General features: G+C 57.6%; 187 protein-coding genes and 1 tRNA gene (1 of these 188 cut by a window edge). 107 read left to right on the top strand and 81 right to left on the bottom strand.

The window, feature by feature from the left end; all coding sequences use genetic code 11:
- Nucleotides 1-439, bottom strand: the start of a protein-coding gene (locus tag VGM18_03745) for a hypothetical protein (protein HEY3972090.1). Its footprint begins 467 nt before the window's first position; only the first 439 of its 906 coding nucleotides appear in the window; it begins with the start codon at nucleotides 437-439; its stop codon lies beyond the left edge, outside the window.
- 287 nt (nucleotides 440-726) lie between these two features.
- On the opposite strand from VGM18_03745, the gene VGM18_03740 reads away from it, so the two are divergent.
- Nucleotides 727-1,599 carry a hypothetical protein gene (locus VGM18_03740; protein ID HEY3972089.1) on the top strand — a complete coding sequence of 291 codons (873 nt, stop codon included), beginning with the start codon at nucleotides 727-729 and terminating at the stop codon, nucleotides 1,597-1,599.
- A 528-nt stretch (nucleotides 1,600-2,127) separates the two neighbouring features.
- On the opposite strand, the gene VGM18_03735 is transcribed toward VGM18_03740, so the two are convergent.
- Nucleotides 2,128-3,417: a hypothetical protein gene (locus VGM18_03735; GenBank protein ID HEY3972088.1), complete on the bottom strand. Its 1,290-nt coding sequence runs from the start codon at nucleotides 3,415-3,417 to the stop codon at nucleotides 2,128-2,130.
- 414 nt (nucleotides 3,418-3,831) lie between these two features.
- On the opposite strand from VGM18_03735, the gene VGM18_03730 reads away from it, so the two are divergent.
- The 3 genes from VGM18_03730 (at nucleotide 3,832) to VGM18_03720 (ending at nucleotide 5,728) form a co-directional block, all read left to right on the top strand.
- Nucleotides 3,832-4,410, top strand: a complete 579-nt coding sequence (locus VGM18_03730) for a TetR family transcriptional regulator C-terminal domain-containing protein (GenBank protein HEY3972087.1) — start codon at nucleotides 3,832-3,834, stop codon at nucleotides 4,408-4,410.
- 108 nt (nucleotides 4,411-4,518) lie between these two features.
- Nucleotides 4,519-4,998: a nuclear transport factor 2 family protein gene (locus VGM18_03725; protein HEY3972086.1), complete on the top strand. Its 480-nt coding sequence runs from the start codon at nucleotides 4,519-4,521 to the stop codon at nucleotides 4,996-4,998.
- A gap of 106 nt (nucleotides 4,999-5,104) precedes the next feature.
- A complete protein-coding gene (locus tag VGM18_03720; GenBank protein ID HEY3972085.1) occupies nucleotides 5,105-5,728 on the top strand; it encodes a LytTR family DNA-binding domain-containing protein in 624 nt (207 codons plus the stop codon).
- Between the two features lie 129 nt (nucleotides 5,729-5,857).
- On the opposite strand, the gene VGM18_03715 is transcribed toward VGM18_03720, so the two are convergent.
- The 4 genes from VGM18_03715 to VGM18_03700 all read right to left on the bottom strand — a co-directional run bounded on the left by VGM18_03715 (nucleotide 5,858) and on the right by VGM18_03700 (nucleotide 10,448).
- Nucleotides 5,858-6,601 carry a 2OG-Fe dioxygenase family protein gene (locus tag VGM18_03715; protein ID HEY3972084.1) on the bottom strand — a complete coding sequence of 248 codons (744 nt, stop codon included), beginning with the start codon at nucleotides 6,599-6,601 and terminating at the stop codon, nucleotides 5,858-5,860.
- A 75-nt stretch (nucleotides 6,602-6,676) separates the two neighbouring features.
- The gene (locus VGM18_03710) at nucleotides 6,677-7,663 is read right to left on the bottom strand and encodes a DUF72 domain-containing protein (GenBank protein ID HEY3972083.1); all 987 of its coding nucleotides are present in this window, start codon (nucleotides 7,661-7,663) and stop codon (nucleotides 6,677-6,679) included.
- A gap of 163 nt (nucleotides 7,664-7,826) precedes the next feature.
- Nucleotides 7,827-9,233 (bottom strand): hypothetical protein, encoded by a 1,407-nt coding sequence (locus tag VGM18_03705; GenBank protein HEY3972082.1) that lies wholly within the window; start codon nucleotides 9,231-9,233, stop codon nucleotides 7,827-7,829.
- A gap of 291 nt (nucleotides 9,234-9,524) precedes the next feature.
- Nucleotides 9,525-10,448, bottom strand: a complete 924-nt coding sequence (locus VGM18_03700) for a CAP domain-containing protein (protein HEY3972081.1) — start codon at nucleotides 10,446-10,448, stop codon at nucleotides 9,525-9,527.
- Between the two features lie 151 nt (nucleotides 10,449-10,599).
- Here VGM18_03700 and VGM18_03695 point away from each other — a divergent pair, with 151 nt between their 5' ends.
- From VGM18_03695 to VGM18_03675, 5 genes are all read left to right on the top strand, one after another.
- Nucleotides 10,600-11,994, top strand: a complete 1,395-nt coding sequence (locus VGM18_03695) for a DNA recombination protein RmuC (protein ID HEY3972080.1) — start codon at nucleotides 10,600-10,602, stop codon at nucleotides 11,992-11,994.
- Between the two features lie 334 nt (nucleotides 11,995-12,328).
- On the top strand, nucleotides 12,329-15,241 hold the full coding sequence (locus VGM18_03690) for an ATP-binding protein (GenBank protein HEY3972079.1): 2,913 nt from the start codon (nucleotides 12,329-12,331) through the stop codon (nucleotides 15,239-15,241).
- On the top strand, nucleotides 15,234-16,676 hold the full coding sequence (locus tag VGM18_03685; GenBank protein HEY3972078.1) for a sigma-54 dependent transcriptional regulator: 1,443 nt from the start codon (nucleotides 15,234-15,236) through the stop codon (nucleotides 16,674-16,676). Before VGM18_03690 ends, VGM18_03685 begins: the two co-directional genes overlap by 8 nt.
- Nucleotides 16,677-16,862: 186 nt before the next feature.
- Complete coding sequence (locus tag VGM18_03680; protein ID HEY3972077.1) at nucleotides 16,863-17,645, top strand: ABC transporter permease; 783 nt, start codon at nucleotides 16,863-16,865, stop codon at nucleotides 17,643-17,645.
- 27 nt (nucleotides 17,646-17,672) lie between these two features.
- Nucleotides 17,673-18,521 carry an ATP-binding cassette domain-containing protein gene (locus VGM18_03675; GenBank protein ID HEY3972076.1) on the top strand — a complete coding sequence of 283 codons (849 nt, stop codon included), beginning with the start codon at nucleotides 17,673-17,675 and terminating at the stop codon, nucleotides 18,519-18,521.
- A gap of 110 nt (nucleotides 18,522-18,631) precedes the next feature.
- On the opposite strand, the gene VGM18_03670 is transcribed toward VGM18_03675, so the two are convergent.
- The 3 genes from VGM18_03670 to VGM18_03660 form a co-directional block, all read right to left on the bottom strand.
- The gene (locus VGM18_03670; protein ID HEY3972075.1) at nucleotides 18,632-19,630 is read right to left on the bottom strand and encodes a substrate-binding domain-containing protein; all 999 of its coding nucleotides are present in this window, start codon (nucleotides 19,628-19,630) and stop codon (nucleotides 18,632-18,634) included.
- Nucleotides 19,631-19,921: 291 nt separating this feature from the next.
- Nucleotides 19,922-20,368, bottom strand: a complete 447-nt coding sequence (locus VGM18_03665; GenBank protein ID HEY3972074.1) for a hypothetical protein — start codon at nucleotides 20,366-20,368, stop codon at nucleotides 19,922-19,924.
- Nucleotides 20,369-20,453: 85 nt separating this feature from the next.
- Nucleotides 20,454-22,043, bottom strand: coding sequence for a cellulose synthase family protein (locus VGM18_03660; protein ID HEY3972073.1), 1,590 nt, complete (start codon nucleotides 22,041-22,043; stop codon nucleotides 20,454-20,456).
- 328 nt (nucleotides 22,044-22,371) lie between these two features.
- On the opposite strand from VGM18_03660, the gene VGM18_03655 reads away from it, so the two are divergent.
- Together VGM18_03655 and VGM18_03650 are read left to right on the top strand one after the other, a co-directional pair.
- Entirely contained in the window at nucleotides 22,372-23,697 is a 1,326-nt protein-coding gene (locus VGM18_03655) for a glycosyltransferase family 39 protein (GenBank protein HEY3972072.1), read from the top strand.
- Between the two features lie 69 nt (nucleotides 23,698-23,766).
- The gene (locus VGM18_03650; GenBank protein ID HEY3972071.1) at nucleotides 23,767-24,636 is read left to right on the top strand and encodes a DUF4097 family beta strand repeat-containing protein; all 870 of its coding nucleotides are present in this window, start codon (nucleotides 23,767-23,769) and stop codon (nucleotides 24,634-24,636) included.
- Nucleotides 24,637-24,791: 155 nt separating this feature from the next.
- On the opposite strand, the gene VGM18_03645 is transcribed toward VGM18_03650, so the two are convergent.
- The gene (locus tag VGM18_03645; protein HEY3972070.1) at nucleotides 24,792-25,541 is read right to left on the bottom strand and encodes a methyltransferase domain-containing protein; all 750 of its coding nucleotides are present in this window, start codon (nucleotides 25,539-25,541) and stop codon (nucleotides 24,792-24,794) included.
- 95 nt (nucleotides 25,542-25,636) lie between these two features.
- On the opposite strand from VGM18_03645, the gene VGM18_03640 reads away from it, so the two are divergent.
- From VGM18_03640 to VGM18_03625, 4 genes are all read left to right on the top strand, one after another.
- Entirely contained in the window at nucleotides 25,637-25,873 is a 237-nt protein-coding gene (locus tag VGM18_03640; protein HEY3972069.1) for a hypothetical protein, read from the top strand.
- Nucleotides 25,873-27,318, top strand: a complete 1,446-nt coding sequence (locus VGM18_03635; GenBank protein ID HEY3972068.1) for an amino acid permease — start codon at nucleotides 25,873-25,875, stop codon at nucleotides 27,316-27,318. Before VGM18_03640 ends, VGM18_03635 begins: the two co-directional genes overlap by 1 nt.
- Nucleotides 27,319-27,426: 108 nt before the next feature.
- On the top strand, nucleotides 27,427-28,905 hold the full coding sequence (locus VGM18_03630; GenBank protein ID HEY3972067.1) for an APC family permease: 1,479 nt from the start codon (nucleotides 27,427-27,429) through the stop codon (nucleotides 28,903-28,905).
- A 105-nt stretch (nucleotides 28,906-29,010) separates the two neighbouring features.
- Nucleotides 29,011-30,150 carry a hypothetical protein gene (locus VGM18_03625; GenBank protein ID HEY3972066.1) on the top strand — a complete coding sequence of 380 codons (1,140 nt, stop codon included), beginning with the start codon at nucleotides 29,011-29,013 and terminating at the stop codon, nucleotides 30,148-30,150.
- A gap of 39 nt (nucleotides 30,151-30,189) precedes the next feature.
- Here VGM18_03625 and VGM18_03620 read toward each other — a convergent pair whose 3' ends face one another.
- Together VGM18_03620 and VGM18_03615 are read right to left on the bottom strand one after the other, a co-directional pair.
- Nucleotides 30,190-31,401, bottom strand: a complete 1,212-nt coding sequence (locus VGM18_03620; GenBank protein HEY3972065.1) for an aminomethyltransferase family protein — start codon at nucleotides 31,399-31,401, stop codon at nucleotides 30,190-30,192.
- A 141-nt stretch (nucleotides 31,402-31,542) separates the two neighbouring features.
- Nucleotides 31,543-31,869 (bottom strand): GIY-YIG nuclease family protein, encoded by a 327-nt coding sequence (locus VGM18_03615; protein ID HEY3972064.1) that lies wholly within the window; start codon nucleotides 31,867-31,869, stop codon nucleotides 31,543-31,545.
- Between the two features lie 327 nt (nucleotides 31,870-32,196).
- Here VGM18_03615 and VGM18_03610 point away from each other — a divergent pair, with 327 nt between their 5' ends.
- Both VGM18_03610 and VGM18_03605 read left to right on the top strand, forming a co-directional pair.
- Nucleotides 32,197-33,792, top strand: a complete 1,596-nt coding sequence (locus VGM18_03610; GenBank protein HEY3972063.1) for an NAD(P)/FAD-dependent oxidoreductase — start codon at nucleotides 32,197-32,199, stop codon at nucleotides 33,790-33,792.
- Complete coding sequence (locus tag VGM18_03605) at nucleotides 33,792-35,396, top strand: NAD(P)/FAD-dependent oxidoreductase (protein HEY3972062.1); 1,605 nt, start codon at nucleotides 33,792-33,794, stop codon at nucleotides 35,394-35,396. Before VGM18_03610 ends, VGM18_03605 begins: the two co-directional genes overlap by 1 nt.
- A 4-nt stretch (nucleotides 35,397-35,400) precedes the next feature.
- Here VGM18_03605 and VGM18_03600 read toward each other — a convergent pair whose 3' ends face one another.
- Nucleotides 35,401-36,540: a hypothetical protein gene (locus VGM18_03600; GenBank protein ID HEY3972061.1), complete on the bottom strand. Its 1,140-nt coding sequence runs from the start codon at nucleotides 36,538-36,540 to the stop codon at nucleotides 35,401-35,403.
- Between the two features lie 147 nt (nucleotides 36,541-36,687).
- On the opposite strand from VGM18_03600, the gene purU reads away from it, so the two are divergent.
- Together purU and VGM18_03590 are read left to right on the top strand one after the other, a co-directional pair.
- Nucleotides 36,688-37,554 (top strand): formyltetrahydrofolate deformylase, encoded by an 867-nt coding sequence (gene purU / locus VGM18_03595; protein HEY3972060.1) that lies wholly within the window; start codon nucleotides 36,688-36,690, stop codon nucleotides 37,552-37,554.
- 159 nt (nucleotides 37,555-37,713) lie between these two features.
- Nucleotides 37,714-39,219: a hypothetical protein gene (locus VGM18_03590; protein ID HEY3972059.1), complete on the top strand. Its 1,506-nt coding sequence runs from the start codon at nucleotides 37,714-37,716 to the stop codon at nucleotides 39,217-39,219.
- Nucleotides 39,220-39,256: 37 nt separating this feature from the next.
- On the opposite strand, the gene VGM18_03585 is transcribed toward VGM18_03590, so the two are convergent.
- From VGM18_03585 to VGM18_03540, 10 genes are all read right to left on the bottom strand, one after another.
- A complete protein-coding gene (locus VGM18_03585; GenBank protein ID HEY3972058.1) occupies nucleotides 39,257-39,538 on the bottom strand; it encodes a hypothetical protein in 282 nt (93 codons plus the stop codon).
- Nucleotides 39,535-39,864: a DUF86 domain-containing protein gene (locus tag VGM18_03580; GenBank protein ID HEY3972057.1), complete on the bottom strand. Its 330-nt coding sequence runs from the start codon at nucleotides 39,862-39,864 to the stop codon at nucleotides 39,535-39,537. Before VGM18_03580 ends, VGM18_03585 begins: the two co-directional genes overlap by 4 nt.
- Before the next feature lie 22 nt (nucleotides 39,865-39,886).
- The gene (locus VGM18_03575; protein HEY3972056.1) at nucleotides 39,887-40,195 is read right to left on the bottom strand and encodes a nucleotidyltransferase domain-containing protein; all 309 of its coding nucleotides are present in this window, start codon (nucleotides 40,193-40,195) and stop codon (nucleotides 39,887-39,889) included.
- A gap of 550 nt (nucleotides 40,196-40,745) precedes the next feature.
- Entirely contained in the window at nucleotides 40,746-43,739 is a 2,994-nt protein-coding gene (locus VGM18_03570) for an Rne/Rng family ribonuclease (GenBank protein HEY3972055.1), read from the bottom strand.
- Between the two features lie 449 nt (nucleotides 43,740-44,188).
- Nucleotides 44,189-45,286, bottom strand: a complete 1,098-nt coding sequence (rodA, locus tag VGM18_03565; GenBank protein HEY3972054.1) for a rod shape-determining protein RodA — start codon at nucleotides 45,284-45,286, stop codon at nucleotides 44,189-44,191.
- 292 nt (nucleotides 45,287-45,578) lie between these two features.
- Entirely contained in the window at nucleotides 45,579-47,549 is a 1,971-nt protein-coding gene (gene mrdA, locus VGM18_03560) for a penicillin-binding protein 2 (protein ID HEY3972053.1), read from the bottom strand.
- Nucleotides 47,550-47,778: 229 nt separating this feature from the next.
- A complete protein-coding gene (gene mreD, locus VGM18_03555) occupies nucleotides 47,779-48,300 on the bottom strand; it encodes a rod shape-determining protein MreD (GenBank protein HEY3972052.1) in 522 nt (173 codons plus the stop codon).
- Nucleotide 48,301: 1 nt separating this feature from the next.
- On the bottom strand, nucleotides 48,302-49,615 hold the full coding sequence (gene mreC / locus VGM18_03550) for a rod shape-determining protein MreC (GenBank protein HEY3972051.1): 1,314 nt from the start codon (nucleotides 49,613-49,615) through the stop codon (nucleotides 48,302-48,304).
- Between the two features lie 118 nt (nucleotides 49,616-49,733).
- On the bottom strand, nucleotides 49,734-50,798 hold the full coding sequence (locus tag VGM18_03545; protein ID HEY3972050.1) for a rod shape-determining protein: 1,065 nt from the start codon (nucleotides 50,796-50,798) through the stop codon (nucleotides 49,734-49,736).
- Nucleotides 50,799-51,049: 251 nt separating this feature from the next.
- Nucleotides 51,050-52,336, bottom strand: coding sequence for a hypothetical protein (locus VGM18_03540; GenBank protein HEY3972049.1), 1,287 nt, complete (start codon nucleotides 52,334-52,336; stop codon nucleotides 51,050-51,052).
- 255 nt (nucleotides 52,337-52,591) lie between these two features.
- On the opposite strand from VGM18_03540, the gene VGM18_03535 reads away from it, so the two are divergent.
- The 3 genes from VGM18_03535 to VGM18_03525 all read left to right on the top strand — a co-directional run bounded on the left by VGM18_03535 (nucleotide 52,592) and on the right by VGM18_03525 (nucleotide 57,168).
- The gene (locus VGM18_03535; GenBank protein HEY3972048.1) at nucleotides 52,592-54,634 is read left to right on the top strand and encodes a M3 family metallopeptidase; all 2,043 of its coding nucleotides are present in this window, start codon (nucleotides 52,592-52,594) and stop codon (nucleotides 54,632-54,634) included.
- A 428-nt stretch (nucleotides 54,635-55,062) separates the two neighbouring features.
- Nucleotides 55,063-56,205: a pentapeptide repeat-containing protein gene (locus VGM18_03530; GenBank protein ID HEY3972047.1), complete on the top strand. Its 1,143-nt coding sequence runs from the start codon at nucleotides 55,063-55,065 to the stop codon at nucleotides 56,203-56,205.
- Nucleotides 56,206-56,307: 102 nt separating this feature from the next.
- A complete protein-coding gene (locus VGM18_03525) occupies nucleotides 56,308-57,168 on the top strand; it encodes a hypothetical protein (protein ID HEY3972046.1) in 861 nt (286 codons plus the stop codon).
- Nucleotides 57,169-57,310: 142 nt separating this feature from the next.
- On the opposite strand, the gene VGM18_03520 is transcribed toward VGM18_03525, so the two are convergent.
- Nucleotides 57,311-57,958 (bottom strand): cysteine hydrolase, encoded by a 648-nt coding sequence (locus tag VGM18_03520; GenBank protein ID HEY3972045.1) that lies wholly within the window; start codon nucleotides 57,956-57,958, stop codon nucleotides 57,311-57,313.
- 167 nt (nucleotides 57,959-58,125) lie between these two features.
- Here VGM18_03520 and VGM18_03515 point away from each other — a divergent pair, with 167 nt between their 5' ends.
- The 8 genes from VGM18_03515 (at nucleotide 58,126) to VGM18_03480 (ending at nucleotide 63,966) form a co-directional block, all read left to right on the top strand.
- Nucleotides 58,126-59,661: an aldehyde dehydrogenase family protein gene (locus tag VGM18_03515; GenBank protein ID HEY3972044.1), complete on the top strand. Its 1,536-nt coding sequence runs from the start codon at nucleotides 58,126-58,128 to the stop codon at nucleotides 59,659-59,661.
- A gap of 191 nt (nucleotides 59,662-59,852) precedes the next feature.
- Nucleotides 59,853-60,239 carry an energy transducer TonB gene (locus VGM18_03510; GenBank protein ID HEY3972043.1) on the top strand — a complete coding sequence of 129 codons (387 nt, stop codon included), beginning with the start codon at nucleotides 59,853-59,855 and terminating at the stop codon, nucleotides 60,237-60,239.
- A 54-nt stretch (nucleotides 60,240-60,293) separates the two neighbouring features.
- Nucleotides 60,294-61,568: an aminotransferase class I/II-fold pyridoxal phosphate-dependent enzyme gene (locus VGM18_03505; protein HEY3972042.1), complete on the top strand. Its 1,275-nt coding sequence runs from the start codon at nucleotides 60,294-60,296 to the stop codon at nucleotides 61,566-61,568.
- A 67-nt stretch (nucleotides 61,569-61,635) separates the two neighbouring features.
- On the top strand, nucleotides 61,636-61,866 hold the full coding sequence (locus tag VGM18_03500) for a DUF433 domain-containing protein (GenBank protein HEY3972041.1): 231 nt from the start codon (nucleotides 61,636-61,638) through the stop codon (nucleotides 61,864-61,866).
- Nucleotides 61,863-62,237, top strand: a complete 375-nt coding sequence (locus tag VGM18_03495; GenBank protein ID HEY3972040.1) for a DUF5615 family PIN-like protein — start codon at nucleotides 61,863-61,865, stop codon at nucleotides 62,235-62,237. The genes VGM18_03500 and VGM18_03495 overlap by 4 nt, the downstream gene beginning before the upstream one ends.
- Nucleotides 62,238-62,397: 160 nt before the next feature.
- A complete protein-coding gene (locus VGM18_03490) occupies nucleotides 62,398-62,637 on the top strand; it encodes a type II toxin-antitoxin system Phd/YefM family antitoxin (protein HEY3972039.1) in 240 nt (79 codons plus the stop codon).
- A gap of 24 nt (nucleotides 62,638-62,661) precedes the next feature.
- On the top strand, nucleotides 62,662-63,054 hold the full coding sequence (locus tag VGM18_03485) for a type II toxin-antitoxin system VapC family toxin (GenBank protein HEY3972038.1): 393 nt from the start codon (nucleotides 62,662-62,664) through the stop codon (nucleotides 63,052-63,054).
- A 126-nt stretch (nucleotides 63,055-63,180) separates the two neighbouring features.
- Nucleotides 63,181-63,966 (top strand): CpsB/CapC family capsule biosynthesis tyrosine phosphatase, encoded by a 786-nt coding sequence (locus VGM18_03480; GenBank protein ID HEY3972037.1) that lies wholly within the window; start codon nucleotides 63,181-63,183, stop codon nucleotides 63,964-63,966.
- Between the two features lie 134 nt (nucleotides 63,967-64,100).
- Here the strand turns inward: VGM18_03480 and VGM18_03475 are convergent, their stop codons facing one another.
- The 8 genes from VGM18_03475 to VGM18_03440 all read right to left on the bottom strand — a co-directional run bounded on the left by VGM18_03475 (nucleotide 64,101) and on the right by VGM18_03440 (nucleotide 73,379).
- Nucleotides 64,101-64,787, bottom strand: a complete 687-nt coding sequence (locus VGM18_03475; GenBank protein ID HEY3972036.1) for a peptidoglycan-binding domain-containing protein — start codon at nucleotides 64,785-64,787, stop codon at nucleotides 64,101-64,103.
- A 126-nt stretch (nucleotides 64,788-64,913) separates the two neighbouring features.
- Complete coding sequence (locus VGM18_03470; GenBank protein ID HEY3972035.1) at nucleotides 64,914-66,515, bottom strand: Do family serine endopeptidase; 1,602 nt, start codon at nucleotides 66,513-66,515, stop codon at nucleotides 64,914-64,916.
- Between the two features lie 315 nt (nucleotides 66,516-66,830).
- Nucleotides 66,831-68,549 (bottom strand): amidohydrolase, encoded by a 1,719-nt coding sequence (locus VGM18_03465; protein HEY3972034.1) that lies wholly within the window; start codon nucleotides 68,547-68,549, stop codon nucleotides 66,831-66,833.
- Nucleotides 68,550-68,659: 110 nt separating this feature from the next.
- On the bottom strand, nucleotides 68,660-69,937 hold the full coding sequence (locus VGM18_03460; GenBank protein ID HEY3972033.1) for a M20/M25/M40 family metallo-hydrolase: 1,278 nt from the start codon (nucleotides 69,935-69,937) through the stop codon (nucleotides 68,660-68,662).
- A gap of 128 nt (nucleotides 69,938-70,065) precedes the next feature.
- Nucleotides 70,066-70,962, bottom strand: coding sequence for a 2-dehydropantoate 2-reductase (locus VGM18_03455; protein ID HEY3972032.1), 897 nt, complete (start codon nucleotides 70,960-70,962; stop codon nucleotides 70,066-70,068).
- A gap of 2 nt (nucleotides 70,963-70,964) precedes the next feature.
- Nucleotides 70,965-72,212, bottom strand: a complete 1,248-nt coding sequence (locus tag VGM18_03450) for a LeuA family protein (protein HEY3972031.1) — start codon at nucleotides 72,210-72,212, stop codon at nucleotides 70,965-70,967.
- A 172-nt stretch (nucleotides 72,213-72,384) separates the two neighbouring features.
- On the bottom strand, nucleotides 72,385-72,735 hold the full coding sequence (locus VGM18_03445) for a hypothetical protein (protein ID HEY3972030.1): 351 nt from the start codon (nucleotides 72,733-72,735) through the stop codon (nucleotides 72,385-72,387).
- A 146-nt stretch (nucleotides 72,736-72,881) separates the two neighbouring features.
- Nucleotides 72,882-73,379 carry a hypothetical protein gene (locus tag VGM18_03440; protein HEY3972029.1) on the bottom strand — a complete coding sequence of 166 codons (498 nt, stop codon included), beginning with the start codon at nucleotides 73,377-73,379 and terminating at the stop codon, nucleotides 72,882-72,884.
- A gap of 64 nt (nucleotides 73,380-73,443) precedes the next feature.
- On the opposite strand from VGM18_03440, the gene VGM18_03435 reads away from it, so the two are divergent.
- Nucleotides 73,444-73,833 carry a cupin domain-containing protein gene (locus tag VGM18_03435; GenBank protein HEY3972028.1) on the top strand — a complete coding sequence of 130 codons (390 nt, stop codon included), beginning with the start codon at nucleotides 73,444-73,446 and terminating at the stop codon, nucleotides 73,831-73,833.
- A gap of 47 nt (nucleotides 73,834-73,880) precedes the next feature.
- On the opposite strand, the gene VGM18_03430 is transcribed toward VGM18_03435, so the two are convergent.
- Genes VGM18_03430 through truA form a run of 3 tightly spaced genes read right to left on the bottom strand, consistent with a single transcriptional unit; the run spans nucleotide 73,881 to nucleotide 77,141 of the window.
- Nucleotides 73,881-75,452 carry an aldehyde dehydrogenase family protein gene (locus VGM18_03430; GenBank protein HEY3972027.1) on the bottom strand — a complete coding sequence of 524 codons (1,572 nt, stop codon included), beginning with the start codon at nucleotides 75,450-75,452 and terminating at the stop codon, nucleotides 73,881-73,883.
- A 57-nt stretch (nucleotides 75,453-75,509) separates the two neighbouring features.
- Nucleotides 75,510-76,190: a CPBP family intramembrane glutamic endopeptidase gene (locus VGM18_03425; GenBank protein HEY3972026.1), complete on the bottom strand. Its 681-nt coding sequence runs from the start codon at nucleotides 76,188-76,190 to the stop codon at nucleotides 75,510-75,512.
- A gap of 21 nt (nucleotides 76,191-76,211) precedes the next feature.
- Nucleotides 76,212-77,141, bottom strand: a complete 930-nt coding sequence (gene truA / locus VGM18_03420; GenBank protein ID HEY3972025.1) for a tRNA pseudouridine(38-40) synthase TruA — start codon at nucleotides 77,139-77,141, stop codon at nucleotides 76,212-76,214.
- Between the two features lie 378 nt (nucleotides 77,142-77,519).
- On the opposite strand from truA, the gene VGM18_03415 reads away from it, so the two are divergent.
- From VGM18_03415 to VGM18_03400, 4 genes are all read left to right on the top strand, one after another.
- Nucleotides 77,520-79,595: a TolC family protein gene (locus VGM18_03415; protein HEY3972024.1), complete on the top strand. Its 2,076-nt coding sequence runs from the start codon at nucleotides 77,520-77,522 to the stop codon at nucleotides 79,593-79,595.
- 248 nt (nucleotides 79,596-79,843) lie between these two features.
- Nucleotides 79,844-81,982, top strand: a complete 2,139-nt coding sequence (locus VGM18_03410; GenBank protein ID HEY3972023.1) for a TolC family protein — start codon at nucleotides 79,844-79,846, stop codon at nucleotides 81,980-81,982.
- A gap of 272 nt (nucleotides 81,983-82,254) precedes the next feature.
- Complete coding sequence (locus VGM18_03405) at nucleotides 82,255-83,082, top strand: glycosyltransferase family 2 protein (protein ID HEY3972022.1); 828 nt, start codon at nucleotides 82,255-82,257, stop codon at nucleotides 83,080-83,082.
- A gap of 307 nt (nucleotides 83,083-83,389) precedes the next feature.
- Nucleotides 83,390-85,186 carry a methylmalonyl-CoA mutase family protein gene (locus VGM18_03400; protein HEY3972021.1) on the top strand — a complete coding sequence of 599 codons (1,797 nt, stop codon included), beginning with the start codon at nucleotides 83,390-83,392 and terminating at the stop codon, nucleotides 85,184-85,186.
- Here VGM18_03400 and VGM18_03395 read toward each other — a convergent pair whose 3' ends face one another.
- Nucleotides 85,187-86,830, bottom strand: coding sequence for a DUF5666 domain-containing protein (locus tag VGM18_03395; GenBank protein ID HEY3972020.1), 1,644 nt, complete (start codon nucleotides 86,828-86,830; stop codon nucleotides 85,187-85,189). It abuts the gene before it with no gap.
- Between the two features lie 465 nt (nucleotides 86,831-87,295).
- Here VGM18_03395 and VGM18_03390 point away from each other — a divergent pair, with 465 nt between their 5' ends.
- The gene (locus VGM18_03390) at nucleotides 87,296-88,456 is read left to right on the top strand and encodes a PilT/PilU family type 4a pilus ATPase (GenBank protein ID HEY3972019.1); all 1,161 of its coding nucleotides are present in this window, start codon (nucleotides 87,296-87,298) and stop codon (nucleotides 88,454-88,456) included.
- Nucleotides 88,457-88,547: 91 nt separating this feature from the next.
- Here VGM18_03390 and VGM18_03385 read toward each other — a convergent pair whose 3' ends face one another.
- Nucleotides 88,548-89,771 carry an SIS domain-containing protein gene (locus VGM18_03385; protein HEY3972018.1) on the bottom strand — a complete coding sequence of 408 codons (1,224 nt, stop codon included), beginning with the start codon at nucleotides 89,769-89,771 and terminating at the stop codon, nucleotides 88,548-88,550.
- 227 nt (nucleotides 89,772-89,998) lie between these two features.
- Between VGM18_03385 and VGM18_03380 the strand changes: the two genes are divergently transcribed.
- Nucleotides 89,999-90,277 carry a hypothetical protein gene (locus VGM18_03380; GenBank protein ID HEY3972017.1) on the top strand — a complete coding sequence of 93 codons (279 nt, stop codon included), beginning with the start codon at nucleotides 89,999-90,001 and terminating at the stop codon, nucleotides 90,275-90,277.
- 83 nt (nucleotides 90,278-90,360) lie between these two features.
- Here the strand turns inward: VGM18_03380 and VGM18_03375 are convergent, their stop codons facing one another.
- Both VGM18_03375 and VGM18_03370 read right to left on the bottom strand, forming a co-directional pair.
- A complete protein-coding gene (locus tag VGM18_03375) occupies nucleotides 90,361-90,975 on the bottom strand; it encodes an isochorismatase family cysteine hydrolase (GenBank protein ID HEY3972016.1) in 615 nt (204 codons plus the stop codon).
- 103 nt (nucleotides 90,976-91,078) lie between these two features.
- Nucleotides 91,079-92,353: a hypothetical protein gene (locus VGM18_03370; protein HEY3972015.1), complete on the bottom strand. Its 1,275-nt coding sequence runs from the start codon at nucleotides 92,351-92,353 to the stop codon at nucleotides 91,079-91,081.
- 253 nt (nucleotides 92,354-92,606) lie between these two features.
- On the opposite strand from VGM18_03370, the gene VGM18_03365 reads away from it, so the two are divergent.
- The 8 genes from VGM18_03365 (at nucleotide 92,607) to VGM18_03330 (ending at nucleotide 100,469) form a co-directional block, all read left to right on the top strand.
- Nucleotides 92,607-93,383, top strand: coding sequence for a PP2C family serine/threonine-protein phosphatase (locus VGM18_03365; protein ID HEY3972014.1), 777 nt, complete (start codon nucleotides 92,607-92,609; stop codon nucleotides 93,381-93,383).
- A 269-nt stretch (nucleotides 93,384-93,652) separates the two neighbouring features.
- A complete protein-coding gene (locus VGM18_03360) occupies nucleotides 93,653-94,156 on the top strand; it encodes an Rrf2 family transcriptional regulator (protein ID HEY3972013.1) in 504 nt (167 codons plus the stop codon).
- Complete coding sequence (locus VGM18_03355; protein HEY3972012.1) at nucleotides 94,149-95,171, top strand: ABC transporter substrate-binding protein; 1,023 nt, start codon at nucleotides 94,149-94,151, stop codon at nucleotides 95,169-95,171. Before VGM18_03360 ends, VGM18_03355 begins: the two co-directional genes overlap by 8 nt.
- The gene (locus VGM18_03350) at nucleotides 95,168-96,157 is read left to right on the top strand and encodes an ABC transporter ATP-binding protein (protein ID HEY3972011.1); all 990 of its coding nucleotides are present in this window, start codon (nucleotides 95,168-95,170) and stop codon (nucleotides 96,155-96,157) included. The genes VGM18_03355 and VGM18_03350 overlap by 4 nt, the downstream gene beginning before the upstream one ends.
- Nucleotides 96,158-96,159: 2 nt before the next feature.
- Nucleotides 96,160-96,921, top strand: a complete 762-nt coding sequence (locus VGM18_03345; GenBank protein ID HEY3972010.1) for an ABC transporter permease — start codon at nucleotides 96,160-96,162, stop codon at nucleotides 96,919-96,921.
- A gap of 258 nt (nucleotides 96,922-97,179) precedes the next feature.
- On the top strand, nucleotides 97,180-99,015 hold the full coding sequence (locus VGM18_03340) for a hypothetical protein (GenBank protein HEY3972009.1): 1,836 nt from the start codon (nucleotides 97,180-97,182) through the stop codon (nucleotides 99,013-99,015).
- Nucleotides 99,016-99,187: 172 nt separating this feature from the next.
- Nucleotides 99,188-99,316: a hypothetical protein gene (locus VGM18_03335; GenBank protein HEY3972008.1), complete on the top strand. Its 129-nt coding sequence runs from the start codon at nucleotides 99,188-99,190 to the stop codon at nucleotides 99,314-99,316.
- 67 nt (nucleotides 99,317-99,383) lie between these two features.
- A complete protein-coding gene (locus tag VGM18_03330) occupies nucleotides 99,384-100,469 on the top strand; it encodes a putative sulfate exporter family transporter (GenBank protein ID HEY3972007.1) in 1,086 nt (361 codons plus the stop codon).
- 233 nt (nucleotides 100,470-100,702) lie between these two features.
- Here the strand turns inward: VGM18_03330 and lysS are convergent, their stop codons facing one another.
- Complete coding sequence (gene lysS / locus VGM18_03325) at nucleotides 100,703-102,256, bottom strand: lysine--tRNA ligase (protein HEY3972006.1); 1,554 nt, start codon at nucleotides 102,254-102,256, stop codon at nucleotides 100,703-100,705.
- A gap of 156 nt (nucleotides 102,257-102,412) precedes the next feature.
- Between lysS and VGM18_03320 the strand changes: the two genes are divergently transcribed.
- The 22 genes from VGM18_03320 to VGM18_03215 all read left to right on the top strand — a co-directional run bounded on the left by VGM18_03320 (nucleotide 102,413) and on the right by VGM18_03215 (nucleotide 121,809).
- The gene (locus VGM18_03320) at nucleotides 102,413-102,850 is read left to right on the top strand and encodes an NIPSNAP family protein (GenBank protein ID HEY3972005.1); all 438 of its coding nucleotides are present in this window, start codon (nucleotides 102,413-102,415) and stop codon (nucleotides 102,848-102,850) included.
- Between the two features lie 63 nt (nucleotides 102,851-102,913).
- Nucleotides 102,914-103,162 (top strand): hypothetical protein, encoded by a 249-nt coding sequence (locus VGM18_03315; GenBank protein ID HEY3972004.1) that lies wholly within the window; start codon nucleotides 102,914-102,916, stop codon nucleotides 103,160-103,162.
- Nucleotides 103,163-103,272: 110 nt separating this feature from the next.
- Entirely contained in the window at nucleotides 103,273-104,445 is a 1,173-nt protein-coding gene (locus VGM18_03310; GenBank protein ID HEY3972003.1) for a Gfo/Idh/MocA family oxidoreductase, read from the top strand.
- A 75-nt stretch (nucleotides 104,446-104,520) separates the two neighbouring features.
- Nucleotides 104,521-104,808 carry a hypothetical protein gene (locus VGM18_03305; GenBank protein ID HEY3972002.1) on the top strand — a complete coding sequence of 96 codons (288 nt, stop codon included), beginning with the start codon at nucleotides 104,521-104,523 and terminating at the stop codon, nucleotides 104,806-104,808.
- Between the two features lie 30 nt (nucleotides 104,809-104,838).
- Complete coding sequence (locus VGM18_03300) at nucleotides 104,839-105,159, top strand: hypothetical protein (protein ID HEY3972001.1); 321 nt, start codon at nucleotides 104,839-104,841, stop codon at nucleotides 105,157-105,159.
- A gap of 10 nt (nucleotides 105,160-105,169) precedes the next feature.
- Nucleotides 105,170-105,565: a hypothetical protein gene (locus VGM18_03295; protein HEY3972000.1), complete on the top strand. Its 396-nt coding sequence runs from the start codon at nucleotides 105,170-105,172 to the stop codon at nucleotides 105,563-105,565.
- A 61-nt stretch (nucleotides 105,566-105,626) separates the two neighbouring features.
- The gene (locus VGM18_03290; GenBank protein ID HEY3971999.1) at nucleotides 105,627-106,082 is read left to right on the top strand and encodes a (2Fe-2S)-binding protein; all 456 of its coding nucleotides are present in this window, start codon (nucleotides 105,627-105,629) and stop codon (nucleotides 106,080-106,082) included.
- Nucleotides 106,079-108,391 carry a molybdopterin cofactor-binding domain-containing protein gene (locus VGM18_03285; GenBank protein ID HEY3971998.1) on the top strand — a complete coding sequence of 771 codons (2,313 nt, stop codon included), beginning with the start codon at nucleotides 106,079-106,081 and terminating at the stop codon, nucleotides 108,389-108,391. The genes VGM18_03290 and VGM18_03285 overlap by 4 nt, the downstream gene beginning before the upstream one ends.
- A 170-nt stretch (nucleotides 108,392-108,561) precedes the next feature.
- On the top strand, nucleotides 108,562-108,918 hold the full coding sequence (locus VGM18_03280; protein HEY3971997.1) for an NADH-quinone oxidoreductase subunit A: 357 nt from the start codon (nucleotides 108,562-108,564) through the stop codon (nucleotides 108,916-108,918).
- 78 nt (nucleotides 108,919-108,996) lie between these two features.
- Entirely contained in the window at nucleotides 108,997-109,332 is a 336-nt protein-coding gene (locus VGM18_03275; GenBank protein ID HEY3971996.1) for a PH domain-containing protein, read from the top strand.
- A 221-nt stretch (nucleotides 109,333-109,553) separates the two neighbouring features.
- Nucleotides 109,554-110,363 carry an NADH-quinone oxidoreductase subunit C gene (locus tag VGM18_03270; GenBank protein ID HEY3971995.1) on the top strand — a complete coding sequence of 270 codons (810 nt, stop codon included), beginning with the start codon at nucleotides 109,554-109,556 and terminating at the stop codon, nucleotides 110,361-110,363.
- A gap of 183 nt (nucleotides 110,364-110,546) precedes the next feature.
- Nucleotides 110,547-111,698 carry an NADH-quinone oxidoreductase subunit D gene (locus tag VGM18_03265; GenBank protein HEY3971994.1) on the top strand — a complete coding sequence of 384 codons (1,152 nt, stop codon included), beginning with the start codon at nucleotides 110,547-110,549 and terminating at the stop codon, nucleotides 111,696-111,698.
- Nucleotides 111,698-113,038: an NADH-quinone oxidoreductase subunit NuoH gene (gene nuoH, locus VGM18_03260; GenBank protein ID HEY3971993.1), complete on the top strand. Its 1,341-nt coding sequence runs from the start codon at nucleotides 111,698-111,700 to the stop codon at nucleotides 113,036-113,038. Before VGM18_03265 ends, nuoH begins: the two co-directional genes overlap by 1 nt.
- Nucleotides 113,035-113,583 carry an NADH-quinone oxidoreductase subunit J gene (locus tag VGM18_03255; protein ID HEY3971992.1) on the top strand — a complete coding sequence of 183 codons (549 nt, stop codon included), beginning with the start codon at nucleotides 113,035-113,037 and terminating at the stop codon, nucleotides 113,581-113,583. Before nuoH ends, VGM18_03255 begins: the two co-directional genes overlap by 4 nt.
- A 105-nt stretch (nucleotides 113,584-113,688) precedes the next feature.
- The gene (nuoK, locus tag VGM18_03250) at nucleotides 113,689-114,015 is read left to right on the top strand and encodes an NADH-quinone oxidoreductase subunit NuoK (protein HEY3971991.1); all 327 of its coding nucleotides are present in this window, start codon (nucleotides 113,689-113,691) and stop codon (nucleotides 114,013-114,015) included.
- An 84-nt stretch (nucleotides 114,016-114,099) separates the two neighbouring features.
- Entirely contained in the window at nucleotides 114,100-116,232 is a 2,133-nt protein-coding gene (nuoL, locus tag VGM18_03245) for an NADH-quinone oxidoreductase subunit L (protein ID HEY3971990.1), read from the top strand.
- Nucleotides 116,233-116,326: 94 nt separating this feature from the next.
- A complete protein-coding gene (locus VGM18_03240; protein ID HEY3971989.1) occupies nucleotides 116,327-118,006 on the top strand; it encodes an NADH-quinone oxidoreductase subunit M in 1,680 nt (559 codons plus the stop codon).
- The gene (locus tag VGM18_03235) at nucleotides 118,007-119,512 is read left to right on the top strand and encodes an NADH-quinone oxidoreductase subunit N (GenBank protein ID HEY3971988.1); all 1,506 of its coding nucleotides are present in this window, start codon (nucleotides 118,007-118,009) and stop codon (nucleotides 119,510-119,512) included. It begins immediately after the preceding gene.
- A gap of 156 nt (nucleotides 119,513-119,668) precedes the next feature.
- Entirely contained in the window at nucleotides 119,669-119,905 is a 237-nt protein-coding gene (locus tag VGM18_03230; protein ID HEY3971987.1) for an AtpZ/AtpI family protein, read from the top strand.
- A gap of 127 nt (nucleotides 119,906-120,032) precedes the next feature.
- Nucleotides 120,033-120,488 (top strand): ATP synthase subunit I, encoded by a 456-nt coding sequence (locus VGM18_03225; protein ID HEY3971986.1) that lies wholly within the window; start codon nucleotides 120,033-120,035, stop codon nucleotides 120,486-120,488.
- A 62-nt stretch (nucleotides 120,489-120,550) separates the two neighbouring features.
- On the top strand, nucleotides 120,551-121,309 hold the full coding sequence (gene atpB, locus VGM18_03220; protein HEY3971985.1) for a F0F1 ATP synthase subunit A: 759 nt from the start codon (nucleotides 120,551-120,553) through the stop codon (nucleotides 121,307-121,309).
- 197 nt (nucleotides 121,310-121,506) lie between these two features.
- The gene (locus VGM18_03215; GenBank protein ID HEY3971984.1) at nucleotides 121,507-121,809 is read left to right on the top strand and encodes an ATP synthase F0 subunit C; all 303 of its coding nucleotides are present in this window, start codon (nucleotides 121,507-121,509) and stop codon (nucleotides 121,807-121,809) included.
- Between the two features lie 153 nt (nucleotides 121,810-121,962).
- Here the strand turns inward: VGM18_03215 and VGM18_03210 are convergent, their stop codons facing one another.
- Nucleotides 121,963-124,647, bottom strand: coding sequence for a hypothetical protein (locus tag VGM18_03210; protein HEY3971983.1), 2,685 nt, complete (start codon nucleotides 124,645-124,647; stop codon nucleotides 121,963-121,965).
- A 319-nt stretch (nucleotides 124,648-124,966) separates the two neighbouring features.
- On the opposite strand from VGM18_03210, the gene VGM18_03205 reads away from it, so the two are divergent.
- Nucleotides 124,967-126,634: a CHAD domain-containing protein gene (locus VGM18_03205; protein ID HEY3971982.1), complete on the top strand. Its 1,668-nt coding sequence runs from the start codon at nucleotides 124,967-124,969 to the stop codon at nucleotides 126,632-126,634.
- A gap of 174 nt (nucleotides 126,635-126,808) precedes the next feature.
- A complete protein-coding gene (locus VGM18_03200) occupies nucleotides 126,809-127,363 on the top strand; it encodes a hypothetical protein (protein HEY3971981.1) in 555 nt (184 codons plus the stop codon).
- Between the two features lie 30 nt (nucleotides 127,364-127,393).
- Here the strand turns inward: VGM18_03200 and recR are convergent, their stop codons facing one another.
- From recR to dnaX, 4 genes are all read right to left on the bottom strand, one after another.
- Nucleotides 127,394-127,993 carry a recombination mediator RecR gene (gene recR / locus VGM18_03195; GenBank protein HEY3971980.1) on the bottom strand — a complete coding sequence of 200 codons (600 nt, stop codon included), beginning with the start codon at nucleotides 127,991-127,993 and terminating at the stop codon, nucleotides 127,394-127,396.
- A 106-nt stretch (nucleotides 127,994-128,099) separates the two neighbouring features.
- Entirely contained in the window at nucleotides 128,100-128,594 is a 495-nt protein-coding gene (locus VGM18_03190; protein HEY3971979.1) for a DUF3224 domain-containing protein, read from the bottom strand.
- Between the two features lie 189 nt (nucleotides 128,595-128,783).
- Nucleotides 128,784-129,089: a YbaB/EbfC family nucleoid-associated protein gene (locus tag VGM18_03185; GenBank protein HEY3971978.1), complete on the bottom strand. Its 306-nt coding sequence runs from the start codon at nucleotides 129,087-129,089 to the stop codon at nucleotides 128,784-128,786.
- A 93-nt stretch (nucleotides 129,090-129,182) separates the two neighbouring features.
- Nucleotides 129,183-131,132 carry a DNA polymerase III subunit gamma/tau gene (dnaX, locus tag VGM18_03180; GenBank protein HEY3971977.1) on the bottom strand — a complete coding sequence of 650 codons (1,950 nt, stop codon included), beginning with the start codon at nucleotides 131,130-131,132 and terminating at the stop codon, nucleotides 129,183-129,185.
- A gap of 181 nt (nucleotides 131,133-131,313) precedes the next feature.
- Here dnaX and VGM18_03175 point away from each other — a divergent pair, with 181 nt between their 5' ends.
- Nucleotides 131,314-131,667, top strand: coding sequence for an STAS domain-containing protein (locus VGM18_03175; GenBank protein HEY3971976.1), 354 nt, complete (start codon nucleotides 131,314-131,316; stop codon nucleotides 131,665-131,667).
- A gap of 141 nt (nucleotides 131,668-131,808) precedes the next feature.
- Nucleotides 131,809-132,192 (top strand): MGMT family protein, encoded by a 384-nt coding sequence (locus VGM18_03170; GenBank protein HEY3971975.1) that lies wholly within the window; start codon nucleotides 131,809-131,811, stop codon nucleotides 132,190-132,192.
- Between the two features lie 20 nt (nucleotides 132,193-132,212).
- On the opposite strand, the gene VGM18_03165 is transcribed toward VGM18_03170, so the two are convergent.
- The 3 genes from VGM18_03165 to VGM18_03155 all read right to left on the bottom strand — a co-directional run bounded on the left by VGM18_03165 (nucleotide 132,213) and on the right by VGM18_03155 (nucleotide 135,309).
- Nucleotides 132,213-132,623, bottom strand: coding sequence for a carboxymuconolactone decarboxylase family protein (locus VGM18_03165; protein HEY3971974.1), 411 nt, complete (start codon nucleotides 132,621-132,623; stop codon nucleotides 132,213-132,215).
- A 145-nt stretch (nucleotides 132,624-132,768) separates the two neighbouring features.
- A complete protein-coding gene (gene hemQ / locus VGM18_03160; protein HEY3971973.1) occupies nucleotides 132,769-133,638 on the bottom strand; it encodes a hydrogen peroxide-dependent heme synthase in 870 nt (289 codons plus the stop codon).
- Nucleotides 133,639-133,722: 84 nt separating this feature from the next.
- Nucleotides 133,723-135,309 (bottom strand): SpoIIE family protein phosphatase, encoded by a 1,587-nt coding sequence (locus VGM18_03155; protein HEY3971972.1) that lies wholly within the window; start codon nucleotides 135,307-135,309, stop codon nucleotides 133,723-133,725.
- 213 nt (nucleotides 135,310-135,522) lie between these two features.
- Between VGM18_03155 and VGM18_03150 the strand changes: the two genes are divergently transcribed.
- The 6 genes from VGM18_03150 (at nucleotide 135,523) to VGM18_03125 (ending at nucleotide 140,606) form a co-directional block, all read left to right on the top strand.
- Nucleotides 135,523-136,875 carry an ATP-binding protein gene (locus VGM18_03150; protein ID HEY3971971.1) on the top strand — a complete coding sequence of 451 codons (1,353 nt, stop codon included), beginning with the start codon at nucleotides 135,523-135,525 and terminating at the stop codon, nucleotides 136,873-136,875.
- Nucleotides 136,862-137,299, top strand: coding sequence for a response regulator (locus VGM18_03145; GenBank protein ID HEY3971970.1), 438 nt, complete (start codon nucleotides 136,862-136,864; stop codon nucleotides 137,297-137,299). The genes VGM18_03150 and VGM18_03145 overlap by 14 nt, the downstream gene beginning before the upstream one ends.
- The gene (locus VGM18_03140; GenBank protein HEY3971969.1) at nucleotides 137,296-138,843 is read left to right on the top strand and encodes a hybrid sensor histidine kinase/response regulator; all 1,548 of its coding nucleotides are present in this window, start codon (nucleotides 137,296-137,298) and stop codon (nucleotides 138,841-138,843) included. The genes VGM18_03145 and VGM18_03140 overlap by 4 nt, the downstream gene beginning before the upstream one ends.
- A gap of 38 nt (nucleotides 138,844-138,881) precedes the next feature.
- Nucleotides 138,882-139,337 (top strand): response regulator, encoded by a 456-nt coding sequence (locus tag VGM18_03135; protein HEY3971968.1) that lies wholly within the window; start codon nucleotides 138,882-138,884, stop codon nucleotides 139,335-139,337.
- 191 nt (nucleotides 139,338-139,528) lie between these two features.
- Nucleotides 139,529-139,900: a PilZ domain-containing protein gene (locus VGM18_03130; protein HEY3971967.1), complete on the top strand. Its 372-nt coding sequence runs from the start codon at nucleotides 139,529-139,531 to the stop codon at nucleotides 139,898-139,900.
- 199 nt (nucleotides 139,901-140,099) lie between these two features.
- Nucleotides 140,100-140,606 carry a carboxymuconolactone decarboxylase family protein gene (locus VGM18_03125; GenBank protein HEY3971966.1) on the top strand — a complete coding sequence of 169 codons (507 nt, stop codon included), beginning with the start codon at nucleotides 140,100-140,102 and terminating at the stop codon, nucleotides 140,604-140,606.
- Nucleotides 140,607-140,795: 189 nt separating this feature from the next.
- Here the strand turns inward: VGM18_03125 and VGM18_03120 are convergent, their stop codons facing one another.
- Nucleotides 140,796-142,643 carry an FAD-binding protein gene (locus tag VGM18_03120; protein HEY3971965.1) on the bottom strand — a complete coding sequence of 616 codons (1,848 nt, stop codon included), beginning with the start codon at nucleotides 142,641-142,643 and terminating at the stop codon, nucleotides 140,796-140,798.
- A 296-nt stretch (nucleotides 142,644-142,939) separates the two neighbouring features.
- On the opposite strand from VGM18_03120, the gene VGM18_03115 reads away from it, so the two are divergent.
- The gene (locus VGM18_03115; GenBank protein HEY3971964.1) at nucleotides 142,940-144,061 is read left to right on the top strand and encodes a sensor histidine kinase; all 1,122 of its coding nucleotides are present in this window, start codon (nucleotides 142,940-142,942) and stop codon (nucleotides 144,059-144,061) included.
- Nucleotides 144,062-144,235: 174 nt separating this feature from the next.
- On the top strand, nucleotides 144,236-146,476 hold the full coding sequence (locus tag VGM18_03110) for a bifunctional alpha,alpha-trehalose-phosphate synthase (UDP-forming)/trehalose-phosphatase (GenBank protein ID HEY3971963.1): 2,241 nt from the start codon (nucleotides 144,236-144,238) through the stop codon (nucleotides 146,474-146,476).
- A gap of 102 nt (nucleotides 146,477-146,578) precedes the next feature.
- Here VGM18_03110 and VGM18_03105 read toward each other — a convergent pair whose 3' ends face one another.
- Entirely contained in the window at nucleotides 146,579-146,743 is a 165-nt protein-coding gene (locus VGM18_03105) for a hypothetical protein (protein ID HEY3971962.1), read from the bottom strand.
- A 244-nt stretch (nucleotides 146,744-146,987) separates the two neighbouring features.
- Here VGM18_03105 and VGM18_03100 point away from each other — a divergent pair, with 244 nt between their 5' ends.
- The 6 genes from VGM18_03100 (at nucleotide 146,988) to VGM18_03075 (ending at nucleotide 156,215) form a co-directional block, all read left to right on the top strand.
- The gene (locus VGM18_03100; GenBank protein HEY3971961.1) at nucleotides 146,988-148,196 is read left to right on the top strand and encodes a glutathione-independent formaldehyde dehydrogenase; all 1,209 of its coding nucleotides are present in this window, start codon (nucleotides 146,988-146,990) and stop codon (nucleotides 148,194-148,196) included.
- 73 nt (nucleotides 148,197-148,269) lie between these two features.
- On the top strand, nucleotides 148,270-151,452 hold the full coding sequence (fdh, locus tag VGM18_03095; GenBank protein ID HEY3971960.1) for a formate dehydrogenase: 3,183 nt from the start codon (nucleotides 148,270-148,272) through the stop codon (nucleotides 151,450-151,452).
- Nucleotides 151,449-152,234 carry a 4Fe-4S dicluster domain-containing protein gene (locus VGM18_03090; GenBank protein ID HEY3971959.1) on the top strand — a complete coding sequence of 262 codons (786 nt, stop codon included), beginning with the start codon at nucleotides 151,449-151,451 and terminating at the stop codon, nucleotides 152,232-152,234. Before fdh ends, VGM18_03090 begins: the two co-directional genes overlap by 4 nt.
- A gap of 34 nt (nucleotides 152,235-152,268) precedes the next feature.
- On the top strand, nucleotides 152,269-153,312 hold the full coding sequence (gene nrfD, locus VGM18_03085) for an NrfD/PsrC family molybdoenzyme membrane anchor subunit (protein ID HEY3971958.1): 1,044 nt from the start codon (nucleotides 152,269-152,271) through the stop codon (nucleotides 153,310-153,312).
- Between the two features lie 292 nt (nucleotides 153,313-153,604).
- Nucleotides 153,605-154,744 (top strand): AI-2E family transporter, encoded by a 1,140-nt coding sequence (locus tag VGM18_03080; GenBank protein ID HEY3971957.1) that lies wholly within the window; start codon nucleotides 153,605-153,607, stop codon nucleotides 154,742-154,744.
- Between the two features lie 115 nt (nucleotides 154,745-154,859).
- Nucleotides 154,860-156,215 carry an NAD(P)/FAD-dependent oxidoreductase gene (locus tag VGM18_03075; GenBank protein ID HEY3971956.1) on the top strand — a complete coding sequence of 452 codons (1,356 nt, stop codon included), beginning with the start codon at nucleotides 154,860-154,862 and terminating at the stop codon, nucleotides 156,213-156,215.
- A gap of 69 nt (nucleotides 156,216-156,284) precedes the next feature.
- On the opposite strand, the gene VGM18_03070 is transcribed toward VGM18_03075, so the two are convergent.
- The gene (locus VGM18_03070) at nucleotides 156,285-156,746 is read right to left on the bottom strand and encodes a c-type cytochrome (protein ID HEY3971955.1); all 462 of its coding nucleotides are present in this window, start codon (nucleotides 156,744-156,746) and stop codon (nucleotides 156,285-156,287) included.
- Nucleotides 156,746-157,453 (bottom strand): lipid-binding SYLF domain-containing protein, encoded by a 708-nt coding sequence (locus VGM18_03065; protein ID HEY3971954.1) that lies wholly within the window; start codon nucleotides 157,451-157,453, stop codon nucleotides 156,746-156,748. Before VGM18_03065 ends, VGM18_03070 begins: the two co-directional genes overlap by 1 nt.
- A 339-nt stretch (nucleotides 157,454-157,792) precedes the next feature.
- Between VGM18_03065 and VGM18_03060 the strand changes: the two genes are divergently transcribed.
- Entirely contained in the window at nucleotides 157,793-158,005 is a 213-nt protein-coding gene (locus tag VGM18_03060; protein HEY3971953.1) for a DUF6496 domain-containing protein, read from the top strand.
- Nucleotides 158,006-158,184: 179 nt separating this feature from the next.
- Here the strand turns inward: VGM18_03060 and VGM18_03055 are convergent, their stop codons facing one another.
- Nucleotides 158,185-158,865, bottom strand: a complete 681-nt coding sequence (locus VGM18_03055) for a TetR/AcrR family transcriptional regulator (GenBank protein HEY3971952.1) — start codon at nucleotides 158,863-158,865, stop codon at nucleotides 158,185-158,187.
- Between the two features lie 81 nt (nucleotides 158,866-158,946).
- Here VGM18_03055 and VGM18_03050 point away from each other — a divergent pair, with 81 nt between their 5' ends.
- Entirely contained in the window at nucleotides 158,947-159,456 is a 510-nt protein-coding gene (locus VGM18_03050; GenBank protein ID HEY3971951.1) for a DoxX family protein, read from the top strand.
- Between the two features lie 98 nt (nucleotides 159,457-159,554).
- On the opposite strand, the gene VGM18_03045 is transcribed toward VGM18_03050, so the two are convergent.
- The 7 genes from VGM18_03045 to VGM18_03015 all read right to left on the bottom strand — a co-directional run bounded on the left by VGM18_03045 (nucleotide 159,555) and on the right by VGM18_03015 (nucleotide 167,200).
- Nucleotides 159,555-159,977, bottom strand: a complete 423-nt coding sequence (locus VGM18_03045) for an ester cyclase (GenBank protein ID HEY3971950.1) — start codon at nucleotides 159,975-159,977, stop codon at nucleotides 159,555-159,557.
- Between the two features lie 82 nt (nucleotides 159,978-160,059).
- Nucleotides 160,060-161,073, bottom strand: a complete 1,014-nt coding sequence (locus VGM18_03040; GenBank protein HEY3971949.1) for an alcohol dehydrogenase catalytic domain-containing protein — start codon at nucleotides 161,071-161,073, stop codon at nucleotides 160,060-160,062.
- Nucleotides 161,074-161,131: 58 nt separating this feature from the next.
- Nucleotides 161,132-161,902: an SDR family oxidoreductase gene (locus VGM18_03035; protein ID HEY3971948.1), complete on the bottom strand. Its 771-nt coding sequence runs from the start codon at nucleotides 161,900-161,902 to the stop codon at nucleotides 161,132-161,134.
- Nucleotides 161,903-161,974: 72 nt separating this feature from the next.
- Nucleotides 161,975-162,889, bottom strand: a complete 915-nt coding sequence (locus VGM18_03030; protein ID HEY3971947.1) for an alpha/beta hydrolase — start codon at nucleotides 162,887-162,889, stop codon at nucleotides 161,975-161,977.
- 65 nt (nucleotides 162,890-162,954) lie between these two features.
- Nucleotides 162,955-163,740, bottom strand: coding sequence for a 3-oxoacyl-ACP reductase family protein (locus VGM18_03025; protein ID HEY3971946.1), 786 nt, complete (start codon nucleotides 163,738-163,740; stop codon nucleotides 162,955-162,957).
- Complete coding sequence (locus VGM18_03020; GenBank protein ID HEY3971945.1) at nucleotides 163,716-163,973, bottom strand: hypothetical protein; 258 nt, start codon at nucleotides 163,971-163,973, stop codon at nucleotides 163,716-163,718. The genes VGM18_03025 and VGM18_03020 overlap by 25 nt, the downstream gene beginning before the upstream one ends.
- Nucleotides 163,974-164,212: 239 nt before the next feature.
- Entirely contained in the window at nucleotides 164,213-167,200 is a 2,988-nt protein-coding gene (locus tag VGM18_03015) for a sigma 54-interacting transcriptional regulator (protein ID HEY3971944.1), read from the bottom strand.
- 343 nt (nucleotides 167,201-167,543) lie between these two features.
- Between VGM18_03015 and VGM18_03010 the strand changes: the two genes are divergently transcribed.
- A complete protein-coding gene (locus tag VGM18_03010; protein HEY3971943.1) occupies nucleotides 167,544-168,470 on the top strand; it encodes an NAD(P)-dependent oxidoreductase in 927 nt (308 codons plus the stop codon).
- A 236-nt stretch (nucleotides 168,471-168,706) separates the two neighbouring features.
- On the opposite strand, the gene VGM18_03005 is transcribed toward VGM18_03010, so the two are convergent.
- Both VGM18_03005 and VGM18_03000 read right to left on the bottom strand, forming a co-directional pair.
- Nucleotides 168,707-168,782, bottom strand: a tRNA-Phe gene (locus tag VGM18_03005).
- Nucleotides 168,783-169,041: 259 nt separating this feature from the next.
- Nucleotides 169,042-170,553, bottom strand: coding sequence for a leucyl aminopeptidase (locus VGM18_03000; GenBank protein ID HEY3971942.1), 1,512 nt, complete (start codon nucleotides 170,551-170,553; stop codon nucleotides 169,042-169,044).
- A 157-nt stretch (nucleotides 170,554-170,710) separates the two neighbouring features.
- Here VGM18_03000 and VGM18_02995 point away from each other — a divergent pair, with 157 nt between their 5' ends.
- Nucleotides 170,711-172,801, top strand: a complete 2,091-nt coding sequence (locus tag VGM18_02995) for a M1 family metallopeptidase (GenBank protein ID HEY3971941.1) — start codon at nucleotides 170,711-170,713, stop codon at nucleotides 172,799-172,801.
- Nucleotides 172,802-172,858: 57 nt separating this feature from the next.
- On the top strand, nucleotides 172,859-173,896 hold the full coding sequence (locus VGM18_02990) for a hypothetical protein (protein HEY3971940.1): 1,038 nt from the start codon (nucleotides 172,859-172,861) through the stop codon (nucleotides 173,894-173,896).
- Nucleotides 173,897-173,946: 50 nt separating this feature from the next.
- On the opposite strand, the gene VGM18_02985 is transcribed toward VGM18_02990, so the two are convergent.
- The 4 genes from VGM18_02985 to smpB all read right to left on the bottom strand — a co-directional run bounded on the left by VGM18_02985 (nucleotide 173,947) and on the right by smpB (nucleotide 175,611).
- Nucleotides 173,947-174,255 (bottom strand): Smr/MutS family protein, encoded by a 309-nt coding sequence (locus tag VGM18_02985; GenBank protein HEY3971939.1) that lies wholly within the window; start codon nucleotides 174,253-174,255, stop codon nucleotides 173,947-173,949.
- A gap of 51 nt (nucleotides 174,256-174,306) precedes the next feature.
- Entirely contained in the window at nucleotides 174,307-174,726 is a 420-nt protein-coding gene (locus tag VGM18_02980) for a PIN domain-containing protein (GenBank protein ID HEY3971938.1), read from the bottom strand.
- Entirely contained in the window at nucleotides 174,704-175,015 is a 312-nt protein-coding gene (locus VGM18_02975; GenBank protein ID HEY3971937.1) for a hypothetical protein, read from the bottom strand. Before VGM18_02975 ends, VGM18_02980 begins: the two co-directional genes overlap by 23 nt.
- Before the next feature lie 68 nt (nucleotides 175,016-175,083).
- Complete coding sequence (gene smpB, locus VGM18_02970; protein HEY3971936.1) at nucleotides 175,084-175,611, bottom strand: SsrA-binding protein SmpB; 528 nt, start codon at nucleotides 175,609-175,611, stop codon at nucleotides 175,084-175,086.
- 371 nt (nucleotides 175,612-175,982) lie between these two features.
- Here smpB and VGM18_02965 point away from each other — a divergent pair, with 371 nt between their 5' ends.
- From VGM18_02965 to hutU, 4 genes are all read left to right on the top strand, one after another.
- Nucleotides 175,983-178,280, top strand: coding sequence for a cohesin domain-containing protein (locus VGM18_02965; protein ID HEY3971935.1), 2,298 nt, complete (start codon nucleotides 175,983-175,985; stop codon nucleotides 178,278-178,280).
- Between the two features lie 190 nt (nucleotides 178,281-178,470).
- Entirely contained in the window at nucleotides 178,471-178,950 is a 480-nt protein-coding gene (locus VGM18_02960) for a type II secretion system protein (GenBank protein HEY3971934.1), read from the top strand.
- Complete coding sequence (locus VGM18_02955; GenBank protein ID HEY3971933.1) at nucleotides 178,951-179,427, top strand: prepilin-type N-terminal cleavage/methylation domain-containing protein; 477 nt, start codon at nucleotides 178,951-178,953, stop codon at nucleotides 179,425-179,427.
- Between the two features lie 539 nt (nucleotides 179,428-179,966).
- A complete protein-coding gene (hutU, locus tag VGM18_02950; GenBank protein HEY3971932.1) occupies nucleotides 179,967-181,640 on the top strand; it encodes a urocanate hydratase in 1,674 nt (557 codons plus the stop codon).
- Nucleotides 181,641-181,651: 11 nt separating this feature from the next.
- Here hutU and VGM18_02945 read toward each other — a convergent pair whose 3' ends face one another.
- The 3 genes from VGM18_02945 to VGM18_02935 form a co-directional block, all read right to left on the bottom strand.
- On the bottom strand, nucleotides 181,652-182,053 hold the full coding sequence (locus VGM18_02945) for a hypothetical protein (GenBank protein HEY3971931.1): 402 nt from the start codon (nucleotides 182,051-182,053) through the stop codon (nucleotides 181,652-181,654).
- Nucleotides 182,054-182,338 carry an AbrB/MazE/SpoVT family DNA-binding domain-containing protein gene (locus tag VGM18_02940; protein HEY3971930.1) on the bottom strand — a complete coding sequence of 95 codons (285 nt, stop codon included), beginning with the start codon at nucleotides 182,336-182,338 and terminating at the stop codon, nucleotides 182,054-182,056.
- Nucleotides 182,339-182,447: 109 nt separating this feature from the next.
- Nucleotides 182,448-183,509, bottom strand: coding sequence for an endo-1,4-beta-xylanase (locus tag VGM18_02935; GenBank protein HEY3971929.1), 1,062 nt, complete (start codon nucleotides 183,507-183,509; stop codon nucleotides 182,448-182,450).
- Nucleotides 183,510-183,641: 132 nt separating this feature from the next.
- Here VGM18_02935 and hutI point away from each other — a divergent pair, with 132 nt between their 5' ends.
- Nucleotides 183,642-184,940: an imidazolonepropionase gene (hutI, locus tag VGM18_02930; GenBank protein HEY3971928.1), complete on the top strand. Its 1,299-nt coding sequence runs from the start codon at nucleotides 183,642-183,644 to the stop codon at nucleotides 184,938-184,940.
- 115 nt (nucleotides 184,941-185,055) lie between these two features.
- On the top strand, nucleotides 185,056-187,674 hold the full coding sequence (locus tag VGM18_02925; GenBank protein HEY3971927.1) for a M1 family metallopeptidase: 2,619 nt from the start codon (nucleotides 185,056-185,058) through the stop codon (nucleotides 187,672-187,674).
- 71 nt (nucleotides 187,675-187,745) lie between these two features.
- Here the strand turns inward: VGM18_02925 and VGM18_02920 are convergent, their stop codons facing one another.
- The 5 genes from VGM18_02920 to VGM18_02900 all read right to left on the bottom strand — a co-directional run bounded on the left by VGM18_02920 (nucleotide 187,746) and on the right by VGM18_02900 (nucleotide 196,315).
- Nucleotides 187,746-189,620 carry a CocE/NonD family hydrolase gene (locus tag VGM18_02920; GenBank protein HEY3971926.1) on the bottom strand — a complete coding sequence of 625 codons (1,875 nt, stop codon included), beginning with the start codon at nucleotides 189,618-189,620 and terminating at the stop codon, nucleotides 187,746-187,748.
- Nucleotides 189,621-189,871: 251 nt separating this feature from the next.
- Complete coding sequence (locus VGM18_02915) at nucleotides 189,872-191,794, bottom strand: choice-of-anchor D domain-containing protein (protein HEY3971925.1); 1,923 nt, start codon at nucleotides 191,792-191,794, stop codon at nucleotides 189,872-189,874.
- Between the two features lie 259 nt (nucleotides 191,795-192,053).
- Entirely contained in the window at nucleotides 192,054-193,529 is a 1,476-nt protein-coding gene (locus VGM18_02910) for a cation:proton antiporter (protein HEY3971924.1), read from the bottom strand.
- Between the two features lie 16 nt (nucleotides 193,530-193,545).
- The gene (locus VGM18_02905) at nucleotides 193,546-194,898 is read right to left on the bottom strand and encodes an NAD(P)/FAD-dependent oxidoreductase (protein ID HEY3971923.1); all 1,353 of its coding nucleotides are present in this window, start codon (nucleotides 194,896-194,898) and stop codon (nucleotides 193,546-193,548) included.
- Between the two features lie 52 nt (nucleotides 194,899-194,950).
- On the bottom strand, nucleotides 194,951-196,315 hold the full coding sequence (locus VGM18_02900; GenBank protein ID HEY3971922.1) for an NAD(P)/FAD-dependent oxidoreductase: 1,365 nt from the start codon (nucleotides 196,313-196,315) through the stop codon (nucleotides 194,951-194,953).
- Nucleotides 196,316-196,751: 436 nt separating this feature from the next.
- On the opposite strand from VGM18_02900, the gene VGM18_02895 reads away from it, so the two are divergent.
- Both VGM18_02895 and VGM18_02890 read left to right on the top strand, forming a co-directional pair.
- A complete protein-coding gene (locus VGM18_02895; GenBank protein HEY3971921.1) occupies nucleotides 196,752-198,566 on the top strand; it encodes a hypothetical protein in 1,815 nt (604 codons plus the stop codon).
- Nucleotides 198,567-198,750: 184 nt separating this feature from the next.
- On the top strand, nucleotides 198,751-200,127 hold the full coding sequence (locus tag VGM18_02890; GenBank protein ID HEY3971920.1) for a hypothetical protein: 1,377 nt from the start codon (nucleotides 198,751-198,753) through the stop codon (nucleotides 200,125-200,127).
- Nucleotides 200,128-200,262: 135 nt separating this feature from the next.
- On the opposite strand, the gene VGM18_02885 is transcribed toward VGM18_02890, so the two are convergent.
- Nucleotides 200,263-201,762 (bottom strand): hypothetical protein, encoded by a 1,500-nt coding sequence (locus tag VGM18_02885; protein HEY3971919.1) that lies wholly within the window; start codon nucleotides 201,760-201,762, stop codon nucleotides 200,263-200,265.
- A gap of 404 nt (nucleotides 201,763-202,166) precedes the next feature.
- Here VGM18_02885 and VGM18_02880 point away from each other — a divergent pair, with 404 nt between their 5' ends.
- The 4 genes from VGM18_02880 to VGM18_02865 all read left to right on the top strand — a co-directional run bounded on the left by VGM18_02880 (nucleotide 202,167) and on the right by VGM18_02865 (nucleotide 209,770).
- Nucleotides 202,167-204,635, top strand: coding sequence for a hypothetical protein (locus VGM18_02880; GenBank protein ID HEY3971918.1), 2,469 nt, complete (start codon nucleotides 202,167-202,169; stop codon nucleotides 204,633-204,635).
- A gap of 507 nt (nucleotides 204,636-205,142) precedes the next feature.
- The gene (locus VGM18_02875; GenBank protein ID HEY3971917.1) at nucleotides 205,143-207,086 is read left to right on the top strand and encodes a hypothetical protein; all 1,944 of its coding nucleotides are present in this window, start codon (nucleotides 205,143-205,145) and stop codon (nucleotides 207,084-207,086) included.
- 143 nt (nucleotides 207,087-207,229) lie between these two features.
- A complete protein-coding gene (locus VGM18_02870) occupies nucleotides 207,230-208,360 on the top strand; it encodes a kelch repeat-containing protein (GenBank protein HEY3971916.1) in 1,131 nt (376 codons plus the stop codon).
- A gap of 165 nt (nucleotides 208,361-208,525) precedes the next feature.
- A complete protein-coding gene (locus VGM18_02865) occupies nucleotides 208,526-209,770 on the top strand; it encodes a hypothetical protein (protein HEY3971915.1) in 1,245 nt (414 codons plus the stop codon).
- A 113-nt stretch (nucleotides 209,771-209,883) separates the two neighbouring features.
- On the opposite strand, the gene VGM18_02860 is transcribed toward VGM18_02865, so the two are convergent.
- Nucleotides 209,884-212,280, bottom strand: coding sequence for an FG-GAP-like repeat-containing protein (locus tag VGM18_02860; GenBank protein HEY3971914.1), 2,397 nt, complete (start codon nucleotides 212,278-212,280; stop codon nucleotides 209,884-209,886).
- A 477-nt stretch (nucleotides 212,281-212,757) separates the two neighbouring features.
- Between VGM18_02860 and VGM18_02855 the strand changes: the two genes are divergently transcribed.
- A complete protein-coding gene (locus VGM18_02855; protein ID HEY3971913.1) occupies nucleotides 212,758-214,305 on the top strand; it encodes a hypothetical protein in 1,548 nt (515 codons plus the stop codon).
- A gap of 295 nt (nucleotides 214,306-214,600) precedes the next feature.
- Here VGM18_02855 and VGM18_02850 read toward each other — a convergent pair whose 3' ends face one another.
- The gene (locus VGM18_02850; protein HEY3971912.1) at nucleotides 214,601-216,706 is read right to left on the bottom strand and encodes a kelch repeat-containing protein; all 2,106 of its coding nucleotides are present in this window, start codon (nucleotides 216,704-216,706) and stop codon (nucleotides 214,601-214,603) included.
- Entirely contained in the window at nucleotides 216,703-218,835 is a 2,133-nt protein-coding gene (locus VGM18_02845; GenBank protein HEY3971911.1) for a kelch repeat-containing protein, read from the bottom strand. The genes VGM18_02850 and VGM18_02845 overlap by 4 nt, the downstream gene beginning before the upstream one ends.
- Nucleotides 218,836-219,154: 319 nt before the next feature.
- On the opposite strand from VGM18_02845, the gene VGM18_02840 reads away from it, so the two are divergent.
- Together VGM18_02840 and VGM18_02835 are read left to right on the top strand one after the other, a co-directional pair.
- Nucleotides 219,155-221,287: a kelch repeat-containing protein gene (locus VGM18_02840; GenBank protein HEY3971910.1), complete on the top strand. Its 2,133-nt coding sequence runs from the start codon at nucleotides 219,155-219,157 to the stop codon at nucleotides 221,285-221,287.
- Nucleotides 221,288-221,447: 160 nt separating this feature from the next.
- Nucleotides 221,448-223,850 carry a tetratricopeptide repeat protein gene (locus tag VGM18_02835; protein HEY3971909.1) on the top strand — a complete coding sequence of 801 codons (2,403 nt, stop codon included), beginning with the start codon at nucleotides 221,448-221,450 and terminating at the stop codon, nucleotides 223,848-223,850.
- 19 nt (nucleotides 223,851-223,869) lie between these two features.
- Here VGM18_02835 and VGM18_02830 read toward each other — a convergent pair whose 3' ends face one another.
- From VGM18_02830 to VGM18_02820, 3 genes are all read right to left on the bottom strand, one after another.
- Nucleotides 223,870-225,294 (bottom strand): choice-of-anchor tandem repeat GloVer-containing protein, encoded by a 1,425-nt coding sequence (locus VGM18_02830; protein HEY3971908.1) that lies wholly within the window; start codon nucleotides 225,292-225,294, stop codon nucleotides 223,870-223,872.
- 184 nt (nucleotides 225,295-225,478) lie between these two features.
- On the bottom strand, nucleotides 225,479-226,939 hold the full coding sequence (locus tag VGM18_02825) for a di-heme oxidoredictase family protein (protein HEY3971907.1): 1,461 nt from the start codon (nucleotides 226,937-226,939) through the stop codon (nucleotides 225,479-225,481).
- 62 nt (nucleotides 226,940-227,001) lie between these two features.
- Complete coding sequence (locus VGM18_02820) at nucleotides 227,002-228,423, bottom strand: di-heme oxidoredictase family protein (GenBank protein HEY3971906.1); 1,422 nt, start codon at nucleotides 228,421-228,423, stop codon at nucleotides 227,002-227,004.
- Between the two features lie 521 nt (nucleotides 228,424-228,944).
- On the opposite strand from VGM18_02820, the gene VGM18_02815 reads away from it, so the two are divergent.
- Nucleotides 228,945-229,832, top strand: coding sequence for a LuxR C-terminal-related transcriptional regulator (locus tag VGM18_02815; protein HEY3971905.1), 888 nt, complete (start codon nucleotides 228,945-228,947; stop codon nucleotides 229,830-229,832).
- 284 nt (nucleotides 229,833-230,116) lie between these two features.
- Nucleotides 230,117-230,686, top strand: a 570-nt coding sequence (locus VGM18_02810; protein HEY3971904.1) for an Ig domain-containing protein, incomplete at its 3' end; no start/stop codon positions are given.

The following is a 230,686-nucleotide window of genomic DNA, read 5'->3' as shown; positions in this document are numbered from 1 at the left end:
TGCCCACAATCGTGCCTTGATCGTTGATGCCAGAAGCTGAGGTGGATGGATTCTGCGTCTGCCCTGGATAATCGATGGTATGAAAACCTGTGGCATCATGCAGGAAACCGTGATTTACGCTTTCCGCATCGGTATAAGAGCCAACGATTTCTCCCACATTGTTGATGTCGGCGGGAATGGTTTGGGTCGCACCGCTGATGCTGAAGAAATTCGCCCCGGTGGCTGACAACAGAAATCCCTGGGCAGGACTGTTACCGATAAGAATGTCGCCCACAATGAAGCCGGCATCGTTGACCCCAGAGGCGGTGTTGAAATTTCCGGGCAGTGGAAGTGGACTGAACTTGCAGGTTAGGGCGGTCTTGGCAAACGCATTAGGGCACAAATTGACGAACAAACTTGCGCACATCAGCAGGAAAAGTGGCACATATCGGGAACGCACAGAGTTATCTCCTGATTCAAATACCCTGATTCAAACATCCTGATTTCAAACGCCCGAATTCAAATATCTGAAGCCGTGCGCATGGTAGATGTTTTCGGGTTCGAGAGAGTTGCCCTCGTTGAGGGGACCGCTCCGATGGTGGGTGTTCTATCAGGTTTCAGTGGAGCTACAGCCGACAGCGCTCGCAGCATCGCTTTTCTCTTTTTCCGACGACCATCCGGCACCGAAGTAATCCTCTACTCGCGAATTCGCTAGGTACGCGCACTGACTCAGCCAATACTTCTAGTATGAGAAAGCTTTTAATTCTAGGCGCGCTGCTCGTCTACGCGTTCGGTGCGAACGCGTATGCACAAAATCCGACTGTCTGGATTGCCACCACCAGCGAGACGATTCCTTTGGAGCCCGCCAGCATCCACGCCAGTCACATCTACTATCCCGGTGTCGGAGGTGGCGACATGCATGTGCAAATCGACTCCAGATACCCGGTCACGGTGGCGATGGCTCCGGCCGACGAATGGAACGCCGCCATGCAGCACCCGGCAGCGCCTGCGCATTTCAGCTTCCTTTGCGTGAAGCAGCATGTCACCAGCGCGATTTATGAGTGCCATCTTCCCTCCGAACGCCCGATGATTATCACCTTCGGCGATGAGCGCAGGCCCGAGAAGCCCGTCGTCTCCACCATCGGCGCCATCCTCGGACCTGGAGTGCGGCAATTCATTTCTCCCAACAATCTCCACATCCAGTACTTCAATTGCCTTCAGCCTGAGTTCTGCTGGCGGCGGATCCTCAACGAAAAATACCAGATCACCTCCGTACCCAAGGTCTACAGTCTGATGACTCCCGACCACGACGGCCAGGAACTCAGCCTCAAGATTAAGTCGCCGATCCCGCTGACCGTCGCTATGCTGCCATCGCATCTAGCCGATCAGGTCTACGACAAGACCATATCCCTCGCCGACGCCCTCGACCAAACCGGTTGCAAGGAACGTGGCGTCCAATCGATGAACTTCAACTGCACTTTCAACGTCGCCAACGGCACGCAAACCCTGCTGATTCTTCCCGACATCGATTTTTCCGGCCACAAGAAAGCCACTGTCGAAGCCAACACGGTAAAGTGCGTCGAGCATTGTGAGTTGTTGAGCCCGCCCGCAAATCCGTAGATTCATTGGCTATTTGCAGAGGAAGCGCAACAACGCGAGGATTCGGGACCCACCTCTGTTGCTGCGGCGGGTGCCCACCCTTTCGCAGCGAACCCGAAAGAGTGGGGCAGCCATTGTCGGGATGAAATATCCTCGTTCTCAAAGGCTGGGCCAGTTGCCCCACACATTCCGAGGCCGAGCATTGATCGAGAAAACTTCGTCGCTTGTGCCGTAGCCACGATCATAAGCTGCTTTCGATATCTCGCAGGCCTTCACCTCGCTCCATCTCCACACCCTGGCCGCGCTTCCTCTTCTGCAAGAGCAATACAACGCATACTCGCGCGAACAACCACGCATGGTTGGTATGAGGTAAGACCCGTTGCGATACGGGCTAAGCGACACGACATACAGAACGTGGCAATTCGGGCATTCCACGCAATGGCGAATACGCGGCACAAGAGATTCCTCAATGGCAATCGTCGGCGTGACGTTGTACCCCACATTCCGGCCTTGCGCTTCGCGCATGGCCGGAATGCAAGGTGCGAAAGCTCAGAAAGCGCCGTTATCGTGGATTGAGCAGTGTGCGGACCTCGGCGAAAGCAGCTTGCCAACATTCGCCGCGGGCAAGGTGATTTTCGGATGCGTAGGTACGACCTCTGCCATCGACCTGCCCAGGTCCTCGTCTACCGGGGTTGCCAGAAAGGCGTGGACGATAGGTCTCCCCTGCCGGTCGGCCATATCCACCGCCATACCCGCGATTTGTCCGCTCTCATTGATGTTGCTAGCCGAGATTACGAAGAGGTTGGAACTTGCGGGAAATAGTTTGTTAAGGTCGGTCATCACGCCGTTCTGCCAGATGAAGCCGTGGGACCAGTTGGCACTGGAGTCAAAGGTGCTTCCCACCACCTGGCCCCGGCTGTTGATGCTGGTGGCAAAGGAGCTAGCATCCCCCGGCAGAACGCCGAGACCTGTGACTGTATTGTTCTGCCAAAGAGCGGCCATAGCGGTGCCGTCAGAGTTAATGGCTTGCCCAACAATTTGGCTGTGGCCGTTAATGGCGAACGCTATGGCGCCCGGAGTTCCGAGGTCCTGAAGCGCGGTGGCAGTGCCGTTTTCCCACACTACGGCGTAATTCGCTGCGGTGCAGGTTCCTGAGTAGCCTACGGCCTGGCCTTTATTGCTGATGCCGTATGCGACCCCGTCTGGTTCGCCATCGATCGTAGGCAGAGCCATGGCTATGCCTTTGTCCCACATCACCGGCAGGTCAACCATAAAATTCACCGTGCCCTGCGGGCAGGTGGAGTCCGCGATACCATTTTCCGCATATCCTGCGACTTGTCCGCTGTTATTGATGGCGCTGGCCTGCCCGTTATTCCCGCCCACCGTTGGGAGAGCGCTCATGGTGCCGTTTTGCCAAAGAAACGGAAGACAGGTAAGGTGCGTGCCCATACCGCAAAGATCTTCGCCATTCGGATCCGGAACAGATGTTTCGGACATACCGACGGCTTGCCCGGGGTCGTTGATTCCGTTCCAATTGATCGAACTGTTCTTTCCTCCAAGCGTGCCGAGTTCAGTATTGACGCCGTCTTTGTTGATCCGATCGGTGCCTGACACGGGCGGGTAGAGGGTGGAAAGGGTGAAATGATCCAGAAGTTGATCCATGTTCAACGTCGCGCCGGAATTATTGAGGCCCATGGCCATGCCCAGGTTGTCAGGGTGTTGAGCGCCCAAATCCTGAACTTTGTAGCGCGCTTGCGCGGACGCATTGCTCAAGCAAGCCAGAACTATCATCGTGACCCACGGTATCGAGAAATTCTGCAAACGTCTTAACGTGTTCATGTCCCCTCTTTTCCTTTGGTGAAAGTTGCCATGCCGAGATGGCCTGCTGACTAGCAACTGAGGGAGCATGTGGTGGTCCATGTTTGCAACGATTACGTGATCCAACGGGCCAGACATGTCGACCGGCGCAGCAGAGTGGCGGCCTAACAATCTCTGGGGACGACCTCGAAATGACTGAGCGGGCTTGTTCTCCACTTTTCCATAAAAACAGGGATGATGTTACGAAATTCGAGAACGGGAGCGGCAGCTGGGACAATTCGATTGACTCGCGGTTCGTTAGCATCCATACTGGTTGGTATGTTAGCGCCACGCAAGAAGTCGAAACCTAGAGCTATGAAACACAGAGCGACGAAACATAGATTGACGAAACATAGACCGACCAGGTTGCGCGATCCTGAGCGCACGCGGGAGCGCTTGCTGCAAGCGGCATCCCGCGAAATCTACATATCCGGTTTCCAAAGCGCCAGCCTGGACACAATTCTGGCCTCAACCGGCGTCACTAAAGGAGCGCTGTACTACCACTTCAAAAGCAAGGAAGCCTTAGGCTACGCCATCGTCGAAGAATTCGTCGCCACCCTCACCCGCGACAAGTGGTTAGGTCCTCTGAAGCACTGTAAGGATCCCGTCGATACGTTGATCGACATTGTTCAAGCTACCTCAGTTCGGCCCAATGACGTACGGGGCGGTTGTCCCCTGGTCAATTTGGCGCAGGAGATGTCTCCCCTGGATGAACGATTCCGCAAGCGATTGGAGAGGATCTTCAACGGCTGGCAAGAAGGCATTGCCACCGCTTTGCGCAGGGGACAGTCGGAAAGGACGGTCCGCCGCGACTTGGTCCCAGAGGAAACTGCCGGCTTTCTGATCGCAACCTACGAGGGCTACACCTTATTAGCCAAGAACGCCCAGAATGCGAAGGTGTGGGAAGTGGGAATCAGAAACATCGTGGGCTGGCTGAATTCTCTTCGCGTTCCGGGCAACCGCAGGAAAGGCTGATCGCATCTGCTGCGGTAGGCGAGGTTTACATACCAACCGGTTTGTATGCTAGGAATGTCGATATCGGCAGGAGCGCTTCACACTACCTCACCAAAAGGAGAATGAACAATGACAACAGCCGCAGTGTCGCGCAGGAATCTGCTCGCGACCGGAGCCTGCGCTCTCGCTGGCGCCGTAAGCCTGCCGCGCCCGGCAAGTGCCAGCGCGGGAGCGCAGAACTCAACGAATGAGGAAATCGTCCGGAGGTGGTACAAAGCCTGGGAGAAGAAAGACTGGAGTCCCGTGGATAGCCTGCTCGCCGATGATTTCACCTTTTCGAGCGCGGCCGGCGACGACCACATCAGTAAGAGCACTTTCAAAACACGATGCTGGGAAACACAGATCGATTTCATTGGACACTTTGACCTGGAGCGAATCACCACTGGCGCGGACGATGCTTTTGTGAAGTATCTTTGCCACACCAAAGACGGTAAATCGTTCCGGAACGTGGAGTATCTCCGAATCAAGAATGGAAAGTTGCAATCCATTGAGTGTTATTTCGGCGAGCAATCCAGTTTTCCGTCAGCAGTGAGCACTGGGCAGAAGTAACTTTCATCTGGAAGGTAAGGCCTGGGGCCATTCCATCGAGACGCCGCCCACTCGTCAATCTCACTTCGCGTACCAGGAAGTCCAAACGAGAGAGCAACGGTTCTATATGAGCGCAAGCGAAATTCGGGATCAGACGGCTATTGCACGTGAGATGTTTCTTCAACAAGCCGCTAGCGCCAATGCGGAACTCTCGGCTGGCCCACTGCGGCGAGATACGATTCGCTCCACTAAGAGTAGACGGGATTACACTCTTGAATCGACAGCGGACGACAAGCTCTGCGAACTCGCAGATCCATCGTTGCTTCCACTAACCCGACTTGATGCCGCAAACCTCCTCCGAGTCTTGCGGCAGTTGGAGGTGATCGCAAAACGACACGCGCCACGAATCGCGTTCAAGGCCAAGGGCAGGATCATATTCTTGAATTTAGCCGAGATTGTGGCAGTGCAAGCCGAAGGTAATTACATTTCATTACGACACCGACCCAATCCCTATTTGCTGCACGAGTCCCTCTCGTCCATGGCGGAGAAGCTCAAGCCCTACGGTTTTATTCGCATCCACCGCTCCGTCGTCGTGAATATTTCGGCCGTCGAGGAGATCCAACCTTTATCGACGGGAGAGTACAGGCTGCGGGTAAAAGGTGGGAAAGAATACCTGGTAACGCGAACATACAAACACAATCTCAAAGACCTGGCTCAACTGTGGGTAGGCTCAGAGCGCTTTTGCGGCTAACGGGCAAGCTGGTGGCACACCGATCCATTTCGGTCCTGCCTTCCCGTTCCGAAACGTTGGGGGCGCATCCTTGCGCTTTTTCCACGGCGCTCATCACCTGCACTTTTTCGCCTCTCGTGCTATCACCGATCAGTTGGTGGCCTCCCAGCCTTCGGGCAGCATGTCGAAGGCCAGCGTGTCACGGTAGGCGTATTGATTGCCCTCCCGCGCTACAACTGGCGTCAACATATGCCAAATGCGTTCGTCGTCGAAGATGTAACACTCCCCGTGTTCGCGCAGCGTGAAGCGATCTGTTTCGCGTTTGTCATTGTCGGTAATGACGACTTCTCCGCCTTGAACGCCGCAGCAAGCCAGCAGGTGCGTGGCAATATATTTTTCTCCGTCTTTATGTAATCCCGGCGGACTGGTATCACACGGGCGTCCCGGCGTAGCCGTGAATCGGATGACATGCAGGTTGACGAGATATCGCGTACCGACCGCGGAGAGCGGCAGGTAACGAAGGTGATAAGCGATCAGCTTGCAAACTCCCAGGGTGCCGGCGATCTCCTGGGACAGGGCGGCGTACTCACGCGGCTGACCACCTAGGGTCGTGTTGTATTTTTCCAGTTGTACGTAGGGCGTGCTCTCCTCAGTCGGCCACACGTTTACTCCGCCCTCGACAATCTCCGCTCGCAGGCGATTCAAGGAACGGTACCGGTCGCCGCCTTCGTAATACTTGTCTCTCGGAACGGACCACGCAGCATGGGCTAAGGCTTCCAGGGTGCGAGCGACGTCCAAATCAATTCTGAGCGGCCGACGACTGAACCCGCGCTCGGCGAGGTCGCGTCGAGAGCTGGCATTAATTTCAACTGGAATAAAGTTGCCTTGACTCATGATTCTCCTGACGAACTTTAAAAAGACTGTAGGACGACGGCGGCACTATGATGGCATGACCAAATGCCCGTGGAACTACGCCTGGAGTGGCAGCCGCGCATCTCCATCTTGATCTTCCTCCTCATCCTGCTTCGCATCGGCGAATCTTCGCAGCTCAGGATATTTCTGGAGCAGCGTCGGCGGGGCTGCGACGCGTTTGCCCGTCACCATCGCTTTCAACTCGAGGGCGTTCACGCCGGCTTTGCTTTCAAAATGATTATTGGTGATGACGTAGGTTGCCTGGGCTTTTTCGGCGACATTTTCAATGCGTTCCTTCCAACCTGCCAATTCCCTCTCGCTGTACAGATAGTTGTAGCGATCGTTGCGGTTGTCGGAATCAAACCACTGGTCATAATTGCGGCCATGCAACCGCACATACGCGATCGGCGCAGTGACATGATCGGTGGGCGCGAGCGAGCGGCCGAGAACGGGTTGATCGATATTGCAAAAGGCGACGTTTTTCTGGGCGAAGGCCGCCAAGGTTTCGGGGCTGTTCCAACTGGAATCGCGCACCTCGACAACGCGTGGATATTCAATAAACTGCCGCAGGAGCCGGTCGAGGTACTCGCGGTTCAGCGAAGTGTTTTTGAACGAGACGGGAAACTGGATGAGCAGCGCGCCGAGGCGGCCCTCGTTGGCGAGGGCGTCGAGGCCCTCGCGAGTGCGGGCTTCGTCATCGTCGGTAGGGCGAATCGTGGCTGCGGAAGTTGGCTCCATGACTGCGATCGGCGAGTGGGTGAAGGCGCGATATAGCTTGGCGGTAAACAGAAAGCGTGGACTGACCTCCGCGACCCTCCGGCACCACAATTTCGCCAGTTGCGCTTTGATGGGGCCGTAGAACGAAGTATTGATCTCGGTGGTATCGAAGAAACGCGCCAGGTAATCCAGCGGATGCGTCTTGCGGTGCCGCATTCCCGGCGGATAGAAGATTCCATCCCAGTCCTTGTAGGACCAGCCAGCCGTACCGAAGCGGATGTCGTACGGACGAGTCCGGGGCGAACGAACTTGTGCGGAGGATCCCATGGACGGAATCACAGACGGAGGGCTGGGCCAAGAGTAGCACATGAATCGCTTGCGCAGACGGAGATCAAGAGGGTTAAGCGGGAGATCCCTTCTACTCCGCTCGGGCCGGGTTCTCGCTGCTCCTGAAGCACACTACGTCAGGGATGGCACCGCAGCCCGAGGGCTATTGTGAAGGAGTAGTTTTCAGTGTGGTTTCTTTCGCGGGCATGGCTTGCGCTGGCGTTCCTTGCGCCGATAAGGTTTGATTCAGCCGATTGGCCAGCTGGTCGGCTTGCTCGTTGGAGATTTCAATCTGTCCTTCAAGCACGACGCTCAAGCCTCCGACGCCAGTGTTCTCGAATTTCGCCTTCTGAATGGCGGCCGAGTTCTGGAGCGCAGGCGGAAGCGCGGTTTGGGAATCGACTCCCGCCAAGATTGCGGATCGAACCGACTGAACTACTGCATCGCGTAAATCCTCGCCGAGCGAGCCGGAGCGCAATGAGTCATCGAGCATGCCGGTGGCATCGATGCGGCCGAAAGTGGCGACCAGCTTCAACGCGTCGGGCTTGAGCGTGTCCGGCTTCGATGCGTCTGGCGAGTGATTTTCTATGACCGCGGCGAGTTTGATCTCAACCGTTCCGTCGGATTCTGCCAATTCGTTCGCGCTTACCTGGCCCAGGTAGCGAGTGCACATCCATCGCTCAAAATGCAAACGGACGACAATCAGACTCGCCGGAGCCGCGGGCATGAGCGACGCCTGGCGGATGGCGATCCGTTGGCCGCAGGTTTCGTTGGTTTCGAGTTGGGCGCGCAAGAGGTCGAGAAACTTTTCTTGCAGATCGGACAACTCGACCGTCATCCCGAGGTTGAAGGTGCGCCTGCCGTTGAGCGCCGCAGTCTGCATGAGCGCTCCCGCAACCGGAACAGCAATCGTGCGGCCTTGAATCGTCACGTGATTTGTTAGCTGTGGAAGAGTGAAGGCGACGTCCTGGCCGCTAGCCAGCACGATACTCATGGCTCTTCCCAGGGCAAGTTGTTCGTCGTGGTAATCGGCGAGTGCTTTGTCGAAAGTCTCCACCCGCGTTGCAAGCTCGGTGCCGGTGAGTTTGAGAGTTAGACTCTGACCGAATACCTTCTGTTCCTGTTCCAGATTGGCGTCCGCTTTATTCAATCGCTTGACGATTTCTTTCAGGCCGCTTTTTTGGGCGGGAGAAAACCCCTCCTGGAACTTTCCGTTCTCATTCCTGGCCTTGTCGATCGCCGGATTCAGGGCTGCGGGCTCGGCTGCGGCGTTTTGATTGCGCAAAGTTTCCTGGAACACTTCCAGTGTGGTTCGCGCGGCCTCTGTGCTCTTGATCCAAGACTGGAATTCGGTGATCTGTTCGGCGGTCGCCTGTAACGCTAAGATTTGGTGGAAGTCCTTCAGGCTGTCCTTCACTTCGACGCCGTCCGGACGGCTGCCAGCCAGTCCACTTCCGGGCATGCCATTTCCGCCGTGACGCTGCGCAGTCGCCGTCGGCGGAAACGCGAGACCGGAGGCCGCCAGAAGCAGAGCGTTGATCGCAAGGAAGGAAATCCCTCGTCGAAACATGACCCAATCTCCAAAGCAAACTAATGCGGGAAGAGCAGCGACATCCCAGTATGGAGGAGCAACAGGATAGGCGCGTCAATCGGGCCGAACCAGCGTCCTGACCAAACCGGCGTCGCGCCTTTAGCTTGGCTGATGCCGCGAAAAAAATCCAGAGGCTTTACAGTTCTTTGCAAAGGGGCGCATCGCGTTACTGGCGGAAGATGATTGGGAAATCGCTCAATTCCCGTTCTGGTGGACGGAGACTTTGAAGACTCTGCCTTTGGATCGGCAGGCCAATAAACAAGGCACAGGTCACTCCAGCGACAGCACCACCCAATACGCTCCCGTAGGATAGGTATCGGTGCGACCGTAGCAGGCGCCGGTGGTGACGCTGTGCAAGTTGCGGCTCGCGATGGCGCGTTCGGTTTCGGCGGGCAGCTGTTCCGGATGCAAGGTGGTGAAAGTAAAGACGGTCGAGTTTGGCGCAAAATTCTGCGCCGCGGGAGTCGCCAGCGTGTCGGCTTGTGCCATGGAGCAAGCCACATCGTCCGCTGCAGGCAGTTCGCGCCTCTGAAGGCCCGGCTGGCGAGCCTGACGGCGCATCTGATTCACTGCTTTCACGATGCGGTCCTTCAATTCATCCGGGGAATAGTTGGGGAGGGCATGGCCGAAGTCTTGCACAATGTACAGGCGATCTCCGCTGCGCACCACGCCCAATCCGACCACGTTGTAGACCGGGTTGAGCAGGTTGGCGCGATGCGGGGCGGAGAGCATGAGATGCTCGTGGCCTTGCCGGGCGTCATAATCGAGCGCAACATTCTCCGCTTCGCGATCCAGTTGCAGGATAGTTCGATCTGCCAAGCGTTGGGGTAGGGAGGGCTCGCCGTCAAATTGATGGGAAAGCTGCTGCGCTGTCAGCATAGCCTGGGCGTGAGTCCGGGCCGCACTTGTGAGTCCGGGATCCAACGTAAGGGAGGGCTCGCCCGCTTGCCGGCGTGCCTGGTTCGCCAGAACCAGCAATTGCTGCTCGCTTTGAATTTCGAAGTCATTCGAGGGACTGTCGGAGGGAATGTCCGGCGCCTTTGCGGCGACGGGCTTCAGAGCGGCTCTCGGATCCACCTGGCCTTTGGCTGTCGGCTGTTCCGCCGGGATAGCCATCAAACGCGCCCCGGACGGCAAGGTCGCCGGGCCGGTTGCCAGCAGGAACGCGAATAATAGTCTGGGGGCTCTATTCATTCAATTCTTGCCCATCCAAAAGGACCCTGGGAGCGATCGTCCCCCAGCAGCCAATTCCAAGCCAGTTCCAAGCTGACCGAGTTCCGGCGCAAACTTTGTTGCTGGTGCTACGCTAGGGGTTGGAGTTGCGGTCTGGAAGTTACCTCCGTCTATGGAACTAGGGATCAGTGGGGTCATTGGCCTGTTGTTTGGCAGCCTGCTTGCTTGGCTCGTGCTGCGTTCGCGTACGGCCTCTCTGCAAACTCGCTTGTCATTGATCGAAAAGGAATTAACGGCTGAAAAGGCCGATCTGGCGCGGCTTTTAGTGGATCAGCGGGCGCTGATTGAGGGCCGGGCGCGGCTCGAATCCGCTCTGGAATCCGAACGAAAGACCAGCAACGAAAAGATCGAATTATTAACGAAAGCGGGGGAGCGCGCTGCTGCGGACCTGCAAAATGCCTTCAAGGCGCTCGCGGCCGACGCGCTGCGCAGCAACAGTTCTTCTTTCCTGCAAATCGCCCAGGAAACCTTGAAGCGGTTTCAGAGCGAGGCCAAGGGCGATCTCGATGCCCGACAGAAAGCCGTCGCCGACCTGGTGATGCCCGTGCGCGAGTCTCTCAGCAAAGTCGACGCGCAGATTCAGCAGATGGAAATCGCGCGCGGCGAGGCATACGGCGATCTCAAGGCTCAGGTGCAATCCTTGATCGTGACGCAAAAAGAATTGCAATCGGAGACGGGAAACCTGGTGCGCGCTTTGCGCACGCCGAACGTTCGCGGACGGTGGGGAGAAATTCAGCTTCGTCGCGTCGTCGAGATGGCCGGCATGCTTTCGTACTGCGATTTCGCCGAGCAGGAAACTATTTCGAGCGATGCCGGACGGTTTCGCCCCGATCTCGTCGTGAAATTGCCCGGCGGGAAAAATGTTGTCGTCGACGCGAAAACTCCGCTACAAGCCTTTCTGGAGGCCTTCGAAACCAGCGATGAGGAGGCGCGTAAAAAGTGCCTGCTCAATCACGCCCGGCAAGTGCGCGATCATATGGAGACTTTGAGCAGCAAGAAATATTGGGAGCAATTCGAGGCTACCCCCGAGTTCGTCGTGATGTTCCTACCTGGCGAGACTTTTTTCAGCGCCGCTCTCGAACAGGATCCTACGCTGATCGAACAAGGCGTGATGCAGCGTGTAATTCCGGCGTCGCCGACCACGCTGATCGCGTTGCTCAAAGCCGTGGCCTACGGATGGAACCAGGAAAAGCTGGCGCGCAACGCGCAACAGATCAGCGCGCTGGGGAAAGAATTACATGACCGACTGCGCAAACTCGCGAGCCACATCACGGGCGTCGGCACCAATCTCGATCGGGCCGTGGAAGCCTATAACCAGGCAGTGGGGTCGCTGGAGAATCGCGTGCTCGTTTCGGCCCGCAAGTTCTCGGAGCTCGGCGCTGCTGTTGCTGAGGATATTCCGCAACTGGAACCGATTGAGACTACGGCACGGGCGTTGTCGTTCGAATGGGACGACGAGGATCTCATGGCTGAGCCTGCGGAAAAAAGTGACCGTAAGGCCGGGTAGCTTTAAGCTTGCCAAGCCGCGACGACTCGCCCGCTCCAGGGTGCGCGGTCCAGACTATACGTTCCCAGGAGGGCTTCCCCTTCCCACGGCGCTTCGACCGGTGCGGAAGAGGGCATCCGCCCCTCCATTCGATCACATATACGTCGAAATCCGAATCCATCAAACTAATCCATCAAACTAAGAACTTGCTCCTAAACTAAAGAAACTCAAGGAAAAGCGGATACTGAATTTCACATAAAGATCCAGAAAGACATACTTCGCGTTCGAAAATGCATCTATAATTTCGGAAGTGGCTTGATTGACGGGACTTAGTCGTCCGGAAATAGGAATTGGCGTGGCAGCGAAGTTGCTCATCCAAGACGAGTGGGATGTCTCTTCCACGCCTCCGCACCCGCCTAGAGGTTCGGGGCCAGCACCGCAGCCCATGAATCGGGAAAGCCAAGCTCGCTTTGTCGCTGTCCTGCTGTTTCTGCTGACGGTGGCTGCCGTAGTCTTTGCCGGCTTCAATTTCCAGAAGGAACGTGACTCGGCTGTTCCCGACGACGGCGTCTGGTGGGTGGAGCATAACGGCCGCCTGCTGGCCGACCGGGTCGATCCCAGTGGGCCGGGTGCGAAAGCTGGAATCAAGGCTGGCGACCAGTTACTCTCCATCAACGGTCAGGAGATCAAGCGCACTCCGGACCTGGTTCGCCAGTTGTACCGCACCGGAGTTTGGGCCAAGGCGACGTACTCTCTAATGCGCCAATCGGTCACCCTCGATTCCAACGTGATCCTGGTTCCGGCGGACCGGTCCCTGAACAATTGGCTGCGGCTGATCGCCATGATTTATCTGGGGATCGGCATCTACGTTCTCTTGCGGCGCTGGACGGCGCCGGGCTCCACTCACTTTTATATTTTTTGCCTGGTCTCGTTCATCGCGTATTCCTTCAAGTACACCGGAAAGCTCAACGAGTTTGACTGGACGATTTACTGGAGCAACATCGTTGCCTGGGTCTTGCAGCCTGCGCTGTTCCTGCACTTTGTTTTGACGTTTCCCGAGAAGCGGCAGTTCGTTCGCCAGCGTCCGTGGCTGCTGACCCTGGCATATCTCCCCGGCGCCGTGCTGCTGGGCCGACACATCGTTGCGCTGCGGCTGGCGCAGGCCACCGGACACCTGCGCTGGGATATGGATCGCCAGGAAATGGCTTATGGCGCGCTGCTGTTCGTCGTCGCAGCGGCGGTGCTATGGCAGAGCTACCGCCTGGCGAGCACGACGATCCTGCGGCAGCAACTGAAGTGGGTGACCCGTGGAACCATTCTCGCCATCGTTCCGTACACGGTGTTCTACGTCGTTCCGTATTTGATGGGATCGTTGCCGGACGCGTGGATGAAGCTGTCAGTCTTGTTCCTGGGGCTGTTGCCGCTGACCTTCGGCTTCGTCATCTTCCGCTATCGGCTGATGGACGTAGATTTAATTTCCAAGCGCGTCGTGGTATACACGCTGGCCGCAGCGGCAGTCGTCGGATTGTACTTCGCCATGGTGGCGGGAGTTGCGACTTTTGTCCACATGCGGCAGCCGGGGAGCGGCCCGGTTGGGCTTGTCATCGCGATGGTGGTTACAGCCCTGCTGTTTGATCCGGTACGCAAGTGGATTCAGGAGCGCGTCGACCATCTGTTTTACCGTACGGTCTATGACTATCGCCGCACCCTGATCGAATTTGGTCGCGAACTGGGTTCTGAAACCGATCTGAATGCTCTGCTCGCTTCCGTCCTGGACCGCCTGTCGCGGACTCTCGCCGTCGACCGCATCGCGATCTTCTTGCGCGCCGGTGACGAAGCCGAACCATTCGTCATTTCGAAATCGATTGGCATGAGCCCTTTAGGTGCGCTTGATCTCACATTCCTGGGGACCTCCCGGCCGGAACCCGCCGGGCATATGTTCTTCGAGAATACGCACCAGGTGCCGCGCGAGACCACGGGATCGCAGGCGGCGATCGCTCGTCTCGATCTGAATTATTACATTCCCTGCCGCGCTCAGCAGAAAACCGTGGCGGTGCTCGGCCTGGGCAAAACTGCCAAGGGAGACTATCTTTCCAGCGAAGACATTGAACTGCTTGAGACTCTCGGAGGCTATCTCGGCATCGCTATACAGAACGGCCGGCTCTACGCGTCGTTGCAGCAGAAGGTCGCAGAGTACGAGCGCTTGAAAGACTTCAACGAGAATATTGTAGAGTCCATCAACGTAGGCATCATGGCGCTCGACATGGAAGACCGCATCGAGAGCTGGAATGCGCAGATGGAAGTGATGTACGCCCTGCCGCGCTGGCAGACGCTGACCCAGCCTGTGCGCAGAATTTTCCCCGAGGAATTCGTCGAAGAGTTTTATCGGGTGCGGCAAAACGCCGGCATCAACAATCTGTATAAGTTCCGTCTGCAAACCCCTGCCGGTGAAACTCGCACGGTGAACGTCGCGATCGCGCCTCTAGTGACGCGAAAGTTCCAGGTCATCGGGCGCCTCGTCATCATGGACGACATTACGGAACGGATCGAACTCGAGAGCCAGCTCTCTCAAGCCGACAAGCTCTCGTCGATCGGGCTGCTGGCAGCCGGCGTGGCCCATGAAGTGAATACTCCGCTCGCCGTGATTTCTTCCTACACGCAGATGCTGGCCAAACAATTACAGGGCGATGCGCAGAAGTCCGGCCTGCTGGAAAAGATCACGCGCCAAACCTTCCGTGCTTCGGAGATCGTCAACAACCTGCTGAACTTTTCGCGGACGAGCGGCACCGAGTTCGCCGACGTTGACGTCAACAAAGTCATTACCGACACGCTGGCGCTGCTGGAGCATCAGTTCAAAATCGCCAAGATTCAAGTGCGCTCCGATCTGACCTCTGGAATTTCGGCGATTCAAGGAAACCCGGGAAGATTGCAGCAGGTTTTCCTGAACCTGTTTCTCAACGCCAAGGACGCGATGCCGGGCGGGGGCACGCTGAACGTCGCAACCAGCAACGGCGAAATGGTAAGCGTGCGCGTTTCCGACACCGGATCGGGCATTGCGCCGGAACATATCCAGCGCATTTACGATCCGTTCTTTACCACGAAGACAACGCCCAAAGAGGGGCAGAACCGCGGAACTGGCCTGGGACTCGCCGTGACCTACGGGATTATTCAAGAGCATGCCGGCAAGATCCGTGTGGAAAGCGATCCGGGGGCGGGCACAACGTTCGCGCTGGATTTCCCTCTGAGCAGGAAGGCAATGCATGTCTGAAGCAGCCGTCATCGCGCGCGGAATCATCAACGGAAGCAGCGGCGGTCCGTCGCTGGCCGGCTCAGTCTTGATCATTGACGATGAGGCGGAGATTCGCGAATCTCTCCAGACGCTGCTCGAAATGGAAGGCTTCGAGGTCGAGACTGCGGTCAGCGGCGAAGACGGCCTTGCGCAAATGGCCGATCGCCCCTTCGATCTCATCCTGCTAGATCTGACTTTGCCCGGCCGTAACGGCATGGAGATTCTCTCCGAGATTCACTCCCATGACTCACGCCTGCCCGTCATCATGATCACCGCCTACGGGACGGTGGAGAATGCCGTGCGCGCCATGCAATCGGGCGCGGCGAATTTTGTGCAGAAGCCCTGGGATAACGAAAAACTTCTAGCCGATGTCCGCGCCGCCGTGGGCTGGCGTCGCGCCGAAGAAGAAAATGTTCAACTGAAGCGCGCGCTCAAGCAGCGCTACAACTTCGAAAACATCGTGGGCAAGAGCGAGCCCATGCTGAAGATTTTTGACCTGGTGGCGCAAGTCGCCAACAGCCGCTCGACCGTGCTACTGCAAGGCGAGAGCGGGACTGGCAAGGAAGTTATCGCCAAGGCGATTCATCTCAACTCTCCGCGCCGCGACAAACCTTTTGTCCCCGTGAACACCGGGTCGATGCCTACCGACCTGCTCGAGTCCACGCTCTTCGGGCATGTCAAGGGAGCGTTCACCAGCGCGATCGCCTCGAAAAAGGGTCTGTTCGAAGTCGCGGACAAAGGCACCCTCTTCCTTGACGAAATCGCGACGATGGGGCTGGAGACGCAGGCCAAAATTCTACGCGTGCTGCAAGATCGGCGCTTCATGCACCTGGGTGGCATTCAGGAACTCCAGGTGGATGTGCGCATCATCGCCGCCACCAACATCGATTTACGCCAGATGGTGCGCGAGGGCCGGTTCCGCGAGGATTTGTTCTATCGCCTCAACGTGATCACGGTCGAACTTCCGCCGCTGCGCCAGCGCAAGGAAGATATTCCGCTGCTGGTGGAATATTTTCTGAAGAAATATGCCGAAGAAAATGGCAGGCCCGCGCCGCGCATAACTCCCGAAGCGCTGCGACCGCTGATGGCTTACTCATGGCCGGGCAATGTGCGCGAGCTGGAAAACGTGATCGAGCGCGCCGTTGTACTCTCGTCCGGACCCGAAATCAGCATGGACCTGCTGCCCGACTCTATGATGGGCCGCGGCTCCTCGCTCACGCTGCACGATGCCCCCACCGACGCTTCTTTGTTCGAGATTATCGGAGACGTCGAGCGCCGCATTATCACCGATATGCTGGAACGCTGCAACTGGAATCAAACCGAAGCCGCCGAACGCTTTCACGTTCCGCTCTCCACGCTCAATCAGAAAATCCGTCGGCTGAATATCGAGATCAAGAAGAAGGGGCGCGGGTAGCTGGCCGCTCTCAGCGTTAATTCTTAGCAGTCGACCTGCCGTTATTGCCCAAGCACCCCGTCTATTATCCCGAGTAACGCGAGGAATCTTGGTTTTGACTGACAGCTGAATGCTGATAGCTGACAGCTTTCTCTGTTATAGTTCGATCAAGCTGGCAGTCGCTCAACGACGCGCCTTCAGAACCGCATGGCCTTTAGCTCACCCACAGAATTCGCCAAGCAGAAAGTCCTGGCGGTTCAGGAATACACCGTGCTTGCCGCGCAATCGATCGGCAACCTGTTTCGCAAGCCTCTGTATTTGGCCGACATGGTGCAGCAGGCCGATCTGATCGGCGTGGGTTCGCTGCCCATCGTCGTGCTGACCGGCTTCTTTACGGGCGGGGTGCTGGCTCTGCAAACCGCCAACACGCTGCAACGATTCGGTTCCATCACCTTGATCGGCCAATTGGTTTCCACTTCCATGGTGCGCGAATTGGGCCCGGTGCTCACTGGCCTGATGGTCGCCGGACGCAACTCCTCCGGCATGGCCAGCGAACTGGGATCGATGGTGGTCACCGAGCAAATCGACGCCATGCGCGCGCTCGGCACCGACCCCATGAAGAAACTGGTGACCCCGCGTGTGACGGCCACTGTCTTCATGCTTTTCTTCCTCAGCATCATTTCCGACTTGGTCGGACTCGCCGGCGGGCTCATGGTCGCGAAGTTGTTTCTCAGTCTCGATGCCCGACAATATTGGGCCAACGCCTGGCAAACGCTCGTATTCCAGGATGTTTTCATGGGATTGCTGAAGCCGGTGATGTTCGGCTTCATCATCTCCACGATCGGCTGTTATTACGGAATGACGGCGCGAGGCGGGACGCAGGGTGTTGGCCGCGCCACGACCCAGGCGGTGGTCGCTGCGTCGGTGGTTATTCTCGTTACGGACTTCTTTGTCACCAAGCTGCTGATCTCGATTCTGTCTTACAAGTAGCTTGTAAGTAGCAGCGTATTTGATCTTATGTCGACGCCGACTTTGCCCATCGACTGCACCCCCACTGTCACCGGGCGACCGGCCGGCTTTGCCATTGTCTTTGAAGATGTACATCTGTCGTTCGAAGACAAGCACGTTCTGCGCGGAGTTTCATTCCAACTACCCTTCGGAGAAACCAAAGCGTTGTTTGGAGTGGCGGGATCGGGCAAGAGTACGATTTTGAAACTCGCGCTGGGCCTGCTGCAACCCGATTCGGGACGCATCACGGTTCTGGGCAATGAAGTCACGCAGATGCGCGAGCAAAGTCTTTTCCCCATGCGCGGCAAACTCGGCATGGTCTTTCAGGAAAGCGCACTCTTCGATTCGCTCACAGTCGCCGAGAATGTGGCATATCGGCTCATGGAAGAGCATGGAGTGTACGACGACGCCATCGACGCGCGCGTGCGTGAATCCCTGCGCTTTGTGGAGTTGGAACACACGCTCAACCTGTTCCCTTCGGAGCTATCGGGCGGCATGCGCAGGCGGGTCGCTATCGCGAGAGCCATCATTACTCAACCGGAACTGCTTCTCTACGATTCGCCGACCGGCGGCTTGGATCCGGTCACTTCGAACACAATTGTGGAGCTGATCATGAAGCAGCGCGACGTGTCGCGCACCAGCTCCCTGCTGGTGACGCATCGTCTGCAAGACGCCTTTACTATGGCCACGCATGAGTTCGATCCGAAAACCAGTCAAATGCGGCTCTTGCCGCGGGGTCAATATTGCGAGGTGCCTATGAGCTTTCTGCTGCTGCGCGATGGCAAAGTAATTTTCGACGGCGACATCCGCCAACTGACTCACAGCAAGGACGAATACATTCGGGAATACATTTCGTAGGAATCGAGTAAAGACAATTGAGTAATTGTGCAATTGGGTAATTGAGAAATTTAAGCAACGCCGGTTTTCAATTACCCGATTTCTCAATTCCACAATTACTCAATTCTTCTTCACTTCGCCGACCCCAGATTTTTCCCCGCCTGAACGAACGACTCCACGTTAGCCTTGTCGATAAGGCCCGAGCCCGTGTCCACAAAGCTGGGGATTGGCGCATAAGCATCCTTGGACCAGTCCGTGTCTAAGGCCGGGGGCTTATGGTGGTAAAGGTTGTCGAGCATCTGTATGCCCACGAACGCCATAGTATACGGCTTCTGGGCGATGGTTGCCGCGATCACGCCCTTCTGGATCCAGTCCAGCGTCTCCTGGTCAGTGTCCATCGCAATCACGACTTTGCCGGTAACGTGGTAGCTGTTGAGCACGCTCCCGACTTCTTTGCCCGATTGCGCCTCCAGGCAAACAAAGGCGTCGACCTTATCGCGCTCCTTGCCGACAATCTGCGTCGTGGTATCGAATGCGATGCGGGGATCGCCTTGGATATCCACCACGCGTGTGATCTTCACGTCGGGCGTCCGAGCCAGCGCGTCCTTGTAGCCGCGTAATCGATCCTGAAGATTCGACTGGTCCGGCATGGTAAAGACGACTACGCTGCCTTTGCCCCTCAATTCCTGTGCCAGTCGCAGGCCGCCAGTGAAGCCCGCCTGATAATTATTAGTACCAATGAAAAAAAGGCGCTTGCTGGAGGGCGCGTCGGAATCGATGGTGATGACCGGAACGCCTGCGGCTACCGCTTTATCGATACTGTCGTTGAGCAGCGTGGGGTCGGTCACCGCCAGTAAAATGCCGGTGGCCTTTTTTTGCACCGCTTGATCCAGAGCGTCGCGCTCGGCCTTGGGATCGTAGGTTTGCGGTCCCACGAAATCGGAGCGGACTTTCATCTGTCCGGCGGCGTTAGAGAATCCCGCCCCCGCCATTTTCCAATACGACACCTGAAGGTTTGCGGAGACCAACACATAGAATTCGTCGGACTCGTGGGCGCCAACACAACTGAGGGCAGATACCAATAAGATTGCGACGGGAACGGAGTGGAGAACCCTGCGTGAGAGGAGCATTGCATCCTCCTTTCGAAAGTTTTGACCCAAGTGTCGAGGCCAGCGGGAGCAGAACCTTCGGCGACAGGATTGTAACTGAGCGGTCAACCCAAGGCCAGAATAGGACCAGAATTAGGATCGGAAGGTAGTGGTGCAGTTTGGCTTATGCACCGAGTCGGTTAAGCGTGAGATCCCTCCGACTCCGCTCCGGGCAAGCTCTTCGCTCCGCCTGAAAAACGGCGGCGCTCGCGATGACAACGGCGGTCTAGAAAGCTAAACTGCACCACTCGCGAACCGGAAAACTCCGAGCGGTCAGCGCACCGCTTTGTCCAACAAGTCTGAGATTACGCGGTCATCGACCTCGCCGGAATTGTCGTACAAGGCATTGCCCGCAGCGTCGAGGACTACAACGTGAGGAATATAACCGCGAAAATACTTCTTTTTCAATTCCTCCTGCAGGGGGGATAGCCGGTGGTCGATGTCGACGATTATGAATTGCACTCGCTCCTTGTATTTTTCGTACAACCCGACCGTGCGCCGCGCCTGGCGCTTCGAGTTATAGCAACCTTCGCCGTACATAATTACGTAGGCCGGTCTGCCCGCCACGAATCCCGCGTCCATGTGCTCGCCGCTGATGAGCGGCCCATCCTGGCTGTCGCTGGTGTAGTCCAGCTTCGGATTCAGTTTCAAATTCTCGCCCGCGAACGCGGTCGCCGCCAAAAGGAACATCGCCATCGCCGAAATGACAAACTGATTCATAGGACTCTCCGTCTGGAAATCCGATCCTCTGCATCGGAGCTTTGAGGTCGCAATAAGTTACAAGCGATGAAGGCGGAGAAGAATTCTACACCCCAACCGGAAAGGGCTTGGTGTGCGTCGTCGCCTTGCGCGACCCGCGCCCGAAGCGTCCTTGCAGCAGAGACATCAAACCGGTGTACCAGTACCCCACGACGAAAAGCATCAGAAACGGAACCGTAATATAGTTCTCGTTGTCGATGGCGTAGTAAACCGTCGCGGCGAAATAACTCCCGATCAGCAATTCCAGCCAGGGCACCCATCCCAGGCGCTTGCGGTATTTGGTAGCGCCGATCCTGTCGCCTTTCGCGACCACGCTGTATTTCGGCGTACGCGCGAACGCACTCTCTTTTCCCACCAGCGCCTCAAGCACCGCTTTGGTATTGGTAATGGTCAGCCCGATGCCCAGCGCCATCAGAAATGGGAGATACAACAAGGCCCGAGGCCAGGTTCGCGGAAACAGTTCGCGTTGCGAGACCAGGTAGAAACTCGAAATCGAAAAAGTGGACGCCATAAATAGCGGCAGGTCGATATATAGCATCTGAAACCAGCCCTGATAAAACCGGATAATCATCGCCGGCAGCAGCAGGACCGAAAGCATAATCATGAGCGGATAGCTGAGATTCGCCGTCAGGTGATACCAGGCTTCGATTTTCGTGTGCCGCGGCGCGTTGCTGCGCAGCACTCGCGGCAGGATTTTTTTTCCGGTCTGAATCAATCCCTTGGCCCAGCGGGCTTGTTGCGTCTTGAACGCCGTCATCTCCACTGGTAACTCCGCAAGGCATTCCACGTCCTGCAAGTAAATGAATTTCCAACCCTTAAGCTGCGCGCGATACGAGAGATCCGTGTCCTCTGTCAACGTGTCATGTTGCCAGCCACCGGCTTCATCGATTGCGGCTCGCCGCCACATGCCCGCGGTCCCGTTGAAGTTGAAAAATAATCCCGTGCGCGCCCGCCCCGAGTGTTCAAGCACGAAGTGCCCATCCAGCAGAATCGCCTCCACCTCAGTCAGAAAAGAATAATGCCGATTGAGGTGGGTCCAGCGCGTTTGCACCATGCCGATCTTTGGATCGGTGAAGTGATGGATGACGCGCAGCAGAAAATCTTCCGGGGGCGTAAAGTCGGCGTCAAAAATCGCCACAAACTCGCCCTTCGCCGTCCTAAGGCCTTCGGCGAGCGCTCCCGCCTTGTAGCCCTGGCGATTCGTGCGGTGATGGTAGCTGACTGGATGGCCCAGCGCCGCGTAACGTTCCACCAGTCCGCGTGCTACGTCGACGGTTTCGTCGGTCGAGTCGTCGAGCACTTGGATGTCCAGTTTCTGCACTGGATACTTCAGCTTGCAGATCGACTCCAGCAATCGCTCCACCACATACTGTTCATTAAAAATTGGCAGTTGCACGGTCACGCGCGGCAAGTCGTCGAAATAAGCGGCAGGCTCGGTTGTGCGTTTTTCCTTGTGCTTGTAATACAGATACACCAGCACGTAGCGATGCGCTCCGTAACCGGCGAGCAAAATGAGCACAATGAAATACGGAATGAGCAATGCTACATCGAAGGCATTAGCGTGGTATAGCCCGCGGAATGTGGTATCGAGAAAGTGCTGGCGGATGTAAGGCCCAAGACCTTTGGGGGCCGACAATACCGCCAGCTTCGCAGTGAATTCTGGCAGTGAGATGAGATCAGAATTGAACAAGGCGTCCCGGTCAAAGTTTTTATTTTACCGGAATGGCGGCGCCTCAGGTCGTCCGGGGGTTCAGAACCGTCTTCAGCAGTCGGAAGTGACTCGCGTTGCGGGTGAGCCCTGTCAATAATTTCACTGAACTTGGCTTTCGCTTCGGCGACGGTCCAATTCGGCGCACCCATAGCGATCTCTCCCTTAAGAGGTCATGATGGTCATTGTAGTCATCGGCGTTTGCGATTCGGGCGAAAGAAACGATCTCTCCCCGCTCGATATACTGTGGTCACTCATGAAATCCACATCCGCGTCTGCGGAGATTCCGGCGTCCAAGTCCGGTCCGTTCCGCGACCGCTGGGCGCACATCCGAAATTCGCCGCTCTGGATCGTCGCTATAGCCCTGCTCATCCGCATCGCCTGGATTGTGATCGGCCACACCTACAAGTTCAAAAGCACCGACGACAATTTCAGCTTCGGCTGGGAAATGGGACGCATCGGGGCGTCGCTGGCTTCCGGACATGGCTTCAGCAGCCCTTTTGGGCCTCCGACCGGACCGACCGCCTGGGAGCCTCCGCTGTACCCCTATCTGATCGCGGGCGTGTTTCGGGTTTTCGGAATCTATTCCAGATCGTCCGCTTTCGTGCTGCTGGCGCTGAATAGCGCTTTCTCGGTACTGACCTGCCTCCCGATTTTTCTGATCGCGCGGCGGATGTTTTGGGAGAAGGTTGCCGTCGGCTCCGCATGGGCCTGGGCTCTGCTTCCCAACATCATTTTCTGGTGCACGCGGGCGGTGTGGGAAACCAGTCTGGCGGCGCTGCTGCTGAGTGCAATCATCTGGCTGTCCCTGACCTTGGAAGACCGCGATGGCTGGGCACCCTGGCTTCAATTTGGATTGCTTTGGGGCATCACCGCCCTGAGCAGCACTTCCCTGCTGTCCTTTTTGCCAGCGGCGGGATTGTGGGCCTGGTATCGGCGCGCTCGGCGCGGCAAGCGATCCTTGGCGGGCGTGCTGCTGGCATCCGCCGTTTTTTTTGCCTGCATCACGCCCTGGTTGGTCCGGAACTATCAGACGTTCGGCAAGTTCATTTTCATTCGCGATAATTTCGGCGCCGAGCTTCGCCTGGGCAACGGCCCTGGCGCCGACGGAACTTTGATGCTCTATCTGGATGCAACTCACGACGTTTACGCTATGCGCCAGTTTCAGGCGATGGGCGAATTGCCCTATATCGCTATGCGAAGGCAACAAGCGGTAGCCTACATCCGAGCTGACTACGCGCGATTCGCAAAACTCTGCGTGCGTCGATACGTCTATTTCTGGGCCGGCCCGCCGAAAGACACGCAGCCCTGGTGGATGGGGGAGGCGAAGAACTCACTCTTCCTCGCCGCATCGGCTCTGATGTTATGGGGACTGGGCCGCGCCCTGCGTCTGCGTAGGCCGGGCGCGTGGCTATTGTTCTGGCTGGTGCTGCTCTATCCCGCAATGTACTACTTCGTCTATGCCATCCCGCGCTACCGGCACCCGATCGAGCCGGAGATGACGATTCTGGCAATTTTTCTGCTGACCGAGGCCGGAAAGAAGACCGCGACGCCCGATCAATCGCCAACACGTAGAGAATGAGTTTCTTAAAAACCCGATTCTCACCAATTTCACGCAGCCTCGTCTAACTCAGTGAATACGGAGGGAACAATGAACCGCCAACGCCAATCCGCCACCTGGCTGGGAGCTGTCCTGGGAACCCTGTGTGCCTTGCTGATTCTTACCTTATCGGCGCACGCGTCCGATCATCGTGGCGCTCTGACCGAAGAGTTTCACCAGACCTACGCCCTCACCGCCGATGGCCGGGTTGAACTCGATAACATCAACGGCCCGGTTCACATCAGCAGCTGGGACCAGAACTCCGTGAAAGTCGATGCCATAAAGTATGCCGATACCAAAGAACGCCTGGACGAAGCCAAGATCGAGATCAACTCCGGCAAGGAATATCTGGAAATTCGAACCAAGTACCCGGAGCACAACGAAAATTGGAATTGGGGATCGCACAACAATCCGGCAAGCGTTGAGTACACGCTGACCGTGCCGCGTACGGCGCGGCTGGATGAGATCAAGTTGATCAACGGCTCGCTCGACATTACCGGCGTGACTGGCGAAGTGAACGCTTCGTGCATCAATGGGCGGCTCGAGGCGCAGAATCTGGCGGGACGGGCTCACTTGTCGACGGTCAATGGCAGGCTGGAGGCACGTTTTGACCAGCTCGCCGGAAATTCGGTCGAGTTGAATTCCGTCAATGGATCGGTCGATCTGACGATTCCTTCGGATTCGAATGCGGAGGTCGAAGCGACCACGGTCTCCGGCGGGATCGACAACGATTTCGGGCTGCGTGTGAATCATCACCGCTTCGTCGGCCACGACCTGCGTGGAGAGCTGGGCAGCGGTGGGGCGCACATCCGGCTGTCGAACGTGAATGGCAGGGTTGAGGTTCACCACGCACAGGATGGACGGGCTTTGAGTCCCGTGAAGGACTTGAGCCATGGCGACAAAGGCGATGACGAGATTTGATGGCCGCCGATCGGGACTTGCGACAGGTCGACAGCGAAATTCCTGGCGGTGATTGGTTCGCGCACACAGTGGCGGCGGGACGCCGCCACTGCCCGCCCTGAGCCTGCCGAAGGGACAGCCGGCGAGGCGCCGGCGCTAATCGTAAATCGGCGCTACTAGTAAATCGTGTAGCCTGGAAGCGGCGTGCGAAGGTCGGGCTTCGACGCCATCAGGAGCAGGGCGCCCTCGCGCTTGAACGCCCGCAGATCGTCAAGGCTGTTGAATGATTTCGTTTTGTAATCGTCGGGCGTAGGCGTGTCGTCGGGGATGCGAACGGTTTCAACGCTTTCGAAGGCGTGCTTTTTGAAAAGTTCGACGTATTCGGCTGAGGATCGCACGTGCACAGGGACTTTCAGCTTGTCGACCCACTGCAGCGAATACTGGTTGTCTTTGTACAGATTGATCAGAATGAAAAGCCGGCCTCGCGGCGCCATCACGCGGAATAATTCCATCAGCGCGCGGTCCTGATCAGGATAGTAGTAGAACGATTCCACCGACAGCACCCTGTCGAAGAAATTTTCCTCCCACGGAATCTGTTGCGCCGATCCCCAGACGTAAAGAATGTTCTCGAAGTCTTTCGAGGATTCGCGGGCCTGGCGAACCATCTCATCGGAAACATCGAGGCCAACCACCTGCCCGAAGCCTTCGGGGCCATCGCCAACGAGGCGCGCGAGCAGGCGCGTGGCCCATCCCGAGCCGCAGCCCAGGTCGAGCACGCGCTCGCCGGGACGCAAATTCATGCGGCGAATTGTCTTTTCGGTGATATCGAGATGATGGCGTTCCATCTTCGCGCCTTCGCCAGCAGCGGCCCAGCGGTTGAATTCATGTTGCAGCTTGTCGTCGGGAGTTTGCGGTCGGTCGGGCATAGTGTTTTTGTAGCGCCGGCTTCCGATCAAGCGCACGTGGCGGCGGACGCATTCGTCCGCCCGCGCTGAATCCGTGATCGCTCCACCCCGGACGAATGCGTCCGGGCCACGCGATTCCGGCGGGACGGCGGCGCTACTACTATGCTACAGTTTTCTTCTTCATGGCGACACGCCCTCAGAATCCCGATCCCGAGTTAGAACCTGGATCGCTCTACTGCCCGAATTGTGCGGAGGAAGTAACCGATCCGCTGACCTGCGGCGATTGCTCTTCGGTGATCTGCCGGCGCTGCGGAACGGCGCTCGAATCCTCCGATGAACTCGGAATCGGATAATGGGAACCACGCCGGTTCTTCCCGCCAATCAAACGGCGCAGTCGATATCGGCGTCACCGGAGTCTAAGCCTTCCCTGGTGCGCGGACTTAGCCTGCTCGATTCCGTCCTGCTGCTGGTCAGCGGGATCATCGGGTCGTCCATTTTTTTGACGGCGAAAGACATTGCGGGCCCGCTGCCGCAGCCGCTGATGTTTCTTCTGGTATGGGTGCTGGGGGCGTTGATTTCGCTCTGCGCCTGCTTCGCGTTCGCCGAACTCGGATCGATGTTCCCCGATTCCGGCGGGCAATACATCTATCTGCGCGAGGCTTACGGCGATCTGGTTGCTTTTCTGTATGGCTGGATGCTGTTCAGCGTGGCGAACGGGGGATCGATTGCGGCGCTTTCGGTGGCGTCGGCGGCTTATACGGGACAAGTGTTTCCCGTTGTATCGGAAGCTCACATTGTGGCGGCATTTGGCGGCATCGTTATCACGCGCGCACATCTTTTCGCGCTGCTACTGATCGCTGCTCTTACCTGGGTCAACGTGGTCGGACTGCGCTGGGGCGCTTTGCTCCAGAACCTCTCGACCTGGACAAAGTTCACCGCCATGGCGGCATTCGTTGTGCTCGGTTTCGCGATCGGCAAGGGCCATTGGTCGAATTTTCAAGCCCACGGCGTGGGACTGATGATGGGATTAGGGCCGGGGCAGTTAATCTCCGCGCTTGGAGTTGGCTTGATCGCGGTGTACTGGGCTTATGACGGATGGGTGTACATCACGTGGGTGGCGGGCGAAGTAAAGGATCCACGGCGGAACGTGCCGTTGGCTATGGTTTTGGGCGTGCTTGCCGTAGGCGTGATTTATGTCGCGATGAACATGACCTATGTGTACGCGCTGCCGATGCGGGAAATTGCGGCACACGAGACTATCGCGCATGCAGCGGCCGCGGCCTTGTTCTCGCCGGGCGCGGCGGTTTGGCTGTCGCTGATGATTGCGATTTCATGCTTCAGCGCGGCGGCGACCTGCACACTATCCGGCGCGCGAGTCTATCTCGCCATGGCGCAGGATGGCGTTTTCTTCAAGCGCATGGCGGTGATCCATCCTAAGTGGAGAACTCCGGCGTTCAGCTTGATCGGGCAGGGCGTGTGGGCGGCGTTGCTCACGATCAGCGGGCGCTACGATCAGCTTTACACTTACGTCATTTATGGCATGGTGTTGTCGTACACGCTGACCGTGATCGCGATGTTCTGGCTGCGCTGGAAGCGACCGGAGATTCCGCGGCCGTATCGCTGCACGGGATATCCGTGGCTGCCGGCGATTTATGTACTGATCGGCGTCGCCTGGATCTTGAACACCACCATCCGCAGGCCGATGGAAAGTTTCTGGAGCATGGTCGTGGTGCTGATCGGCGTGCCGGGATATTTGTATTGGAAGCGCCGGAACCGCACAACCGCGGACGTGGAATAGGTAGCCCCACTTTCGCCTTGCTCCACGCGTCTGTCAGTGTTATTCCTCTACTTCTCTTTAGTTCTCCCTAGTATCACGCTCGCGCTAGCCTGACCCCGGGACACGCCATTGGCCGAATCCAATCCGAAGCAGCGCGCGGACAAGACCTCTCTTCTTTCGCCCGGAGTTTCGATCGGCGACGCTGAAGACCGCAATCGGCCGCCGCAGGTGATGGGCTTTCGCGATCTGTTTCTGTTTTACATCATCACCGGCATCAGCCTGCGCTGGATTGCGACTGCGGCGGCGGCTGGGCCGAGTTCCATCGTCATCTGGGTCGGCGCGTGGCTGTGCTTCTACACTCCGCTGGCGCTTTCTGTGCTGGAACTTTCTTCGCGCTATCCCAACGAAGGCGGATTGTATGTGTGGAGCAAACGCGCCTTCGGCGATTTCTCCGGCTTCATGGCGGCATGGACTTACTGGACCAGCAACCTGCCGTACTTCCCTGCCGTGCTCTATTTTGCGGCCAGCAATGTGTTGTTCATGCGGCAGGCGAGTTGGGAATATCTCTCAGGCAATGCAACGTTCTATATCGCCTTCTCGCTGCTCACGCTCTCGGCGGCCACGTTGCTGAATATCGTCGGCCTCGACGTGGGCAAGTGGTTGCACAATATCGGCGCGATCGCGATGTGGATTCCGGCAGGGATCGTCATTGTGATGGGATTGATTGCGTGGCATCGCTACGGATCGGCGACTTCATTCACGCTGCACTCGATGACTCCCAGCATGCATTTCAACGATCTCATCTTTTGGTCGGTGCTGACGTTCGCGTTCGGAGGCAGCGAGACGGCGTCGTTCATGGGAGAAGAAATCAAGAACGCGCGCCGGACGATTCCTCTTGCTCTGCTCTCTGCCGGAGTCGTGGTGACGATCTGCTACATCCTGGGGACGATTTGCGTGCTGCTGGCGTTGCCCTCCGGTGAAGTGAACAGCCTGCAAGGGCTGGTGCAGGCCGTGTCGAAGACGGCGGCGCGCGTGGGATATCCCGGCGTGTTGCCGCTGGCGGCATTTTTGATTGCGCTCAGCAATATTGGCGCTGCGGGCGCTTATCTGGCGGCGGTGGCGCGGCTCCCATTCGTCGCCGGACTTGATCGCTTTCTTCCACCCGCGTTCGGGGCGCTGCATCCGCGCTGGAAGACTCCATGGGTGGCGTTGCTCACTCAGTTCTTCCTTGGTGTGGTCTTCATCCTTCTTGGGCAGGCGGGAACCAGTGTGAAGGGTGCTTACGATGTGTTGGTCAGCATGGGCGTGATTACATATTTCATTCCATATCTGTACTTGTTTGCGGCGATGATCAAGCTGCAGCGCGAGCCGGCCGGAGCCGATGTTATTCGAGTGCCGGGTGGGAAGAGCGTGGCGACGTTAATGGCGACCGTGGGATTTCTAACCACGGCAATGACGATCGCGCTGTCTCTGATTCCGCAGCCCGACGAGCCGAACAAGCCGCTGGCGCTGTTCAAGGTGATTGGCGGGACGGGAGCGCTCGTCCTGATTGGAGCCTGGATTTACTGGGCGGGGAAACGGAGAGCCCGGACCGTTTCGCCCGCATGAGCGGGCTTGACCTTTCGACCTGTGATACCCTTGCCAGCGAAATATCCTCCGCAACCGATTCCATGGGCGCATCCATCATGCGGCCCCGCCTGAAGGAGAACAATCGTGGCCCGGATCATCCGCAGTATTGCCGCGCCGGTCGGCATTCGCAACGGCCAGACTCAGATGCCGAACAATCCCAAAGATCTCTCTACGATTACGGAACTCTTCGATCGTATTCCCGTATCCAAAGGCGGGTCGGCTGAGGTTGGCGGACTATGGGCAACCGAGCGCAACGCGCTGATCGACGAGGTAACGGCGCAGATCACTACGTTCCAGACTGCGAACGCGCGACCCGTCATCGACGGTGTGCTCGATCCCGGAGGCGGCACGCTCAAGCTGATGAATGAAGTTGCCTCCGACCCACCGGCCGGAGCCGTGACCGCCCGAGTCGCACCCGCTCCGGAGGGCTTTAAGGAAGATCAGGGTCCGATTGGAATTTATGTGGTCGATGTCAATCTGATGGACGGCTTTCGGACCATTCAGCCGATGGTAGTCGGAGCCGATTATGTTCGGAAGCTGGTTCGAGTGGAGGGATCGTCGATCGCCTGGTATGGAGTCGTGATTCCTCGCGCCTGTACGGGTCAAGGAAGCATCCCTCACATTAATTTCACTCCCACGCCCGATCAGGGCGGGTATCGGGATGGCACCTACGATTCTTTCGGCGGTTGGGGAAGGTTGTGGGCCGATTACACGTCGGTGATCGGCGGGCAAATGGCGGCTTCAGGAGTCGGCCAGATTCTGGTCATTCCTTTTTACAAAACTTCTCAGCAGAGCAATCTGGGCGACTTTTATTTCAACTGGAAAGAAGTGGTCGCCGCGGTCATCACCGAGGCGCTGATTTCATTTGACCCGTATCTTCTGCGCACCGATTTCACATTCGATGAAATCGTGTCTTCCAGCTTCAGCAATGGCTTTGTCGCGCATCGGAAATTCAATGAGAACGCGAATGGGGCGGCGGCCATGACCGATTTCATCTTCGACCTGGACGGACAGGCGGGCGGATCGAATTGGACGCCGAAGAATGGCGCGATCTACAGAAACCGCACCACCAAAGGGAACATCAACCCGGAGGGCGGAAACATCTGGTACGTTGGGAACCGATGGGGAAGCAAATTCCTGCCGATTTATCCCGGAGGAATCAATACTCACGCGGCATCGCGAAACCACCTGCTCTACCACGGGCTGTTCAAGTTTTGTTGGTGACCTCTCACAATAACCGCCGCCTCGGTTGGGTTGACCGCCTCACACCGGAGTCGCCGTCTTTCGCGGCGGGTTGAAGAATGGCAAGTTCGTCACCTTGACATTTGTTTTTAGCCGCATCGCTTCGATGGTGATCTCCATCTGCAACGCCGTTCCCGGCTTCGCATATTCCGTTTCAATGCTGGCCAGCGCGACCAACTTTTTCAGGATCGGCGACCAACTCGTGGTTGTCGCCTTGCCGGCCTGCTTCTCGCCCGCGTACACCGGGACTGCGACGCGCGAAGCCTGCGCGGGCGCGGCTGGAGTGAGGCCGTAACGATCATAGAGCGCCTCGATGTCGGTCCAGTCCACCTCGAGGCCAACGAGTTGCCGAGGTACACCGTTCTTCGCATCTTGCTCCAGAGCGCGCTTGCCGATGAAGTTTTCTTTGTCGAGATGGACCATCTTGGCGAAGCCCAGTTCGTAGGGTGAAAACTTTTGCGACGGAATCAGCGCTTTCTTTGAGCTCGTGTAATCGACTTCGATGAGGAGCAGCCCGGCTTCGACGCGCGCGACGTCGAGCGCCAGCATGCCAACAGCGTGCAGATCGAATTCTTTGCCGGCCGCGGCCAGCGCGTCCCAGACTTTAATCGCGTTGTCCTTTTCTCCATTCGCGCATGGTACCCAGATTTCGTAGCCGAGATCGCCGGTGTAGCCGGTGCGGGAAATGTCGACGGGGACGCCGGCAATTTTGCCGCGCGTGACGCGAAAATATTTGAGATCCGAGATGTCGGCCTCGGCAACAGTCTTGAGCAGCTTGGCCGATGTCGGGCCCTGCAAAGCCAGCGCCGCAACTTTTTCGGAAATGTCTTCGACCTGCACGTCCATGTTCAGGCCGTTCTGGCGAAACCAGCGCAGGCTGGGGTCGGCGGCGGTCCAGCGATAGACATTTTCTTCGAGGCGCGAGATCGTGCCATCGTCGATGACCTTGCCCTCTTCGTCGCACCAGCAGCAATAAATCACCTGCCCGACTTTGACTTTGTTAATGTCGCGCGTGATCACGCGGTTGACGAGTCGCGTGGCGTCGTTGCCAGTGACGAGATATTTGTACAGCGGGGAAATATCGATTAGCGCAGCGGCGTTGCGAATGGCGTTGTACTCGTGCTCGTGATGAACTTCATACACGCTGACAGTGTAGTAGCCAGACCACTCGCGGTAATTCAGGCTATGGCAAAGGGGGAAAGTGCGCTCGTGAAATGCGGTTCCGATGGGCAAGATGGGTTCCTCGACAGATATTTAGCGCGAAGTCGGATTATATGCAGGCGCCCATGTTCGCGGCAACAGTGTCGGACGGTATCCAGGTCGAAGGCGTCATCCCGAAGCCCCGCGTTCTCTCCAGCGGGGCGAGGGATCTCCCTACTGATCAGCTTCGGGGCATGGCTTGTACAGGTTTTGCCAGTCTTTGGCCAAGTCTTCCCATCGGGGATTCGCGGAGTCGATGAGTCTGATCTTCTTGCTTCGCCGCCACCCTTTGATTTCCTTTTCACGGTTCATCGCCGCGTCGGGATAGCAAAATCGCTCATAGTACACGAGTCGAGTCAGGTTATAGCGACTGGTGAAGCCGCGAACCAACTTGTTCTTGTGCTGCCAGACGCGGTGTACAAGGTCGCCCGTTATGCCCGCATAGAGGACGGCGGAATCCGGGCTGTTCGTCATGATGTAAACGAAGAATAGCTTTGCCATTCTTCTTCTTTACTAGATGTGTACGGGCCGAGTCTGTGACGGATGAACATTGGATCGGTCGCTGGGAGATCCCTCGCCCCGCTAAAGAAAACGCGGGGCTTCAGGATGACGCCGGCTCGTTTGCGAACACTACAGACAAAACCGGCGCTTCCCGATAGAATGCTGATTCACGATGCAACGCTTCACACCATCCTCGTTGAGCATGCTCCGCAGCTGGACTGTCCTTCCCAGCGGACTCTAATACACTCCTCTCATTCTTCCATCCGCGAGTATCATTACCGTTCCTGACAATTGAATCGAAACGCTAAGGGCTAGGAGCTACAGCGCATGGCTGGTTCTAACTACGACGTAATCGTGATCGGCGGCGGGCACAACGGGCTAGTAAACTCGGCGTACCTGGCGAAGGCCGGCAAGAAAGTGCTGGTGCTGGAACGCCGCCACGTGCTGGGCGGCGCGGCGTGCACGGAAGAAATTGTGCCCGGATTTAAGTTCTCGGTTTGCTCTTACGTGGTGTCGCTGCTGCGGCCGGAGATAATTCGCGACCTCGATTTGCCCCGGCACGGGCTGGAAATTCTTCCGCTCGACGGCACGTTCACGCCCATGCCCAGCGGCGATTATTTGTGGCGCGTGAACGATCATGGCAAGACGCACCGCGAGATTGCCCGCCACTCACGCGTGGACGCCGAAGCTTACGACGAATTTGGCAAGGCGATGCAGGCTATGTGCCGCTTCGTGAAGCCGATTCTCAGCATGGTGCCGCCAGACCCGACAACGCTCGATCCGCGCGAACTGATGAAGCTGTTATTCATCGGACGCCGCTTTCAGGGCATGTCGAGCTACGACAAATACAATCAAGTGCAACTGATGACGATGTCCGCCATTGATTTTCTCGATCAATGGTTCGAGACCGACGTGCTCAAGGCGACGATGTCGGCGTCGGGAATTATCGGGACGTTTCTCGGCGTGCGCTCGCCGGGGACGGCGTACGTGTTGCTGCACCATTACATGGGAGAGATCGACGGTGCGTTTCGCGCCTGGGGATTCGCGCGCGGCGGGACGGGCGCGATCTCGAACGCGATTGCGGATGCCGCACGCGAGGCCGGCGTGGAGATCCGCACGAAGTCAGCGATCTCGCAGATTCTTATTAAGAATGGCAAGGCCAAGGGCGTGGTGCTCGCCAATGGCGACGAGATTTACGCAGACGTGGTCTCGTCCAGCGTCGATCCGCGGCTGACGTTCACCAAGTTCATCGAAGCCGGAAATTTGCCGGGAGATTTTCTGGAAGACGTGAACCGCTTCAAGTATCGCGGCTCTTCGGGCAAAGTGAATATGGCGCTGAGCGGACTGCCCAATTTCAAATGCATGCCCGGACCAGGAGCGCACCTGCGCGGCGCGATTTCGATTTCGCCGTCGGTGGAATACATGGAACGCGCTTACGACGATGCGAAGTACGGAAACTTCTCGCGGCATCCGTATATCGACATGGTGATTCCGTCGCTGACCGATCCTTCGGTCGCGCCCCCCGGAAAACATGTGCTGTCGTGCTTCGTGCAGTATGCGCCGTATAAGCTTCGACCGGGGCTGAACTGGGACGATCAAAAAGAAGCCTTCGGCGACACGGTCGTCAATACCATCGCCGAGTACGCGCCGAACATCAAAGACATCATTATTCAAAAACAAGTAATCACCCCGCTCGACCTCGAACGCGAGTGGGGATTGAGCGAGGGCAACATTTTTCAAGGTGAGCTTTCGCTGGAGCAGCTTTTTTTCCTGCGTCCCGTGCCGGGGTGGGCGCAGTACCGGACGCCGATCAAGAATTTATATATGTGCGGATCGGCGACGCATCCCGGCGGCGGCATCATGGGAGCAAATGGGCGGCTCGCGGCGCTGGAGATTCTGAAAGACATTAAGGGAGCGGCGTGATGGCGACTGGCAACCAGCGCGACATCGTCATTATTGGTGGCGGCCACAACGGGCTCATCACCGCTTTCTATCTGGCCAAGGCCGGATATAAACCGCTTGTGCTCGAGCGCAGCGCGCAGGTCGGAGGGGCGGCGATCACCGATGAATTTCATCCGGGATTTCGTTGTTCGACATTGGCGCACACGGCTGGGCCGATTCTGCCGGGGATTGTGCGCGATATGCAACTCGATAAGCACGGGCTGAAGTGGATCACGCCCGACGTTTGCGTGACGGCGCTTTCGCCGGATGGCCGCGCCCTTTCGCTCTATCAGGATCCGAGGAAATCGGCGCAGGAAATTGCAGCCTTCTCGCAGAAGGATGCCGCAAAGTATCCGGAGTTCGCGCAGTCGCTGGCGAAGATTTCCAAAGTGATCGGCGAGGCGCTGGCGACGACACCTCCCGACATCGACAGCCCCACTCGCGGCGATTTGTGGAGCATGCTCAAAACAGGGCGCGCAATTCGCAATTTAGGAAAGCGCGACATGTTTCGCCTCTTACGCTGGGGGCCGATGGCCGTGGCCGACCTGGCGTCGGAATATTTTGAAACAGAATTGTTGCGAGCAGTGATTGCGGCGCGCGGGGTGTTTGGAACTTTTCTCGGTCCGTGGTCAGCGGGAAGCGCGCTGGTACTGCTGATTCGCGCAGCCGGAGATTCTCATCCCGCAGGCTCGGCGGCTCTGGCTGCTGGCGGCATGGGTGCGGTTACGCAGGCCATGGCATCGGCGGCAAAAGCTGCCGGTGTGGAAATTCGCACGGCCGCAGAGGTGATCGAGATTCGGGTGCAGAACGGAGCGGCCACCGGTGTGCTGCTTTCGACGGGAGAAGAAATTCAGGCAAAGACAGTGATCTCCAATGCCGACCCGAAGCGTACGCTGCTCAAGCTGACCGATCCGACGCATCTTTCGCCCGATTTCGTGCAGCGCCTGCAGCACTATCGCGGGAATGGCACGGTCGCGAAGGTGAACCTGGCGCTGTCGGGCCTGCCGAAATTCAGGGCGCTTAAAGATGGCGATGCCAGTGCGCTCAAGGGGCGGATTCACATCGGCAACGAGATTGACTATCTGGAACGGGCGTTCGACGAGTCGAAGTATGGCGACTTCTCCCGGCAGCCGCATCTCGATTGCACGATTCCGTCTCTGACTGACCCCACGCTCGCGGCCGACGGCAAGCATGTGATGTCGATCTACATGCAGTACGCGCCGTATAAATTAAAGGGCGGATGGGAAGATCGAAACGGAGATGCCCAGCGCAAAGCGTTGGGGCAGACGGTGGTGCAGACCTTGGCGCAATATGCGCCGAACCTCCCTGAACTGATTCTGACGCATCAGATCATCACGCCGCTCGATCTAGAAGAAAAGTACGGATTGACGGGTGGCCAGATTTTTCACGGAGAGCTGGCGCTCGATCAATTCTTCACCATGCGTCCGCTGCTGGATTGGGCGCGATACAAGACGCCGATTCAGAATTTATATTTGTGTGGCAGCGGGACGCATCCTGGGGCGGGGTTGACCGGCGGATCGGGCGCGAACGCCGCGCGCGAGATCTTGAAGGAATTGCGAAAGTAGTAGGCTAACGCTGATATTCCGGGAGCCCGAGTTCAGGGTCCGGCTGCCGGTGCTTTAGAAGCTCTGTAACATATTTCTGAGAAAAACCCGCCCGCTTCAGAAAATTGATAGCTTCCTGCCGGGTGACATAGCGATCAGCACCGCCAGGCAAAGACGCGGTGGCCTCAAGCCAATTCTCAAAACTGTTCGCCAAATCCTCCTGAAAATCCTGATCGTCGCGCAGTTCGGGATGAGCCCTGGACTTCGCCACAAGTTGCTCTGCGGTCTGCAACAACAGGTCCCGATATTGGTCCCGGAACCACTGGCGAATACTCTTCGCGTCGCCTGACGCGCTCAACTGGGCCTGCTCAAGCTCCACCTTTTGTAAGTCGGCTTCTTCTTCGCCCCGTAGAGCTGGCCGGCCGCGCTCAAGGTCCAACATTCGCGAAAAAAGGTCTGGCTGTTCCACTTGCATTTTCAGCCAGACGATCCGATGGAGTAACTGGTCGATCGACGAAGGCCAATCGGCTGCTGCGCAATCACCTAGATGGCGCCGCAGAGCTGCAACTGCATCTTCGTCCGGCAAGAGGGTAAGGGCTGCTTCATATTCGCACTTGTCGAAATGAATCAGGCGATCCTTCCAGCCGAGGTTGTCGTCCAGGTGCACGTCGATCTCGTCGGATGAGGAGTGTTTCGGTGCCTCTCCAAAGCGTTCCGCCACTTCCTGATCAACGGCCAAGCTCGCCTTAATCCTGTATTGCCCGACATAGACCGGAAATGGTTCGCCCAGCGTAACCTCTTGCCAAGTCGGCTCGTTCGACTCTTGCGACGGTAGTTGGTTCGAGATTGTGCCGCATACTCCACGCGGTGGAGGGGGCAATGCCCCGGATTGCGCATCCCCCCATGTCATCTGATTGATGCGGTCTGCCGATAAGCGATTACCCACAGAGGCAGCTTGGGCTTCGAGAACGACACTGCAAGGCAGGAGATAGCGTCCCGTGGCCGAATTGACGCACGCCACCTCCAGAGTGATGGGCTCACCGAGATGAAACAGGGGCTGGTCACTCTTTGCGCGTAGAACGATGTGAACATCTTGGGCAAAGCTCACGCCGCCGAAAGCGGCAACCAGGACTCCTACAAGGTACGCTCTTAACGTCTGGGTCATGGGCGAATTCGACTCGGGCGGCTGGGTCTTGGTGAGATGGTAGTTTGCGCGATTTTTTCTTGCCAGATGACCCTGGTCACGGAGCCTAAAGACCATAGTCATCACTCGGGAACTGAGCGGGCACTGGTAAACTCCCTTAGTTACTTTATGAAACCCTCCGCCATCCTGCTCATCTCGTGCCCTGACCGCAAGGGCGAGGTCGCGACTATCGCCGACTTCGTCTACCGGCACAACGGCAACATCCTGCACGCGGACGAGCACGCCGACGAAGAATCCGGGCTGTTTCTGATGCGGGTGGAGTTCGACCCTAAAGACTTCGACATTGATCTCAGCGACAAAGACCTCGTCGATTTCGGCAAACATTTCTCTCCTATCGCTGAAAAGTTTCAGATGAATTGGCGGCTGGCGCAGTCGTCGCAGCGGCAGCGCATGATCATTCTGGTTTCGAAGTACGATCACTGCCTGGTCGATCTGCTCTATCGACACAAGTCTGGAGAGCTGGCCTGCGACATTCCTCTAATTATTTCCAATCACACCGATAATCAGGCGATCGCCGACTTCTACAAGATTCCCTATGCGGTTGTTCCGGTGACGAAAGACAACAAGAGTCAGGCCGAGGCCAGGATTCAGGCTCTCATCGACGAGCAGAAGCCGGACTTCATGGTGCTGGCGCGCTACATGCAAATTCTTTCGAACGAGTTCGTGAATGGTTACCCGCAAAGAATTATTAATATTCATCACTCTTTCCTGCCGGCGTTTGTGGGCGCGCGGCCCTACCATCAGGCATTCGAGCGCGGGGTGAAATTAATCGGCGCCACCAGCCATTACGTCACCGAAGTGCTCGACGACGGGCCGATCATCGAGCAGGATGTCGTCCGAGTATCGCATCGCGATACCGTCCAAGATCTCATCCGCAAAGGCCGCGATTTGGAAAAAGTCGTACTCTCCCGGGCCGTGCGTTTGCACGTGGAAAATCGCGTACTCCTTTATGGCAACAAAACGGTTGTCTTCTGAATGCACCGCTTCTGCCGCGGAAGTCCATGAACTTCTGCGCGCCTCTTTCGCCGCGTGAGAGTGCCGCTCCAGTAGTAACTTGCACCAAAAGTAACCTTTCGTCTTTACTTAGACATTAGTAAAGTTTCAGAAGGTAACTTCTTGCTCTCGGGGGCACGTTTGGCCGAAGATCTTCGGTTTGAATTAGCCATTCTGGCGACCGTCCAGGGCTTCTATCAGAAGCTCATGCGGGACGCGCTCGGCGGGGATGTCCCCATTCCGAGCGGCCTCGACGAGGATGCGCTGCGCCATTCCGAGCGCGAACTACCGACGACGCTTTCCCGGATGTATCGCTGGCTGCATCTCCTGGATATGGCCATCACGCCGGCGATGGTGCGCCAGGCGCTGACTCCCGACACGGATTCTGAAGTAGCCGAGGCTCTGCTGCGATATTTTGTGCGGCGTCGCGAACCCAGCGACGTGAACCGCGACAAAACCGATCTGATTGCAACGTTTCTTTATCGTCATCCGCGCGTGCCCGGGCAATGGGAACAGACTGGCTACGGGCTCGACGGTGCGCTGCCGCTCTCGCCTTTCGAGATTGCGCTGATTGAAATTCTGGCCGACTCCGACGTACCTTCGCTGCCGGAAGAGCACGTGCAATTACTGCGGCGGTTTGATCCGATGCGCGAGGAAATTGCGCGCTTTCGCGACTTCAATACCCTTATCGATTCCGGCGTTATCGGCCGCGTGCGCGAACTGAAACAATGGCTGGATTCGTCGTTTTATCATCCCGGTGTATTGGCCACGGTGTCCGCCTACAACGCCAATTTCGGAAAACAGTTCGACGAGTTGTTCGCCAAGGCGCTCACCGAAATCAAAACCTTCGGACAGGCCCTCGAAGAAATGGGCGGAACGATCTTGACCACGGTCGATGGCGTGGAAGTGACGGTCGATCACGTGGCTGCGATTGAAGAGAAGCAATTGCTGGAAGCCGATTACGGCAGCACATTCGAGAAATTTCGCCGCGTGTCGAAGCTCAAGAAGGAATTGGACCGGCGTCCGCCGATTCGGCGGTCGTTGCTGACTTCGGCCGCACAAATATCGCACTCCGCGGGCGGTGCGGGTGCGGCAGCCAAAGCGGCCAGAGTAGCTAAAACCGCCGCCAAGACTCCTGCGGCCGCGGTGTTCCAGCCACCGGCGGTTACGGCGCAACAAATCTCGGCGGAAGAGGGTAAACTTCGCCGGGTCGAGGAGTCGATTCGCGTCTTCGTGCGCGTCGCCGATCCAAAGTATCGTCAAGTGGTACCCATGCGCTTCTTTAATTTGACTCTGACAACGGCGGAGGCGGACGCTTACAGCGCTTCGTATCTCGAAGAGAAAAGTCTGCGCGCGGACGTGGCGCGCACGCTCATCCGGATGGTCTCGATTTCGGGCCGCATCAGCACCGAGTTGGAAGAACTGAAACGCAGCCAGAAGATGTCATCGGTATGGAAGCTGCACGCCGACGCCGTGGTCGTTCTGCTCGATATGGCCGGCACCACCGCCGAGGACGCGGGCAGCGTCATCCGCACGGCCGAACAGAATGGCGCTGGCGCGGCAGCCCGAGCCATCCACGAATCCGCGCAGAAGCTGCGCAATCACGCGGATATCGCGGTAAAGACGCTGGCCAATGTGGCCGGCTAGGCCGCACGATTCGTCCAAAAGCCTGAATTTTCCTTTGCTAAACCAACTCCACCCGAACCTGGCGGCCAACGAGGGCAGCGGCTTTTTGCAGTGTGCTCAGGGTCAGGGCATCGTTCTCAGGATCGAGAAGTCGGTCGAGAGCGGCACGACTGGTGCGCATCCCCCGGGCCATTTCAACCTTGGTCAAGCCCTTCTGCTGCATCGCAGCCTCCACCTGGCGGGCGACAACGCGTTTGATCGCCGTTGCAGTGACCCTCTCGTAGATGCCTTCTTCGCAGAGCCAACTGTCGAAGGCTGAACCTATATTCTTTTTTTTCATGCTCCCGTTCCCTTGTCTTCTACCTCCTGGAGAAAGCCTTCCGCCTCACGGTAGACAATCGGCAGTTTCAGTTCCAAAACGTTCCAGACAATTCGATGATCGATTTCGGCATAGCCATGGATGAGAATATTTCGGAAGGCGATGATGCGCCGATACTCGCTCACCCGAGAAGCAGTGGCAGGATCAATCCGGGCCAACTGTGCCAGGGCCTCGCCAACGATCTCCAGTTGCCGCTCCACCGCCGAGCGCAACATGGCATCGGATTCATAGTCGGCGAAGCTCTTGCCTCGAGTGAATTCCAACGCCAGCGCGGACGCGCGGCTCATATCGTAGAGATACTTCTTCGATTCAATCCGCATAAACCAGCGTGCGGCTCGATTCTACCGCCTGCCGGAAGTATGGGTTCTGAATTGCGGAGGTGACTACCAAATCCACGGGACGGCCGAATACTGCCTGCAAGTCCTCCAGCAGTCCGAAGTAGGCGTCGGCATATTGGTTGAACTCGAGTTCCCGGAACGTTACCAGGAAGTCCAGATCGCTGTGGGCAGGATCGAAGCCGGGTCCGTTGGCCGAACCGAAGAGTTCGATGCGGCGGACGCCATGGCGCCGGCACACGCGCTCAATCTCGTCACGTTTTTCCTCAATCAGGCGGTTCATCGCGGATTGTCTCTCGGTCAGTCTCCCGATCAATCTTACACTGCGCTGGGTGAATACGCGGAAGGAACTGATGGCTACCGCTTCCTTCTTTCCGGGTGCTGATCTTCGCGATGGCAGGGCCACTCGTGCAAAACCTCCAAATTGCTGAGTGCGTGCGTCGAGCGGTCTAGGTGGTGCGCATTCATATCCTCAAAGCGTCCGTGTTTCTTGCACAAATTACAAATGCCGCGAGCTTCCGCGTACTTTATGAACTTGCGCCAAATCCAGTCCTTGGGATACGGTCGCAAATCATCGCGATATATTGGTTCTACCTCCGCCTTGTATATGGCGATTGCTTCTCTCTGTCCCAAGTCCTCTACCGCCTTCCACGGATTACTGAAATGTTCTGGCGACATTGGTAGTTTCATTTGATTGGGAAGTCTCCCTTTCAGCTCTGAGAGACGCTAGCAGGTTCGCTCTCTCCCCGAGTAAAACATACCCGCATTTAGACCAATGGAAAAGGACGAGCGATTTTGCCCGTCCTTTAAGCCAGCAGCTAAAAGCTGACAGCTCAGTTGATATCGAACTGCTGTTGATGCACCGCCGGGTCGCTTTTCACGATGATGGTGCGCTTGGTTAATTCTTCCATTTCGTTCAGCAGGCGGCCGTTGTTCGATTTCAATTCTTTCGCCACATCCGGATGCACGCGCAGCATGACGTCTTCGTGCTCCAGATGCTTCGCGATCTTCCGCATCTCGACGTAGATTTCGTTGCAGACTGTGGTGACCGACTTCACGTATCCGGTCGACTCGCAATACGGGCAAGGCGCGCCAATGGTGCGTTCGAGCGATTGCTTCACGCGTTTGCGGGTGATAGCGACGAGGCCGAAATCATTAAATTGCAAGGTTTTTGACGGCGCCCGGTCGTGGCGAAGTTCTTCTTCCAGGGCCTGCATCACACGCTGGCGGTTGCGGCGCTCGTCCATGTCGATGAAGTCGATGATGATGATGCCGCCCAGATCGCGCAGCCGAATCTGGCGCACGATCTCTTTGATGGCGTCAACGTTGGTTTTGACGATGGTGTCTTCGAGGCGCGCGGTTTTACCGACATACTTGCCGGTGTTGATGTCGATGGCAACCAGCGCTTCGGTCTGGTTGATCACGATGTAGCCGCCGCTCTTCAGCCACACTTTCGACTTGAGCGCTTTATTCATCTCTTCGGCCAGGCCGAATTGCTCGAACAACGGCGTCTCTTTCGTATAGAGCTTTACCCGCTTGACCATCTGCGGCTGAAAGCGGTTGAAGAAGCGCAACACGCGCTCGTATTCCGGTTCGGTGTCGACCCAGATCACGCTGAAGTCGGAGGTGACCTGGTCGCGCAGCACGCGCTCGACCACGTTCAAATCGTGGTAGATGAGCGCAGGCGGCTTCGAGCTTTCGGCGCGAGTTTTGATGTCCTGCCACAAGCCTTTTAGGAAACGAATGTCGGCGCGGAGTTCCTCTTCGCTGGCCGCCTGCGCCGCGGTGCGGACGATGAAACCTCCGTGCCCGTTCTCGCGCTCGCTGAGAATAATTCGCTTCAAGCGCTGGCGCTCTTCCTCGGAAGAAATTTTGCGCGAAACGCCGGTGTGATTCACCGTAGGCATGTAAACCAGAAACCGTCCCGGGAGCGCAATGTGGCTGGTGATGCGCGCGCCCTTTTTACCGATGGGTTCCTTCGCAATCTGAACCAGGATCTCCTGACCTTCTTTGAGCAGATCGCTGATCAGAGGAACCGGCGCGTTCTCGCGGCGGCGGAAACGGTTGCGGCCTCCTCCGCCTCCACGGCGCTGGCGATCACGCGGACCACCGCCCTGGCGGTCGCGATCATAGCCGGGACGCGGGCGTTGGCCGCGTTGCGTGTAGCCGGCGGTTGCGGCCGGAGCCCGAACTTCCACACGCGCATCGACGGTGCCGTTGCCGCGGGCTTCGGCGTCGAGCATAGCTTCGGCTTCGGCCTGCGCTTCTTCCAGTTCCAATTCTTCGCTGTCTTCCTCGTGCTCATGCTCTGCCGGAGCGGATTGCGCGGGATGCGCCTCGCCGGAGTGCGCCATCGACTCTTGGTGTATTTCGGAGACTACTTCGCGGGCCTCGCCAAGCATGTGCGCGGGCTGACCTGCGGCCTGGGTCTCCTCTTCGAACTCGTCATAACCTTCATCGGAGGAAGACTCGTAAGGCACCGTATCCGCTTCTTCTTCGTCGATCGTTTCTTCTTCCATGGTGCCGGGAGCGGCGAAGATGGGAGTTTGTTCCTCGCGATGCATTTCCTCGTGACGAAGATCGTGACGAAGATCGTGACGATGATCGTGACGAAGATCGTGGCGATGACGATCCTCGAGATGATCATGCTCCGTCTCATCGCTGCGCGCGGAGAGCAGTTCGTCGGACTCTACCTCCTGCTCTACTTCACCGGGCTTGACCGGCTCCTGTTCGACGGCGGCGATAGTCTCTCCGGGCCAACCCAGCGCGGGGATAATCGCCGGCTCGGGTGCGCGGAACTCCTGATTCCACGCCGCGGAAGTTGAGGCCGACTCCACCGGTTCCAGATGTTCCCCTCGCTCTTCTTCCTCTTTGTGGACCGATTGCTCTTCGTGGACGGAGTTGATGTCTTCGTGCTGCTCGTGTAGCGGTTCCGCGACTAAATCGGCAGCGGCGAAAATCGGCTCGTCTTCAGGAAAGGTGGGCGCCGGTGGTGAAACGGGTTCAACCGAAGCTTCTGATGCGGCCTCGAGGTATAGCTCTCGAACGGGCGGCGCGGGCGCGGGTTGCGCATAGCGCTGGTATTTCGAAATCGACTCACCCGGCAAAATGATCGGCGTGTATCCCGGCGGCGGGCCAGCGGGCTGGTTTCGGCCCGAATCTGTCCGCGCGGTCTCTACGGGGCGCGCGTAGCGCGATTCCTGACCACGGTCGGCGAATCGCTCCGCCGGGCGTTCTTGCGTTCTCTCCACTCCGCGATCGGGGCTGCGCTCCGATCCTCGCTCCGGCGCTCGATCCGAAGCCCGGTCGCGTCCGTCGCGACGGCCGCCGCGACGGCGACGCCGTCCGCGCCAGTTTCCACGATCGCGACTTGGGGTATCTGCGGCATTCCCAGGCTCGGTGATCTCGCCGGTCGACGACGCCGGCGCATCTTCAGCTAAGGTGTCGGCCTCGAACGATCCTTCCTCGGTATCGATTTGCGAAATAGGCTCCGCAATGGTGGATTCACCGGTGGCCGGGGCAACTTCGGTACGTTGGCGCAAATCCGGCACGCTTCGGGTTGCGGGGACGACGTCAGTTAAATCGTCGTCATGCTCTTCCAGTTCCATGAAGTCGGAAACGTAGAGGAAGGCATCGCGTTCCAGCCCGATGTCGACGAAGGCCGACTGCATGCCGGGCAGCACGCGCGTGACGCGGCCTTTGTAGATGGACCCAGCTAAGGTGTACTCGTTCTCGCGCTCTAAATAAACTTCCGCGAGCAGATCGTCTTCCACCAGGCCCACCTTGGTTTCGTGGGGAGTAGAAGAGACAAACAGTTCTTTGTTCATTGAAACACTCCGGTCCCGCGCCGACTAAGCCGGGCGGGCTTCACCGGGGTGGAGTCAGGGAAGTGGAGGGAGGATTGAATTGAACTGAAAAGACAACAACAAAGACAGTCGCGATGCTGCCCCGACGTGGGGACAGACTGAGACGGAGAGTTCTGATCCTAGCTCTCTCTGCGGAGTCCGCTGCACAAGCTTGGGAATCTTTTGCACTTATCGCTTTAACTTCTGCCGGGGTTTGTGACCGCACTCTCAGACCCGAATTGGGTCGGGGGGCCGTTCCCTGCCCGGCTGACTGTTCAGCTTCAATCCTGCCCGGCCTTCTACTGCTCGACTAACCGGTAAAATGCCCCCTTTACGCGAGGGCGCTCGATATTTTGGGGCTGCGCCTGCGAACGCAGCGAAAACTGCTTTTACCATTCCTGCAACTGATTAGGCCTGAACGGCTTACCACGCTAGTTCACGAAACGGCGCATACGAACATTCATGACCATCCCCAGCGCCAGGAACATAAACAGTACAGAAGACCCACCATAACTCATCAGCGGCAGGGGTATTCCGGTGACGGGCATGAAGCCAACCACCATGCCGACATTGACCAGGATATGGAAGCTAAGCACAGCCACCACACCCATTACCACGAACGTGCCCGCCCGATCCGGGGCGGTTTGCGCGTTCTGGGTCAAACGCATCAGCACAACGAAGTATAACAGCAGAACCCCGAGCGCGCCTACGAATCCGTGTTCTTCGGAAAAGGCGGCAAAAATGAAGTCGGTTTGCGGCACTGGAAGGAAAGCGCCGTGTGTTTGCGAGCCTTTCCCGCCCCACAGGCCTCCGGAACCGACCGCAATCTTGGATTGCTCAACTTGGTACCCCGAGCCTTGCGGGTCCAGTTCTGGGTCAATGAAGCTGGTCAACCGTTGCTTCTGATACGACTTGAGCACGTGCACGCGGGGCGTGAAAAATACAGCCCCAATGCCAATAGCAGCCAACAAGGCTACGGTCAGCCCCTGCCTCCACTGCAATCCTCCCAGAAATACGCCCATAATGGCGATGGGGACGTAGGTGAGCGCAGTGCCAAGATCGGGTTGGGCCAAGACCATCAACATGGGAAAGCCGACGATCGCGCCTGCCTTCAAAAAATCGGCCCAGGAAAGTTCTCTCTGCCGCATGTCGGCAAAATATTTGGCGACGGCAAGAATGAGGATTATTTTGACCCACTCCGACGGCTGAAAGTGGTTGCCTCCGGGCATTTTGACCCACCGCTTCGCGCCCAGATACCGTTGCCCGAAGAGCAGCACCGCCATCAGCGATCCGACGCCGGCAATGTAGAACCAGTGAATCTGATCGAGCAGCGCCTGATAACTGATCAGGCTGACCACGAACATCATGCCGACACCAGCCAATATCCAATAGATCTGTTTGACGTGGGCTCCGGCAAACTTCGTGTGCACCGTGGCACTGTGAATCTCCATCACACCCAAGCCGCAAATAATCAGCACGAATCCCAGAAGGACCCAGTCAAAGTCGCGGTATGAAACGTAACGGGACATAGGTGGTGCCGCTTTCAGGTTTGCTCTTAGTCGTCAGTCGTCGGTCGTCAGTCGTCGGTCGTCAATCGTCGATCATCCGTCACCGGTTAACAGATTTTTGTCATCCTGAGCACCGGCGAAGCCGGTGCGAGGGATCTTAACTCGGTCCGGCAGCCCATATGCAGTGAATCGTAACTTTACGATGCCGGCAGTGAGTTAGGATCCCATTGACCGCGCTGCTGAAATCCACTTTCGTACGATCCCTCATGACATCTCTTACTCTCGGACTAGACTCTCGGACTAGTATTTAAACTCACTGCATTCCCGGCGCGGCTACGGCCAGCGCGGAGGGCCTCTTGGGCAAGTCGAGAACGAACCGTCCGCCTTGGAGCTTTTCTTTATGCCCGTCGGTATCCGGTTCAGTCCACAGGCCGCCGATATCCACGGTTCCGCTCTTCGGCTTCTCAACCATTTTCTGCGGAGTGCGGCGCTGCTTCTCAACGTAGGCCTTGATAACCTGGGTGGCCAAACGCGCCGCCAGCTTGCCGTGTTCGCCGCCCTGGAACAAGACGCAGACCACAATGTCTGGATTGCGCCGCGGCGTAAATCCGACGAACCATCCGTTCTGCGCCAGGTCGGCGTTGTCTTTGTGCTTGGCCCGATTCTCCAGGGAGACGACCTGTGCCGACCCGGTTTTTCCCGCAATCTCGATTCCTGGAACTGCTGCCAACGGAGAAGTCCCACCCGGCTGCAACACTTTAACCATGGCGTCGGTGATGTAGTTCCATCCCGCTGGATCGAGCGACACGTTCTTCACTTCGGTGAAATGCCCGGCTTCGACATAATTTGCCGGCAAGCCACTGGGATCGGCAACGTGGGGCGTGACTAACTTTCCACCCATCGAAATCGCAGAAATCGCACGCAACAACTGCACCGGCGTAACCGTGATTGCACCCTGCCCGATCCCGACGAAGATGGTCTCGCCCGCATACCATTTCTGCCGGTAGTTGCGCAGCTTCCACTCCTCGGAGGGAACCAGACCACTTGCTTCCTGGGGCAGGTCTATCCCCGTCTTCTGTCCTAAACCGAGATCGGTCGCATATTTGGCAATCCGATTAATCCCGAGTTTGTCGGCGAGCGTATAGAAGAATACATCGCAAGACTGATAAATCGCCTTGGCGAGGTCCACATCGCCGTGGGTCTGGTGCACAAAGTAAACCCAGCATTTGGAGTTCCTGCCGTAAAACGTCGCGCTGCCGTTGCAGTAAACGTGCATATTCTGCGCAATGCCCTCCTGCCATCCCGCAACCGACATGATGATCTTGAACGTCGAGCCGGGCGCGAGCTGCGCTTGAATTGCCTTGTTCAGCAGCGGCTTGTCGGGATCGGTGACCAGTTTGTTCCATTGGTCGCGCGAAACGTGCACCGCGAAATCGTTGGGATCGAAAGTGGGCCCGCTCGCCATGGCCAGAATTTCGCCCGTGTGCGGATCCATGGCGACTATCGCGCCGTTCTTCCCCGCCAAAGCTTCTTCGGCGGCAATCTGCAAATCGATGTCCACGGTCAGCCGCAATTGTTTGCCGGGAATCGCTTCGGTCTCGCCGCGGCGTCCTACTTCGCGACCGTGGCTGTCGACCAGCGCCTGCCGCGATCCGTTCTGGCCCATCAGCAGCGTGTTGTACTGGCGTTCGACTCCCGAAATGCCGACCACATCGCCTGCGCTGTAGAGCTCGAATTGCGGCTGGTTCAGCATATCTTCGCTGACCTCGCCCACATAGCCGATCAAGTGCGCCATGAAGCCGTTGCGCGGATAAAGGCGCCGATGCGCCATGATCGTGTCCAGCTCCGGCAACTCGTTGCGATGCGCTTCAATGAACTGCAATTCGTCGGGCGTGATGTCTTCTTTCAGGAAAATCGGCTGATACTGCGGCAGCGACGCAGAGCGGCGAATGCGCGAACGCACTTCGTTCGGATCGATGTGCAATCCCTGGCCAATCAAGTCGGCGTCGGCGAGTAGATCGCGCGAGGAATCGCGCATCAAGAGCGCAGAAAAAGACGGATAGTTGTCGACGATCGTGCGCCCTTCGCGATCGAGAATCTTGCCGCGTGGCGCCAGCACCGGCACGTTGCGAATGCGGTTCTTCTCGGCCGCAGAGGAGTAGTAATCGCTCTGCATCACCTGCAGCCTCCACAGCCCGTAGCCGAGCACGAGGAAGACAGCCAGGATGATGTACTGGGCCGCCGTAAGGCGGATTTCCGAAACTTTTTCGTCGCGGCCGAACATCAATGCAGTCCTTGGTCGTTGGTGATCAGTCGTTGGTCGTTAGTCGTTAGCCTTCGGTCGTCGGTCGTCAGCCAAATCGCGATACTTACATTGTAAGCCGCAAGAATTCTCTGCGGTGGGACACGATGTAACCGAGGTCATCACTGAAGCAATACGTCACCTCGGGGCCGATTCGCCAACGACTAACGACCGACGACCGACGACGGTTTTCGACGACCGACGACGGTTTTCACGTTCTCTGCTTGAACTTGTCGAGCAGGAAAAACAGCGCCACGCCCAGAAACGCATTGACCAGGCCGGCGACAATTCCTCGAGGCCAGCTCCAGGTTTGAGTCATATTCACCAGCCCATGAGCGACCGTGAAATAAACCGCGGCGTGCACGAGATAAAAGCCCAGCGTCACCAGGAAGCGGGCGCCGGCGTTTTCCACGTCCAGCTTCACTCCCAAGGATGAGGCGCCATAGCCCACAACGGTTTTCGCAATGCCGTAGATGCCGATGGGATTGTGGCCGAGCATATCTTGCGCCAGGCCGATCACTGCTCCGGTGAACAGGCCAGCCACTGGACTGCGCCGGGCCATGGCAAAGAAGATTGTCACCAGCAGCGGCAGGTCGACGTAAACCGCAAACCGCGGAAAACGGATCGGCACGAACGCCTGCAAAAACAGCGCCAGCAACGGCACGCCGATCGTTACAGGAATGCCGAACCGATAGACCTCAACCTGCTCCCCGGATGTGTATGTGATGGGCACGCTATTGAGGGCTACTTTCGCCGGAGGGCGGTGGCGAATCGGGCGGAGTGGCGGGAGCGATCGGCGAGCTCGGATCGTTTGCCGCGGGATCGGCCTTCCTGGGTAATGCGTTCGGATCAGTGGTCTTTGGCTGCGCTCCGGTGGTGGACGGAGATGCATCGGGCTTGGGCGCAAGCACGATGCTGCCTGCGGCGGCGGGCGCCTTCGTTGCGGACGCTCGATCAGCCGGTTTCACGGATGGTCCCGAGGGTCGCCCGATGGACGCATTGCTCGCGCCGGATGGATTCTTTGTAACCGGAGCGGTTGCAGCCGGGGCGCTTCCGAATTTAGGTGTGGTATTCGCCGTTGTCGGTTTGCTCGGGCCCGTAGGTGCGCCCGCGACGGACTTCGCATCCGCAACCGGCTTTTCCGGCACCGACGGCAACCGTTGAGCCAGAATGTCGGAGGCACGAAGATGCGCTCCCTCGTCCGCCTTTGCTTCGCGTTCCTGTTTTTCGACCAGCACCAAAACTTCTTCCAGCTTACTCAGATTGGCAGTCGGCTTGATCTTGATATTCAGAAACAAATCTTTGCCGTTTTCAACTTTGGCGACAGTCCCAACCGGAAGACCCTTGGGAAAGATCTGATCTCCGCCGCTGGTCAGAACAGTCTCGCCAACAGGAACCTGCTCATCGCTCATCACGCGCTCGAGCACGACTTCTCCGTTGGCAGTGCCGCGCAGCACTCCCTGAAGACGCGTCTTCTCCAGCAGGGCGCCCACACCGCTGCTTTGATCGCTGATCAATAGCACCTGCGAAACCGAAGGATAGACGACCAGCACTTTGCCCACAATGCCCTCAGCCGTCATGACTGCCATGTCCCGCGCAATCCCCGCGTTCGCACCTTTATCGATGTAGACGATGCGCGACAGGTCGCTGCCGCTGGAGCCGATGACCTGCGCCGCCACGGTCTTCGAGATGAACTGTTCTTTAAATGCCAGCAAGGTTTGCAGGCGGCGGGCCTGGGCGGCGTCTTCGCTCAGGCGCACTTGATCGAGACGCATCTGCTCGATCTGATCTTTCAGTTGGCGATTCTCGGCTCGGACTCCACGCAGGTAAAAGTAGTTGTGCCAAAGATTACCGGTGCTGTTCTGGCTCCAGACTAGAAGCCGCTCAAAGGGCGTGATGGCGCCGACGGTCCAGACGCGGATCAGGCGCGTGTTTTCCGCATCGGTGCCGCCGCCACGCTTCACCTGCACGGCCAGGCCCAGCACTTGTAGAAACAGCACTCCTACAAGAATGACCAGGTTGCGGTAGCGGCCAAGCACGGATTCCATAAAGTTGCCAGTTGCCAGTCCGAACTGGCCGGAAAGAAGGTTGTGGGAAGGGCATGGCTTTAGCCGTGCCGCCAAACGCCCCAGGAGATCTGGGCTTTAGCCCCTGAGGGTCGATCGCTTACTCAATCGAAATTTTTCGCAGCAGCTTGAAGTCGCTGAGCATTTTGCCGGTGCCCAACACCACACTGCACAGCGGGTCGTCGGCAATCGAAACCGGCAGCCCGGTTTCTTCGCGGATGCGTTTGTCGAGATTCTTCAGCAGCGCGCCGCCGCCGGTGAGCACGATGCCGCGGTCGCTGATGTCGGCGGAAAGTTCAGGCGGCGTCCGCTCCAGCGCGACACGAATCGCATTCATGATCGTCGATACACACTCGCTGAGCGCTTCGCGGATTTCGCCGTCGTCGACGGTGATCGTTTTAGGCACGCCTTCAATCAAGTTGCGGCCCTTGATTTCCATGGTCATCGGCTTATCGAGCTGGTGCGCGGAGCCGATTTCCATTTTGATCTGCTCGGCCGTGCGCTCGCCGATCAGTAAATTGTATTTGCGCTTCAGATAGTTCATGACGGCTTCGTCCATCTGGTTGCCGGCCATGCGCACCGAACGCGAATAGACAATGCCGCTCAACGAAATCACGGCAATGTCGGTGGTGCCGCCGCCGATGTCGACCACCATGTTGCCGCTGGGTTCGGTGATGGGCAGTCCCGCCCCGATCGCCGCCACCATCGCCTGTTCGACCAGATGCACTTCACTCGCCTTGGCGCGATAGGCCGAATCCATGACTGCGCGTTTTTCCACCTGGGTAATTTCCGAGGGCACGCCAATCACGATGCGGGGATGCACCAGCATCTTGCGGTTGTGCGCCTTCTGGATAAAATAGTTCAGCATTTTCTCGGTAACTTTGAAATCGGCGATCACGCCGTCTTTCATCGGCTTAATCGCGACAATGTTGCCCGGCGTGCGCCCCAGCATCTCTTTCGCCTCTTTGCCGACAGCCTCCACTTCGCCCGTATTTTTATTGATGGCAACGATGGAAGGTTCGTTCACGACGATGCCCTTGCCGCGCGCATAGACGAGCGTGTTGGCGGTCCCGAGGTCGATGGCCAGGTCGCTGGAAAAAATGCTGAACAGCGAGCGGAGGTTATGATTGCGCGTCGAGGCTGAATGAAATCCGTTATTTGACATGACGAAAAAGTTCCCGCGTCTTTCGACGTGTTGCTCTACCGGGGACTGTCCCGGCGTCTTCTTGTGTCAGGGATGGTGGCTCTTTTATTCTACGAGATGCCCGGCTTCCCTGCTTATTCACATCCAGGTTTCAAAGTTTCAAGGCTCCAGAGTTTCAAGGTTTCGGCGTATGGCTGCGAAACGCTCCCATTCATCGGTACAAAAACTTGCAACCTTGAAACCATGAAACCTTGTTCTAACGAATTAGAGTCCTACTGAATTAGAATTTTCTTTTGTTGCGTGTTCACTCCGCCCTGCGTCGTCTGCGCCGTAACTGTTATCACAGCTTCTCCGGTGGGCAGCGGCGGCATGAAGTAATGGAACTGGCCATCCGCATTGATCATTGGCACTTCGCTGCCATTCACCATCACCCGCGCCCCTTGCTGTGTCTTACCGGTTATTTCGATCACGTGCCCGTGCTGAATGAAAGGATCGAGATCCAGTTCGATGGCTTCGTTCTCTTTGCCCTTCGCAATGATGGTGAAGCGGTTCTTCTCGCTCTCCACCGATTCCTTCCCACCGGCGTCGTAAGACTGCACCATCCAGTAGTAAGCGCCCTCGCCGAGGCTCGTAACGGTTACCGCCGCTGTATTAACCTTCTTGTCAACGAGTGTAGAGGAAAAGTATGGATTGCGGGAGATGCGCAGCCGGTAACCAACTGCATTCGCCATCGGCGTCCAGGAAAATTCCACGTCCTTGGTCGCTTCGTCGGCGGAAAACAGCGGGGCCATATTGGCCGGACCGATTGGAGTCGGCGGACCAATCTCCTTGGCCTTTTCCAGATGCGACTGCTGACCCTGGAAGCTTACCCGCTCCCAGTCGGCGAGTTTCACCGTCTCGCCGTTGCGCGTGACTTCGCCGGTACCTTTCTTCATCAGAATTTCGTGCTGCTCGGCCTTGGGATCGTTATGTACCTGCGCCGCCGAATCCGGCGACAGCGAAGCGGTCGCGCCCGCCACAATGACCTGCGACTTCGATCCCTGGCTGTAGGTCGCGGTCGACAAGTCTACGGTTCCAGTGCTCACGGCGACTGCGACGCTGGTCTGCTGCTGATCGTTAGCCGAGTTCTCTTCAATCGCGATGAGCGAATCCTGTTTCACGGTGTAACTGGTGCCATCGTTGAAAACAACCTTCGCCATGCCCTCCGAACCGGTCTGGACCACGTCGCCTTTTTCCAGCGGAATGCTGTAGTCGCCCGGCACCCAACTGTTGCCGTTGAGTTTCTTCACCCGCACCGTGCCGTCCAGGGCGGTAAAGTGGGCCTGCTGGGCGGTCGAAGCGCCGGTGCCGGCCGCGGGAGCCATGCCTCCCACGCGTTCCAGCAACTTGCCGACAACGTTCTCACCCGCCTTCACGGTGTTCTCGGAAAATTGCGGAAAGGTAAAGCGCACGGCCACGCAGAAGATCGCGCCGCCCGCCAGGACCAGCAGGATCACGCTGCGATAGGTGATCGTAGTCCACGCGACATGAATCCCCGGTTTGCGATTATCGGAAGACACTTGTGAGACCGAAAAACCTCAGTAAATATGCGGTAAAGAGCAACGTTAGCACAAGCAAAACCGAGGAAAAAACAGGTAATGACTTTGGGACGTTACCGAAGTGCCCTGCCGCCCCTCACTTCGGAAATTCCGCTCTCGCAGCCTGGGGGCGGTAATCATCTGCTTTCCAAAGACAGCGCCAAACGTCTGTTTATGGATAGAATCTCCTCCTGAGGCCCTCACCGTATGTCGCTGCTTCGCCCATTGGTTCGCCCTATGCTGCTGCTCATTTTTCTGCCGTTCGCCCTCGTCGCTCTCTCAACCGCACAGAAAATCTCGGTTTCGCAGCCGCCCCTGTGGGCCAACAATCCTGACGTCGCGGGGTTTGAAAAATCCGTAAGTGACAGGCTGGCTGCTGCGCAGCACTCGATTGATGTCCTGGTAAGCGTGAAAGACCCGCGCACCATCGACAACACGCTCGTTCCGTTCGACGAAGCGGTACGGCAGATTAATGCCGGGGGATATTTCGCCGGTCTTATGCAGCAGGTGCATCCGGACGCGACTTTTCGCGACCACGCCACGGCGATGTTTACCAAGACCACCGCCGCCCAGACCGCATTGTCTCTGAATCGCGAGGTCTATCAGGCACTGACCGCCCTCGACCTGTCGAAAGCCGATGCCGCCACGCGCTATTACGTGCAACGACAACTGCTGGAATTCCGTCTGGCGGGCGTCGATAAAGACGATGCCAGCCGCGCCCGGCTCAAGCAACTGAGCGAACAGGCGACCCAAGAGCAGTCCATGTTCGATCGCAACATTGCCGACGACCGGAAAGTCATCGACGCCGATCCGGCGGAACTTGATGGACTTCCCCAGGACTACATCGAGGCCCACAGGCCCGGCGCTGACGGCAAGGTGCGCATCACGACAAGTTATCCCGATGCTCTCCCAGTCCTGACTTTTGCCAAGAGCGATTCGCTGCGTCGCCGCGTCTCGTTCGCCTTCAACACACGCGCCTATCCTCAGAATAAAGAGGCGCTCACCAGCCTGCTCAAGACCCGTTACGAAATCGCGACGCTGCTCGGCTACTCCAACTGGGCCGACTACAACGCCGCCGACAAAATGATCGTCAAAGGCCAGAACATCGCGGATTTCATCCAGCAGGTGAACGATGCTTCCCGCGCCTTGTCGCAGCGCGAGTTCGAGATGCTGCTCGCTGAGAAACAGAAGACGACTCCCGGGGCGAAGGAAATCGTCGACTATGAAGTGCGCTATCTCTCGGAATTGACGCGCCGCGCCCGCTATGACTTCGATTCCCAGTCGGTGCGCCCCTACTTCCCCTTCGCGCAGGTGCGGCAGGGAATCTTCGACTCGGCCGCCGACCTGTTTCATGTCAGCTTCCAGCAGGAAACTAACGCGCCCGCCTGGGATCCCGCGGTCGAGACCTGGCTCGTGATCGACCACGGCAAAGCGGTGGGTCGGTTTTATCTCGACATGCATCCGCGCAAGGGCAAGTTCAGCCATGCCGAAATGACTCCGGTGCTCGACGGCGTTCGCGGCAAGCAACTCCCCGAGGCGGTGTTAGTGTGCAATTTTCCCAGTCCCACCGCGACCGATCCCGGCCTGATGGACTACGACGACGTGCAAACTTACTTCCACGAATTCGGCCACCTTATGCATCACATTCTCGGCGGCCAGCAGCAGTGGGCCGGCATCAGCGGCATCACGATGGAATCCGACTTCGTCGAAGCGCCCTCGCAGATGCTGGAAGAGTGGCTGCGCAGTCCGCAGGTGCTGGCCAAGTTCGCGCGCCATTACAAAACCGGCGAGCCGATTCCCGCCGAACTCGTCGCCCGCATGAATCGCGCGTCGGCCTTCGGCCGCGGAGGCTGGGTTGCCCGCCAGAGTCAATACGCCGCGATTTCGTACGACATTTACAAAACGAAACCGGAAGACGTCGACCTCGATGCCGTGACCTTCGACACCGAGCGCCGTTACACGCCATTCACCCCGCTGCCCGACACTCACATATGGGCGTCATTCGGACATCTCGGCGGCTACTCGTCCGCCTATTACACATATTTGTGGGACAAGGTCATCGCCGTAGATTTCTTCCTCCAGTTCGACCAGAAAAACCTGCTGGCCGGCGAAGCTCCTATGCGCTACCGCCGAGTCGTCCTCGAACCCGGCGGATCGATGTCAGCCAACGATCTGGTCAAGAATTTCCTGGGCCGTCCGCAGAACATCACCGCGCTGCAACATTGGATGGGCGAGGAATTCGAGGGCGCGGCGGGATCGGGGAAAGCGTCGGGGCAGTGAAACGGAAATCTCACAAGGCACGGCCGCGCCGGGGCTGAAGACTGCTCATTGCTCATAGTTGTGGAGCTCGCTGCCGAGAATCGTCTCCGGATTGCCGACTATCACTCATTGGACTATCAGTCATTGAATGTGTTCCTGCCGGAACACATCGTCATGACGGTAGAGGGCGTACGATTGTGTGATGACAGCTAAGAGTAAGAAAGCAAAGCGGCAAAAGGCGCGGGCTCGTCCGGGAAAAATCCCCTGGCTGCATGCATCGATTGTGTCATGACAGCGTGGAAGACGACATTTTCGTGCTGGCGGAGGAGGCGCCCCGAGCGGAATCGCGCTGGCACCGTCCGCACAACAGAGGATCTCGTTACGCGTGTCGTTGACATCTGGAAACCGAGTGGGTACCTTCTTCCTGAGTGCGGGATCCGGAGATTAAGGTGAATCTGACTCCGCAAGATACGGAACAGCTCCGAAGGATAGCCTTTGCAATTATTGAGGGCGGTCCTGAAAACAGTTCCGCCCAGAAGGGAGCGGAGCTACTAAGACTCGTGTCAGAAATAGAGAAGCAAGGCGCGGAAGCCAGAAAGTTGGTGGCGGAAGAACTGAAGATTAATGACGAACGGAAGGAAACTAGGGCAGACAAAAGGCATCGGCGGATCAAAGACTATATTGCTTTGCTTGCCCCACTTTTTACGACCGTCGTTCTCGCGGCGACACTGATACAGCAGAGTTGGCAGTTTGTCCGATCCGAGCAGGCCAAACGTGCCGAGTTCATACAATCCGAACGGGACAAGGATGCTGAGACACGTCGGCAGGCCGACGCCGCCGAGGATCTGCGGTGGGCCGACTCGGTCAAGCTGCTATCGCAATCAGAGAAACTCTCACCAGCGGGCGTTATTCTTAAGAGCTTCGCGAAATCCGATCGATACGGAGGCTTGGCTTCTCAAATGGCCATGCAATTACTTGTGAGGACCGATGATCCGACAATGTTCGCCGACCTGTTCAACTTGATATTTGAGCCCATTTCCTGGGGCAACGTTCGAGGGGTTATTGAACTGGATCGCAATCTAACTGGGCAGGCGAATCCGCTCTTCACGAAAAGCTGGAATCCTAAGACGATGGCGAATGATTACTCAAAGCTGTCCGACCCCGAGCGAAAGCAGGTTTCTTATTTAGGGAAGGATCTGAGCCTCATATCAGGAAAGCTTTCGGCCTTACTTAAGGGGCAACGCCCGTCAGGCGAAAAACTCGATCTACGCTCAATAACTCTCTACGAGGACTTCCGCGGCGCCGACTTCAGCGGTGCCGACATTACCGGTAGCACGTTGACTGGCATCGATGTTAAGGGTGCAGATTTTAGCGGTGTAACTGGCTACACCGGCGCGACGTTCTCGGGCACAGCTTGGTGGAAGGCTGCGAGGATTGACCATGACATGCTGCGGTATCTCGAGGCGGCGTATCCCTACAGTGGGACCGCGCAGTACTACTGGGAGACCCGACCAAGTAAGGGGGACTACGATTCCGAACTCCGCCGGCTGCAAGGGTCACCTCGACCTGGCCAGCAGGCTTTCAAACCTTGATTTGGTCCTTGTATAATCTCACTTTCGTTGGTCGCTGCTTCAGATCCAACGTTGGGCCATCCCGCCTACACCGCCGACCGTTATCCGGTATGATCTGATTCCATGCCGGAGTACACCCTATCGTCCATCCTGCCCTTTGTGCGGTCGGGGCTGCGCCGGGTAAGGACGAGCTTTACGCTCACAGCATTCATTAATGCGACGTGGACAGAATTGGAAAAATCGGGCGCGCAGGTGCGACGATCACGCCCTCCCGCAACAAATAATCCTGACAATCCCGAATTCGCGCATAATAATGACTCTCAAAGCTTGAGACAGTCTGCGGTCCAGGCGTGGCTATATCTTCAACGTCGCGACTTCGCAATTCCAGCTTCTAGAAATTTCCCCTCTTTGGATAGTATGCACGTGGAACTGACTACCCGGGGCCGTGAATGGGTGGACGGGCACGAGCCCATTCCGGAGTTACCCGCTGAATACATCGCTGCATTGCAGCGGATGGTCCCGAACCTGGATGACGTTGTTCGGGAATATATGGTTGAGGGGCTTGGCACGCTCGAGCACGACAGGTTCCGGGCGGCAGCCGTTATGGTGGGCGCGGCTTCTGAGAAGGCGCTGTATATGCTCGCAGAGAAGATGCTGGATGCCATTTCGACGCCCCAATGGAAAGCGAAATTCGCTACCGCGCTCAAGCGGCGCGATCTGACAGGGTTATTCGAGCAAATGAGGAACGTGTTAGAGAAAGCGAATAACTTGCAGGGTCGTCCTTTTGAAATATTTGATGGGGGCCAAGACCACCTTGTGTCGCTGATTAAGGCGGTCCAAGTTCAACGGAATAATGCAGTACATCCCATGAACGAGAAGGTCTCAGACGATACTATTCGGCTTTCATATCTCGCCTTTCCATACGTACTGCAAAAAGTCGAGCAGCTTCGCGATTGGTTTTCGAACAACCCGAACGTGCTTTGATGGCAGCCACTTTCATTGGTCGCTGCCTCAGATCCAAGGCTGAGCCATCCGCTGGGGGAGAGATAGGGCGTCGAGTCTCCCACTCAAGCCAACACCGGGCTTGAGTGGGCCACCCGTCAGCTCGCCACACGACAGACACGCATCAACTAGCCGTCTTCGCCATCAAGTCACATAGTGTTTCGACGTCCGTAATTGTTGTGTCTCCCATGTGCTCCAGCGACGCGAGGGAGTGATTGGCGGCGGCCTCGTTGCCGAAGCCGCAGGCATCGCGAACCAGGATCGGCCAAAAGCCGAGGTCCGAACCGTGGCGGCAGGTTGGATCGATTCCGATTTCGAGCGCTATGCCTACGATGATGAAACTTTTTATGCCGCAATCGCGCAAAGCGATTTCGAGAAATGTTCCGGCAAAGGCAGACATCATGATTTTGTCCACGATCGCTTCATCGGGCTGCGGCTGCAACTCCGGAACGATTTGGAATGCAGGACTGTCGGGGAGAAACATCGGCTTCACCTGATCCGGAGTCTCGACGCGCTGCCACGCCATTGCCGTGCGATATTGAAAGGCGCCCATCAGCGCCTTCGGCAACGACATGTGTCTGGTGAAGAAAGTTCGAATCCCAGCCCTTCTGGCCGCCGTCAAGACTCTGCCGACCTTGCCTGTAATCTCCTGCCCGCCGGGTACCTGGCGAACGATTCCCACCTGCATGTCATAAATTAGCAGCGCCGTGTCTCGCCGGGAAATCAACTCCTCGGTTGATCGTGGAATGCTCAATCCGTTAAACGTCTCCATCGTTTTCTAATCCTCTCGTGTCGAATCAATTCTATCTCCGGTCCTGTCCTGCGATCATACGGCTCGTGGGTATCGACGGCTGGATTGAGTTGCTGCACCTTCTCTATCCCCTGTAGCATCAATACAGACAATTATTCTTGGGCATTCATAGGAAACGAGGAGAAATCATGGCAACCGATACTTTGGCCTCTCCGGCCACGCTCAGCTTCGGCAAGACCAGAGTTTTTAAGAATTTCATCGACGGCGAGTGGGTCGATGCCTCGACCGGCGAAACGTTTGAGAATCGTAATCCCGCCGATACGCGCGACCTGGTCGGCATCTTTCAGAAATCTGCTAAGGCTGACGTGGACGCAGCCGTCGCCGCCGCCAAGCGTGCCTTCGCCAAGTGGCGACTGGTTCCGGCGCCGCGCCGCGCCGAGATCGTCTTTCGCGCCGCGGAAATTTTGATCGAGCGCAAGGAAGAATATGCCCGCGAGATGACGCGGGAAATGGGCAAGGTTCTCGCCGAGACCCGCGGCGATGTGCAGGAAGCGATCGACGCCGCCTACTACAACGCCGGCGAAGGGCGCCGGCTGTTTGGTCCGACCGTGCCTTCGGAAATGCCTAACAAGTTCGCAATGGCCGTACGCCAGCCCATTGGCGTCTGCGGCATGATTACGCCGTGGAATTTTCCCATGGCGATTTCGTCGTGGAAACTGCTGCCGGCCATCGTCTGCGGCAATACCTGCGTCATCAAGCCCGCGCAGGATACGCCGCTCTCGACTTTCAATCTGGTGCGCGCGCTCACCGACGCTGGGTTGCCCAAGGGCGTGATCAACGTGGTCGCAGGATTTGGCCCCGAAGTCGGAACGCCGCTCGCCGAACACGCCGACGTGCGGGCTATCTCGCTGACCGGATCATCTGCCGTGGGGCGAATCATCGGCGGCATCGCGGCCAAGAGTTTCAAGCACTGCTCGCTCGAACTCGGCGGAAAAAATCCTATGATCGTGCTCGACGACGCTAACCTCGACCTCGCCATTGAAGGCGGACTCTGGGGCGCATTCGGCACCACTGGCCAGCGCTGCACCGCAACCAGCCGCATGATCGTGCAGAAGGGCGTGTATCGCGAATTCGTCGATCGCCTCGTCGATCGCGCCCAGAAGCTCAAAGTCGGAAACGGCCTGGATGAAGCCGTGCAGATGGGTCCGGCCGTGAACGAAAAGCAGCTTGAGACCGACCTCAGCTATGTCGAGATTGGAAAGAACGAAGGCGCGAAATTGGTGTGCGGAGGGAATCGCCTCGACCAGGGCGATTACCAGCACGGTTGGTTTATGGAGCCGACTGTGTTCACCGACGTCGACCCGAAAATGCGCATTGCGCAGGAAGAAATCTTTGGGCCGGTCGTCTCGATCATCCCGTGCGAAGATCTCGAAGAAGCCATCGAAATCGCCAATGGCATTGAATACGGGCTATCGTCGGCGCTCTACACTAAAGATGTGAACAAGGCATTCTCGGCAATTCGCGACCTGTACGCCGGCATCACGTACATTAACGCGCCTACGATCGGCGCTGAAGTCCACCTGCCTTTCGGCGGCACCAAGGCTACCGGCAACGGTCACCGCGAAGGCGGCATTGGCGCTATCGACTTCTACACCGAGTGGAAGTCGGTTTACGTGGATTATTCCGACAAGCTCCAGAAAGCGCAGATCGACCGGGAAGACTAAGTCCCTCAACCACAGAGGGCACGGAGTCGCACCGGGTAAATGATCCAGAAGTTTTACACTGTGTGGTTCCGGCTCTCTGTGGTTAAAGCTTTTAGCCGCACGTTGGTAACCTTGCGCGGGTGTCCATCACAACCTACCTTTTCTAGTGGGGCTACCCTCCGAGTCTCAAATCTCAAGCCGTGAGACCTTCGATGTCAGATCGTTTGCTTCGCAGCAGCCGCACCCTGAGCGGCCTTAAAAGCGCGCTTGTCACGCTGGCGTTGTTCTCGTGCTCTATGCTTTTCTTCGTTCCGCGCCTTCTCGCCCAGGACGCTGGTGCGCCTAAACCCCATCGCAAGATCGTGATCAGGGTCGAGCCAGAATATCCTTACGTCCTGAGGAATGGCCATTTTGAAGGTCAGGTACGCCTAGAAGCCACCGTGCTTCCGAACGGAAGCGTTTCGAAGGTGGAGGCGAAAGGCGGCAATCCCATGCTCTCGCAATATGCTGCCGAGGCGGTCATGCGCTGGAAATATGCGCCCGGACCGGCACAGACCCTTGAAGAAACCGTGTTCGTCTTCCATCCGAACCAACAGTAAACGCCCAGAGAGACGCAGTTGACGAATTGCAGATTTCTATCCTAACTGCGCTCCTTGCATTTAGAATTTCTGCTGAGCCGTAACGTCTCGCAGGTCGCGGCAACGTTTTCCATGACCCCCATCAGCCCAGCGCACGAAATCTCCGCCGCCGCCCGCCTCGACAACGTTCGTTATGCGATTCGCGATCTGGCCTGCGTGGCCGACGAAGTTATCGCGCAGGGACACAAAGTGCTGCCGCTCAATGTCGGCGACCCGCTGAACTTTGATTTCAAGACGCCGCCGCACATCATTGAAGCCGTCTACAAAGCCATGCGCGACGGGAAGAACGGTTACGCGCCATCGCCCGGAATTCCCGAAGCGGTCGAGGCGATTCGCGGCGAGGCCGCGCGGAAGGGCATCGCGACGGTGCGGGATGTTTTCGTAACTTCCGGCGTGAGCGAGACTGTCGACCTCTGCCTTTCGGCGCTGGTGAACCCGGGTGAGGACGTGCTGACTCCCAGCCCGGACTATCCGTTGTATTCGGCAGTGCTGTGCAAGCTGGGTATCCGGCTCAACGCCTACGACCTCAATGAAGAGGATGTCTGGCAGCCGGAGCTGGCTGACATCGAGCGGAAGCTTACGCCGCACACTCGCGGGATTGTAATTATTAATCCCAACAATCCGACGGGGGCGCTGTGCACGCGGCAAATGCTTGAGCAAATTGCCGAACTGGCGCGCCGCCACAATCTGATCGTCTTTTCGGACGAGATCTACGACAAATTGATTCTGGAAGATACTGCACACATCGCGTTCGCGTCGGTCGCGCCTGATGTGCCATGCGTGACGTTTGGCGGCATGTCGAAGAATTATCTCGTACCGGGATGGCGCATCGGATGGGGCATCGTCTCCGGAGATGCCGCCGCGGTGAAAACTTACACTGAGGGCGTGCATCGCCTGTTGCGCGCGCGCCTCTGCGCCAATCATCCCGAGCAGTATGCGATCAAGCCCGCGCTGGAAGGGCCGCAGGATCATCTCATTGAAGTGCAGCGCAAACTGCGCTCCCGCCGCGATCTCACACAGAAATGGTGCGAGGCGACGCCCCGGGTGAGCTGCGTCGCGCCGCGCGGGGCTTTCTATGCTTACCCCAAAATCGATATCCCGGAGAGCGATGAAACGTTTGTGAAGGAACTGATTCGGCAGAAGCACGTCATGGTCGTGCATGGCTCCGGCTTCGGACAAAAACCCGGCACGCAGCACTTCCGCATCGTGTTCCTGCCGGATGAGCAGACGTTGACCAAGGCGTACGAGGGGATTGCCGAGTTTATTTGGGAGAGATATGGGAACACGTAGCAGGCAGGAAGGAATTGCGAAACTTCGTGGTATTCTCTGCTCAATGATCATCGAAGGGAGAACTTGGATGACGCGGTTTGAACGCATTACCCAGGAGCCCGGCGTCATGGGAGGCAAGGCCTGCATTCGAGGTCTGCGAGTTACGGTCGGCATGGTTGTGGGACAGATCGGCGCCGGACATACGATTGAAGAAATTCTGGCCGATTATCCGTATCTCGAACGAGAAGATATCTTGCAAGCTCTTCGCTACGCCGCGTGGCTCGCGGAAGAGCGCGAAGTTGTTCTTCCGGGCGCATGAAGTTGCTGGTCGACATGAACCTCTCTCCGCGCTGGGCGACTTTGTTAAAAGACGTAGGATTCGAGGCATTGCACTGGTCCGCCGTTGGCCGGGGCGATGCGCCCGATTCCGAAATCATGGCCTACGCGGCCGAACACAATTGTGTCGTCCTCACACATGACATGGATTTCGGCGGCATCCTCGCCGCCACTCACGGAGAAAAACCAAGCGTCGTGCAGTTACGGACCGATGACGTCAGTCCGCAGTCGGTCGGGCCGCAGGTCATTGCGGCTCTCCATCACATGGAATCCGAGCTTGAGGCTGGCGCATTACTGACTGTCGATCCCCAGCGACTACGAGTGCGCCTGTTGCCGTTGACGCGAAAGGAATGACTCCGATTCTAGACGCTCCAAGAAGGCGGGAAAGTACCTCTTCAGTTTAATGCCCGTGGCACTGCCGGCACGCGCCTCGCATACTCCTTGCATTCGCAACGCTAATGAATATGGACCTATGACCATGGTATAATGACCATGATCGAAAGGAATCTGTGCCATGAAAACCATGCCGGCCGGCGCTTTCAAAGTCCATTGCCTCAAGGTGATGGATGAAGTTCAGGCTAAGCGCGAAGCGGTCGTCATCACCAAGCGCGGAAAGCCCGTGGCCAAACTCGTTCCCGTCGAGCAGGAGAAGGACGACATCTTCGGTTTCCTCAAGGGTAAAGGGAAAATCGAGATCAAAGGTGACATCGTCTCTCCGATACTTAGTCCCGAGGAGTGGGGCGATCTCTACTGATCTTCTCTTCCGATTCTGCTCCTGATGATTCTGCTCGACACACACGTGGTGATATGGCTTGCTCAGGAGTATCAGCGCATATCTTCAGCGGCCCGGTCAAAGATTGAGGATGCGCGTCGGCAAGATCGCGGCCTGGCAGTTTCCGACATCACATTTCTTGAGATCGCACGACTTGGGAGTTGCGGACAAATCAATTTGATTCCTGACGCAGAAACCGTTCTGGCCGAGGTCGAACGTCGCTTCGTCGTCCTCCCGATCACAGCCAACATCGCCCTTCAGGCGTACGAACTTCCGTCCCGCTATCCGAAGGACCCTGCCGACAGGATTATCGGCGCGACTGCGCTGGTGGAAGATATTCCCCTGGTCACCGCCGACCGCGAGATCCGCAAATCGCGCGCCATCCCAACCATCTGGTGAACCCGACTTGCAGAGATCGATTTTCTTAGCGGCCTTTGCGAAATTACCTTCGCGCCCTTTGCGGTAAAAGGCGTTTGCCTCGCTTTCTCTTTACTCTCGAATCTGATTAAATCGACTGAGACGCACGTGGCGGCGTGCCGGAGTTCGTATCTCATCGTGGTTGACATTCATTCTCACATCCTCCCGGAAGTAGACGACGGTCCCAAATCCTGGGCCGTAGCTGTCGCCATGTGCCGCATGGCGGCCGAGGATGGCATTACCCACATGGTGGCCACGCCGCACGCCAACGACCGCTATCATTATGACCGCGAGTATCTCCAGGGGCTCGTCGCGCATCTGCAACAACTCATCGGCGATTCCCTCAAGTTGAGCCTCGGCTGCGACTTTCATCTTTCAATTGATAACGTCCGGGACGCCGTCGAACATCCCGCCCGCTACGTCATCGGCGAGACACGCTACCTGCTGGTCGAGTTCAGCAACTACAGTATTCCGGAACAGATCGGGGATGCTTTTTTCAAGCTCGGAGACTGCGGCCTTACGGCGGTCATCACCCATCCCGAGCGTAATCCAATTTTGCGCGAGCATCCGCAGCGCGTGTTGGAGTGGGCCGATCAGGGCTGCGTGATTCAGATTACCGGCTCGGCGCTGACGGGATTCTGGGGTGACCGATCCCGCCGCGCGGCGCTATGGCTCCTCGAACATCAGGCGGTGCACGTACTTGCCAGCGATGCTCATGATACGGAAAAGCGCGTCCCAAATCTTTCCCGGGCGCGCGACGCCGCTGCGGAAATCTGCGGAGAGGAGATCGCCGGGGCCTTGGTTGAAAATAACCCGCGCGCCATCATCAACAATGAAACTCTGCCATATTTTCCGCGGCCGGTGCTGGGCAGCTATCGGAAGGGCAGCAGCTAGCACTTAGCATTTAGCATTTAGCCACGTCGCGTCTGTACCTTCCGCAAAAGCAGGATCACGCACCTCGATCCGTGGGCCCAATACATACGCTCGCCGAGCTATGTGCTAATCGCCAAATGCTAAATGCTGCCTTCCTACTGCGGCCGAGAGGCATCGTCCGGGTCGGTGGGCGGAACCGGAGTGGCGGGCGCCGAAGTGGCGGACGCTGGATCAGCCGCAGGCACGGCGGTATGTGACGTGGTGGACAGGGGCTCGGCCCTGGGCTGGTCTGGAACCGTGGTCATTGCGCTCTCAGGATTCAGTAGATGGTCCTTGCTCGGGCCGAGCCCGAGTTTGATGAGTGCGCGCGAGTCGGGAACCGTTTTGCTTTGCCAGCCCTGATCCGCCTGGTAGCGTCGCATCGCCTCTTCGCTGGCTTGGTTCCACGTGCCGGTTGCTTCGCCGCTCAGATAGTGCTCGCGAATCAACGCTTCCTGAATGGCCTGGGCTCGTTCCGAATCGATCTTTTGCTGGCCGCGCACGCGCGCTGACTTTTTTCGCGAGGTATGCTTGCCGGTCGATGCCGTATGAGTCTTTGACGTCTGAGTTCTGGAGGTCTGAGTCTTGCGTGATGAAGTCGATTTCGTCGCGCCGCCGGCCGGCTTCGCTGTGGATTTGCGATGCGCAGGTGCGGCAGGCTTCGCGGTAGCCGGACTGCTGGAGGCTGAATCGGCGCTCGGACTCTTGTCTGCGCTCTGGCCGAAAGCCGCCGCGCACGCCAGGATCATCAGTCCACCCAGGGCGGCACGATGCGCTCGGCGAATTTGTCCCCAGTTTCTCAACTTAAAAGCCTTCACCTAAATCCTGCGCGGCTGCAGCCCGCACCAACAAAAAGCCCAACGGACGCCAGCATTGTAATCATCCTCGATTGGACGCTACAGCGCCAGTTCCCGTTGGGCCAGATTCAGTTACGGAAGTGTACCGGCCAGGAAGATGGTTCCATCCTGCCGCGACGAACCCCGCGAGCGCACCAGAAACACCACGTCCTGGCCGCTCTTCAGGCTCGACTCAATCTTCGCGAAGTCGTCTTCGCTGTTGACCGGTTGCTTATTGACTTCGAGAATGATGTCGCCGCGTCCCAGGTTGATATCCTCAGCGAACGACCCAGGCTTTACATCTTGCACGATTACGCCCCTGCCTGCCGGCATGTCGAGGCGGTCGGCCATTTCCGGGGTCACTTTGCGAACGGTCACGCCAAACTTGCTCTGCTTGGGAGTGCTCTCGTCATCGTTCTCCTGCTCATCGCCGAGACGAGCGGCAAACAGCTTGGCGCGATCTGCAATGGTCACGGAGGTTTCCTGCGTCTTGCCGTTGCGCAGGAAGCTGAGGCTGACCTTCGATCCCGGCTTGCGCGAGGCAATGTCGGCCACCAGTTCCGAGCCCTTACTCACCTTCTTGCCATCGACGCTGGTAATAGTGTCGCCTACTTTCAATCCCGCTGCATCCGCTGGGCTGCCCGGCACTACGCTCGAGACAGTTACACCGGTTCCCGAACCATAGACCCGTGCAATCGCCGGATTTTCAACCGCATCAAACATGATGCCAATCGAGCCGCGGGACACCTTGTGTTCCGGCCCGGTCAACTGGTTGTAAACATCGACTACAGTCTTCGAGGGCAGCGCAAAACCGACGCCTGCATAAGCGTTGGTCTCGCTAAGAATCGCGGTGTTGATGCCGATCACTTCCCCGTTCATATTGACCAGCGGACCGCCCGAATTGCCGGGATTGATGGCGGCATCGGTCTGAATGAACGTTTGGAATTGGCGGCCGGGAACAATGTCGCGACCCTTGGCCGAAACAATTCCGGCGGTCACAGTCTCGGACAGCCCGAACGGACTGCCCACCGCCAGAACCCAATCGCCCACCTGCATGCTGTCAGAATTGCCCATCTTCGCCGACGGCAGCACGCGGTCGATATCCACTTTGATCACGGCCAGATCGGTTTCCTGATCGGTGCCGATGACCTTCGCATCATGTTGTACGCCGGGAGGATCATCCTCGAAGCGAACCCGGATGCGATCCGCCTTTTCGACCACGTGGCGATTGGTGACAATGTATCCCTTGGGATCGACGATTACGCCGGAGCCCAGCGAACGCTCGCGGATGGATCCATCTCCCGGCCCTCCGGGAGCTCCGGGCATGCCCTGACCACCCTGTCCGCCGGGACCGCCGAAGAAGTGTTTGAAGAAATCGTCCATCCCGCCGTTATCGCTGTCATCGTCGTCGGGATTCTGTCCGCGTCGCTTGTGGACGTTCTTGATGGTCGATTCCGTGTTGATATTGACCACGCTCGGTTCCAGTTGTTTCGCGATCTGCGAAAACGTATTCGACATTTGCTGCGGCGAGGGCATGTTAAGCGGCGTTGCCTCGCTCTTTTGCCCTTCTTTCCCTTTAACGCCGTAGGAAACCACCGTCCCGATCAAAATGCCGACGGCAAGCGTTGCCACAATACTCAGCGTGTAGGCCCAGCCATGAGCCTTGATGCGCATCCAGATTGCGCGCGAATCCATGTCTACTTTCCTCCGAAAATCTTTAACCCCTTGTATTATACCCGCTTACCCCGGGAACCAAGTTCAACACAAGGCAGTAAACCACCATCCAACATTAGACGCTGAAACCGGCAAATTCGTTTCACGCCAGGGGCTACCGCAGGCCCAATTTCCGTGCCTAGGGCGCAATTCCTGTTTCTGTGGGGGAAGCAAGAAACGGGTTGGCAATCAGGGGTTGACGATCAAGGGTCGACGATCGACGAACACCGATGAACAACGAGTTGGAGCTTCGGGAAGCGACCTACATGCCGACTAACGAGCAATTGATATGGGTGCTTACTTCGCCTCGTACACCGTCTTGCCGCCCAGCACCGTGCGCAGCACCTTAGTGCCCAGCAACTTCTCCGGTGACGACGCCGCCGGATCGCGGTCGAGGACGACAAGGTCCGCCAGCATCCCCGGCACCAGCTTACCTTTTTCCTTCTCTTCAAACTCCGCGAATGCTGAACCCTGCGTGTAGGCCGCGATAGCCTGATCCATCGTGATTCGCTGCTCGGGAAAATATTCCTGCTTGCCATTCTCACTTCGGCGCGTCGTGGCGGCATAAAGCCCGCGGAACGGCGTGACCGGCTCGACCGGATAATCGGTGCCAAAGGCCAGCGTCACATTTTTATTCAGGAAGGCCAGCCACGCATAGGAGGTCGCTGCGCGCTTGGGCCCCAGGCGGTCCTGCGCCCAGCGCATGTCATTGAGCACATGACTGGGCTGCATCGAAGCAATGACTTTCAGCGTTTTGAACTGGGCAATTTGCGCCGGCGTGGTCACCTGCGCGTGCTCGATGCGTAGACGAAAGTCGTCGCCGCCGTCCGGCGCTTTCACATGCGCCTCGTGCGCTGCCTTCTCCGCTTCGGCAAAAGCATCAAGTCCCATCTGTACTCCCTTATCGCCGATTGCATGAAAGCCAATCTGGAAGCCGGCCAGCACGCGCTCCTTCGTCATCTCATTCAGCTTTGCCGCTTCGTAACGCGGCAAGCCGGAATTTGTCGGATCATCCGAGTAGGGCTCCAGCATTGCTGCCGTGTGCGAGCCCAGCGAACCATCCATGAAACCTTTCAGCATGCCGGTGTGCAGCATCAAATCCGACTGCGGATGCGAGTTGCGCTTCTTGTCCAACTCCTCCAATGGCTCGTCGAAGGGCAACCACTCGCTGATGCGGACCGTGAGCTTGCCCTCTTTTTCCAACTCTTCGTAGATCTGAAAATCTTCCCAGTTCGGCGAATAATCCTGCGCCGAAGTTACGCCATGTTCCGTTAGATCTGCGAGAGCCAATTCCAGCGCCTGCCGTCGCAAACGGTGCGTCGGCTTTGGAATCACTCCCAGCACCGCGGCCTGCGCCGTTTCCCTCAGGATTCCCGTAGGCTCGCCATTTTCGTTGCGGTCGATCCGCCCGCCTTGTGGATCGCGGCTGGCCAGGGTGATGCTGCCCAACTGCAGCGCGCGCGTATTCGCCACGGCAATGTGCCCGTCGATGCGAACCAGAAATACAGGATGTCCGCCCGAAACTTCGTCCAGATCCCAGCGGGTTGGAGTGGCTTTCACCGGCCATAGCGTCTCGTCCCAGCCCGATCCCAGAATCCAGTCGCCCGCGTTCGATTCTTCGACTTTCTTCGCCACCTTTCCGCGCAGTTCGTCTAAAGATTTCACGCCGGTCAGATCGACACTCAGCTTCGTCATCCCGGCATCGTCAAGATGAAGGTGAGCATCATTCAATCCGGGCATGAGAAAATGTCCGCCCAAATCGATGACGTTAGTCTGCGGGCCTTTCAGCTTTTCGATATCGATGGCCTTCCCGACAGCCTGAATGCGGTCCCCGCGCACGGCAATCGCTTCCTCGCGCAGAATCGAACTGAATGGCGTATCGGCCGGCACGCCGGTATAAACGTTCGCGTGCGTGAAAATGATGTCGGCCCTCGGCCTGGTATCGGGTGCGGCGCCTGGCGCGGGAGTCTGCGCCATCGCTGACGGGCGGAACGCGACCACGCACAACAATGCCACAGCGGCTAAAGCCGCATTTGATCTGAGGCGACTTACGCGGCCCTGAAGGGCCGCTCTTCCACCGGCTTGACTCGCACGGCCTTGACTCGCACCACGGCAGTGACCCAGATTCATTCCCCCACCCCCGCCAGCGCCAGCATGGTCAATAAGATTCGTTTCAAGCCCAGTTCGCGCCCATTGGAATCGAACCATTCCTGCAAGGTGTGCGCTCCGCCACCTGAGCCGCCGCCGCCGATGGCGACCGCCTCCAGTCCCAGCGACAGAGGAATGTTCGCATCGGTCGACGCCCGTTGCACCTGGGCTGCGTTCGCCAGCTGGGCGTCAACTGCGCGCACCACCTGCAAAATCCGCGCTCCCGCGCGCAACTCTCCCGCCGGACGGTTCCCGATCACCACAACTTCACAACTCACGCCCGAAGGCCGCTTCTGGGCCGACGAGCGCATCTCGGCCCCCATGGTCTCGTCGTCGACGGAGCGGTTCAGGGCCAGCCGCATCGATTGCTCCAGTCGCTCCATCTCCGCCATGGAGGTCGAGCGAATATCGACTTTCATGCTGGCCGATTCGGGAATGGAATTCACCGAAGTTCCGCCGCGAATGACGCCGATATTGAACGTCGTCTTCGGAGTCGCAGGAACCGGAGTCGCGGCAAACATTTCGATGGCCTTGGCCAAAATCACAATCGGATTGGGCGCTCCAAAATCGCTCCACGAATGCCCGCCCGGCCCGCGCACAATCACCTCAAAGCGGCGACTGCCCAACGCCTCGGCTACAATCGTGTCCGCTCCCGCGCCATCGAGCACCAGGCTGTAGGCAATGGAATCTTTCCAGCGCGGCGTCGAAAAAATGTGGCGCATCCCGCGCAGGTCGCCCTCGCCCTCTTCGCCGACATTTCCAATAAACACAAACGGCAGCGAATGCCGTACCCGCACGTTCCGCAGCAGCGCCGCAATCCCCAGCAGCGCCGCCACCCCTGCGCCATTGTCGGAGACTCCTGGCCCGTAGATACGGCTGCCCTGCTGCCGGATATTCAGCGGCGTGTTCGCGGGAAAAACCGTATCAATATGCGCGCTCAAAGCAACATACCGCCGTCCAAAGCCGGGATGCGTGCCGAACACATTCCCCACATCGTCGATGCGCACATCGTCGAGCCCGACTTCGCGAAAGCGCTCCGCCAGCCAGGCCGCCCGCGCCGACTCTCCAAATGGAGGCGCCGGAATCCGCGCCATCTCCATTTGCCACTGCGTCAGTTGCGGCTCTTGCGTGCGAAACCAGTTGAACGCCGACCGCACCTCTGGGGATGCCGCCAGGCGAGCCACTTCCTGCTGCACGTCCTGCTTAACCGACGGCGTTAGGTCGGACATGTCCGCGCGCGGGGAATTCGGGCTCATGAAGGTATGGCGTAAGTTTACAACGGGTCGAGGAGATTAGGGATTGTTAACCTGGGGAACCACGATTACCGAAGAGCGGGCGAAACGATGGCCGGTTGGCCGCTCAGGATTGACCCTGTTGAGATCGCCTAGGAGATGGGAGTGGCGGCCCTGCGCTCGACCGCCGCAACCAGTTTCTTCGTCGCTGACACGTCGATGCCGTGCTGCGCGCCGCCGCGCAGAATCGGTCCGGCAATTGCGTCGAGTTCCGGCGCATTGCCGCGCTCGACATCTTTCTGCATCGAGCTGCGCATGGTCCCCGGCATCTTGGTCGCAGCGGCGATAACGGCTTCAGCGTCCACCTTCGCACCTTCCGCTTTGGCAACGGCGCTGGCTTCCCGAACGCAGGCCAGTCCCAGTGCTCTCCACTCCGGATCAGCAAAAATCTCGCCTACGGTTTTATCGGCCGCGGTCGTGGTCAACGCGAACGGTGCGAGGAAGACAAGTTTGCCCCACATCAGGGTCGCTTCGTCGTCGATGAAGCGGCACTCGAAGCCCAGTTTTTGAAGCTCGTCGAGAGTCGGCCCGAGCAGTGGCCGTCCCGCCGCCGACATATTCAGACGCGCAAAGGGTGTGCGATGCACGATGCGTCCGAGGGCAACCCTTTCCATCTCGCCGGCGATGGTGGCGGCAATCACCTTCCCCGCCCCGTATCTGGCGCGCAGCACGGCAAGATGATCGATCCCATTCAGCAGAGGAACGATCGCCGTGACGGCCTGAGGATTCTTCAGCGCAGCTAGCGCAGCGTCCAGTTGCGTGGCTTTTACGGCAATCCAGAGCACATCGCAGGATGGAACTTCCACAGCGCGCGCAACCGGCACGCTGAAGTTTCCGAAGGGACTCTCCAGATGAAGTTGTTCAGGATACTGCGCCAACGATTCCGGCCTAACGACCACGGTCACGGGCGCCTCAGACCTCGCCAGGCACGCCCCGATCATCCCACCCACACCGCCGACGCCGAGAATCGCATGTCGTAACTGAGCCATAGTCACTTCTTCTGCGCGGCGGCCGACACACACTCTAAAATCTCCGCCTCGCTCAGCGTATGGTCGCTCTGCTTGGCGCGTTGGTAGATGCGATCGACCATCTCGTCGCTCACCGGCATCCCGTGCCGCTCCAGCCACCACTGCACATTCGATTTCCCGCTCATCGGACCAACGTCGATGATCTGTTCCAGCCCGAACATGTGCGACGGCACTCCGGAATACACCGAATTCGCCAGCAGGACATCGCCCTTGCGATATGCCTTGACGATCGCCGACGCGTGCACTCCCGTCGCGGTGCGAAAGGCATCGTCGCCTACCACGGGATAATTCGCTGGAATCGGCACTCCGGTTGCTCGCGAGACTGCCTGACAATATTGCTTGAGCTTGGTCAGGTCCTGTTCGCCCCAGGGCGCAACGCCCATCAGTTTCAGATTCACCAGCATCTGGTCGACCTGCGTGTTGCCCACGCGCTCACCCAGGCCAATCGCGCATCCGTGCACGCAATTCGCTCCGGCAATGATCGCCGCCATGGAATTGGCAATCGCCAGACCGCGGTCGTTATGCCCGTGCCAGTCCACGCGAATCTTTTCGCCCGAGGGCTTCACCACTTCGTCCATCACAAACCGCACCAGCGCCAGCGCGCCCATGGGCGTGGCATGCCCGGCGGTGTCGCAAATGCAGATCGCCCTCGCGCCGCACTGGATCGCCGTCGCATAAAGCTTTTTCACCGTCTCCGGATCGCAGCGCGTGGTGTCTTCGGTGACGAACATCACGCTCAGCCCGAGCGAGACCGCATATCTCACGGCCTTGTCTGCCGTCTGCAAAAGAAAATCGTCGGTCCATCCTTCGGTGAATCTGCGAATGGGACTGGACCCAATAAATGTCGCAGCCTCGATCGCCAGCCCGGTTTTCTGCACGATCTCGGCGATCGGGCGAATATCGTTCTCGTGCGTCCGCGCAGCGCAGTTGGCGCGAATCTTCATTTTGCCCGCCGCGATCTCGCGGGCCACCGCAGTCACGGCCTCAACCGCACGCGGCCCTGCGCCCGGCAGCCCCAAATTAAGCGAATGGATTCCGAGCGTCTCCATCAAATGCAGAATCTCAATCTTCTCCGCAATTGAAGGATCGCGCACCGAAGGCGATTGCAGCCCGTCGCGCAGAGTCTCGTCGTTAATCAACACCGGCCCGGACGGCTTCATGCCCGGCGGATAATTCTGATTCCAGTCGTAGATGAGGTCGGGAGTGTTCATGGGAAGGAAGCTTCTAGCTCCTAGCTGCTAGCTTCTAGCAAAACTCACGTAGGGACAGGCGCCTCGGCTGTCGGCCAGAAAAAAAATCAGACGCAAGGGGTTCACAAATTCCAAAATGCCGCGTGCCGGCGCATTGGCTAGAAGCCAGGAGCTAGCAGCTAGTAGCTCCTAGCTATTTCTCCTTCGGCGGCAGCGTGAGCCCGAATACCGACTTCATGCCCTGCCCTGCGACATTGATCTTGGCCTCGCCCGGCGTCGGCAGATACAGCGCTTTGCAGTTTTCACAGCGATAAACTTCGGCCTTCGGTCCCCAGGCTTTTTCCACGTCGCCGCAAGCGCGCTCAACCACGTCGGTCATGTAAAACCAAAGCTTTAAATGCCCGCCGCAGAATTTTCCCTTGTCGTTTTTCTCGTTGCAGGCGCGCTGCCCCGCTTTTTTGACCCTAACTTTATGGTTGGGAAGCTGCTGGACATCCTGCGGAACACCGTGCGTGCCAGACGCCGCCACTTCGCTTGTCGCCAAGGAATCTACCCCCCCGTTCGAGCGGCCCAAACGCCGCCGGATTCGGCCTTACGCGGTCATTGTAACTGAAAGGCGCGCGTCGAAACACTACAGCGGAAGGCTTATGGGCTGGGCCTGTAACCGGGAAATACCGGGCGCGGGTGAAATCAGAACTCGCGTTTAGGTGCGGCCTGCTCGGCACCTACTTTCCCGGTTTCAATATTCGCCGCGTAGTAGCTTTCGCCCTTCACCGGGCCCCCAGCCAGCCTGCGCAAAATGCCGATTTGGCCGATGTGCGTGAGTGCATCGGCAATCGGCCCCTGAAACAGCTTCTCGGGAGCGGCGTGCAGCGGATTACTGGAGGCGAGGTAGTCGTCGAACTTTTTCAGCGCCGCAAAAAATCGCCCTACTTCCCGATCCCACAGCAAAGCGGCGGACGTACGATATTTCGTCTCGCCCAAGGCGATCGACAATGCCCAATCGAGCAGGTCGCCGATATGCGCCAGAATTTCGCCCGGCGTCCGCGTCCCGGCGCCTGCCTGAAATTCGTCGAAGCCCACCGGCGCGTTGCGGACAGCTTTCCCGCCTCGATAAGCAATCGTGGCCAGGGCGTGCCGCAGCAATTCCCGTTTCGAATCGGAGGCCGCCAGTTTCGACGATTTCATTTCGTTCGCACCCATGCCGACCAGATTACACTGGTTGTTAGAGTTTGCAGGAGACGAAAAAAGCATGGCACGAAAACTCCCTTCCGCTTCGGTGAAAGCCAGCCCCGCGCACCCCGCCCTGGTGAACCGCGACAACGCGGAGCACTACCGCTGGGGAATCAACTGCGACGCGTGGTACCTGGTCAACGACGAACAACTCAGCGTGATCGAAGAATTCATGCCGCCCGGCGCTGCCGAAATTCGCCACCATCATGAGAAAGCTCAGCAGTTTTTCTACATCCTCGTCGGCGAAGTCTTGATGGAAGTGGAAGGCCAAACCACGCTTCTGGCCGCTGGCAGCGGCATCCGCGTGCTGCCGGGGCAGCGCCATCAGATCCGCAACCCGTCGTCCGTCCCAGTGCGATTCCTGGTAGTCTCACAGCCTCGCAGCCATGGCGACCGCTTAAACGAGTAAGTCATCATGCCAAGAGACATACGGTAGAGACACAGCTCGTGTACCGATCACAGCCGCTTTCGTCCCATCATCCCCGCCGCGCGCACCGCCCCACTCGCCCGCGTCCCCAGCCCGCTGGCGAACTGCATATCCAGAAAGCCTTCCATCTGTTGCCGTAACCTCTCGCCGTACCCATACCACCAGACTTTCTTCATCCCCGGCATCCGATCGATATCGAGATACTTCAGTCGCACCATTTCATCGAGCCCGAATCGCCCGTGCGTCCGGCCCACGCCGCTCGCCTTCACGCCGCCATGCGGAGCTTCGCCGATGCCGAAACAGGAAATCACATCGTTCACCATCACGGTGCCGGCATGAATACGCCGCGCCAGATGTTCGCCGCGCTTTCGGTCGCGCGTCCACACGCTCGCTGCCAACCCATATTCGGATTCATTGGCCAGCCGTACGGCTTCGTCGTCATTGGCGCACGCCATGACCGGCAGCACCGGACCGAAAGTTTCCTCTCGCATGACGCGCATGTCATGCGTCACGTCGGCCAGGACTGTGGGGGCGTAGAAATTAGCTCCCAGTTCCGGCAGTCGCTTGCCCCCGGCCAGAACCCGCGCGCCGCGCGATTTCGCATCTTCCACGTGGGCGTCCACGATTTTCAACTGCCGCTCGTGGATCATCGGCCCCACATCGGTGTTGGCGTCCATGCCATTGCCCATGCGCAGCCGCTTCGTCTTGTCCGCGCAAGCCTTTACAAAGGGTTCATACAAACTGCGATGCACATAAACGCGCTCGACCGAAAGGCACGCCTGCCCTGCATTGACGAATGCTCCCCATACCGCGGCGCTCGATGCTACGTCCACATCGGCGTCGTCAAGCACCAGCATCGGATCTTTCCCGCCCAACTCCAGTACCACTGGAAGCAATCGCTCGGCCGCCGCAGCGGCAATTCTTTTTCCTGTCGCGACGCTGCCAGTAAATACCAGCTTATCGATCGGTGACCGCAACAGCGCCGCCCCCGCTTGCCCGTCGCCCACGATAACCTGAAATACATCCTTAGGAACGCCCGCCGCATGCAGCAACGACGCCAACTCCAGCGCTGCCAGCGGCGTCAATTCTGAGGGTTTCAGAACCACAGCGTTGCCTGCCACCAGCGCCGCCAGGGTCTCCGTGGCCGGAATCGAGAATGGATAATTCCAGGGCGAGATAATTCCAATCGCGCCATGTGGCTCGTGCACCAGATATCCAGTCTTGAGCTTGGTGGCGAGGTTTCCATGCGGCACCGGTTCATCGCGCAATAGCCGCCATGCGTTGTCGATAAGAAATCGCGCGGCATCCAGTACCACCAACACCTCGGTGGCCAACGCTTCCACGAGCGGCTTCCCCGCCTCGCGTGTGATGGCGGCTGCTACCTCTGATTTCTTATCGTGCAGACGGCGCTGAAACTCGCGCACCACGCCAATCCGCCGGCGCAGTCCCAACTCAGCCCAGGCAGATTGAGCCATGCGCGCTCGTTCTACGGCAGCGAAGATTTCGCTTCCCCCCGCGCACTCGATCTCACGCAGAACTTCGCCCGTCGCCGGATTCACCGACCTAACCTTCGCTGCCGCGATTTGCAGATGAAGAGTCATGAAGAAAACCGTAGCCTGCAGAAACGTAGCTCCGCTACGCCTTCGCTCGTTCGATGTCTAATGCATCCCCGGATATCTCCCCAGATAGATCAGCACAAAATCCAAAGTGTCGGTACACGCATGGGCGATTACCGGCACCGCCAGATTCCGTCCGCACGCCAGATATAGCGCACCGAGCAGCAGCCCGTCCCACACATTCTCAACCATGCCGGTGGCTCCCTGATCGAGATGTCCGCACCCGAAAACAATGCTGACTGCGATCAAGCTCACCACCCAGGCGGCTCTGGTATTGCGAAACAACCCAGCCACTCGATTCATCAGGTAGCCGCGATAAACGATCTCTTCTCCCAACGCTCCCAGAGTCCAAACCAGAATCAGGTAAATCAGGAAGATCTTCAGATTGCCAACCATCCCGGCGAAATCCGACAGATCGGGCATCTTTCCCAACCATCGCGCCAGAAGCGGCTGTGTGCCAAATAATTCCATCACTTCCATGCCGATCCCAACCGTAACTCCGAGCAGCAGAGCTTTCCCCCAACTGCGCGGCCGCGTAAAGCCAACGTCCTTCCACCTCATTCCACGCAGTCGGAGCGAAATCCATCCCAGCAGGAACAAATAGGGGGTCTTGCTCAGATAAATGTGATGATAAATATCTGCGACGAACAATCCCGCGACCATGGCGAACTCGATCAGAGCCAACCATAGGCTGTCGCGCAGCTTTTGCTGGGTTGCCTGCATGTTTACGGGCGACTCCGTTCCTTAATACTCAACACTAACCAGATACAATCCGCTCGCCGGCGCCGTCGCACCGGCCGCCGAACGATTGCGTGCTGCAAGAATGCGACCCAGGTCCTCGATCTGCAACGTTCCTTTGCCAACGAGAATGAACGTCCCCACCAGATTTCTCACCATGTGATGTAAGAATCCCGAACCTCTCACCGTATAGACCAACTCGTCGCCCGTACGCTCCCAGGATGAAGAAAAAATCCTCCGCACATTGGATCCCACTGGGTTCCTTCGTGAGCCTTCATTTCCTTCGTGGTTCACGTCCTTCTCGCACCTTAGGTCATCGGTAGCCCGCTCCGGATCCACCGCGGCAAACGAAGTGAAATCGTGCGCGCCCACGACCAATTCCGCCGCCCGCTCCATCGCCTCTTCGACCAGAGGATACGGATAATGCCACACGTACCGCGCCAAAAATGGCGGACGGATCGCCTCCCGATAAATTCGATACCGATACGTCTTCGCCCGCGCCGAATGTCGCGCATGAAACTCGGACGCCGCCTCCGCGACTTCCAGCACGCGCACCGACGCCGGCAAATTATCGTTCAGCGCCCTCACAAAATTCTCTGTAGGAACGGAAGACTCCGTGACAAATGTCACAACCTGCGCCAACGCATGTACTCCCGCGTCGGTCCGGCCTGACCCCTGCGGCAATACCTTTTCGCCGGTAATGCGTCCAATGGCTGAGGCAAGTGTGCCTTGCACTGTCGGAGCATCGGGCTGCACTTGCCATCCCGAAAATTCGGTTCCGTCGTAGGAGAGAATCAATTTGAGATTGCGCATCCCTCGATCTTTCAAACTACGATCTTTCAAACTACGATCTTTCAAACTACGATCCTGCGCATTACGATCTTTCGAGTCACGATCTTTCGAGTCCCCCGCCCCGGCCGCTTCATCCAATGGCATTCTGGCTTCCAAAGCAATGTACCAGTTCGAAATATACAAGTTCGAAATGCATCGGATCGAGCAGCGATGCGGTGCAGGTCAAGCGCACTTCCAGTCAGCTATACTGAATGCTTTCCGCCGACTTCCGAGCTTCGAGACTATCGGACGAGTTCGAACCAGCAGCAGGACGTGAAGGGTCAACTTTCTTCCGGCTTTCTGGAACCTTCCGCCAGTCTTTAGCGTACCAACGCCTGACAGAACGTTATTTTTGGGGTGTCTTGGCGTCGCAGACGAAACCCAAGTGCATTGAAGCAAGTGCATTGAAGATGGGTGTATTCGCAAGAATTCAGTCAGTAGGACCTTAATCGGTTCGGTTCTTATATCAACGGAGAAGAGTAGATGCCATTTGCACGTTTAGCCTCGACCGTACGGCTCGCCGCCGCTGCCTGCTTATTCGCTACCCTGACCCTTACATCCCTGGCTCAGGAGCCGCCCACGGCCCCGACCCCGCAGAACACGCCTGAAACAAAGCCGGTGCCGGCACTGAACTACGCCCGGCCGGTGTCTCATTTTCCCAACCCCATCGGACCCTACACGGCCCGCCACCTTTCCGCGCCTAATTTGGCGAACACGGCGCGGATTGACCAGCTCATGCACGACGGCAAGATCTACCTGTCGTTGAATGACGCGGTCGCGCTGGCGCTGGAGAACAATCTCGACATCGCCATCGCGCGCTACAATTTGAACATTGCCGATACTGACGTGTTGCGTGCGCGCGCCGGCGCCACCACGCTCGGGGTCAATACGGGTATCGTGCAGAACACTCCTGGCGCGGGCGTCGGCGGCCTCGGCTCGCAGGTCGGTTCCGGCTCCGGCGGCACCAGCCTCGGCGCAGGCGGAGCGGGCGCAGGCGCAGGCGGACTGGTCGGCTCCACGCTGGGTATGGGCTCCCTCATCACTAGTTTCGACCCGATCGTCACCGGCACGCTACAGGAAGATCATCTCTCCCAGACCGCAGTTAGCATCTTCCAGGGGGTCGAACCGGGGTCGCACCTGGTTCAGAATACTGGCACGGTGAATTTTACTTACAGCCAGGGCTTCCATTGGGGCACGGATCTATCGATAGGCTTCAATAACAGCAGGCAAACGACGAATAGCTTCTTCTCCGCTGTGAGCCCGTCCCTAAGCTCTAATTTTAAACTGACGCTCACTCAGCCGATTCTCCAGGGACTTGGCTTCCCCGCCAATACCCGCTTCATTCGAATCGCCAAGAACAACCGCGAGCTGTCGGATGTAGCCTTCCGCCTGCAAGTCATCACCACAGTGAACCAGATTCAAGACATGTACTGGGATCTGGTATACGCCTACGAAAACATGCGCGTGCAGCAGGAGTCCCTGGCATTTGCCGAAAGAACGCTTTCCGACACCAAGAAACAAGTGGAGATCGGCAGCCTAGCCCCGATCGAAGCGGTTCGTGCTCAGAGCACGGTGGCGCAGGACCAGCAGTTGCTCACGGTTGCTCAAACCAACCTGCAGTTAGAACAGTTGCTGATGAAGAATGCGCTCAGCCGCACGCTGCGCGATCCTCACCTGGCGAGCGCGGAAGTGATCCCCACATCCACTATGGAAGTGCCGCAGAACGAACAGATACAGCCCACTGAAGATTTGGTGAACGAAGCGCTAAGGCATCGAGCTGATGTTGTGGAGCAACGCATCCAGTTGAATACGACTGAGATCAGCAACCGGGCGGTGCGCAATGCGCTGCTACCTACGCTGAACCTATTCGCCTATTACGGCGGAGCCGGAATTGGCGGTAATCAGAGTCCTCTCGGCGTATGCGCGAACCCTCCGACCCAATTACAGCTTGAATTCGGTTGCGCCAGTCCGACTGGTGGCCCCAGCGGCCTGGATTTTACGTTTCCAACCACGCCTATCGGAAGCACCTTGAACCAGCTCGTGAACTCTTCCAATCCCGATAAAGGCGTCGGTTTGACTCTGAACATCCCGATCCGCAATCGAGCCGCGCAAGCCGTGCAGATCCGCTCCGAGCTGGAGTATCAGCAGGCCCAGATGGCGCTGCAACAAACCGAAAACCGCATCAGCATCGAGGTGCGCAACGCCCAGTTTGGAGTGGAGCAGAATCGAGCCAGCGTCGCTTCCGCCCAAGCCGCGGTGGATTATGCGAAACAATCGCTCGACGCCGAACAGAAAAAATTCCAGTTCGGCACCTCCACCACTACGCTGGTTTTACAGAACCGCAGCGCTCTGGCGACGGCGGAATCGACACTCGTCTCGGCCATGGCCGCTTATGAAAAATCGCGTGTCGAACTCGATCGCGCGGTCGGTTCAACGCTCGACCGCGCGGGAGTCAGCGTCGACGACGCCGCCAAGGGTCAAGTCACCCGTATGCCCAACGTTCCCGACGTCGCCCCGCGCAAAGACTTGCCGTCGGCCACGCCACCGCCACCGCAGTAGGCTGTGTACGCTTCTACAGGGCGCCGTTGTCTTGGCCGGACGGCGGCGCCTCTTCATTTCATTTCCGCCGCACAATTCTTTACAATCCCCCGGCGTTTCCCGGAAACTTCTCCCGCTAAGATGGAGTGACACTTGATTGCATCCAAAGCTCGCGTTACTGCACATTGAGCGCAGATGGCAAGTCCCGATCGCAAGCCTGCATGCCCCTTATGCAACAGACAGCAACGAGATCTGCAAGGAGAAGACCTATGCTCTCATCGCGTCTAACTTCTGTCGTCCGGCGGTTGCCCCTGGCGCTCGCGTCCATCTTATTCATTCTGATGGCTACCGTTTTTGTCGCGACTGTCCCGCCCCGCTTGTCTGCACAGGCTGCTGCTCCCACCGCTACCGCTGCGCAGGCCGTGCCTCCGGCCGCGCCCGAACCCGCGCAGCCCCAGCCCGCTCTCTCCCAGCCCGCTCTGCTAAAAGATTATTCCGTTCCCCGCTCGGCCTTTCCGCATCTGCTGCTACCCTACAAGCAGCAGCAACTGGCGCCGCCTAATCTCGGCAACTCCCCGCGCATCGACGCGCTCATGCGCGACGGCAAGATCTATCTGTCCATTGACGACGCCGTCGCTCTCGCCCTCGAGAACAATCTTGATCTCGACATTGCGCGCTACAATCTCAACATCGCCGAAGCCGACCTGCTGCGCGCCAAGTCCGGCGCCACCATTCTCGGCGTCAATACCGGCATCGTGCAGAACACGCCCGGCGGCGGCGTCGGCGGACTCGGCGGCACCGTCGGTTCCGGCACCGGAGGCACAACCATCGCCGCCGGCGGCGCCGGCACTGGCACCAACGGACTGGTTAGTTCCACTCTCGGCATCGGATCGCCCATTACCAGCTTCGATCCTCAGCTCACGGGCAGCTTGCAGCTCGACAAAAATAACACCATATCGACCAGCGTCTTTAGCCCCGCACCCGGCGGCATCATTGCCCAAAATACTTATACGGCCGACTTGGGCTATACCCAGGGATTTCAGTGGGGCACTACTTTGACCGCGGGCTTTAATAATACCCATCTCACCACCAACAGCACCGCCAGCCTGCTCACCCCGCAACTGGGCTCGAACTTTCAATTCAAGGTCTCGCAAAATCTGCTGCAAGGCTTCGGGCTTCTCTCCAACACGCGCTTCATCCGTATCGCTAAAAACAATCGCGAGATTTCCGACGTCGCCTTCCGCCTGCAAGTCATCACCACCGTGGACCAAATCGAAAATATGTACTGGGATCTGGTCTTCGCCTACGAAAACGTGCGCGTTCAGCAGGAAGCCCTGACCTATGGGCAAAAGGCGCTCGACGATGCCAAGCGCCAGTCCCAGGTGGGAACCGTCCCTCCCATCCAGGTGGTCAGCGCCCAGAGCACGGTCGCTACCGACCAGCAGAATCTGATCGTGGCCCAGAACAATTTGCAACTTCAGGAATTGCTGATGAAGAATGCCCTTAGCCGCAGCATCGACGATCCTCTGCTGGCAGAGGCCGACGTCATCCCCACGTCAACCGAGGAACTTCCGCAGCAGGAACCGGTAATGCCGATCCAGGAGATGATTAATGATGCACTTCAGCATCGTGCCGAACTGGTGGAGTCGCGCATCGACCTGAACTCCCGCGACATCAGCAACAAGGCTGTCCGCAATGCACTGTTGCCCACCCTCGATGCCTTCGCCTACTACGGTGGTTCCGGCCTTGGTGGAAACCTGAACCCGCAGTGCACATTATCTTCCGGCGCCGCCTGCACCTCCCCGCCAGTATTTAACGGTGCCAACTCAATGAGCTATGGCGGAACCTTACAACAACTTGTGAATTCAACCGCTCCCGACAAAGGGATTGGCCTTTCCCTGAACATTCCAATTCGCAATCGCCTGGCGCAATCGAACCAGGTGCGCGGCGAATTGGAATTTCGGCAGGCACAGGTGCGGGAGCGGCAACTGGAGAATCAGGTGCGGATCGAGGTCCGCAACGCGCAATTCGACGTGCGCCAGAATCGTGTGGCCGTGCAAGCCGCACAGTCCGCGGTCGATCTCGCGCGCCAAACTCTCGACGCCGATCAGCAGAAACTAAGAGTTGGACTCACCACCCAAACCGCAATCCTTCAGGACGCCGCCACGCTCACGACCGGCGAATCCAATCTGGTGTCGGCGAAAGCCGCCTATGAGAAGTCGCGCATCGAACTCGATCGCGCCACGGGATTGCTCCTCGATCACGCCGGCATCAACGTCGCCGAAGCCACCCGCGGCCAGGTCACGCACTTGCCGAACGTCCCCTATGTGGCCCCAGTGACGAACCCAGCGCCGGCGGATCAGTCCGCACCCCCGGTTCGAGCCTCGCCTCCGGGAGGAACCAGGTAAGAGGAACCGGGCAAGCATGTACTTACAATTCAGTAAATGTACGTACAACATTGTCATAAAAGTGTTCCCGCGGGAACACTTCCTGAAGTTTTTGTACCCTTGTCATCCCGAGCGTAGACTTGCGATTGGCCTCACCAATCGCAAGACGCAGTCGAGGGACCTGCTGTTCGCAGACACCATCCGCGCCTTCTTAACCACGTCCCCGAATCAATCCAGTGTGAGACAATTCCGAGTCCGAACCAGAGCTTGCATACTATTGCCGCGTTGGACGCATGAACCTCTCGGTCGTCATCATCACTTATAACGAAGAAGCCAACCTCGCTCGCACGCTCGCCAGCGTGAAGCCTCTGGTCGCTGACGGCAAAGGAGAAATCATCGTCGTCGACTCGGGCTCAACCGACCGTACCGTAGAGATTGCAAAGTCGTTCGGCGCAAAAGTCTTCATCGAGGAATGGAAAGGCTACGCCGCGCAAAAGAATTCAGCCATCGACAAAGCCACCGGCGATTGGATTCTGAGCCTCGACGCAGACGAGGAAATTAGCGAGGAAATGCGGAAGTTGCTGCCCTTAATATTGTTTCCACCTCCGGGGAAAGGGTATGCGGGAATGGGCCTGCGGTTTGCCCGGCGGAACTACTTCCTCGGTCGCTGGATTCGCCACGGTGGCTTTTGGCCGGACGTGAAGTTGCGTATGTTTTGGCGGGGTCTTGGTCGCTTCGAGGATCGCACCGTCCATGAGGATATCAGCCTTAAACCTGGTTGCGACGTAGTTGCGCCGTCTCAGGAATTCGACGTGGGTTCGTCCGTCGCGATCATCCACCACTCCTACCCCACGCTCTACGACTACATCGAACACATGAACCACTACTCATCGCTCGGCGCGGAGATGGTCGCGGCGAAGGGCAAGGACAAAGTTCGGTTCAGCGTGACCAACATCGTGCTGCGCCCGCTGCTGACATTTGTCTACAACTATTTTTTTCGTCTCGGATTTCTCGACGGCCGCGAGGGCCTGCTCCTGCATCTTTATCACGCGGTCTATGTTTCGTGGAAATATGCCAAGGCGTGGGAGCTGTCGCGCTCTCAAAACAAATTGTCATCCTGAGCGGCGGCGCAGCCGGCGCGAGAGACCTTACGGCAGTTGGCGCTTGTGGTGCGGTTTACAAGCGCGTTTACGCTGCCCGCATCAACGCAATCCTTCCAAACTGCATCAATGCTGCGGGCCGTCGTACGGTCCTTCACCCGGCTTGCGCCGGGTTCAGGATGACATTGTATCTTCTGTGAGCTTGCGATCGTGAGTACGCGGATCCTTCTCTAGCGGACCCTGACCGACCGGTCGTTTTAACCGCACGCTCCCGCCTTGCTCCGCCGCTCTCACTTCCCTATCATCGAATCAGAGCACTGGGGTCCGCATGGAAAAGAAGCCGCTGAAACCGCAAGTCGCCGAGCGCCCGATCGCCGATGTTTTTGAGAACCGCCATCCTTCCGATGGCGAAAAGCAGTGGGCGGAGAAAACTCTCGCGCCGACGCTCGAAAAAACTCCGGAGCGGCCGATCGGCGCGCCTACGGGCACGAATCTCGACGAGCACGGCCGCGCCCGCTTTACAACGATTTCCGGTCTTCCCATTCGCAGACTCTACACACAGGCCGATCTGCCGGAAAATTGGAGCGAAGAAACTTATCTTGGCTATCCCGGCCAATCGCCCTATACGCGCGGCATTCACGCTACCGGGTATCGCGGCAAGCTTTTCACCATGCGGCAGTTTTCCGGCTTCGCGTCGCCCGAAGAAACCAATCAGCGCTACAAATATTTGCTCGAGCATGGCGGCAGCGGACTCTCCGTCGCGTTCGACTTGCCGACGCTGATGGGCTACGACTCCGATCATGCGGCGAGCGAAGGCGAAGTCGGCAAGTGCGGCGTGGCCATCGATTCGCTGGAAGACATGGAAATTCTTTTTAGTGGCATCGATCTCGAGAAGACCACTGTCTCGATGACCATCAACTCGCCTGCGTCCGTGCTGTGGGCAATGTATCTGGTGGTGGCGGAAAAGCAGGGAGCCGACTGGAAAAAGATTTCTGGCACCATTCAGAACGACATTCTTAAAGAATACATTGCGCAGAAGGAGTATATCTATCCGCCGGCGCCGTCGATGCGGCTGGTCATTGATACGTTCGAGTTCGGCTCCAAGTTCACTCCGCGATTCAACACAATTTCAATCAGCGGATATCACATTCGCGAGGCCGGTTCAACGGCGCTCCAGGAATTGGCTTTCACTTTGTATGACGGCGTGGAATATGTAGAGTGGGCGCGCCGGCGCGGCCTCGACGTCGACGAATTCGGTCCCCGCCTGAGCTTTTTTTTCAACGCGCATAACGATTTTTTTGAAGAGATCGCCAAGTACCGCGCGGCCCGCAAAATCTGGTATCGCGTGATGAAAGAGCGATTCGGCGCGAAGAACCAGCGCACCTGGCTGATGCGCTTTCACACGCAGACCGCAGGCGTGTCGCTGCCGGCGCAGCAACCGAGGAACAACATCGCCCGCGTCGCGATCCAGGCTCTGGCCGCAGTGCTCGGCGGCACGCAATCGCTGCATACCGATTCTTACGATGAAGCACTTGCACTCCCCACCGAAGAGGCCGCGCGCATCGCGCTGCGTACGCAGCAAATCATTGCCTACGAATCGGGGGTAACCCAAACGGTCGATCCGCTCGGCGGATCGTATTTCTTAGAAAACTTAACCCTGCAAATGGAAAACGGCGCATTCGATTATTTCAGCAAGATGGACGCGATGGGCGGTATGGTCAAGGCCATCGAGCGGGGCTATCCCCAGAAAGAGATCGCCGAAGCGTCGTACCAGTACCAGCGCGCGGTCGAGGCCCGCGAGAAAGTGATTGTCGGCGCCAATGAGTTTGTCATTGAAGAAGAGTCGCCGAATATTCTCTACATTGATGAGAGCGTGGCGCGGCAGCAATCGGCAAAGTTGAATACCCTGCGCGCCAGGCGATCGAATGACGAAGTCCGCCGCACGCTCGATGCCCTGAAAAAAGCCGCCGGCAAAGAACCGAAGGCCGGAACTAATGGCAACGTCTCCTCAGCCAACACTATGCCCTTTATCGTGGACGCCGTCCGCGCTTACGCCACGGTCGGCGAAATCTGCGAAGCCTTGCGGCAAGTGTATGGCACGTACACAGAAATCAGCATCACTTAACTAATGAGACTGCGTAGTCGTCGAAATCACTCGCGGCGTTCCGCCCAGGCTTGGGCGCTCGACTGTTCGTGTCTGCCCGGACTTTAATTGACCATTCGAAAATTGACCATTCGAACCTGATTGAGTCGTGAATGGCACTCCGTCATTCACCTGCGCGCAATCCATACGCAACGTGCCACCGTCGTTGAAGACAAGTCCATAAAACCGCAGCGAATTCCCTGGGGCGAGCGCTTGCGCGTTCAGCATTTGAGTGTTGCCATCAACGTAGACTTCCACCGTGCCGGGATCGTTCAACCGCACAGTCTGCCCCGGTTGTTCCGCCAGGATGGGGAACAGATCGTACGATGCAAGCGACACGGCATAGTCGGTAAAACTGCCGCTCGGCGCCGACAGCAGGACAGTCCCATTGATCGTCTGCGGCAAGAGCGTCATTGTGGTTGCGGCAGTATATTGGCCCCCGTAATAGTCGGTTATGGCCTGCGAAAATATGGCCACGTTCTGCCCCGTAACCATATTTGAACTGTTAAAGCTCGCCACAAATGGCAGACTGCTCAAATTGTTCATCTGACTGGAAATTTGAAATGAGGTGCTGTCGGAGTACGAGTAAACCCCCAAATCCTGTCCTTGGACGGAATAGGTTTGCCCTTGCTGCCCGAACGGAAAACTGTAGAGGGTCTGCTCTGAAGCGGGAAGCTGCACGAGCGGACCGATCATTTCATTCAGAGCCACTGGATCGTAGCTGCCCACGCGCGTGGCCAGCACAGATCCATCCGGTTGGATTGCGCCGTCCATGTCGATGAAGGTACCCACTTGAAGCGCGGAAAAGTTTCCGATTCCCTGGTACACAGTGTTGCTGTTGGAATTCACTGACAGTGTTCTTTGCGGTGTGGGCGTCTCGGCTAATGTCAAAGTAAAGCTGCTCGCGTCGGAGCCCAGCGCACTGACCTGACCTTCGAGTTCGTAAACCTTGCCGTTTGCCGGGCTCGTCGGTACCGCGGCAAACGTTACCGGAGTGAGATTGAAGGTCGGTGTAATCGAAAACGGCGCGAAGTCCGTGGGATAGCAGGTGCTGGGGTAGCTTGCCGACTGCAATACCTGTAAATTCAGTTGAAGCCCCATGCTATCGCCCGTGATAGTGATCGGCGAAGGCAGGTTAACCGTCACGTTAGCAGTTGGAGTATACCCGTACGCATAAGTGCTGGTATCGAGGCTGCCGGGCGAATCAGATTGCGCAGGCATGACCGTCACGCAGGTAAAGCCGGAGGCTCCAATGGTCGCTGTCGCGGCCGTATAAATCCCCTGAGGAACCGTCACCGTCGTCACCGGCTCGATACCACCATTCTCATGGATAAATTCCGTCTGCCAGTCGCCCGCCAGCACGGTGGCCGACGTCCCGGACTGGCTGGTCAAAGTAAGGCCCTGGATGTCAAGGTCGAACTGCGACAGCTGATCGTTCGCTGTGCTCGACAGCAGCACCGTCACGGTGGTGTTGCCACTTAACTTCGGACCTGTGCCAGAAGAAGATGTTCCCGCCGAGCCGCAACCCGTCGTTACGACGATCGCGATTACAGCAGTTACAACCAAAAAAGTAGATGTTGGATAGGGACGAAGCAAGGAACGGGAGAACGAAGTGGCAGACTTCATAATTCCTCCACGCGCGGGAGATGTATCGTCGAATACTCGGGAATGGATAACAGTAATCCCGGATACATCCCACGGGACCATCAATTTGTTCAGCCGTATGATAATCGAGATTACGTCAAGAGACGTATGAGATTTGTAGATTTTTGCAATGTGGCTATGATCGATAACTGCTAGGAGCATAGCTTGATCGCCTGCACTAAGCGGGTGATCAATCAGCTCGAACTCCGGGGTGCCGCGAAAAGTATTAGCATCTCACGACTACCGCGCGGTTTAGGGTTGCCCTGATTGGTTCACGCCAAATGCACACTAAGTGCGGCAGATCAACGTCTCCTCCTTGAGGTCGCGTTCCAACGTAACGTGACAGCGGCACCGGTTTCGGGAGAGGCTGTTAAGACCGCGCGGACCGCGCCCCGACCACCGGACGCGCAACTGCAATCTTACCTAACCTTCGAAAAGGATCTTGGAATGGAAACCGCGGCAAAAACTGCCCCAGCGCCTGTTGCGTCTCAAGCCAAGCCCATCCCCGCGCCTGCGCTGCTGCACGCCATGCTGAAGGTACCCGGCAAGGTCAGCGACTTGATCATGTCACCGGGCAGCTTTCCTATGGTGGAACTCTCCGGCAAATTGGTTCCGGTGAAAATCTCTGGGACCGGACCGTTAACTGCGGAAGACACCAGCCGGATCGCTTACGAGCTAATCAACGGCAACAAACAGGCCACCGACGCCTTGCAAACTCTAGGCTCATGCGACATCTCATATCGTCTGCCCGGCCATTCCCGTTTTCGGGTCAACGTGTTTCAACAACGCGGGACGCATGCGATAGTGATGCGCGTAATACCGCAGCACATTCCCACCTTCGACGAACTGCACTTGCCGCCTCAACTCGCAGATCTGGCCGCCCTTAAAAATGGTGTCGTTCTGGTGACTGGACCCACCGGATCGGGAAAATCCTCGACCCTCGCCGCGCTGGTCGACCGCATCAATGAGACGCACGCTTATCACATTCTTACGATCGAAGACCCGATCGAGTTCATGCACAAGCACAAGCGCTCGATCATTCACCAGCGGGAACTGCACAGCGACACGCCAAGCTTTGCGCTGGCGCTGCGAGCCGCGCTGCGGCAAGCGCCGAAAGTCATCCTGGTGGGTGAAATGCGGGATAAGGAAACCATCGAAATCGCGCTGGAGGCGGCCGAGACGGGCCACCTGGTGCTCTCTACCCTCCACACGATAGACGCCTCGAAAACTGTCGAACGAATTGTGGGAGTCTTTCCGATGGCAGAACAACACACCATTCGCAACCGGTTGTCGAAGAGCTTTCGCGCCGTCGTTTCGCAGCGCCTGATACCGCGCAAGGATGGAAGCGGGCGCATCGCCATGGTGGAAATCCTGAAATCCACGCTCCGCACTCGCGAGTATGTCGAGAAAGGCGAACAGGGCGGAAAGACACTGCTCGAAGCCATGGAAGACGGAGCGGAGGACGGCATGCAGCACTTCGATGGCGAGATCGACAAACTTGTCCGGGCGGGCGTCGTCGACCTGGATACCGGACTCGCCTACGCCACGAATCCGGGGAACCTGCGCCTGGCGCTGGCCGACATGGCCGATGTCCCAACGAAAGCTTAGCGGCCGTGGAAGCACAGCCGCCGCCCGCGTCGGTGGCTCTGCCGCTCCTTCTTGTAGTGAATCCTGGTTGTGGTGAATCTTGCCGGTGGAATCAGGAATACAGCTTGATGGGCTGGACTACGCGGGTGATCACCCCGTTCGGACTCGGCTGGTCCGGTTTCAGGCCGCATTGCATGGATGCGAACAGGCCAATCGTCTGCCCGAACATAACATCCAGTACGGGACGATATTGATCGGGAAAATCGGCGGCGCCGTTGTTCGTCGCGGCATTCTTCGTCGCAGCGTTCAACGACAAACTATAATCCGCCAGCGCCGACACGTCGTTATCGGCCCACGCCGTGATGACGGCCCGCACTCTCCCCAGACGCTTGCGATTAATCTCGCGCAGCAGGTCGAGCTCGTAGCCGCGCCGGCGCGCTTCGCTCGATAAGAAAGCCACAAAGAGAGTATTTTCATCGACGCTCGAAAGCGGCCCATGGCGCAATCCCAGTGGCGTCTCTGCGAGGGTCGTAAGTCTGCCTGCGGTGAGCTCGACGACTTTCAAGGCGGATTCGTCCGCCACGGCCCGCAGAACGCCCGTGCCTACAAAACAGGCGCGCGTGCAACCGAGCATCGCAATGGCCGCCGCGGCTTCCGCCGCCACGGACAAAAACTTCCCGCCGGTCTCGCTCATTTGCGCTACCACATCGCCGAACTGCGCAAACTCTTCGAGATGCGCCACACACTGTCCTGCCAGGAGCATGTTGCTGAACGAACTGGTCATGGCGAGCCCGCGGTCGTTCACGGCATCGTCGAGCACCAGTGCGAAAGCCCGGTCGGTATGGCTCGAACATAACTGCGCCATCGGCCCCCGCTGGTTGCAGGTTATCACCAGGTGCCGGATCTCGCGATGCCGCTCAAGTGCCTGCTGTAGCAGCGCCACACCTTCCGGACTTTCTCCGGAGCGGGAAAACGAAATCCACAGATACTCCTTGCCCGGATGATGAAACTCCTCGAAGTCGGTGAGCAGGGTCGTGCTGGGAATCGTCCAAACGTCGCACCCCCAGCGGCGACGCAGCAACGGCGCGAGAGCGCGTCCGGTATAGTCGGACGTTCCCGCTCCCACCAGATAAACGGTGGGCGAAGAAGTGCTGCCGCGCCCGATCCCGGCGCGGCGCAACATGTTGTTCAGCGGGTCGCGTTGGCTCCCGCAGCGCTCGTAGGTCTGGCTCCAGGTCGCCGGCTGCTGCCGGATTTCGCGCGGGGTATGCTCCAGACCTCGCTCGTTTCTTTCCTGCGGCGGCAACTCCAGCAGCGCACACAACGGATCGGCCAAGTAGGAATCTCCTTGCGCTCAGTCTATTACAGACCGACCCGGTTGAAAAGTAATCGAAAGAAAAAGAAAACGTGTTCGCAAGAAAACGTCAAAAGCCAAAAGTAAGGTGAACCCGACGGCGGCCGACAGCTTGCCGGTCGCATTATTAGTTCTGACTGAAACCGCTTATGCCTTTTTCAGCAACTAACGAGGTCGAGAGGTGTTTTCTTATTTCGAAGGAGAAAAACATGAGCCGTGGTTCCCACCCATTTCGTTCGCTGTTGCTGGCCGCCGCACTGGCGTCGTCCCTGGCAGGCATCGGATGCGCCGAGCACCACTCCTACCGCGTTTACGATCCTTACTACACCGATTATCACGTGTGGAACGACGAGGAGATTGGTTACTACCACCGTTGGGCCAATGAGTATCATCGCGATCCAAATCGCGACTTCCGCAAACTGCGTCCTGAAGAGCAGAAAGAATACTTCACCTGGCGCCACAATCACGGGGACCACGATCGTCATTAAGCGCAGGTAAAAAGCGGGTCCCTCCCAATGTTGTGGCCGGGATGACAGGGTCTTTGGGAGGTCCCGCTCAGAAAGACGAATGGTTAGCGAGCGAGCGCATCGAGAACCTGATCCATCGTGGTGAGTCGCGCACCTAATTCTTCTAGCTCGGCAATTGCTTTCTGCCCGTCTTGTTGGTTCAGAGTTGCAATCGCGTCCTGCACCATGGCCACGCGCCTCCCCCGTTGCAGCAAACCTTTGGCGGCGAAGCTGACGCAGTATTCGGTCACCACGCCGAACACAACGAACTCCGCGTTTTTATCCAGACGCTGCAGGAGTTCATCCGCATGCCGGCTTTCGAAAATATTCAGCGTCTGTTTCTCCAGGAGGATCTGCTGATACTTCGACAAGTCTTGCGGCAGATTCGCCTCAGCGTCATTGGCGATGCGTATAACTTTTTCCGTGAGCGCTTCCGGCACTAACTCCGAACCCGCTGTTCCTTTCACGCAATGCGGGGGAAATAATTTGAACTCGGGATCGTTGGGGGTATGAAAACATCCATGGGAAACCAGAAACACGCGGCCCTGCCTTGCGGCGTCGGTGAGTCGCCGGATGTTGGACAGCAACTTCTCTGCGCCGGGAACGTAGAGCTTCCCGCCCGGCAGCATGAAGTCGGCCTGCACATCCACTTCCCAGAATATGAAGTCCCGCGATGCCATGGCAGTCCTTGCCAATGAAGCATACGTAGCGGCCGACGCATTCGTCTGCCCGCGCCGAATCCATCAAGCTGACACCGGACGAATGCGTCCGGGCGCAAACGATTTATCGCAAAAATACTTGCGCCGCATCCTTGACCCGCACGGTCGACTTGCGCCGCGTCCCCGTTCCCACATTGTAAGTCACGAGCAAATGCCATTCCACGATCAGCAGTTCGTTTTCACTCAGCCATCCCACCAATTCGGCGTGCGGCAGAAACGCAGCCCGCCGTGGAGGCTCTTCCAAACTCATCACCTCCACCGCCGGCAGTTGGGCTAAGCCTTTGCGAATTGACTGCGACTCCTCCAGATTCGCCTCCCCCTGCTGCGCCAGTTGAATGGTCTTGTTGGCCTGGGCCGTGGAAACGATTGTCGTCGCCACGGCGTCCAACTGTGGCGACAGCTTCGCGTTCGAAGTATAGAAACTCACATCGTAGTCGGAATTCTTATATGTCGCGCGCTCATCAAACACCGTGCGCTTCTTCCCCGCACTCAGCACCAGGGTCTGATCGTTACTCTCATTCACCCATCCGCAGCAGCCCGTGTCGGGAATTGCCTCGACGAACATATTGCCATCGGCCGAGGCGTCCAGCACGCGTTGCAACGGCTCCTCGAGGGGCTCCGCTGTCCACTGGCCACCCGCTTCCCGGTAGCGCGTGCTGGCCTTGTAGCTCGGCGCCGTCTGGCCCGCGACGTACTGCGTCATGAGAAATATTTTCTCCACGCCGCTCTCCGGCGCCCAAACGACGCCGTACGGGCAAGTCTCCTCGCAAGTCCCGGTCGTACAACGGCAATCGGCAAACTTCTGCGTGGCCAAGTCCTCCCGGCCCGCGCCCGACAAATCCGTTCGCCACGCTTGCCAGGTTGTAGCCGTCGAAAGATCAATCCCCTCCCGCTGCAACCGTCGGGCTTGATTCGCAAACCAAAACAGATGAGATCCATCCGCCGAAAGATAGGCTGCCGGCGCCATCTCCGTGACCGCCTGGTTCGATCCTGTTGGCGTAACCTCGCGCTTCACGCCTAGATCAACCGTGCTCGCAGTATGGCCATTCCAAATCCACACCTTGTGGGGCGACGCGGCCTCTTCGTCAGAGAGTGGCAGCGCGACCGGACTGGCAAAAAGAACCTGCCCTAGGCGGTTCACCGTAACATTGCCAGGCGATTGCACCGCCTCGGCGGGGAGCTTGATCGCCTGTTTCTGAGCAAATGTCGCCGGATCGTACTCCACCATCTCTCCCGTGGAGCGCAGCACCCAGAGCTTTTTGCCTTGTCCCAGCAGGGGCGCCGTCAGCAACGCCGTCAGCAAAACAAGAATGCCCACCACTCGGAATTTCTTTCCCATAAGGGTTGTCAGGTCTCGTGCCTCTTCTCGCCGTAAGTGGTAAATTGCTCACATGACCGCAGTGACCGCTCCGCGGAGCTTTCCTATATCAGTCACCCCTCCGCCGAGCTTCCCTATATAATGACCGGGGCCGGAGACGTTTTTTTGATTGCATTTGATCGACCGCGATAAAACAATCTTATCCCTGAAATTGAGTATCGCTCGCCCCCGGGTTCCAGGCAAAGCGCGGTCCATAATCCGCAGTTCATAATTTATGTCCGTTGAGTCGAAAACTGTAAAGCCAGGAATCGATGTAGCCAGCCTCACTGACGTCGGCCGCCAGCGCGAGAACAACGAGGACTCCTTTCTTTACTGGGAGTCTGATTCCGACGACGACTTCTTTCGCAAGGGTCGGCTCGCGGTGGTCGCCGACGGCATGGGCGGTTACGAGGGCGGTCAGGAGGCCAGTCGTCTGGCGGTCGAGACGGTCCGCAGTGTGTACGACAATGAGTTTAACGGCGATCCGCAAACCACTCTCAGCATCGCGTTCGAAGCCGCTCATCAGAACATTCAACGTTTTGCCATCGACCACCCCCAGTTCTACGGCATGGGTACGACCTGTAGCGCGTTCGCCATCGTCGGACGCCAGCTCCACTTCGCTCACGTAGGCGATAGTCGCCTCTACCTGCTGCGTGCCCAGGCAATGTCCCGTTTGACTCGCGATCATTCCTACGTTGGCCGCCTGGTCGAGAGCGGCCTGGTTCGCTCCGAAGACGCCGAGTCGCATCCCCAGCGCCATATTCTTACCGCCGCTTTGGGCTCCGGCCGCGAAGTCACCCCGCATATTCCCCAGCAGCCTTTCCCTCTCCAGGACGGCGATACTCTTCTCCTCTGCACTGACGGCCTGTGGGGCGTGGTTGGCGACACTGACCTCGCCCGCATCGCGCAATCCAATGCTCCCGCCGAAGCCTGCCAAATGCTGGTGGCGATGGCACTCGATCGCGGCGGCCCTGACAATATCACGGTGCTGGTCCTCCGTATTTCTGCCTAGTCGTTTTTCATCAGTGTGCAAAATCATGCGGTGCAAAAAAGCTGGAAAAGCAGCTCTTGGCGCTGCTCCGGCGTTCCCTTCCAATGCCGCTAAACTGCAATCCCGTGCACACCGATTTGCTGCGACATTCGATAAGGCAAAAGCTAATGCATTGATTTCACGAGCATAGTCTGGAATTTCCGATCCATTGTGAGTGGAATCACACTTGCTTTCTCACTCACGCTAATAAAGTCTATTATTTAAATGGACTTTATGGAATAATGCGCCCCATGAAAATCTCCCAAAAAGGTTTGTACGCTCTTCAGGCTCTGATGATGCTGGCCCGCCATCACCATCAAGGCGCGATTAAGATCCGCGACATCGCCTACGAAGAGGTTCTCCCCGAAAAGTTTCTGGAACTGATCCTGCTCGAACTTAAAAACGCGCGCATGGTGGAGAGCGTGCGCGGGGCGAAGGGCGGCTACCAGCTCCGCCGCGACCCTGCCGACATCCACTTGAGCGAGATCATCCGCCTGATTGACGGCCCGCTCGCGCCTTTCGGTGACGCTGACCAGTTGCGCGAACTGATCGACCGCGATATTCCCCATCGGGCTCTCTATCAGGTATTCCTGGATGTCCGCGACGCGGCCGCGCGCATCCTCGACAACACCACGCTGGCCGACCTTATAGCGGAGGTCGGTTCACGAGCTGGCAAGAATTCGAAGCGCCAGAAACACCAAAAGAAAGACGCAGCCAGCATCCTCCCAATGGTCGTCGGGGGCAAAGGTGAGTAGATCTGGCTCGTTGCTGAGTGTAGGGCTGCTGGCGCTCGCCACCGCAATTTCCGCGTCGGCGCAAGGGCCGACTACCGTCCGTGTCGGCGCATTCCCCAACATCACTCATGCCCAGGCGATGGTTGGCAAAGCTAATGGCTGGTTCGACAAGGCCATGGGCCCGCAGGTCAAAGTACAGTGGACCAGCTTTAACGCCGGCCCTTCCGCGATCGAGGCGCTCTTCGCCGGAGCAATCGACATGACCTATGTCGGTCCCAACCCCGCCATCAACGGCTATGTCCGCTCGAATGGCGACGCCCTTCGCGTGATTGCCGGAGCGGCCAGCGGCGGCGCTTCCCTGATCGTCCGCAACGACTCCGGCATCAACAAGCCGGAGGATTTTCACGGGAAGCGCGTGGCTTCGCCGCAGTTCGGCAACACCCAGGACGTCGCGCTGCGCAACTGGCTTAAGAACCACGGCATGAAAACCAACGACAAGGGCGGCGATGTGCAGATCGTCCCGATGGCCAATCCCGACCAGTTGACCCTGTTCCTCAAGAAGGATCTCGATGCCGCCTGGGCGCCCGAACCCTGGGCTACGCGCCTGATTCACGAAGGCAACGGCCGCCTGCTGGTCGACGAGCGCAGTCTGTGGCCGAACGGACAATTCGTCATCGGCTTGCTCGTGGTGAACACAAAATTCCTGCGCGCACATCCCGACCTGGTGAAGAACTGGATTCGCGCCCATGTTGAGCTGACGGACTGGATCAACGCCCATCAATCCGAAGCAAAAAAACTTCTGAACCATCAGATCCTCGTCGAAACGGGTAAAGCCCTTCCCCCTGTCGTTCTCGACGAAGCGTTCTCCCGAATGCAAGTGACCTATGACCCGCTGCACAGCGCTCTCACTACGGCTGCACAACAGGCCTTTGACGACGGCTTCCTGGGCCGACAGATGCCCGATCTCTCTGCACTCTACGAGCTGACAATTCTGAACCAGGTGCTGGCGGAAAAGAACCGAAAGGCAATTCAATGAGTACGAATGCGCAAGATTTTCCTACGCAGTTCCCGATTCCCATCGATCCGATCTCGATCGACCCGCGCTTCCCTGCCCGCGCCGGCAGTCCTGCTAGAAAATTGGGTCCGATCTCGGTTGGCGCTCCCCGGCGCCAGGTCCCGCTTGAAACCGCGAAGGTCGGACTCAGCGACATCTCCCTGAGCTACCGCACCCAGAGCGGCGAGCGGCTTCTGGCCCTCGATCGCATCAATCTCCAGGTGCACGCTGGGGAGTTCGTGTGCATCGTCGGCCCCTCGGGCTGCGGCAAGTCTACGCTGCTGCACCTGATCGCCGGCCTGCATCAGCAGACCGCGGGTCAGATACTGATCGACGGCAAAGCCGTGCAGGGCACGGGCACCGACCGCATCATGATTTTCCAGGAGCATGCCCTGTTTCCCTGGCTCACCGTCGGCCAGAATGTCGAATTCGGCATGAAGATGAAGGGGATTGCCAAGGTCGAGCGCCAGGAAAAAACCCGCTACTATCTCCGGCTCGTCCACCTGGCGAAATTTGAAAACAGTTACATCCACCAGCTTTCCGGCGGCATGCGCCAGCGCGTCGCCATCGCCCGCGCATTGGCGACCGAACCCGACGTCCTGCTGATGGACGAGCCCTTCGCCGCGCTCGACGCCCAGACTCGCGACCTGCTGCACGACGAGTTGGAGCGCATCTGGAGCGAGACCGGCCGCACCATCATCTTCGTCACCCACAACGTTCGCGAAGCGATTCGGCTGGGCGATCGCGTCGTTCTGCTTACCTTCCGCCCCGGGCGCGTCAAGAGCGAGTTCCCCGTCGAGTTACCACGCCCGCGCCATCTCGAGGACCCCACCGTTGCCCGCTTCGCCGGAGAGATTCTTGGCGAACTTCGCGAGGAGATTAACCGCTCCCTCGATGCCGAATACAAAGACGGGGTGAAGCCGCGCATCGCGCCTGAAGTTGAAGCGGCCGTCGGAGGAGGAGCGTAACTATGAAACGCGCCGTTCGCTACCTTGTTTTTTATTCCGTACTCTTCGGCCTGTGGACGCTCCTCGCTGAACTGAAAATCTGGCCGCCCTACCTATTTCCCACGCCGTGGGGAGTGGGCCAAGCTCTCTACGCCGGATTTCAGGATCACACCTACTGGATCGCCATCCGGGTAAGTATGCAGCGCGTCCTGATCGGCTACGGCATTTCCGTCGTCCTTGGCATGATCCTCGGGCTGGGCGTGGCCAGCAACAAGTTCCTCGAAGAAACCATGGGCGGGTTGCTGGTCAGCCTGCAAAGTCTGCCCAGCATCTGCTGGTGGCCGCTGGCCCTACTCTGGTTCGGGCTCAATCAGAACGCCATCCTTTTCGTTGTGATCATGGGCTCGCTGCTGTCGGTGACTCTCGCCATGGAGGACGGGCGCAAGCAGATGCCCAAAATTTTCGGCCAGGCCGGCCGCAACCTCGGCGCTAAAGGGTTCAAGTTGTTCTGGTATGTCCTATTGCCCGCCAGTCTTCCGTTCATTGTCACCGGCCTGAAACAAGGCTGGGCCTTCGCCTGGCGCTCTCTCATCACGGCTGAGATGCTCTACCTCAGCCTGGGCCTCGGCCAGGTGCTGATGATGGGCCGCGACCTGAACGACATGAGCGCCGTGATCGCCGTCATGATTCTGATCATCGCCCTCGGCTACCTGGTGGACGGCATTGTGTTCCGAGGCATGGAACGCCATCTACAAAACAAGTGGGGTTTGACGCCCGCCACTTAAGAACACAGCGTTTCGATTCCCCAAGTTCAGAAATTCACAGAGTATTCATAAACGGGTTGCCCGATATTCCCATAATGTCTATTATGCTTATCGTATTAATGGAACAGATCGGGCTAATCCCAGAGCACCTGAAACAAGGCGCACGAAAGAATTAAAGGAGTTCACTCTGCGGACCATTGCAGCCTGTGGCCTCCAGTTGTCTCCCCCAGGCAATCGCAGTACAGCATTACCAAATCAAAAGGAGAGGACTGTACTTCCATGAAACCAACCAAGCACGTGTTCTTTACCGCTCTCGCGCTCACGGCCCTGACCGCAGGCGCTTGGGCACAAACCGAAACGGCCTCCAACGCCGCTCCAGCTAATCCCGCAGCACCCGCGGCTTCGGCACCCGCGCAACCTACCATCACAGCCGCCGACATCCAGTCGCTGAAGGATGCACTCGCGGCGCAACAATTGCAGATCGAGAAACTCACGGAGCAACTCCAGCATCAACAGGAGTTGCAAGCGCAGCAGTCCGCGATCAACGCCGCCGCAGCCGACACTAACCGACCTCAAGCAACGCAACAGGTCGCCGCACTTGGGAATCCTGCCGTGCAGCAGGACAGCCCCGCGATGCAATCTCCCACCCAGCCGTTGGAGGAGACTTACAACAAGCAGATGGAAGGCCCGCTCACCCTGCATTTCCGGGGCATCAACATCACGCCCGGGGGATACGCGGAGGGTGCATTCGTTCGGCGCTCCCGAGCGCTCGCCGCCGATCTTCCAACCCCGTTTAACAGCGTCACTATGCCTGGTGCTTCGCAGAGCCAGTTGCCGGAGTTCTTCGGTTCCGCTCGCCAGTCGAAAATCACGACCTTTGTCGACGGCCGCTTGAAAGGTGTGGACCTTTCCAGCTATGTCTCGGCCGACTTCCTCTCGGCGGGCGTAACTTCAACCTCGACCTCCACCAACAGCTACACCCTTCGAATGCGGCAAGCGTGGGGGCAGGCGAAGTTTAATAATGGCTTTTCTTTCCTTGCCGGACAGGCGTGGAGTTTAGCTACCGAAAACGGGCATGGTATCTCTCCTGACGACGACCTCGGCAGAACCAACGACGCTCGTCCCAAGGTGATTGACCCGTCGTATAACGCCGGCTTCGTTTTCACTCGGCAATACGGTCTGCGCGCCACTCAGAATTTTGGCGACAAAGTTGCCATTGCGGTCGCCATCGAAAACGCGCAGGCTACGGTTACGTCGCACGGCAATGCGGGCAACTATTTGCTGGGCTCGAACGGCGCCAGCAACAGCTACAACACTACGGCCACCTACTCGTTCAATCCGTCTCCCGATATTCTCGCCAAAATCGCTTTCGATCCGGGCTTCGGACACTATGAAGTTTTCGGAATCCTCGACCGCTTTCAAGACCGAGTATTCCCCTGCGGCGAAGTGCTCGCTACGGCAACCTGCGGCGGGCAAGCCGTTGGCGTGACTTCCGCCGTCGGAGCGTATAACGCGTCTAAAACAGGCGGCGGCGCCGGCGCCAGCGCGCGCTTCGACATTGCCAAGCGCGTCACCTTCGGAGTGAAAGCCCTCACTGGCAGCGGTATTGGCCGCTACGCCCCCGGCGGCCTTCCCGATGCCGCCATCAACGGTAATGGAACGATTCACCTGATCAGGAACACGATGGGACTTGGCACTCTCGAATTCCATCTGACCAAGAAACTCGACCTCAATACTTACGCCGGTCTCGAATACGCTTCGCGATCGGTCAGTTTTGATCCATTGGGAAGCAGCGGCGCTGGAGCCCTGGTCGGCTACGGTGTCCCGACTTCCAAGAACACCGGCTGCGGTACGGAAACCGCACCTGCCACCAGCACGAACAACGGCACCGTTGGATTCGATCCCGGCGGCCTGAGCAATTGCACCGCCGACACGCGGGTCTTGATCGAAGGTACTGGAGCTCTCTGGTACAAGTTCTACTCCGGACCCCGCGGCAGCTTCCGCTTCGGCGCGCAATATTCTTACATCACCCGCAACAGCTGGTCGGGCGTCGGCGGCGATCCGCACGGAATTGATAACATGATCTACACGTCATTCCGGTACGTATTGCCCTAACCCCAAATCATGGTCCTGGGCGCGAGTGCCCGGGACCACGATCCCACGAATTTCTGAGGGGCGCCTTCCCTTCAGAATCGCTGCCGGCCCGGTTTTGGCTACTCTCCTTTTCCGGGCCGGCGGTGCTCACTCAATCGTCGCGCTGATGCATTCAGCATCAGGAGGAGTATTTATGTCTGCCGAAAAATCTGCCGCGAACGGCACCGGCCTCAAGCTTGCCCTCGACACCTGGGCGGTGCTTGCGGCCCTGGCGCTCGCGCTGGCGGTTCGTTTTGGCGTAATCGGCAAAGTACCGTGGTAGTTCAACATACTCGTTCAACATGAATTTTGAGCCAGTTCTTGATCGGGAAAGACGATCGGAGGTAGTCATGGCAGCTTCTATTTCCCTGCCGCACGTGGAGTCAGACAAAAAGTCGGCGAACATCTTGCGGCTGGTGCCCGGAATCCTGTTACTCGCCGCCGTCGGTTATGCGGGAAAGTTTCTAGAACATTTTCTGAACACTTACGCCAAGACTCATCATTGGACATTCCCCAACATCGAATATGTCCTGTGGGCGATCCTGATTGGTCTGGTCATCTCGAATGTCGTCCCGCTGCCGAAAATATTTCAGCCAGGTATTGCAACCTACGAGTTCTGGTTGAAGGTGGGAATCGTCCTGCTGGGATCGCGTTTTGTGCTGGCCGACATCCTGAAGTTAGGAGGCATTAGCCTCGCGCTGGTCGTGGTCGAGATTTCGCTTTCCCTGGTGATCATGCACGCTCTCGGTCGCGCGTTTAAGCTGACTCCGAAGCTCACAAGTCTGCTGGCTGTTGGATCGTCTATCTGCGGCGTCTCCGCTATCATCGCCGCGAAAGGTGCCATCGACGCCGATGACGAGGATTCCACCTTCGCCATTTCGGCAATTCTTGCGCTGGGCGCTTTAGCTTTGTTTACTTTTCCGTTAATTGGTCACAGCTTGCATTTGAGCGACAACGCATTCGGATTATGGTCGGGTTTAGGAGTAGACAACACCGCCGAAGCTACTGCCACCGGCGCGCTCTACTCCGACGCTGCGGGAAAAGTCGCCGTGCTCGCGAAAACCGCCCGCAACGCCATGATCGGATTCGTCGTACTGGCTTACGCCATCTACTGGGCCAAGCGCGGACAGGCGGGCATCGTCGGCAACAAGGCGGCGTTCCTGTGGAACAAGTTCCCCAAGTTCGTGCTCGGATTTCTCCTGATCTCGTTGCTCGTGAGTTTTCACACCTTTAACAAGGATCAAGTCGGATCGCTCGGAAACCTTTCCCGCTGGGCATTTCTGCTGACGTTCGCGGGAGTGGGCCTGCGCACGAACTTCCGTGAGATGTCGAAGCAGGGATTGCGGCCTTTCGTCGTGGGTGCGTTGGGCGAGATACTGATCGCGGCGCTGACGTTTGCCTTGGTGCTGGGCGCGAATCGAATCTGGGGATTGTAATTTTGGCTGGAATAGCAAAGCGCCACCGACCCAGTATCCGCGTGGACACTACGGTAGCGCTGCCAATGCAGAGCCCAAACTGATGCTTGGAGTATAGGAATTGGTATCCTCCTAAAACAGTGCATTGTCAGGTACCGAGAAGTTAATATTCCTCAAGTCATCGGCCGAGGGCTGGAGCCCGGATTACTTTGCGAGCGTGACGCACGACTGAAGTCGTGCCCTCCCCGCTTTCCTTATTTCGGATCCTCCGTGCTCTCCGTGCCCTCTGTGGTTGAGCTTTTTTCCGGGCGCAGTAGTGGGAACAAGATGACGTCGCGGATAGTATGCGAGTCGGTGAGGAGCATGCAGAGCCGGTCTACACCGACGCCGACGCCCCCGGCCGGCGGCATACCATAGGCGAGAGCGCGGATGTAGTCTTCGTCCATCTGGTGGGCTTCCTCGTCGCCGCGCGCGCGTTCCTGTAGTTGCGCTTCGAATCTGCGTCGCTGATCTTCGGGATCGTTGAGTTCGCTGAAGCCGTTGGAGATCTCCATGGAGCCGGCGAAGATCTCCCAGCGCTCGGTCCAGTCAGGTTCGTCGGGCTTTTGCTTCGAGAGCGGAGAGATCGCCGTGGGGTATTCGTAAATGATCGTCGGCTGCGTTAAATGTTCCTCCGCCGCTGCCTCGAACAGCGCTGCGATGTTCTTCCCTGCGGGAGCATTCGCTTCATACGCCATGTGTGCGTGAGCGGAGTTGAAGCGTTCGACGAGCTTTTTCACGCCTTCGCTGCTGGCGAAGTCGCTTATCTCCGGCTTCGCGCCGGCAGCCTGCGGCCAATATTGAATTATCGCCTCGCGCATGGTCATACGTTTCCAGTTCGACCAATCAATCTCCTGCTCGCCCCATTTTGTTTTTGTCCCACCGGTCACGTCTTTCGCCGCTTGCGTGATGATTTCCTGGGTCAAATCCATTACGCCCTGATAGTCGGTATACGCCTGATAAAACTCGAGCATGGTGAACTCTGGATTCCAGCGCCATCCCAGCCCCTCATTGCGAAAGTTGCGGTTGATTTCGTAGACGCGATCGAGTCCGCCTACCACCAGGCGCTTCAAGTAAAGCTCGGGGGCGATGCGAAGATACAGATCCATGTCGAGCGTGTTGTGATGCGTGACGAACGGGCGCGCGACCGCGCCGCCGGCGATGGGCTGCATCATCGGGGTTTCGACTTCGACGAATCCGTGGGCATCGAGCGTGCGGCGCATCGACTGCACCAACTTTGTGCGCTTCAGAAAAACTTCGCGCACCTCGGGATTCATCACCATATCGACGTAGCGCTGGCGGTAGCGCAACTCAACGTCGGTCAGCCCATGCCATTTCTCCGGCAGCGGCAGCAGGTCTTTGCTGAGGAATGTGATCTCTTCGACATGGACGCTGAGTTCGCCGGTGCGCGTGCGAAACAGATATCCGCTGACGCCGATATGATCGCCGAGGTCGAGCAGTTTATAAAGCTCGAATCCCTGTTCGCCGACCGCGTCTTTTTTCACATAAATTTGCAGGCGCTTGCCACCCTGCTGGAGATGCGCGAATCCGGCCTTGCCCATGAGTCGAATGGCCATGATGCGTCCGGCAACGCGCACATTGACGCGCGACGCTTCCAGTTCCTCGCCGGACTTCGCCGAGTAGTCGGCCAGGATCTGATCGAGCGTATGAGTGAATTCGTACTTGCTGCGGTACGTGGCCTGGCCGAGCGCCTCAATCTGTTTCAATTTTTCGCGGCGCAATTCGTAAATTTTGTCGTCGAGTGACAAGATCGTCCTTTGATTGAAGATGGAAGGGAGATTATAAACAATGGGGCTGCCGCTGGACGCTACAGGAGTGAGACGCTCCCGGGGCAGCCGGCGGTATGCCGGCGCTACGTGCTGTTATGTTTGCATTCGCTATTGCCATGAATTCAGGAGGCGAGCATGGATAGAAGAACTTTGCTGCAAGCATTGCCGATGATGGCGCTTGTTCCGGCGGCGGTCCGGGCAGAGGCGAGGCCCGGGAAATCCGAACCTGCGTCTTCGGCGGCAACGGTGTATGAGCTTCGCGTTTACCACGCAAACGAAGGCAAGCTCGACGACCTGCTGAAACGCTTTCGGGAGCACACTACGCGTCTGTTCGAGAAACACGGGATGAGAAACGTGGCGTATTGGACGCCTCTCGATGAACCGTTGAAGGGCAAGACACTGATCTACGTTCTCGCTCATCCCAGCCGCGAGGCCGCGGCCAGCAATTGGAAGGCATTTGGCGACGATGCCGAATGGCAGAAAGTGCGCGACCAATCCGAGGTGAACGGAAAGCTGGTCGATAAAGTGGATTCCACTTACATGGCGCTGACCGATTTCTCTCCGGCGGTGTGAACTGCAAGGGGATGAGGCATAATGCCGCACGTGGACTTACAAAACAAATCCGAAAATAAACTTATGACAACTTTGCGGGAATTCCGGTGTGAAGTCTGTGGCATCGTGACCAGCGACCCCGTCCATTGGTTCGTGATTCGGTGCGGAGATTCCGACCTTACTGTGCACCGGTGGAGTACGGAAGCAGCCAACGCGCCGGGGGCGCGGCATTATTGCGGTGAAGGACATGCCGAGGTCTATATCAGCCGATGGTTTGAGGCGGCATGCAGTCCGCCGAAGCCAGACTTCAACAAGGCCTCGCCGGCAAAGTGACGCGGCCTCTGCCTGGAAAAACGTCTTCCCCACGAGTTGTTGTGGTGCTATCTCCGGAATCGACTGATACCATCATCCGCACAAAGAGATTGGAGGGCCTTCTCGTGACGATGAATCGCCGCACTTTCCTGGTTGCCAGTGGACTTACCGCGCTCGCCTCAACTCGCGCCTTCGGAGCGAACGACACTCTTCGCATCGGAATCATCGGAGCCGGCCATCGCATGGACGGCTTGCTCGATGCCGCGGACAAGGCGGGGCCCTATCAACTGGTCGCGATCAGCGACGTGTATGGTCCGAACTGCGACGCATTTCAGAAGCGGTCCACTGCCCAGCTAAGCGGTGTTCAGGCGACTACGCATCTTGATTATCGCGAAGTGCTCGATGACAAAGATATTGATGCCGTGATCATTGCATCGCCCGACCACTGGCACGTGCCCATGGCGCTGGACGCATTGAAGGCAGGCAAAGATGTTTATCTGGAAAAACCCGTCACGCACTCGCTGGAAGAAGGCCCGGTACTGACGCGCGCAGTGCGTTCGAGCAAACAGATTCTGCAATGCGGCATGCAGCAGCGTAGTTGGAGCCATTTTCGCGATGCAGTAGAGATGATTCAGGCAGGCAGCATTGGCCGCGTCGTCCAGGTGCGGACGTATTGGTGGCAGAACTATCATCGCAACCGGCCGGCGAAGCCGATCGACCAGGGCGCGCTGGATTGGAAACGTTGGCTCGGCTCCGCTCCCGATCAGCCTTTCAGCGACGAAAAATTCAGTCACTGGCGCTGGTTCTGGAATTTTGGCGGCGGAGCCATGACCGACCTGTTTACGCACTGGATCGATGTCGTGCATTGGGCGATGAAGTCGGACCAACCCCGCCAGGGTTTCATGCTGGGCGACAAATATATTTTCGAAGAGTGGGATTGTCCGGATACGGTGCAGGCTGCGTTTCGCTATCCCGGCTTCGATGTGGTGTATGAGGGCATGATGAACTCGTCCATCGATGACGGCGGACTGGAATTTCGCGGCACGGACGCGACTCTGAAGATCAATCGCAGCGGCTTCGCCGTTTATCGCGAACGTCTGGAGGAAGGGCAGAACCCAGTCCTCACAGCGCACAGCTTTCGCGACGGGACTATCTCGCACATGGAAAATTTCTTTGAATGCATCAAGTCGCGCAAAGAACCGAACGCGCCAGTAGAAACCGGGGTCGCGGCGGCCCGGGCAGGCCACATCGGCAATCTGGCGCACCAACACGGCGGGCAGTACGTGGGGCCAGCAAAGGCCTGAGGGTTTTTCCAAGACAGTCTTCCCAGACAATCCGGGATCTTGTTTCCGAGTTGGTACCATGGTACATTGGTACACATGAGCGACGACGCCAGGCTCCTCGTCGAGCGCGTGCAGACCGGCGTACGCATGGAGAAGCGGATTCTCAAAGTGCTGAAAGGTTTCGCCGAATATCACGACATGACGCTGGGTGACGTGCTGGAAGGGATCGTGCTGCATGCGTTCGACGGGAAAACACCGTTCGGTGCCGCGTCTTTGGAGAAGATTCGCGATCTGAAGAAGTTCTACGGTCTGGATCTGGATTCCAGCGCCAGCCACCGACTGAAAGAGATCAAGGCCAAATCGCCGCGCAAGCGCAGTAAGTAAGCAAGCGCACTAAGCAATAAGGGAGACATCGTGAAAAAGTGCGGTCTGACGGTTCTGCAATGGTCGCTTGGCATCGTGATCCTGATTGAAGCAGTGCTGTTCGTAATGCCTGGCGCGGCGCATGCATTCGCCGCAACCCACATGCCTGGGTTCATCCGGATGGTGCTGGGATTCGGCGAGATCGCGGGATGCATCCTGCTGCTGATTCCGAAAACGACTGTGCGGGGCGCGTGGCTGTTGCTGGCCGTATTTGTGTTCGCGATTCTGATTCATCTGCTGCACGGGATGTACAACATCGGGAACCTGGTCATCTATGCGGCGGCGGCTTTCGCGATTGCCGTGGGCAAGTAAAAACTGGTTAATGTCCATGACCAATGAGGAACTTATTCAGCGGTTCGAAGCTGACAGCGTTCCGGAAGATTTGTTTCATCACTCAGATCACGTGCGTCTGGCTTTCGCGTATCTTAGTCGATATGCGCCGCTGGAAGCGCTGGAGAGATTCACGGCTGCATTGAAGCGGTACGCTGCGGCTCTGGGCAAGGCGCAGCTCTACCACGAGACGATCACGCATGCGTATTTCTTTCTGATCCGCGAGCGTATCGTACGTTGCGGCGCCAACGAGTGGGAGGACTTCATTGCGAGCAACTCCGACTTGCTGGTGTGGAAAGACGGAATCTTGAGCCGCTACTACAACGAAGCCACCCTGAAATCGGACCTGGCACGCGCCGTATTCATCCTCCCCGACAAGTGTTGCTGAATGCCTCATCGGCGGTAAAATATCGGCATACATTTCGAGATGCACCACAAGGGAGTTTCCTATGGTTCACTTCAAGGTGAACGGACGCGAGCAGACTTTTGACGGCGATCCGGAAATGCCGCTGCTGTGGTACCTGCGCGACGTGCTCGGACTCACCGGAACAAAATTTGGATGCGGCATGGGCCTCTGCGGCGCGTGCACGGTTCTGCAAAACGGCAAGGCGATTCGTTCGTGCCAAAAGCAGATGGGAACAGCGGCGGGCCTGGAGATCACGACGATCGAAGCGATCTCGGCGAACGGACCGCACGCGGTGCAAAAAGCCTGGGCCGAGGTGAACGTGCCGCAATGCGGATATTGCCAGCCGGGACAAATCATGCAGGCGGTGTCGCTGCTGTCGTCGAAACCGAAGCCAACGGACGATGATATCGATGACGGGATGGCGGGCAACATCTGCCGCTGCGGAACGTACCAGCGCATCCGGGCGGCGATTCATGCCGCGGCGAAGGAGATGGCATGATTACGCAGACGATCGCGGTGGAAACAATCGCCACCGAAGTTACGATTGAGAACGTCAGCCGCCGGGGATTTTTGCAGGGTGTGCTGGGGGCGAGCGCGTTTGTACTGTGCGTGGGAAAATTCCCGCTTCTCGCAAAGGCGGCAAGAAGTGGGGCAACATCTTTGTTGCCAGGCGCCGCGGACACCATCGGAGCATCCCCGTTCCATCCCAGCGTTTTCGTTGGGATTCATACCGACGGCGCGGTGTACATCGTCGCGCACCGGTCGGAGATGGGGAATGGCGTGCGCACCAGCCTGCCGAGAATTCTGGCCGATGAACTCGATGCGGACTGGAACCGAGTGACCGTCGTACAGGGCGATGGCAATGCCGCTTACGGATCGCAGGATACGGATGGGTCGCATTCGGTGCGAGAATTTTTCGATGTGCTGCGAGAAGCCGGCGCGACTGCGCGGCTGATGCTGGTGCGCGCCGCGGCACAGAAGTGGGGAATTCCGGAGTCGCAGTGCGTGGCCGACCCCGTTCACAGCGTGACCGACTTGAGCGCTAAGCGCAAGCTGGGATATGGCGAACTCGCCGCTCTTGCTGCGACGCTGCCCGTGCCCAAGAAAGAGGAGTTGAAGTTCAAGTCGCCGCAAGACTGGCGCTACATTGGCAAGCCGGCGCCGGGCTACGATGTCGCGGATGTTTGCGCGGGCAAGCCTCTGTTTGGCATGGACGTGCGCGTGGATGGCATGCTTTATGCCGCGATTGCGCATCCGCCGGTGCTGGGCGGAAAAGTGAAGTCGGTCGACGACTCGGCCGCAATGAAAGTGATCGGCGTGAAGAAGACGATTGCGATCGATCCCTTCAAAGCCCCGCATGCGTTTCAGCCGCTGGGCGGCGTCGCGGTGATCGCTGACAACACCTTTGCGGCGTTTAAAGGGCGCAAGAATCTGAAGATCGAATGGGACAACGGCGCCAACGCGGGTTACAATTCCGCCGACGATAAGAAAGAATTGCAGGCAACTGCCCGCCAGCCGGGCAAAGTCGTGCATACCGTTGGCGATCCCGACGCCGTATTCGCCAAGGGCGGGAAATTTATCGAGGCGGAATATTTCGCTCCGCATCTGGCGCACGCTTCAATGGAGCCTCCAGTAGCAGTGGCGGATGTGCAGGGGGAAAAAGTCACGGTGTGGGCGCCAACGCAAGATCCGCAAGGCCTTCAGGAGCAGGTTGCGAAATCGCTGGGGCTGAAGAAAGAAAACGTAACGTGTCACGTGACTTTTCTCGGTGGAGGTTTCGGCCGCAAATCGAAGCCTGACTTCGCCGCCGAAGCCGCAGTGCTCTCGCAGAAAACTGGCAAGCCGGTCAAAGTGATCTGGAGCCGCGAAGACGACATCAAATTCGACTATTACCACTCGGTCGCGGCGATGTATTTGAAGGCCGCTGTCGATGAGTCGGGGAAGCCGAAGGCGTGGCTGCAGCGCTCGGCCTTCCCGCCGATTGGATCGACCTTCGACACGAGCGACGTCTATGGCAGCGCCGGCGAAATGTCACTGGGTTGGGATCTGACTCCTTTTGACGTGCCCAACTTCCGATCCGAAAACGGCGCGGCCACGGCCCACATTCGCATTGGCTGGTTGCGCTCGGTCGCAAATATTTATCACGCCTTCGCGGTGCAGTCGTTCGCGAATGAACTGGCGGTTGCGGCCAACCGCGATTCATACGATTACCTGATGATGTTGCTCGGCTCGGCGCGCAACGTTGACCCGGGACCGAAAGGGTCTCCGGCCGTCAACGAAAAATATCCATACGACATCGGCCGACTGCGTCATGTGGCCGAAGTTGCTGCCGAAAAAGCCAACTGGGGCAAAAAGAAATTCGGCAAAGGCTCGGGCATGGGGATTGCCGTGCACCGCAGCTTCTTCAGTTACGTCGCCACCGTGGTCGAAGTCGAAGCGGACGATCAAGGCACGATTCGCATTCCGCATGTCACTACTGTGGTGGATGCAGGAATGGTCGTTAACCCGGATATGGTTCGCTCGCAGTTTGTAGGGGCGGCGGTGTTCGGCACCAGCGTCGCGCGCACAGGAGAAATCACGGTCACGAACGGCGCGGTCGATCAGTCGAATTTCTTCGACTACCAGGTTGCTCGCATGAACGACGCGCCGCGGCAAGTCGACGTTCACATTGTTGACAGCAGCGCCCCTCCGGCGGGAGTGGGAGAACCGGGTGTGCCACCGTTTGTGCCGGCGCTCTGCAACGCTGTCTTTGCCGCGACCGGCAAGCGGGTGCGCGAGTTGCCGCTGACGCGGAACGGATTCGCGTAAGACTCTTCGGGGCGGCGGCGAGCGAACAGCGGGTCCCTCGGGATGACAAGGCTTACGATAGCTTCTCGCAGTGTCGCGTGCAGCAACAGCCTTGAACCGTGACGCTGTCGGCGCTACTATGGCGTGCTGCACGGATTTGTGTTGAGCCGGTCGAAGAGGCAAAACTATTTATGCCGCAAAACTACGTTCCCATTTTTATCTTCATCGCCCTAGTAGGCTCCCTGTTGCCCATTACGTTACTGGTGGCCAAGCTGGTGCGGCCGTCGAATCCGAGCAAGACCAAGCTGATGCCGTACGAATGCGGCATCGATCCCATCGACAGCGCGCGCGGACGCTACACCGTCCGCTACTACATCATCGCCATACTTTTTGTAGTGTTCGATGTGGAAACAATTTTTCTGTTTCCCTGGGCGGTGAAGTTTAAGGCGTTTGGTCTGTTCGGCCTGCTCGAGATGCTGATCTTCCTGGCGATTCTGATCGTGGGCTACATCTGGGTATGGAAGAAAGGCGCGCTGGAGTGGGTGTAGTCCGGAGTGCGCGGCCGGGACGGCCCAGCGAGAGCCGGCGGGACGCCGGCGCTACTTAAGATCGGCGCTGCGTAGAACATGTCCAGCTCACTCGATAACCCGATGGATTCGTCGCCCGCCGAAACTTTTACCGCATCGCGCTGGACTCAGGGCAACTTCTTCTTTCCTACGCGGCTGGTAGTCAGCCCGCAGCGGGTCATCCGCACTAAGTCGCGATGGTTCGGAAGCAACGAGGAAAGCATTCCGATCTCGAAAGTTGCCTCGGTGCATATTAAGACGGGCGTGTTCTGGTCGGAGATTGTCATCGAATCGACAGGGGGAACCGATCCCATCACCAGCCACGGGCATCGCAAGGCGGATGCGCAACGCATCCGCGATTTGATCGAGACCTACCAGGTGCGGGGGCGCGGATAGACGCGTCTTCCGTCGGGATTTGAACTCAGGAAATGTGGCGGCGATAGAGATCCTTCGACTCCGTTGTGGTTGGCTTCGCGGACGATAAGTTCGCTCAGGGTGACAGGAATGTAAATGAGATTCCTGGCGCCACCACCGTCGTTGACTTCATTCCCTCAAGCTGATAAAAGTTAACGTTCTTTTCGACGCACGCTGCGCCGGAGGTCTGTGCCTTCGCGACTATGCCGGACGAAACAAAATCCCCCTCGACCCCGCCGCCGGAGGGCGAACCGAAGCCAACGGCGGATCAGCCCGCAACTCCGGGCGGGGTGAAAGCTGCTTCATCGGGGTCGGTGCAATCGGGAACCAAATCCACACCCGAAAAGCCCGCGGCGGCTGCGCCTGCGAAACCTGCGGTTTCCGCTTCTGCGGCCCCCGCAATTCCCGCTTCGTCGCCCACCTCTGCAGCCACCGCCTCACCTAACGCTGCCGCACCTAGCGCCCCTTCCGCTGCGAAGCCCGCCGCTCCCGCGGCGAAAGCTGCGGTTCCGGTTCCCACGCCGTGGGATTCGCCGCTGGTCGCGAAGCTCAAGGGACAGTATGGCTCTGGTGTCGAGGCTCTGACTTATCTCGGGCAGAATTACATGATTGTCGATCGCTCGACGATTCCTGAGATTCTGCTCATCCTGCGCAACCAGGAAGAGTTCGATTATTGCGTGGATATTACTGCGGTGCATTATCCGAAGCGGGAGAGGCAGTTTGACGTTCTCTGGATTCTGTATTCGTTCGCGCGCAACGAGCGCATCCGCGTAAAGACGATGATTGCCGATGGCGAGTCGCTGCCGAGTTCCGTGCCCATTTGGGCGACGGCGAATTGGCTCGAGCGGGAAGTGTTCGACATGTTTGGCATCAGGTTCGACGGCCATCCGGATTTGAAACGCATTTTGCTGCCAGAGGGCTGGAGGGGATATCCGCTGCGCAAGGATTACGGGATTCTGCAGCAGGATAATGAATGGGTGCAGATCAACCTGGGGATTGAGAGCGGGCAATGAGCGCGCGGCATGGCCTCATCGGTTCAGCATAGCGCTCACGAGATCCCTTGCCTCGCTGGAGAAAGCGCGAGGCATCGGGATGACGCCGGCGAGAGGGAAAATTGAGGACGAGCCGACAACTGACGACTAACGACCGACGACCGAAGACTAACGACTAACGACCAACGACCAACGACCGATTCAATGACCGACCCCAACACACTCTCGCCGCTCGACCTGGACACGCCGGACAAGACGTTTCTGGATGCGAACGAACTGGTCATCAATATGGGCCCGCAGCATCCCGCGACGCACGGCGTGTTGCGTGTGATTCTGCGGCTGGATGGCGAAAAGGTTCTTGGGCTGGAGTGCGTGATCGGATATCTGCATCGCGGCGTCGAGAAAATTGCCGAGAACCGCACCTACACGATGTTCAATCCCTATGTCGACCGCATGGATTACGTCGCGGCGGTCTCGAACGGGCTGGGATATTGCGAGGCGGTCGAAAAGCTGCTTAATGTGGAAGCGCCGCCGCGGGCGCAATACGTCCGCGTGATTCTGACCGAATTGAATCGCATGGCCAGCCATCAGCTTTGGCTGGGAACTCACGCGCTAGACATTGGCGCGATTACGCCACTCTTTTATACATTTCGCGACCGCGAAGAGATTCTCAAAATTTTCGAGAAGTATTGCGGTGCGCGGCTTACCACACATGCGTTTCGCATTGGCGGATTGCAATATGAAACTTACGAAGGCTTCGAGCAGGAAGTAAGAAACTTCGTCAAGTTCGTGCGGCCGAAGATCGACGAGTACGAGGAACTGCTCACCACGAACCGCATCTGGCTGGAACGCACCAAGGGCGTGGGAACAATTTCTGCTAAAGACGCGATCGCGCTGGGCGTAACCGGGCCGGTGCTGCGCGCGAGCGGCGTGAAGTGGGACATTCGCAAAGCGCAGCCCTACGCTAACTACAAGAATTTCGAATTCGATATTCCGACGGGCGAGCACGGCGACACATACGACCGGTACATCGTGCGCATGGCGGAGTTCCGGCAGTCGCTGCGGATTATCGAGCAGGCAGTCGAGAACATTCCCGAGGGGCCGATCATGGCGAAGGTGCCGAAGGTGATGAAGCCGCCGGTGGGCGAGATCTATCACTCGATCGAAGCGCCGAAGGGCGAGCTGGGATATTTCGTCGTAAGCGACGGCTCGACTCAACCCTACCGCGTGCGAGTGCGGCCGCCGAGCTTTGTAAATTTGCAGGCGCTTGACATGATGTGCCGCGGGCAACTTGTCGCTGATGTGATCGCGGTGATCGGCACGCTCGACATTGTTCTGGGCGAGGTAGACCGCTAATGGCCGGATTCATCTTGACCACGAGCGGATTGGCTGCATACGTCCCGACGATCCATGACGTGATCGAGTACATCCAGTCCTACCTCGCAAGCGACAAAACTCCTGGGGCCGCGGGCAATATCTTCTGGGCCACGGTTTACATCCTGCTCGTGTTCGGCGGACTCTCGGTCGCTGTGATCGCGATGAACTGGCTGGAGCGCAAGATTCTGGCGCACATGCAGGTGCGGCTGGGGCCGATGCGCGTAGGCCCGCACGGACTGCTGCAACCGATTGCCGACGCTCTCAAATTGTTGCTGAAAGAAGACATCATCCCGGCCGAAGCCGACAAACTGGTGTTCTGGATCGCGCCATTCATCGTCGTGCTGGCGGCGTTTACTGTGTTCGTCGTTGTGCCGTTCGGGCCGCAGCACGCCATTACCGACATGAACATCGGCATCCTCTTCATGCTCGGCGTTTCATCGTTGAGCGTGCTTGGAATCGTCACCGCAGGATGGGCCTCAAACTCTCACTATCCGCTGATCGGTGCGCTGCGTTCGAGCGCGCAGATGGTTTCGTATGAAGTCGCGATGGGACTGGCAGTGGTCTCGGTCATTATCATGACGAGCCTGGAAACGGGCACCGGCACTCTCAGCATGATCGGCATTGTGCAGGCGCAGCAGGCGGCGGGCGAATGGTACATTTTCAAATTCTTCCCCCTCGGCCTGATCGGATTTTTTATCTTCGCGATCGCGATGGTGGCCGAGACCAACCGCGCGCCTTTCGATCTGCCGGAGGCCGAGTCCGAGTTGACCGCAGGGTTCCACACCGAGTACTCGGGCTTCCGGTGGTCATTATTTTTCCTGGCAGAATATTCCGCAATGATCGCCGTCTCGTCCATCGCGGTCACGCTGTGGCTGGGCGGATGGCTGCGGCCGTTTCCCAACGCGCTCAGCGGCCCCACATGGGACTTAGTCTTCTCCCTCTTCCCCGGAATCACATTCCTGCTTTTCGCCGCGATCTGCTTCTACAACACCGCGCGAATGCCAAAGCATCCGCTCTTCAAGGTTCAAACCATTGGCTTGGCCGGGTTTGGAGTTGTGCTCGGATTTATCGGGATGGCGATGTTCATTCCGCCGGTGCGCGACCGGGTCGGCGACATTTTCTGGTTCTGCGCCAAAGTTGCCGCGTTCATGTACCTGTATATCTGGTATCGTGGCACGTTCCCGCGATATCGCTTCGACCAACTCATGAAAGTAGGATGGAAAGTTCTGCTGCCGACCGGATTGGCGCTATTGATCCTGACCGCGGTTGTCGCCATGCGGGCCGAACTCTGGGCCCAACTGACAGGAGTGCGCCCATGAATCCCGTTGGGACAAATCCTCCGGTCGCGACTCCATTCTTCTTTTATCTGCTGGCTGCGACGATGATCATCGGCGGCATCCTGGTGATCACGCGGAAGAGCGCCATTCATTCGGCGATGGCGTTGATCACGGCGCTGCTGGCGCAGGCCGGACTTTACCTGATGCTCTATGCGCCGTTCGTCGCCGGCGTGCAAATCATTCTTTATGCCGGCGGAATCATGGTGCTGTTCCTGTTTGTGATCATGCTGATCAACATGGAGCGCTCGGTGAAAGAGCGGCAGTTCAACAAACAGTGGCTGGTCGGAATCGCTGCGGCGGCAGCTCTGGGCGGGCTTTTCATCGGCGTTTATACCGCCTCGACGAAAGGCAAAGCGCTCTTCCCGGAAGGCCGCCTGACTTACGGGGAAACGCAAAATACGCAACAAGTCGCGACCCTGCTGTTCGATGTGAATCGAGGGCAATACATGTTCGCCTTCGAAATCGCTTCCCTGCTGCTGCTGGTGGCGATTATCGGGGCGGTGGTAATGGCGAAGAAGAGGATTTGAAAAACAGCTTCTAGCTGCTAGCTCCTGGCTTCTAGCCAAACACTAGAAGTCGAGGCGCAGTAGCTAGAAGCCAGGAGCTAGAAGCTAGAAGCTTTTATGGAATCCATGCTCCACATCACGACGCTGCACTATCTGGTGCTCGGCGCGGCCCTGTTTCTGCTGGGGGTGATCGGTGTGCTCACGCGACGCAACGTGGTTATTGTGTTGATGTCGATTGAGCTGATTTTGAATGCCGTGAATTTGAATCTGGTTGCGTTTTCGCGTTACTGGCAGGGCATCCATGGGCCGTCTGCGCTGCACGGGCAGGTATTCGCGATTTTCGTAATTACCGATGCCGCTGCCGAAGCTGCGGTAGGACTGGGCATCCTAATCGCCTTCTTCCGTAACAAGGAGACGGTGAACGTGGACGAAGTGAATTTATTGAAGTGGTAGAAAGACAGCTTCTAGCTGCTAGCTCCTAGCGAACCGCGCGAGTGGTTTGAGCTAGAAGCTAGAAGCTAGAAGCTAGAAGCTCAAATGCTATTTCTCGATCACATTTATCTCATCCCGCTCTTCCCCGCCATCGGCGCGGCGCTGATGTTTTTTTTCGGGCGCCGGCTACAGAAGTCGACGGTGAGCGCGGTTTGCGTGGGCACGATCGTGCTGGCCTTTCTGATGGCATGCGGCGCGGTGCTGCAATACGTCAACAACTGGGCTCCGGCCCACAATCATCAGCCCTACGAAAAGATTCTCTACACCTGGCTCGGCACTGACATCGGACATCTCAACTTCCAAAAATCCGACGGATCTTCGGCGCCTTTCCAGGCCGACGCCGGATTTCTCCTCGACCCGCTCTCCAGCATCTGGCTGCTATTCGTGACCGGTGTGGGGATGCTGATCCATATTTATTCCACCGGATACATGGCGCATGAGGAGGGGTACTACCGCTTCTTCGGATACCTCAACCTCTTCATGTTCTCGATGCTGACGCTGATTCTGGCCAATAACTATGTGCTCATGTTCGTTGGCTGGGAAGGCGTCGGGCTGTGCTCGTATCTGCTGATCGGATTTTATTTTCATCGCAAGTCAGCCAGCGACGCCGCCGCCAAGGCTTTCATCGTCAATCGCATCGGCGATGCGGGATTTATTCTCGGCATGTTCTTCATCGCCTGGTTGATGGGATCATTGCGCTTCATCGATGTGACGGCCGCCGCGCGCAGCGGGCACTTCGCAATCGGCGACCCAATCATTACCGCGGCCACGCTTCTGCTGTTTGTGGGCGCATGCGGGAAGTCGGCGCAGCTTCCGCTTTATGTCTGGCTGCCTGATGCGATGGAAGGGCCTACGCCGGTTTCCGCGCTGATCCATGCGGCGACCATGGTCACGGCGGGCGTTTACATGGTCGCGCGATCGAACGCGCTGTTCGTGCTTGCCCCGAAGTCGATGCTGGTCGTCGCCATCGTCGGGGCGCTGACGGCCATCTTTGCCGCATCAATCGGGCTGGTACAAAACGATATCAAGCGGGTGCTCGCCTACTCCACCGTTTCGCAACTCGGTTACATGTTTCTGGCGCTGGGCGTGGGCGCGTTTGCGGCCGGCGTTTTTCACGTCTTCACGCATGCATTCTTTAAAGCGCTGCTCTTCCTCGGCGCGGGCTCGGTGATTCACGCCATGAGCGGCGAGCAGGATATGCGCAACATGGGCGGCCTGCACCAGCGCATCCCCATCACGCATGCGACTATGTTCATCGCGACACTGGCGATAGCGGGAATTTTTCCCTTTGCCGGATTTTTCTCGAAAGATGCGATTCTGTGGGAAACATGGTCGCGCGAAGCGGGCGCATTCCGCGTTTTGTGGTATGTGGGCTATGCGACCGCGTTGATGACGTCGTTTTATATGTTCCGGCTGATGTATCTGACCTTTCACGGCCACGGGCGCATGAGCCATGAGGTCGAACATCATATTCACGAGTCGCCGAAGTCGATGATCGTGCCGTTAGTCGTGCTGGCAGTTTGCGCGCTCGGCGCCGGATGGCTGGGCTGGCCGCACAGCCTGGGCGGGTCCGACCGGTTCACGAAATTTCTGGAGCCGGTATTCGCCGGAGAAGCGCAGACTCTGACGGAAGAAGGCAAGGCCGGGCAACTCGCAGCCGGCGAAAAAGAGGAAGAGAAAAACACCAGCACGGAATGGCTCCTGATGGGACTATCGCTCGCCGCGGCAGGAGCGGGATGGGCCATGGCGTGGCGCAGCTATCGGAATGCCGACAAAGGTTATTCCGAGCCGATAGCGGCCGCCGCTCCGCCTTTGTACAACACGCTGCTCAACAAATATTACGTGGACCAAGGCTATGATTACCTCTTCACTGGCCGGCGCAAAATGGGAGACCTGCGACTCGGTGTATTGGGCTTAGGAGAGGCCAGTGCTTGGTTCGACACGAATGTGATCGACGGCGCCGTCAACGCCGCGGGATGGATGACCCGCCTAACGGCCACAATTTCCAGTTGGTGGGATAAGTGGATCATTGACGGCATTGGCGTAAACGGCCCTGCGATTCTGGCGCGCATGTTAAGTTATCCCGCTCGGCTATTCGAGTGGGGACTGGTGCAATGGTATGCGCTGGTCATGACCGCGGGGTTGGTAGGTTTTGCGTTTTATTACGTGTATCACTGAAAGCAGCTTCTAGCTGCTAGCTCCTGGCTTCTAGCCAAAACTAAAAGCCAAGGCGTAATAGCTAGAAGCCAGGAGCTAGAAGCTAGAAGCTTTTATGCAGAATCACATCCTATCCATCATTCTTTTCACGCCGCTGCTGGGGGCGCTGGTTCTCCTGTTTGTTCCCAAGGAGAATAAGGACGCCATTCGCTGGATCGCGAACGTCTTCGCGCTCGGCGGGTTTCTGATCTCTCTCCCGCTGGTACCCCGGTTCTGGGCGCTGGTGCAGGCGCAGGATCCGGCTCCGTTCAAGTTCGTCGAGGGCGCTCCGGGCAACTGGATCCCCTCCATCGGCGCGGGCTATGTGCTGGGCATTGATGGCATTTCGTTTCTGCTCATCATGCTGACCACGCTGCTGGGCTGGATTTCGATTCTTTCCTCGTGGACCGCCATCGAGAATCGGGTCAAGGAATACTACATCTGGTTTCTGTTTTTGCAGACCGGGATGCTGGGCGTTTTCATGGCGCTCGATTTCTTCCTCTTTTTCGTTTTCTGGGAAGCGATGCTGGTGCCGATGTACCTGCTGATCGGCATTTGGGGCGGGCCGCGCAAGCTCTATGCCGCGATAAAGTTTTTCCTGTACACGCTGGCCGGATCGGTGCTGATGCTGCTGGGCATTCTGTTCCTGTACTTCCATCATTACTCGGTTACTCACGTTTACACTTTCTCGTTGCAGGCGCTCTATGAAACGGCACCGCGCATTTATTCCGACTACGGGCCGAATGTCGCGACTCTGCTGTTCCTGAGTTTCTTCTTCGCCTTCGCCATTAAAGTGCCCATGTTTCCGTTTCACACGTGGCTGCCGGACGCGCACGTGGAAGCCCCGACCGCCGGATCGGTCATTCTGGCGGGCGTTCTGCTGAAGATGGGGACGTATGGCTTCATCCGCTTCTCGCTTCCCTTTTTCCCCAAAGTTCTCGCAGACACCACTACGCACTTGGGCATGACGGTGCGCGGCTGGATGATTTTTCTCTCGATCGTCGGGATTATCTATGGGGCGCTGGTTTCGCTCATGCAAAAAGACATGAAGAAGCTGGTCGCTTACTCATCGGTCAGCCACTTAGGATTCTGCACGCTGGGAATTTTCGCGCTCACGCCAATCGGTATCAGCGGGTCGGTGCTTCAGCAGATCAACCACGGCATCTCGACCGGAGCGCTCTTCTTGATTGTCGGAATTCTGTATGAGCGGCGGCACACACGCGAGATCGCGGAATACGGCGGCATTTCGAATGTGATGCCGGTCTATGCGACGATCACCATGATTATGTTTTTGTCGTCGATGGGACTGCCGCTGCTGAACGGCTTCGTCGGCGAGTTCACCATCCTGCAAGGCACGTTCATGGAAAACTGGAAGTGGGGCGCATGGGCTGTGCCGGGCGTGGTTCTGGCGGCCGCGTATCTGCTCTGGCTCTACCAACGTGTTTTCTTCGGGACGGTTACGAATCCGAAGAATGAAAAACTGCACGATCTGACGCCGCGGGAGGTAGCGACGTTCGTTCCGCTCTTAATTATGGCCTTCTGGATCGGGCTCTATCCCAAACCGTTCTTCCAGATTCTCGAGCAGCCCGCGAACCATACGATCGCGCTGGCGCGGCCGGATTATCCGCAGCCGGCTCCGGTCCCGGCGAACGCCGCTGCCGAACCGTTGAAAATCGGTCCAGGTTTGATACCCGCGGACAGCTATGGCAAATCGTCAGCGGTTTCAACGGACCCGAAAATGAAGAGGGTCAACTAAGTGCAGTGGACTGACTATCTTCTGGCGCTGCCGATCACGCTGCTGGTGCTGTTCGCGCTGGGCATTCTGTTGATCGATTTGATGATGCCCAAAGAGATGAAATGGGCGAACGCGGTAACCGCATTCGTGGGCGTGCTGTTTTCTGCGGCCGGAGTTTATAAAATTCAGCTGTGGATGGCCGCGTCGCCCGGCAGCCTGGGCATGATGCGCACCATGCTGGTCGACCGGTTCGCCCTTTTTTTCTTTTATCTTTTTCTCGCTGCTACCGCCATTGCCATTCTTCTGTCGGCCACTTATCTGGAAAAAGAACACGAAAATCACGGCGAATATTATGCGTTGATGCTGCTCTCGGTGGCTGGAATGATGTGCATGGCCGCGGGCTTCGACATCGTCCTTATCTTTATTGGCCTCGAGTTGATGGCCATTTCCACTTATGTGCTCGTCGGCTTTCTGCGCCGCGACCGGCGATCGAACGAAGCCGCGCTGAAATACTTATTGCTTGGCGCATTCTCTTCCGGCATTTTTGCCTACGGACTTTCGTTGCTCTACGGATTATCCGGCAGCACCAGTCTGGCCGTCATCAACCAGCAACTCGCGCACACCATGAACGACCCGCAATACAAGCCGGTCGCCATCGTGGCGCTCGTAACTACGATTACCGGACTGCTTTTCAAAATTGCCGCCATCCCGTTTCATCAATGGGCTCCCGACGCGTATGAAGGCGCTCCCACCAGCATCACGGGTTTCATGTCGGTCGCAGTCAAGGCGGCGGGATGGGCCATGCTGCTGCGCATCCTCGTGGTCGGCCTCATGCCCATGCGGCCGATCTGGGTGCCGCTGCTGGTGTTCGTCGCCATCGCCACCATGACCGGCGCCAACCTCGCCGCCCTCACCCAGACCAACACCAAGCGCCTGCTCGCTTACTCGTCGATTGCGCACGTCGGCTACATGCTGCTCGGCCTCATCGCCGGCACCGCGACGCAACTCAATCCTGACGGCATCAAGGGCATCCTGATCTATCTGCTGGTCTACACGTTCATGAACATTGGAGCCTTCGGGGTGATCACGGCCCTCCGCCATCGCAACGTGATTGGTGACGAACTTGACGACCTTAACGGACTGTATTCGCGCGCGCCAGTCGAAGCCGTGCTGATGCTGATCTTCATGCTCTCGCTGGCCGGCATTCCGCCGCTGGCCGGATTTTGGGGCAAGTATTTTATCTTTCTCAGCCTGATGGAAAGCGGCCACTACGCACTGGCCTCGCTGGGCGTTCTCTACTCCGTTTTCGGGCTTTACTACTATCTGAAGATCGCTAACGCGATGTTCATGGGCAAGGCCGAGAAGGGCGAGGAGACGCTTCCCATCAGTCTCGCCATGCGCGTGGGGATCGCCGTAGCCGGGATCGCAACGCTCTATATCGGGCTGTTGCCGAATAGTTCCATCGAACTGGTGAATTGGGCGCTGGGGATTGCGCAAAATCCGAGCGTTGCCAGGCTGGGGCACTAGCGCGCTGAGACGAGGTCGTCGCGTCGCCTCTGTAACATGCAGTGGGAACTGTGATAGGTCGGCCGGGCTCCGCCCAGGCCGGACACCCGAGGCGGCTGTCGCTACATGAGATTGCAGGAGTAAAAGTTTCTTGCGTCACGTTCGAACGTGAAGGCAATGGCACCGACTTCCGATCAGCCGAATCCCGACAACAAGAAAAATCCCTGGGTGCAGGTGGGGCGCTACAGCCAACTAGCATTGATGCTGCCTGCGGGAACCGTTGTTGGCTGGCTGCTGGGCTCGGGCGTGGACCGCTGGCTGCATACCTCGTGGATCAGCGTCGTTGGTTTGTTGCTGGGTATTGCCGCCGGGATGATCGAACTGATCCGAACCGTGCTGCGGGATACGAAGTAAGATCCACCCGGCGTGCAACGCGAGCGCAGTTTACGAAAGCCGCGAGCTAACAGCAGGTCCCTCCACGCAGCTTGGATTGGCAGCCGCCAATCCAAGGGTTTAGTCGGAATGACAAAGGAAGCATAGGATGTCTGGCGACACATCAGCGATGCTTGGGCAGGCGCAAACCGAAGGCCACTCCCCGTGTGACGACATCTACGCGGGCGCGCTCGACCGCATTCGCAATTCGATGATCGCTCTTGCCGTGATCTTCTCTGCCACGGCATGGTGGAAATTCGGGCGCCCGGCGGCTCTCGGATTCTTTCTCGGATGCGTCATTGCCTATCTCAACTTCCATTGGCTCAAGAATGGCGTCGCGCACCTGGCCGACAGGGTTACCGATACCAGCGAACGGCAGTCAGGCGCTGGGACCGTCGCCAGGTTCTTGCTCCGCTATGTGTTGTTAGCGGCCGTCGCGTACGGTATACTAACCAGTTTTCCCGCAAGCCTCAGGGGACTGTTGGCGGGCTTGTTCCTGCCCGTAGGCGCGATCGCCTGCGAAGCAGCGTACGAATTGTACCTAGCGGTAGTGCGCGGAATTTAAAGCAGACAGCCGGAAGCGGCGCGACAAAGCTAAAAGCCTAGAGCTAAGAGCCAAAAGCCTTCATGCCTGAACAACTCTGGTTTACCGAAATTCTGAATCGCCTGTTTCATAGTCAGGTCACGTCTTTTCTGCGGCAGCTGCATATTGAGCCCAAACATCCGCTGCAGCCCATCTCCAATTCCTTCGCGATGGAGCTGCTGGTGTTTGCATTCCTGCTGACGTCGTTCCTGCTGCTGCGCTCGCGGCTTTCGGTCGATTCCCCCGGAGGTCTACAGCACTCCTTCGAAGCCCTCGAAGATTTCGTGCTAGGCCAGAGTCGCGAAATCATCGGCCACCACAGCGAGCCTTACACGGCGTTTTTCGCTATCGTTTTTATCTTTATTCTGGTCTGCAATCTCATCGGCATAATTCCGGGCCTGGAGTCGCCAACCGGGGTTTCGATCGTTCCGCTGGGCTGCGCTATTTGCGCATTCGTGTATTACCATGCCCAGGGATTCAAGCATTCCGGCCTGAAGTATCTTTTGCACTTTTTCGGCCCCCCCATGGAAGGCATGCCGATCTGGGCCCGTATCCCCATGGCGATCCTAATGCTGCCCATCGAATTAGTGAGCCACTTCGCGCGCTTGCTGTCGCTGACCGTTCGTCTGTGGGCCAATATTTTCGCCGGCGATCTGATCACCCTCGTTTTCTTGTCCATGATTCCGATCGGCGTTCCAATCATCTTCATCGGGCTCCATATCGTGGTTGCGGTTTTGCAAGCTTACGTGTTCATGCTGCTGGCGATTATTTACGTTTCGGGGGCAGTGGCGGAGGAACATTAGAAAAGTTGTCGGCTGTCGGGGAAGGTAGAAGGAATAGCGAATTAGTCAGGGCGCAGTTGTCTGGTCTCGGTCACTCGGCAGGTTCTTGCTGGGAACCGAGAACTGAGAACTGGGAACTGACCCGCAAGCGTGAGGGCGTCTGCAAGGTACGGCGTCAACCACCCACTGGCGGAAATTTAATACGAGGAAAAAACTCCATGCGTAGCTTAAGCCGTTTGTTCATGTATCTGTCCGCACTCTGCTTCGCCATGCCTGCCTTCGCGCAGGGCGGCGGGGGTGGCGAAACCAACTGGATCGCCATTACCGCCGGATTTTCAATGGCTATTGCCTCAGCCGTCTGCGGCTTGGCCCAAGGCAAGGCCGTGGCATCTGCCACCGAATCCCTGGCCCGCAACCCAGCCGCGCGCCCTGGCATTCAGTTTGCACTGATTCTGGGCCTCGTGCTCATTGAATCGCTGGCGCTCTACACGTTGGCGATTATCTTTCTGAAGGTGAAGTAGGCAGCTTTCAGCTTTCAGCTTTCAGCGTTCAGCTTTCAGCGTTCAGCTCTTAGCTCTTAGATTTCGACCCAAAAAACCAAAGCCTCTGCGTTCGTGCAGAGGCTTTTTTTGTTTTGAAGCTAAGAGCTAACGGCTAAAACCTAGAAGCTGATTCTATATCTTCCGCTCCCCGCCCCACTCCTGGCCCTTGGCTTGCGGCGCGCTGTTCAGTGCATCGACCAGCAAGCGGCGCAGCCGGTAGCGGCTCTCGAGATCGGTACTCACAATTTCAAATCCCACTTCATTGACGCGGGCGCGGCGCAACAAGACGTGGGCACGGATTTTGGCGCGCATACCCAAAGAGATTTCCAGATCCGCCTCGCTGCCAATGCGCAGGTTATCTTCTTTTGTTCCCATGCCGCCGCCCAGGCTCAGTTCGCGGATCATGATTCTCGATTTTCCCCACGAACTGCCGATGGTCGCCGTGACGGTTCTTGACAAAACCATCCGCTCGTAGCGCCGCTGCCGCACCCAGGGGCAGGCCGGAGCCATATCCAGCGGAGCAATCGCCAATTCCGCGGGCTCGAGGCCGCTGTCCGAAAGGACTTGCGAGCTGTAGCGCGGATCGGTTTTCGAGAGGGCTTGCGCGGCCGCGATCCGCAGTTCGCGGTGGTGCACCCAGCTGAATGTCTTTTTCGATTCCAGGATTTCCCGCAGCGTCGCCACTGCCTCGGTATCTTTTAATCGTCCCAGCGATTCGATCGCCTTCAACTGCACGTAGGGCGATCGCGAAGCGGTTTCTCCGGGCCGCGCCATCGCGATCAGTGGAGGCGTCGCCGTGATATCGCCGCTCATTCCGATTTCGTCCACGGCCTCGGGCAGCACCAGGGGATCCAGAATTTCCGCCAATTCGAGCAGAGTGCGCCCACGATCCGGCGCCGCTCCGTAGGCAATCTGCCGCACCACGATGTCGTGATAAAAACGATTCCACTCGGGCATGCGCACGGGCAGCAATTCGAGCAGGGTTCCTACGTCGAGACGGCTTACCAGTCCGACCGCGCCGGCAGCCTGCCGCGGCTGCCCTGTCCGCAGAATCTCGCGCAACTGTCCGAGCACCGGCGATCCGATTTGCTGCACCATTTCAATCATCCGGTCGCATTCGTCGCGGCGCATACAGCGGAAGAAGCGGTCGGCCAGATGCTCCGCGCCGGCCTGGCTGGTCCGCCGCAGCACTGATAGCAGGTCGGCCGGAATCGGCTCTAACTGAAGCGCTTCCTCAATAAACTCCGGCAGCCGGTTCTCCACCCCTACCCGCGGACGCAGGTCGCTCAACAGCACCGGCCGCTCCACATTGATCTTCTCCATCCCGGCGCAGACTTCATTCACCGCGGCGTAATTCTTCGACGAACTCGCCTCCTGGCTCAGGCGCACGAACGCGGCACTGAGCAGGCTTTGCAACTCGGGATCTTTCTCGGCGATCAGTTGATCGCCCAGCTTCTTGATGGCCTGCCCCATCGGCTGGCCTCCGAGGCGGGCGTAGAGGTCGGCCAATTGGCTCAGGCCAATGGCCGTACGGCGGCGTGGCTCAGTCTCTTTCGCGCTCAGGCAGCTTGAATAGTTGTTCAAGATTTCCGTTGCGCTCTGTTGCTCGTCGCGATCCAGCAGCATCTCCACAAATTGCCGCAGGTTGCGCGGAGGCACGCACGGCGCCTCGTTCGACATGAGCACGCTTTTTTTGCCCGATTCCGGCACTTCCGCCCAGAACATGCGGTCCAGGATGTCGGCGTGCGACTCCACCAGAATCCCGGCCTTGCTCATCTTTTCTTCCTGCAGTTTCAGAATCGAGCGCAGTGAGTCCATTTGCCGGCTCATGTGCTCCATCATCTGGTGGACTGCGTTGACTTTGACTTCACCTTTCTGATAGCGCTCAAGCGCGAAGCGGATCGCCATATGCTCCGCGGCCTTCATCAGTAGAGGTGTATCTTCCTCCTGCGTGCTTGCCTTGGCCGCGAGACTTCCGAGCAGCTCCTGCAAGTTCAGCCGCGTGTTGGGGTCGGCCTCACTCACTTCCTTCTGTATATCTGCTTCCTTGACATTGGGGTCCTGCTGCACTTGCCCGAAGCGGGTCAGGAGTCGGATGGCTTGAATCACTTCCGCTTCCTGGAGAGGAACGATTCCGCCGGTCCACGCCGGGGCCGCCCCGACGGCAGCGCCGCCCGCCATTGGCGGTCCGGGCACCGGATTCGGAGCGTGGCCGAGCGGCACCATGGGAACTCCGTCGGACGGTCCTTTGCCTCCGCCGCCGCTTCCGCCACCGCCCGAGTTCGCACCCTCGGCGGCGGCAATCAGCTGCAACAATTTCTGGGGATCGTTCAGCCACTGGCGGAACTCCGGCCCCAGGGTCTGCGCCGCGATCTGTGCCGCAATGCTTACATCGCCGGTGAGCGGATCCGCCGCTACAAACTTCACTTCGTTAATCTTGATGGTGCTGCCCTGCTTGCTTCCCGCCAAGGCTTCTTTGATCTGCTTCGACACGTCCTGCGCTTTGGAGCCTGCAACGGTAAAGGCGCGCACCAGGCGGACGAAATCCTCTTCGGTCACATCTTTAGAAAAGTGCAGGCTGGCCAACCCGGCGGTGCTTAATAGCGTGGCGAAGCTTTTCTCGGCGTTTCCCGCTTCCAGCGGAATTCCATCCAGCAGGAGCTTATTGTCGGACACTCCTAACAGAAACCCCTGATCGCCGGTGGACGGAAGCCCCTGCTGCAACTCTTTCCAGGTGGTTTCAAATTGCGCCTCGGTACGCTTGTGCTCGTAGCCATACATCCGGGCATATTTGATGAGGATGTTCAGGCTGTGCACAAAAGCGCGCGCCGAGGCGGCCCGAGAACCTTGCGATGTGTTTGGGACGGAAATAGAGCGCTCCTCGGAAACCCAAGTTTGAAGCTTAAGGGTAAAGCGAAACAGTAAGCGCTAAAACGTTACGGAGGTAATGAGCGGGAGCCAAGTGTCGACCGATGGGACATGACCGGGCCCGGGCCGGACCGCGGACAGGATAATCCGATTGGCCGGGAAGACCAGCAACGACAGGAGATGACAGCCAGAATAGCGTCAGTTTCAGTAGAATACTCGCGGAGCGCCGGCGGGATGGCCTGGCTGCTCATTTCAGCAGGAGAATAGTGTGAAAACCCTCGGTAAAACCACGGGATTGCGCCACTGGATGGGACAGGTGCTGGCAGAGTGCGAACACGTCGCCGCCGACTTCAGCCCCGACCCGGTGCACGATTTGCGGGTGGCCCTGCGCCGATGCCGCTCCCTGGCCGACGGCATGATAGCCATTGATCCTGGCCGCGACTGGAAAGCCATGAAGAAGGCCGGGAAGAAGCTGTTCCAGCGCCTGGGGGCATTGCGCGACGTTCAGATCATGATGGAATGGATCGACAAACTGCATCCCGCGCACCGCGAAACTGCCAGTGCTGATGGAGTCGCTGACCCCACCTCCGCGGTGCCGGAGGAAACATATGCCTCCCGTGAGTTCGCAGAAGTGGAGACTATGGAGCCTGCTGAACCCCAACAGCACGATCCCGCGCAAGCTCTGCTGGCGATTCTGCGCGGGCGCGAAATCGAGCAAAAGCGCGAAGCCCGTGCCGCACTTGAAGAGTTTGACCGCAAACAGTGGAAGCAATGGTGCAAGACGCTGCCCCTGCGGGCTGCGCGCGTACGTCCCGGCAGCGCGGTTTTCAAGCACCTGGCGCTCGAGCGCTGGACCGACGCCCGAGAATTGCACACCCGGGCCTTGCGTAACCGCTCCCAAGTTGCGTTTCACACGCTTCGCATCGGCATTAAACGCTTTCGCTACATCGTCGAGAATTTTCTTCCCACCGAACACAAGGCCTGGAGCGACGACCTGAAGCATCTTCAGGATCTGCTGGGCGAAGTGCACGATCTCGACGTGCTGTGGGCGACCGCATTGGCGTGCCGCGTTTTTCCCGATGAAGAATCGCGCAAGCGCTGGCATGCTCGGATTGTGGAAGAACGAACCAGGAGGATCGACGAATACCGCCAGAAAACCGTGGGCGAGCATTCATTGTGGAATGTGTGGCGCGCCGGACTCCCGCAAGGCAAACAGGTTTCAGCAATCGCAAAGCAGCGTATGAGGCTATGGGCGAAGGCTCTCGACCCTGATTTCGCACACTCGGAACGCGTGGCTACCCTGGCGGTGGAGCTTTACGATGGACTGGTCGCCGCGGGATTGTTGCAGAGTGGCGCGCCGGGATCGGAGAACGACGAAGACGCCCGTTTCAGCGTTCAGATTGCGGCCCTGCTGCACGATGTGGGCAAGTCTGCCGCCAACAAAGGACATCACAAGGAATCGTACGAATTGATTCGCAATCACGGCAGTCCGCTGGGATGGAAGCCGGAGTATTTGCAGCGCGCGGCGGCAGTGGCGCGCTTTCATGCGGGAGCATTGCCGACCCGCAGCCACAAGGCCCTGCGCGATCTGCTGCCGGAAGAACAGCGGATCACAATTCAGCTGGCGGCGATTCTCCGCCTGGCGAATGCGTTCGATGACGCGCATGATGGGCACATCGGGCGAGTACGGATCGAAAATGTGAATATACCGAAGCGTCGCGCGAACGGATTCCTGCGCAAGCCCACCAAGTTAGCGCCGAACGAGGCGGTAGTGATAGGCGCGGAAGGCTTCATCGCCGGAAGCAGCACCGCGCAGGCGGTCGCGGCCGAGAGGTATTTGCTCGAGACCGTGCTGCGGCGGCCGGTGTCGGTGAGGGCGATGAAGGCTGCCATGCCGCGGCGTGTTGTGATTGAGCCAAGGAAAATCGCGTCTTGATACGGACCAGCCTTGCCAACAAAGGCAAGGTCAAAAGCGGCAGCAGAGCCACCCCGAGCTTGTCGAAAGGGATTGTGCGGTCCACACCAGCCAATCCACAATGGCGGTCTTCAACAAGGAAGCCTTGCAGTCACTTTCTGAGACCGCCATCTCGCGTTACAAATACATACGTTTATGACTCACGCGCAATTGGTGGACAAGGCGGTGCGCTGGCTGCGAAAGTATCGCTGCGGGGTGGTGCTGTCGGAGCAGGCTTGCGTCAGCGGCGAAATGCCGGACGCGATTGGATGGAAGCGGGCGAGCCATTCCGTACTGGTCGAGTGCAAGGTGACGCGCCCGGATTTTCTGGCGGATCGCGCGAAGCCGTTTCGCGTGAAGCCGCAGCGGGGAGTGGGGTGCGAGCGGTTCTATCTGACACCACCGGCGTTGGTGAAGGTGGAGGAGTTACCCGCCGGATGGGGACTACTGGAACTGCGGCGCGGGCGGATCGAGATGGTGATGGCGTCGGCGAAGAGCCTGCGGACTGCGGCCGGCTTTGAGTATGAGATGAATCTTTTGCTCGCGAGTTTGCGGCGAGTCGAGGTGCGGATTGAGCCGCAGAGCATTACCGACTTTCTGAAATGGAAGAATCGCATGGCGGAGTACAATCGCGGAAACCTGCCGGAGGGACTGGCAACATCGGAAGAAGAGCTGAATGTGTTCCTGGAGCAGATGCCAGCAGAGACGTAGCGGAGCCACGTCTCTACGTCGGATTTCTTCCTACATGTCCCGTCGGCCTTCCATCGCCTTTAACATCGTGATTTCATCCGTGTATTCGATGTCGCTGCCGACCGGGATGCCCATGGCGATTCTCGTGACTTTCACGCCGGCGCGCTTGAGCTGCTGCGAGAGATAAGTCGCTGTGGCTTCGCCTTCAACGGTGGGGTTGGTGGCGACAATCACTTCATCGACATCGCCAGTGTCGACGCGGGTAATCAGGTTCGAGATACGGAGTTGCTCGGGGCCGATGCCATGCAGCGGCGAGATGGCGCCGTGCAGCACGTGGAAGACTCCGTTGAAGTGCTTGGTCTTTTCAATGGCGGCGATGTTGGTAGGCTCTTCGACGACGCACACCAGGCGTTGGTTGCGAGTCGGACTGATGCAGTAGACGCAGGGATCAATGTCGGTGATGTTGTTGCAAACCGAGCACAGCCGGAGATTGGCCTTGACGTCGCGTACTGCGGCTGCGAGGGCCTCGGCATCTTCGTCGCTGGAGCGAAGAATGTAAAAGGCCAGACGCTGCGCGCTCTTGGCGCCGACGCCGGGAAGCTTTTTCAGTTCGTCGATCAGACGGGACATGGGTTCGGCAAATTTGGACATGGGAGAATTGGATCGTTTTGTAATTCCAGAACGGACAGCCTTGTCGTAGCGACGTTCCTTGCAACCTCTTGCCCGCGCCGGCATCGACTTCTCTACGTTGCGGCTTCTATTCCGCTGCTGCGATTGTATATTCGAAGTCGTAGGAGTGTTTTTTGTCGACGATTTTGATCGTCATGGTCCCAGCGATTCCGGCGAGTTGGCCGGTGCCGGAATCGGGGACGACGCTGATAGTGAGTTGCGGCGTGCCGCGGTTCATGACTCCGGTGTGATGGAGGAAGAATGTGCCTTTCCGGCCGTTCAGACTGCCGGTGAATTTTTCCACGGCGACGTAGACGCCGGAACCGTTGGAACTCACGCCGTTGGTCAGCATCTGGCCCTGGGCAGCGCCTTCGAGATCACCGTGGTATTGCTTGTCGAGCAGAATGCGGCTGAGACCCTCGGTGGATTTGTCGTCCTGGGGAATCATTTTTACATCGAAGGATCCGGTGGCGCGGATGGGCATGGGAGGGGCCTCATTCGGGGATTGGGTTTGCGCTGATGCAGCGCAGGTAAGACACGCGAGAACGACATTGATGAGAAAAAGCGGGCTGAGAATTTTCATTGAGCGTTTTCTTGCTGACGAAAGTCGTGCTCTCCCTGGGATTTGTTCCTCATCTTGCCAATCTACGCGGCACTTGCGCGCTAGGCTTTTACATTCTGCTGCAACGCGGCTGGAGCATCGAGTCCTCGCCTTTCGGAAGCGGACGATGCTCGCTTTCTAATTACCGAATTCCTTTGATTACACAATGCTCTACAAGCCGGGGATGCCGAGGCCGCCGAGCATGCCGCCGACGGTCGATTGCATCTGGGCGTCGACTTTGCGGGCGGCCTCATTGACGGCGGCGAGCACCAGATCCTGAAGCATTTCGACGTCGCCGGATTTTACGGCTTCCGGATCAATACGCAGGCTGAGAAGTTGCTTGCGCCCGTCCATTTTTGCGGTAACGGTGCCGCCGCCGGACGTAGCCTCGACCACGGTCTCCTGCATTTTTTTCTGCAAAGAATCGTACTGCGATTTGGCTTTCGACATCAGTTCTTGCAGGCTGAATCCACCCATGGATACCTCTTTCGGCCTCCGCCTCTCGGCTTCCGGTATTCGCTCTCGGCCGTATTTTCCGGAAGCCACAAGCCGACAGCCGGAAGCCCATATTTATCGCTTGTCCCTGTAATCAATCACCGTCCGAATTTCGGCGTTGAATTTTTCTTGCATACGGCGGACAACGGGATCTTGCTCGGCGCGGCCGCGGCCGCCGGGGCCGCCTCCCGGCATCGCGGCGCCATTGCGTTTATTTTCTTGCGGAGTCACCCTGGCGCCGGGAACTACTCTTAACTTCGCGGGCCGGCCGAGAATTCCGCTGGCGGAGGCGATGGCCAGGCGTTTGCCGTCAGCGCCGAGTGACATCTCGACCACGGTTTGCGACTCGGCGACCTTAATGACGAGTTCGTTGCCCTGCACGCTCCATTCTCCCGAGGAGAGCATGGAAACGAGGATGCGCTGGTTGCCATCCATGAGCGCCTGTAGAACCGCGGCTTGCAAGCGATCGAGATCGGGTTGCGCAAAAGATGCTGCGGCGGATGCGAGAGTGGGCTGGGGTTGCGGCGCCGACTGGTTCGCTGGCGCTTCTCGTACCGATGGCGTGCTGGCATCGGCGGAGATGTGGCTCGCCACTTCTCTACCGTTCGCCTCCGGGTCGATGACAGGGCGCGAAACCGGCTCCCGCTCAGTTGCCGGTGCGGCGGAGCCCATGATTATCGGCTCGGCCTGGCTGGCGGCGGCTACGATGCGCGGACCTGGGGCCGTGGACTCGAACTTCGATTCCTGTCTCGGTGTGCCTTTGCGGGCGGAGTCGGCGGCGAACGGGCTCACGACATTTGCGCGTGATTGCGGCTCTGGGCGGCGCGTTTCCGCATTCGGAATGCTCCCTATAATCGACGGCCGCGCCGGAGGCTTCTGCGTTGCGGGCGCGGCGGCCACGTCGCTCAGCAATTGCTCGATCGGGATGAGCTTTTGCGCGTGCGACATCTTTAATAGGCCGAGTTCGAGATGGAAGCGTTGTTCCTGCTTGTATCCCAGTTCGCCGTGGGTGCGGAGCATGATCTGAAGGTGCCGCGTGAGATCGTCTTCGCCGAATCGTTCAGCGACGCGGGCGACACGCTCGCGCTCTTCGCTCGAAACCTGCAACAGCGCCGAATCTTTTCCGGCGACTTTTGCGACCGTCGCGTTGCGCAGGAAACGAACCATCTGTCGGGCGAAGTGCGTCGGGCTGTGGCCTTCGCTGATGAGTTGATCGACCTGGCGGAGGAGCTCTTCGCTCTTCCCTTCCGCGACGGCCTGCATCACCCGTTCGAGAATGTGGGCGGGGGCGGCGCCGACGAGATTGCGGACGGAGTCGGCGGTAACGCGTCCGCTGGCGGAGGCGATGGCTTGATCGAGAATCGAGAGCGCGTCTCGCATAGACCCGTCGCCAGCTTCGGCAAGCAGGGCAAGAGCGTCGTCGTCGGCTTCAATGTTTTCGCGAGTGACCAGGTCGCGGAGCTGGGCGACGATGGCGTCGAATTTTACGGCGCGGAAACTGAAGTGTTGACAACGAGACCGGATCGTCTGCGGAATATCTTCGGGCTGCGTCGTGGCCAGCATGAAGACAATGTGGTCGGGCGGCTCTTCCAGCGTCTTCAACAGCGCGTTGAAAGCTGCGTCGGTAATCTGGTGGGCTTCATCCAGAATGTAGATTTTAAAGCGGTCGCGGGCGGGTTTGTAGCGCGCGGCTTCGCGAAGCTCGCGGATTTCGTCGATGCCGCGGTTGGTAGCGGCGTCGATTTCGATGACGTCCACGGCGTTGCCGGCACGAATTTCTAAGCACGATTCGCAGACGCCGCAGGGCTCGGCGGAAGGTCGATCTTTCGAGCGGCAGTTCAGGGCCGCGGCCAGGATGCGGGCCACCGTAGTTTTACCGATGCCCCGATGGCCGCTGAAGATGTAGCCGTGCGCGGTGCGTCCCTGCTCGAGGGCATTTTGCAGGGTCCGGGTGACATGCTCCTGGCCGATGACCTCGGAGAATCTCTGGGGACGGTATTTGCGGGCCAGGACCGTGTAACTCATGCGGAAGAGACGATTATACGTGATGTGTGGCCGAGGTGGCGGATGCCAAATCAAGAGCCTTCACCACCGAAGATGCGGACTAACCCGACAATGAGAAGCGTGGCGGCTTGCTATGAGACTGGGCACGCGGTACGCTTGAGATCACAAATATGGTGCAGTTGGAGTCCAAAGGAGCGGTTCGATGCAATTGAAACTGACGAAGAGGACAGTGGACGGGATTGTGGCAATCGAATGCAATGGGCGGATTGTGTTTGGGGACGAGGCGGCGCTGTTGCGGGAGGAAGTGAAAAAGGCGATTGAGGGGGGTGCCAAAAGGATCGTTTTGAATTTGGGAGAAGTGAACTACATCGATTCAGGCGGGCTGGGGACGCTGGTGGCGCTGCATACAACCGCGCAAAGGGCCGGAGCCACGATCAAGCTGGCCAACCTGACCCGGCGCGTGGTTGATTTGATGCAGATCACCAAGCTGTTGACGGTATTTGAAGTGCATGATTCGGAGTATGACGCGCTGGAGGCGTTTCGGACGGCGGCGTGATCAAGCCCCCCACTTCTCGCGCAGAGGACGGACGAGAAATGGGGCATCCGGCGTGACTTCAGAACGCGCGCTCCGAGGTGGGGTAGGGATTCTTCGATTGCGCAAGCCGTCGCTGGGCGAGTCGGCTTCGCCTCGCTGAGGATGACAAAATCCAAGAAACATTCTGAGGCGGCCGGCAAGATGCGGCTGCGCATTGAGCAGGCGATTCGTGCGATCCCGCGGGGAAAAGTCTCGACCTACGGAGGCGTTGCGCGCGCAGCGGGATTTCCAGGAGCGGCGCGGCAAGTGGCGGCAGTATTGCGGCGAGGATTTGGACTGCCCTGGCAGCGCGTCCTGGGCGCGGGCGGCGCGATCAAGCTAACGGGAGACTCGGCGATCGAGCAGCGGTTGCGGCTGGAGGCCGAAGGGGTGCGTTTTCGCGGGCGCAAGGTGGATATGAAGGCGTATGAGTGGAAGGCGGCGAAGCAGAGAATCGTTAGATCCGGTACAACACCCACTCTAACCTCGCAAAAGGCGCGACGTTAGAGTGGGCTACCCAATCGTTCTCAGCTACGTGCATTTCTCGTCTTGAACTGTTCGTCGATTTCCACCTGATATCCCGTCACCACCTTGTTGGTTTCGTTGGCCATGCCGACGACCGCCATCAGTTCCTGGAACATGGCGTCGGTCATGCCTTTCTTTTGCGCCGACACCGTGTGCGACGCGATACAGTAATGGCACTGGTTGGTCACGCTCACCGCGACGTAGACCATTTCTTTGGTGAGCGGGTCGAGAGCGCCGGGCGCCATGATCTGCTTGATGTCCTCCCAGGTGCGCTTCAGCGTCGCGGGATCGTGCGCAATGGCCTTCCAGAAATTGTTGATCCAGTCGGTCTTGCGGGTCGCCATGATGTCGTCATAAACGGCGCGGACCTCCGGGGTGGCATCTTTATATTCGATTAGGCCTAGGGTGGACATGCGAGCTCCTGGGTGCGATTAACGTCAAAATCAAAAGCTTACCGCAAAGGCGCTAAGAAAGGCCGCAAAGATCGCGAAGAGGCCCGACAACCCAGATCCCGCGTCGGGCAAAGTACGCCCGCCTCGGGATGACAATGCAATTTTCTCATGCCTGCACGGGCAGCAGTTCGCCGCCAAGTAATTTCTCCAGGTTGGCAGCCGGGACTCTTACTCCTACGTAGAAGTGGCCGAAGAGCGCGTAAACGGCGCTGACTTCGTCGAAACGCATTTCATAAATCAGCTTCTTAAAGACCAGAGGTTCTTCAGCGAAAAGGTCGACGCCCCACTCCCAGTCGTCGAAGCCGATCGAACCGCTGATGATTTGTCTGACTTCTCCGGCGTAGCGGCGGCCGATCATGCCATGGTCGCTCATCTGGCGCGCGCGCTCTTCAATGGGAAGCTTGTACCAGTTCTTTTCTTCGCCCCGGCGGCGATCCATTGGATAAAAACAGGCATAACGGTGCGGCGGAATTTCAGGAAACAAGCGCGGACGCATGGCTTCGGCGTGGCGGTTCAGCTTACAGGCGATTTCGGCTTTCCACTGATCGGAATGCGGCTCGATGCCTTGATCGGTAAGCTCTTTGTAGATTTTGACCGTGGAGTCGTAGAGTCCGAGTTCGATGATGGAGAGATAGGAAGAAGTGGGCTCGAGATAATCGCTGAGACGAAGATGGGCGAGTTGGAGTTCGGCCTGATTGAGATCGGAAAAAGATTCGCGAAAGTGGATGATCATCAGGTCGCCCTTGTGGCCGATGAGAGAAAACAGCGCGGATTGACCTTTGTCATTTTTCTCCATCGCGGCAAGGGCGTTCGAGGCCTCTTTCGCGATGGCCGATTTTTCCGCGGTGGGCAAGGCGCGCCAGGCGGGCCAGCGCAGCCGCATCATCTGATGGAGAACGCTGTAGCCCTCCGTGGTGAGCGGGACAGCCGGGATTTCCGCAGCGGTTTGGGGACGGGGTGGGTGGGTTGTGGACATGCGCGCCTCTTTCCGGTTCTTCCGGGGAAAAGGATATTGTACGCGGTGATGCAGGACCGCCAAAACCCGAGAGCCAGTTCGCGACTAACCGAGCATAGTTGCATCCGCATGATTCACCTTGATGATCACCGAGGCGATGTCGTCTTTTTGCGGCTCGTGGCAGGCAAAGCGGACCGCCTCCTGATAGAGTCCGTCGACGAGATGATGCGCCGGGCGATGGCGATGAGTAACGAGATAATCGAGCGCGCCGCTGGCTCCCCATTCCGCGCCGTCGGGCGTAGCCGATTCGGTGATGCCGTCGGTGAACAGCACCAGAAGCTGGCCGGAAGTAAGCGTGATCGACGGATTTGCTGAGTAAGCAACGTCGGGAAACAGTCCCAGGGGCGGGCCACCGCTCTCTAACGTGTGTTCCGTCGAACCGGCTGGGTCGAGGACATATCCAGGAATGTGGCCGGCCCCCGCAAAGACCAACGACCGTGAACTCAGATCGAGCGAAGCGAGCATCAGCGTCACGAAGCAACCGGTGCCCAGGTCGTCGAGCAACATGCGATTGACCTGGGTCAATATCTGGTCCACTTCCAAACCCATGGCGGCGAACGAGTGCACATACGCGCGCGTAAGAGCCATAACCAGGGCAGACCCAAAACCATGGCCCTCGACATCGCCGACGGCGATACAGAGGCGATGGCTGGGTAGAGGAATGAAGTCGAAATAGTCACCGCTGGTTTCATAGGCAGGATAGGCCGCAGCGGCCACATCGAAGCCCGGCACGCTGGGCGCTGCACGATAGAACTTCTGCTGAATCTGGCGAGCCAGACGGAGTTGAACTTCCTGCTCCTGACGATTCAATGCCTGAGTAATATCGCGAATCACGGTGACGAAATGCGAAGTGTTGCCCGCTTCGTCGGTGATTGGACTAATCGTCTCTTCCACCTGATAGATCTCGCCGGTTTTCTTGCGATTGGCGAACGTGGCCTGGAACCTGCGCCCGGCAAGCGCTTCGCTCCAAAGGCGCTGGTAGAAGGATGAATCCTGCTGGCCTGCCTTCAGAATGCGAGGAGTACGGCCGCGGACGTCGTCGGCGCTGAAGCCAGTAATAGTCTCGAATGCGGGATTGACGTACTGAATGAAACCGTGGCGGTCGGTGAGGAGAACGGCGTCCGCAATCTGTTCCACCACCTGAGAAAGCAATGCGCTGGTTTGCCGCGAAAGGCGGCCTTCGGTGACATCGCGAAACAATACCAACGCGGATGTGATGAAACCCTGAGTATCGCGAATCGCGCTGGCCGTAACCCGGACCCATCTTCCTCGCGGAGGTTCAAAGCTCTGCACGAAGAACAGCTCATCGCAAACTTCTTCGCCGCGGAGCGCCCTGGCCATCGGACGCTGTTCCTGCGATAGAAGAGTCGCTTTGTCGGGAAGATGCCAGGCTGCGGTCGGCAACGATTCTGAGCTTCCGCGGCCCGACCCTTCGGATAGTCCTAGTATCTCGCGCGAAGCCCGGTTATGAAATCGCAAGTTCCCTTCCGCATCCATCAGCAGAACACCCATGGGAAGCGCTTCGAAAAGCCCTTCAAGATCTTGCGGGCCCGAGTCTTGCGCACCCAGCTTTTGCGCACCCGGCTCTTGCAAACTCCGGTCTTGCGGGGCACGAGCAGTTGCGAGTTGCATGCAGTCCTTTCTCAGCAGTGGCGGTTGGCCGCGAGTGGAATGGGGGAAGGCGAACACGATGGTGATCAGGGCACACGTTCGGCGGATCAGAAAAAGCATCGGCAGTTTGCGAGGAGGCTGGAGAGGACAGAGGTACACCAACCTTGGTCATTCGCGGGAGTCGCGAGCGCGAAAGGACATGGCCGAGAAACACATCCCGGCGAGACAAATTTCATGGGCGAGTATGTCGTCTGGGTAAACAGGCCGGCGGTTTTGCCTCAAGTTTCACCAAGGCAGACCGATGACACCGGTACGCGTTTGATGGTTCACGAGGCTGTCCCTGCTCGGGGAATAGACCGCATTAATACTCTGCCCAACAGGAGGCTCACCACGACGACGACCCTGGCGATCATTGACAACAGCTCGCAGGCTGGACCGGTGCACAACTCAAACCAGGATAAGAAGTTGTTGCGGGCGCTATTGGTTGAGGACGAGCCGGCAGATGTCGAACTGGCCCTCCGCGCCTTGCGGCAGGCCGGTCTGCAAGCAACGGCAGAGGTGACGCAAACCCCTGAGGAATTCACCGATCTGGTTAGAAAGAACTCATACGACGTGATTCTCGCGGACTACAAGTTGCCGAACTGGAATGGCATGGAAGCGGTGGAAGTGCTGCGTCAGGAGGGCCTGGATATTCCAGTCATCATGGTTTCGGGCGCGCTGGGCGAACGAACGGCGGTTGAGTGCATCAAGCAGGGGGCTGCGGATTACATCTTGAAAGATGATCTCACGCGCCTGCCGGAGTCGGTCCGGCGAGCCATGCGCGAGCGCAAGTTACGGGAAGATCACAAGCGAGCGCAGGAAGAGTTGGCCCGATCGAACCGCGATCTCGAGCAATTCGCCTACGTCGCCTCGCATGACTTGCAGGAACCCTTGCGTATGGTGGCGCTGTACACCGAACTGCTGGCGACACGCTACCGCGGCAAGCTGGACGATGATGCCAACAAATACATCAATTACGCGGTCGATGGCGCCGTGCGGATGCAGAAGCTGGTGCAGGATCTGCTGGCTTTTTCGCGGGTCGGGCGGCAGGGGACAACGCTCGGAAGCACCGATTGCGGCCTCATCGTGCGGGCCGCGTTACTGAATCTGGAGGCAACGCTACAGGAGAGCGGAGCGGTGGTGAAGCACGAGCAGCTTCCCGTAGTGATCACCGACGGGGCGCAGTTGACACAGGTATTTCAGAACCTGATCGGAAATGCCATCAAATTTCGCGGTGCGGAAGTTCCGGTGATTGAGGTGAGCGCGGAAGCGACGGCGAAGGAATGGATCTTCTCGGTGAAAGATAACGGCATCGGGATCGCGCCCGAGCACCGCGACGGAGTTTTCATCATATTCCGGCGGCTTCACACGCGCACCGAATATGCCGGAAACGGAATTGGACTTTCGATCTGCAAAAAGATTATCGAACAACTCGGGGGAAGAATCTGGGTGGAATCCGAACCTGGGCAGGGGTCGACGTTCAAGTTCACATTGCCCGTCAAAGCAGTATCGAGGGAAGGTTATGGAGAAAAAAATGAAAGCGCCTGAAATCCTGTTGGTAGACGACAATCCGGCGGACATCGATCTGACCAGCGAAGTGCTGGCCCAGAGTCAACAACGTTTCCACGTGAATTCGGTCAATGACGGAGCGGAGGCAATTTCTTTCTTGCGCCACCAAGGCAGGTATGCGTCGGCGCCCGCCCCCGACCTGGTGATGCTCGATCTCAACCTGCCGCGCCGAGATGGGCGTCAGGTGCTGGGGGAAATCAAGGCTGATCCCGCACTGGCGCGGATTCCGGTCGTGATTTTCACTACCTCGCAGGCGCACAGCGACATCTCCCGCAGCTACGAACTGGGAGCAAATTGTTATCTGCGGAAGCCCGGAAACCTGGCCGAATTTGTGGCCGCAGTCCAGTCGATGGCGCAATTTTGGCTTGGCTTCGCCAGCCTGCCCAGGAAGGAGAATCGATGAACGGGCACACCCCTCATGTATTGCTGATCGAAGACAACCCGGGCGACGCAGACCTGGTGCGCCTGCGGCTGGTACAGGGCACGTCGGGTCAAGACGTGAACTGCGTGCATCGCTTATCGGAAGGACTGGAGTCGATTAAAGAAAGCACTCCATCGGTGATTTTGCTGGACCTGAATCTTCCGGACTGTCAGGGGGCGGAAACTTTTCGCCGCGTTCTGGAGAAAGCTCCACATGTGCCGGTCGTGATCCTGTCGGGGCACGATGACGAAGCGTTGGCCATGAAGGCTCTGAACCAGGGCGTGCAGGATTACCTGGTGAAAGGATCGATCTCCAGCGGGAGTCTGGATCGGGCTATGCGTTACGCGGTGGAGCGGCAGGCGTTGCTGCGTTCCCTGGAGATGAGCCGGAAGCAGCAACTCGAGTTCAAGAATCAGTTCCTGTCGCATGTGTCGCATGAGTTGCGCACGCCGCTGACCTGCATTCATCAGTATGCGTCGATTCTCTTCGACGGAATTGCGGGCGAGGTGAGCGCGGACCAGAAAGATCATCTCAAGACGATTCTGAAGAGCGTGAATCAGTTGGGAGCGATGGTGCGGGACCTATTGGAGGCGAGCCGCGCAGAGTCCGGAAAAATCCGCATTGAGCCGCGCTGCGTAGCGATTGGCGATCTGATGGCGCAGGCGTCCACGATGATGCAACTGGTGGCACAGGAAAAGAAGGTCGCACTCGAAGTGAGTGTGGACGCAACAATCCCGCTCGTGCACGGAGACCCGGGGCGCATTCTCGAAGTACTGATCAATCTGATCGAGAACGCCATCAAGTTCACTCCCTCGGACGGCTCGGTGAAAGTGCAGGCCAGCGTAGTGCCTACCGATTCGGATTTCGTATATCTGTCGGTGGCAGACACGGGATGCGGTATCGATCCCGAGGCGCGAGCCCTGGTCTTTGAAAGGCTCTATCAGGATCCGAACGCAGTCGATAACGGCCGCAAGGGACTGGGACTGGGCTTATTCATCGCGAAAGAACTGGTCAGTCTGCATGGCGGACGAATCTGGGTGGCCAGCGAGCAGGGCGACGGCAGCACCTTTACTTTTACTCTGCCGCAGTACTCGCTGGCCAAGCTGCTGATGCCGGTCATTACTCACGAGGATAGCCTGCGCGATGATCTGGTTCTGGTGAAAGTTCAGTTGCGGCCGCTCTCCACTTCGCCGCGGGCCACATGGAGAGAAACCTGCCAGCGCTGCCTGGAGATTCTGCAACGCTGCGTTTACCTCGACAAGGATCTGGTGTTGCCGGCAATGACGTCAAGCGGTGCGCAGGAGACTTATCTGGTGGTTGCGTCCACGGACATGGAACGAGCCAGCATCATGATCGAACGAATCCGCCAGCAACTCGGTAAAGTGCCGGGCCTGGGCGGTACGGGCGTGTTGGAGATATCGGCTTCGCCGGTACGACTTCCCGATAAGAACGGCAACCGCTCCCTGCCCGAGCGGGTACAGGAAGTCGCGAACGTGGTAACGGAAATGGTGCGCGCGGTTCTGTGATCCAACGGAAAGATCCGAAGAAAAGGAGCGACAGTGAGATGAAATACGAACTTATGCAAAACACTCTGGGAGAAGAAGAAATGGAGATGAACAAAATGGCAGCTTCGAAAATCATGATTGTGGACGACGATCCGGATTTGCGACAGGCGCTCCGGCTGCGTTTGCGCGCCAACAAATACGAGACCGTGAACGCGGTGGACGGGTACTCCGCCATCGCCATGGCTTACAAGGAGCGGCCCGACCTGATCATTCTCGATCTGGGGCTGCCGGCGGGAGACGGCTTTGTGGTGCTGGACCGTCTGCAAAAGGACGACAAACTGTCGGAGATTCCGGTGATCGTATTAACCGCGCGCGACCCGCAGGCCAACGAGCGGCGGGTGCTGCGCGCGGGGGCTGCGGCTTTTTTTCAGAAGCCGGCCGACAATGCGGAATTGCTCGAAGTGATTCGCGCGACTTTGCTGGAGGCAGAGGCCGGAACAGCCCTGCCATCATGAAGTGTCCAGGGGGCGCGACGTCTGCGTGCCCTGGCACGGAGAGCATCTTGCGGCGGCTGGATGGATTAAGAATACGCCAGAAGAGCAAAGAACTCGCCCCTGGGAGGCTCCGGCCGGTCCCCGGATTCTCCAAGGCGTCGTCGCAATTCACGTCGTAGCGAGTAATCACATGGCCTCAGGAGGCGACCGTTATGCGAGACAACTTTCATTCGGCCATTGGCATTCCCGTTGTGAGCCTACCCTTGCGACGCTATCCCCGAACCTTGTATAGCGTCCCTATCACGGTGCGGCATTTGTGCTGGGATGGGGTGCGGACGACGCGGGGAATCAGCCTCGATCTGGGGGAAGGCGGCCTGGGAGCGTTACTGGAACAGATAGTGGTAGGAGACACGGTCGCGCTGGATTTCTCATTAAACGAGCGCTCCGTGAGTACGGTTGCCATCGTGCGCCACGCCAGCGGCGCGCGTTGCGGATTCGAGTTTGTGGGGCTGACCGCGGAGGAGAAACAGGAGATTGGGGGTAGAACCATCATAGTCGGCAAGCAACAAAATGTCCGGGCCTGAGCGGCCCTAAACCGACACGACTACAGGAATCTGCCCATTGACCTGTAGGGAACGCTGGAAGAGGATCGAGATAGCTTTACAACAAGGCGCGAACGGATCACGTAAGCCCGATCCCGACGCGCCTTCCGCGCTTTCTCCGTTGCGTTTCGTCAGAGGAATGACGAACGAATCCATTTCTGTGAGAAGGAGAGTGAATATTATGCAAGCACGAATGAAGAACCCAGCCATGATTCTTCCCGAGGTAATGCAGGGCATGCAGACTCTGAGCAAGGCCGTCAAACACAGCGGTGTATCGGAGCGCACGGTAGGACTGGTTGAGCTGCGCGCGAGCCAGATCAATGGATGCGGCGTATGCACGGACATGCATTGGCGGTTGATGAAGGACGCGGGCGAAAGCGACGAGCGCCTTTTTGCTGTAGCCGTGTGGCGCGACACCCCATACTTCACCGACGCCGAGCGCGCCGCACTGGCCCTGACCGAAGCGGTGACCCGGCTCAGTGATCGCCCCGATCCCGTGCCGGAGGCAATCTGGGCAGAAGCTGCTCGTCACTACGACGAGCACGCGCTGGCCGGACTTGTCTTGGCCATCGCGGCCATTAACCTGTGGAATAGGCTGAACGTGACCACGAAACAAGTCGCCAGCCCGGATCTGGTGAAGTACGCCGAGAAGCCGCAATGGGAGGAGCGCGAGGTCGGAGTCCGGTAACACTGAAATAACGACGCAGAAGATCTGCTCATATCGTATGCGAAGGTGTTGTTTCCGCACGATGGTATCACCAAGCAGGACTTGATCGACTACTACCGCCGGACCGCGTCCTGGATTCTGCCCCATCTCGAAGCGCGCCCATTGATGCTCGAACGATATCCGGATGGCATCGATGGGGCGACTCGACCGTCAATGCTCAACTTTCCTCACAAACCCGTCGTCACTCCACTCCTCCGAGCCCACGCCGTTGTGTGCGAAAAACAACCCCGTCGGATCGTATTTCTTTTTCACCGACGCCAGACCCGCATAGTTGCTTCCCCAGTAGGCCTGCTGCCAGTTCTCCTCGAAGAAATTGCTTTCGGATACGTAGGCTCCGCCATTCGGCGCCAGCGCGCGCAATTCATTGACGCACCGATGGATCTCCTGCCGGGCTTTCCGGCCCTGTGCTACATCTGGCTCATGGCCGCGCACGCCCGGATATCCGCCGCCCGCATCTCCCACGATTGCCAGCGCAAACGCGCTCAGCACGGCGGGATTCGTCGCCGTATCGCGTGTAACTTCGATCGCCTCGCGCGGCGCTCCCGCCAACCCTTTGTTGAAATGCAGTTCGATGTTCTTATGGCGGGAACCGGCAAACAGCGCTCGGGCAAGCCGTTCTTGCGAATTATCTTCGAGGAGCGATGCTGGCATCCACAACGATTCGTATCCGTATAGGAACCAAGCCACCTGGCCCCCGTCTCCCGTCCACCACGCGTTGTTCGAACTCACTCCAGGACGCTGGTCCAAACTAAAAACTGGCAAATGATTCTGCTTCGCCCACTCTACGTCCCACCAATGCCGAGCCGGCATACTTCCGAAAATCGGTTGTCCCTCGATGGTGTAAGCGCCCGGCGAGAGCGCTACCCAGTTCAGAAAGGGCTGCCATAGCTTTTTCACTTCCTCCGTGCTCAAGTCGTGGCACACCATCAACAGATCGAGGACATTCCCACTCGTGATGCGGGCGTGTTCGCCCCAGTGATCGTTGAAGAGATGTTCCCGATAGAAACCGACGAAGTAGCGCAGCAAACGCCGAAACGCGTCGTCCGACGCGGCCTTCACCGTAAGAATTGCCGCACCCCAAAATTCCGGCAGTTCTCGCACGCGCAGCGTTACCTTGCTCACCGCGCCGAACGTTCCTCCTCCACCGCCCTTTAGCGCCCAAAACAAATCTGAATTCTGACAGGCATTGGCGATCCGCACTTTGCCATCCGCAGTCACAACTTCCGCCTCCAACAATCCCGCCGCCGCGGTTCCATAGTGCTTCGAAAAACTTCCAAAGCCGCCGCTCTGCACCAGTCCCCCCACGCCAACGGTAGTGCAGCCGCCCCCTTGCACATATCCGCCGCCTTTGGTCGTCACCGCATCGTACGCTTGCATCCAAATGGCACCAGATCCTATCGCGACTGCGCGCTGTGGGCTGTGCCCGGCCCTGCATCCTTGCGGAACAAATGCCTCATGCATGGTGATATCGTGCATCTCCCGCGTCCAAACGAGCAGCGAATCCGCCGCATTCGACGTGCCCTGATAACTGTGCCCCCCGCCCTTCACCACCAGGCGCAAATCATTTTCCCGTGCGAAGTTCACCGCTGCTGCAATGTGCTCCGGATTCTTTGCCGCAATTGCGTAAACGCTCGGTTTGCTCACCCAGGCGTCAACCCAGCCCAAAGTTTGCGTCAGGCCGGCCTGATCCCCGATGTAATAGGGATTGCGAATATTGTTTAGCAGGTTCTGGCAGTCCGCACTTCCCGCATCCTTGAGGCAAGCCTCGATTGGAAATTTCACCGAAATCAAATTCCCCTCGACCGCATCGTTCAAGCGTTTCCAGGCCGGATGGGAAGGCCAATTGGCATCCGACGGCCGGCGTCGCCGAAACGCAGTACGAAGACCCGCCACGTTCGATTTGGGCTCGGTTGGGGCAGCGCGCGCAATATTCTTCTCGGTCGCCGATAAAGAACGCGGCAACACCGGACTCAGTGCAGCCATCGCAGATCGTTTCAAAAATGTTCTTCTGTCCATAAGAACCTGGAACCCTTGCCTCGGCAGCAAGCGACGCCGGCGCAATCGTTATCGGCTGTTCGTTCATATTAAAGGATTCTCCCAGGACCAGATAGCCGAGCCTGAGCCGTGCGCAATCCGTTGCGCAAGTCAGTTGGATCTGAGAAGTTGCGGGCGCCGGCCGGCGATTTTCTTTATTGCGTGTTTCATCGACATGTTAGGTTTACAATTCTAAGAGCGTAGTTCGCTACGTTCGTCTCTCGCTGGCCAAACATCCAAGGTCAATGAAGGGAACTCCCATGCCGCCCAGTAATTCCCTTTTTGCACGAACCGTCACTGGTTGGGTAGCTCGCTACACAGTGGCTTTGTCTTCACTTGCGATTGCGCTCGGCCTCGGGCGCGTGTTGAGCCCCTTCTGCGGTAACCTTGCCCCTTATGCCCTATCGTTTATGGCGCTCGTGCTTTCCAGTTTGTACTGTGGCGTCGGCCCATCGGTGGCGGCAACGATTCTTGACTTGTCTGGCCTCAAATTTTGGTTCATCGCGCCCACCCACACATTTCAATTGTTGACGCTGAAGTCGGCTCTTGAAATGGCGACCGTCCTGCTCGTCTCGGCAGGTGTCATAGCGATGGGAGAGATACGCCATCGAGAATACGAAGCACTCCGCCGCAAACAAGGAAATCTGGAAGATCGAGTCCAACACCGGACTGCCGAACTCGAAAAGGCGAATCAGAGCTTGCGTGAGCTTACCGCTCGCCTCATGCAATTACAGGATGAAGAGAGGCGACGCATTGCCCGTGAATTGCACGATAGTGTGGGGCAGATATTGGCTGCTCTGACTATGAATCTCACGACGGTGAGTGCCGACATTGAAAAGCTCGTCCAAACTGGAAAGATTGTGAGCGATAGCCTGGCGCTGGCCCAGGAAATGCATAAAGAAGTCCGCACCGTCTCCTATTTGCTTCATCCGCCACTTCTGGATGAGTCGGGACTCGCGTCGGCTCTCCGCTGGTACGTCGAAGGCTTCTCTGAACGCAGCAAAATTAAGGTCCAGTTGGAGATTCCAGACGAGTTCGGCCGATTGCCACAAGAAATGGAAACGGCTATTTTTCGCACTGTGCAAGAGTGTCTCACGAACATTCACCATCACTCTGGAAGCGCTGTCGCCGCTATTCGAATCACCCGCTCGGCGGACGAAATTCGCTTGAATGTTGAGGATCGGGGAACCGGAATCCCGAGCGACAAGTTACAGGAAGTAATGTCGGCCGCCACTCCCGGAGTTGGCGTCAGAGGCATGCGCGAACGAATGAGGCAATTAGGCGGCAGCTTGGAGCTACGGTCGAACGCAAGCGGTACCTCGGTTGAGGCTTGGCTGCCGACCCCGTCCTCAGTGCTGGCCACTTCGGAAGTGGCGGCGTAGAGCGCGACGAACTGATCCGGCCGAACCAAATCTTCCGTCTATTTCCGGGAATGCGGCCTTGCGTCCAGCAAAACTGTCAAACGATTATCAATAATTCCGCATCGAAGTCTCATGCATTCGTTGCGATCTGAACCTCAGATGACGGAAAGAGTTGGGTTTGCAAACGTGGCAGTCATGAAACCTGACGCGGCCGCCCGTCTGATTGTGGTCTCGAACCGCCTTCCTCTCACGTTGCAGAAAACAGAAGACGGCTGGAACACGGTGCGAAGCTCGGGCGGTCTGGCGAGCGCGATGAACCCGCTCCTGGGAAAAACTGGTGGGGAGTGGATCGGGTGGGCTGGCGATGGGGGAGGGGATGAAGCCAACGAACAGCGCCGTGCCATTCTTGCCGAGTGGGAGGAAAAAGAACACTGCTTCGCAGTGGATCTTCCCGAACCTGTGGCCGCGGGATTCTATGAGGGCTATGCGAATCAAACTCTCTGGCCAGTCTTTCATGATTTCCCATCTCAGTTGAAGTTCAATGCGAAAGACTGGGACGCGTATGTCGAGGCGAACAGAATCTTCTGTGATGCGGTAGTCAAACGTTATCGCCCCAACGATTTGATTTGGGTGCATGACTACCATTTGATGCTCTTGCCGGGGATGTTGCGTGACAAACTGCCGGAGGCTGCCATCGGCTTCTTCCTGCATATCCCCTTTCCATCTTCTGAAATCTTTCCGGTATTGCCCAAACGCGAGGAGCTTCTGGAAGGCCTTCTCGGAGCCGACCTGCTTGCCTTTCAGACCCACGGGCATTTGCAGCAGTTCCGCGCGACGCTGCTTCGAGTGCTCGGGATGGAAAGTAAGATCATGCAGGTCGCAGTGGGAAGCCGGCCCGTTCGTCTGGAGGCGCTTCCGATCGGAATCGCTCCTGAGGAATACACGCGCCTGTTGACCGACGATGAGAAGACAGTCCGGCAATACGCGGAATGGGTTGAGCGTTACCGTGGACGAAAGGTGCTGCTCGCCGTCGATCGACTGGATTACACCAAAGGCGTCCCGGAGCGCTTACATTCCTACGCCTACCTGCTCCAAGCATCGCCGGAGCTTAAAGAGAAGGTCATCCTGATTCAGATCGCTGTACCTACCAGGGAAGGTATCGACAGTTACAAGGACTTGCGAACCGAGGTGAACCGCCTCGTCGGGGAAATCAACGGCAAAATCGGGACGCCCGAGTGGACCCCTCTGGTCTACATCAACCGCTCGATTGAGCGCAGCGAACTCGTAGGCCTGTACAAGTTGGCGGATGTCTGCTGGGTCGGGTCGCTTCGCGATGGAATGAACCTGGTTGCAAAGGAATATGTCGCGTGCAAAGCCGAAGGCGACGGCGTCCTGGTTTTGAGTGAATTCGCCGGCGCCGCTGCCGAGATGGGAGAGGCGCTTCTGATTAATCCCTACGACGAGGAGCGTACGGTTGCCACCATCAAACGAGCCTTAGATCTCGATGACCAGGAGCGTCGCTTACGCATGACGGCGCTTCACAATCGGGTTCTTCGAAACAATGTCTTCCATTGGGGAGACCGGTTTGTCGCCGCCCTGCAGGACGCAGTATTGGAACGCGGACGCTATATCGATACGCAACCGCAGCGCTTGCGAGCTGGTGAAATCCGGCAGGCCTACTTGCGTGCAACTCGGCGCTTGCTCATTTTCGATTACGACGGAACCCTCGTGCCGTTCGCGAGGCGGCCACAGCAAGCGGCGCCGCCTGCCACAGTACTCGAACTTCTGGAGAGGTTGGCTTCCGATCCCAAGAATCTCGTCGCACTCATGTCAGGCAGAGCGGCAGAAAACCTGGATCGTTGGTTCGGGAAGGTTCCAGGATTGTGGTTGATCGCCGAACATGGAGCCGAGATAAAACCCCGATCGGCATCCTCATGGGAACCTCTACGTGCGCAAGTGGCCGCGGATTGGAAGCCGACCGTTATGCCCATTCTCGAGCACTTCGTCGATCGCACACCGGGCAGTTTTATCGAACAAAAGGAATACTCGCTCGTGTGGCACTACCGCATGGCAGAGCCGGAGTTTGGAGAATGGCTGGCGAATGAACTCGTATCCATGTTAGAGGCCATGCTTGCGCAGACAGAGCTCAGGGCATTTCGAGGAGAGAAGATTATCGAGATCAAGCCGGTTTGGGCCAACAAGGGCGAGGCGCTCGAGCGATTGCTGCGAGACTCCCCCAATCCTGATTTTATCTTTGCCGCTGGCGACGATCGTACCGACGAGGACCTTTTCGAGCGCGTGTCCAATGATGATGCCTGGACCGTGCATGTCGGTGCTGGACCGACTCGCGCCTCATTTGTGGTGCCGGACTTCCAAGCCTTGCGCAGCACACTGCAATTGTTGGCGGAATCTGACAACGCCCGTCGCGCGTCTTAACTGCCTACGCCGCTACACCCCCGCTAGCCGGCGATATTCAGACGTTCCGACGCGCATATCAGAAGTCATTCCCGGGCCAATGTTTTCTTTCTATGTTTCTTTCTATCGTGCCGAACGCCGTTTTTTCTTGGCCACCGAGGATGCCTGCTTGCCTAACGCAGTGCGCACCGATTTTGGCAGATGCGAAATCGTACGTTTTCTTTTCGCTGCCGCGGCGGCTTTCTTAATGTTCTTTCGTGCTGCGCTCTTCTGTTTCGTAGATGCCATAGCTTTCCCCTTGAAGTCCGCTCACATCATTCTTCGATGCAGTATTGGACTGAGGGGGTAGTCCAAACTTCAGTAAGGCGAGATTCGGTGTTACGACTCACCATCGACAGTCCAAAGTCGCACGCTTTCTAGGAGGGGCATAAAATCCACCAATTCTTACAAGCATTACTGGAATTGGTGTATGGACGATGCCGCAACGATTGCCGAAAATTAAAGCATATCGATTCTTTTATGGAGGTTGATTGTGAAAGCTGTAAGTTACGAAGAAACCCGCAAGATGGCGGTTTCGGATCACCCGAAGCCGAAATTGAAGTCTCCAACCGACGCACTCTTAAGAGTTACCACCAGCGGCATTTGCGGAAGCGATCTTCATATGTACGACGGACGCACCTCCCTTGAGAAAGGGACTGTGGTCGGCCATGAAATCATGGGAGTGATCGAAGAAGTGGGCGATGCGGTTTCCAGTATCAAGAAAGGCGACCGCGTCGTTTTGCCGTTCAATATTGCCTGTGGATTTTGTTACAACTGTCACCGTGGCGACACTCATTCCTGCCTGACGATGAATCCGGAGGGCGCAAGCGCCGCCTATGGTTACGCCGGAATGGGCCCGTATGCCGGAGGCCAGGCGGAATTCGTACTCGTGCCGCACGCCGATTTCAATTGTTTGAAGCTGCCAGGAACTCCGGGAGATGAGTGGGAAGACGATTTTCTGCTTCTCGCCGACGTCTTCCCAACCGGCTACCATGCCACCGAACTGGCGTGCGTGAGCCCCGGCAAAACCGTCGCCATCTTTGGAGCAGGCCCGGTCGGATTGCTGGCCGCGTACAGTTCCATTCTGAAAGGCGCTTCCGAAGTCTACGTCGTCGATAACGTTCCGGAGCGGCTGGACAAGGCCAAGGAATTGGGCGCCATCCCCATAAACTTCAGCGAAGGAGATCCGGTCGAACAGATCTTCAAATTGCGGAAGAAAAATAAAGGCATCCAGCAAAGTCATCGCCCGGGGGAAGAAAAACTGGAAGGCGTCGACTGCGCGATTGACGCGGTCGGCTACCAGGCTCGCGACGACAAGAATCCGGGCAAGGAGAAACAGACGCAGGTTCTCGAAAATGTGATTCGTGTCGTGAATCCCACGGGCGCGGTTGGACTGATCGGCGTCTATCTTGCGCCCGACCCCGGCGCCGAGAATAAAGACGCTAAGAAAGGAATCTTCCCGGTGCCGCTTGCAGATCTCTTCGACAAAGCGCTTAGCCTGGGGAGCGGGCAGGCTCCAGTCAAGCGCTACAACGAATATCTGCGGGACCTGATCGTGAATGGCCGCGCCAAGCCCAGCAAGATTGTAAGCCATCACATCGGCATCGAAGAGGCACCGGAAGCTTACGAGAAATTCGATCGGAGGGCGGATGGCTACACGAAGATTCTGATCAAGTTCGGCGCAGAGAAGAAGGCCGCCTGAATTGAGCGAGGCCGGCGATGGGTTCGTCGGCCTCTATGCGTTTGCACTCTGTTTGCACTCTGAAGGTAATTGAATGATCCGAGAATTGCTCTCTCGCTGGCCTTTGATTCAGCAGCTTCGGACCGGCTCCGATGGAACCGGGATTGAGGCGATGACGGATCGCACGCGCAATCTCCAACCCAAAATCAGCGGCGCAGAGGTAGCGCGTTCGATCTGTCCTTACTGCGGTGTGGGCTGCGGGCAGCTCGTGTTTCACAAAGCGGGCAAGCTGGTCTCCATCGAAGGCGACCCGGAATCGCCGATCTCGCGAGGGCATCTTTGCCCCAAGGGCGCAGATACCTATGAGTTGCATACGCATCCCGGCCGACTGAAAACAGTCAAGTATCGGGCGCCCTATTCCCGCGAATGGCGCGAAATTCCCCTGGCCAATGCCATGGACATGGTGGCCGAACGTGTTTGGGATACGCGCGAAAGAAGCTTCGCAGAATCACGCGACGGCAAATCGCTGATGCAGACAACGGCGTTGGCTCATCTTGGCGGTGCAACTCTCGACTGCGAAGAAAATTATCTGATCAAGAAACTGTTCACCGCAGGACTCGGAATGGTGTGCCTGAGCAATCAGGCACGGATATGACACAGCTCCACTGTGCCCGGTCTGGGCACATCCTTCGGGCGCGGCGGCGCGACTACTGCGCAACAGGATCTCAGTAACTCCGACGCCATTCTTATTATGGGCTCGTCGATGGCAGAGAACCATCCGGTCGGCTTTCAGTGGGTCATTGAGGCTCGCGAAAAAGGCGCCAAGATCATCCATGTCGATCCTCGTTTTACTCGAACTTCGGCGATGGCCGATGTTTGGGTTCCTCTGCGCGCGGGAAGCGACATCATTTTCCTGGGCGCGCTGGTTCACTACGTGCTGGAAAACAAGAAAGAGTTTCGCGAGTACGTCGTTCCCTACACCAACGCGTCGACCATCCTCCGACAGGACTTTCGCGATACGGAAGATCTCGACGGATTATTTTCTGGATGGGACGAAGAGAAAAAGAAATACGATCCGGAGTCATGGCTCTACGCCGGCGCCCCCCCGAAGGAAGAAGTCGGCGGCATAGCCGGACATTCGGAAGTCGGTGGCGGACACGGAAAGGACCGCGGCGGAGAAGCTCAGGATGCCGGCGAGTATGGATCTGATCCGACGCTGCAACATCCGCGCTGCGTGTTTCAGGTCCTGAAACGCCATTTTTCTCGCTATACGCCGGAGATGGTGGAACGATTCTGCGGTGTTCCGAAAGATGTATTTCTCAAGGTCGCCGACATCTTCTCATCTGCCTCAGGACCGGAAAAAACCGCCGCGATCTGTTACGCCGTTGGATGGACGCAGCATTCTAAGGGCGTGCAGATTATCCGCACTGCTTCCATTCTTCAGTTGCTTCTGGGAAACATCGGGCGCCCCGGCGGCGGAATTCTCGCACTCCGCGGTCATGCCTCCATTCAAGGTTCGACCGACATCCCTACCCTTTACGATATCCTGCCCGGCTATCTGCCAATGCCCTTCTTCGGAGAAGAATCCCGCACGCTCGATGTCTACCTAAAGAAACACAGCTCTCGAACCGGGCTCTGGTCGAGCTTCGACAAATACTTCATCAGCCTGATGAAGGCCTATTACGGGGCTCAGGCAACTCAAGAAAATGAGTGGGGCTTTCACTGGCTGCCGCGCGTGACCGGCGACCATTCACACTTTGGCTATTGGCTCGACATGGCCGATGGCAAGCTCGACGGCTTGTTCGTAATGGGCCAGAACCCGGCCGTAGGCGCTTCAAACGGGCGTCTCCAGCGCAAGGCACTGGCGAAACTGAAATGGCTTGTCGTACGCGACATGGTGGAAACCGAAACCGCATCCTTTTGGTATGCTTCGCCGGAAGTTGAACGTGGTGAACTTTCTCCAGATTCAATCGGCACCGAAGTGTTTCTGTTTCCGGCCGCTGGGACTGCTGAGAAATCGGGGACTTTCACGAATACTCAGCGCCTTCTTCAGCATCGGGAAAAGGCTGTCGATCCTCCGGGAGATGCGCGCAGCGAAACCTGGTTCATGGTTCACCTGGGCCGCCGCCTGAAAGCAAAAGCGCAGCAAGATTCAACCCACAAAAATGCTGCATTACGAGCGCTGACCTGGGACTATCCAACCGAAGGCCCGCTAGCCGAACCGCAAGCGGAAGACATACTGCGAGAAATCAATGGATGGTCCCTGCCCGATCGCAAACAACTCACCCATATCAAAGATTTGAAAAACGATGGTTCCACTGCATGCGGAGCCTGGATTTACTGCGGCGTCTTCCCGGAAGAACATCGCAACCGCGCCAATGAACGTCACTCCAGGGATCTTCTTGGACATGGCTGGGGATTTGCCTGGCCCAACGACTGCCGCATCATTTACAACCGCGCATCCGCGAGTCCCGACGGCAGACCGTGGAGTGAACGCAAGAAATTAATCTGGTGGGACGAAGCAAAACAGGAGTGGACGGGACTGGATAATCCGGACTACGAAAAGAAAACGCCTCCCGACGCTCCCGCCGACATTCACAACGGCCACGGTACGAAGGCTCTGGGCGGCGCGAAGCCGTTTATGCTGCATCCGGACGGTGTGGGTTGGCTATATGTCGCAAGCGGACTCAAAGACGGCCCACTCCCGGCGCACTATGAGCCGCTGGAGTCTCTCCTTGAAAATCCGCTCTACGATCAGCAGACCAATCCCGCTGCCGATCGAAAAAAGCGGCCGGACAATCCCTACGCCGCCACAGATGACGCGCGGTTTCCTTACATCCTCACAACTTACCGCCTCACGGAGCACCACACGGCAGGCGGGATGACGCGCTATCTTTCTCATCTCAACGAATTGCAGCCGGAGCTGTTCACTGAAGTTTCTCCGGAATTGGCTGCCGAGCTCAATTTACAGCATGCTGAATGGGCGACTATCATTACCGCCCGTGCCTTGATCGAGGCGCGCGTGCTGGTGACACCGCGCATGCGGCCGCTGCGCATCGATGGACACGACGTTCATCAAGTCGGCCTTCCTTATCACTGGGGATATCAGGGTCACGTGACCGGTGACATCGTAAACGACCTGCTCGTCATCAGCGAAGAACCCAATGTCCGCATTATGGAAACCAAGGCGCTCACTTGCAACATAGTTCCGGGCCGCCGGGCGCACGGACGACAGGCCCTGGAGGAACTCGGGGCGAAAGTAGGATTAACGGCATGAGCGTGACTGCATTCCTGACGGATTCGACTTTATGCATCGGGTGCAAAGCTTGCGAGGTCGCTTGCAAGGAATGGAACGGCATCGCCGACGACGGCCTGCACTGGAACGGATTTTCTTACGACAATACTGGTGCCGTTGGCGCTTCCACCTGGCGCCATGTGAAATTTGTGGAACAACCTCCCGTGCCTGGTTTAGGCGGAAATGCAGGAGAGCAAACCTCGTGGACGTTTTCTTCCGATGTCTGCAAGCACTGCGAGGAAGCGGGATGTCTGGAGGCTTGTCCAACCGGTTCGATCGTGAGAACAGAATTTGGCGGAGTTTTCATCCAGCCGGATGTTTGCAATGGCTGCGGATACTGTGTGACAGCGTGTCCTTTTGGGGTGGTGGAGCGAAATCAAGAAGACGGTCGCGCATTCAAGTGCACGTTTTGCTACGACCGCCAGAAGGCTGACTTGGTCCCGGCCTGCGCCAAAGTGTGCCCGACCGAGTCGATCAAGTTCGGTGAGATCGAGGATTTGCGAAAGAAAGCCGAGAAGCGTCTGGAAGAATTACATCGGAAGGGTATCGACGACGCAACCATCTATGATCCGCGCGATACCAGTGTTGGCGGCACTCACGCAATGTTCATCGTCCGGGGCGACCCGCGAAGCTACAATCTGCCGCCCGCTCCCGAGGTGCCCACCGCATATCTGAAGAGAGCATGGACGTCATCTGCGATCGCGGGCGCGCTTCTTCTCGGCGGAACGCTGCTTGCGTTTTTGTCGGATAGCAAGAGCAAATAGAGAGAGTTCAGAGAAGAAGCGACACCGAAATAACATGAGCAATCCATTACCGGCACGACATCTAAGTGGCGATCTCAGTCGGGAGCAGCGTCTCGAAGCAATTCGCGATCAAGCCGAGCAACAGCGGCACTTACTGGTCGTCGGTGACCCTCCCGTCGGGGCGCCGTTTCCCCAGGCATCGCCTGAAAACGGCTATTACCAGATTCCTTTGCTGAAGCAACCTCCCTGGACCTGGGAAATTCCCTTGTACTTCTTCGTCGGTGGCGCTGCGGGCGCCGCTGCTGTGATTGGCGCAATCGCCGACTACACCGGCGCAAATCGCGAACTGGTGCGCGATTCTCGCTGGATTGCAGCCGCCGGTTCCGTCATCTCACCGGCGTTGCTCATCTCCGATCTTGGCCGGCCCGAGCGGTTCTTGTCGATGCTGCGCGTCTTCAAACCCCAGAGCCCGATGTCCGTCGGAGTCTGGACGCTGCTCGGGTTTTCCACGAGTTCCATCGCGACTGTGTTTGCCGCACACTTGCGCGATCGGTATGGGCCGTCCCTGCCGCTGCGTGTTCTCGAAAATGCCGGCCAGGCTGCATCGCTTGCTTTTGGCTTGCCGTTTTCGAACTACACCGGAGTTTTGATCGGCGCAACAACAGTCCCGCTCTGGAATCGTAACGTTGGTAACCTGCCGCTCCACTTCGGCGCCTCTGGCCTGGGCGCAGCGGTCGGACTTCTCGAGTTGCTCGGACATCGCAAGAGCCCCGCCCTGCAAGCTCTCGGTCTCGGCGCGGCGATCTTTGAAACCTGGGAAGGAATCCGCATCGAGTCGCGAGGCGACGCGTATCTCGACCCCCTTAAACGTGGGGCGAGCGGTTGGGTCGCGCGCACAGGCGGTGCACTCGCCGGCCCTGTTCCCACTTTGCTGCGAGCGGCTAGCTTATTCAGCACAGAGCAACGGTCGCAGTCTCTAAGAAAATGGGCGGCCTGGTCTTCCGTGATCGGATCGCTCGTTACTCGGATCGGGTGGCTCTCGGCGGGACGAGCTTCAGCGCGAGATTGGAAACTTCCGCTGCAAAGGAAGCTTGTTTAGAAACCGGGCCAAGAGCTTTCCATTCTGCTCGATCGGCCACTGCCACCCCCGCCTGACGCGCACAATTCGCGCAACAAAATATCTGTCCATGGCCCTCCACTCCGTTGGCCGATGAGACCCATCGAAGGTTTCCGGTGGCGACATCTGGTCGGTTCACCGGTTCTGCGGTACTCAGCCTCCCCGTTAGATGAGGTTCGTTCCGAACCAAGCTAACGGAAGCGCGGTATGGACCGACCCGCTCGGCAACTTGCAAACTCGAAACGGATAGAAGACCGTTTGCATCCGCAGATACGTGATCCAATCCCAGCCAAATCCCGTGATCGAGCCGGTCGCGCCCGTCCTACCTGAGGAAACCGTCGAAGAAGTTCAGGTTTTGCAGGCCTCGATTAAGGCCGGCTCCATCGCGCAAATCGTAGTTGCAGCAATCGCGATCATCGGTTTGATCTATCTGCTGAAGTTTGTTTTAGTAACGACCCTGGTCTCGGTCTTGTTGGCCTATGTCTTCGAACCGCCGGTGAAATGGCTCGTGCGCTTTCGCATTCCCCGTGGGTTCGGCGCCCTCGTTGTGGTTCTGTCGGCTCTTGCTTTATTCGGCAGCCTTGCGGTCTATTCTTACAATAGTGCGGTCCAGTTCGCCGACCAACTTCCTGCTTATTCCGCGCGAATCCGGAATACGATCGGCAGCATTCGATACCGCGCTGACCGCGTGGCCGAGCAGGCTCGATCCATCGTGGAATCCCCCAAGGACGAAAAACACGTGGTACCGGTCAAAATCGAGCAACTCCCGGGTGTCGCCGGAGTCATCTCGAGGAACAGCGAAACCATTCTGGACCTCTCCCTGGCGGTGGGTTTCGTCCCATTTCTCGTTTATTTCATGCTCGTACTCAAAGATCACACTCATGCGGCCACCGTTCGACTGTTCCCCAAGGAACATCGGTTGCTTGCTCACCGCACAATCGGCACGATTTCTGCGATGGTTCGCACTTACATCGTCGCCAACGTGCTCATCGGCCTGTTGAACGGTCTGCTCTGCACCTTGATCTTCTGGTCTCTCGGAATCAAATATTTTTACTTTATTGGCGCGTTGAGCGGGTTCATCAGCCTCGTCCCTTACCTCGGAGTGTTCGTGTCGTTGTTGCCGCCACTTGCTGCGGGTCTCGAAACCCTCGACCGGACTGGAGTCCTGGTGGTGATCATTGCGCTGGTCGGGATTCACGTAATCACCATGAACGTGCTCTATCCCAAAGTTGTTGGAAAACGCTTGCAACTGAATCCTCTCGGAGTGAGCCTCTCGCTTTTGTTTTGGGCCTGGATCTGGGGACCGATTGGACTGATACTGGCCATGCCGATCCTGGGCGCAACCAAGATCGTGTGTGATTATGTTGAACCTCTGCGCGGCGTCGGACAATGGCTGGGAGAATCGTTACGGTAAGCGTTCTACTCATCATCCAAATCCTCGCTTACATTCGGAGCGCACCGACTAAAGAAGATGCGTGATCGAAAGGCCTACCGGGCGATTCGATGCTTATGCATAAAATGAGAGCTCCATGACAGCCGACACAGTCGATCAAGACCAACCCATCGTGATCATTGGCGCAGGCGTTGCAGGCCTGGCTGCGGCCGTCAAGTTGGAAGAGGCCGGCTTACCATGCGTTATGCTTGAAGCACGTGATCGCATTGGTGGGCGCGTCTTCACACAGAGGGACGCAGTTTGCGATGCTCCGATCGAGTTAGGAGCTGAATTCATCCACGGTTTGCCTTCTGAAATATGGAACCTGCTCGACAAGTCCAAGATCGAGGAAGTCGAAGGTCAAAGCTGGTGCGTGTCCGATCGGCGGCTATCGCCGTGCCAATTCTTCTCGCAAGTCGATTCCATTCTTGAGGCCATGGATGATTCCCTGCCAGACGAGTCGTTCCTCAATTTTCTGGAACGTAGGTTTCCGAATCCATCTCATGATGCCGGGCTTGACGAAGCCAAACGGCGGGCGATCGGCTACGTCAGCGGCTTTAACGCTGCCGACCCCGCCCTGGTGAGCGTGCACTGGCTGGTTGCAGGCATGCGCTCAGAGGAGAAGATTCAGGGACATCGCGCGTTTCGCTCCAGCAATGGATACGCAGATTTGGTCGATGTCTTTGGCCGAAAGCTGGCGCGCTCCAGGATTTCGATTCAACCCGGCACCATCGTACGCAGCATTGTTTGGCAGCCTGGCGCCGCGCAGGTCAAGGCTTACGGCGAACAAGGCGCTACAACATTCCAAACGCCACAGGTTCTGATTACGCTTCCTCTCTCGCTATTGAAGGCTACGGAAGAAACCGGAGCCGTCGACTTTGTTCCTCCGCTACCGCGAGAAAAGATCGCGGCGCTCGATAAATTGGAGATGGGTACGGTGATGCGCGTTGTGCTTCGATTTCGGGATCGATTTTGGAGCACCATTTCGGTGGAGGGCGGCAAAGCAGCCACCTTATCTGAGATGAGTTTTCTGTTCTCCGACGATGATTCATTCCCGACCTGGTGGACGACCATGCCAAAGAAACAACCATTCATTACCGGATGGTCTCCGTTTCGCTCGGGTGAAAGGCTAGCCGGTAAGGATAAGGTGGTTGTAGTTCAGCAAGCTCTCCAGACGCTATGCCGACTGCTCGGAGTGCGGGACGCGGAAAGCAGACTTGAGGCTGCTTATGTTCATGACTGGCAAACCGACCCGTTTTCCAGAGGGGCCTATAGCTATGCCAGGGTTGGAGCGGACGGAGCACACGCGCGGCTTGCAACTCCAGTAGAAAACACGCTGTTCTTTGCCGGTGAAGCAAGCGATACCTCCGGAAACAACGGGACGGTTCATGGGGCCATTGCCAGCGGATATCGGGCGGCGCGGGAAATCGTCGAAGCGCGGCGCTTGGGGTAAAGATCCCATCGAACAAAAAGCAGCACAATGCTGCAATGGGTAGATGCACAGAGAGCCTCGTAATCCCGGTCAGTGTTGCGGGGTGAGCGACTTCAGATAGGCCAGGACTGCTTGGGCATCGCTCACTGACATGTGGAACTGGGGCATAGGCGCTCGCAACGGCTTGCCATCGCGCCAGATACCCGTTGTCAGTAGCTTGATCATCTCTGCGTCTGTTCCGGGTGGATCGCCCGCAATTCGTGGAGCCTGAAGCGGCCATCCTTGGGTCGGGCGGGCCGGATTGAGCCACAGTGGTGCACCTTCCAACCACTTGCTGCGGTCGAGGTTGCCTTGGTCATCGCGTGGCGTGTGGCATTGACCGCAGACCGCCAGATCCTCTGCGATGTATCGGCCACGGTCGACCATGGGCTGACTGCTGCGTGCGGCGGATTTTTTTGCATCGGCATGTTCGCTTTGCGCAAAGCCAGGAAGGCACAGCACGCAAATGATCGCCACCAATGCGCCATCGAAACTGATTGCCCGCAAACACATCAGTCTTGCGCTCGACTGTTGCCGGCATAGGCGGCTACTTTTGATACAAAAGCCTGCCCGATACTGGGATCTTTCGTCTTGCCGCTCAAAATGTCAGCCAAGGAAACCGATTTCCCATACAGACTGCGAGTCTCATCTGCATCCTGTGCAATCGAAGAGCCGTCGAGATTCGTGCCTGCGAAAAGCCCGCGTGATCGAGCATAGGTCACAACCTCGGCATTCATCGTCCAATGATGAGTTCCAACCGGCCCGGCAACGGCAGAAGTTTCCACTCCCATGTCGAACTTTCCTGATTCCAGTTGCTGCCTGCCCTTGTCATTCATTACGAGAACCACGAGGTCAACTTGTTCCCCGCCGAATTGCGCCCCCCAATTGCCGCCCGTGACCGTGAGTGGAGCGGGCGCGCTCCACCCGCTGCTCGTGCGGCAGGAAATGAATCCCTTGCCGTGTTTACCTCCGACGAGCGCAGCCACTTCCACCATAGACGGAAAAACCGCGACGCATTGCGCTCGTTTGATAAGTTGATCGGGCACGCCCTTGGAAGGATCGGCCATCACTTCATCGAGCACCTTGGCGGACGCGTCAATTCGTTTGGCAATGTCGGAGAGATTCTGTTCCTCCGCAGGCCAGCACATGCCGGCTAACAGCAAAATCGCACCCGACACCATCAGAGTATGTCGGCGAAACCGTCGATTGGTTTTTCTCACTTGAGCCAGACTCCTCCCTGTGCGAACCTAAAACCACATCTGCCAAACTAATTGTCCTGGACCGACGGGTCTATCGGGTTTCGACTGTAACTATGAACAATCAATCATTCAGGTTGCCTACGGACTGTTCTAACCTTAGGGGGTCCCGCCACACTGCTAAGCCGCCCGAGAGGACAACGCGAGAAACTTTCTGCTGCGACCCTGGGATCGTTGTCATGTCACGCTCTCTGCCCCGGATGCTGCAACCTTCTCCTTTGGCGTGTCATCCGACACTGAACAGTGTTCCGCGAATCGCGAGAGAGTTGAATATTTTGGGAGCCACAATCGGGAGGAAATGACATGCCAGCGAAAAAAAAGGGGAGCCGCCGCAGGTACGGCAAAGCAGCAGGAAAGTCGGTGGAAAGCGCCATGCGCCGGAAGAAACATGGCAGTCTCAAATCCGGCAGAGGGGGCAAGGGCGGTAAAGTAAAAAGCCGCAAACAAGCGATTGCCATTGGTCTTTCGGAGGCACGCAAGAAGGGCGCTAAGGTTCCCAGGAAAAAAGCCGCCTAAGCTAGCCGCCATTCAAGCTCGAGCAGACGACGGGAGCCTACGCGAAGTTTACGGTCCTGACTCGTTTCGGAGGGCGGCCACATGCCTAACTACTTCACAATGTTGGACTGCAAATCGAAAATCGCGCAATGTGAATGGAAAAGCCAAGGCATGACACCCGAGCGAACGGTCAGCAATTTTCAATTTTTTGCCCGGCGATGACGGTTTCGAGATGCCTCGGTTTTCTCGCCTTTATGGGCTCCGGGTTGGGAGCGTATACCGTAGCCTCCGCCAACGCCGGCGGCGAGTATAGGAACCACGGCCGTGGCAACGAAGGAAGCGATCTCGTCGCATCTGCGCGGTTTCTTGCTGTAGAACCATTCGCGAGTGGCGCCGTAAATCGCTGAACTGGCGGTGGAAGCCAGCACGTCGTGCGACACCCTCGTCCTTGTGCCACGTTTGGCGAGTCCATCAAGCACAACGATTCGAATCGCTCTGGTGACCGCCGAGTCCAGCAACGGACCAAAAGATCCCTTGCTGGCACACTGCTTTTCGTTCCTGTGAATCTCTCTCAGATAATCACAGACGGCAAGAACGATGGCTTCAATTGCGGACGCGCAGGTACCGTCGAAGCGGATGTTGCGCTCTTTCAATAGCTCGTGAAAGTCGCCCGCCACCATTGCCTCGAACAACCTGAACTTGTCGTTGTAATGGTCGTAAAAGGTAGCTCGGTTGACGGTCGCCGCGTCCGCAATACCCTGCACCAGGATTTCTTCAAAAGCCTTTTCCTGCAAGAGCTTCCGCAGAGCGTCCTGAAGGAGTCTTCGCGTCCGCTTCTGGCGTGGATCTCGCAGGTCGCAGTCTGACACGGGTACGGCCATTCACAAAAGCTTATCAGAATGCTGAATCTTATAACAACATATGTCGTCTAATCGACAAATGACGCTTATCGGAGACGACTTATGGATATCGGGCTTCTGCTTCTGCGATTGACTCTGGGATTCACTCTGGCGGCACACGGCACACAAAAACTATTTGGATGGTTCGGGGGACCTGGGCTAACGACGACGGGACAGTTCTTTGCCGTTCTCGGTTTTCCTCCCGGCCGGCGACATGCTCTCATGGCGGCGTTGAGCGAAATCGTCGGCGGTGCACTGCTCGCAGTTGGACTCGCAACACCTGCGGCGGCGGCTGCCGTGGTCAGCGTAATGCTGGTCGCCGCAGTAACCGCACACGGCGGCAAGGGGTTTTTCATTCAAAATGGCGGCTATGAGTACCCGTTCGTGCTCGCAGTCGCCGCGCTGACGGTCGCATTCACTGGACCAGGATCGCTCTCGATCGATGCGTTTGCCGGGCTTCAGCGCAGTGGTCCGTTCTGGGGCATAGCCGCTTTGCTGGCTGGCATGGTGGGCGGCGGTACGGGCTTGCTTGAATGGCGCAAAGCGCCCGTTCAGCCAACCGTTACTAAATAAATCGGAAAAATCATGCCGGAAAATCATAAAGAGCGTCACGCCTCCTCGACGAGGGACGATGTTCCCGAGATTCCGAATCGGCGCATGGGCAGATGCGATCAGCGCTTCTCCTCGATCCCGTTGGTCGGAAAAGTACCCCCAAACATAGGATTCCCGCTCTTTGATTGCTCCTTCGTGGCTTCGTCTTGAATCACATCCCAATGCTCGACGAGGATGCCATTTTCGATTCGGAGAATATCGGCGGCGATCCAGTTGACCGCCTGCCCAAACCCTGAGAACCGGCCGTGCACGATCACATAATCCCCCTCCGCGACGATTGTTCCTGGCTCATATTTCAATGTGGGCGGAATGCTTTTGATGAGATTGAACAACCCTTCACGCCCGGGCTCAATATGGGCGCTATGTTGAATGTAGCGACGTGACCAAAAGCGCTCGGCCGCTCCGTAGTCACGCTTGTTGAACAAAGTGTCGAAGGCCTCGAGGACAAGCGCCTTATTCTTTAATTCCGCGGTGCTACTCATCTTTGACCTTTAACTCCAATCTGCGAAAGAGCTTCGACTGGCGAAGCCTTGGCGCGAACTTCGTTTACCAATACCTCTGACCTCACATGGTCAGCACAACGCGGAATTCAGCCTTGCCGCTCATCATTCGCGCGTAGCCTTCCGAGGCCTTAGCCAACGGGTACTTCTCAATCATGGGCCGCACGCCTCGCATTTCGGCGAAACCAAGCGTGTCTTCGGAGTCGGTAGGAATTCCCGCCGACCAGCCGTAAATGCGCTTCTTGCCGAAAAGCAACTGAGGCGCGGCGACTTCGATCGGATCCGCGGGCGCGCCCACGACCATCAACCTGCCGTTGATGCCTAAGCCGCCGATCACTGAAGACATCGCTTTTCCGCTCGGCGCGGTGGCGAGGATGACTTTCGCGCCGCCCAATTTTTGCAGTTCCCCTGCGGCGTCAGTGGAGGCGCTGTCAATGTAGATATCCGCACCAAGCTTTTTGGCCAGCACGCCATTTTCAGGCCCTCGACCGATCGCGGCAACGCGATACCCGAACTTGTTCGCGAACTGAATCCCCAAATGGCCCAGCCCGCCGATGCCCTGAATCGCGACCAAATCGCTGGGCAGTGCCCCGCTGTGACGCAGGGCATTGAAAGTAGTAATTCCCGCGCACATCAGCGGTGCGGCGTCGGCAGCATCCAAAGCGTCGGGGATGCGTGCCAAAGCTTCGATGGGCGCGACCATAAATTCCTGATAGCCGCCGTCATAGGTGAGCCCGCAAACCTTGCCATTCGCGCAGTTCACAAAGTCGCCCCGCCTGCATGCGAGACATGTGCCATCCTGGCCCCCGTGCCACCCCACGCCGACACGATCGCCCGGTGCCCAGCCGTTGACTCCGGCTCCAATTTTGTCGATCACGCCCGCCACCTCATGCCCGGGAACGCGTGGATACGAAATGCCCGGAAACAGGCCATCTTTTGTGACCACATCGCTGTGGCAGACTCCGCAGGCTTGAACGCGAATCCTCACGTGTCCGGCGGAGGGCTCAGGGATTTCGCGTTCAACGACTTCGAATTCAGCGCCCGGCTTGGGGACTTGCACCGCTTTCATTTTTGGCATTTGCTATACCTTTCGTGCTCGATAATTCGCCAACTCGCGCGAGCATTATTTTTGCTCCCTAGAGCTTCGATCCGCCATCAACCGGAATGCTTGCTCCCGTAATCCAGCGCGCTCCGTCTGAGGCCAGGAAAGCGATGACATCGGCGACATCTTCCGCCTTCCCGATTCGCTTGAGTGCCTGCATTCCAAGCGCGGTGTTGCGGCCCGCCTCCGTTTTCGTGAAGTTCGACATGTCCGTGTCGATCACCCCCGGCGCGACCGCATTGACGCGAATGCCGCGCGGACCGAGAATGGCTGCCCAATTCTTGACGAGCGTCTCGATCGCTCCCTTCGTGGCGGCGTAGGCGAGAATCGAAGGTTTCTCTAAATCGGTTGTTCCGACAACGAAATGGGCTCCCAGCGATGAAGTCAGAACGATGTTCGAGCCGTCGCCGAGAAGGGGCAGTAGCTGTTGGACGAGAAAGAACGGACCTCGCACGTTCGTGGCGAAGAGATTGTCAAAGTCTTCTACGGTATAGTCCTTGATTGTCGCTGCTTTTGTAATTCCAGCATTCAACACCAGCACATCCAATCGCTCTCCAATAAGAGAGCGCACCGCCTTCGCCAGCAGGACTGGGCCTTCCGGAGTTCCCAAGTCCGCTTGAACGAGATCCGCCCGCCCTCGTTTCGACCGAATGTCGGTGATGACAGATTCCGCATCCGACGCGGATTTTCCGTAGTGAACCAGAACGCGGGCGCCAGCTTCGGCAAGAGCCAATGCGGTCGCTCGCCCAATCCCACGCGATGCACCCGTTACAAGAGCAGTCTTGCCTTCAAGAGAAGAAGCCATTGCTTTTGTTCCTTTAGGTTACTTGAAGAGAAAGTTTCTTGTCCTTCGTTGTTCCGAATCTATTGCCCGGCCTTAATCCGCTGCGGCAGTTCCAGAGTTCGAAACAATTCCATCGCTCGCGTTTAGAAAACGATTCGCTTCGAAGACGAAGTCCTCGTAATTCTGGTACCAGGATCCGTGGTTGGAGTCCGGATACAAAATCAGCTTCGCGTTTGGCATGTTCTGAACGAGATGAAGCGAGTTTACCGTATAAACAATTACGTCGTGGGTTCCGCTCACGACGAGCGTGGGCTGTTGAATGTTCTTGAGATAGGCGAAGCGCTCTCCCGGGTGCGCGCCCCACTGACTGACCGCCGCAATTTGTGCGCCAGCCGCCTTTTCGCTGACGGTGGCATCGGGGTCTTCAGTGCGCGAAAGATAACGCTTGAGGAATTCGCGGCCTGCCGCCTGGCTCTTCTCCGAATCGGTGAAGAATACTTTCAGCCAAAGATTCTCGGGCGGATTGTAACTAGCGCCAAAGATCGACGCGGTCTCCGGAGTGATGTGGCCTTGCCCATTGCCGGCATCCTGGTTTCGCGGCTCCGTTCCCACCAGGATCAATTTTCGTACCAGTTCAGGACGGTCCACCACAATCTGCTGCGCCACCATGCCCCCGATGGAGAAGCCGAGAAGATCCACCTGCTTGAGACCCAGTGCGTCGATGAACGCCTCCGCATTCTTCGCCATGCCTGCAAACGTATTCGCGACTTCACCCGTGGAACTGGCAACGCCCGCGTTGTTGAAGATGATGATCTCGCGCTCTTTAGCCAGACCGTCGAGAACTGCTGGATCCCAGTTGTCGAGGTTGCCCGTGTAGTGCTGGTTGAATACGAGCGGTAGCTTTCCCTTCTTACCCCAGCGACGGTACGCAAAACGGATACCGTTCGCCTCAACAAATTTGGTAGGAACAGTAATGGCCGTGTATTCGGCAGTCGCGATAGCGTTCATGACGTGGTTCTCCTTGCCCGTGGGCAATTCTCATTCTTGTTCGATCAAAAGTCTCAACCGTTTTGTCAGGCGTTGGTGCCGCCGTCGACCGTCAAACTCGCGCCCGTGATGTACGCCGCTTCCGGGCTGGCAACAAAAGCCACTAGTTCGGCGACATTTTCGACATGTCCATAGCGGTTCAATGCTGTGTTGGCCTTCTGTGGCACTGCCCAGTCACCGGCAGCAGGATTAAGATCTGTGTCAATTGGACCAGGCTGGATGTTATTCACGGTGATGCCCCGGCTTCCCACTTCTCTCGACAATGCTTGAGCAAACACCTTGATGGCCCCCTTGGTCGCCGAGTACGGCACTAAGCCCGGCGTCATGACACGCTCGCCAACGCACGACCCCATCGTGATGATCCGGCCGTCGTTCTTGAGGTGCTTCAGAGCTGCCTGCGTGGTGATAAACGTCCCCCGGATATTGATGTCAATCACGCGGTCCAGTTCTTCGAGCGTGGTCTCCTCGAAAGGCTTTGGAATGGCCGTGCCTGCGTTATTGATGAGCACATCGAGTCGACCAAAGGTCGCGACCGTCTTTTCGACCGCCGCTTTGACGGCATCCGCGTTGGTAGCGTCAGCCTGGATCGCGATCGCCTTTCGCCCTGCACGTTCAATCTCTTTGACCACAGACGCTGCCGTGTCCTTGCCTTGCGTGTATGTAATCGCAATGTCCGCTCCGTCGGCGGCCAGGCGCTTAGCAATTGCGGCGCCGATGCCCCGCGAGCCGCCGGTAACGAGTGCGACCTTTCCTTCGAGTTTCGTTGACATTGTTTTTCTCCACTTTCTTAATTTTTTTCTTTCGCGATCCAATCTCTTATGTATACCGAGCAGTTCGCGAGCGTGATGCCTTGCCCTTCGCAAGTTCCAAGGAACCGGACGACCTGCACGTCAACCAGGTTCAGTTCCCTTAAGTCCAGCAACACGTAAGAACCGCTTTCGCTGATCTGCGCCTCCAACTCCGCCAAATGTTCCGCTTTCATTCGACCTATGAGTCGAATCGTAGTGCGGCATCCGTCCGAATGCTTCTCAATCTTCAAGGTCATACTTAACGTTTCTGACGACTCGCGTGTGACCAGATCGCAATTCCAGCGCCATTCAGCATCTGTTTGAATCGCGGATGTTTACTTCGTTTGGATCGAGCTGAAGTTTCGGCGTTCGCCGAAGATTCGGCCTTGAGGCGAGCAGGTGATCGGCTCGTGCCGATCGCTTGGCGGTGTTATTCACGCCGGAAAAATAGGGCCCGTGTCATTGACCACGGAAATTGGAAGGAGCAGAAGAAGGACTATGAGACCTTGAAATGATATCGATCGATTCCTAATTTCCTGATCTTGGACTCCAGCGTTTGTCGGGGGACACCCAGTTTTGCGGCAGCACCCTTAGGTCCCCCAATCAGTCCTTTGGCCTCGCGCAGGGCATCTTCTATAACCGCTTTTTCCCGCTTTGCAAGATCGGCATGTAAGGGAACGTTCGATCCCTTAGATTTAGAAGGCGCCGGCGCAAGCCAGGGAGCGTCCACGGAAAAAATGTCGCCCTCGCTGAGGATCACAGCTCGTTCCACTACATTCTGCAATTCGCGGACGTTGCCGGGCCATTCATAGTTCTGGAACAGATCCAGAGTTTCTTTACTGATGTAACGGACCCTTTTGCCGGCTTTCTGCGCGTACCGCTCTACCAGATATTCCACCAGCAAAGGAATGTCACCGGCTCGATCGCGCAGCGGTGGCAACTGAATCGGGAAAACGTTGAGACGATAAAAGAGGTCTTCCCGGAATGCTCCTTCCGACACCGCCGCGCTCAGATCCCGATTTGTCGCTGCAAGTACTCGCACGTCGACGGAGATCGATTGATTTCCGCCGACCCGTTCAAATTCCCGCTCCTGGAGAACTCGCAGCAACGCGACCTGAGCCTCGTGAGGTAATTCTCCAATCTCATCCAGAAAGATGGTTCCCCCGTCGGCCGATTCAAAGCGACCCACCCGCCGCTGTGTCGCTCCTGTGAAAGCGCCTTTTTCATGTCCAAAGAGTTCGGAGGCGATCAGCGACGGCGGAATCGCGGCACAGTTAACCCGAATAAAGGCACGACTTGACCGTTTGGATCGATTGTGAATAGCGCGGGCAATCAACTCTTTGCCAGTTCCAGTCTCTCCCTGGATCAGAACCGTGGAGTCGGCAGGAGCCACTTTCGACACTTCCATTAACACCTTTCGCAATGTGTCGGACGATCCCACAATCTCCTCAAACATCGAAGAGCGCTCAATCTCTTCTCTTAGATAGACTTGCTCCCGGACCAACTGGTCGCGCGCAGCCGAGACCGCACCGTGCTCTAAGGCGTTAGCCACAGCGATCGCCAACTGGCTAGCCAATGCCTTCAGGAAATCGGCTTGCTGCGTCCTGAATTTGCCGCCGGCGTATTTTGTCAGTTGCAAGACCGCGATCGCTTCACCCTTGTTGATTAATGGCAAGAAATAGCCGCTCGGGACCCCTTCTTTTAGCAGCAGATCGTAGAAACGCTTGCCTTCCGCCGTATTGTAGATTTCCGGATCCGGGCTCTCACCTTGAGAGCCATCCATATACACAAGCTCTCGCGTTCGAAATGCTTTTCCCGAGGCAGTCCCGTACAGTGGCACAATGAGGCCTTCCGTAATCGAACCTCTACCTTCGCGATAGTTGACCAATCGTTGCCGGAGTTGCCCACTTGTTCGGTCGGGCAGCGAGAGGCCAATCAGGTCGCAGCCGGTTACATCCCGCAACCGCTCCGCCAATGACCCAAACAGGCTGGCAAGATCCAGGTTCGCAACCAGCGCCTGCTGCACATCGAAAAGCAGTCGTAAGCGGTCGAGCGCATTTCTAAGGGCTTCCTGGGATCGTTGCCGTTCAATTGCAATTCGCGCGACGTGACCTGCCCCTTCGATGAGTGCTAGATCTTTCTCAGTGGGAACTCGCGACTCGTGCGAGTAAAGCGCAAAAGCCCCCAGCACTTCCTTATCCTTGGTAAGGATCGGCTCCGACCATGCGGCCAGAATCCCATTGCGGATGGCCAGATCGCGATATTGATTCGGCCAGTTTGGCTCTGTGCCGACGTCGGGGACGACTACGCGCTTCTTTAAGAACGCGGCCGTTCCACATAAACCTGCCTCGAAAGCAACGGGCACCGGCATGATCGCTGCAATCCACTCGCGTGGAACCCGAGGACCACCGCCCTGAAAAAGATGCTTACCATCGGCGTCCATCAGCAGAACTGTCGTTACAGAGGGAGCAACCTGTGCGTCGATAGAACTGCACAATTGGTCCAAAACCTCTTTAAGGCTTGCGCCATCGGCGATCATCTCCAGCGTCCGCTTTTCGGCGGCATGCAAGGTTTCGGTCCGCTTGCGATCGTCAATGTCTGTGCCCGTTGCATACCAGCGAACGACGTTCCCCCCGCTGTCTAGCAGTGGGTTGTAACGAATCAGGAACCACCGATACCTGCCATCGCTGCCGAGTGCCCGCTGCTCGATTTCAAAAGGAGCCCCGCGCGCAAGGGCAGCCCGACGTTCTTCTCGCAATCTCTCAATATCGTCCGGATGAAAGATTCGTTCACGAAATCCTGGCCTGACGATATCGTCGGCAGGTAGGCCCGTATAGTCGAGCGTCGCTTGGTTCGCCCATAGCGGAACACCACTGGGATCCTGCACGACGATTTCGTGCGGGATCGCGTCAATGGTGCGCCGAAGCTCGCGTTCACTTTCCCGCAGCTTCTCTTCAGTTTGCCTGAGATCTTCGATGTCAGTAGCTGTTGCGTACCACCTGACGATCTTGCCTTTCGCATCGCGTAACGGCTCCGTACGAAACAGAAACCAGCGAAACCGTCCATCATGACGGCGAAGACGCGCCTGAACTTCACCCGGTTCACCTGCGGCCAGCAATTCCAGCCATTTATCCATCGCTCGGGGTAAGTCTTCAGGATGAAAGGCAGCTTGCCACCCGTAACCGCGGGACTCCTCGGAGGAGAGACCGGTGTAGTCCTCCCATCGTTTATTCGAGAACTCGTTCGTGCCGTCCGGCAAATTGCAGTAGGCTTGCGTCGGAATGGTGTCAATAATTTTGCGAAGCAAAGCCTCCGAGCTTTGCGCTTCTTTCAGAGTCCTCTCCAGCTCCTCCCGGCTCCGGTACGGCTCGGGCGCATCAAGGACCTCATTTTCCGGGAGCGTACTTGCATCGAGTTCCGCAGCGGCGTCTGCCCCGGATTGTGCCGCTTCGTCCACTTCGTTCTGCGATTCACGAGCCGTCATAGTGAGCGAATACTTTGATGTATTAGTACCCCGAATTGCTACAGTTTTGTTCGCGCCGAGGCTGCGCAACAGAACGGATTCGGCAGGTTTGTCGCGGGGTTCCCATGCGATCCACTTTTGCAAGTCTCGTCATGAGCCGGTTTTACCGAGCCTACAGTAACAGATCCAAAGAATCCAATTTGTAGGTGTCCATAGGGCGCGCTGCGACAAATAGCGACGTCGCAACTGAGAGAGGAGCACTAATCATCCAGAAGTGGTGAACGCGGATTTTCGGTACACTTTCCGAATCACTCATCATTTCATCTGCATCCACAATCGCAAGCTGAATAACGGGAGCGAATTTATGAAAATCGGATTCATTGGTCTTGGAAACATGGGCTCGGCAATGGCGATGAACCTGCTCAAGGCCGGACACGACCTTACCGTATATAATCGCACGCCCGAAAAAGCCAGGCTCCTTCTCGAGCAAGGCGCCCGCGCCGCCGGCAACCCGGCCGAAACCTCCCGTGCAGACATCGTATTCACCATGCTCGCCGACGATCATGCCGTTGAAAGCGTAGTCTTCGGCGAATCGGGAATCCTGGCGAATTTGCGCCCGCGATCGGTCCATATTTCTTCCAGCACAATCAGCGTCGCTCTCTCCGAGAAACTCACAGCCGCTCACGAAAAGCAGAACCAGCAATTTATTTCCGCTCCTGTCTTCGGACGTCCGGACGCCGCCCAAGCTGGCAAGCTGTTCGTTGTCGTCGCCGGTCTTAACGATGCCGTCGAGCGTTGCACCCCTCTATTCGACGCCATCGGTCAACGCACGTTCCGCTTTGGAGAGCAGCCTTCGATCGCCAATCTGATTAAGCTCAGCGGGAATTTCCTCATCGCATCGGTGCTTGAGTCCCTCAGCGAAGCCATGGCGCTCGTCGCCAAAGCTGGAATCGATCAGCATCAGTATCTGGATTTTCTCACTTCGACTCTTTTCGTCGCGCCGGTTTATAAAACGTATGGCGGACTTATCGCTGACAAACGATTTCAGCCGGCGGGCTTCGCCGCACCGCTCGGGCTCAAAGATGTTCGCCTCACTCTCGCGGCTGGCGAGCAACTTCGCGTTCCACTTCCGCTTGCCAGCCTCATTCGCGACCGCTTTTTGGCCCTGCTCGCCCGGGGCGGCGACTCCCTCGACTGGTCGGCGATTTCGCAAATTGCAGCGGAAGATTCAGGCCAGAGCGGCACACCTGGTCAGGCTGCATTATCCAGACCGGACGGGATCAAACGCTAGCGAGAATCATTCCGCTCGAACCTATCGTCAGCACTGGTACGCCAGCCACGATCGAAGCAATTCCCGGTCGTGTCGAAGCGCATCTACCCGCAGACATCGAAGCGCTCGAACTCGGACTAGGTTCCCGAACATCTATTGCTGATCGATGTATTGCTGATCGGATGGCGGCTAGGTCGGAGTTGGATCGATGGCGGATCCGAAATTTCGGCTCGCGACCGCCAAGTCCTTTAGAATGATGGTGGCCAGGGAGGGAGTTGAACCCCCGACGCCAGCCTTTTCAGGGCTGCGCTCTACCACCTGAGCTACCTGGCCACATTTCGAAACCCGCCCTCCGCGGGCGGCGAGGATTAGGTCGTTTCACGCTTCACGCTGAGACGGGACCCGCTTCCGAATGAATGCGACTCGCTGACCGGACGCGGGCGGAACGAAAACGATTATAACAACCGCACCGTTTTCCCTCAACGTAGCAGCGGATTCTCTCCCCTATAAGATTAAAACCAAGGACTTGACTCTAATGAATCGCGAACGATCGCCGCATCCTCGAGAATCCGCGCAGATTCGCGGATGGTTCTTATTCCGCGTAGCTCTTCACGAATTCCACCAGGCTGCGCACAGCTATACCCGATGGGCCTTTCGCGATCCACGGTTTCTGCTCTTCCATCCACGCGGTGCCGGCAATGTCGAGATGAATCCACGGAGTATCTTCGGCGAATTCTTTCAGGAACATGGCGGCAGTGATGGCGCCTCCCCAACGTCCGCCGGAGTTAATGATGTCGGCGATTCCGGAACGGATTTGTTCTTTGTATTCGTCGTCGAGCGGCATGCGCCACATCTTTTCGCCCGCTGTCTCATTGGCGGCGTGGAAGCGCTTATATATGTCGTCGTCATTGGCGAAGATTCCCGCGTTGTTATAACCGAGGGCGACTACCACCGCACCGGTCAGCGTGGCCGCGTCGACCAGGTGGGTGCAACCCAATTGGCGCGCGTAATAAAGTCCGTCGGCCAACACCAACCGGCCTTCAGCATCGGTATTAATGATCTCGATCGATTTGCCCGACATCGCAATCTGCACGTCGCCCGGCTTCTGCGCTTTTCCCGAAGGCATATTTTCCGTGGCGCACACGATGCCGATGACCTTGATCTTCGGCTTCAGCAGCGCAATCGCGCGCATAACCCCAATCATCGTGGCGCCCCCGGCCATGTCGTACTTCATCTTCTCCATGCCATCGGCGGGCTTGATCGAGATGCCGCCGGTGTCGAACGTAATTCCCTTCCCCACCAGTCCCAGCACAGGTTTCCCGGGGGCAGCCTCAGGTTCGTAGCGCATGACGATCAGCGCGGGCGGCTCGTCCGATCCCTGCGCCACGCTCCAGAAAGCTCCCATCTTTAATTCTTTGATCTTGTCGGCGCCATATACTTCGCACTTCAAGCCGACTTCCGCCGACATTTTCTTCGCACGCTCGCCCAGAATGCTCGGCGTCATGCGATTCGAAGGTTCATTCACCAGATCGCGAGCGAAATTTTGCGATTCTCCGATGATCCGCGCTTCGCGGGCGGCTCTTTCCAGCGCCGCTTTGTCCCCACCCGCCACAATTGTGAGTTCGTCGATCTTCTGGTCCTTGCGGTCGCTGCGATAGTAGTCGGGATCGAAATTTCCCACGTGCGCGCCCTCCACAATCGCGCGCACCGCTTCTTCGGCGGGAATTCCAGAGGGAGCAACGAAGGCTAACCTGCGAATGCCGCGCGACTTCAGCGCGCGCACGGCAGTTCCCGCGATGCGCCGCAGTTCATAGCTCGAGAACTTTTTCGCGCCCCCGCCGCTCACCAGCAGCAGCCGCTTTGCCATCATCGTGACCGGCCGATGCATCAGGTTAGTCTCAAACGGTTTGCCGGCGACTTCGCCGCTGGCCAACAGGTCGGCGGCGACCGATTGCACGGCAGGATCGCTAGTAGCCACTTTGAGTTGCGGCTTTTTATCTTTTTCTTTCACACTCGAAGCGGCCTCTGCGTGATCGAGTACAACCGCTACCAGCGATTCGGTTTCAAGTTCGGCGGGCGTAGCGAAAGAGATTGTGATGTCCATAGTTATTTATGCAGATTGTTTATGCACGATGTCCGGCAACATTCCAGTATCGTCGGCAGGGCAGGAAAAACGCAAGCCGGGGATAAGGCTGCCCAGTGGCAGCATTCAAACACCTGCGATATGATTCAGAACCGCACTCCAGATCGGTGAGGTCTTCATGCAGATTCGATGGAAGGTTGTCCCTGTGGTTGCCACCGTGGCATTGGGATTCGCTGCGCTGACGAGCCGCGAAACCGCAACCGCGGCTTCGCCACAAGCTACGGCTCCTGCGGTCAAATCCCCACTTCTCGCAAAGGACGCGAGAAATGGCGCACCCGCCCTGGGGGCACTTTCTATTCCCGACACTACGCTGGCCATCAACTCGCCGACGCCCATGTCGCAACGTATCGTGCACTACGAGATTGATGCCAAATACGACGCGGCCAAGCACACCATCGACGCGACCGAGGTGCTCACCTATCGCAACCTGACCGGGCAAGCGCTCGACCACTTCCCTTTCCATCTTTATCAGAATGCGTTTCAACCCAAGGCCACTTTCGTCCGCGAGTCCAAAATTGAGGGTAGCCGCGATACCAGCTATGACAAATGGGACGAGAAAGAATACGGCTCGGAAGACATCAAGAGCATAGAAGTGGCTGGGCAAGGCGACGTGACCGGGCAGTTGCAATTCATCGCGCCCGACGATGGCAACAAAGACGACAAGACCGTCGTCGACGTACGCGTACCCAAGCCAATCGCTCCCGGCGCCTACGTGCAGTTCAAGATTGCCTTCCACGACCAGATGCCGGAGACGCAGGCGCGCTCGGGGTGGAAGCGTGACTTCCTGCTGGGCGGGCAGTGGTTTCCAAAAGTTGGCGTTTGGTGGAACGGAGCGTGGAATTGCCACCAGTATCATGCGACTACCGAATTCTTCGCTGACTTCGGCGTTTACGATGTAAAGCTCACGGTCCCGCAATACGAAGTGATCGGCGCCAGCGGCGTAGAAGTCGGCAGCGTGAACAATCCTGACAGCACAAAGACTGTCACCTATCACGGCGACGACATTCATGACTTCGCCTGGACTGTCAGCCCGCGCTACAAAGTGCGCGAGAGTACTTACCAGGCGCAGATGGGCCCGATCAAGCTGCGCTTTCTGATGCAGCCCGCACACTGGAGCCAGGCCGAGCGCCACGAAAAAATCACCCGCGAATCGCTGGATCATTTTGAAAAATGGTACGGACCCTATCCTTATAAGACGTTGACCGTGGTGGATCCTGAGCCTGGTTCGGCGGCCGGTGGAATGGAATACCCCACGTTCATCACCGGGGACTCCAGTTGGTTCATGCCGGACGGCGTCTACCTGCCCGAAATTGTGGTGGAGCACGAATTTGGCCATCAGTACTGGTACGGCATGGTCGCCACCAACGAATTTGAAGACGCCTGGATGGATGAAGGCATCAACAGTTACACCGAAGTAAAAGTATTGGATTCGATTCTTGGGAAACATACTTCCTTTCTGAATCAGGCGGGCATCACCCTCAGCGAACGGGAAGAGCAACGTGTGAGTTACATCGGCGTCGCCGATCGCGATCCCATCGCGCAGAAGGCTTACGACTACTACAGTTTCAATTCTTATGGTGGCATCACCTATGGAAAAACAGCCAGCGCGTTGCTAACCCTCGAAGGAATCGTCGGGGAAGACACCATGGCCAAGGCCATGCATGTGTATTTCATGAAGTATCGCTTCACCCATCCCACCAAAGAAGACTTCCTGAAGACGATCGAAGAAGTTTCCGGCCAGAACCTGCGCTGGTACTTCAACCAGGCCATCTACGGATCGCAGGTTATGGATTATGAAGCGCTGAAAGTCGATTCCTTCCCCGTGAACTGGTACGAAGAGAAAAAAGACAAAGATAAGAAAGGCGAAAAGAAAAGCGACAAAGACGACACCATCTATCAGTCCTACGTATCTCTGGGTCGCAAGGAAGACTTCGTGATGCCGGTCGTGGTGGAGATCAAATTCGACAACGGCGAAAAGCTCCGCGAGCAGTGGGACGGGCAGAGCCGCTGGATCCGGTACGCGTATCGAAAGAAAGCCAAGGTTGTCTCCGCCGAGATCGACCCCGACCATACCGTCCAAATCGACCGCAACAACTTCAATAATAGCTATGTCGTCGAGGCGAATTCCAGACCGGCAAACAAACTCTCGAACTATTGGCTGTTCGCAACCCAGTGGATCAGCCAGGCGCTGGCATGGTGGGCGGTTTAGCAGCGCGCGCGCGGCGGAAGAGATTATCAGGCTTGACCAGGATTGAGGATCAAAAGAATGAGCGATAGAAATGGCCTACTGAGCGCCGGGTGGAGCAGAGTGGCACGGAACAAGCGTTACATTTTCTGGTTCTGGTTGTTGAACCTGACGCTGGCGGAATTTGGCACATCTGCGTTTCGCAAAAGCGCTCACGAAATTCTCGATCACAGCCTTGCCGCCAACGGCCTGGTTCACGGGTTTAATTTGTCCGTGATGGTCGGGTTGTTCATGCGTCCGGAATTCGGTCAGCTGTCGGCCATGTCGACGCCGGCCTTTTATTTCGCCTTTCTCTTTTTTCTCGCCACCGCGCTTTTTCTCCCCGGAGTCTTTCAGGGCTACGCTTCCACCTATCGCCTGCCGCGCGAAGATTTCTTCCGCGCCTGCGGGCGAAACCTGTGGCGCTACATCCGGCTCATGATCCTCGCCGGCATCGTGATGGGCATCGCCACCGGAATTCTCTTCGGCATTAGCGGCGCAATCGTCAAGAAAGCTGGCGAGAGTACCAACGAACTGTTGCCCTTTGAGCTAAACATGACGGGCCTGTTCGTGATCTTTCTGATCATGACGACTCTGCGCATCTGGTTCGACCTCGCCGAGGCGGACATCGTTTTGAGCGACCAGCGAGTCGTGCGCAAGTCGATTGGCGCGGCCTTCCGCCATACCTTCCGAGGCCTCGGTCGCCTGCTCGGGAGCTATGTCGTTACAACCATCATGGCGGCCATCATCCTTGTAGGCGGCCTCTGGTTGTGGATGAGCCTCATACCCGCCGAGAGCGTCACTCGCGCATTTTTGATGATCCAGTTAATCCTGCTGCTTCTGTTGATCCCGCGCTTCTGGCAGCGCGGCGTAGCCGTCTCCTATTGGCAGTTGCACATGATGGCGCCAGTCGTCCCACTCGTACCCATGCGACCACTTGAGCCGCGACCGCTCGATCAGCCCATCGCGTCAGCGCCGCCGTCACCGGAACCGACGCCTGGCTTTCTTGCTCCTGAATCTCCCGCCGCTGAACCTGCGCCAGCAGAGCCGAGTGTGCCGCCGCCGACGCCCGAGTCTTGATCGAGAAATCGCGGCGGACGATTACGCAACACGCTTACAAAACAACACGCTTACAAAACAATGATCGTAATGCCCCGATTGCGGCGCCCCAAATCCCCGTCGCTCTTTAACCCCGACTGCCCTTGCAGCAGCCTCCACGTCGCTTCGTCACTCTTCGACCAGTTTTCCCCAAAAATGCAGCCGCCAATCTGTCCGCCCTCAACTAGCTCACGCAAGCGCCGCTGCACCGCGATACGAATATCCCCGCCCGTTCCGCTGGATCCATAACCGTGGATCACCTTGATCAGCCCCAATTTGCATTGCCGCGCCACCGCGATCTCACGCTCCAGTCGCTGCAGCGCCTCCTGCACCGACGGCATATCGGATTTTAGGTTTACAGTCTTAATGGGGATGCCTCGGCCGCTAGCTCCTCAGCGCGATGGAAGGATCGTAAACTTCTTGCGCCCAGGAAGGCGATAGATCTCAAAATCGTCGTGATCAATTGTCAAGATCAGGCTGATCGACTCACGGGCAGCGAGATGGACCAGAGTAGCGTCCGCGAAGTCCATCGGACAATCGGCGTACTCGTTCATGAGCGCCCGAATCTGACGAAGTTCTTCGTTCGCAATCGATGACATTTCAATTGCTCCGGACCGGATCAGCGTCCAGACGCTGGCTATTTGTCGCCTGTCGCCGCGCGTCAGATGGAATACTTCCGTGAGCGCGGCCTGGGTCGTCAGCAGTGGAAGATGCGCCCGCTTGTAAGCCGCCGCGCAGGGCTCATGCCAACTATCGCCAGCGTCAACCAACGCGAGAATTGCGCCCGTATCAATGAGCCCGGTGGGCGGCACGCGACTCCTTCTCATGCTTGCGCGCAATAATGTCGCGAACTAATTCGCTCGCCCGCGATGCGCGAGTCGGATCTCCTCCACGGATAGAACCAATGGCGGCTGCGGCGCGCTTTCGAATCGCCGCCTGCTCCGCCTCATAGTCGCCATTGCCGTTGCGGCGCTGGTTCAGCCACTCCGTTGCGATGTCATCCAGCAGCGCCGATAAAGACTTCCCTTCCCGGTGAGCTTCACCTTCGAGTTCGGCCTTTTTCTCCGCAGAAAGGCGCCAGCTATAGACTTCTGTTTTCATGCACTACATTGTAGTGCATGGCAAAGGATAGGTCAATTACACCCTCTTGAATGGCTTCCAATCGCTTCTCACCCCTTCCGGCTCCGGCTGATCGCTTCCCTCGCCTCTTTATCCGCCGTCCGCCGCCGTTCGGTCTCGCGCTTATCCCAAAGCTGCTTGCCCTTGGCCAGCGCCAATTCCACCTTCACTCGCCCATTCTTGAAGTAAAGGCGCGTCGGGATCAACGTCAGTCCCTTCTGCTGCGTCTTTCCGATCAACTTGCGAATCTCCTCGCGATGCATCAGCAGCTTTCGCGTGCGAAGCGGAGCATGGTTGTGGATATTGCCGTGCTCGTAAGGCCCGATGTGCGCGTTCAGCAGCCAGACCGCGTCGTCTTTGACCAGCCCGTAAGAATCTTTCAGGTTGGCCAGCCCTCCACGCACCGATTTGACCTCGGTTCCGGTCAGCACCACCCCGGCCTCAAATTTTTCCAGCAAGAAGTAGTTATGTGAAGCGATCCTATTAACGGCAGCGTCCCGATCGCCGGAGGCAGTAGGATCCCGGCGCGGGGATTTCTCCGGATTGGCCTTGGTCTGGTGCGTAGTTTGGCGAGCCATGGGCTTGGGGGAGTAGTTATCTTAGCGCATCGGTCGGCTTCCGGCTCTCGGCTTGCGGTCCGAGCAACTAGTCGAAAGAAACGCACTTGGGGACTTTTCGCCGGACGCTGAGAGCCAGAAAGCGGAAGCCGCTCTTTAGGACTACGACCAAAGAGTATAACTCTCGTGCACGCAAGCACTTCGGAAGCCGCAAAACACGATGCTATAATCGGCTCATCAACAGTATTTTTGTGTTTTCAATGGTGGTTTCGGGAAAAATCCGCGTGTCCTAACGCGGCCAAATGCGCAAAAAACGCGGAGCCGGCCAATACTGTAAGCAGCCGCTACTGTAAGAAATAAGAAGAAGAGGATCATCTCGTGAGGATTATCGAATGAGACGCCTGAGGCGCCCGGCACTATTTCTGCTGCTGGTCACAGTTCTAACGCTCCCAGCCCTCGCCGACAAAGCCAAAGATCTTTACGCCAAGGGTCAAGACGCCGAAGCTCGCCAGCACTACGCGGCGGCCTACGACTTCTTCAAGCAGGCCTATGATCTGAAACCCAAAGATCTGCGCTATCGGGCCGCCTTCGAGCGTCTTCGTTTCGAGGCCGCGGCCTCCATCGTCCACAACGGCCAGAAACTTCGCGAGGACGGCAAACTCGACGAGGCGGTCGCCGAATTCCAGAAAGCGCTGACCATCGATCCGTCGCTCTTCATCGCCAAACAGGAACTGGCCCGCACCCTCAAGATGATCAACGACCAGCGCAATCCCCAGCCCCAGGCTGCTGGTCCGCCTTCGGGCCTGGAGCGCAAGATTCACGAAGCCGCCGGTCCCGTCGAACTTGCCCCCATCTCCAACGTCCCGGTCACGCTGAAAATGATGGCTACCAAGTCCGACGTAGTCTACCGAACAGTCGGACAATTGGCGGGCATCAACGTCCTTTTTGATCCCGATTACACCGCCCGCCCCATCAACGTTGACCTCAACGGCGTCTCGCTCGAAGATGCTCTCGAAATTACCGCCCTGGAGTCGAAAACCTTCTGGCGACCGGTGACTGCGAACACGATTTTTGTGGCACAAGACAATCCCGCGAAGCGCAAGGAACTGGAACAAAGCGTCCTCAAAACTTTCTATCTTACGAATCTTTCCGCGCCCACCGAATTGCAGGATGTAGTCAACGCCATTCGCGCCGTCCTCGACGTCCAGCGCGTGCAGCAACTGCTCTCTCAAAATGCGCTGGTCGTGCGCGGCACTCCCGATCAGATCGCGCTGGCGGAAAAACTCGTCGAGGACCTCGACAAGGCGCGTCCGGAAGTCATCGTCGACATCGCCGTCATGCAGGTCAGCAAAGACCGCTCCCGCACGCTGGGCTTGAGCCCGCCCACCAGCGCGACGGTCACCTTGCAGGACAATATCAACTCGAACACCTCCACCACCACCGGCACCACCACGACCGGTACGACCTCGACGGGTACAGGCAGCACGGGAATCAACCTGAACACATTGGGTAATCTGAATGCAACCAACTTCCAGGTCACCATTCCCTCCGCCAACTTGTCGGCGGTGATGAGCAACAGCGACACCAAGTTGATTCAGAATCCCCAGGTTCGCGCCCTCGACGGTCAGAAAGCTTCGCTCAAGATTGGCGACCGCGTGCCGGTCGCGACCGGATCGTTCCAGCCTGGCATTGGCGGCGTCGGCATCAATCCGCTGGTGAATACTCAATTCCAGTATCTGGACGTCGGCGTAAATATCGAAATTACGCCCCACGTGCACGCCAACGGAGAAGTCACGCTGAAGATCACCATGGATGTTTCGGCCGTCACCGGCCAGTCCAACATCGGCGGCATCAGCCAGCCCATCATCGGGCAGCGCAAGATCGAGCACGAAATTCGCCTCAAGGACGGCGAGGCCAACCTGCTGGGCGGCATCATGGAAGATCAGCAGACCAAATCGCTGAGCGGAATTCCCGGCCTCGCGCAGATTCCGATCCTTAAGTATCTCTTCGGCCAGACCACCCAGGACCATTCGGAGAACGAAATTATTTTCGCCATCGTGCCGCACATTATCCGCGGCACCGAAGTCAGCGAGCAGAACCAGCGCGCCATCGATATTGGCACCGCCAGCACCATCGAATTGCGGCACAAACCGCAGGCTGCTCCCGCGCCCGCTGCGCAAACTTCCAATCCGGCCTCGACCCCGTCCATTCAGCCTCAATCGAATTCCAATCACCCGCCCGCCGGCCAGGGCTCTCCCACCAACGGGACCGGCGGCACACCCAGTTTCTTGTTCGATCCGCCAACCATTCAGGTGGCAAAGGGCAACACATTTATGGTGAACCTGTTGCTCTCCGGCGCTCAAAACGTGTCGTCCGTTCCAGTGCAGTTGAACTACGATCCGAAAATGCTGCAACTGGTCAATGTATCGAATGGCGGCTTCCTCTCGCAGGACGGCCAGGTCGTAACTGTGGCGCATCGCGAGGATGAAACTGTCGGCCAGTCGCAGATTACGGCCGCGCGGCCGCCCGGCGCTCCAGGAGTCTCTGGTCAGGGCGCGGTGGTTACCATGACCTTCCAGGCCAAGGAAAGTGGGCAGACTCCACTGGTCATCACGCGCGGAGGCGCGCGCGATCCCGGATTGCAGGCCATCACCGTCAACGGAGCGCAAGCCTCGGTGACCGTGCAGTAGCGGTTCGAGGACGAGGTGGGAATGTTTGTGCCCCGGAGGGGGCACATAAAAATAGCCCGGCGCTTCCAGCGCCGGGGAATGTTGGCAACACGGAATCGCGTCCCAGAGGGACGCCTGAACTTCGACGCATGACTCCAGAGGGTTTTCGTCCCGCAAATCATCGCGACGAATTGAACTGAAAGAAACGACCATGCTTTACCGATTCCATCCCGGGCCGAATGCAAAGCGCGCCCAGGGTTTCACGCTCCTCGAATTAATCATCGCGACCGCCATCTTGTCGGTTCTCACGATGATGGCGCTGCCGCTGGCCCGCGTCACCATCCAGCGTCAAAAGGAAAAAGAACTTCGCCGCGCCCTTTGGGATATGCGCGACGCCATCGACCGCTACAAAGATGCGGCCGACCGCAACGCTTTTCAAACCAAAGTGGACAGCGGCGGCTACCCCCCCGATCTCGAAACTTTGGTCAAGGGAGTCGAGGCGCAAGGCGGCAAGAAAATGCGCTTTCTGCGTTCTCTTCCTATGGACCCGATGACCAAAAGCACGGAATGGGGCATGCGCTCCATGCAGGACGATGCTGACTCCGACTCCTGGGGCGGACAGAGTGTCTTCGACGTCTACACGAAATCGGAAGGCACTGCGCTCGACGGCACGAAATACAAGGATTGGTAGATGCTCTGGGGCATGAACAATTCGACCAGCATGAGCGGATCTCTTGACGGCTCGCTATTGCGCCAGTTCGTCCGCAAGCACGGACGAAATCAAAACCGTGTCAGCGGTTTCACGCTGCTCGAGATGATTGTGGTAATCAGCATCATGATCATCCTCATGGCAATTGCCATTCCCAATTACAACCGCACCGTCGTCCAAAGCCGCGAATCGGTTTTGCGCTCCAATCTGTCGACCCTGCGCAGCATCATCTCGCAATACACCCTCGACAAACAGAAGGCCCCGCAATCGCTCGACGATCTCGTCACCGCCGGCTACCTGCGCCAGATCCCGATTGATCCCATGACCAAAGAGACCAACTGGGAAGTCACCAATGAAGACACCTTGATGGCCGTCGATCAGCAAGAGCCTGGCATCGTCGACGTGCACTCCGCCTCCAACGGCATCGCCAGCGACGGAACCACCTACAGCACCTGGTGAGCATCCGGCGTTGTCGTCCGCCACTGTCATGCTGAGCAAGGCGTTGCCTGAGCGAAGCGAGGGCAACGCCACAGTCGAAGCCTCCCCTACCCAAACCAGCCCGGATTTTACCCGCGACGAGGCACCCCGAACGCCGAACTAAATCCGGTCCAGTCGCGCCGCAGCCGGGTATGAAAGCCCCGCACTCGTCGCTCACGTTTTCCACAACCATCCTGCGACGGCGGTGACATCCAACCTTGACCTCGAAAATAAAAAAGCAGATTATTGTCAAAGCGGAGGCAGTAGTCGCAAAACCCAGAACAGTGCTCCTAACTCCCTTGTTCTCTATATTTTGACCTCTAACTCGCGACGGCTCAAGATTTTGCAGACAATTTTTGCAGACCCCGCGCCAGTCAAGGCTTTCGGAGGTAGGGGGGGAGGGGGTACCCCTTGTGCAGCAGCGCGTATTTCCTCAAGCGAGCAGACTCTTCTGAGCGTGTCTGCCGTGTTTCTTTACGGAGATTTTGCACAGGCCGCGCCCGAGAGACTACCATTTAACCATGCCCGTCGAAACCGAAATTCAGGCCCCCACTTCGATTCGCGCCCCGCGCGGCAACTCCATTACCTGCAAAGGCTGGCAACAGGAAGCGGCCATGCGCATGCTCATGAACAACCTCGACGAGGAAGTCGCCGAGCGCCCCAAAGACCTTGTGGTCTACGGCGGCACCGGTCGCGCCGCGCGCAACTGGGAAGCCTACCACGCGATCGTCGCCACGCTGAAGACTCTGGCCAACGACGAAACTTTGCTCGTACAGTCTGGAAAGCCAGTGGGCGTTTTCAAGACACACGATCATGCGCCCCGCGTGCTGATCGCGAATTCCAATCTCGTCGGCCACTGGTCGAATTGGGAGAAGTTCAACGAACTGGAGCGCGCAGGCCTGATGATGTATGGCCAGATGACCGCCGGTTCGTGGATCTACATCGGCTCCCAGGGAATCGTGCAGGGCACATTCGAAACTTTTTCCGCGGCAGGGGAAAAGCATTTTGGCGGAGATCTCTCCGGCAAGCTGATCGTAAGCGGCGGTATGGGCGGAATGGGCGGCGCTCAGCCTCTCGCTGCCACCATGACCGGCGCGGCCTTTCTGGGAATTGACGTTGACCCCGAGCGCATCAAGAAGCGCCTCAAAACCGGCTATTGCGACTTCATGGTCACCACGCTCGATGAAGCGCTGCGCATCTTGAAAAATGCCATTCGCAAAAAAGAAAATGTTTCGGTTGGACTCGTCGGAAACTGCGCCGACATCATTCCCGAACTCGCCGAGCGCGGCGTCGTTCCCGATATTCTGACTGATCAAACTTCGGCGCACGATCCTCTGAACGGATATGTGCCCAACGGCATGACGTTCGAAGATGCGCTGGCGCTGCGCAAGGCCGATCCGAAAGCATACGAAGAAAAATCGCTCGATGCAGTAGCGCGCCACGTCGAAGGGATGTTACGCCTCCAGAAAATGGGCTCAGTCACCTTCGACTACGGCAACAACATTCGCACCTTCGCCTTTCAGCGCGGCGTGAAAAACGCCTACGACTTCCCCGGCTTCGTTCCGGCCTATATTCGTCCGCTGTTCTGCGAAGGACGCGGCCCGTTCCGTTGGGTTGCATTGTCGGGCGAAGCATCCGACATCCACGTGACCGACGATCTTGTTCTGGAATTATTTCCCGATAATCGCATCCTGCGCCGCTGGATTGACCTCGCAAAGAAACGGATTAAGTTTCAGGGATTGCCCGCCCGCATCTGCTGGCTCGGCTATGGCGAGCGCGCGCAATTCGGCCTCGCCATGAACGATCTGGTGAAGAAAGGCAAGATCAAAGCGCCGATCGTGATTGGCCGCGATCATCTCGACTGCGGCTCGGTCGCGTCTCCCTTCCGCGAAACCGAAAGCATGAAAGACGGCTCCGACGCGGTCGCCGACTGGCCTTTGCTCAACGCCTTGCTCAACACGGCTGCCGGCGCGTCCTGGGTATCGATCCACAACGGCGGCGGCGTCGGCATCGGCTACTCGCTGCACGCGGGCCAAGTCCTTGTCGCCGATGGCACGGATGACATGGCGAAGCGCATCGAACGCGTCCTGACCACTGATCCTGGAATGGGCATAATCCGCCACGTGGACGCCGGATACGGCGAGGCGAAAGAGTTTGCGAAAAAAGCAGGCGTTAAAGTGCCAATGGATTTATAAATGCGGTCAGGTCAACCTTGCGGGATTCGGTTTCGCAGATACTCTCCCGGTAGCAATATGGTAATGCCTTCGATCTTCTTCCCGAAATATGGGCCGAAATGCCGAACATCTCCGGTCAGCAGGTGAGTGGCTCTGGCTCCGATGGCCGCGAGCAGAATCGGCCTGTCCTTGAACGGCAAAGCTATGCCGCAGGGAACCGGCATGTCGCCAGCCTCCACCAGTTCGACCCGTCGCGCGAGATGGGCAAGCCGCGCTCGCGGATCTCCTTCATCAAGATTGATCTTGGCTTCTTCAAAAGCGTATCGGGAACTGATCAGCGTCGCATGCTTAAGCTTCCAGAGTCGCAGAAGGCCAGCGTCAGGACGATAGGCTGCTGAAAACAGGACGTTGGCATCAAGAAACAGCCGATCCATTTATTCCTGTCGCCGTTGAGGAATCGAATCCGGATTTAGGCCGAGTCTTCGCACCGCTTTCTTCGCATTGCGGTAATCGGCGGCGTCAACGGCATTGGACAGGAGGAACTCCGCTTTGCGTTCTGGTGTGTACCGTTCGATCGGGACGACCACAGCCGGGCGAATGAGAATGCCGTCGCCGGTCTCCTCCGCGATTACGATGCTGCCCTCTTCCAAGCCGAAGCGTCTGCGCAGGTTTGCAGGCACTACTATGGCGCCGCGCTTTCCAACTCTTGCCGATTGCATGATTTGTTCTCTATGTCTGAATGTCTGATTATACGTTCCTCCCGATAGTCAGACAAGTCCGTAAAAGGCGAACCAAAACCTGACAGCCGAGGCGGCTGTCGCCACAAGGTTATTTTGCCAGGGCATCATGGACGGCTTCGTACGCGGGCTTCTTCTGGTAGTTGGCGTCCCAGAGCAGCGCCCAGCCTTGCCCTTTGTAGAACTGCGGAATCCAGGAGTGCTTGTCGGTGAATCCCCAGGTTTGTATTAATTTGCAGGCGGGTTGCTGCACGCACAGGGTTGTGATTTCGGCGTAGAGTTTGGCTTGGGCGCCGAGCGAAGCTGCACTCGAATCGCCGAGGCGAATGTCTAGCTCGGTAATATGCAACTCCAGCCCTAGCTTTGCGAAGCGTTCCATATTTCGCGCAAACGAAACCAGCTTCGCGGGATCGTCGAATTTCAGGGTGACGTGCGCCTGAAAGCCAATGCCGTCGAGCGGAACGCCGCGTTTCTTGAAGTCCGCGGCCATCGCGTAAATGGCATCTGATTTCTTGTTCATTTCTTCAGCGTCGTAGTCGTTGTAGAAGAGCTTGGCATTCGGATCGGCTTCGCGCGCCCAGCGCAGCGCCTGCTCGATATATTTCGTGCCGCCCCCGGCGCCGATTCCGGGCTGGTCGAACCAAATCGTATGACGCATTGTTCCGTCGTCATTGAACGCTTCATTGACCACGTCCCATGCGTACACTTTCGACGCGTAGTGCGTCATAACCGTTTTGATATGGCTGTGAAGAATCTCCGCAAGTTGCACCGCAGAATAATTCCCTTTCTTCGCCCAATCCGGGATCTGGTTGTGCCAGACGAGAGTGTGCCCGCGGACGACCATGTTATGACTTTGCGAGAACGCAACCAACGCGTCGCCGCCTTTGAAATCATAAGGATTGGGATCGTTGTCAGGACGCGGATGAATTACTCCAAATTTCATTTCGTTCTCGGCTTGAAGTTGACTGAACTCCGATCCGAGAATCGCCGAATAATCCGCATCACCAAGGTATGCCGAAGCGGCCGCGGCGCCGATGAGAATGTGACGAGCGTCGGCGAGTTGGCGTAGCGTTGCAGGCGCCGACGCAGCCGATTGAAGCGCGATGGCGCACAGCGCGGTTGCTATAAAGGTTCGGTGCCGATTTCCACTCATCTTGGTTCCCTTCCCGTGAGATGTTAGGCCAATCATCGTACTTCGCACAACCGGACCACCCGGGAATCGAGGTTGTCCATTGACTTCAGCTTCAGGGTCATAGGCCAACACTGCTGCTAAACTAAAGCACGAGTGAGCCCCGCGACGCCAAAATTTAAATCTTCGAAAGCGCTGTTGCTGGTTAACATTTGCCAGCTTCTCACTTTGCGTTCCAGCGCGCGTGAGCGTGGTCCGCGCCGTGGACCTGCCCTAAAGGATTTAGGCATTATTGAAGACGCTGCGGTGCTGTGTATAGGTGGCAAGATCGTTTCGGTCGGAACCACTCGAGATGCACGGCGTGATGGATGGCTCAAGCGCATCCGACAGATTATGGAAGTCGATTGCGCGGGCAAGATTGTGCTGCCGGGTTTCGTAGACTCGCACACGCATCCGGTATTTGTGAGCCCACGGCTGGTCGATTTTGAGAAGCGCATCGAAGGCGCTTCCTATGAGGAAATCGCGTCAGCCGGGGGCGGAATTCGGTCGAGCCTGGAGGCTGTTCGTAAGTCTGCGAAGACGGCGCTCGCCAACAAAGTGTTGGCCACGCTGGAAGAGATGGCAAACCACGGCACTACGACGGCCGAAGCCAAGTCAGGATATGGTCTCACGCTCGAATCGGAAATGAAGTCGCTGGAAGCTATAAAAGACGCGGCTTCCCGCTGGCCCGGCAGTTTGGTGGCAACCTTGCTCGGAGCCCACGTCGTGCCAAAAGAATTTCAGGGTTGCTCACAAAAATATGTTGAGGTCGTCTGTACAGAGATGATTCCCCGGTCGGCGAGGCGGAAGCTCGCCCAATTCGTTGACGTGTTCTGCGATAAAGGGGCATTTACTGCCGAGCAAACAGAGCGAATCTTTGCAGCCGCCGAAAAGCATGGGTTAAGCGTCCGCGCGCATATGGGCCAGCTTTCGGAGACAAGTTTGTCGCCGTTCTTGCGCTTCAATCCGGCGTCGTTCGATCACATGGATCACGTGAACGAAGCCGACATTGCACAGTTGGCGAAGGGCAATACTGTGGCTACGCTGGTTCCGGGAGCGAATTATTTTCTGGGGCTGAAGGAATATGCGAATGCGCGGCGCTTGATCGACGCCGGAGTGCCCGTAGCGCTGGCGACCGATTACAACCCGGGCACATCGCCGACTGTCAGTATGCCCATGGCGATGTCGTTGGCGTGCACGCACATGAAAATGTCGCCGGCCGAAGTTGTCGCAGCGGGCACGATCAATGGGGCCTGGGCGCTTCGCCTAGCGGATCGCAAGGGGAGCATTGAACCCGGAAAGGATGCGGATTTAGCAGTGTTCGACGTGCAGGATTATCGCGAAATCCCCTACTGGTTCGGCGCCAACCGCTGCACCCGGACAATTTTGAACGGTGTAATTGCGGGTGGGAATTGAACTTTCCCGACAGGCCGCACGTATTAGAATGGAAAGTTGCACATCTACTCGCATGGTGCTCCATAAAGATACCCATGATCGGGAAGCACTCCGACTTTATCATCTGAGGAAAATTATGAAACGAGTTTCAGCAGTTCTGACTTTTCTTGTGCTGGCAATGTCGGCCGCTTTCGCGCAGCGACTGCCTGAGATTGCCCGGCCGGACAATTACAAGCTCACCTTTACGCCTGACCTGGACAAGGCGAAGTTCGAAGGCGATGAAACCATTTCGATCCGGATGCTGAAATCCGGCCCGGAGGTTACGCTGAATGCGGTCGACATCGATTTCCACGATGTCACCATCACGAGCGGCGGAAATACCCAGAAGGCGAAGGTCACGCCCGAAAAAGAGAAAGAAATGGTGGTCCTGAGCGTGGATAAGCCGCTGGCCGCGGGCCCCGCCTCGATCCACATTACTTACAGCGGCATTCTCAACGACGAAATGCGGGGCTTGTACCTGGGCAAGGATGATGCGGGACGCAAGTACGCCGCTTCGCAGTTTGAGGCCACGGATGCGCGGCGGGCATATCCATCGTTTGATGAGCCGGATTACAAAGCAACGTTCGACATTACCGCCGTTGCGGAGAAGGGCCAGGTCGCGATCTCGAATCAGAAAGTCGTGTCCGACACTCCCGGGCCCGGCGATAAACACACGGTGAAATTTGCGACGACGGCTAAAATGTCTTCGTACCTGGCGGCGCTGGTGGTAGGAAACTTCGAATATATCGAAGGCGAGGCTGACGGCATTCCGATTCGCGTCTTCAGCACTCCTGGCAAGAAGGAAATGGGCAGGTTCGCGCTGGAAACCGCGACCTACGTGCTCGGCTATTACGATAAATATTTCGGGATCAAGTATCCCTACGGAAAGCTGGACCTGATCGGCCTGCCGGACTTTTCCGCGGGTGCTATGGAAAATACGGGCTGCATCACCTTCCGGGAAGTGATTCTCCTGATCGACGAGAAGCAAGGCTCGGTCGGCTTGAAAAAAGAGATCGCCAGCGTGATTGCCCACGAGATGGCGCACCAGTGGTTTGGCGACCTGGTCACGATGAAATGGTGGGACGACATCTGGCTCAATGAAGGTTTCGCGACATGGATGGAGACCAAACCCGTCGCGAAGTGGAAGCCGGAATGGAATTATCCGCTGGATGACGTGAGCGGAACCGGCCAAACCCTCAACGTGGATTCGCTGGCTAACACGCGCCCGATTCATCAGGCGGCGGAAACTCCCGCGCAAATTCAGGAATTGTTTGACGGCATCGCCTACGGCAAAGCCGCATCGGTGCTGCGCATGCTGGAGTCCTATCTTGGCGAGGAAACTTTCCGGGCAGGCGTGAATGCCTATTTGCAGCAACACCAGTACGCGAATGCGACGGCGGTAGACTTCTGGGACGCGCAGGCGAAAACCTCAAAGAAGCCCGTCGACAAAATCATGCCCACATGGGTAACGCAGGCGGGCGCGCCCATCATCAATGTCAAGGCGCAATGCTCGGGCAATTCCACGAACGTCGCGCTGACCCAGCAACGTTATTACATGGATCGCTCAAAGTTCGAGTCGCCCAACGACCAGCTCTGGCAGATTCCTTTGTGCCTGCGGGGCTCGGCGAGTGGCAATGCTCCGAAGTGCGAACTGATGACCAAGAAAGAAGAAACGTTCACACTGCCAGGGTGCTCAAGCTGGGTGCTGGCCAACGCCGGGGCGACCGGTTATTACCACACGGGCTACTCGGAAGACGCGGTTCGCGCGCTGGCGACCGACGCGGAAACGAAACTGACTCCCGCGGAGCGGATCGCATCTCAGAACGATATCTGGGCGTCGGTGCGAGTGGGGCGGGAGCCGGTGGGCGACTACCTGGCTTTCGCGAAAGGCCTGCAATCCGACGGGAATCGTGCCGTGCTGGATGATGTAATCGGCCGGCTCAGTTATATCGGCCGCTACCTGGTAAGCGACAGCGATCGCGATTCTTACCGTGGGTGGATGCGCCAATATCTGACTCCGCTAATGCAAAAAGTTGGGTACGAACCGAAACCCGGCGAGAGCGACGAGCAGAGGACTCTGCGCGCGCGCGTGTTCACTGCGCTGGGGCGTGATGCTCGCGATCCTGAGGTGATGGAAGAAGCGCGAAAGCTGGCGGACAAAGTGCTGGCAGATCCGACCTCGGTGGATCGCGAACTCGCCGGCGCAGCCATGAGCGTGGCGGCGCTGAACGGCGATGCTGGGTTCTACGACCGCTTGATGACAGCCCTGAAGAATCCGAAATCGCCCGAGGAATACTACGGATTCCTGTTTACGCTGCCGCAGTTTGGCGATCCAAAACTGTTACAGCGGACGCTGGACTATGCAATTTCCTCCGATGTGCGTTCGCAGGATGCGCTGCGGGTGGTCACGAGCGTGCTGGGAAATTCGGCGGGGCAGCAACTGGCGTGGGATTTCATTCAGCAGCATTGGCCTGAAATTGAAAAGGCTGGAGGTCCGTTTGCCAGCGCTGAGGTTGTGCAAGCGACCGGCGTGTTCTGCGATGCAAGCAAGCGCGACCAGGTAACGGAATTCTTCTCCGCCCACAAGGTCGCGGCGGCGGAGCGCAGCTATAAACAATCGATTGAACGCATTAACATCTGCGCCGACTTGAAGTCGCAGCAGGAACCGCAACTGGCGGCTTGGCTGGGACAGCACGGAGCGGCGGGCGGAAAATAGAACGGCGAGAGGTACGATAGCCCGGGATATTTTCCCGGGCTTTTTTGTTTGCGAGCGATTAATAGAAAACGCTAGGGCATAACCGGCAGCACGAGATATGACGGCAGATCGGACGAGCAATAAACGCGCTGCGTGGCCGAGACGAAATCCGATGCGGCAGCCCGATAGATGCTGGGCACGAACTTCTGCGGATTGCGGTCGATCACCGGGAACCAGGTGGATTGGATCTGCACCATGATGCGATGGCCTTTGAGGAATACGTGATCGTGATCGCGCAGAGGGACATTCCACTCCGTAGGTTTATTCGCGATCAGGGGTGCGGGCTTTTCGTAGCTCGTGAGATAGCGGCCGCGGCGCACTTCCATCGCGATGGGTAGTTCGTATCCGTTTAACGACTGGGCGTACTGGCCGGGTTTGGGGCCTTCGTCGGGATTCCAGGCATTTTTTTGTGCGTCCTGTGGATACACATCGATCAGCTTAACTACGAAATCGCTGTCGGTTCCGGAAGTGGAAGCATAAAGATTCGCCGCCAGCGGGCCGGTGATGGTGAGATCGTGGTCAAGGGGAGCGCTCGCGAAGGTGAGGACGTCGGGACGGTTGTCGACAAAACGCTGGTCGGCGACTTCCCATGTGCGCCAGTCGCCCGCGGGATACGTGGGCGAGATGGGACGCTGGCGGTACGGCACGGGATTCGCGGGATCGGAAACGTATTCGCGATAAGCTTTGCCCGCGCTGGGTAGGGAGAAGGAAAGCGTTCCATCGGCGTGCAGATATAGCTTTGTGGGTTTGGCTTCTTTCGGAGGCCATGCGGGATACGTGCGCCAGGTATTTGATCCGCTTTGAAAAGTGCTGGCCTGCCATGCCGGCTTCTCGCCTTTCCCGTGCAGGTAATAGCGGAAGAACGGCGCCTGAATATTCTCGCGGAACTCACGGGCAGTTTCGTGCGCTCCGAAGGGAATCAAGCCAATGCTGTCGCCCTTGGGAGACTGCCATTCGCCGTGATACCAGGGGCCGGCAACGATGAAATTGGTATGCTGCGGATCGTTCTCTTCGGCGTGTCGAAAAATCTGCCACGGTCCCCAGGGATCTTCCTGATCCCAGAATCCAGCCACGTTCAGGTTGGGGACGGTCGAAGCGTGCAGTTGGCTGACCCACGCTTCTTTTTTCCAGAACTCGTCGTAGTCAGGGTGCTCCACGCTGGAATTCCAGTACGGAATCGCCCCGTGCAGATATTTCGCATTGATATTCAATAGCGGGCCGAGATCGAGATACCACTGGTAGGTGTCGTAGGTCTCGAAGTCGAAATGCGTGTTCTTATTTTTGTCCGACTGCTCCATGACCGCATATTCGAAGTCGTAACTCTCGCGGAGAGCGCCGTAGCGATGATCGTCATCGTTCATCCACTGATCGACGGGCGAGGCTTGTTCGCTGATGGCGACGAGCGCCGGGTGCGGATGGAGCAGCGTGAGCGCGGTGGTCAGCCCATCGTAGGAGACGCCGAACATGCCGACTTTGCCATTATTGTTGGGAACATTTTTCACCAGCCACTCGATCGAGTCGTAGGCGTCGGTGGTTTCGTTGGTGGCTTTGGGATCTTTCAGATCGACCCAGGACGACAGATTAAATGTGCCCTCGGATTTGAAGCGGCCGCGCAGATTCTGGAAGACGAGGATGTAGCCGTCCTGCATGAGTTCTTTGAAGGAAGTGGGAACTTGCTCGGGCGATTTCTCGGGAACGCCGTAGGGCGTACGGCGAAACAGAATAGGCAGCGGGCCCGACTGGTCAATGGGAGCGAGGATCGCGGTCTGCAAGTGAACTCCGTCGCGCACCGGAATCATCACTTCCTGGTAGTTGAAGGGCGGCTTCGCGTGAGGCTGCTGAGTTTCCTGTGCGGCGGCGGAAATCGCGATAACCAAGGACAAGCCAAGGCGCAGAGCTGAACGCACGCATTTCCTCCGTGCTGCTTTTGTTGAGATGAACCGAAGAGCGCAGTATATCAATCGGCAACGCCCGGAGGAAAACGGCTCTGCTGTCCTTTAGCGTTACGGTTTCGTTTACGCGCCGGGCCGGCTAGCGGGAGTTCCCTTCGACTCCGCTCAGGGCAGGCTCTTCGCTCCGACTGAAGTACGGCTACGCCCAGGATGGCAGCACGTCTAACAACTCCCGCTTAATAACTCAAACGACACGCACAACCCTCTCATGGCTGCAAGAACCAGGGCATCGTGGTGTCATCGGTCTTTAAGAAATTCAAGAGTTGGCTGGCTACTTTCAGATCTCCCGCGGGTGACGCCGGATGCGTGCCGTCCGCCTGCAAGTCCTGGCACGTCCAGACAAAGCCGTCGCTGCGGCCGAGCATCCCATTCGACCAGTAATACGGTCCCCAGGACATCCACGGCGCTTCGACCGTTCCCAGTGCCGAGTTGTAGTTCAGGTTGGCGTTGCCGGCGAGCTGGTCGCCGATTGCGTTCTTCACGGCGAAACCCGCTTCGTAGGCATATGGTTCCGGGTCGATCTTCGCCACGCCATCGGAATAGCCTGCGTAGATGCGACTGGAGAAATACGCCAGCACGGCATGCGGGAACAGCGTGTGAACGTTGTTCATCTCCGTCTCATAGTTGCCTTGCATTCCGGTCATGTCGCCGGGAAAGGTTCCGGTGGCGATGCCATTGGTGTCTTCGACCCAAACGGCGACGACCTGGTTCGCGGTCACTCCCTGGTCGGGCAGATAGTTGTTGACGATCGTGTTCCAGTAGGGCGAGGAAATATCAGAGAACAGATGCGGCGTCGCACCACCCTGTGCGCCGTTCACGATGACGAGAGCGGGATTCTTCGACGGCTCGGCATTCGCCAGGGGAACAAAAGCGCTGAATTCGTCGAGCGCAGTCGATTCTCCGATGGCCAGCATGGCGTACTTGCCTGTCGGGCTGTAATTGCCGTTGGAGTCGAGTGGGACGATGGCTTTGGCGATGGCAACGCCGTCGGAATCGTGCGAAGGCGGACGCACGTTGCTGCCGCTCGGATACAGGCCGCCTTCCTCACCCAGATAACTGCTGGTTCCCAGATCGGTAAGGGCAACCATGGGAGTCGTGGTTTTGGCGACGTCGTACCAGATATTGTTGCAGACGGCCCCTGTGGTTTTCGAAACCGTCATGCTGAAGAGCTTGGTAATGTTCTTCTTGGCATTGTCTTTCACGCCGGCGGTAAACGTATATGTGCCGGTGGTGACAGTCGAGGCAATGGTTCCACTGATGAGGCCAGAGGTTGAGAGCGTGAGGCCCGTGGGCATGATCGATCCCGGCTTCAAGCTGAAGGTATAAGGTGGGGTTCCAGCGGCCGCGCTCAACTGCGCCTGATAGGCGGCGTTCTGAGTTGCCGCTGGCAGCGTTGGCAGGTTGAGCAGCGACAACGAACTGGCGACGACTCCGTTGCCGATCAGGTCGACGACTTTGGTCGGAATCTGATTGAAGTTCAGTCCGAGGACGCCGGTCTCGGAGGTCACTAGAGTGGGACTGTAGCTGACGCTGAGCGTTGCGAAGCTGCCGGCATTGATGGTGATGGGAAGGGAGACGGGAGTGATTATGAAGGTAGGCGGCGTGAGCGTGACGGAGGTCAGCTTGATGGAAGCAGTGCCGGTATTGGAAATCGTAATCGTCTGCGCGGAACTTTCGGTTCCCTCAGACTGATTGGGAAAGCTCAACGCGGTTGGGCTGATGCTCACTACCGCTTTGGTTCCCAGTCCGGTTCCAGTGAAAGGAACTGCCAGAGGCGCGCCCGTCTGCTGGCTGACCGTATACGTGCAGCTGAAGGCCTTGGACAGATCCGGCGCGAAAAACATGGAGAAGCTCGCCGACTGCTTTGGAGCCAATGTGTAAGGAGTGGTGCCCGACGCCAGCTTGAACTCCGGGCACGACGAAGTAATCGCGGTAAGCGTGGTGCTGGCTGTACCGTTGTTGGTGATCGAAAGATTCTTAGTCGCGGATTCCATCCCGACATAGGTGCTGGTAAAGGATAGCGAGGCGGGATTCGCGCTGATCTGCGCGGACGCGGCGGCGAGCAGAAGCGCGCTCGCCAGGAAGCAGTGGGCAAAGCAGAAGCCGATTCGGCGCACCGCAGCAGGCATGGTCAATCCTCCGATACTTTCAGATCTCTTCGTTCACAGCTTTTTCGTTCACAAATGGAATGGAAAAAATTCAACTTGGTGTGGAGGCGGAGCACCTTGGCTGCAAGCATCCAAGGTCGACGCCGTCGGGGGACACAGCCCAACCTGGGGATCCGCTCTGGTAAGGAGATGGATCGTTTCTGGCATTCTTCGCTGGAGTGACTGGAGTGTCAAGGATGAAAGTTCTTGCACAGGGCAAGCGATCGATGAGGCAGCAAGATCAGGCTACCTGGCTCTGGCCTTCGGGCACATCGATTGGCATTGGCGAAGATTGTGCGACCACTTTTTCAGGCTCTATCGCCAGAAACTCCTTCGGGCAAATCAAGCCTAGAACCGGCGTCGTCATGAAGGTCGTAACCAATGCCATGATCACCATCATGGAGAACAGGGCCGGAGAGATGACTCCGATATCGAGGCCGATGTTCAGGATCACCAACTCCATGAGGCCGCGCGTGTTCATCAGCGTGCCCAGGCCAGCCGCTTCCCGCAGAGGGATTCCAGTGAACCAAGCGGCCAACGTAGTGCCCCCAAGTTTTCCCGCCGTCGCCACTAGAATGATCAGGCCGCAGTACATCCACATCTCCGAACCTTTGACCAACCCGATGTTGGTACGGAGTCCGGTGAAGGCGAAAAACAAAGGCAGCAGCAGAGTGACGGTGATGGTTTCAAAACGATCCAGCACATACCGAACGAAATGGCGCTGCTTGGGCATAATGGCGCCCATCAGAAATGCGCCGAAAAGCGCGTGAATCCCAAGCAACTCAGTGCAGAGCGCCGAGATCAGAACCAGCAGGAGCATCAACGCGATCAAGTTCTCGCTCAATGCGCCGGTCGATTTGTAAACGCGCTCGCAGCCGCGCAAGAGCGGGCGGACGCCATAGATCATGATCAAGCCGAAGACAGCAATGCCGCCGATAGTTACCCAGATGGAGCCTGTCGAATGTGCTGCACGGATCAGAACTACGATGTAGGCAAGAATGCACCATCCCGTCGCATCGCCGACCGCTGCGCAGCCAATCGCGACAGTCCCCAGGCGGCTGCCCAGCAGATTGCGTTCCTGAAGAATTCGCGCCAGCACGGGGAACGCGGTAATGCTCATCGCAGCGCCCATAAACAACGTAAAGCTGGTGAAGGTTACGCTGTCGTTATTATTCACGATCGAAAGCCGGGGATACAGATATAGCGAGAGCAGCGACGCTAGGACAAAGGGAGCGCTGATACCGACGTGGCTGGTCAGCACCGCCGCGTGACCCTGCTTTTTCAGCTCTCTGGGATTGATTCCGAGACCTACAACGAACATGAAAACCAGCACGCCGATCTGGCTTAAGGCGTTCAGGAAGCCGAGGCTGGAGGGCGGAAACAGATAAGAAGAAGAATGCGGCGACAACCAACCCAGCAAGGATGGGCCCAGCATGATGCCCGCAAACATCTCGCCCACAACGCGGGGCTGGCCGATCTTCTGAAAGATTGCGCCCACAATCCGGCAGACTGATAGCACGACTGCAATCTGGAGGATAAGGATGAACAGGTCGGGCATCAGAACGTGCCCGACGCCGCTTTCCAGTTTGAAGACGCCGCCGATCGCAGTCGGAGCCTGGGTGGTACGTCCAGTTCTCAGGACGGCTCCGAGTCCGAGCAAAGGCAAGCCCACAAGCAGAGCGTACGCCACAACGAAATTGCGGCTCTTGTGCGACATCGTGCCTTCGAATCGACTAGACCGTGGGCCGGAATGCGTCCGAGGTCAAATCTCCCAGCAGTTTGTGCCACGGATGCTTTTCGTTCTGCTCCACTTTTGCCACCATCGCCTTCATCTTGGTGAGCACTTCGGGAGCTTCTTCGTCGTACACATCTCCCTGAAGAAGCTTCAGCACGTCGAGGCGGTAATTGTGGTCGCTGATGAAGTAGGTGAACAGCACGTTCAGTCGGTAGTAGACCGAGATGAAGTCGTACCAATTCTTGGTTCCGCGGCGCAGCTTGGTTTCATAGTCGGTGAAGGCCGCGCGCGAGAAATCGTTCTTCTCCAGGGCCGTGAGAATGTCCTTGTGCGCGAAGCGCGAACTGTTGAGCGCGATACTCACGCCGGTCGAGAAGATGGGATCGACGAAGCGGCCGGCATCGCCCACCAGCATGAAGCGATCGCCGGCAAGCTGCTTCATAGCGTAGCTGTAATCGCCTTCTTCCTTGAAGGGACGAATGCGATCCGACTTGCGCAGCGTCTCGGCGATCAGCGGCCGGCTGCCGACGGTCTCCCAGAAGAACTTCTCGCGATCTTCTTTCGACTTGGCGAAATTCTTTTTCTGCGTGACCACGCCCAGGCTGGTAACGGAGTCGGTGATTGGAATCTGCCAGATCCAGGTGTTGGAAATCGGCAGGAAGTGGATGTAGATGTAATCCAGGTTCGTGTCGCGCTTGGCGAACACCTTGCGGTCGTAGCCGTCGAACCACGAGTGAATCGCGTACTGGTCGAACACGGTGTCTTTGATTTTCAGCTTGAGCTGATTGCCAAGGAAAGTCTGGCGTCCGCTGCAATCGACAACCATTTTGCAGTTGACGCTCATCTCCTTCGGGCCGATGGTGAAGTAAACGTCAGGATACTCGGGGCTGAAGTCCACGCGCGCCACTTTCACGCCGTCATACACCGTCGCGCCGAGTTCCTGCGCGTGCTTCAACAGCATCAGGTCGAACTTGCCGCGATCCACGTGGTAGGTATAGTTGCGGTCCTCCATCCCTTCCTGTTTGCGCTCTTCGAAGCGAATGTCGACGTTGTAATCCGGCGTTAAACCCTCGAGATCGTGAACGTAGCCGGGATTCTCGTCGTTGGTCGTCCAGACCGCACCGAACTTGTGCGGAAACTTGGCTTCCTCCATTTTGGGCAGGAAGTCGAGATCCTTGAACACGCGAGTCGAGGACGGAACGAGCGACTCGCCAACGTGCGGCCGAGGAAACAATTCGCGCTCGAACACCACACACTTCACGCCGGCCTTGGCCAGATAGCATGCCATGCTGGATCCTGCGGGCCCACCGCCGATAATGCCTACCTCAAAATCAGGGACTGAATGATTCATATTCGCTGCTTTCTCCCAAAATCTTTGTTCTGGTTCCGATTATAGATTTCGCCTATGCCGAGGCTTCCACGAACGCATCCGCGGTGAGGTCGCCGAGGAAACCGTGCAGCGCGTGATTGGGATCCTTCTCGACCTGCTGCACGATATTCCGCATGCGGGTCAGAACTGGCGGCTCGGCATCCTCGTAAACGTCGCCTTGCAGAAGCTTGAGCACATCCAGGCGGTAACGCGGATCCTGCACGAAAGCCGTGAACAGCACGTTAAGCCGGTAGTACACGCTGATGAAGTTGTACCAATTCTTCGTGCCGCGACGGAGTGTTGCTTCGTAAGTGGCGAAGGCCTCGCGGCTGAAGTTGCCGGTCTCGAGCGCGCCGATGATGTCTTTGTGGGCAAATCGCGAGCAATTCAACGCGATGCTCACGCCGGTCGAGAAGATGGGATCGACGAAACGTCCCGCGTCGCCGACCAGCACCAGCCGGTCGCCCGCGAGCTGCTTCATGGCGTAGCTGTAGTCGCCTTCATCCTTCATCGGGCCCATCTGCTCCGAGCCCTGCGCCTTCAGGCCTTCATACAACTCAGGACGGCTCTGGATGCATTCCCAGAAAAACTTCTCGCGCGATTCTTTGCTCTTGGCAAAATTCTTTTTCTGCGTGACCACGCCGATGCTCGTAACGGTTTCGCTGATGGGAATCTGCCAGACCCATGTATTGGTGATGGGAAGGAAGTGGATGAAAATAAAATCACCCTGGGTCTGCTTGTTGGAAGCCATGCAGCGGCGGTCGTAACCGTTGAACCAGGTGTGAATGGCGTACTGGTCGAAATGGTCGTCCTGAATACGCCACTTCATCTGATTGCCGACCAGAGTTTTACGCCCGCTGGCGTCGACGACGATGCGGCAAGTCGTGCTCATTTCTTTCTTGCCCATCGTGTATTTGACGGCGGCGCAGTTGGGATCGCTGAAATCCACGCGATTCACGCCGATGCCTTCGTACACCTTGGCGCCAAACTGGTTCGCATGCTGGAGCAGCATCAGGTCGAACTTGCTGCGGTCCACGTGATAGGTGTAGTTCTGATTCACGCCGGGCTGATTGCGCTCTTCGAAGCGAATGTCCACATGGCAATCGGCCGAGACGCCGCCGAAATCCATGTTGTAGACCTTCGCGTCCGAAGCCGCAGTCCAGGCCGCGCCGAACTTGTGGGGAAATTTCGCCTCCTCCATCTTGGGCAGGAAGTCGAGGTCCTTAAACACGCGCGTCGAGGACGGGACCAGCGACTCTCCCACGTGGGGACGGGGCATTAGCTCGCGCTCAAACACCACGCAGTTAATACCGGATTTGGCCAGGTAAGCCGCCATGCTGGAACCTGCAGGGCCGCCTCCAATGATTCCTACCTCAAAATCAGGTGCGGATGAGTTCATATCTGCTTTCTTCTCCCCAGGATGTTTGTTCGGAATACGATCATGTGTCGGAATTGATTTGTCGCGCTAGCGGATTCTGTTAAAGATACCGTTGCCTTCCCATTCGTGCTCAAGGAAACAACACCCATTCGATTGCAGTGCGGGAGAGGCGAGAAAATTTAGAGGGGGAACGCTACCTTTACAGTCGCGCTGTGTAGCCCTATTAGATCAAAATTCGGGCGATTCGCCAAGCATGAAAAAACTTGCACATTTTGCCTCATTCTTGAGGGCAAGCTTGAAACTGAAGGGGCGGACGCCTTTCCACAAGAAGCGACCGACAACGCGCGTTCCTGTTTGACAGCCCGGACTGAGCGTGACAACATGATGACCACGGAGTACACTTCCCGTCTCCTCCCCCCAACATTTCTTTATGGCATCTTGCCGATCCGAGGGTCCCTTGCGAAAGTATTTGGCGTCCGCGTTCTCCTGCCTGCTGGCAGCGTCCGTAATTTTCCCGCTGGCGGGGTGCATCGCCCACGCGCCCGGCAGTGGCGGAGGGAACCAGCAGATCCAGGTTGCGGTTGCCTCTTCGCCCTCTTCGACAACTCAGCTGCCCGTAAGCACGCCGACGATACCCAGTAAATTGCAATATACCGCCACCGTAAGCGGCACGAGTAATCAGGCTGTGACCTGGAGTTTGTCGGCCGATGCAGGTGCGAGCGACGGAATGTGTAGCGCCACCGGAAACGAGCTCGGGACTGTCCTGTCCACGGGCAACAACACGATGACCTATACGGCGCCGCAAGGGCCGCTTCCGCTCAGCCCGTGCGGAGTAGTCGTCACGGCGACCTCCAATGAGGATAATGTCACCAGCGGGCAGGCACTGGTGAATGTGCATGTGATAGTGAGCATCGCGCCCTCGCCGGCCAATATCGGGCAACGAGGCAATCTTCAGTTCAGCGCTAGTGTGACCGGCGCTCCCCTCACAACCGCGGGGCAGGATATCCAATGGTCGGCCCAAAACGGCGGTGCCTTCGATAATCCTGTCTACAACAACGGACTCTATGTGGCTCCGCCGCTGACCAGCGGCCAAGCTCCGATCGGCGTCACGATCCAGGCGACGTCGAGCTTCGATCAGACTCAAACGGCCTCTGTGCCCATCACCGTGGTCAAAGCAGATCCATTGGGAACGATTGCGCAGTCGACGGCGGCTTCCGCACAGATTCCCTGCCCCGCTTTCACGGCAGGCGCCGCCAACGCCACTTGTTATCAGCTTCAGGTTTCGTGCGATGCGATCGCGGACTACTATGCCTATCTGAAAGTGAACGCTCCGACCGGAACTCCCGTGGGTACCGTGATTCTTGGCACGGGTACCGGCGGCACGTCTTTGTATGACAACGACCCGAGTTTTACCGTCGGCTCATTCAATGGCGGCGACACGGTTGTGGAGGGCCTGCTAAATCTCGCGAACGCGAACCAGGGCTATACGACGGTGCAAGTCTCCTTCGGCGATCCCTTCAACCCTCAACCCGCGCAACCGAATGGTTGGCTGCAGGGGCCGGGCGGTGTCCGCCGGTTGGCCTGCCGCTATGCCACCGTCGCCGACTGGGTCCACAAGAACATTCATAACTCCAGCACGACTGCGCCCTACTGCGCCACGGGAAACAGCGCTGGATCGGGGGCCATCGGCTATGCGGTAAGCCAATATGGGCTAGCTTCAGAGTTCACGATGCTCGAGCAAACCAGCGGGCCCGTGATGACACTTCTGAACCAGGGCTGCAACGTTTGCCAAACCCAATATCAAGCTCCCAACATGTGTACCAACCAGTCGCAAGAGCTCTGCTATGTCGCGGCAGGTGGTACGGGGAGTACGGCAGCGATCATCGATACGGCGTATCAAGCCGCGGGGCAATCCACCCCCACTTTGTGTTCAGACGCGGTCAATGGCGTCGGTGCGGCCAACAGCCAATTTACACGCTTTCTTTCCGACAGCATCGAGGACGACCCGGGGATCAGCCCTGCGCTTCCGATTTCCAATCCGCCGACGAACATCAACCTCGTATTCGGAGACGACGATACCTCCAACGCTGTACCTATGGGGTTTGCATGGCGTTCAGCGGTCGGCGCGTCGCCTGGCCCCACGCCTCCTTACATGTGTAAGCTCGGCACGCCCCACGCCATTCCGTCAACTTCGGTTGGCGCTCAGCAGATCATTGACGACATCACTGGAAAAAACTTCGCCACCACAGGGGTCGGCTGCGTCCTGCAGTAGGCAAGCAAGACCGCAAAGTAAATCGAACGAGCACGGTGCGATTTCCTCGCACGTGAGGTCAAGCTAGAAGTAGTTTCCTCTCTGAATTGACAGCCTATCCCCGAGAATGGCACCATCGAATCAGCGCAACATCCTTTCTCCGCTTGTGTTCCTTAGTTTTTAACCTCTCAGAATTAGGTGTCCTTTGCTGAGTCCTAATCGTCAAGTCTGGTACCTCGTGATCGTATTGTTGAGCCTTCTCCCCCTGGCGGCATGTGGAGGGTCGTCGTCGAGCAACGGCGGCGGCGGTCAGCAAGTGAGTGTCGCTATTACCGGCGCGCCCCCGGCCTCGATTGGAACCGGCGCGAACTGGCAATATTCGGCTACCGTGACTGGCTCGACCAACCAGAATGTCAACTGGAGCGCGACGGCGGGCACAATTGACGCGACTACCGGCCTTTATATCGCGCCGAACACTGTGCCTTCTCCGGCGACGGTGACGATCACGGCAACGGCGCAGGCCGATTCAAGCCAGTCCGCATCGACCTCGGTCACCGTGCAGGCGACCGACCCGCTGGGCACTGTAGTCAGTTCCACTAACTTCGGCACCTGCCCTTCGGGCGGACTGTCTGGCGGAGCCTGCTATCAGCTGCAGATTTCTTGTCCCGGAGTGTCTAACTTCTCTGCCTATTTGAAGGTGTACACGCCGACGGCTGCTCCGATCGGCACAGTTTTGTTTGGCGTTGGCACCGGCGGCAGCGGTTTGTATGAAGATCCCAATACCGGCTACACCTATGGCAGCACGACCGTGGGAAATATTCTGAATGCCGGCTACAACACGGTGCAGATCTCGTTCGGGGCGCCGTTTGATCAAGGTTCCACACCGCGCGGATGGCTTACCGGGCCGGGCGGAGTGCGTCGGCTGGCTTGCCGTTACGCTACCGTGGCTGATTGGGTTTACCACAATCCAACGATCATCAATCCCAACGTCACAGCCTCCAACAGCGCGCCCATGTGCGCCACCGGAAATAGCGGAGGATCGGCCGCGCTCACCTATGCGGCCTACGAATATGGTCTGAGCTCTGAGCTGGCGATGATTGAGCCCACCAGCGGTCCGGTGATGTCGCGAATCGATCAGGGCTGCCAGCCATGCAGCTCGAGCGTGCAGGGGAACGTGTGCCCGGGATCGAACAACAATCCCAATCTGTGTTATGAGTCGGCGGACGCGGCCATTATCGACGAGGCATACCAGGCGCCGGGTGCAACCACGCCCACGCCGTGCACTGACGCACTCAAAGGAAATCCGGGCACAGACGCTTCCAGTCAGTTTCTCTCGGATAGTATCTTGTACTCGGGCAGCCAGCCGGTGGCAATGCCCAACACCGTCTTCAAAATGCTGCTTGCGGATGATGACACCAGCAACGCGGTCCCGGAAGCCACGCTGTTTGAGGGCGTCGCCGTTCCCTCTTCATCTTCGCCGTCGCCGCTGTTTCAATGCCTGCCGGGGGTGCAGCATGATATTCCCAGTTTTCTCAGCGGCGCGCAGCAGGTGGCGAGCGATATCATTCAATACTGCAAATAGACAGCCAGAACAGACATAATGCGGTCTGGCGCACGCGCGGGTTCGCTAAGCCTGAGGTCCCTTCGACTTCGCCCAGGGCAGGCTCTTCGCTCCGCCTCAAGAAAGGCTGCGTTCAGGATAACAACCGTCTGGAGATCATTTGCAGGTCGACAACTTGAAGTTGGCGATGCGCGTGTCCCAGTTGATGAGGCTGCCGATTTCGTTGGCTTTGTAGTACTGATTCACGTACCAGAACGTGCAGCCGTCGCTCGGGTCGACGGTCATGCTGTTCGAATTGCCCCAGTGCGATGAATTTTCTTCATCGCCGATTCCGTTCTGAATCGTGATCTCGACGGGCGCAGTCTTGCCGGGCAGACTCCAGTACGCGGCCCGGATGCCAGGATGGACGGCGCTGCTCGACACGCTATATCCCACGGCGGCATTGCCCACCTTATCCTGGGCGATGCTGGGAACGAAACGGTACAGACTGTTGCCATTGGTCACAGTTCCGCTCTGATACAAAGTGGGATTGCCACTGCCGCGCAATTCATACCAGCGGATTCCGGTTTGCTGATTGGCGCCAGTTCCCACCTGAATCGTGTGGCTGATCAGGAAGGATTGGTAGGAGCCGAAATTCCGATATGCGAAGCGCGGCACCAGCCGGTCGCCAATCGAATCGACGTAATTCCCCGTGCTGCTGCTGGAGGGTTCGGTAACACAAAACGTATCGGCTGGATTGGTTACGTCGTAGCAACCCGGTTCGTAGCTGGTGACGGTAATTTGCGATTTGCTGAAAGTCGAACTCTTCGGCGTAGTCCAGTTCACGTGAAAGTTCCAAAGGTTTAGTTTTGTCGAGGTTATGGTCTTGAGGTCGTTGGGTGGATTCTGCAGGCTCAGGAAGTATTCGTGTTGGCCGGATGGCGGAGCCGTGGTGCCATCGAGATCGGCAGGAATCAGGCTATGGGCCAGATACAGAGAGCCGTTGGTCGGAATCGGGCTGGGATTGCTGAAGCACTGCTGGGCTCGCGCCGCGCCGCCAATAATCATGTTCGCGCGATCCAGGGCGCAGGCCACGACGCCAATTTCCTGATATCCGCGATCCGGGTCCTCCAGATCGAAACTGACGTAGTAGGCATCGGACCACGTTCCAAATTTTGGAAAATCGGGATAGTACACATCCCCATGCGAGTTCAGGCCCAGATCGCCGGTAATGTCGAACAGGTAGGTATGCCACGCCAGCGACGGGGATGTCAGGTCTGAAGTGTTGGAAACAGCGACACAGTAATAGTACTGATTCGTCCCCGGACTGGCGCGCCGGGCAATCACCCACAAAGACGCCAACCGATCGAAAGTGACGGTGCCTTCTCCTCCACCGGTGCCATAGCAGTTCGGCATATTGTTATCAACCCAGGGAGCATCCCCCGCCTGGGGAACCGTCCACACGGGAGCGAATGTAGTTTTGTCGTAGGCCTGGTAGTAGGTATTGACCCACTCCATGTACTGCTTGGTGCCGACCGCCCCATTGGCGTCAATTTCAAAGCCGGGCCCGGATATCTGTGAAGCGTCAACGCCCTCAAAAGACCTGACCGTCTGGGCGTGGGTTGCAAACGGGACAGTAAGAACGACAATTGCCACTGCTACTGATTTCAATGTCATAAGAGACTTCTCGGTTTTCTGCCGGTTGTGAGTTGCGCTTGGGAAGGAAGGTTATGACGAGGCTAGCATGAGTTGCACCGCTAGACTAGGAGTCAAAAGTCCCCAAACCCGTGCCCGGAGGGCGTTTCGGTGTGCAAGAACTTTCATCATTGACAAGGTAAGCCGGGGCACGAAGAATGACGATAAGCATCTGACTGGCGTTTTTTGAATGCCAAATCCCCCGCTTCGTCCCGGCAGTCAGCTTCATCCAGCGTTTTGAACGAACCTTCCCCCTTGATCGTGAACGCTAAGTTGAGTGTAGTAACCGGTGATTGATCCCACGGGATTCGTCCGATTCCCGCTATCGTCTTTTGCTCGAAATCGGGGAAAGGACGCGGGTCTGAGCTGTCATGAAAGGGGTTCGCATGCATTCTTTCTTCGTTCCAGCCCGCCTTCCAAAGTTGAGCGGCCGGATTCTCGTCGCGGCGTTGGCGTTTGCGTCCAGCTTGGCAGTCGTGCCGCAGGCGGTTGCGCAAGTGAATGTGCTGACCAACAAGAATGACAACTCGCGCACTGGTCAGAACATCGGCGAGACTTTACTGACGAATGCGAATGTGAATTCGACGCAGTTTGGAAAATTGTTTGCTTTCAACGTCGATGGGTACGTCTCGGCTCAGCCCTTATATATGTCGGCGCTGTCGATTAACGGCGCGACGCATAACGTAGTTTTTGTGGCAACGCAGCATGACAGCCTGTACGCGATCGACGCCGACACTGGCGTGCAACTCTGGCAAGCCAGCTTCATCAATCCGGCGGCAGGAATTACGACGGTGCCGATTTCGGTGCAAGGGTGCAGCGAGACGGCGATCAGCGAAGTGGGAATCCTCAGCACTCCTGTGATTGATCCCACGACCGGAACGATCTATGTGACGGCTAAAACGGCGGAAACGACTTCGGGCGTCACGACCTATTATTACAGGTTGCATGCTTTGGATATCACCACCGGGCTGGAGAAGTTCGGTGGCCCGGTTTCAATCACCGGAAAGATCGGCAATCTGAGCCTGATCATTCTGCACCAGTTCCAGCGGCCAGGCCTGCTGCTATCGAATGGCACGATCTATCTGGGATTCGGTTCGAACGGGTGCGACCTCACCGCCCGCGGATGGTTGTTTGCCTATAACGCTACCACCTTGCAGCAGGAGGCAGTGATGACTACCCAGCCCGATCAAAGCTATGGCAGCTCGATCTGGCAAGGATCGGTCGGTCCTGCGGCGGACAGCACTGGAAATGTTTTCCTTTCGACGGGGAACGGACTATTCAATTACAGCACAGGCTTTCCCGACATCGGCGACAGCGTGCTCGAGCTATCGTCGAGCGGAAATGCATTCACCGTCGAGAGCTACTTTACTCCCTACAACCAGGCGTACATGGCCGCGAACGACTACGACATGGGCTCTGCCGGTGTCACTATTCTTCCGACCCAAAGCAACAGTTCGACCCCAGACTTGCTGGTCACCAGCGACAAAATGGGAGATATCTTTCTGCTCAACCGGGACGCTCTGGGCGGCTATAACGCAGCTAACAATGACCAGGCGGTTCAATATTTTCCGACTGCCCTCGGACAATATTATGGAAATCCTCTCTATTGGAATAACACAGTCTACTTCTTAGGTCACCTCGACTACTTAAAGGCTTATTCTCTGACCAACGGCCTGCTCTCAACCACTCCGGTGGCGCAAAGCGTTAGCAAGCTGACGACCATCGGCCTGCCCTCGATTTCAGCCAACGGCAGCAGCAATGGCATTGTGTGGTTGGCGCGGAATGCCGGGGGAACCACGTTACTGTCCGCCTACGACGCTGTGCATCTTTATCTCCTCTACGATTCGGGAATGGCCGCGGGTGGCCGGGACTCGCTGGGAACCGTTGAACACTACGCAACCCCTACGGTCGCCAACGGCAAAGTGTACGCCGGGACGGTAACCCAGTTGGTCGCCTATGGCTTGTTCCCCGACATCAATCCCAGTGCCGGCAACAACCAGACCGGGTATGCAGGCACAACCCTGCCGACCGCAATCACGGTTGTGACCAAGAATCCCTATACCGGCAGCCCCGTCCCGGGAGTAACCGTGACCTTCAGCGATGGCAGCAAGGGCGGCACGTTCAGCAATCCGACCGCTGTCACCGACAGCAACGGCATGGCTTCGAGCACATACACCTTGCCGCATACGGCACAAACCATCACCATTACCGTGTCGAGTCCAGGCTACGCGTCGGCAACGTTTACCGAACAAGACGTAGTCGGCCCCGTGGCGGCGATGTCGACCGTTTCCGGCTCGAAACAAATTGGAACCGTCGGAACCACCCTGCCGCAGCCCATTGTCGTCAAAGCCAAAGATGCAGTGGGAAATCTGGTGCCGGGAGCATCGGTCAGCTTCAGCGACGGCGTGGGTGGCACATTCTCGCCAAATCCCGCTATTACCGGTTCGAATGGGCAAGCAAGCACGTCTTATACGCTACCGACGGTGGCCAAGTCGCTCAGCGTGACCGCGTCCGTCGGATCGGTCAACGTTAAGGTCTCCGAGCAATCGACTGCGGGACCGGCCACCGCGCTTACCATCGTGCAGGGCAACAATCAATCCACGCACGTGAATAATAAATTACCGAAATCCCTGATCGTTTCCGTCACCGATCGATACGGAAATGGCATCTCTGGGCTTACCGTAACCTTCACCGACAATGGCGCTGGCGGAACCTTCTCTACCACTATGCCGGTTACGAATAACTTAGGGCAGGCAACGGTCACCTACATCACACCGTCCCACACGGGAACCGTTACGATCAACGCCTCGTACTCGACACTGACTCCTGTCGCATTCACAGAAACAGTGGATTAGAGAAGGCAAGTGAACAGTCATCGATGCGCCGAGGATTCGAAAGTTATCCTCAGCGCTTTTCTCTCCCACATCCGTGATCGATTGCAATGGAATTCATCGCCCATGGTTCCATTTTGGGAGACGCGAAAAGCCGCGTCACTATTGGCGTTACGAAAGGTCCATCTCGAGCATGTACTTCTAACTTTCTTGTTTAAGGCGTTCGCCTTATTCCCACTGCGACGCTGTTCCGCTATGCTGACTTCGCCGCCACATCGTTTCGTTTCGCGTCTGAAAGTTCGTCTCCAAAGTTCGCAGCTTAACGTTTGCAGCCAACGTTCGTAGTAGAGTTCGCGAAATCCTGCTTTGCTCATGCGTCCCAGTCGCTGGCACAAAATGCCAGCTCTCGCGTGAACTGAGCAGCCTGCTTGATCTCTGGCCAATTTCCGATTGATTCAACGTTCGTCGATCGATGCTCGAATCGGCGCACGAATCGGCGCTCGTTTAAACGTCGTAGGGAGGCCCTGTCTCATGCGCAAGTACACGTCCGCTCTCTGTCTTGTGACCGCGATCGTTTTCGCGTCTCACCTGTCTTTTGGCCAAGCGAACGTCAACGAAAGCCTGGAAACGGCATTCATTTATGTGGATGGAACCAACGGATCGGACTCGAACAATGGCTCGAAGACCAGCCCGCTGAAAACCATCGGCGCAGCCGCGTCGATGGCGGAGACCAACAACCAAAACAACATTGGCTCGCGCGTCACGATTAATCCCGGCACTTATCGCGAGAGCATACAGCTCAATCACAACCACAAAGACACGAGCCTTCCCATCACATTTGAGGCAGCGACCGAAGGGACGGTCATTGTGAGTGGCGGAACGCTGTACACAGGCTGGGCCAAGTATCAGGAGAATCAGAGTATTTACACCACCAGTTGGCTCAATACCTGGGGAGTGTGCGCGCAGATTACGATCTGCCCTTTTCAACAGGACATCATGATGCGGCAGGAAATGGTCGCCGTGAACGGCCAGACGATGACGCAGGTATTGTCGCTGACGCAGATGGTGCAGGGAACGTTCTACGTTGACGAATCGAGCGCGCGGATCTACGTCTGGCCCGCGACTGGCACTAACATGAACTCGGCGACGGTGGAGGCCGCGTCTTCGCCCACGATTTTCCAGATTTCCAGCAAGTCGAACATCGTCGTCCGCGGGCTCACATTCCAATACGCCAACAGTTGCCGTGACACGGCGGCCGTGTTTGTGATGGGCACTTCCACCAACATTCTTTTCGACAGCGATACGTTCCAGTGGAATAACGGACTGGGTTTGAAGTTTGCCTATCCCACAACCTATTTCACGGTCGAGAACAGCACCGCGCTGCATAACGGTCAAACCGGCTTCCAGGATTCGCAGACCAAGTACGGATGGTGGCAATCGGACACCGCTTCCTATAGCAACTGGCGCGGCGCGCAAGCCGGCTATTATGGCTGCAACACTGCGGGATACCACGCTTCCCTTACCCACGACAACACCATTGATGGTCTGACCACGACTTACAACCAGAGTTTCGGCATCCATTGGGATACCGACAATGCGAATGACACCGCCTCGGGCATCAATGCCACCAGCAATCAGTTGACTGGCATTTTTGTGGAAAAAGACGAAGGGCCGATTACGATCTCGAGCAGCTACATGTGCAATCAGAATCTATCGACCAGCGTGGGTGGCCTGGTGATGCGCAACTCGGAGAATGTCTCGCTTACCAAGAGTGTGGTAATGAATAACGTTCCCGCCCAGGTGATGGTGATTGGGCAGTCAGGCGGCGTCGAGGTCACCAACTGGGAGACCGGCGCTACCACGAACCTGATTACGCAAAATTTCTCGAACACATCCAACGCCATCCAGGGAAATTCCAGCAGCCAACAGGTATTTTCCGACAGCAATCTCGGCGAATCGGACTGGACGTCGTTTCAAACTACTCTTAAATCTTCCAGCAATACCTGGTGGAACGCTTACAACTCGTCCACTGAGTTTGTGGTGCCCACACCGAAGAACAATTCCAAGGACGATTTCAGCGGATGGAAGAGCGCGACCCTCACCGATGCCACATCGAGCTTCAAAGCCCCATCCAGCACGACGGGCGAGGCGTGCAGTCTGGCTCCAGTTGGCAAGGACTACTGGTTCACCATCGACCATAACCTCCTGACGGTTAATCCCGGCAAGTCTGTAACCTATAACTTAACGCTAACTCCATTGAATTTTAGTGGAACCGTTAACTTGACTCTGGATGGAATATCGGAAGTGAACGGACTTTCCGCGACGCTGAGCGCGACCACGATCAAGTCTTCCGGAACGTCGGCCCTCACGGTGACCGCAGGAACGAATACCGCGCCGGGGACATATTCCATCACCATCATCGCCAACAGCGGCAGCATCACGCGAACAATAACGACGCAACTGACTGTCGAGTAGGAACGTGGACATCATCGGAGTCCGCGCGTGTCGGCGTATGTTGCGAGGGTGCCAACTCTCGCAACATTGCGCCCGGCACTGATGGGATAGAATCGTCTCGATTTGCCGACTCCCTGTATAACGTGCCAAAAGCTTAGATTCAGATGAAGACGAACTCGCCAACCGCGCGATCGGCGTTCCTCTGCTTATTCCTGGCATGCGCTGCGACCTCGCAAAATAATCTCTCCGTCCGACCCAGCGCGCCAGTAGGAAAACTCACCGCCGGACGCGACATGACCACGGCTCGCGGCGGCCACACGGCCACCATGCTGCCCGATTTTAAAGTGCTGATCGCCGGCGGCAAACAGGAGCATGGCGTCGTTCTGGCGTCGACCGAGATCTACGATCCCACCACGGAGACGTTCTCGCCGGGAGCGAACATGCGCGTTGCCCGCGAAGGCCACGTCGCCGCTTCCCTGTCCGACGGGAAAATTCTGGTCGCAGGCGGCACAACCCGCGGAGGAGCTACGCTGGCCAGTTCCGAAGACTTCGATTTTGAATCGGGCGAGTTCACCCCTCGCGGAAACATGCATGCGCGCCGCGCGCACGCTGTTGCAGTTGTGCTCCGCGATGGCCGCGTGCTGGTTACCGGCGGCGAAGATGGAAACCAGCCTTTGGCGTCCGCCGAACTGTACAACGTTCTCGACGGCAAGTGGACTCTGGCGGGAAAGATGTCCACGGCCCGTGCCTACCACACAGCCACATTGCTGGCGGACGGACGCGTCCTGATCGCAGGAGGAGTGATCGCGGGCGGCAGGGGAAGCGGTCACACGGCCATCGCCAGCGCGGAAATTTTCGATCCCAAGACGAATAAATTTACGCCCGCAGGTAGCTTTCAGCACGCGCGTTTCGGCCACACTGCCGCGCTGCTGGCTAATGCCGCGGTGCTGATCGCGGGCGGCACTGGTGGGACTGGTCACTCCGCGTTAACTTCCGCAGAAATTTATAAGCCGGAAAGCAATTCCTTCGCTCCCACCGGAAGTCTCACGGAGGCGCGCTTCAATCTCCCCGCGTCCACGGCGTTCGATGGCCGAGTGCTGATTGTGGGCGGGGCAGCGTCTGCCGAAATTTATGACGTAAAGGCTGGCTCGTTTCGCACCGTGGACGGCAGCCTCGATACCGCCCGCTACTTTTCCGCCGCCGTCCAACTCATGGACGGCACCACCCGCATCTTCGGCGGCTACGATTCAAAAGGCGTGAGCACGGCGAAGACCTGGATCTATCGGCCTCGGTAACATCGGACCAACTAAGGCGTGCATCATAGGTCAGCGACTCGCTCACTTATCCGGCAACTATTCGCCGAGGGGCCTAAGCCTCCTCACTTCCCGTTTTGTATTGACGCGGCATTCCGGCGCGATCAGAATCCACAGCTAGGAAGCTACCTTGAAGGGAGAATTCCAATGAAACCAAATCTAACGAGTTTGTATCTCGTGGTACTAATGGCGGGAGCGATTGTAAGTCAGGTCGCCATCGCCCAAACCACCTATGGAGGATCGTACTATTTGAATTTTTACAATTCGATCCCTCTGACCAATGGAAATACTTTTGGGACCGCTTACGTTTGGATCCCATTCCCAGACGTTAACGTGACGAATTTCTCCGTGGTCTTAACTGGAGGTGTGCTCTCCGGGTGCTCCGATAGCACGAACGTACCATACGCTTATATCGAGAATGGGAAGGGCCAGATAATTGCGACCGCGACATTCACAAATGGGGTGCAAAGCGTTTCGGTGCCGGTGTCATACACTGGAACCAATGATTATTTCAACCTTTTCGTTCAAATGCCTGGAAATTCGACGTGCACGATCTCGGGGAGCCTTGGAGGACTACAAAACCTACAGTTTGTTGCCGAACTGGAGTACCAATTAGGATCCGCGGACCTTCAGCCCCACGAAGCCACGTCTTACTTCCATATTCCTAACCCAGCGACAAATAAGACTATTGTAGCCGAATTCGACAATCCGCTCAGCCACGGATGGCAGCCGATCGCCGGGTCCTCTTTCCCTGGGATTTCCCTAGTTTACGATAATTTCGACAATGGTAGTAAGGATGTCGGATTTCTGCAAAACTGCACGAGCGCTTATTGGTACCTCGCCTCTGGTACACAAAGAACACCAAACGATGACTACGTCCCGGACACGGGCGTTATTGCCTGGGATCTTTTTAGTGGTCACTCAACAGCGGGCAACACACCTGTTGTGCTCAACAGTGTTTTTTCTACCACAGACGGTTGTGAGGACACAGTCGCGGAATACGTTCAATACCTGACCTATGCAGTTGACTCGAGCAATGCGGGGCCTTTTTATCTTACGAGCTTTGTAGAATTCGTAAATCCGGCAAGCGGACTTACTACGGTCGCATACTTTACTCCGCAAACCCAGACGGGATTAACGCTCCGTACCTTGCGCGGCGGGATCATCCAAGGGTTCGCTCCAAGTGGCTGCACGACGTACCCGACCTTAAAGGTTAAATCTGGGTCGACAATACTGGCGAGTGCACCGTTTTCGTCCTCGGGAGCCGATGCAGTTTGGACCGGCTCGGTTTCCGTTTCCTCAGGGTCGGAAATCAAGGTCGTGCTGGACCCTGGCTCAGGATGCACCACTCTGGGCCAATTTAACGTTATAGCTTCTTACAGTATTCCGTAGCGTAGCGCGGCGCGCCGTCTCGCCTTGATTGGCCTACGAGTTTCAGTCTAGAACGACGGGGCGGATGCCGAAAGCTTTCGGCATCCGCCCCGAATTTAGGGCTCGTGCTGCAACTAGTCGCCTGTACCCGTCACCGTAACCGACTGCGGCCCTGTAAGGTCCGGGTCGCCGATTAGCAAGGTCGCGCTCAAGGCTCCCGTTACTGTTGGCTTGAACGTGACGCTGAACGTGCATGACGAGTTGGCCGGAACGCTTGGCTGACAAGTGTTAGTCTGGGCGAAGTCGTTCTGACCGGACCAACTGACGCTGCTGATGTTCAGAGGAGTTGAGCCCGTGTTCTTGAAGGTGATCGTTTTCGCCGCACTCGTCGTTCCCACCTTCTGGTCGCCGAAATTTAGCGAGGTCGGGGTAATGCTGACCACGGTCCCAGTCCCGCTGATCAGCAAGCCTTGCTTCCCGAGCGTCAGGTTGCCGTAGTAGACCTGCGTCACGTGGTCCTGCTCGGAGGCGGTCGGGCTGTAGTAGATGGTCGAAGTACAACTGGCGCTCGGGAGCAGGGGCACCGTGTAGTTAAACGGCGGTCCGCCACCCGCACAGGTGCTGGTGAAACTGAAATCGCTCTGGTTTTGCCCTTCCAAATCGATGTTTGTGAAGTAAATGTTCACGCCGCTCTTATTGGTGAACGTATCGACCCTTCCGGCGCTCTTGGTGCCAACCAACTGATATCCCGCGAAGGTTATGGTTCGGGGCGCCAGGTAGATTGGGATATTGCCCTGTCCGACCCCCTGGACGGCGATGATGCTGCCGTTCGACGACTTAAACTGCATTTGCGCATTCGCCGCTTCCGACGCCGTGGGATCGAAGTACACCGAGTAGGTGCACGTTGCGCCGGCGGCAACCGTTGCGCCGCAAGTGGTGGTTTGCGAGAAGTCGGTCGGGTAGGCTCCCACCCAAGTCGGCGTGATCGTGGTGTAGGCCGTCGAGCCGCCGTTCTTTAGCGTGACTACCTTAGCCGAGCTCTTAATGCCGGAAGTCTGCGTTCCGTAGGCGAGCACGCTGGGAGTCAGCGAGATGACGTTGGCCGTCAGCGCCGAAACCACGTTCCCATTGAGATTGGTGGCTGCGATTTCGAGCTTGCCGCTGCCGTCGAAGTCCGCGATTGCGAGTGAGTTCGGCCCGGAATTGGTGGGATAAACTGACTCGCCTTTGAAGGTGCCGTCGCCGTTGCCAATCAGAAGCGACACGGTATTGTCGTTATAGTTGGCGGTGACGAGGTCCAACTTGCCGTCGGCGTTCATGTCCGCCGCGGCTACCATGACCGCATTGGCGCCAATCGCATACTCTTTATGATTCTGCAAGGTTCCATCGCCATTGCCCAGCAGGATGGAGACTTGCTTGTTCGAAGTGCCGACAGCGACATCCAGTTTGCCGTCGCCACTGAAATCGCCGATGGCCACGCTGTTAGCGCCGACCGCGGTCGGGAACGGAATCGGTCCCTGGAAAGTTCCATCGCCATTACCCAAAAGGATGGAGACGGTCGCGTCGGTATTGTTGGCTACCGCCAGGTCAAGTTTGCCATCGTCGTTGAAATCGCCAATCGCCACGCTGCTCGGACCATTGCCCGTGGCGTAATCCACGTGCGCTTTGAAGGTGCCATCGCCATTGCCCAGCAGAACCGCAACCTTGTTGTCGTTCAGATCGCAGACGATGATGTCCAGATGGCCGTCGCCGTTCACATCCGCCGTAGCCAGCGCCACAGGATGAGTGCCGGTGGGATACTCCACATGGGTTTGGAGGGTGCCGTCGCCGTTGCCCAGAAGCACGGTGATTTCGCTCTGAAATTCGTCTACGGTCGCGACGTCAACTTTGCCGTCGCCGTTGAAATCGCCGGTGGCGATCGCGATGGGATGTCCCGGAACCGGATATTCCACATGGGTGGGAAAGGTGCCTGTGCCGGAACCCAGCAACATGGACACGCTGTTGTTGCCGGTGGCCACGGCCAGGTCCATTTTGCCGTCGCCGTTAAAATCTCCGGCCGCAACCGCCTGAGGAGTAGTGTCGGTGGCGTAATCCAGCTTGCCGTAGGCTGCGGTGAAGCCGGCTTTGACAACGGCGAAATACGCCACATTCGACAGGCCGCCGCCGGGCGCAGGATTCGAGACGGTTACCGCGGCGGTTCCGGTCGTGGCCACATCGGTAGCCAGAATAGAAGCAGTCAGCTTTTCGCTCGATACAAACGTAGTGGTGCGGGCATTGCCGTTCCACTCCACCACCGCGCCCGAAACAAACCCGGTGCCGTTCACGGTCAGCGTGAATGCGGCCGCTCCCGGCGTTTTCTGCGCGGGCACCAGCGGAGCGTTGATCAGCGGAAGAGCATTGCCGGCCAGCGCTGCGGACGATCCCACCGCCAGGACCAACATCACCATCATGGTTAGCTTCAGATAAATGTTGAGGCGGTGTGAGATGCTTTTCTCAGGCAGGCTAGCGGCGGACTGTTGGCAGGATGTCACGAGTGTCTCCCTCTATTGCTTCTTTTTTGACGATATTGAGGCGGAGCCCTAAAGATCGCTCGGAAGGGCGGGGAGGGGAACGAAACCGAGTCGAGAGGGTAGTGTCGCCGGGTTCAACTTTACTGTCAAGATGAAGGAAATTGCATACTGAGCCTTTGGTTTGGGGAAGATAGCTAAAATTCCCGGGAGGGCTCTGTTGGTGAATTCGACCGGTCGACGGTCAGAGGACCAAATTGTCGATCGACTAGCGACGATCGACCTCATCAATAATCGAGATCATGCTCCGACTATCGTGCGGCCGACCCGCGCTGGAATCGCGTGATTCCCCTCTTCACCGCAAAAGAAATCGGCTGCAATCAAACATTTTAGGTCGTTTCCGTGGGAAAGAGTCGCAACTTTTTGCCGGCCCCGGGGTTATGATCGCACAGCGCTCGGGTTTGCAGGTAGTTGATCAAAACAAATCGAGGAAATATAACGATGTCGAAGAGCCCATCCCCCACATCGCACTCGAACACCTTCGTCAAATTCCTACAGCTGATCCTCCCTGTGCTCACGCTGGCTAGCCTGGTTGCCTGCGGAGGCGGTAGTTCTAACCGACCTAACAACGGCGGAGGCGGCGGCGGGAACGGCGCTGCCTGCGCCCAGCCGGTTCCATTTTCGACGTCTCCCAAGTCCCAAGGCGGGTTGACAAATGGAGCGGTGCCCGCCACGTTCATGGATTTGCACGTGGGCAGCAGCGGTCTATTGAACACGGTGACCGTCCCGTACGGCGGGCTGCGGTTGTGGGATACCGCTACGGGCTGGGCACAGATCGACACGGCATCTGGCCCCATTCCCGATGCCAATTGGGCAATCCTCGATGGCTTCGTCTCAGCTGCCCAAGCTAATAATGTAGACTTGCTGTATGACCTGGCCCGAACTCCGGCGTGGATCTCCAGCAACCCGAACGATAGCAGTTGCGCTTACAGTGACTCCACGGAAGGCGGCCCGGGACAATGCGATCCGCCGAGCGATCTGAACTCTGACGGCAGCGGCACGGATGCGGCCTGGATCGCATGGGTGACAGCAGTCGCTACACGCTATAAGGGCGAGATCAAGTTCTACGAAATCTGGAACGAGTGGAACGCTACGCTATTCTGGACCGGCACTCCCGCGCAGTTGGTGCGCCTGGAACAGGACGCACGGTGCGTAATCGAAGGACCACCAGCTGGCTTACTGTGCAATCCCAATAGCAAAACACTTCCGGCGTCGCCAATTGACACCAGCGCTAGAATCATTACGCCCGTGCCCGTCGGAACTGCGTCGACTCTCAATGCCGTCCAGACGAATCTCGCTACCTACTTTGGCACCCAAGTGCCACTCGGTACTGGGTATTTTGGTGGCCAGTTTGCCGACATTATCGGCTTTCACGGTTACGTGTCCTCCGGCATGAGTGGCCAGTGCCCGATTCCTGAGAACGTCATCGCGGTCATTGACGACATGAATACCGCGATTACAGCGGCACCCGGCGAGTCCGGCAAGCCCTGGTTCGATACCGAAGATGGATGGAGCAAAGCCGCCGACGAAGGATTCCTCGACCAGGATAGAGAGGCCGCATTCCTGGCCCGGTATGAGCTGCTCCAGTGGTCCATGGGCGTCGATCGCGGATATTGGTATCGCTGGGATAGTACCCAAGGTTATCAAGGGGCCCTTTGGACGAGCGGTACGGGAACGATAGAAGCGGTCGGAGCCTGGAACGAAGTCTCTAAGTGGATGGTAGGAGCTACATTGAGCGCCCCATGTACGGTGAGTCCGACCGGAAACGTCTGGACTTGTGGTTTTACGCGTTCCGGCGGGTACTCGGCCTTGGCGGTATGGAACGCCTCGCAGGATTGCCTCAACGGCAGCTGTCCAACGACCGTCTACACCGTACCCGCAGGCTACACGCTATATCGCGATCTCGCCGGAACGGAGACCAGCATCAGCGGCGGCACAGTTCCGATCGGTGCCAAGCCGATTTTGCTGGAGACGGCCACATTGCCATAAGGATTTGATGTCCGCCAAGACTAGAAAACCGTTCGAGTTGTGTCCTTGGGCTCTTTGCGTTCTTTGCGGCATTTCTTTGCGTCCCTTTGCGGTTAAGGGTGTTGATGTCGCCAATAGTCCGGCCAAAACCTGAAACCGCAAAGTGCGCGAAGAGAACGCCGCAAAGAACGCAAAGAGTTGATTTTACGAAACATTGATTTTACGAAACAAAGAAGCGGCCAGAAGGTGGCCGCTCTTTCGTTTCCTAGTTCTTTAGTTCTGTAACTTATTCCTTCTCAATCAACCGCGATCACGCTCACTTCAACCCGTTGGCGTCGCTCAAAATCCAAATATCCGATGTGGGATTCAGAGGATTTGTGCTGGTTTGTCCCCCATAGGTAATCATCTCGTTCAGAGTCGTATCGTACATTGCACTCTGGAAGCGGCGGGGTTGCCCGACAAGACTCTGAACCCAACTGGCAGCGCCAGCGTGCCCATTGGCTGCATCCAGAATCCAGACATCGGTGAGAATTTGCCCCCCGTGGTAACCGCCATAAATCGTCATGACGTTATGCACGCTGTCATAGGTGGCGCTGTGGCCGGAGCGCGTGGCCGGCCCTTTGTTGGAAGGCGTAAGCACCGACCACGCGGGAGTCCCGCCCGTGCCATTGGCGTTCGAGAGCAGCCAGATGTCGCCGAACTGACTGCTTCCGCCGGCATCTCCGCCGAACACAATGAGCGTATTCGTGGTGGAATCGTAGACCGCGCTGCTGCTCTCCCGCACGCCCGGAGGAGCGCCTGTGGGCGCCAGTTTGCTCCAGGCCGGCGTTCCGGTCACGGCGTTAGCATCCTTCAGGATCCAGATGTCGTTGTAGTAGGTGGTGTGGCAATCGTAACCCCCGAAGACGATCAGGGTATTGGTAACGGAATCGTACACCGAGGAATGCAAGGAACGAACCGGCGGCAGCGTGCCGGTCGGGCTTTCTTTGACCCAGACCGGCGAGCCACCCTTCGTATTGGCAAATTCCAGTACGTGATAGTCATTCACGCACGGCGCAGGATAACCGGTGGCGCCGCCAAAAACCATCATCCGGTCACTGCCACTGTCGAACAGGCCAGTGTGACCGAAACGTGCCGACGGTGCTCCTCCCGGCGGATGCAGAACCGTCCACTTCAAGTTGGAAGAAGCCGTGACCGCCGAAGCCTGCCAGTAGTCGGCAAAGTCATTGTTGGTCTTGGCGTGCTGGCCGCCGAAGACGAATACGCTGTCGGTCACGGTGTCGTAGAACGCCGATTGTGAGTAGCGCACGGCTGGTCCACCGAGAATCCATCGGGCGCCACCGCCGGTTACGCCATTGGCGTCGAATAGGGTAAAGGCATGCGAATTGGTGGAGAGCTTGTCGGCACTGCTGCTGCCGGCGAAGGAGAACATATTGTTCAACACAGGGTCATACACTGCGCTGTGGTATGCAACACTGGGCGCAGTGCCCGCGGTCCTCAGCTGCGACCAACTGGGAGTGCCCAACCCGTTGGGCGAGTTCAGTAGCCACGTATCGGAGAGCGTCACGCCGGCGTTCACTCCACCGAAAATGATCATCCGGTTGGTTGAGCTATCGAAGACGGCCGTTTGCCCGGTACGAGTGCCGGGAGCAGTACCGGCCGGATGCAATTGTGTCCATACCGGCGTCCCGCCCGTTCCGTTGGCATTCGACAAAACCCACACGTCGCCGAAACCGGTTCCCCCGGCATCGCCACCATAGATCGTCATAATGTTGTTGACCGAGTCATAGATAGCGCTGGCGCTCTCGCGCGCCGCTGGAGGTGTGCCGGAGGGCGACAGCTTGGTCCATCGCGGCGTGCCACCTTCACCGTTGGCGCTGCTCAGAACCCACACATCGTCAAAGTATCCCGTCGAACAATTATTGCCCCCGAATACAATCATTGAATCCGTGACGGGATCATAGACCGCAGAGGAATAAACTCGCGCTAGAGGCAGTGTTCCCGACGGGGACAACTCCCCCCACTGGGCCTTCCCGCTGCCATTGGCGTTATCGAGAATCCAGGAATCGTTGGCGCACGGCGCAGGCATGCCCTCCGCGCCTCCGAACATCGTCATACGATTACTGTTGGGGTCGTAGGTCGCCACCTGACCATAGCGCCCAACGGGAGGCGTGCCCGTGGGCAGCAATTGGGTGAACCGTTCGTTCTGATTGGAAGAGGTCACACCGAGCCACACGTCGTTCAGGTCGGTGTTGCTCGAGGTCTCCTGTCCGCCGAAAATAATCATTTGGGCAGTCGTCTGGTCGTAGACCGCGGTTTGCGAGTGGCGGGAAGGCGGACCGGACAGCGTCCAAACCTGAGCGTTCAGAAATGAAGCCACGCCCAGAAAAATAAACAGGAGGAGATAGCCAAATTTTTTCATGGTTGTCCGTTCGCATTCGTTAGAGAGTAAAGATGATCATCCGGAAGCGAAGGCAGTTCGAACACGCCTCCGAAAATATTTATTTGATTGTGGATCGGGTCATAGACCGCACTGGCAAAGCGGCGTGCCGGCGCCGTAGTGAGCGGGATAATTTGCGTCCACTTGGGAAGAACTCCGTTCCCGTTCGCATCGGAAAGCACCCAGGTGTCGTTTAATAGATGGGTGCCGTCGTATCCGCCGTAAATCGTCATCAGGTCGTTGGTGACATCGTAGGTCGCGGTGTGGCCGGAGCGTGCGACCGGAGCGCCGCCGGTAGGATTTGCTTGCTTCCACTGCGGCGTGCCCCCGGTTCCGTTGGCATGAAAGAGTATCCAGATATCGCCAAACGGCGCAGCGCCGGCATCTCCGCCATAAATCGTCAGCGTGTTGCTCGATGAGTTGTAAATCGCGGAACTGCTTTGCCGCGCGCTCGGGATCGTTCCAGTCGGCGTCAGCTTCGTCCATGATGGCGTACCCGTAATAGCGTTCGCATTGCTCAGGACCCACACATCGTTGTAATACGTCGACTGGCAATTGAAGCCACCGAAGACGATAAGCCTGTTGGTGGCCGGATCATAGACGCCCGAGTGGCGCATCCGCACTCCCGGCAACGTTCCGGTAGGAGTCTGGGCAACCCACGCCGGTTTGCCGCCTGTATTGTTGGCGGTAGTCATCACCCAATAATCGTTGACGCAAGGCGCGGGAAATCCCGTGGCTCCGCCGAATACCATCGCCCTATTATTCACGCTGTCATAAGCGGCCGACTGTCCCCAGCGCGCTTTCGGATGCGCGCCCTGCACGTTGATCGGGATCCAATTGATGTTGCTGGAATCATTCACGCCGTTGCTCTGCCAGTAGTCGTCAAAGTTGGTGTTGGTCTGCGCGTGCTCCCCGAACATTACAAACAGGCTGTTGCCGACAGCGTCGTAAAACATCGATTGCGAATAGCGCGCGGGCGGCCCGCCGCGCGTCCATGAACTGGTCCCCAGACCATTGGCGCTGCTCAGCGTAAAGGCGTGATCGTCACCCGCCAGCTTGGCTTCGCTGCTCGATCCGGCAAAAACATACAGGTCGTTCACCGAAGAGTCGTACACCGCACTGGCAAAGCCAACCGCCGGGGCAGTACCCTTGGTCGCGATTTGTGACCACGCAGGCGTGCCGCCGATGCCATTGGCGAAGGTCAATACAAAAGTGTCGGATCGCGTCTGCGACAAATGAAATCCCCCGAATATAGTCATGCGATCGTGCGTGCTGTCATAAGTCGCAGTCTGACCCGAGCGCGGAGCGGGCGATGTTCCGGTGGGCGATAGTTGCGTCCATACCGGAGTTCCGCCGCTGCCGTTGGCATTTGAGAGCACCCAGACATCTCCAAAATTCGCGGAACCCGCGTCCCCCCCGTACACCGTCATAACATTGTTTACGGGATCGTAAATGGCGCTGGCACTCTGGCGTGCCGCCGGAGGCGTGCCCGAGGGCGCGAGCTGCATCCAGGTCGAGCTGCCGCTTTCTCCGTTCGCGTCGCTCAATACCCACACGTCGTTGAAGTATCCGGTCGAACAATTACTGCCGCCGAATACGATCAGGGAGTTGGTATTTGGATCGTAGACACCGGTGTGATGCAAACGCGCAGCTGGCGGGGCGCCTGCTGCGGAAATCGGAATCCACGTAGACGTGCCATTCTGGCCGTTGGCGGCGTCGAGGATCCAGGCGTCGTTCACGCAAGGACCGGGCCGTCCCGTGCCCCCACCAAAAACTGTCATGCGATTTGTGTTGGGGTCGTAGGTGGACACATGCCCGAATCTGCCTGATGGGATGGAACCAGTCGGCGACAGGCTGGTGGACGTGACAAATTTCGAAGTGCCGGTATCGACCAGCCAGACATCATTGAGATCCGTGCCGGTAGTGCTGTCCTGCCCGCCGAAGATAATCATCTTCTTCGTGACCGGATCGAACACAGCCGTATGCGCGAAACGCGCCGCCGGGCCATATTGCGTCCAGACCTGTGCCTTTGCGATGGGATCGGGAAAACAAACAAGAATGCAGAGTGTCAGGGGGAAGCTCGCGGACGCGAGTGCTCTCCACATCTTCATGAGTTGACACTCCTGGGCTTGAAGAACGTGTCGTGTGTCCGCGAACGGAGGCTCAGATGCCTCAGGGGATAGGCATCGCCGCATGCTCAAAAAATCACACGAATCGAAGCGTCTTAGTCTGGCCGAGGGCCGTTCGGGTGTCAAGATGAAGGAATTTGCATCTTGACGCGCGTTGGCTCCAGACCTATTCTGCCTAGACGTGTAGCGCTTGCTGCAGTAGTCCCCCACAAGGCCCTACCCAGTGACACCCCCGGACGTAGCCCAGGCTGCGCCCGTATTTCGGAGGGCTTCCTTGACCCGGCCATATTCTTTTTTCTTTTTGAGAACACTGATTTTATTGTCTCTGGGCACCCTGCTGGCGATTTCTGCGACGGCGCAAAAATGGAATCGCTACGGTCCCGGCACCCGCAGCCAGTCGACTGCCATTTACGATTCCTCGACCAACCAAATGATTGTTTTTGGAGGCCAGCACACTCCCACTGTCACTGACTTCCACGACGTGTGGGCAGTGAAGAATGTGATTTCCTCGGGAGCGACCGCCGACAACCTGAACTGGATCGCGGTCCCAACAGCCGGACTTCCGCCGCACGATCGCTTCGGACACACCGCCGTTTATAACCCCACCTCGAATCGAATGATCGTTTTCGGCGGCGGCACCGGCTTCCCCGGACCCTGCGTCAATGACCTCTGGATTTTGAAGAATCCGAATTCGGTCGGGGGTACCGCCACATGGTCTCAGCTCGTCGCTTCCGGAACCCTGCCGCCGATCCGCGAGGGACATACCGCGGTATATGACCCCAGCGCAAACACGATGGTGATCTTCGGCGGCACCGATTGCAGCGGGCACTACTACAATGATTTGTGGATACTCACGAATGCCGACGGCTCAACCGGCACGCCGACCTGGGCTCAGGCGCAACCCCTTGGCACCGCACCCGGCGGCCGCTCCCAGGCCAGTGCAATCTATGATTCCGTCCATCACGTCATGACCGTTTTCGCCGGCGGCGGCGCATCGAAGTTTAACGACGTCTGGACCCTGGCCAACGCCACGGGAACCACCGGAACTCCCACCTGGACCGAACTCTCGCCCAGCGGCACCGCGCCGATCGCACGCAGCGGACAGGTCGCCATCTACGATTCGGCGAATAATCGCATGGTGGTGCACGGTGGAATGAGCGGCAGCTCGAGAAATGACACATGGATTCTTAGCGATGCAAACGGCATCGGAGGTAGCCCAGCGTGGACGCAATTGACGCCTACCGACACCGCTCCCTATCGTGCCAGCGACAGCGTGATCTACGATCCCGTCTCCAACACGATGGTGATTTTCGGCGGCACCAGCCAGCTTCCGCTGACCTTTACCGACGATCACGTATTCTCACTGACCAACGCTAACGGATTAGGATCTGGATCCACATGGTCGCAACAGGGTCCCGCGCCACGGGGTCACCCGAGTGCTGGCTATGATGCGGCCACCGATCAGATGATCGTATTCGGCGGACAGACTGCTTCCTCCGGAGTCGGCCCGCTGAACGATGTCTGGTCCGAAGTCGGCGTTGTGGCGGCTGGCCAGGCGTCTTCCGTCGGCACCAATTGGGTGCAGGTTTTTCCTTCGGGCACGCCTCCCGCTCCTCGCTTTGGACAGACCGGAATCTACGACTCCAACAGCAATCGCATGATTATTTTTGGCGGCGGCTCCAGCACCACCAGCTGCCTGCGTGACGTTTGGCTTCTGGACGACGCAAACTCAGCTAATGGCACGCCGGACTGGATCAGCGTGACTCCATCGGGCACGGAGCCTTCGGCTCGCATGAACCAGACTGCGGTGTACGACCCGACGAAGAATGTGCTGATCGTTTTCGGCGGCACGAATTGCGCCTCCGGATATTTTCAGGACGTCTGGGTGCTTACCAATGCCAACGGGGAAGGCGGAACGCCCACCTGGACGAAGCTGAATACGGCGAATACGCCTCCGGCGGCGCGCGAGAACAGCAGCGCGATTTACGATTCGGTTAATAATGTTTTGCTGATCTACGCGGGCGATGCCGGCGGGGCCGGCTTCTCTGACGTGTGGGCCCTCTCGAACGCCAATGGGCAAGCGGGAACGCCACGGTGGCGCGAGTTTTCTCCGGCGGGCACACCTCCTAACGGTAGAACCGGCCAGAGCACGGTATATGATTCAGCGCATAACCGCATGATCATGTTTGGGGGCATTAACGCCATCAACGGCACCCGATTCCTATACGACTCCTGGATCCTCAGCAATGCCAACAGCCTGGGCGGGACTCCTACCTGGACCGCCGAAACTGTGAGTGGTACCGCACCGGAGCGCTACTTCCATGCCGCGTTTTACAGCACTGCCGACAACGACTTAGTAGTGTTTGGCGGCGATAGCCAGATCGGCACCGAGGATCATATCTTCATCCTGTCCAGCGCCAACGGACTGAAGTAAATTCGCACAATTTTTTTAGAGGGCAGCGCCAGCTGCCCCCTTATTTTTTTGCAGTTCCATCCCCCAGTGAAGTCGCATCCCGGTCCACACTTGATCTGTAATGTATGATTCTGGAGTCTCGCGACAAACTTGAGCGATGTAAATAGAAGCTTAGCGCGCGATGGCGCAAATGATTTTTCCCGGGATGACTTCCCTGCCGATGGCCGCACGTTCCTCTGAGACCAGCGCCCGATCCGGCCCGCATTTCCGCTACACCACTGCGCAACTTTCCAGTCTGATCGTGGCAATTGCCGCCCTGCTCTATGCGCTACTGGCAGGGTTACACACGCTGCAAGATTTCGATCTCGGCTGGCAACTGGCCACCGGCCGCTGGATTGTGCAGCATCACCGAATTTTTTCTACGGATGTCTTCTCCTACACCGCCGCCGGCCAACCGTGGATTTATCCAGTTCTGTCGGGCATTGCCTTCTACCTCGCCTTTCTCGGTGGAGGATACGCTCTTCTTTCGTGGATGGGTGCGCTCGCCTGTGCGGGCACGATTGCGCTCCTGTTGCGCCGCGACAGTATCATCACTTGCGCTCTCGCCGTGTTGGCGGCGCCCCTGATCGCGAACCGGACTCAGCCTCGTGCTGAGATGTTCACCACGATTTTATTCGCCGCATTCCTCAGTCTTTTGTGGCGGCACTATCGCACCGGCCAATCGCATACTGGCGGATCCCCGGCAAGCCATTCTCGACTGTGGCTGCTTCCGATTCTGATGGTTGCCTGGGTAAACCTGCATCTTGGTTTTGTCGCCGGCCTCGCGATTTGCGGGGCCTATGTCGCGCTGGAAACTCTGGAAATGCTATCCGCTGCAAAGCGCCACGACGCACTATCCCGATTGCGGCGCGCATGCCCGTGGCTGGCTCTTACCGCTTTGGCAACGTTCGTGAATCCCTGGGGAGCTTCAATTTATCAGGCTTTGATTCGGCAAGAGAGCGCACAGCGCTTTCACTCTACATGGATCGTCGAATGGGGAAACATTCAACCCTCCTGGGCGAGCCTGCATCAGGCGCTCGATTGGCGCGATCCGCAGAGTTGTTTCTGGTGGCTGATCTTTGTCGTTCTGCTGAGCACCTGTGCCGCCATCTGGCGGCACCGCTGGGGAACGGCTCTGTTATTGGTAGCATCCGCATATTTCACGATTCGCCACGTACGGTTACAAGCTCTGTTTGCTTGCATTGTTGTGGTAGTTGGCGGCGCCATGCTCGATGAATTCAGCAACGATGATGCTAGAAACGAGAAGACAAAGAAAGAGCCTGCGAATGCAGCTGGGTCGATGAAGGTCGCGACCCTAGCAATCCTCCTGGTGACGATCGTGGTGACCGTTCTCGCCGCCGTTCGCTCCAGGGATCTGATTTCCAATGGTTACTACCTGCGATCGTCGCAGCTGTCGCTGTTCGGGACCGGGCTCTCATGGTGGTTCCCCCAACGCGCGACACAATTTCTACTCCACGAAAGATTGCCCGGCAAAGTGTTCAATACCTACAGTCTGGGCGGCTACCTCACGTGGCGTTCACCTGACTATCCGGATTACATTGACGGCCGCGCGCTCCCTTTCGGTCCCCAGCTTTTCTTTCGCGCGTACGAATTGAGTGTGGCGCCTCCCGATTCACCAGCCTGGCAACAGGAGGCCGAGGCCCGCGATATCAATACGATCATTGTTCCGCTGGGGCGTTATGAAGGCATGACCTTGTTTCCGCAACTCCACGCTTTTTGCCGAAGCCAGTCCTGGCGTCCGGTTTATCTCGATGAAGTCTCCGCCATCTTTATGAGGCACACTCCCCAGACTTCCGCGCTGATCGATCGCTTGCAGATCGATTGCGACAAGATTTCATTGAGCGTGCCCGCGGGCCTCGACGCGCGGCAATCCGCCAGAGCGAGGGCGGAACTATTCAACTTCCTGGCCAACGCCGGCGGAGTTCTCTACAGCCTGGAACGCTACCCGGAAGCTCTCTCTTACCTTGATCGCGCGCAATCGATTTTCAGTAACAATGCCAACCTGCATTTTCTACGCGCGCTGGTGCTGCAACAGAGCGGCCGCCCCGCTGAGGCCGAAAATGAATTTCTCACCAGCCTCCGTCTGGAACCGAACGACGAGACCTGGTTCGATCTCGGCATTTTTTATATGACCCAAAAACGCTATGCCGAAGCGGCAGAAGTTTTCCGGCAGTCTGCCGAGTCGTCTTCGCGTCCACACGAAATGTGGATGATGCTGGGCCAGGCCGATTTGCAACTGCATCAGCCGGAACCAGCGCTGGCGGCCTTTGACAAAGCCGTAGGCACGAGTCCATTTGGCGGCGAAGGCGAAGCGCTCGGCGCCAGCTTCAATTCGCTGATCGCCACTGGCCGCGCCAAGGCCTGGTATCAATTGGGAGATTTGCCGCGGGCGGTCAGCTTTCAGGAAGAGGCGGTGAAGCTGGCGCCCGGTGATGCCAAGCTCTGGCTGGGCTTAGCCGATTTATACGAGGCGCAGGGGAGAACTACTAAAGCGGCCGAGGCGCGGCTTCGAGCAACGCAGTAACTTAACATGGGTGAGCAGCCTATTTCGTGATTTGAAATGCAGGGTTGCTGTTGAGCGTACCAGCGGCTGTAACGACCGAAACTGCACCGCTGGTTGCGCCCGTGGGAACCGTTGTGGTGATCTCGGTATCGGAGGCGACTCTAAACGCGGCTGGCGTACCGTTGAACGTGACGTTGCTTGATCCCGTCAGTCCGCTGCCGAGGATGATGACGCGTTCCCCAACTCTGCCCGCCACCGGTACGGTTTTCACCATGGGGCTGAGGTTGTTCGACAGGCTGAAAACGTTACCGGGTACAAGGTTTTCCCCACCAGTCGTGGTTCCGTAGATGGTGCCGTTGGTGGCTTGAAACAACCACCCGTCCGGAACGGTACCAGTGCCGCAACTGAGGTCGCAAAAGCTGTAGATTGATGTGAAAACTCCTGCGGGAGTGATCTGGAAGATTGCGCCATTTCCCGTTGCTCCTCCTCCCCATGTCATCCCATACAGATTGCCATCGCTGGCCACCGTCAATCCCGCCACAGGCCAAGCTCCGTCCGTATTGTTGAAGCTGTGCAAGACGACGTATTGATTGCTCGATGTGATCTCGAATACGGTCCCGTAGTTGAAATCGCCGCCATTGGAGGTTGTGCCGAAAAAATTCCCGTTGGCATCCTGCACAATCGTGGTCGGCACCCAGCCCTCGATGCAGGCATAACAAAAGCTGTGGATTACTTTGTATTTCCCGGCTGGGGTTATCTCGTACACGACACCGTATCCGCTAGTTCCCCCGTAGGTTGTAGCGCCATACAGGCTTCCGTTGCTGGCCTGGATGGGCGGGAAATATGGAAATTTGCCGTCTGCACAATTCGCCTGGGCACAAAACGTGTACAGCAACTTGAACTTGCCGGCTGAACTGATTTCGAAGATCGTGCCGCCATTGAAATTTCCCCCGTATGCTGTCGTGCCGTAGAAATTCCCGTCGCTAGCTTGGATGATGCCGCCGGGACTCGAACCGTCAAGGCATGACGAAGTGGTACAGAAGGTGTAAAGAGTCGTAAGCTTGCCGCGCATCGTCATCTTGTAGAAGGTACCCTGGCCAGCGTTGCCGCCACCATACACGACTCCGTAGAAGTTTCCGTCGCTTCCGACAATGGGTCCTGAGCGTGGATCTGCTCCATCGGCGCAGTTTGGCGTGGAGCAAAAATCATAAAAAGAGCTAAGCTTACCTGCGGGCGTTAATTTGAAGACATTGCCAGACCTGTTCACGCCGCCATTTTCAGTCACGCCATAGAAGTTTCCGTCAGTTGCTTGGACCACCGCCCCTTGCGGGAAGTACCCGTCATTGCCATTGAAGTCGGCGAGGTTGGTAACCGTTTGGGCTTGAGCGCACACAGCGAGGGCGAGGATGATCGTCGCACAAACAAGTGCGAGGCCAGGATTGGGCCGAGACTTCGAAGTCTTCATTTCCAAGAACCCCTCAGGCCTCGTTAACTACGGCAAAACACCAAAAAGCGGGCGCTGAAAACGGAACCGGCATGCCGCGTCCTAACCACCTGTTTACTGTTTGTTATTACGGACGAAGGACCTTCTTCTGCCGGGCAACGACTGACCTCTGCTCCCACATTCTCCTCGCCCGACGGGATCTCCCTTACAGCGACCGCAGGAAGTTCACCAGATCCTGCTGGTTCTTCGGGCTCAGGTTGTTGAAGTTGGTGATGCTCTGGTTCGCTTCCGACGCCGGATACGAGCCGTTGCCCAGGCTATAGTGATCTTCAATCGCCGTCACGATGTTGCTGGTGCGGCCATCGTGCAGAAACCACAGGCGCTGTCCAATCCCCCACAGCGGCGCGGTCCTGAATTCATCCGGACCAGCCTGCCCTTGCGGAAGTCCATCGGCTAAACCCGGGCCCATGTGGTGCACGATAAGATCGGAATATAGATTGATCTTGATGTCTCCGAGCGCCGGACGCGAGGTCGCGGGCGTCGTAAACGAAGTGGTGTGGCAGTAGACGCAGCCCGCGTTGGTGAACTGCACTTTCCCGTTATTGGTGGAGGTGGTGGCCTTAGCGGGCGTCGGCGGAGTCAGCCACTGGATGAAATATTCCGTGCGCTCCGCGTCGGCAGGGAACATTTCGGTCAGGATGCCGGGCGTGAAGTTGGTAACGGTTTCCGGTACGGGATTGAGAACGCAGCCCGGAGTCTGATCGATTTCGTTGGGGAACGTCTCGTTGGTGACGCCCATTTCCACATTCATCTGGTTCGCCGCCATCAGCAGCGTAGACCGTACCTGCGCCTTCCACCCAAAACGCTGAATGCTGCCATCGTTGCCGCTGTAATTCGGATGCCCGGTAATTCCCAGCGAGGCTTTCTTCGTCAGGTTGGCATTCATGTTGTTAACGATATCGATGTTGCGGATTACCTCAATCAGTCCGTCTCCATAGGTCGGAGGCACTTGCCGGAGCACCAGATTACCGGTTGATTGCGCGGTCACGAAATCAGGTTGCTGAATGTTGCAACCGGCGGCATCGGTGCGGCCCGTAATTGTGAACAGTTGGTGCACGGTGCCGTCCGGAGTGGTCGTGCCCGGCTGGTTGATGAAGCGCGCCTCGAGGATCGGCCCGCTCGAGCTTTCGAACGACGGCATGGTGTTCTGCGCACCGTTGGAAGTGTAGATATTGAACAGCGGATTCGTCGGCGGGCTCGATCCACCGACTGCCGGATAGGCGTGGCAACTGGCGCAGGAATTCTCATTGAATCGCGGCCCCAGGCCGCCGTCCGTCGGAGAAGTAACGATCACGTCATGCGTGCGGTTGAACTCGGTGGTGATGCTGGGCTCGATCTGCTGCTCATTCGCGCTCAGCGTCGAAAGGAAACTGCCGGCATCGGCGGGCAGCGGCCGCGGTCCGGGATCGGTCGCGGCGACACTCGGAGGCGGAGCGACGTTGGTCCGAGATGAAGGGGCAGAGCTCGGCTTGGTCGCCTTGGAACTCCTTGGGAAGTAAGCCGCCGCTGCCGTGCATACCGCCAGCAACAGCACCGCCGGCAGCGCCACGCGCAGCATCTTCGATTTGTTCGATTGAGCGTGCATATTGTTCGTTTCTCCCGACATATTCTTCCCCTTCGCTTTGGCCCTTCGTCTCCGTAACTTCGTCTTGATCGTGCCCCGAACGCTTACAACGACCGCAGGAAGTTAATCAGATCCTGCTGATTTGTCGGCGACAGCGCGTTGAAATTGTTGATTACCTGATTCGCTTCCGAATTGGGATATGTTCCATTCCCCAAACTGTAGTGATCCTCAACCGCCTGCACGATGTCTTTGGTGTGGCCGTCGTGCATGAAGCTGATTCGCTGACCGATACCCCACAGCGGAGCGGTACGGAATTGATCCCCCGTGGCGTTGCCTTGAGAGACGTTATCCGCGTTGGCAGGTCCCATATCGTGAACCAGCAGATCGGAAAACAGATTCGCCTGCACCTGGCTCAATGCTGCGATGGAAGCCTTCGGCGTGGTGAATGAGTTGGTATGGCACATATTGCAGCCGATAGTGTTGAATTGCACCAGGCCGTTGGCAGTCGACTGGGTCGGCGGCACCGGGGTTGGCGGCGCCAGGAAGCGCATGAACAGCGAGAAGCGCTCCAGATCGCTCGGGAAATTTACCGGAATCTTCGGAGCTTCGCCGGTATCGTTGCGATCGTCGGGAACACCCTTGGTCTTGTTGGTTCCCGGAGGCACCGGGAACGGCGGCAGGCAGCTCGGAATCGACTCGTCGTTTTCGCTGGGGAAGGCTTCGTCGCTCACGCCTTCTTCCACGGTGTAGGCTTCACCCGAGAAGTAAAGCAGCGACTTGTTCTGCGCCTTCCAGCCGAAGCGCGTGATCGTGCCGTCATCGTCGCTGTAGTTCGGATGGCCAGAGATGCCCAGCGACTGCTTCAGGGTCAGATTGGAATTCATGTTGGCCAGGATGTCGCTTTCCTGGATCAGTTCCATGAGTCCAGTTCCAAACGTTGGAGTGACCTGCCGGAAAATGATGTTGTTCTGCTGCTGCGCCTGCGTGAAATTCGGCTGGACTTCTGTCGTGCATCCCGGCGCATCGGTACGATTGGAGATCGTAAACATCTGGTGCACGCCGCCGTCCGGGCTCACCAGGTCTGACTTGTATGGGAAGCGCGCGACAATCACCGGCCCCGTAGGCGTAATGAAATAAGGCATGGTATTGGTCGCGCCCTGCAACTGGTAGATGTTGAACAGCGGATTGTTCGGCGGACTCGAACCGCCCACTGCCGGATACGCGTGGCAGCTATTGCAGGAATTGGAATTGAAGCGTGGCCCCAGGCCTACCGTCTTGACCAGCGGTCCACCCGCGACAAAGTTGACCTCAGTAAAAATCTGGGTCAGCCGCGTGGTGATCGCGTTCTGATTCGCCGTCAGATTCGAGTAGAAGTTGCCGGCGTCGGCGGGCAGCGGGCGCGGACCGGGGTCTGTGGCCAGCGCTGAACCGTGCACCACTGCCGGCCGCGACAATAGCACGGCCGCAGACGCAGCCAGCAAAGCGGCCAGCGCGAGATAATAAGGAACATGTCGCCGGGGTTTCATTCCCGAGTGGTCTTGGCTAGAAGAATCATCGAATCTGGGCATGGGATATCCAACCTGTGTTCGCCGAGGTGCTATTCCGTTTGAGCTGCTTTTTAGCAGCGATACTACGAGGGAGTTGTAGGGGGGTAGAGTTTCCAGCTCAATCTACACGTCAACTCACCGTACGGTAGTACAGGGCAAAAAAAGTGTCAATGAGAGGATCGACTCCGTGAAGAATTTTGCATACGTTCGTCTTTCCCGTGGCCCCGAAATGCACCAACTGCTAATATACGGGGCGGGGATAACCCTTTGAACAATAGCCCTAAAGTGCCATTTACCGGGTGCCAGCGCCCTAATACCTTCTCTCTAGACGCTTCGTCTCGGAAAAGGGACGAATTAAGTCGGATCAGAGACTAACGGCTGATGACTTAGGTTTGCTATCCAGTCCCCCTCAACATCTTGCTAAAACCGTTGTTTACCGCAATCGTGATACTGACGAACGAAGGACTCCTAAACGTTTTCTTACTCCAGGCTCTCCCATCATGGCGCAATTGACCAGCTTTCCTCAACAAGATCGGATTCGCGTCCTCGCCGCCGATAACACGTCCATGAACACCCAGTTGCTGGTGGAGACGCTGGGCCGCGACGGGCAGTTCAATGTGGCCAGCCCGGTGTCGAAAGATGCCGAAATCCTCTCCGTGCTCAAGCGCGAGCGCTCCCATATTGCGCTGATCAGCGCGCGCCAGGGAATGGACGCGCGCGGCGGCTTTACACTGAGCCGGGAGGTTTGCAACGTTTCGCCCGGCACCCGGGTCATTATGCTCTTGGACTCTTCCGAGCGTACGCCCGTGATCGAAGCTTTCCGCGCCGGAGCGCGCGGCGTTTTCTGCCGCACCGAGTCGCTCAAGTTGCTGGCCAAGTCCATTCGCTGTGTCCACGAGGGCCAGATCTGGGCCAACAGCACTGAACTGCAATACCTCCTGGAAGCGATGTCAGAACCCGTTCCCATGAAATTCCTCAGCGCCAGCGGGGATGCGCTTCTGTCGGCGCGGGAAATCGATGTCGTGCGCTGCGTGGCGGAGGGACTCAGCAACCGCGAAATCGCACAGCGCCTGAATCTCAGGGAACACACTGTCAAGAATTACCTGTTCCGCATCTTCGACAAGCTGGGAGTTTCCAGCCGGGTTGAAGTTGTTCTTTATGCCCTCGGCAATCATGCATCCGCGGATCATGCATCCGCGAATCACGCATCGCACAATCATGGATCGGCGAATCATGGGTCGGCGAATCATGGATCGGCGAGTCATGGATCGGCGGACAAGACCGACCCGGCCGCGAAGCTGGATCCCGTCGTCGCCTCCAGAAAAGAAGCCCCCTCAGCCGCCATCGCTTCTCGCACGGAGTTGCCGGTGCGCGTTGTGCGCCGCTGACTTTTCTGCGTTAGCCCAGCTCCGCTGAGCCTTTCTCCGCCGCAAATTTCTCCGCTTACCCACTTCGCGTCCCGGTTACCGGCACGTTACCAACCACATTAGACCAGTCATGTTACCCTCTGCACGCAATTAGCCTCTGGGTTTCGGCGCATGCATGTACTTTTACCCGGCCGCCAATTGGCCGTCGGGTATCTGTCCGCAGCAGCCCGGCCTGTCTACTGTCTACCTCAGGACGTTGTGCATTTGCAGCGTCCACTTGAACCCCCATTCGAGGTAAGACAACAATGAGGTCCGACGCACGTCCCCCAGTTCGGAATCAGCGCTACTCCAACGTTCTTTCATTCGTTGGCCTGGCCGCCCTTCTACTGTGCGTTACATGGTTGACCGGCTGTGCCGGAGTTTCCGCCGCCGGCTCGGGAGACACCACGACTCCGCACCTCTCCGGCCGGCTTTCTTCTGCCACCATGGGCCTACCGTACAACGGAACCATCAGCGTGATCGGCGGAACTGCGCCTTACGCTTTCAGACTCACGTCAGGGTCGCTTCCCACGGGCCTCACTCTGAGCCCAAATGGGGGAACGATCTCTGGAACTCCCGGCAAGAGCGGAGTCTATAACTTCGCCGTCGGAGTCGCGGATTCTAAGAACTCCGAGGGGTCGCAATCGTTTCAGATTACCGTCAATACTGTCGGATCTATTAATGTGACTGTCAGCCCCGCCGTCACGTCGGTTTCATCGTCAGGAACGCTACAGTTTACCGCCGCGGTGGCGAACAGCTCCAACGTTGCCGTGACCTGGTCGGCCTCAAGGGGTACGATTTCCAGCAGCGGTCTGTATCAGGCGCCCTCGGTCAGC

This window comes from Candidatus Sulfotelmatobacter sp. (assembly GCA_036500765.1).
In the GTDB taxonomy this organism is placed as follows: Bacteria; Acidobacteriota; Terriglobia; order Terriglobales; family Acidobacteriaceae; genus Sulfotelmatobacter.
Note: the sequence above shows the minus strand (reverse complement) of the source record. Positions and strands in the feature narration are given on the sequence as shown.

Coding starts and splice junctions, on each gene's coding strand:
- VGM18_03515 (HEY3972044.1), top strand. CDS start 58,126: ATGGCAACCGATACTTTGGCCTCTCCGGCCACGCTCAGCTTCGGCAAG.
- VGM18_03740 (HEY3972089.1), top strand. CDS start 727: ATGAGAAAGCTTTTAATTCTAGGCGCGCTGCTCGTCTACGCGTTCGGT.
- VGM18_03375 (HEY3972016.1), bottom strand. CDS start 90,975: ATGGCATCGCGGGACTTCATATTCTGGGAAGTGGATGTGCAGGCCGAC.
- VGM18_02850 (HEY3971912.1), bottom strand. CDS start 216,706: ATGAAAAAATTTGGCTATCTCCTCCTGTTTATTTTTCTGGGCGTGGCT.
- VGM18_03580 (HEY3972057.1), bottom strand. CDS start 39,864: ATGAGCCGCGCGTCCGCGCTGGCGTTGGAATTCACTCGAGGCAAGAGC.
- VGM18_02955 (HEY3971933.1), top strand. CDS start 178,951: ATGCTCTGGGGCATGAACAATTCGACCAGCATGAGCGGATCTCTTGAC.
- VGM18_03265 (HEY3971994.1), top strand. CDS start 110,547: ATGACCGACCCCAACACACTCTCGCCGCTCGACCTGGACACGCCGGAC.
- VGM18_03430 (HEY3972027.1), bottom strand. CDS start 75,452: ATGACTCTTCATCTGCAAATCGCGGCAGCGAAGGTTAGGTCGGTGAAT.
- nuoL (HEY3971990.1), top strand. CDS start 114,100: ATGCTATTTCTCGATCACATTTATCTCATCCCGCTCTTCCCCGCCATC.
- VGM18_03150 (HEY3971971.1), top strand. CDS start 135,523: ATGGGCGAGTATGTCGTCTGGGTAAACAGGCCGGCGGTTTTGCCTCAA.
- VGM18_02995 (HEY3971941.1), top strand. CDS start 170,711: ATGCAGATTCGATGGAAGGTTGTCCCTGTGGTTGCCACCGTGGCATTG.
- VGM18_02925 (HEY3971927.1), top strand. CDS start 185,056: ATGAAACGAGTTTCAGCAGTTCTGACTTTTCTTGTGCTGGCAATGTCG.
- VGM18_03615 (HEY3972064.1), bottom strand. CDS start 31,869: ATGGCAAAGCTATTCTTCGTTTACATCATGACGAACAGCCCGGATTCC.
- VGM18_03330 (HEY3972007.1), top strand. CDS start 99,384: ATGGCAGCTTCTATTTCCCTGCCGCACGTGGAGTCAGACAAAAAGTCG.
- nuoK (HEY3971991.1), top strand. CDS start 113,689: ATGCTCCACATCACGACGCTGCACTATCTGGTGCTCGGCGCGGCCCTG.
- nrfD (HEY3971958.1), top strand. CDS start 152,269: ATGAGCAATCCATTACCGGCACGACATCTAAGTGGCGATCTCAGTCGG.
- VGM18_03610 (HEY3972063.1), top strand. CDS start 32,197: ATGGCTGGTTCTAACTACGACGTAATCGTGATCGGCGGCGGGCACAAC.
- VGM18_03335 (HEY3972008.1), top strand. CDS start 99,188: ATGTCTGCCGAAAAATCTGCCGCGAACGGCACCGGCCTCAAGCTTGCC.
- VGM18_03090 (HEY3971959.1), top strand. CDS start 151,449: ATGAGCGTGACTGCATTCCTGACGGATTCGACTTTATGCATCGGGTGC.
- VGM18_03395 (HEY3972020.1), bottom strand. CDS start 86,830: ATGAAGTCTGCCACTTCGTTCTCCCGTTCCTTGCTTCGTCCCTATCCA.
- VGM18_03645 (HEY3972070.1), bottom strand. CDS start 25,541: ATGCCCGACCGACCGCAAACTCCCGACGACAAGCTGCAACATGAATTC.
- VGM18_03130 (HEY3971967.1), top strand. CDS start 139,529: ATGCGAGACAACTTTCATTCGGCCATTGGCATTCCCGTTGTGAGCCTA.
- VGM18_03165 (HEY3971974.1), bottom strand. CDS start 132,623: ATGTCCACCCTAGGCCTAATCGAATATAAAGATGCCACCCCGGAGGTC.
- VGM18_03600 (HEY3972061.1), bottom strand. CDS start 36,540: ATGACCCAGACGTTAAGAGCGTACCTTGTAGGAGTCCTGGTTGCCGCT.
- VGM18_03135 (HEY3971968.1), top strand. CDS start 138,882: ATGAAATACGAACTTATGCAAAACACTCTGGGAGAAGAAGAAATGGAG.
- VGM18_03295 (HEY3972000.1), top strand. CDS start 105,170: ATGTCCATGACCAATGAGGAACTTATTCAGCGGTTCGAAGCTGACAGC.
- VGM18_03585 (HEY3972058.1), bottom strand. CDS start 39,538: ATGAAAAAAAAGAATATAGGTTCAGCCTTCGACAGTTGGCTCTGCGAA.
- mreC (HEY3972051.1), bottom strand. CDS start 49,615: ATGGAATCCGTGCTTGGCCGCTACCGCAACCTGGTCATTCTTGTAGGA.
- VGM18_03240 (HEY3971989.1), top strand. CDS start 116,327: ATGCAGAATCACATCCTATCCATCATTCTTTTCACGCCGCTGCTGGGG.
- VGM18_02870 (HEY3971916.1), top strand. CDS start 207,230: ATGAAGACGAACTCGCCAACCGCGCGATCGGCGTTCCTCTGCTTATTC.
- hemQ (HEY3971973.1), bottom strand. CDS start 133,638: ATGTCCACAACCCACCCACCCCGTCCCCAAACCGCTGCGGAAATCCCG.
- VGM18_03405 (HEY3972022.1), top strand. CDS start 82,255: ATGAACCTCTCGGTCGTCATCATCACTTATAACGAAGAAGCCAACCTC.
- VGM18_02990 (HEY3971940.1), top strand. CDS start 172,859: ATGAGCGATAGAAATGGCCTACTGAGCGCCGGGTGGAGCAGAGTGGCA.
- VGM18_03685 (HEY3972078.1), top strand. CDS start 15,234: ATGTCTGAAGCAGCCGTCATCGCGCGCGGAATCATCAACGGAAGCAGC.
- VGM18_03015 (HEY3971944.1), bottom strand. CDS start 167,200: ATGACGGCTCGTGAATCGCAGAACGAAGTGGACGAAGCGGCACAATCC.
- VGM18_03380 (HEY3972017.1), top strand. CDS start 89,999: ATGAGCCGTGGTTCCCACCCATTTCGTTCGCTGTTGCTGGCCGCCGCA.
- VGM18_02940 (HEY3971930.1), bottom strand. CDS start 182,338: ATGCAATCGGCAAGAGTTGGAAAGCGCGGCGCCATAGTAGTGCCTGCA.
- nuoH (HEY3971993.1), top strand. CDS start 111,698: ATGGCCGGATTCATCTTGACCACGAGCGGATTGGCTGCATACGTCCCG.
- VGM18_03230 (HEY3971987.1), top strand. CDS start 119,669: ATGGCACCGACTTCCGATCAGCCGAATCCCGACAACAAGAAAAATCCC.
- VGM18_03000 (HEY3971942.1), bottom strand. CDS start 170,553: ATGGACATCACAATCTCTTTCGCTACGCCCGCCGAACTTGAAACCGAA.
- VGM18_03190 (HEY3971979.1), bottom strand. CDS start 128,594: ATGAAAATTCTCAGCCCGCTTTTTCTCATCAATGTCGTTCTCGCGTGT.
- atpB (HEY3971985.1), top strand. CDS start 120,551: ATGCCTGAACAACTCTGGTTTACCGAAATTCTGAATCGCCTGTTTCAT.
- VGM18_02985 (HEY3971939.1), bottom strand. CDS start 174,255: ATGCCGTCGGTGCAGGAGGCGCTGCAGCGACTGGAGCGTGAGATCGCG.
- hutU (HEY3971932.1), top strand. CDS start 179,967: ATGCCCGTCGAAACCGAAATTCAGGCCCCCACTTCGATTCGCGCCCCG.
- VGM18_03655 (HEY3972072.1), top strand. CDS start 22,372: ATGAAATCCACATCCGCGTCTGCGGAGATTCCGGCGTCCAAGTCCGGT.
- VGM18_03055 (HEY3971952.1), bottom strand. CDS start 158,865: ATGGCCGTACCCGTGTCAGACTGCGACCTGCGAGATCCACGCCAGAAG.
- VGM18_02825 (HEY3971907.1), bottom strand. CDS start 226,939: ATGTCGGGAGAAACGAACAATATGCACGCTCAATCGAACAAATCGAAG.
- VGM18_03370 (HEY3972015.1), bottom strand. CDS start 92,353: ATGGGAAAGAAATTCCGAGTGGTGGGCATTCTTGTTTTGCTGACGGCG.
- VGM18_03285 (HEY3971998.1), top strand. CDS start 106,079: ATGATTACGCAGACGATCGCGGTGGAAACAATCGCCACCGAAGTTACG.
- VGM18_03045 (HEY3971950.1), bottom strand. CDS start 159,977: ATGAGTAGCACCGCGGAATTAAAGAATAAGGCGCTTGTCCTCGAGGCC.
- VGM18_03175 (HEY3971976.1), top strand. CDS start 131,314: ATGCAATTGAAACTGACGAAGAGGACAGTGGACGGGATTGTGGCAATC.
- VGM18_03425 (HEY3972026.1), bottom strand. CDS start 76,190: ATGCAGGCAACCCAGCAAAAGCTGCGCGACAGCCTATGGTTGGCTCTG.
- VGM18_02815 (HEY3971905.1), top strand. CDS start 228,945: ATGGCGCAATTGACCAGCTTTCCTCAACAAGATCGGATTCGCGTCCTC.
- VGM18_03255 (HEY3971992.1), top strand. CDS start 113,035: ATGAATCCCGTTGGGACAAATCCTCCGGTCGCGACTCCATTCTTCTTT.
- VGM18_03110 (HEY3971963.1), top strand. CDS start 144,236: ATGAAACCTGACGCGGCCGCCCGTCTGATTGTGGTCTCGAACCGCCTT.
- VGM18_03485 (HEY3972038.1), top strand. CDS start 62,662: ATGATTCTGCTCGACACACACGTGGTGATATGGCTTGCTCAGGAGTAT.
- VGM18_03275 (HEY3971996.1), top strand. CDS start 108,997: ATGTCCAGCTCACTCGATAACCCGATGGATTCGTCGCCCGCCGAAACT.
- VGM18_02945 (HEY3971931.1), bottom strand. CDS start 182,053: ATGGATCGGCTGTTTCTTGATGCCAACGTCCTGTTTTCAGCAGCCTAT.
- VGM18_03510 (HEY3972043.1), top strand. CDS start 59,853: ATGTCAGATCGTTTGCTTCGCAGCAGCCGCACCCTGAGCGGCCTTAAA.
- VGM18_02910 (HEY3971924.1), bottom strand. CDS start 193,529: ATGTCGCACAAGAGCCGCAATTTCGTTGTGGCGTACGCTCTGCTTGTG.
- VGM18_03500 (HEY3972041.1), top strand. CDS start 61,636: ATGACGCGGTTTGAACGCATTACCCAGGAGCCCGGCGTCATGGGAGGC.
- VGM18_03650 (HEY3972071.1), top strand. CDS start 23,767: ATGAACCGCCAACGCCAATCCGCCACCTGGCTGGGAGCTGTCCTGGGA.
- VGM18_03040 (HEY3971949.1), bottom strand. CDS start 161,073: ATGCCAAAAATGAAAGCGGTGCAAGTCCCCAAGCCGGGCGCTGAATTC.
- VGM18_03310 (HEY3972003.1), top strand. CDS start 103,273: ATGAATCGCCGCACTTTCCTGGTTGCCAGTGGACTTACCGCGCTCGCC.
- VGM18_03400 (HEY3972021.1), top strand. CDS start 83,390: ATGGAAAAGAAGCCGCTGAAACCGCAAGTCGCCGAGCGCCCGATCGCC.
- VGM18_03290 (HEY3971999.1), top strand. CDS start 105,627: ATGGTTCACTTCAAGGTGAACGGACGCGAGCAGACTTTTGACGGCGAT.
- VGM18_03225 (HEY3971986.1), top strand. CDS start 120,033: ATGTCTGGCGACACATCAGCGATGCTTGGGCAGGCGCAAACCGAAGGC.
- VGM18_03155 (HEY3971972.1), bottom strand. CDS start 135,309: ATGCAACTCGCAACTGCTCGTGCCCCGCAAGACCGGAGTTTGCAAGAG.
- VGM18_03125 (HEY3971966.1), top strand. CDS start 140,100: ATGCAAGCACGAATGAAGAACCCAGCCATGATTCTTCCCGAGGTAATG.
- rodA (HEY3972054.1), bottom strand. CDS start 45,286: ATGTCCCGTTACGTTTCATACCGCGACTTTGACTGGGTCCTTCTGGGA.
- VGM18_03185 (HEY3971978.1), bottom strand. CDS start 129,089: ATGGGTGGATTCAGCCTGCAAGAACTGATGTCGAAAGCCAAATCGCAG.
- truA (HEY3972025.1), bottom strand. CDS start 77,141: ATGCCATTGGATGAAGCGGCCGGGGCGGGGGACTCGAAAGATCGTGAC.
- VGM18_03640 (HEY3972069.1), top strand. CDS start 25,637: ATGCGTCCGGGCCACGCGATTCCGGCGGGACGGCGGCGCTACTACTAT.
- VGM18_03720 (HEY3972085.1), top strand. CDS start 5,105: ATGAGCGCAAGCGAAATTCGGGATCAGACGGCTATTGCACGTGAGATG.
- VGM18_03390 (HEY3972019.1), top strand. CDS start 87,296: ATGGAAACCGCGGCAAAAACTGCCCCAGCGCCTGTTGCGTCTCAAGCC.
- VGM18_03665 (HEY3972074.1), bottom strand. CDS start 20,368: ATGAATCAGTTTGTCATTTCGGCGATGGCGATGTTCCTTTTGGCGGCG.
- VGM18_03715 (HEY3972084.1), bottom strand. CDS start 6,601: ATGAGTCAAGGCAACTTTATTCCAGTTGAAATTAATGCCAGCTCTCGA.
- VGM18_03320 (HEY3972005.1), top strand. CDS start 102,413: ATGGATAGAAGAACTTTGCTGCAAGCATTGCCGATGATGGCGCTTGTT.
- VGM18_03460 (HEY3972033.1), bottom strand. CDS start 69,937: ATGAGCCCGAATTCCCCGCGCGCGGACATGTCCGACCTAACGCCGTCG.
- VGM18_03440 (HEY3972029.1), bottom strand. CDS start 73,379: ATGAAATCGTCGAAACTGGCGGCCTCCGATTCGAAACGGGAATTGCTG.
- VGM18_03605 (HEY3972062.1), top strand. CDS start 33,792: ATGGCGACTGGCAACCAGCGCGACATCGTCATTATTGGTGGCGGCCAC.
- VGM18_02855 (HEY3971913.1), top strand. CDS start 212,758: ATGTCGAAGAGCCCATCCCCCACATCGCACTCGAACACCTTCGTCAAA.
- VGM18_03200 (HEY3971981.1), top strand. CDS start 126,809: ATGACTCACGCGCAATTGGTGGACAAGGCGGTGCGCTGGCTGCGAAAG.
- VGM18_02915 (HEY3971925.1), bottom strand. CDS start 191,794: ATGCCTGCTGCGGTGCGCCGAATCGGCTTCTGCTTTGCCCACTGCTTC.
- VGM18_03520 (HEY3972045.1), bottom strand. CDS start 57,958: ATGGAGACGTTTAACGGATTGAGCATTCCACGATCAACCGAGGAGTTG.
- VGM18_03035 (HEY3971948.1), bottom strand. CDS start 161,902: ATGGCTTCTTCTCTTGAAGGCAAGACTGCTCTTGTAACGGGTGCATCG.
- VGM18_03115 (HEY3971964.1), top strand. CDS start 142,940: ATGCCGCCCAGTAATTCCCTTTTTGCACGAACCGTCACTGGTTGGGTA.
- VGM18_03545 (HEY3972050.1), bottom strand. CDS start 50,798: ATGTCAAATAACGGATTTCATTCAGCCTCGACGCGCAATCATAACCTC.
- VGM18_03695 (HEY3972080.1), top strand. CDS start 10,600: ATGGAACTAGGGATCAGTGGGGTCATTGGCCTGTTGTTTGGCAGCCTG.
- VGM18_03680 (HEY3972077.1), top strand. CDS start 16,863: ATGGCCTTTAGCTCACCCACAGAATTCGCCAAGCAGAAAGTCCTGGCG.
- VGM18_03280 (HEY3971997.1), top strand. CDS start 108,562: ATGCCGCAAAACTACGTTCCCATTTTTATCTTCATCGCCCTAGTAGGC.
- dnaX (HEY3971977.1), bottom strand. CDS start 131,132: ATGAGTTACACGGTCCTGGCCCGCAAATACCGTCCCCAGAGATTCTCC.
- VGM18_03350 (HEY3972011.1), top strand. CDS start 95,168: ATGAGTACGAATGCGCAAGATTTTCCTACGCAGTTCCCGATTCCCATC.
- VGM18_03455 (HEY3972032.1), bottom strand. CDS start 70,962: ATGGCTCAGTTACGACATGCGATTCTCGGCGTCGGCGGTGTGGGTGGG.
- VGM18_03410 (HEY3972023.1), top strand. CDS start 79,844: ATGCTCTCATCGCGTCTAACTTCTGTCGTCCGGCGGTTGCCCCTGGCG.
- VGM18_03070 (HEY3971955.1), bottom strand. CDS start 156,746: ATGTGTTTGCGGGCAATCAGTTTCGATGGCGCATTGGTGGCGATCATT.
- VGM18_02880 (HEY3971918.1), top strand. CDS start 202,167: ATGCATTCTTTCTTCGTTCCAGCCCGCCTTCCAAAGTTGAGCGGCCGG.
- VGM18_03105 (HEY3971962.1), bottom strand. CDS start 146,743: ATGGCATCTACGAAACAGAAGAGCGCAGCACGAAAGAACATTAAGAAA.
- recR (HEY3971980.1), bottom strand. CDS start 127,993: ATGTCCAAATTTGCCGAACCCATGTCCCGTCTGATCGACGAACTGAAA.
- VGM18_03010 (HEY3971943.1), top strand. CDS start 167,544: ATGAAAATCGGATTCATTGGTCTTGGAAACATGGGCTCGGCAATGGCG.
- purU (HEY3972060.1), top strand. CDS start 36,688: ATGAAACCCTCCGCCATCCTGCTCATCTCGTGCCCTGACCGCAAGGGC.
- mrdA (HEY3972053.1), bottom strand. CDS start 47,549: ATGTTCGGCCGCGACGAAAAAGTTTCGGAAATCCGCCTTACGGCGGCC.
- VGM18_02900 (HEY3971922.1), bottom strand. CDS start 196,315: ATGAACTCATCCGCACCTGATTTTGAGGTAGGAATCATTGGAGGCGGC.
- VGM18_03470 (HEY3972035.1), bottom strand. CDS start 66,515: ATGGATTCGCGCGCAATCTGGATGCGCATCAAGGCTCATGGCTGGGCC.
- VGM18_02865 (HEY3971915.1), top strand. CDS start 208,526: ATGAAACCAAATCTAACGAGTTTGTATCTCGTGGTACTAATGGCGGGA.
- VGM18_03345 (HEY3972010.1), top strand. CDS start 96,160: ATGAAACGCGCCGTTCGCTACCTTGTTTTTTATTCCGTACTCTTCGGC.
- VGM18_03315 (HEY3972004.1), top strand. CDS start 102,914: ATGACAACTTTGCGGGAATTCCGGTGTGAAGTCTGTGGCATCGTGACC.
- VGM18_03710 (HEY3972083.1), bottom strand. CDS start 7,663: ATGGGATCCTCCGCACAAGTTCGTTCGCCCCGGACTCGTCCGTACGAC.
- VGM18_03050 (HEY3971951.1), top strand. CDS start 158,947: ATGGATATCGGGCTTCTGCTTCTGCGATTGACTCTGGGATTCACTCTG.
- VGM18_03700 (HEY3972081.1), bottom strand. CDS start 10,448: ATGAATAGAGCCCCCAGACTATTATTCGCGTTCCTGCTGGCAACCGGC.
- VGM18_02835 (HEY3971909.1), top strand. CDS start 221,448: ATGGCGCAAATGATTTTTCCCGGGATGACTTCCCTGCCGATGGCCGCA.
- VGM18_03670 (HEY3972075.1), bottom strand. CDS start 19,630: ATGCTCCTCTCACGCAGGGTTCTCCACTCCGTTCCCGTCGCAATCTTA.
- VGM18_02830 (HEY3971908.1), bottom strand. CDS start 225,294: ATGAAGACTTCGAAGTCTCGGCCCAATCCTGGCCTCGCACTTGTTTGT.
- VGM18_03415 (HEY3972024.1), top strand. CDS start 77,520: ATGCCATTTGCACGTTTAGCCTCGACCGTACGGCTCGCCGCCGCTGCC.
- VGM18_03570 (HEY3972055.1), bottom strand. CDS start 43,739: ATGAACAAAGAACTGTTTGTCTCTTCTACTCCCCACGAAACCAAGGTG.
- VGM18_03705 (HEY3972082.1), bottom strand. CDS start 9,233: ATGTTTCGACGAGGGATTTCCTTCCTTGCGATCAACGCTCTGCTTCTG.
- VGM18_03575 (HEY3972056.1), bottom strand. CDS start 40,195: ATGAACCGCCTGATTGAGGAAAAACGTGACGAGATTGAGCGCGTGTGC.
- VGM18_03435 (HEY3972028.1), top strand. CDS start 73,444: ATGGCACGAAAACTCCCTTCCGCTTCGGTGAAAGCCAGCCCCGCGCAC.
- VGM18_02935 (HEY3971929.1), bottom strand. CDS start 183,509: ATGAGTGGAAATCGGCACCGAACCTTTATAGCAACCGCGCTGTGCGCC.
- VGM18_02975 (HEY3971937.1), bottom strand. CDS start 175,015: ATGAAAACAGAAGTCTATAGCTGGCGCCTTTCTGCGGAGAAAAAGGCC.
- VGM18_03360 (HEY3972013.1), top strand. CDS start 93,653: ATGAAAATCTCCCAAAAAGGTTTGTACGCTCTTCAGGCTCTGATGATG.
- VGM18_02845 (HEY3971911.1), bottom strand. CDS start 218,835: ATGAAGATGTGGAGAGCACTCGCGTCCGCGAGCTTCCCCCTGACACTC.
- VGM18_03490 (HEY3972039.1), top strand. CDS start 62,398: ATGAAAACCATGCCGGCCGGCGCTTTCAAAGTCCATTGCCTCAAGGTG.
- VGM18_03495 (HEY3972040.1), top strand. CDS start 61,863: ATGAAGTTGCTGGTCGACATGAACCTCTCTCCGCGCTGGGCGACTTTG.
- VGM18_02960 (HEY3971934.1), top strand. CDS start 178,471: ATGCTTTACCGATTCCATCCCGGGCCGAATGCAAAGCGCGCCCAGGGT.
- VGM18_03030 (HEY3971947.1), bottom strand. CDS start 162,889: ATGAACGCTATCGCGACTGCCGAATACACGGCCATTACTGTTCCTACC.
- VGM18_03270 (HEY3971995.1), top strand. CDS start 109,554: ATGCCGGACGAAACAAAATCCCCCTCGACCCCGCCGCCGGAGGGCGAA.
- smpB (HEY3971936.1), bottom strand. CDS start 175,611: ATGGCTCGCCAAACTACGCACCAGACCAAGGCCAATCCGGAGAAATCC.
- VGM18_03450 (HEY3972031.1), bottom strand. CDS start 72,212: ATGAACACTCCCGACCTCATCTACGACTGGAATCAGAATTATCCGCCG.
- VGM18_03535 (HEY3972048.1), top strand. CDS start 52,592: ATGCTGCTGCTCATTTTTCTGCCGTTCGCCCTCGTCGCTCTCTCAACC.
- VGM18_03305 (HEY3972002.1), top strand. CDS start 104,521: ATGAGCGACGACGCCAGGCTCCTCGTCGAGCGCGTGCAGACCGGCGTA.
- VGM18_02820 (HEY3971906.1), bottom strand. CDS start 228,423: ATGAAACCCCGGCGACATGTTCCTTATTATCTCGCGCTGGCCGCTTTG.
- VGM18_03675 (HEY3972076.1), top strand. CDS start 17,673: ATGTCGACGCCGACTTTGCCCATCGACTGCACCCCCACTGTCACCGGG.
- VGM18_03735 (HEY3972088.1), bottom strand. CDS start 3,417: ATGAACACGTTAAGACGTTTGCAGAATTTCTCGATACCGTGGGTCACG.
- VGM18_03365 (HEY3972014.1), top strand. CDS start 92,607: ATGTCCGTTGAGTCGAAAACTGTAAAGCCAGGAATCGATGTAGCCAGC.
- VGM18_02905 (HEY3971923.1), bottom strand. CDS start 194,898: ATGAATCATTCAGTCCCTGATTTTGAGGTAGGCATTATCGGCGGTGGG.
- VGM18_02875 (HEY3971917.1), top strand. CDS start 205,143: ATGCGCAAGTACACGTCCGCTCTCTGTCTTGTGACCGCGATCGTTTTC.
- VGM18_03215 (HEY3971984.1), top strand. CDS start 121,507: ATGCGTAGCTTAAGCCGTTTGTTCATGTATCTGTCCGCACTCTGCTTC.
- VGM18_02965 (HEY3971935.1), top strand. CDS start 175,983: ATGAGACGCCTGAGGCGCCCGGCACTATTTCTGCTGCTGGTCACAGTT.
- VGM18_03060 (HEY3971953.1), top strand. CDS start 157,793: ATGCCAGCGAAAAAAAAGGGGAGCCGCCGCAGGTACGGCAAAGCAGCA.
- VGM18_02885 (HEY3971919.1), bottom strand. CDS start 201,762: ATGACATTGAAATCAGTAGCAGTGGCAATTGTCGTTCTTACTGTCCCG.
- VGM18_03525 (HEY3972046.1), top strand. CDS start 56,308: ATGCCGGAGTACACCCTATCGTCCATCCTGCCCTTTGTGCGGTCGGGG.
- VGM18_03725 (HEY3972086.1), top strand. CDS start 4,519: ATGACAACAGCCGCAGTGTCGCGCAGGAATCTGCTCGCGACCGGAGCC.
- VGM18_03170 (HEY3971975.1), top strand. CDS start 131,809: ATGACAAAATCCAAGAAACATTCTGAGGCGGCCGGCAAGATGCGGCTG.
- VGM18_03020 (HEY3971945.1), bottom strand. CDS start 163,973: ATGACCTTGAAGATTGAGAAGCATTCGGACGGATGCCGCACTACGATT.
- VGM18_03140 (HEY3971969.1), top strand. CDS start 137,296: ATGAACGGGCACACCCCTCATGTATTGCTGATCGAAGACAACCCGGGC.
- VGM18_03635 (HEY3972068.1), top strand. CDS start 25,873: ATGGGAACCACGCCGGTTCTTCCCGCCAATCAAACGGCGCAGTCGATA.
- VGM18_03145 (HEY3971970.1), top strand. CDS start 136,862: ATGAAAGCGCCTGAAATCCTGTTGGTAGACGACAATCCGGCGGACATC.
- VGM18_03075 (HEY3971956.1), top strand. CDS start 154,860: ATGACAGCCGACACAGTCGATCAAGACCAACCCATCGTGATCATTGGC.
- VGM18_03340 (HEY3972009.1), top strand. CDS start 97,180: ATGAAACCAACCAAGCACGTGTTCTTTACCGCTCTCGCGCTCACGGCC.